The organism is Pseudomonas sp. LBUM1671 (assembly GCF_059695685.1).
Genome location: NZ_CP166782.1, coordinates 515,626 through 746,311 on the forward strand (window position 1 = coordinate 515,626; position 230,686 = coordinate 746,311).

192 protein-coding genes, 2 tRNA genes, 2 pseudogenes and 1 riboswitch (2 of these 197 running past the window's edge) are annotated in these 230,686 nt (G+C 60.1%); of the genes and pseudogenes, 97 read left to right on the top strand and 99 right to left on the bottom strand.

Going from position 1 to position 230,686, the window contains the following annotated elements:
• The 4 genes from msbA to hldE form a co-directional block, all read left to right on the top strand.
• Positions 1 to 607, top strand: the final stretch of a protein-coding gene (gene msbA, locus ACA060_RS02310) for a lipid A export permease/ATP-binding protein MsbA (protein ID WP_109627670.1). Its footprint begins 1,196 nt before the window's first position; 607 of the gene's 1,803 nt are visible here — the last part of the coding sequence; the start codon falls outside the window, past its left edge; its stop codon occupies positions 605 to 607.
• A 158-nt stretch (positions 608 to 765) separates the two neighbouring features.
• Positions 766 to 1,470 (top strand): sulfotransferase family 2 domain-containing protein, encoded by a 705-nt coding sequence (locus tag ACA060_RS02315; protein ID WP_497315164.1) that lies wholly within the window; start codon positions 766 to 768, stop codon positions 1,468 to 1,470.
• Positions 1,463 to 2,068, top strand: coding sequence for an adenylyl-sulfate kinase (gene cysC / locus ACA060_RS02320; protein WP_497315166.1), 606 nt, complete (start codon positions 1,463 to 1,465; stop codon positions 2,066 to 2,068). Before ACA060_RS02315 ends, cysC begins: the two co-directional genes overlap by 8 nt.
• A gap of 102 nt (positions 2,069 to 2,170) precedes the next feature.
• Entirely contained in the window at positions 2,171 to 3,595 is a 1,425-nt protein-coding gene (gene hldE, locus ACA060_RS02325) for a bifunctional D-glycero-beta-D-manno-heptose-7-phosphate kinase/D-glycero-beta-D-manno-heptose 1-phosphate adenylyltransferase HldE (RefSeq protein ID WP_131058771.1), read from the top strand.
• Between the two features lie 101 nt (positions 3,596 to 3,696).
• On the opposite strand, the gene ACA060_RS02330 is transcribed toward hldE, so the two are convergent.
• The 4 genes from ACA060_RS02330 to ACA060_RS02345 form a co-directional block, all read right to left on the bottom strand.
• The gene (locus ACA060_RS02330) at positions 3,697 to 4,665 is read right to left on the bottom strand and encodes a metal ABC transporter ATPase (RefSeq protein WP_497315168.1); all 969 of its coding nucleotides are present in this window, start codon (positions 4,663 to 4,665) and stop codon (positions 3,697 to 3,699) included.
• A 32-nt stretch (positions 4,666 to 4,697) separates the two neighbouring features.
• Complete coding sequence (locus ACA060_RS02335) at positions 4,698 to 5,510, bottom strand: aldo/keto reductase (RefSeq protein WP_497315170.1); 813 nt, start codon at positions 5,508 to 5,510, stop codon at positions 4,698 to 4,700.
• Entirely contained in the window at positions 5,507 to 6,682 is a 1,176-nt protein-coding gene (locus ACA060_RS02340; RefSeq protein ID WP_497315172.1) for an NAD(P)/FAD-dependent oxidoreductase, read from the bottom strand. The genes ACA060_RS02335 and ACA060_RS02340 overlap by 4 nt, the downstream gene beginning before the upstream one ends.
• A gap of 242 nt (positions 6,683 to 6,924) precedes the next feature.
• The gene (locus ACA060_RS02345) at positions 6,925 to 7,257 is read right to left on the bottom strand and encodes a DMT family transporter (protein ID WP_008027887.1); all 333 of its coding nucleotides are present in this window, start codon (positions 7,255 to 7,257) and stop codon (positions 6,925 to 6,927) included.
• Positions 7,258 to 7,360: 103 nt separating this feature from the next.
• On the opposite strand from ACA060_RS02345, the gene ACA060_RS02350 reads away from it, so the two are divergent.
• Together ACA060_RS02350 and waaA are read left to right on the top strand one after the other, a co-directional pair.
• Positions 7,361 to 8,281, top strand: coding sequence for a LysR family transcriptional regulator (locus ACA060_RS02350; RefSeq protein WP_497315174.1), 921 nt, complete (start codon positions 7,361 to 7,363; stop codon positions 8,279 to 8,281).
• On the top strand, positions 8,274 to 9,548 hold the full coding sequence (waaA, locus tag ACA060_RS02355; RefSeq protein ID WP_497315176.1) for a lipid IV(A) 3-deoxy-D-manno-octulosonic acid transferase: 1,275 nt from the start codon (positions 8,274 to 8,276) through the stop codon (positions 9,546 to 9,548). The genes ACA060_RS02350 and waaA overlap by 8 nt, the downstream gene beginning before the upstream one ends.
• A 48-nt stretch (positions 9,549 to 9,596) precedes the next feature.
• On the opposite strand, the gene ACA060_RS02360 is transcribed toward waaA, so the two are convergent.
• On the bottom strand, positions 9,597 to 11,036 hold the full coding sequence (locus ACA060_RS02360) for a TolC family outer membrane protein (RefSeq protein ID WP_109627676.1): 1,440 nt from the start codon (positions 11,034 to 11,036) through the stop codon (positions 9,597 to 9,599).
• Positions 11,037 to 11,227: 191 nt separating this feature from the next.
• Positions 11,228 to 11,333, top strand: a riboswitch (TPP riboswitch).
• 168 nt (positions 11,334 to 11,501) lie between these two features.
• Here ACA060_RS02360 and thiC point away from each other — a divergent pair.
• Entirely contained in the window at positions 11,502 to 13,391 is a 1,890-nt protein-coding gene (gene thiC, locus ACA060_RS02365; RefSeq protein WP_054053301.1) for a phosphomethylpyrimidine synthase ThiC, read from the top strand.
• Positions 13,392 to 13,542: 151 nt separating this feature from the next.
• The gene (gene cytX / locus ACA060_RS02370; RefSeq protein ID WP_497315178.1) at positions 13,543 to 14,835 is read left to right on the top strand and encodes a putative hydroxymethylpyrimidine transporter CytX; all 1,293 of its coding nucleotides are present in this window, start codon (positions 13,543 to 13,545) and stop codon (positions 14,833 to 14,835) included.
• Here cytX and ACA060_RS02375 read toward each other — a convergent pair.
• Complete coding sequence (locus ACA060_RS02375; RefSeq protein WP_109627678.1) at positions 14,804 to 15,550, bottom strand: RsiV family protein; 747 nt, start codon at positions 15,548 to 15,550, stop codon at positions 14,804 to 14,806. The two genes, cytX and ACA060_RS02375, sit on opposite strands and share 32 nt — an antisense overlap.
• A 228-nt stretch (positions 15,551 to 15,778) precedes the next feature.
• Here ACA060_RS02375 and ACA060_RS02380 point away from each other — a divergent pair, with 228 nt between their 5' ends.
• The 11 genes and pseudogenes from ACA060_RS02380 (at position 15,779) to ACA060_RS02430 (ending at position 27,714) form a co-directional block, all read left to right on the top strand.
• Positions 15,779 to 16,396, top strand: coding sequence for an NUDIX domain-containing protein (locus ACA060_RS02380; RefSeq protein ID WP_010464243.1), 618 nt, complete (start codon positions 15,779 to 15,781; stop codon positions 16,394 to 16,396).
• Positions 16,387 to 16,839 carry a DUF1249 domain-containing protein gene (locus tag ACA060_RS02385; RefSeq protein WP_008153350.1) on the top strand — a complete coding sequence of 151 codons (453 nt, stop codon included), beginning with the start codon at positions 16,387 to 16,389 and terminating at the stop codon, positions 16,837 to 16,839. Before ACA060_RS02380 ends, ACA060_RS02385 begins: the two co-directional genes overlap by 10 nt.
• Positions 16,840 to 17,003: 164 nt before the next feature.
• Positions 17,004 to 18,266: an FAD-dependent oxidoreductase gene (locus tag ACA060_RS02390; protein ID WP_497315181.1), complete on the top strand. Its 1,263-nt coding sequence runs from the start codon at positions 17,004 to 17,006 to the stop codon at positions 18,264 to 18,266.
• Between the two features lie 119 nt (positions 18,267 to 18,385).
• On the top strand, positions 18,386 to 19,192 hold the full coding sequence (cpdA, locus tag ACA060_RS02395) for a 3',5'-cyclic-AMP phosphodiesterase (RefSeq protein ID WP_497315183.1): 807 nt from the start codon (positions 18,386 to 18,388) through the stop codon (positions 19,190 to 19,192).
• 868 nt (positions 19,193 to 20,060) lie between these two features.
• Positions 20,061 to 20,279: pseudogene (locus ACA060_RS02400) on the top strand (DUF6124 family protein); the annotation flags it as partial.
• 192 nt (positions 20,280 to 20,471) lie between these two features.
• On the top strand, positions 20,472 to 21,080 hold the full coding sequence (locus ACA060_RS02405) for a YqiA/YcfP family alpha/beta fold hydrolase (protein WP_497315185.1): 609 nt from the start codon (positions 20,472 to 20,474) through the stop codon (positions 21,078 to 21,080).
• Positions 21,081 to 21,134: 54 nt separating this feature from the next.
• Complete coding sequence (parE, locus tag ACA060_RS02410; protein ID WP_253435498.1) at positions 21,135 to 23,039, top strand: DNA topoisomerase IV subunit B; 1,905 nt, start codon at positions 21,135 to 21,137, stop codon at positions 23,037 to 23,039.
• Positions 23,039 to 24,028 (top strand): esterase-like activity of phytase family protein, encoded by a 990-nt coding sequence (locus tag ACA060_RS02415; RefSeq protein ID WP_109627683.1) that lies wholly within the window; start codon positions 23,039 to 23,041, stop codon positions 24,026 to 24,028. Before parE ends, ACA060_RS02415 begins: the two co-directional genes overlap by 1 nt.
• Entirely contained in the window at positions 24,025 to 24,549 is a 525-nt protein-coding gene (locus tag ACA060_RS02420; protein WP_497315188.1) for a retropepsin-like aspartic protease family protein, read from the top strand. The genes ACA060_RS02415 and ACA060_RS02420 overlap by 4 nt, the downstream gene beginning before the upstream one ends.
• 7 nt (positions 24,550 to 24,556) lie before the next feature.
• Positions 24,557 to 26,824, top strand: a complete 2,268-nt coding sequence (gene parC / locus ACA060_RS02425) for a DNA topoisomerase IV subunit A (protein WP_109627685.1) — start codon at positions 24,557 to 24,559, stop codon at positions 26,822 to 26,824.
• Between the two features lie 176 nt (positions 26,825 to 27,000).
• Complete coding sequence (locus ACA060_RS02430; protein WP_497315190.1) at positions 27,001 to 27,714, top strand: PqiC family protein; 714 nt, start codon at positions 27,001 to 27,003, stop codon at positions 27,712 to 27,714.
• Between the two features lie 236 nt (positions 27,715 to 27,950).
• On the opposite strand, the gene ACA060_RS02435 is transcribed toward ACA060_RS02430, so the two are convergent.
• Entirely contained in the window at positions 27,951 to 29,483 is a 1,533-nt protein-coding gene (locus ACA060_RS02435; protein ID WP_497315191.1) for an AhpA/YtjB family protein, read from the bottom strand.
• A gap of 135 nt (positions 29,484 to 29,618) precedes the next feature.
• On the opposite strand from ACA060_RS02435, the gene serB reads away from it, so the two are divergent.
• The gene (gene serB, locus ACA060_RS02440) at positions 29,619 to 30,833 is read left to right on the top strand and encodes a phosphoserine phosphatase SerB (RefSeq protein ID WP_497315193.1); all 1,215 of its coding nucleotides are present in this window, start codon (positions 29,619 to 29,621) and stop codon (positions 30,831 to 30,833) included.
• Between the two features lie 39 nt (positions 30,834 to 30,872).
• Here serB and ACA060_RS02445 read toward each other — a convergent pair whose 3' ends face one another.
• Positions 30,873 to 32,651, bottom strand: coding sequence for a cyclic-di-GMP receptor FimW-related protein (locus ACA060_RS02445; RefSeq protein WP_497315195.1), 1,779 nt, complete (start codon positions 32,649 to 32,651; stop codon positions 30,873 to 30,875).
• 197 nt (positions 32,652 to 32,848) lie between these two features.
• Here ACA060_RS02445 and ACA060_RS02450 point away from each other — a divergent pair, with 197 nt between their 5' ends.
• Positions 32,849 to 33,250, top strand: coding sequence for a lectin OAA family protein (locus ACA060_RS02450; protein ID WP_094469425.1), 402 nt, complete (start codon positions 32,849 to 32,851; stop codon positions 33,248 to 33,250).
• 57 nt (positions 33,251 to 33,307) lie between these two features.
• On the opposite strand, the gene asd is transcribed toward ACA060_RS02450, so the two are convergent.
• The 3 genes from asd to ACA060_RS02465 are packed head-to-tail and all read right to left on the bottom strand — an operon-like array spanning position 33,308 to position 36,583.
• The gene (gene asd, locus ACA060_RS02455) at positions 33,308 to 34,168 is read right to left on the bottom strand and encodes an archaetidylserine decarboxylase (RefSeq protein ID WP_497315197.1); all 861 of its coding nucleotides are present in this window, start codon (positions 34,166 to 34,168) and stop codon (positions 33,308 to 33,310) included.
• Between the two features lie 18 nt (positions 34,169 to 34,186).
• The gene (locus ACA060_RS02460; protein WP_109627690.1) at positions 34,187 to 35,002 is read right to left on the bottom strand and encodes a rhodanese-like domain-containing protein; all 816 of its coding nucleotides are present in this window, start codon (positions 35,000 to 35,002) and stop codon (positions 34,187 to 34,189) included.
• 42 nt (positions 35,003 to 35,044) lie between these two features.
• Positions 35,045 to 36,583, bottom strand: coding sequence for an HDOD domain-containing protein (locus ACA060_RS02465; protein WP_497315199.1), 1,539 nt, complete (start codon positions 36,581 to 36,583; stop codon positions 35,045 to 35,047).
• A 166-nt stretch (positions 36,584 to 36,749) separates the two neighbouring features.
• Between ACA060_RS02465 and motA the strand changes: the two genes are divergently transcribed.
• The 3 genes from motA to ACA060_RS02480 all read left to right on the top strand — a co-directional run bounded on the left by motA (position 36,750) and on the right by ACA060_RS02480 (position 39,534).
• Positions 36,750 to 37,601 carry a flagellar motor stator protein MotA gene (gene motA, locus ACA060_RS02470; protein ID WP_109627692.1) on the top strand — a complete coding sequence of 284 codons (852 nt, stop codon included), beginning with the start codon at positions 36,750 to 36,752 and terminating at the stop codon, positions 37,599 to 37,601.
• 3 nt (positions 37,602 to 37,604) lie between these two features.
• The gene (gene motB / locus ACA060_RS02475; protein ID WP_497315201.1) at positions 37,605 to 38,630 is read left to right on the top strand and encodes a flagellar motor protein MotB; all 1,026 of its coding nucleotides are present in this window, start codon (positions 37,605 to 37,607) and stop codon (positions 38,628 to 38,630) included.
• Between the two features lie 634 nt (positions 38,631 to 39,264).
• Entirely contained in the window at positions 39,265 to 39,534 is a 270-nt protein-coding gene (locus tag ACA060_RS02480; protein WP_497315203.1) for a hypothetical protein, read from the top strand.
• A 41-nt stretch (positions 39,535 to 39,575) separates the two neighbouring features.
• Here ACA060_RS02480 and ACA060_RS02485 read toward each other — a convergent pair whose 3' ends face one another.
• From ACA060_RS02485 to rsgA, 4 genes are all read right to left on the bottom strand, one after another.
• Positions 39,576 to 40,061, bottom strand: coding sequence for a toll/interleukin-1 receptor domain-containing protein (locus tag ACA060_RS02485; protein WP_497315218.1), 486 nt, complete (start codon positions 40,059 to 40,061; stop codon positions 39,576 to 39,578).
• Positions 40,061 to 41,020: a caspase family protein gene (locus tag ACA060_RS02490; RefSeq protein ID WP_497315220.1), complete on the bottom strand. Its 960-nt coding sequence runs from the start codon at positions 41,018 to 41,020 to the stop codon at positions 40,061 to 40,063. Before ACA060_RS02490 ends, ACA060_RS02485 begins: the two co-directional genes overlap by 1 nt.
• A gap of 3 nt (positions 41,021 to 41,023) precedes the next feature.
• Positions 41,024 to 41,431, bottom strand: coding sequence for a TIR domain-containing protein (locus tag ACA060_RS02495; protein WP_131058803.1), 408 nt, complete (start codon positions 41,429 to 41,431; stop codon positions 41,024 to 41,026).
• Between the two features lie 211 nt (positions 41,432 to 41,642).
• On the bottom strand, positions 41,643 to 42,674 hold the full coding sequence (rsgA, locus tag ACA060_RS02500; RefSeq protein ID WP_010464204.1) for a small ribosomal subunit biogenesis GTPase RsgA: 1,032 nt from the start codon (positions 42,672 to 42,674) through the stop codon (positions 41,643 to 41,645).
• A gap of 107 nt (positions 42,675 to 42,781) precedes the next feature.
• Between rsgA and orn the strand changes: the two genes are divergently transcribed.
• Both orn and ACA060_RS02510 read left to right on the top strand, forming a co-directional pair.
• Positions 42,782 to 43,324 carry an oligoribonuclease gene (orn, locus tag ACA060_RS02505; protein ID WP_056746367.1) on the top strand — a complete coding sequence of 181 codons (543 nt, stop codon included), beginning with the start codon at positions 42,782 to 42,784 and terminating at the stop codon, positions 43,322 to 43,324.
• A 247-nt stretch (positions 43,325 to 43,571) separates the two neighbouring features.
• The gene (locus ACA060_RS02510) at positions 43,572 to 44,183 is read left to right on the top strand and encodes a trimeric intracellular cation channel family protein (protein ID WP_007945604.1); all 612 of its coding nucleotides are present in this window, start codon (positions 43,572 to 43,574) and stop codon (positions 44,181 to 44,183) included.
• A gap of 107 nt (positions 44,184 to 44,290) precedes the next feature.
• Here ACA060_RS02510 and queG read toward each other — a convergent pair whose 3' ends face one another.
• A complete protein-coding gene (gene queG / locus ACA060_RS02515) occupies positions 44,291 to 45,355 on the bottom strand; it encodes a tRNA epoxyqueuosine(34) reductase QueG (protein ID WP_497315223.1) in 1,065 nt (354 codons plus the stop codon).
• Positions 45,356 to 45,418: 63 nt separating this feature from the next.
• Between queG and ACA060_RS02520 the strand changes: the two genes are divergently transcribed.
• From ACA060_RS02520 to ACA060_RS02575, 12 genes are all read left to right on the top strand, one after another.
• Positions 45,419 to 46,918 carry an NAD(P)H-hydrate dehydratase gene (locus ACA060_RS02520; RefSeq protein WP_497315225.1) on the top strand — a complete coding sequence of 500 codons (1,500 nt, stop codon included), beginning with the start codon at positions 45,419 to 45,421 and terminating at the stop codon, positions 46,916 to 46,918.
• Positions 46,906 to 47,376: a tRNA (adenosine(37)-N6)-threonylcarbamoyltransferase complex ATPase subunit type 1 TsaE gene (gene tsaE / locus ACA060_RS02525; RefSeq protein WP_109627699.1), complete on the top strand. Its 471-nt coding sequence runs from the start codon at positions 46,906 to 46,908 to the stop codon at positions 47,374 to 47,376. The genes ACA060_RS02520 and tsaE overlap by 13 nt, the downstream gene beginning before the upstream one ends.
• Positions 47,377 to 47,424: 48 nt before the next feature.
• Positions 47,425 to 48,804: an N-acetylmuramoyl-L-alanine amidase gene (locus ACA060_RS02530; protein WP_371922072.1), complete on the top strand. Its 1,380-nt coding sequence runs from the start codon at positions 47,425 to 47,427 to the stop codon at positions 48,802 to 48,804.
• Positions 48,801 to 50,711: a DNA mismatch repair endonuclease MutL gene (gene mutL / locus ACA060_RS02535; RefSeq protein ID WP_497315227.1), complete on the top strand. Its 1,911-nt coding sequence runs from the start codon at positions 48,801 to 48,803 to the stop codon at positions 50,709 to 50,711. Before ACA060_RS02530 ends, mutL begins: the two co-directional genes overlap by 4 nt.
• Positions 50,711 to 51,682, top strand: coding sequence for a tRNA (adenosine(37)-N6)-dimethylallyltransferase MiaA (gene miaA / locus ACA060_RS02540; protein WP_497315229.1), 972 nt, complete (start codon positions 50,711 to 50,713; stop codon positions 51,680 to 51,682). The genes mutL and miaA overlap by 1 nt, the downstream gene beginning before the upstream one ends.
• 94 nt (positions 51,683 to 51,776) lie before the next feature.
• Positions 51,777 to 52,037, top strand: coding sequence for an RNA chaperone Hfq (hfq, locus tag ACA060_RS02545; protein ID WP_007902656.1), 261 nt, complete (start codon positions 51,777 to 51,779; stop codon positions 52,035 to 52,037).
• 12 nt (positions 52,038 to 52,049) lie between these two features.
• Complete coding sequence (hflX, locus tag ACA060_RS02550) at positions 52,050 to 53,351, top strand: ribosome rescue GTPase HflX (protein ID WP_033055543.1); 1,302 nt, start codon at positions 52,050 to 52,052, stop codon at positions 53,349 to 53,351.
• 96 nt (positions 53,352 to 53,447) lie between these two features.
• Positions 53,448 to 54,620 (top strand): FtsH protease activity modulator HflK, encoded by a 1,173-nt coding sequence (gene hflK / locus ACA060_RS02555; RefSeq protein ID WP_109627702.1) that lies wholly within the window; start codon positions 53,448 to 53,450, stop codon positions 54,618 to 54,620.
• Complete coding sequence (hflC, locus tag ACA060_RS02560; RefSeq protein WP_109627703.1) at positions 54,620 to 55,489, top strand: protease modulator HflC; 870 nt, start codon at positions 54,620 to 54,622, stop codon at positions 55,487 to 55,489. The genes hflK and hflC overlap by 1 nt, the downstream gene beginning before the upstream one ends.
• Before the next feature lie 315 nt (positions 55,490 to 55,804).
• Positions 55,805 to 56,992: an ATP phosphoribosyltransferase regulatory subunit gene (locus ACA060_RS02565; protein ID WP_497315232.1), complete on the top strand. Its 1,188-nt coding sequence runs from the start codon at positions 55,805 to 55,807 to the stop codon at positions 56,990 to 56,992.
• A gap of 54 nt (positions 56,993 to 57,046) precedes the next feature.
• Positions 57,047 to 58,339: an adenylosuccinate synthase gene (locus tag ACA060_RS02570; protein ID WP_010464193.1), complete on the top strand. Its 1,293-nt coding sequence runs from the start codon at positions 57,047 to 57,049 to the stop codon at positions 58,337 to 58,339.
• 150 nt (positions 58,340 to 58,489) lie between these two features.
• The gene (locus ACA060_RS02575; RefSeq protein ID WP_497315234.1) at positions 58,490 to 60,424 is read left to right on the top strand and encodes a methyl-accepting chemotaxis protein; all 1,935 of its coding nucleotides are present in this window, start codon (positions 58,490 to 58,492) and stop codon (positions 60,422 to 60,424) included.
• Positions 60,425 to 60,548: 124 nt separating this feature from the next.
• Here ACA060_RS02575 and ACA060_RS02580 read toward each other — a convergent pair whose 3' ends face one another.
• The 4 genes from ACA060_RS02580 to ACA060_RS02595 all read right to left on the bottom strand — a co-directional run bounded on the left by ACA060_RS02580 (position 60,549) and on the right by ACA060_RS02595 (position 63,792).
• Entirely contained in the window at positions 60,549 to 62,114 is a 1,566-nt protein-coding gene (locus tag ACA060_RS02580) for an ABC transporter permease (RefSeq protein WP_497315236.1), read from the bottom strand.
• On the bottom strand, positions 62,114 to 63,124 hold the full coding sequence (locus tag ACA060_RS02585; protein WP_497315238.1) for an extracellular solute-binding protein: 1,011 nt from the start codon (positions 63,122 to 63,124) through the stop codon (positions 62,114 to 62,116). The genes ACA060_RS02580 and ACA060_RS02585 overlap by 1 nt, the downstream gene beginning before the upstream one ends.
• Before the next feature lie 328 nt (positions 63,125 to 63,452).
• A tRNA-Leu gene (locus ACA060_RS02590) sits at positions 63,453 to 63,539 on the bottom strand.
• A gap of 166 nt (positions 63,540 to 63,705) precedes the next feature.
• Positions 63,706 to 63,792, bottom strand: a tRNA-Leu gene (locus tag ACA060_RS02595).
• 226 nt (positions 63,793 to 64,018) lie between these two features.
• Between ACA060_RS02595 and rnr the strand changes: the two genes are divergently transcribed.
• From rnr to ACA060_RS02650, 11 genes are all read left to right on the top strand, one after another.
• Positions 64,019 to 66,664 carry a ribonuclease R gene (gene rnr, locus ACA060_RS02600; protein ID WP_109627708.1) on the top strand — a complete coding sequence of 882 codons (2,646 nt, stop codon included), beginning with the start codon at positions 64,019 to 64,021 and terminating at the stop codon, positions 66,662 to 66,664.
• A complete protein-coding gene (gene rlmB / locus ACA060_RS02605; RefSeq protein ID WP_497315240.1) occupies positions 66,661 to 67,428 on the top strand; it encodes a 23S rRNA (guanosine(2251)-2'-O)-methyltransferase RlmB in 768 nt (255 codons plus the stop codon). The genes rnr and rlmB overlap by 4 nt, the downstream gene beginning before the upstream one ends.
• 316 nt (positions 67,429 to 67,744) lie before the next feature.
• A complete protein-coding gene (rpsF, locus tag ACA060_RS02610; RefSeq protein WP_003217491.1) occupies positions 67,745 to 68,167 on the top strand; it encodes a 30S ribosomal protein S6 in 423 nt (140 codons plus the stop codon).
• Positions 68,168 to 68,195: 28 nt separating this feature from the next.
• Positions 68,196 to 68,426: a 30S ribosomal protein S18 gene (rpsR, locus tag ACA060_RS02615; protein ID WP_002551829.1), complete on the top strand. Its 231-nt coding sequence runs from the start codon at positions 68,196 to 68,198 to the stop codon at positions 68,424 to 68,426.
• Positions 68,427 to 68,462: 36 nt separating this feature from the next.
• Positions 68,463 to 69,356, top strand: a complete 894-nt coding sequence (locus ACA060_RS02620) for a hypothetical protein (protein WP_497315242.1) — start codon at positions 68,463 to 68,465, stop codon at positions 69,354 to 69,356.
• Between the two features lie 19 nt (positions 69,357 to 69,375).
• A complete protein-coding gene (gene rplI / locus ACA060_RS02625; protein ID WP_003197251.1) occupies positions 69,376 to 69,822 on the top strand; it encodes a 50S ribosomal protein L9 in 447 nt (148 codons plus the stop codon).
• A gap of 120 nt (positions 69,823 to 69,942) precedes the next feature.
• Positions 69,943 to 71,337, top strand: a complete 1,395-nt coding sequence (gene dnaB, locus ACA060_RS02630; RefSeq protein ID WP_109627711.1) for a replicative DNA helicase — start codon at positions 69,943 to 69,945, stop codon at positions 71,335 to 71,337.
• Positions 71,338 to 71,588: 251 nt separating this feature from the next.
• Positions 71,589 to 73,892: a YgiQ family radical SAM protein gene (locus ACA060_RS02635; RefSeq protein ID WP_497315244.1), complete on the top strand. Its 2,304-nt coding sequence runs from the start codon at positions 71,589 to 71,591 to the stop codon at positions 73,890 to 73,892.
• 398 nt (positions 73,893 to 74,290) lie between these two features.
• Positions 74,291 to 77,566, top strand: a complete 3,276-nt coding sequence (locus ACA060_RS02640) for a transglutaminase family protein (RefSeq protein WP_497315246.1) — start codon at positions 74,291 to 74,293, stop codon at positions 77,564 to 77,566.
• Positions 77,567 to 77,654: 88 nt separating this feature from the next.
• A complete protein-coding gene (locus tag ACA060_RS02645) occupies positions 77,655 to 80,141 on the top strand; it encodes a circularly permuted type 2 ATP-grasp protein (RefSeq protein ID WP_497315248.1) in 2,487 nt (828 codons plus the stop codon).
• Positions 80,141 to 81,031, top strand: coding sequence for a transglutaminase family protein (locus ACA060_RS02650; RefSeq protein WP_109627715.1), 891 nt, complete (start codon positions 80,141 to 80,143; stop codon positions 81,029 to 81,031). The genes ACA060_RS02645 and ACA060_RS02650 overlap by 1 nt, the downstream gene beginning before the upstream one ends.
• A gap of 223 nt (positions 81,032 to 81,254) precedes the next feature.
• On the opposite strand, the gene ACA060_RS02655 is transcribed toward ACA060_RS02650, so the two are convergent.
• A complete protein-coding gene (locus ACA060_RS02655) occupies positions 81,255 to 81,443 on the bottom strand; it encodes a hypothetical protein (protein ID WP_007947526.1) in 189 nt (62 codons plus the stop codon).
• 68 nt (positions 81,444 to 81,511) lie between these two features.
• A complete protein-coding gene (locus ACA060_RS02660) occupies positions 81,512 to 82,099 on the bottom strand; it encodes a cytokinin riboside 5'-monophosphate phosphoribohydrolase (RefSeq protein ID WP_497315250.1) in 588 nt (195 codons plus the stop codon).
• 343 nt (positions 82,100 to 82,442) lie between these two features.
• Here ACA060_RS02660 and azu point away from each other — a divergent pair, with 343 nt between their 5' ends.
• A complete protein-coding gene (gene azu / locus ACA060_RS02665; RefSeq protein WP_109627717.1) occupies positions 82,443 to 82,889 on the top strand; it encodes an azurin in 447 nt (148 codons plus the stop codon).
• Between the two features lie 192 nt (positions 82,890 to 83,081).
• Here the strand turns inward: azu and nadE are convergent, their stop codons facing one another.
• From nadE to ACA060_RS02680, 3 genes are all read right to left on the bottom strand, one after another.
• Entirely contained in the window at positions 83,082 to 83,909 is an 828-nt protein-coding gene (nadE, locus tag ACA060_RS02670; protein WP_109627718.1) for an NAD(+) synthase, read from the bottom strand.
• Between the two features lie 4 nt (positions 83,910 to 83,913).
• The gene (gene pncB, locus ACA060_RS02675; RefSeq protein ID WP_497315253.1) at positions 83,914 to 85,149 is read right to left on the bottom strand and encodes a nicotinate phosphoribosyltransferase; all 1,236 of its coding nucleotides are present in this window, start codon (positions 85,147 to 85,149) and stop codon (positions 83,914 to 83,916) included.
• A gap of 132 nt (positions 85,150 to 85,281) precedes the next feature.
• Entirely contained in the window at positions 85,282 to 86,193 is a 912-nt protein-coding gene (locus ACA060_RS02680; RefSeq protein ID WP_497315255.1) for a LysR family transcriptional regulator, read from the bottom strand.
• 175 nt (positions 86,194 to 86,368) lie between these two features.
• Between ACA060_RS02680 and amaB the strand changes: the two genes are divergently transcribed.
• The 9 genes from amaB to ACA060_RS02725 all read left to right on the top strand — a co-directional run bounded on the left by amaB (position 86,369) and on the right by ACA060_RS02725 (position 96,323).
• The gene (gene amaB, locus ACA060_RS02685) at positions 86,369 to 87,859 is read left to right on the top strand and encodes an L-piperidine-6-carboxylate dehydrogenase (RefSeq protein WP_461956999.1); all 1,491 of its coding nucleotides are present in this window, start codon (positions 86,369 to 86,371) and stop codon (positions 87,857 to 87,859) included.
• A gap of 116 nt (positions 87,860 to 87,975) precedes the next feature.
• Positions 87,976 to 89,259 carry an L-pipecolate oxidase gene (gene amaA / locus ACA060_RS02690; RefSeq protein WP_497315257.1) on the top strand — a complete coding sequence of 428 codons (1,284 nt, stop codon included), beginning with the start codon at positions 87,976 to 87,978 and terminating at the stop codon, positions 89,257 to 89,259.
• Between the two features lie 364 nt (positions 89,260 to 89,623).
• Entirely contained in the window at positions 89,624 to 90,757 is a 1,134-nt protein-coding gene (locus tag ACA060_RS02695) for an ABC transporter substrate-binding protein (protein WP_438659795.1), read from the top strand.
• Between the two features lie 171 nt (positions 90,758 to 90,928).
• Entirely contained in the window at positions 90,929 to 91,843 is a 915-nt protein-coding gene (locus ACA060_RS02700; protein WP_010464150.1) for an ABC transporter permease subunit, read from the top strand.
• Between the two features lie 3 nt (positions 91,844 to 91,846).
• Positions 91,847 to 93,130, top strand: coding sequence for a high-affinity branched-chain amino acid ABC transporter permease LivM (gene livM, locus ACA060_RS02705; protein ID WP_109627726.1), 1,284 nt, complete (start codon positions 91,847 to 91,849; stop codon positions 93,128 to 93,130).
• Positions 93,127 to 94,002 carry an ABC transporter ATP-binding protein gene (locus tag ACA060_RS02710; RefSeq protein ID WP_497315260.1) on the top strand — a complete coding sequence of 292 codons (876 nt, stop codon included), beginning with the start codon at positions 93,127 to 93,129 and terminating at the stop codon, positions 94,000 to 94,002. Before livM ends, ACA060_RS02710 begins: the two co-directional genes overlap by 4 nt.
• Positions 93,999 to 94,715 carry an ABC transporter ATP-binding protein gene (locus ACA060_RS02715; protein WP_497315262.1) on the top strand — a complete coding sequence of 239 codons (717 nt, stop codon included), beginning with the start codon at positions 93,999 to 94,001 and terminating at the stop codon, positions 94,713 to 94,715. The genes ACA060_RS02710 and ACA060_RS02715 overlap by 4 nt, the downstream gene beginning before the upstream one ends.
• 295 nt (positions 94,716 to 95,010) lie before the next feature.
• Positions 95,011 to 95,445: a hypothetical protein gene (locus tag ACA060_RS02720; RefSeq protein ID WP_497315264.1), complete on the top strand. Its 435-nt coding sequence runs from the start codon at positions 95,011 to 95,013 to the stop codon at positions 95,443 to 95,445.
• A gap of 110 nt (positions 95,446 to 95,555) precedes the next feature.
• Positions 95,556 to 96,323, top strand: a complete 768-nt coding sequence (locus ACA060_RS02725) for an SDR family oxidoreductase (RefSeq protein WP_109627729.1) — start codon at positions 95,556 to 95,558, stop codon at positions 96,321 to 96,323.
• A gap of 118 nt (positions 96,324 to 96,441) precedes the next feature.
• Here ACA060_RS02725 and ACA060_RS02730 read toward each other — a convergent pair whose 3' ends face one another.
• The 7 genes from ACA060_RS02730 to ACA060_RS02760 form a co-directional block, all read right to left on the bottom strand.
• Positions 96,442 to 97,569, bottom strand: coding sequence for an AGE family epimerase/isomerase (locus ACA060_RS02730; RefSeq protein WP_497315266.1), 1,128 nt, complete (start codon positions 97,567 to 97,569; stop codon positions 96,442 to 96,444).
• Between the two features lie 208 nt (positions 97,570 to 97,777).
• Positions 97,778 to 98,350, bottom strand: coding sequence for a HupE/UreJ family protein (locus tag ACA060_RS02735; RefSeq protein WP_497315268.1), 573 nt, complete (start codon positions 98,348 to 98,350; stop codon positions 97,778 to 97,780).
• Between the two features lie 29 nt (positions 98,351 to 98,379).
• The gene (gene ureG, locus ACA060_RS02740) at positions 98,380 to 98,994 is read right to left on the bottom strand and encodes an urease accessory protein UreG (protein ID WP_109627732.1); all 615 of its coding nucleotides are present in this window, start codon (positions 98,992 to 98,994) and stop codon (positions 98,380 to 98,382) included.
• Between the two features lie 23 nt (positions 98,995 to 99,017).
• A complete protein-coding gene (locus ACA060_RS02745; RefSeq protein ID WP_497315270.1) occupies positions 99,018 to 99,692 on the bottom strand; it encodes an urease accessory protein UreF in 675 nt (224 codons plus the stop codon).
• On the bottom strand, positions 99,689 to 100,189 hold the full coding sequence (ureE, locus tag ACA060_RS02750; RefSeq protein WP_109627734.1) for an urease accessory protein UreE: 501 nt from the start codon (positions 100,187 to 100,189) through the stop codon (positions 99,689 to 99,691). The genes ACA060_RS02745 and ureE overlap by 4 nt, the downstream gene beginning before the upstream one ends.
• A gap of 269 nt (positions 100,190 to 100,458) precedes the next feature.
• Entirely contained in the window at positions 100,459 to 101,091 is a 633-nt protein-coding gene (locus ACA060_RS02755; RefSeq protein ID WP_010464134.1) for a TetR family transcriptional regulator, read from the bottom strand.
• 172 nt (positions 101,092 to 101,263) lie between these two features.
• Entirely contained in the window at positions 101,264 to 101,734 is a 471-nt protein-coding gene (locus ACA060_RS02760) for a hypothetical protein (protein WP_497315272.1), read from the bottom strand.
• A 386-nt stretch (positions 101,735 to 102,120) separates the two neighbouring features.
• On the opposite strand from ACA060_RS02760, the gene ACA060_RS02765 reads away from it, so the two are divergent.
• On the top strand, positions 102,121 to 104,196 hold the full coding sequence (locus ACA060_RS02765; RefSeq protein WP_497315274.1) for an AsmA family protein: 2,076 nt from the start codon (positions 102,121 to 102,123) through the stop codon (positions 104,194 to 104,196).
• Between the two features lie 130 nt (positions 104,197 to 104,326).
• Here the strand turns inward: ACA060_RS02765 and ACA060_RS02770 are convergent, their stop codons facing one another.
• Together ACA060_RS02770 and ACA060_RS02775 are read right to left on the bottom strand one after the other, a co-directional pair.
• On the bottom strand, positions 104,327 to 104,857 hold the full coding sequence (locus ACA060_RS02770; RefSeq protein WP_010464129.1) for a ferritin-like domain-containing protein: 531 nt from the start codon (positions 104,855 to 104,857) through the stop codon (positions 104,327 to 104,329).
• Between the two features lie 127 nt (positions 104,858 to 104,984).
• Entirely contained in the window at positions 104,985 to 105,899 is a 915-nt protein-coding gene (locus ACA060_RS02775; RefSeq protein WP_162556167.1) for a LysR substrate-binding domain-containing protein, read from the bottom strand.
• 104 nt (positions 105,900 to 106,003) lie between these two features.
• Between ACA060_RS02775 and ACA060_RS02780 the strand changes: the two genes are divergently transcribed.
• The 3 genes from ACA060_RS02780 to ACA060_RS02790 all read left to right on the top strand — a co-directional run bounded on the left by ACA060_RS02780 (position 106,004) and on the right by ACA060_RS02790 (position 107,947).
• Positions 106,004 to 106,642, top strand: coding sequence for an FMN-dependent NADH-azoreductase (locus ACA060_RS02780; protein WP_497315277.1), 639 nt, complete (start codon positions 106,004 to 106,006; stop codon positions 106,640 to 106,642).
• Positions 106,643 to 106,948 (top strand): DMT family transporter, encoded by a 306-nt coding sequence (locus tag ACA060_RS02785; protein WP_109627739.1) that lies wholly within the window; start codon positions 106,643 to 106,645, stop codon positions 106,946 to 106,948. It abuts the gene before it with no gap.
• 108 nt (positions 106,949 to 107,056) lie between these two features.
• The gene (locus tag ACA060_RS02790) at positions 107,057 to 107,947 is read left to right on the top strand and encodes an alpha/beta fold hydrolase (protein WP_438659782.1); all 891 of its coding nucleotides are present in this window, start codon (positions 107,057 to 107,059) and stop codon (positions 107,945 to 107,947) included.
• Positions 107,948 to 107,987: 40 nt separating this feature from the next.
• Here the strand turns inward: ACA060_RS02790 and ACA060_RS02795 are convergent, their stop codons facing one another.
• Positions 107,988 to 108,863, bottom strand: a complete 876-nt coding sequence (locus ACA060_RS02795; protein ID WP_109627741.1) for a DMT family transporter — start codon at positions 108,861 to 108,863, stop codon at positions 107,988 to 107,990.
• 98 nt (positions 108,864 to 108,961) lie between these two features.
• On the opposite strand from ACA060_RS02795, the gene ACA060_RS02800 reads away from it, so the two are divergent.
• The 4 genes from ACA060_RS02800 to ACA060_RS02815 all read left to right on the top strand — a co-directional run bounded on the left by ACA060_RS02800 (position 108,962) and on the right by ACA060_RS02815 (position 115,957).
• Complete coding sequence (locus ACA060_RS02800) at positions 108,962 to 109,744, top strand: AraC family transcriptional regulator (RefSeq protein ID WP_497315280.1); 783 nt, start codon at positions 108,962 to 108,964, stop codon at positions 109,742 to 109,744.
• A gap of 148 nt (positions 109,745 to 109,892) precedes the next feature.
• The gene (locus ACA060_RS02805) at positions 109,893 to 114,293 is read left to right on the top strand and encodes a dermonecrotic toxin domain-containing protein (RefSeq protein WP_497315282.1); all 4,401 of its coding nucleotides are present in this window, start codon (positions 109,893 to 109,895) and stop codon (positions 114,291 to 114,293) included.
• Between the two features lie 98 nt (positions 114,294 to 114,391).
• Positions 114,392 to 114,697, top strand: coding sequence for a PsiF family protein (locus ACA060_RS02810; protein ID WP_497315284.1), 306 nt, complete (start codon positions 114,392 to 114,394; stop codon positions 114,695 to 114,697).
• 246 nt (positions 114,698 to 114,943) lie between these two features.
• Complete coding sequence (locus ACA060_RS02815) at positions 114,944 to 115,957, top strand: AI-2E family transporter (RefSeq protein WP_109627744.1); 1,014 nt, start codon at positions 114,944 to 114,946, stop codon at positions 115,955 to 115,957.
• Positions 115,958 to 116,082: 125 nt separating this feature from the next.
• On the opposite strand, the gene ACA060_RS02820 is transcribed toward ACA060_RS02815, so the two are convergent.
• Positions 116,083 to 117,357: an Hsp70 family protein gene (locus tag ACA060_RS02820; RefSeq protein WP_497315286.1), complete on the bottom strand. Its 1,275-nt coding sequence runs from the start codon at positions 117,355 to 117,357 to the stop codon at positions 116,083 to 116,085.
• 298 nt (positions 117,358 to 117,655) lie between these two features.
• Here ACA060_RS02820 and ACA060_RS02825 point away from each other — a divergent pair, with 298 nt between their 5' ends.
• Together ACA060_RS02825 and ACA060_RS02830 are read left to right on the top strand one after the other, a co-directional pair.
• Positions 117,656 to 118,603 carry a DnaJ C-terminal domain-containing protein gene (locus tag ACA060_RS02825; RefSeq protein WP_497315288.1) on the top strand — a complete coding sequence of 316 codons (948 nt, stop codon included), beginning with the start codon at positions 117,656 to 117,658 and terminating at the stop codon, positions 118,601 to 118,603.
• 23 nt (positions 118,604 to 118,626) lie between these two features.
• A complete protein-coding gene (locus ACA060_RS02830) occupies positions 118,627 to 118,932 on the top strand; it encodes a chaperone modulator CbpM (RefSeq protein ID WP_109627747.1) in 306 nt (101 codons plus the stop codon).
• A 144-nt stretch (positions 118,933 to 119,076) separates the two neighbouring features.
• Here ACA060_RS02830 and ACA060_RS02835 read toward each other — a convergent pair whose 3' ends face one another.
• A complete protein-coding gene (locus ACA060_RS02835; RefSeq protein WP_497315291.1) occupies positions 119,077 to 120,204 on the bottom strand; it encodes a sensor histidine kinase in 1,128 nt (375 codons plus the stop codon).
• Positions 120,205 to 120,442: 238 nt separating this feature from the next.
• On the opposite strand from ACA060_RS02835, the gene ACA060_RS02840 reads away from it, so the two are divergent.
• Positions 120,443 to 125,362: a dermonecrotic toxin domain-containing protein gene (locus ACA060_RS02840; protein ID WP_497315293.1), complete on the top strand. Its 4,920-nt coding sequence runs from the start codon at positions 120,443 to 120,445 to the stop codon at positions 125,360 to 125,362.
• Between the two features lie 71 nt (positions 125,363 to 125,433).
• Here the strand turns inward: ACA060_RS02840 and ureC are convergent, their stop codons facing one another.
• From ureC to cbiE, 25 genes are all read right to left on the bottom strand, one after another.
• Positions 125,434 to 127,134 carry an urease subunit alpha gene (ureC, locus tag ACA060_RS02845; protein ID WP_497315295.1) on the bottom strand — a complete coding sequence of 567 codons (1,701 nt, stop codon included), beginning with the start codon at positions 127,132 to 127,134 and terminating at the stop codon, positions 125,434 to 125,436.
• Between the two features lie 162 nt (positions 127,135 to 127,296).
• Positions 127,297 to 127,605, bottom strand: coding sequence for an urease subunit beta (locus ACA060_RS02850; RefSeq protein ID WP_109627750.1), 309 nt, complete (start codon positions 127,603 to 127,605; stop codon positions 127,297 to 127,299).
• Entirely contained in the window at positions 127,605 to 128,138 is a 534-nt protein-coding gene (locus ACA060_RS02855) for a GNAT family N-acetyltransferase (RefSeq protein ID WP_497315297.1), read from the bottom strand. The genes ACA060_RS02850 and ACA060_RS02855 overlap by 1 nt, the downstream gene beginning before the upstream one ends.
• A 6-nt stretch (positions 128,139 to 128,144) precedes the next feature.
• Positions 128,145 to 128,678: a GNAT family N-acetyltransferase gene (locus ACA060_RS02860; RefSeq protein WP_497315299.1), complete on the bottom strand. Its 534-nt coding sequence runs from the start codon at positions 128,676 to 128,678 to the stop codon at positions 128,145 to 128,147.
• Positions 128,679 to 128,687: 9 nt separating this feature from the next.
• Complete coding sequence (ureA, locus tag ACA060_RS02865; protein ID WP_109627753.1) at positions 128,688 to 128,990, bottom strand: urease subunit gamma; 303 nt, start codon at positions 128,988 to 128,990, stop codon at positions 128,688 to 128,690.
• Between the two features lie 159 nt (positions 128,991 to 129,149).
• A complete protein-coding gene (locus tag ACA060_RS02870) occupies positions 129,150 to 129,989 on the bottom strand; it encodes an urease accessory protein UreD (RefSeq protein WP_497315302.1) in 840 nt (279 codons plus the stop codon).
• A 30-nt stretch (positions 129,990 to 130,019) separates the two neighbouring features.
• A complete protein-coding gene (gene urtE / locus ACA060_RS02875) occupies positions 130,020 to 130,718 on the bottom strand; it encodes an urea ABC transporter ATP-binding subunit UrtE (protein WP_077748951.1) in 699 nt (232 codons plus the stop codon).
• A 140-nt stretch (positions 130,719 to 130,858) separates the two neighbouring features.
• Positions 130,859 to 131,728, bottom strand: coding sequence for an urea ABC transporter ATP-binding protein UrtD (gene urtD, locus ACA060_RS02880; RefSeq protein ID WP_497315304.1), 870 nt, complete (start codon positions 131,726 to 131,728; stop codon positions 130,859 to 130,861).
• Positions 131,725 to 132,804: an urea ABC transporter permease subunit UrtC gene (gene urtC / locus ACA060_RS02885; protein ID WP_109627756.1), complete on the bottom strand. Its 1,080-nt coding sequence runs from the start codon at positions 132,802 to 132,804 to the stop codon at positions 131,725 to 131,727. The genes urtD and urtC overlap by 4 nt, the downstream gene beginning before the upstream one ends.
• A complete protein-coding gene (urtB, locus tag ACA060_RS02890) occupies positions 132,804 to 134,306 on the bottom strand; it encodes an urea ABC transporter permease subunit UrtB (protein ID WP_497315306.1) in 1,503 nt (500 codons plus the stop codon). Before urtB ends, urtC begins: the two co-directional genes overlap by 1 nt.
• A gap of 220 nt (positions 134,307 to 134,526) precedes the next feature.
• Entirely contained in the window at positions 134,527 to 135,792 is a 1,266-nt protein-coding gene (urtA, locus tag ACA060_RS02895; protein ID WP_010463931.1) for an urea ABC transporter substrate-binding protein, read from the bottom strand.
• Between the two features lie 384 nt (positions 135,793 to 136,176).
• Positions 136,177 to 136,548 carry a DUF6124 family protein gene (locus ACA060_RS02900; protein WP_497315308.1) on the bottom strand — a complete coding sequence of 124 codons (372 nt, stop codon included), beginning with the start codon at positions 136,546 to 136,548 and terminating at the stop codon, positions 136,177 to 136,179.
• Between the two features lie 516 nt (positions 136,549 to 137,064).
• Positions 137,065 to 138,075, bottom strand: a complete 1,011-nt coding sequence (locus ACA060_RS02905; protein ID WP_497315310.1) for a FecCD family ABC transporter permease — start codon at positions 138,073 to 138,075, stop codon at positions 137,065 to 137,067.
• Entirely contained in the window at positions 138,072 to 139,019 is a 948-nt protein-coding gene (locus ACA060_RS02910; RefSeq protein WP_497315312.1) for an ABC transporter substrate-binding protein, read from the bottom strand. The genes ACA060_RS02905 and ACA060_RS02910 overlap by 4 nt, the downstream gene beginning before the upstream one ends.
• Positions 139,019 to 139,804 carry an ABC transporter ATP-binding protein gene (locus tag ACA060_RS02915; RefSeq protein ID WP_497315314.1) on the bottom strand — a complete coding sequence of 262 codons (786 nt, stop codon included), beginning with the start codon at positions 139,802 to 139,804 and terminating at the stop codon, positions 139,019 to 139,021. Before ACA060_RS02915 ends, ACA060_RS02910 begins: the two co-directional genes overlap by 1 nt.
• Before the next feature lie 213 nt (positions 139,805 to 140,017).
• Positions 140,018 to 141,397, bottom strand: a complete 1,380-nt coding sequence (locus tag ACA060_RS02920; protein ID WP_497315316.1) for a PepSY-associated TM helix domain-containing protein — start codon at positions 141,395 to 141,397, stop codon at positions 140,018 to 140,020.
• Positions 141,398 to 141,526: 129 nt separating this feature from the next.
• Positions 141,527 to 143,644 (bottom strand): TonB-dependent copper receptor, encoded by a 2,118-nt coding sequence (locus ACA060_RS02925; RefSeq protein ID WP_497315318.1) that lies wholly within the window; start codon positions 143,642 to 143,644, stop codon positions 141,527 to 141,529.
• Between the two features lie 224 nt (positions 143,645 to 143,868).
• Complete coding sequence (locus tag ACA060_RS02930; RefSeq protein WP_497315320.1) at positions 143,869 to 144,318, bottom strand: DUF2946 domain-containing protein; 450 nt, start codon at positions 144,316 to 144,318, stop codon at positions 143,869 to 143,871.
• A gap of 20 nt (positions 144,319 to 144,338) precedes the next feature.
• The gene (locus ACA060_RS02935; RefSeq protein WP_497315322.1) at positions 144,339 to 144,818 is read right to left on the bottom strand and encodes a copper chaperone PCu(A)C; all 480 of its coding nucleotides are present in this window, start codon (positions 144,816 to 144,818) and stop codon (positions 144,339 to 144,341) included.
• A 48-nt stretch (positions 144,819 to 144,866) separates the two neighbouring features.
• On the bottom strand, positions 144,867 to 145,265 hold the full coding sequence (locus tag ACA060_RS02940; protein ID WP_109627765.1) for a DUF2946 domain-containing protein: 399 nt from the start codon (positions 145,263 to 145,265) through the stop codon (positions 144,867 to 144,869).
• A 98-nt stretch (positions 145,266 to 145,363) separates the two neighbouring features.
• Entirely contained in the window at positions 145,364 to 145,654 is a 291-nt protein-coding gene (locus ACA060_RS02945) for an addiction module antidote protein (protein WP_109627766.1), read from the bottom strand.
• Entirely contained in the window at positions 145,651 to 145,959 is a 309-nt protein-coding gene (locus ACA060_RS02950) for a type II toxin-antitoxin system RelE/ParE family toxin (RefSeq protein WP_219093764.1), read from the bottom strand. The genes ACA060_RS02945 and ACA060_RS02950 overlap by 4 nt, the downstream gene beginning before the upstream one ends.
• Before the next feature lie 191 nt (positions 145,960 to 146,150).
• Positions 146,151 to 146,879, bottom strand: a complete 729-nt coding sequence (locus ACA060_RS02955) for a cobalt-precorrin-6A reductase (protein ID WP_497315324.1) — start codon at positions 146,877 to 146,879, stop codon at positions 146,151 to 146,153.
• Positions 146,876 to 147,973 (bottom strand): cobalt-precorrin-5B (C(1))-methyltransferase, encoded by a 1,098-nt coding sequence (locus tag ACA060_RS02960; protein ID WP_497315326.1) that lies wholly within the window; start codon positions 147,971 to 147,973, stop codon positions 146,876 to 146,878. The genes ACA060_RS02955 and ACA060_RS02960 overlap by 4 nt, the downstream gene beginning before the upstream one ends.
• A complete protein-coding gene (gene cbiE / locus ACA060_RS02965; RefSeq protein ID WP_497315328.1) occupies positions 147,966 to 149,177 on the bottom strand; it encodes a precorrin-6y C5,15-methyltransferase (decarboxylating) subunit CbiE in 1,212 nt (403 codons plus the stop codon). Before cbiE ends, ACA060_RS02960 begins: the two co-directional genes overlap by 8 nt.
• Positions 149,178 to 149,320: 143 nt before the next feature.
• On the opposite strand from cbiE, the gene cobG reads away from it, so the two are divergent.
• From cobG to ACA060_RS02995, 6 genes are all read left to right on the top strand, one after another.
• Positions 149,321 to 150,628, top strand: a complete 1,308-nt coding sequence (gene cobG, locus ACA060_RS02970) for a precorrin-3B synthase (RefSeq protein WP_497315330.1) — start codon at positions 149,321 to 149,323, stop codon at positions 150,626 to 150,628.
• On the top strand, positions 150,621 to 151,247 hold the full coding sequence (locus tag ACA060_RS02975) for a precorrin-8X methylmutase (protein ID WP_046054534.1): 627 nt from the start codon (positions 150,621 to 150,623) through the stop codon (positions 151,245 to 151,247). Before cobG ends, ACA060_RS02975 begins: the two co-directional genes overlap by 8 nt.
• Positions 151,247 to 151,978, top strand: coding sequence for a precorrin-2 C(20)-methyltransferase (locus ACA060_RS02980; RefSeq protein ID WP_109627773.1), 732 nt, complete (start codon positions 151,247 to 151,249; stop codon positions 151,976 to 151,978). Before ACA060_RS02975 ends, ACA060_RS02980 begins: the two co-directional genes overlap by 1 nt.
• The gene (gene cobJ, locus ACA060_RS02985) at positions 151,978 to 153,681 is read left to right on the top strand and encodes a precorrin-3B C(17)-methyltransferase (RefSeq protein ID WP_497315332.1); all 1,704 of its coding nucleotides are present in this window, start codon (positions 151,978 to 151,980) and stop codon (positions 153,679 to 153,681) included. Before ACA060_RS02980 ends, cobJ begins: the two co-directional genes overlap by 1 nt.
• A 540-nt stretch (positions 153,682 to 154,221) precedes the next feature.
• A complete protein-coding gene (locus tag ACA060_RS02990) occupies positions 154,222 to 161,262 on the top strand; it encodes a TcdA/TcdB pore-forming domain-containing protein (RefSeq protein ID WP_497315334.1) in 7,041 nt (2,346 codons plus the stop codon).
• Between the two features lie 136 nt (positions 161,263 to 161,398).
• Entirely contained in the window at positions 161,399 to 168,493 is a 7,095-nt protein-coding gene (locus ACA060_RS02995) for a TcdA/TcdB pore-forming domain-containing protein (protein WP_497315336.1), read from the top strand.
• Between the two features lie 90 nt (positions 168,494 to 168,583).
• Here the strand turns inward: ACA060_RS02995 and ACA060_RS03000 are convergent, their stop codons facing one another.
• A complete protein-coding gene (locus ACA060_RS03000) occupies positions 168,584 to 169,228 on the bottom strand; it encodes a hypothetical protein (RefSeq protein ID WP_497315338.1) in 645 nt (214 codons plus the stop codon).
• A 260-nt stretch (positions 169,229 to 169,488) separates the two neighbouring features.
• On the opposite strand from ACA060_RS03000, the gene ACA060_RS03005 reads away from it, so the two are divergent.
• Positions 169,489 to 170,316 carry a hypothetical protein gene (locus ACA060_RS03005; protein ID WP_497315340.1) on the top strand — a complete coding sequence of 276 codons (828 nt, stop codon included), beginning with the start codon at positions 169,489 to 169,491 and terminating at the stop codon, positions 170,314 to 170,316.
• 167 nt (positions 170,317 to 170,483) lie between these two features.
• Here ACA060_RS03005 and ACA060_RS03010 read toward each other — a convergent pair whose 3' ends face one another.
• The 14 genes from ACA060_RS03010 to gcbA all read right to left on the bottom strand — a co-directional run bounded on the left by ACA060_RS03010 (position 170,484) and on the right by gcbA (position 189,150).
• A complete protein-coding gene (locus ACA060_RS03010; RefSeq protein ID WP_007937197.1) occupies positions 170,484 to 171,080 on the bottom strand; it encodes a MarC family protein in 597 nt (198 codons plus the stop codon).
• A 64-nt stretch (positions 171,081 to 171,144) separates the two neighbouring features.
• Positions 171,145 to 173,922 carry a hybrid sensor histidine kinase/response regulator gene (locus ACA060_RS03015; RefSeq protein ID WP_497315342.1) on the bottom strand — a complete coding sequence of 926 codons (2,778 nt, stop codon included), beginning with the start codon at positions 173,920 to 173,922 and terminating at the stop codon, positions 171,145 to 171,147.
• 99 nt (positions 173,923 to 174,021) lie between these two features.
• The gene (gene purD, locus ACA060_RS03020; protein ID WP_109627779.1) at positions 174,022 to 175,317 is read right to left on the bottom strand and encodes a phosphoribosylamine--glycine ligase; all 1,296 of its coding nucleotides are present in this window, start codon (positions 175,315 to 175,317) and stop codon (positions 174,022 to 174,024) included.
• Positions 175,318 to 175,471: 154 nt separating this feature from the next.
• Positions 175,472 to 177,079, bottom strand: a complete 1,608-nt coding sequence (gene purH, locus ACA060_RS03025) for a bifunctional phosphoribosylaminoimidazolecarboxamide formyltransferase/IMP cyclohydrolase (protein WP_497315344.1) — start codon at positions 177,077 to 177,079, stop codon at positions 175,472 to 175,474.
• An 81-nt stretch (positions 177,080 to 177,160) separates the two neighbouring features.
• The gene (fis, locus tag ACA060_RS03030) at positions 177,161 to 177,481 is read right to left on the bottom strand and encodes a DNA-binding transcriptional regulator Fis (protein ID WP_007907419.1); all 321 of its coding nucleotides are present in this window, start codon (positions 177,479 to 177,481) and stop codon (positions 177,161 to 177,163) included.
• Positions 177,478 to 178,488: a tRNA dihydrouridine synthase DusB gene (dusB, locus tag ACA060_RS03035; RefSeq protein WP_010463890.1), complete on the bottom strand. Its 1,011-nt coding sequence runs from the start codon at positions 178,486 to 178,488 to the stop codon at positions 177,478 to 177,480. The genes fis and dusB overlap by 4 nt, the downstream gene beginning before the upstream one ends.
• A 185-nt stretch (positions 178,489 to 178,673) precedes the next feature.
• Complete coding sequence (locus ACA060_RS03040; protein ID WP_497315346.1) at positions 178,674 to 179,897, bottom strand: DUF3426 domain-containing protein; 1,224 nt, start codon at positions 179,895 to 179,897, stop codon at positions 178,674 to 178,676.
• Positions 179,898 to 179,927: 30 nt separating this feature from the next.
• Positions 179,928 to 180,806, bottom strand: coding sequence for a 50S ribosomal protein L11 methyltransferase (gene prmA / locus ACA060_RS03045; protein ID WP_497315348.1), 879 nt, complete (start codon positions 180,804 to 180,806; stop codon positions 179,928 to 179,930).
• Positions 180,807 to 181,098: 292 nt separating this feature from the next.
• Positions 181,099 to 182,457, bottom strand: coding sequence for an acetyl-CoA carboxylase biotin carboxylase subunit (gene accC, locus ACA060_RS03050; RefSeq protein WP_008153754.1), 1,359 nt, complete (start codon positions 182,455 to 182,457; stop codon positions 181,099 to 181,101).
• Positions 182,458 to 182,474: 17 nt separating this feature from the next.
• On the bottom strand, positions 182,475 to 182,936 hold the full coding sequence (accB, locus tag ACA060_RS03055; RefSeq protein ID WP_054044024.1) for an acetyl-CoA carboxylase biotin carboxyl carrier protein: 462 nt from the start codon (positions 182,934 to 182,936) through the stop codon (positions 182,475 to 182,477).
• Between the two features lie 46 nt (positions 182,937 to 182,982).
• Entirely contained in the window at positions 182,983 to 183,435 is a 453-nt protein-coding gene (aroQ, locus tag ACA060_RS03060) for a type II 3-dehydroquinate dehydratase (protein WP_109627783.1), read from the bottom strand.
• A 131-nt stretch (positions 183,436 to 183,566) separates the two neighbouring features.
• Positions 183,567 to 185,318: a protein-disulfide reductase DsbD gene (locus tag ACA060_RS03065; RefSeq protein WP_497315350.1), complete on the bottom strand. Its 1,752-nt coding sequence runs from the start codon at positions 185,316 to 185,318 to the stop codon at positions 183,567 to 183,569.
• Positions 185,319 to 185,480: 162 nt separating this feature from the next.
• Positions 185,481 to 187,427, bottom strand: a complete 1,947-nt coding sequence (locus ACA060_RS03070; RefSeq protein ID WP_497315352.1) for a methyl-accepting chemotaxis protein — start codon at positions 187,425 to 187,427, stop codon at positions 185,481 to 185,483.
• A gap of 52 nt (positions 187,428 to 187,479) precedes the next feature.
• Positions 187,480 to 189,150, bottom strand: a complete 1,671-nt coding sequence (gcbA, locus tag ACA060_RS03075) for a diguanylate cyclase GcbA (RefSeq protein ID WP_109627786.1) — start codon at positions 189,148 to 189,150, stop codon at positions 187,480 to 187,482.
• Positions 189,151 to 189,438: 288 nt separating this feature from the next.
• Between gcbA and ACA060_RS03080 the strand changes: the two genes are divergently transcribed.
• The 6 genes from ACA060_RS03080 (at position 189,439) to ACA060_RS03105 (ending at position 196,105) form a co-directional block, all read left to right on the top strand.
• Complete coding sequence (locus ACA060_RS03080) at positions 189,439 to 190,506, top strand: DUF2333 family protein (protein ID WP_497315354.1); 1,068 nt, start codon at positions 189,439 to 189,441, stop codon at positions 190,504 to 190,506.
• A 3-nt stretch (positions 190,507 to 190,509) separates the two neighbouring features.
• Positions 190,510 to 191,067: an NUDIX hydrolase gene (locus ACA060_RS03085; RefSeq protein WP_497315356.1), complete on the top strand. Its 558-nt coding sequence runs from the start codon at positions 190,510 to 190,512 to the stop codon at positions 191,065 to 191,067.
• Between the two features lie 178 nt (positions 191,068 to 191,245).
• Positions 191,246 to 191,617: a translation initiation factor Sui1 gene (locus tag ACA060_RS03090; RefSeq protein ID WP_497315358.1), complete on the top strand. Its 372-nt coding sequence runs from the start codon at positions 191,246 to 191,248 to the stop codon at positions 191,615 to 191,617.
• A gap of 223 nt (positions 191,618 to 191,840) precedes the next feature.
• Positions 191,841 to 193,754 (top strand): arginine decarboxylase, encoded by a 1,914-nt coding sequence (gene speA / locus ACA060_RS03095; RefSeq protein ID WP_109627790.1) that lies wholly within the window; start codon positions 191,841 to 191,843, stop codon positions 193,752 to 193,754.
• 234 nt (positions 193,755 to 193,988) lie between these two features.
• Entirely contained in the window at positions 193,989 to 195,311 is a 1,323-nt protein-coding gene (locus ACA060_RS03100) for a type VI secretion system Vgr family protein (RefSeq protein WP_497315360.1), read from the top strand.
• Positions 195,308 to 196,105, top strand: a complete 798-nt coding sequence (locus ACA060_RS03105; RefSeq protein WP_497315362.1) for a DUF4123 domain-containing protein — start codon at positions 195,308 to 195,310, stop codon at positions 196,103 to 196,105. The genes ACA060_RS03100 and ACA060_RS03105 overlap by 4 nt, the downstream gene beginning before the upstream one ends.
• 48 nt (positions 196,106 to 196,153) lie before the next feature.
• Here the strand turns inward: ACA060_RS03105 and ACA060_RS03110 are convergent, their stop codons facing one another.
• Both ACA060_RS03110 and ACA060_RS03115 read right to left on the bottom strand, forming a co-directional pair.
• Positions 196,154 to 197,503 (bottom strand): MATE family efflux transporter, encoded by a 1,350-nt coding sequence (locus tag ACA060_RS03110; protein WP_497315364.1) that lies wholly within the window; start codon positions 197,501 to 197,503, stop codon positions 196,154 to 196,156.
• A 151-nt stretch (positions 197,504 to 197,654) separates the two neighbouring features.
• On the bottom strand, positions 197,655 to 197,948 hold the full coding sequence (locus ACA060_RS03115) for a hypothetical protein (protein WP_109627794.1): 294 nt from the start codon (positions 197,946 to 197,948) through the stop codon (positions 197,655 to 197,657).
• Positions 197,949 to 198,206: 258 nt separating this feature from the next.
• Between ACA060_RS03115 and ACA060_RS03120 the strand changes: the two genes are divergently transcribed.
• From ACA060_RS03120 to ACA060_RS03135, 4 genes are read left to right on the top strand one after another with little or no spacing between them, the layout of a single operon-like run.
• On the top strand, positions 198,207 to 198,509 hold the full coding sequence (locus tag ACA060_RS03120) for a MazG-like family protein (RefSeq protein ID WP_109627796.1): 303 nt from the start codon (positions 198,207 to 198,209) through the stop codon (positions 198,507 to 198,509).
• Positions 198,509 to 199,258, top strand: a complete 750-nt coding sequence (locus ACA060_RS03125) for a methyltransferase domain-containing protein (protein ID WP_017336359.1) — start codon at positions 198,509 to 198,511, stop codon at positions 199,256 to 199,258. The genes ACA060_RS03120 and ACA060_RS03125 overlap by 1 nt, the downstream gene beginning before the upstream one ends.
• 12 nt (positions 199,259 to 199,270) lie before the next feature.
• Entirely contained in the window at positions 199,271 to 199,888 is a 618-nt protein-coding gene (locus ACA060_RS03130; RefSeq protein WP_497315367.1) for a DUF4136 domain-containing protein, read from the top strand.
• 54 nt (positions 199,889 to 199,942) lie between these two features.
• Positions 199,943 to 200,500, top strand: a complete 558-nt coding sequence (locus ACA060_RS03135; RefSeq protein WP_497315369.1) for a DUF4136 domain-containing protein — start codon at positions 199,943 to 199,945, stop codon at positions 200,498 to 200,500.
• Positions 200,501 to 200,688: 188 nt separating this feature from the next.
• Here ACA060_RS03135 and ACA060_RS03140 read toward each other — a convergent pair whose 3' ends face one another.
• Together ACA060_RS03140 and ACA060_RS03145 are read right to left on the bottom strand one after the other, a co-directional pair.
• Positions 200,689 to 201,543 carry a MaoC family dehydratase gene (locus ACA060_RS03140; protein WP_497315371.1) on the bottom strand — a complete coding sequence of 285 codons (855 nt, stop codon included), beginning with the start codon at positions 201,541 to 201,543 and terminating at the stop codon, positions 200,689 to 200,691.
• Between the two features lie 2 nt (positions 201,544 to 201,545).
• Positions 201,546 to 202,898 (bottom strand): 3-oxoacyl-ACP reductase, encoded by a 1,353-nt coding sequence (locus ACA060_RS03145; protein ID WP_497315373.1) that lies wholly within the window; start codon positions 202,896 to 202,898, stop codon positions 201,546 to 201,548.
• 222 nt (positions 202,899 to 203,120) lie between these two features.
• Between ACA060_RS03145 and ACA060_RS03150 the strand changes: the two genes are divergently transcribed.
• Positions 203,121 to 204,398: an acetyl-CoA C-acetyltransferase gene (locus tag ACA060_RS03150; protein WP_497315375.1), complete on the top strand. Its 1,278-nt coding sequence runs from the start codon at positions 203,121 to 203,123 to the stop codon at positions 204,396 to 204,398.
• Here ACA060_RS03150 and ACA060_RS03155 read toward each other — a convergent pair.
• Entirely contained in the window at positions 204,385 to 205,413 is a 1,029-nt protein-coding gene (locus tag ACA060_RS03155) for a bile acid:sodium symporter family protein (protein ID WP_497315377.1), read from the bottom strand. The two genes, ACA060_RS03150 and ACA060_RS03155, sit on opposite strands and share 14 nt — an antisense overlap.
• Before the next feature lie 84 nt (positions 205,414 to 205,497).
• Between ACA060_RS03155 and ACA060_RS03160 the strand changes: the two genes are divergently transcribed.
• Positions 205,498 to 206,289, top strand: coding sequence for an AraC family transcriptional regulator (locus ACA060_RS03160; protein ID WP_497315379.1), 792 nt, complete (start codon positions 205,498 to 205,500; stop codon positions 206,287 to 206,289).
• Between the two features lie 192 nt (positions 206,290 to 206,481).
• On the opposite strand, the gene ACA060_RS03165 is transcribed toward ACA060_RS03160, so the two are convergent.
• Complete coding sequence (locus ACA060_RS03165) at positions 206,482 to 207,249, bottom strand: methyl-accepting chemotaxis protein (RefSeq protein ID WP_370655161.1); 768 nt, start codon at positions 207,247 to 207,249, stop codon at positions 206,482 to 206,484.
• A gap of 90 nt (positions 207,250 to 207,339) precedes the next feature.
• Positions 207,340 to 208,530, bottom strand: a pseudogene (locus tag ACA060_RS03170) (HAMP domain-containing protein); the annotation flags it as partial.
• A 344-nt stretch (positions 208,531 to 208,874) separates the two neighbouring features.
• On the opposite strand from ACA060_RS03170, the gene ACA060_RS03175 reads away from it, so the two are divergent.
• Positions 208,875 to 209,768 (top strand): PA4780 family RIO1-like protein kinase, encoded by an 894-nt coding sequence (locus ACA060_RS03175; RefSeq protein WP_109627806.1) that lies wholly within the window; start codon positions 208,875 to 208,877, stop codon positions 209,766 to 209,768.
• A gap of 234 nt (positions 209,769 to 210,002) precedes the next feature.
• Here ACA060_RS03175 and cueR read toward each other — a convergent pair whose 3' ends face one another.
• The 3 genes from cueR to ACA060_RS03190 form a co-directional block, all read right to left on the bottom strand.
• Positions 210,003 to 210,416, bottom strand: a complete 414-nt coding sequence (cueR, locus tag ACA060_RS03180; protein WP_497315382.1) for a Cu(I)-responsive transcriptional regulator — start codon at positions 210,414 to 210,416, stop codon at positions 210,003 to 210,005.
• A complete protein-coding gene (locus ACA060_RS03185; RefSeq protein ID WP_497315384.1) occupies positions 210,413 to 212,806 on the bottom strand; it encodes a heavy metal translocating P-type ATPase in 2,394 nt (797 codons plus the stop codon). Before ACA060_RS03185 ends, cueR begins: the two co-directional genes overlap by 4 nt.
• A gap of 264 nt (positions 212,807 to 213,070) precedes the next feature.
• The gene (locus tag ACA060_RS03190; RefSeq protein WP_497315386.1) at positions 213,071 to 213,454 is read right to left on the bottom strand and encodes a hypothetical protein; all 384 of its coding nucleotides are present in this window, start codon (positions 213,452 to 213,454) and stop codon (positions 213,071 to 213,073) included.
• A 147-nt stretch (positions 213,455 to 213,601) separates the two neighbouring features.
• On the opposite strand from ACA060_RS03190, the gene ACA060_RS03195 reads away from it, so the two are divergent.
• Both ACA060_RS03195 and ACA060_RS03200 read left to right on the top strand, forming a co-directional pair.
• The gene (locus tag ACA060_RS03195) at positions 213,602 to 213,799 is read left to right on the top strand and encodes a heavy-metal-associated domain-containing protein (protein WP_497315388.1); all 198 of its coding nucleotides are present in this window, start codon (positions 213,602 to 213,604) and stop codon (positions 213,797 to 213,799) included.
• Positions 213,800 to 214,018: 219 nt separating this feature from the next.
• Positions 214,019 to 215,215 (top strand): multidrug effflux MFS transporter, encoded by a 1,197-nt coding sequence (locus ACA060_RS03200; protein WP_109627811.1) that lies wholly within the window; start codon positions 214,019 to 214,021, stop codon positions 215,213 to 215,215.
• An 8-nt stretch (positions 215,216 to 215,223) separates the two neighbouring features.
• Here the strand turns inward: ACA060_RS03200 and ACA060_RS03205 are convergent, their stop codons facing one another.
• The 3 genes from ACA060_RS03205 to ACA060_RS03215 all read right to left on the bottom strand — a co-directional run bounded on the left by ACA060_RS03205 (position 215,224) and on the right by ACA060_RS03215 (position 216,884).
• Complete coding sequence (locus ACA060_RS03205; protein ID WP_178082282.1) at positions 215,224 to 215,394, bottom strand: hypothetical protein; 171 nt, start codon at positions 215,392 to 215,394, stop codon at positions 215,224 to 215,226.
• A gap of 150 nt (positions 215,395 to 215,544) precedes the next feature.
• On the bottom strand, positions 215,545 to 216,558 hold the full coding sequence (locus ACA060_RS03210) for a zinc-binding alcohol dehydrogenase family protein (protein WP_497315391.1): 1,014 nt from the start codon (positions 216,556 to 216,558) through the stop codon (positions 215,545 to 215,547).
• A gap of 32 nt (positions 216,559 to 216,590) precedes the next feature.
• Positions 216,591 to 216,884, bottom strand: a complete 294-nt coding sequence (locus tag ACA060_RS03215) for a putative quinol monooxygenase (RefSeq protein WP_109627813.1) — start codon at positions 216,882 to 216,884, stop codon at positions 216,591 to 216,593.
• A gap of 118 nt (positions 216,885 to 217,002) precedes the next feature.
• Between ACA060_RS03215 and vimR the strand changes: the two genes are divergently transcribed.
• Together vimR and ACA060_RS03225 are read left to right on the top strand one after the other, a co-directional pair.
• On the top strand, positions 217,003 to 217,932 hold the full coding sequence (gene vimR, locus ACA060_RS03220; RefSeq protein ID WP_497315393.1) for a transcription regulator VimR: 930 nt from the start codon (positions 217,003 to 217,005) through the stop codon (positions 217,930 to 217,932).
• Between the two features lie 317 nt (positions 217,933 to 218,249).
• Positions 218,250 to 218,984, top strand: coding sequence for an ArsR/SmtB family transcription factor (locus ACA060_RS03225; RefSeq protein WP_497315395.1), 735 nt, complete (start codon positions 218,250 to 218,252; stop codon positions 218,982 to 218,984).
• Positions 218,985 to 219,211: 227 nt separating this feature from the next.
• Here ACA060_RS03225 and ACA060_RS03230 read toward each other — a convergent pair whose 3' ends face one another.
• From ACA060_RS03230 to ACA060_RS03240, 3 genes are all read right to left on the bottom strand, one after another.
• Complete coding sequence (locus ACA060_RS03230) at positions 219,212 to 220,165, bottom strand: adenosine deaminase (protein WP_497315397.1); 954 nt, start codon at positions 220,163 to 220,165, stop codon at positions 219,212 to 219,214.
• Between the two features lie 82 nt (positions 220,166 to 220,247).
• Entirely contained in the window at positions 220,248 to 221,213 is a 966-nt protein-coding gene (locus ACA060_RS03235; RefSeq protein WP_497315399.1) for a 2-oxoglutarate and iron-dependent oxygenase domain-containing protein, read from the bottom strand.
• 143 nt (positions 221,214 to 221,356) lie between these two features.
• Positions 221,357 to 222,439: a BMP family ABC transporter substrate-binding protein gene (locus ACA060_RS03240; RefSeq protein ID WP_497315401.1), complete on the bottom strand. Its 1,083-nt coding sequence runs from the start codon at positions 222,437 to 222,439 to the stop codon at positions 221,357 to 221,359.
• Positions 222,440 to 222,734: 295 nt separating this feature from the next.
• On the opposite strand from ACA060_RS03240, the gene ACA060_RS03245 reads away from it, so the two are divergent.
• Entirely contained in the window at positions 222,735 to 223,823 is a 1,089-nt protein-coding gene (locus ACA060_RS03245) for a calcium:cation antiporter (RefSeq protein WP_497315403.1), read from the top strand.
• 119 nt (positions 223,824 to 223,942) lie between these two features.
• On the opposite strand, the gene ACA060_RS03250 is transcribed toward ACA060_RS03245, so the two are convergent.
• Positions 223,943 to 225,301 carry an 8-oxoguanine deaminase gene (locus tag ACA060_RS03250; protein WP_497315405.1) on the bottom strand — a complete coding sequence of 453 codons (1,359 nt, stop codon included), beginning with the start codon at positions 225,299 to 225,301 and terminating at the stop codon, positions 223,943 to 223,945.
• Between the two features lie 452 nt (positions 225,302 to 225,753).
• Between ACA060_RS03250 and ACA060_RS03255 the strand changes: the two genes are divergently transcribed.
• Positions 225,754 to 226,689 (top strand): IS110 family transposase, encoded by a 936-nt coding sequence (locus ACA060_RS03255; RefSeq protein WP_497314510.1) that lies wholly within the window; start codon positions 225,754 to 225,756, stop codon positions 226,687 to 226,689.
• 50 nt (positions 226,690 to 226,739) lie between these two features.
• On the opposite strand, the gene ACA060_RS03260 is transcribed toward ACA060_RS03255, so the two are convergent.
• Both ACA060_RS03260 and ACA060_RS03265 read right to left on the bottom strand, forming a co-directional pair.
• The gene (locus ACA060_RS03260) at positions 226,740 to 227,426 is read right to left on the bottom strand and encodes an SDR family oxidoreductase (protein ID WP_497315407.1); all 687 of its coding nucleotides are present in this window, start codon (positions 227,424 to 227,426) and stop codon (positions 226,740 to 226,742) included.
• 25 nt (positions 227,427 to 227,451) lie between these two features.
• Positions 227,452 to 227,802: a MerR family transcriptional regulator gene (locus ACA060_RS03265; RefSeq protein WP_077750226.1), complete on the bottom strand. Its 351-nt coding sequence runs from the start codon at positions 227,800 to 227,802 to the stop codon at positions 227,452 to 227,454.
• Positions 227,803 to 227,885: 83 nt separating this feature from the next.
• On the opposite strand from ACA060_RS03265, the gene ACA060_RS03270 reads away from it, so the two are divergent.
• Positions 227,886 to 228,308 carry a hypothetical protein gene (locus ACA060_RS03270; protein WP_497315409.1) on the top strand — a complete coding sequence of 141 codons (423 nt, stop codon included), beginning with the start codon at positions 227,886 to 227,888 and terminating at the stop codon, positions 228,306 to 228,308.
• A gap of 81 nt (positions 228,309 to 228,389) precedes the next feature.
• Here the strand turns inward: ACA060_RS03270 and ACA060_RS03275 are convergent, their stop codons facing one another.
• The 3 genes in view from ACA060_RS03275 to ACA060_RS03285 are tightly spaced (at most 11 nt apart) and all read right to left on the bottom strand, a layout consistent with a single transcriptional unit that may run on beyond the window.
• The gene (locus tag ACA060_RS03275; RefSeq protein WP_109627825.1) at positions 228,390 to 229,316 is read right to left on the bottom strand and encodes an ABC transporter permease; all 927 of its coding nucleotides are present in this window, start codon (positions 229,314 to 229,316) and stop codon (positions 228,390 to 228,392) included.
• Positions 229,316 to 230,422, bottom strand: a complete 1,107-nt coding sequence (locus ACA060_RS03280; protein WP_497315411.1) for an ABC transporter permease — start codon at positions 230,420 to 230,422, stop codon at positions 229,316 to 229,318. The genes ACA060_RS03275 and ACA060_RS03280 overlap by 1 nt, the downstream gene beginning before the upstream one ends.
• Before the next feature lie 11 nt (positions 230,423 to 230,433).
• Positions 230,434 to 230,686: the end of an ABC transporter ATP-binding protein gene (locus tag ACA060_RS03285; RefSeq protein ID WP_497315413.1), read on the bottom strand. The gene runs 1,313 nt beyond the window's last position; the window shows 253 of its 1,566 coding nt (coding positions 1,314-1,566); its start codon lies off the right edge, out of view; it ends in the stop codon at positions 230,434 to 230,436.

Below are 230,686 nucleotides of genomic sequence, written 5' to 3' on the forward strand. Positions count from 1 at the left end.
CCTGATTCCGCGCTTCTATCACCACGATAAGGGCGAGATCCTGATCGATGGCGTTGAAGTGGAGCAGTACAAACTGCTGAACCTGCGCAAGCACATCGCCCAGGTGACCCAGCACGTGACCCTGTTCAGCGACACCGTGGCCAACAACATCGCCTACGGCGACTTGGCTGGCGCACCCCGTGAAGACATCGAAAAAGCGGCGAGAGACGCTTATGCGATGGACTTCATCGAGCAGTTGCCCGAAGGCCTGGACACCCAAGTCGGCGAGAACGGGGTGTTGCTGTCCGGCGGTCAGCGCCAGCGTCTGGCGATTGCACGGGCCCTGTTGAAGAACGCTCCGTTGCTGATTCTCGACGAGGCCACTTCAGCCCTCGATACCGAGTCCGAGCGGCATATTCAGGCCGCACTGGACCAGGTCATGAAAGGCCGGACCACCCTGGTGATCGCTCACCGGTTGTCGACCATCGAGAAGGCGGACCTGATTCTGGTCATGGACCAGGGGCGGATCGTCGAGCGCGGCACCCATGCCGAACTCCTGGCGCACAACGGTTACTACGCCCGGCTGAATGCCATGGGCCTGGACGCCCCGGCGGAAGACATCGCCTGACCTTTGTTCACCGGGCGTGCAATGCGCCCGGTGATTTGTATCAAGTCCCTTACCCTTCTTGACCAAACCTGAATAAAACTGCGCACCCTGCTTGTTAAGGTTCCTGAACGAACTTTGACTTCAATCGAGAGGGCCATCCCTTTCGCGCGGGTGCTGCCATGTTGCAACGTTATCTCTGGAAACTCCTGCCCAAACCGCAACGTGCCTTCCTGTTGGGGCGTCTGTCGGTGGTGGACCGTCAGGTGGTGAACAAGTCTATGTCGGCCAATCTGCGTTTTCCCCTAGCCTTCGAGCAACGTTCCTGCCTGTTCATCCACGTCCCCAAGTGTGCCGGAAGCAGCGTCTGTGCGGCGCTGTTCGATGACTGGAGCCCGGGACATTTGCCGTTGTACTGGTACGAGCAGCAATTCCCCGAGCAGTTCGCCGCCAGTTTCAAATTCGCTTTCGTTCGCGATCCTTTGGAAAGGGCTTACTCGGCCTACGCTTTTCTGCGGAGCAACGAGTTGGGGCGGCGCGATCACGCGGCGCAGAAACTGGTCAGCCACTACCGCGACTTCGACGACTTTGTCGGGCGCTGGCTGCACCCGGAAACGATCCAGCGGCAACTGCATTTCGCCGCGCAAACGGATTTCCTCACTGATTCCCTGGGGCGCCTTGCCTTGGACTTCATGGGATACCAGGAACATCTGGAGCGGGATTTCCAGCTGGCCTGCGAACAGTTGGGCCACTCGGCGGTGCTGCCGCACGTCAACAGTTCCCGGCAGCGGCAGACAATGCAGGCCCGCGACTTCTGCTCGGTTCGTACCCGTCGGCTCGTGCGGCGCGCGTACCAGCGTGATTACGAGATGCTCGGTTATGAATGAGGCGCTGTCGATGCCGGTTTGCGCGATCAGACCCTATGCTTTGTCGCTGCCGAATGAAGCCAGGGCCTCGATCAAATCCCAACGACCGCGTTGCCTCTGGCTGACGGGGTTGTCCGGGGCGGGCAAATCGACGTTGGCCAATGCCCTTGAGGTGCTGCTCAATCAGCACGGGCTGCACACATTTCTTCTCGATGGCGACAACCTGCGCGATGGGCTGTGCCGTGATCTGGGAATGGGAGCGGACTGCCGCCGGGAAAACATCCGGCGCATGGCCGAGGTGGCGCGGCTGATGGTCGATGCCGGTCTGATTGTGATCGTTGCGGCGATCTCTCCCTTTCGCGCCGAGCGTGAGGCCGCACGCCGGTTGTTCGCCGAGGGCGATTTCATTGAAGTGTATGTCAGCACGCCGTTCGCGGTGTGTGCGCAACGCGACCCGAAAGGTTTGTATCAAGCGGCACGGGAGGGGCGCATCAAGGACTTCACTGGCATCGACAGCCCATACGAGGCGCCGCTGTCGGCCGAATGCGAGATCGATACCGAGGAGCTGGACCTGGCAGACGCTTGCCTTCGGCTAACGGCATTTTTGCTCAATAAATGAACAGTTTTGCCCGGCGAATCATCCCGTTGCAGCCGTCGCACAAGCCAGCGCCAACCCTGTGGTAATATCGCGCCCCTGTTCATTTTGTATGTGGGTTGCTCCATGAAGTTGTCCATGCCGCGATTCGATCAAGCCCCTGTCTTGGTGGTCGGCGATGTCATGCTCGACCGTTACTGGCATGGTGGTACCTCACGGATTTCCCCTGAGGCGCCGGTACCGGTCGTCAAGGTCGAGCAAATCGAGGACCGCCCGGGCGGTGCCGCCAACGTTGCGTTGAACATTGCCGCCCTCGGCGCACCAGCCTCGCTGGTCGGCGTGACCGGCGATGATGAAGCTGCCGACAGCCTGGCCAACAGCCTCAAGGGCGCTGGCGTGCGCGCGTTGTTCCAGCGCATCGCGCACCAGCCGACCATCGTCAAGCTGCGGGTCATGAGTCGTCACCAGCAACTGCTGCGTATCGACTTCGAAGAACCCTTCGCCACTGACGCCCTCGCGCTTGGCGAGCAAGTCGACGAACTGCTCGAAGGCATCAAGGTGCTGGTGCTGTCCGACTACGGCAAAGGCGCGCTGAAAAACCATCAGGTGCTGATCCAGGCCGCCCGTGCCCGTGGCATTCCGGTGCTGGCCGATCCAAAAGGCAAGGATTTCTCGATTTATCGTGGTGCAAGCCTGATCACGCCGAACCTCAGCGAGTTCGAAACCATCGTCGGCGGCTGCGCCGATGAGCACGAACTGGTGAGCAAGGGCGCGCAGTTGATGCACGACCTCGACCTCGGCGCGTTGCTGGTGACCCGTGGCGAACACGGCATGACTTTGCTGCGCCCGGATCATCCGGCGCTGCACCTGCCTGCCCGTGCACGTGAAGTGTTCGACGTGACCGGTGCTGGCGACACGGTGATTTCCACCTTGGCGGCGGCGATTGCCGCAGGCGAAGAACTGCCCCACGCGGTGGCCCTGGCGAACCTGGCGGCGGGCATCGTCGTCGGCAAACTCGGTACGGCAGCGATCAGCGCCCCGGAACTGCGTCGTGCCATCCAGCGTGAAGAAGGCTCCGAGCGCGGTGTGCTGGGCCTTGAGCAGTTGTTGCTGGCGGTCGACGATGCGCGTGCGCATAAAGAGAAGATTGTCTTCACCAACGGCTGCTTCGACATCCTGCACGCCGGCCATGTGACCTACCTCGAGCAGGCGCGCGCCCAAGGAGATCGACTGATTGTCGCGGTCAACGACGATGCGTCGGTCAGCCGCCTGAAAGGGCCGGGTCGTCCGATCAACAGCGTCGACCGTCGCATGGCTGTATTGGCGGGTCTGGGTGCTGTGGATTGGGTCATCAGCTTCCCTGAAGGCACGCCGGAAAACCTGCTGCGCGAGGTCAAGCCGGACGTGCTGGTCAAGGGCGGGGATTACGGGATAGACCAAGTGGTCGGCGCGGACATCGTCACCGCTTATGGCGGGACCGTGAAAGTGCTGGGGCTGGTGGCAAACAGCTCGACCACCGCAATAGTCGAGAAAATCCGCAAGTCTGAGTGATGCCATAAAAGATCGCAGCCTCGTTTAACTCGACAGCTCCTACAGGGAATCGGATCTCATGTAGGAGCTGTCGAGTGAAACGAGGCTGCGATTTCTTGCTTCTAAGAGCTGACTTTCTTGCGCGGCACAATTTTCTTCAGCAGTAGCTTCGCCTTCCCACGCAACCGCGCTAAACCGGAATCCTTCCCCGGCAAGCTCAACCCCTGCTGCCGTACCCAATCCTTCCAGCGAATCCGTTCATCGCGCACCAGCCAGCCTTCCTGCTGGGAAAAGCTCTCCGCCAGATACAACCCGCGCGTACTCGCCGGGTACAGCTGATCCTTTTTCAAGGTGTACAGCTCGGCCATCGGCTGGCCGTCCTGCAGTGGCATCAAATACAGATCGGGGCGTTTGCGATCGAGCCGGGCCACCAGTTGATCGCCTTCCAGCCGCTCATCGACATGAAACAGGCTCAGGGACTTGGCTTCCTTGGGCACGTCCAGGCGCAAGTCATAGATCAATTGCAGTGACGCCGTTGGCAAATGCACGTAAGCCCGCGGACGTTCGATCAACTGCATCTTGGCGCAACGCACGGGCCGCGCGGAACCGGACAATGGCGTCAGGCGAAAGGGCAGCGCCTCGCGATAATGCAGCGCGGACGAGTAGGGCGCCGGCAGCCAAGTGTCATTGAAACGTCCGCCGAGCCAGCCTTCCGGGGTTTCCAGCAGGCACTCTTCGGCAATTTCCTGGATCGCCGTGTGCAGCGGCAGGTTCAGCTCGTGGGCCGGCACGTAACCGGAGATCAGCTTGAGCACCACATCGCCGCGGTCTTGGCGGCGCTGACGCACCAACACCCAGTAATCGCGATTCTGCCAATGCAGGGTCAGGCGCACCGAGACCCCGAGGTTGGCCAGTTCCAGGGCGAAGCGCTCAGTGTCGGGCACCGTCACCGGGCGGCGACGTTGCAGGGTCTGGGAGAAATTGAGCGGCATCCCGACGCTCTGGTAACTCAAGCCTTCGGGAGTCGCTTCGACGTACAACGGCAGGGTCTTGAAGTTGCTCGGGTTCTTTCTTATGAGCGTACGCGGCATGTCGGCTCCTGCTTAAGGCCGCGTGGGCGGCATCAGTTTCTACGTAGGACCTGGGCAACGGTCGCGACGTTATGGGCGAGGTGCAGCGGATTGATGGTCCCGACAATAGCACTGGCAACGCCCGGATGTTCAAACAACAACTCGAAGCTGGCGCGCACCGGGTCCACACCCGGACTCAGGCAGACGTGACCGCTGGCGAGGGCTTTCTTGACCAGAATGGCTTTACCGTGAGCAGCAGCATAGTCAATGACCGGCTTCTCGCTCTGTTCGTTCAGATTGTAGGTGACCATGGCGCAATCACCTTGTTCTAGAGCCTTCAAACCGCCTTCGACGGTTTTACCGGAAAAACCGAAGCCGCGGATCTTGCCTTCGGCCTTGAGCGCGGCGAGGGTCGCGTAGACCTCGCTGTCATTGAGGATCGCCAGGTCGTTGCCGTCGGAGTGCACCAGCACCAGGTCGATAACATCCGTTTCCAGGCGTTGCAGGCTGCGCTCCACTGAACGTCGGGTGTGGGCGGCGCTGAAATCGTGGCTCGACTGGCCGTCGGCAAACTCTTCGCCGACCTTGCTGACGATCACCCACTCCTGACGCTGCCCTCGCAGCAATGGGCCGAGGCGCTCTTCGCTGCGGCCATAAGCCGGGGCGGTGTCGATCAGGTTGATGCCCATGTCACGTGCGAGTTTGAGCAGCATGCGTGCTTCGTCGTCGCCGGGAATCTGGAAGCCGTTGGGGTATTTCACCCCTTGATCGCGGCCCAGTTTTACCGTGCCCAGGCCCAGAGGCGAAACCAGCAGGCCAGTGCTACCCAGGGGGCGATGCAGGTCGTGCAGGGTCTTTACGCTCATGGCAGCAGTTGCTCCCAGGCCGGAATGCAAATAGGTGGTTTTGGCAGATCGGGCAACGGCGCCGGATGGCTTGGCTGGATGCCGTCGCGCTGCAAAGACGTGATAACCCGGTCGGCAAAGTCCGGCGCCAGCGCCAGTTTGGTCGGCCAACCGACCAGCAGCCGGCCTTCTTCGGCAAGGAATGCATTGTCGGGACGGGTCAGTCCCGATTGCAGCGGTTCGGCGCGATCCACGCGCAAAGTCGCCCATTGCGCGGTGCTCAGGTCGATCCATGGCAGCAGCTGGCCGAGTTCTTTCTGCGCGATGGCGATTTGCTCGGCCGGTTCGCGGGCAACCCCTTCGGCTTCGGCGATATCGCCGCCCATGTACCAGACCCATTGGCCATCGGCAGCAGGATGGGTGGTCACGGTCAGGCGCGGTTTGGTGCCGCTGCCCAGGCAGTGCGCGTACAGCGGTTTGAGACCTGGGCCTTTGGCGATGATCATGTGCAATGGCCGGCGCTGCATGGCCGGCTGGCTCAACCCCAGGGCTTCGAGCAGCGCCGCTGTGCCGGCACCGGCGCTGAGCACGATGCGCTGGGCGCGGATCTCGCGCTCGTCGACCTTCAGGCCCACCAGCACGCCGCCTTCCAGCAACGGTTCGATCGTCTGACCGGCGAGCAGGCCATCACCGGCCAGATCGGCCAGGCGCTGAATCAGGCTCGGCACGTCGATCACCAGTTCTGCCAATCGGTAAACCTTGCCCTTGAAGCGCTTGTCCTGCAGGGCCGGCGGCAGTTGGTCGCCCTTGACCTGATCGACACGGCCGCGCACCGCTTTGCTGGCGAAGAAGCTGGTGAGGTTGCCGGCGATCGTGCCCGGGGACCAGAGGTAATGCGCTTCGGACAGCAGGCGCACGCCGGACAAATCCAGCTCGCCGTCGCCAGCCAACGCTTCACGCCAGCGGCGCGGCATGTCGGCGATGGCTTCCGAGGCGCCGGTCAGGGCGCCATGCAGCGCGTACTTGGCGCCGCCGTGGATGATGCCCTGGGACTTCACACTCTGCCCGCCGCCCAGGCTGGCGCTTTCCACCAGCACGGTCGAAAAACCCTGGCGGCGCAGGCGCGCATTCAGCCAGAGGCCGGCGACACCAGCGCCGACAATCAGAACGTCGGTGGAAATAACGGATGGCATGCAGCGACCTCAGTGTTCAAGACGAGGGCGCAGTATACAGACTCGAAGATTGGAGGTTTTATTGCTGATCAACAGAGGCTATACGCAGGACCTGTGGCGAGGGAGCTTGCTCCCGTTGGGTCGCGAAGCGGCCCCAAAATCTAACGATGCGGTTATTCAGATAAACCGCATCAGGCTATTTACGACTGCTTCGCAGCCGAGCGGGAGCAAGCTCCCTCGCCACAGGGGATTGGTGGTGCCAGTTAGTGCCCCGCGGTTTTGGAGAAGAGCTGGATGACCACGACACCCAGCACGATGAGCGCCATTCCGAGCATCGCAGGCACATCCAGTTTCTGCCCATAGATAAACAGCGCCGCGACGCTGACCATCACAATCCCCATGCCCGCCCATACCGCGTAAGCCACACCCACCGGAACGCTGCGCACCACCAGGGTCAGCATCCAGAAGGCAATCCCGTAACCGACAATCACCAGAATCAGCGGCAGCGGGGTGCTGAAGCCTTTGACGGCTTTCATCGAAACGGTCGCGATCACTTCGGCGCAGATGGCAATGGCCAGGTAGTAGTAAGCGGTCATAGGTGCATCCTCATGTGAAGTGTTGCTCTCTGAGGTCGGCATTTTAGAGATTCTCCAGATGCGGTAAAGTCATTACCTATCTGTTTTGAAGATGGGTTGTCTCATGAGTACGCAATGGAATCTGGAACAGCTGCGCTTGTTTGTCAGCGTAGCGGAGCAGCGTTCGTTTTCCGCCGTGGCGCGGGATCAGCGCAAGGCGCAGTCGGCGGTCAGCAGTTCGATTGCGCTGCTGGAGGAGGACCTCGGCGTCTGCCTGTTCGATCGCAGCAGCGGTCGTCAGCCGAAACTCACCGAGGCCGGCAATGCCTTGCTGGAAGAAGCACGCGAGGTCTTGCGCCAGTGCGAACGCCTGAATGGTCGGGCGCTGGCGATGATGCGCGGGCAGGAAGCGCGTTTGCGCGTGGCTCAGGATGAGGCGATGCCCTATCAGCCGATCATCGAAAGCTTCGAGGCCCTGGCAGAGAAATTTCCCAGCCTCGAAGTGCAGCTGACCAGCGCCGCCCAAGGTGATGTGGCGCGCAAACTGGTGGAGCGTCGGGCTGATCTGGGATTGCTGTTTTACCACGACCAGATTCCCGAAGCGCTTGAGCGCCGGGTGCTGGGCAGCGTCGAGATGGTCACTGTGTGCGGCGTCGGTCATCCGCTGGCGAAACAGGCACAGGTTGATTGTCAGCAACTGGCGCAGCATCGCCAGTTGCTGATGTCCACGCAATCCAGTGTCTACCCCGGCAGCGAGCCGGCCAGCCCGCAGGTCTGGCGGGCCGACAGTTTCTACGTGATGGCTGAATGGCTGGTGCGCGGCCTCGGTTGGGCCTGGCTGCCGCGCCACGTGGTGCAATACCCGGCGTATCAGGATTTGATGATCGAACTGGACAGCGAGTGGACCCCGCCGGCGCTGGTCGTGGAACTGGTCTGGCGCCGCGACGAACCCCTTGGCCCGGCGGCTCGCTGGTTGGCTGAACGTTTTGCCGTGCATTTGCAGGCGATCGGTGAAAAAACCGATAAACTCCGCCGCCATGAATAGAACTCTCTACACCGCGCTGTTTTACCTGGGGCTGCCATTGGTAGCGATTCGGCTGTGGCTGCGTTCGCGCAAGGCGCCAGCGTATGCCAAACGCATTGGCGAACGTTTTTCCCTTGGCTTGCCGGTGATGAAACCGGGCGGCATTTGGGTGCACGCGGTATCCGTGGGCGAGAGCATTGCCGCAGCGCCGATGATTCGCGCCTTGCTACAACGTTATCCACAGCTGCCGATTACCGTGACCTGCATGACCCCGACCGGGTCGGAGCGCATCCACGCACTGTTTGCCAACGAGCCGCGCATCCAGCACTGCTATTTGCCTTACGACTTGCCGTGTGCGGCGGCGCGGTTTCTTGAGCGCGTCCAGCCGAAACTGGCGGTGATCATGGAGACCGAACTGTGGCCGAACCACATCCATCAGTGCGCCAAACGCGGGATTCCGGTGGCGTTGGCCAATGCACGACTGTCCGAGCGCTCGGCCAAGGGCTATGGCCGCTTCTGCAAACTCACCCAGCCGATGCTGGCCGAGATGAGCCTGTTCGCAGTGCAGACCGAAGCCGAGGCCCAGCGCTTCCGTGACTTGGGTGCGCGTACGGACACTGTCGAAGTGACTGGCTCGATCAAGTTCGACCTGACCATCGACCCTGCATTGCTTCAGCGCGCCACCGAGTTGCGTGCGCAATGGCAGGCGCAGGAACGCCCGGTGTGGATCGCCGCGAGCACTCACGAAGGCGAAGACGAAGTGGTGCTGGCGGCTCATCGTCAGTTGCTGGCCAATCATCCTGATGCCTTGCTGATTCTGGTGCCGCGTCATCCGGAGCGTTTCAACTCGGTATTCGCGTTGTGCCAGCAGCAGGGTTTCGCCACGGTGCGTCGTTCTTCCGGCGAGCCGGTCACGGCAAATACTTCGGTGCTGCTGGGCGACACCATGGGCGAGTTGCTGTTTCTTTACGCCCTGGCGGACAGCGCATTTGTCGGCGGCAGCCTGGTGCCGAACGGCGGGCATAACCTGCTGGAACCGGCGGCGCTGGCCAAACCGGTACTGAGCGGCCCGCACCTGTTCAACTTCCTCGAAATCGCCGCGCAATTGCGCAGCGCCGGGGCGTTGCAGGAAGTGGAAGATGCCGAAGGCCTGGCGCTAGCGGTGCAGCGGCTGTTCGAATTGCCGCGCGATGCGCAGCGGATGGCGGAAGCAGGGTTGAAAGTGATGCGCACCAATCAGGGCGCGTTGCAGCGGTTGCTGGATGGGTTGGGGCGGTTGATCAACTGACTGACTCCTGTGGCGAGGGAGCAAGCTCCCTCGCCACAGAACTGCTGTCTATTGCGTTGGATTAGCCTTCAACTGCGCCGCCGCAGCCTTGGCCAGATCCGGCGGCAAGAAGTCCTTGTCCGGGTTGTAGTCGGCCTTGAGATAACGCGCCAGGTCCTGCAAATCCCCCGGGTTCAACGTGCCGGCGGCCTGCTTCAGGCGCAGGTTGTCGAGGATGTAGTCGTAGCGCGTGTTGTTGTAGTTGCGCACTGAGGTGTACAGCTGGCGCTGGGCGTCCAGCACATCGACGATGTTTCGTGTGCCCACCTGATAACCGATTTCGGTCGCTTCCACCGCGCTCTGGTTGGAGATGATCGACTGCTTGCGCGCCTGCACCTGTTCAACGTCAGTGTTCACCGCGCGATGCAGGTTACGGGTGTTTTCCACCACCTGGCGACGCAGGGATTCACGCTGCTGCTCGGACTGATCCAGCTGTGCATACGATTGGCGCACCTGGGAGTTGATCAGGCCACCGCTGTAGATCGGGATGTTCAGTTGCAGGCCCACCGTCGTTTGCTCGACGTTGCCACCATAAGGTTGGCCAAAGGCATTCGGGTTGCTGAAGCCCAAGGCGTCGTTGTCACCTTTCTCGTACTTGGCCACGGCGTCGACGGTGGGCGCGTGTCCAGCCTTGCGCTGCTTGAGCGTTTCCTCGGCAGCACTGACGGCGTAGTTGCTGGCCAGCAGGTTGAGGTTCTGTCTCGCCGCCGTGTCGACCCAGGACTTGGCGTCGTTCGGCGCCGGCGGCAGGATCGGCAGGGTGTGGACGATGCCCTGGATCGAGTTGTACTGACGGTTGGTCAGGGTGATCAGCGCTTCGAACGCGTCATCCACCTGGCGCTGGGCGACGATCCGGTTGGCCCGTGCAGTGTCGTAGCTGGCTTGCGATTGCAGCACATCGGTCTTGTCCGACAAGCCGACATCGAAGCGTTCGTTGGACTGATCGAGCTGGCGTTTGAACGCGGCTTCTTCGGCCTTGGTCGAGGCCAGGTTGTCCTGGCTGCGCAGCACGTTGAAGTAGCTTTCGGCGGTTTGCAGGATCAGGTTCTGTTCAGTTGCCGAGAGTTGCAACGCGGCCTGTTCGTTGACGTCCTTCGCGGCCTGGAACTGGAACCAGCGGTCGGCACGGAACAGCGGTTGAGCCAACGTCGCTTGATAGGAATGAGCGTTACGGTTGGCGGTGGCCGAAGGCTGATCGATCGAGGTGCGCACGTTGGCGAGTTCGGCACCGCCCGAGAGATTGGGCAGGAGCCCGGCGCGGGCCTGGGGCACCACTTCTTTCTGGGCGCCATATTGGGCGCGGGCGGCGGCCAGGTCGGCGTTATTGTCCACCGCTTCCTGGTAGACGCTGACCAGATCGGTCTTGGTCGATAAGGGCGCTTCTGCTGCCCAGGCCATTCCATTGGACGCACAAGACACGGCAAGGGCCAGTGAGAGTTTGCGCAGCATGAGGCCATCCCTAAAAATTACGCTGATAATTTGAGCGCCAAGGCTACGGCGCGGCCCATACAGCGTCAAGGCGCAGCATGGCTTGGCGAGTGTAGTTGTCGCCACGCACGGCAACAATCCTGTAATTGCGCCATTCATCATGGTGTTTACCGCGGTGTTGGCGTTCTTTGCCAGTTGTGTCTAGACTGGCCGGGTTCTTGTCGGGGTGCCTTGCTATGAGGCTGAGATCGAATAATTTCGGATCCCGTTGAACCTGATCAGGTTAGCGCCTGCGTAGGGAACAAGATTTCTCGTCACCCGGCGAGTCCTCTTGTGCTTCGTCCGGGATGTTGTTCGACAATCGAACACCCCTTGAGCACTGAGCACAGCACCAACGGCTTCGTTATGGCTGATTGGTCGCGTCCATTCGTTACAGGTTCGCTCCGACAAAATTCCACTGCCTGGATGCTGTCTGGAGAGCCCGTGATGACGATAAAACTAAAAAACACTACGAACCTGAGTGACTCGGCCCAAGTCGATCAACAATCGGTTCAACCGTTTACCCGCTCGCAAAAAATCTATGTCCAGGGTTCTCGCCCGGACATCCTCGTGCCGATGCGCGAAATCAGCCTCGACGTGACCCCGACCGACTTCGGCGGCGAGATCAACGCGCCTGTCGTCGTGTACGACACCTCGGGCCCGTACACCGACCCCAACGTCATCATCGATGTGCGCAAAGGCTTGGCCGATGTGCGTTCGCCGTGGATCGAATCCCGTGGCGACACCGAGCGCCTGCCCGGCCTGAGCTCGAACTTCGGCCAGGAACGTCTTGCCGATGCCGAGCTGACCAAGCTGCGTTTCGCCCACGTCAACAACCCGCGCCGTGCCAAGGCCGGGGCCAACGTCAGCCAGATGCACTACGCCCGCAAAGGCATCATCACCGCCGAGATGGAATACGTCGCCATCCGCGAAAACATGAAGCTCGAAGTGGCTCGCGCTGCCGGGCTGCTGGACCAGCAACACGCCGGTCACAGCTTCGGCGCCAGCGTGCCGAAAATCATCACCCCTGAATTTGTCCGTGACGAGATCGCTCGTGGTCGCGCGATCATTCCGGCCAACATCAACCACACCGAACTGGAACCGATGATCATCGGCCGTAACTTCCTGGTGAAGATCAACGGCAATATCGGCAACAGCGCTTTGGGTTCGTCCATCGAAGAAGAAGTGGCGAAACTGACCTGGGGCATTCGCTGGGGTTCGGACACGGTCATGGACTTGTCCACCGGCAAGCACATCCACGAAACCCGCGAGTGGATCATCCGCAACTCGCCGGTGCCGATCGGTACGGTGCCGATTTATCAGGCCCTGGAAAAAGTCGGCGGCGCAGCCGAAGACCTGACCTGGGAGCTGTTCCGCGACACGCTGATCGAACAGGCAGAGCAGGGCGTCGACTACTTCACCATCCACGCCGGCGTATTGCTGCGCTACGTGCCGCTGACCGCCAAGCGCGTGACCGGCATCGTCTCCCGTGGCGGTTCGATCATGGCCAAGTGGTGCTTGGCGCATCACAAGGAAAACTTCCTCTACACCCATTTCGAAGACATCTGCGAAATCATGAAGGCCTACGACGTCAGCTTCTCGCTGGGCGATGGCCTGCGTCCCGGCTCGATTGCCGACGCCAACGATGCGGCACAATTCGGTGAGCTGGAAACCCTCGGCGAGCTGACCAAAATCGCCTGGAAGCACGACGTGCAATGCATGATCGAAGGCCCGGGCCACGTGCCGATGCAGTTGATCAAAGAGAACATGGACAAGCAGCTCGAGTGCTGCGACGAGGCGCCGTTCTACACCCTCGGCCCGCTGACCACCGACATCGCGCCGGGCTACGACCACATCACTTCGGGTATCGGTGCGGCGATGATCGGCTGGTTCGGTTGCGCCATGCTCTGCTACGTCACGCCGAAGGAACACTTGGGCCTGCCGAACAAGGATGACGTGAAGACCGGGATCATCACCTACAAGATCGCCGCGCATGCCGCCGATCTGGCCAAGGGACATCCGGGCGCGCAGATTCGCGACAATGCCTTGAGCAAGGCGCGTTTCGAATTTCGTTGGGAAGACCAGTTCAACCTGGGCCTTGATCCGGACACCGCGCGTTCGTATCACGATGAAACCCTGCCAAAGGATTCGGCCAAGGTCGCGCATTTCTGTTCCATGTGCGGGCCGAAATTCTGCTCGATGAAGATCACCCAGGAAGTCCGCGAATACGCGGCCAACCAGCGCATCGAGACCGTCGACGCCGAAGTCGCCCAGGGATTGGCGGACCAGGCCGAGCGGTTCAAGCAGGAAGGCAGTCAGCTGTACAAGAAGGTTTGATCTGACCTGAAAGGGTGGGGCCTGCACAGGCCCCATCGCCAGCAGGCTGGCTCCCACAGGGGACTTGTGAACACCACAAGTCCAATGTGGGAGCCAGCCTGCTGGCGATAGAGATCCAAAAAACAACAAATGTCCCTCTGAGATAACACCCTTGAGCATTCAACCCAGCACTTATTCCCCTGACATTGCGGTGCCGACCGACAAACGTGTCTTCGGCGGTCGCGATCTGTTTTCCCTGTGGTTCTCCCTCGGCATCGGCCTGATGGTGCTGCAGACCGGTGCCTTGCTCGCGCCAGGTCTGGGCCTGTCCGGTTCGTTGCTGGCGATTTTCCTCGGCACGCTGGTCGGCGTTCTGCTGCTGGCCGCTGTCGGCGTGATCGGTAGCGACACCGGCCTGTCGTCGATGGCCGCACTCAAACTCAGCCTCGGCAAACGTGGCGCGAGCCTGCCGGCCGTGCTGAACCTGCTGCAACTGATCGGTTGGGGCTCGTTCGAAATCATCGTGATGCGCGACGCGGCCAGCCTGCTCGGCGCCCGTGCGTTCAGCGAAGGCAGCCTGCTGTCGAATCCGCTGCTCTGGACTCTGTTCTTCGGTGGTCTGGCGACTTTGCTGGCTGTGAGCGGTCCGTTGACATTCGTCCGTCAGATCTTGCGCAAGTGGGGCATCTGGCTGCTGCTGGCCGCGTGCATCTGGCTGACCTGGAACCTGTTCGCCAAAGCCGATCTGGCTGCGTTGTGGGCGCGGGCCGGTGACGGTTCGATGCCGTTCGCCGTGGGCTTCGACATTGCCATCGCCATGCCGTTGTCGTGGCTGCCGCTGATTGCCGACTACTCGCGTTTCGGCAAGCGTGCGAAAAACGTCTTCGGCGGCACGGCGATTGGTTTCTTTATCGGTAACTTCTGGCTGATGAGCCTTGGCGTGGCTTACACCCTGGCGTTCGCGCCGAGCGGTGAAGTGAATGCCTTGCTGTTGGCATTGGCCGGTGCCGGCCTGGGGATTCCGCTGCTGCTGATTCTGCTGGACGAGTCGGAAAACGCCTTCGCCGATATTCATTCGGCGGCGGTTTCCAGCGGGATTCTGTTGCGCTTGAAAGTCGAGCATCTGGCATTGGCGATTGGTGTGATCTGCACTCTGATCGCGTGCCTGGCGCCGTTGGCCCAGTACCAGAACTTTCTGTTGTTGATCGGTTCGGTGTTCGCGCCGCTGTTCGGCGTGGTGCTGGTGGATCACTTCATCCTGCGCAAACGCAGTGCTCAGGTGGCGTCAGCCGCATTGCGCTGGCCGGCGCTGCTCGCCTGGTTGGGCGGGGTGAGCACTTATCACTTGCTGGCGAATCTGTATCCGGACATCGGCGCAACCCTGCCGTCGTTGATTCTGGCAGGGTTGCTCCAGCTGGTGCTGGGCCGGGCCTTCAGTTTCGGCCGGGAAACAGCTCGGGCTTGAGAATGCCATTCAGGCGTGGGTAGGGGATCTTCAGTTCGACGTGGCCCAGCGCGTAAGGCGCGATGGTGCTGGTTTCGTACTTGAGGATCACCCCGCCGTAGGTCAGCGCCACGTTCTGGGTTTTCTGGAAATGCCATTCCTTCAGGAACTCCGGTTCCTGATCGAGCTTGGTGCTGATCAGCCAGCTGTTGTGCGCCACTTGCGCGGCTTTCCAGAACGCCTCTTCCTGCCCTGGCACCAACATGTCGGACAAGGTCAGCACTTTATGCTGCTGGCGCGAATAGTTGATGAAACTGCGGCCCGGTGTGCCATGCGCGCCGCCGGTGTCCAGGTAACTGGAAAATTCGACGATCACCAAGCCGTCATGCTGCTCACGTACCTTGGCTTGCAGGTAGCTGCTGTTGCGTGGGCCGGCGGTACGCAAAAACTCATCGCGATAGGCCGCCAGCGTCGGTGCCGCAGGGGCGTCGGGCGAGGTGCGGGTCATTTGCAGCAGGCGTTTTTCGATAATGCCGTCCAGTTGAGGCTCGTCCGGGAAGCGTAGCGTATCGATATTCACCAGTGGGCATTCAGGTGTCGTGCAACCCGGTTTCAGTGTTTCGGTGGCGTCGCGGGTGGTTTCCAGCGGCGCCCGGTAGTTGGGTTGGAACAAGCTCTGGCAGGCGCCCAGGGTCAGGGCGATTGCGGCCACGGAGGCGATTTTAAAAAGCGACATGGGCGTCCTTCATAAAACAGGGAAAGGCAAAAAGTTATCCGCTTCGACTCTCAACGAAGCAGTCAGTTCGCCACTAAGCTAATTAGAGTTGGTTTCGCCCTCACCGTCTATCTCGCTGACGGAAAGGGGCTGCATCAAACGGCGCGAGCGCGTTAGGATGGCGCGAAGTCGAGGTTGCAAGTAACAAAAAGCAACCTCCTCACGGATTTGCAGTAAACGAGGATTGTCATGACTGATTTTGCCAACGCCATTCCGACCGCCGTTGATATCGTTCGGCGCGAAAAGTGCTACGAGGGCTTCTACAAGCTCGATCGTGTGCACTTGCGCCACGAGTTGTTTGCCGGTGGCATGAGTCGCGAGATCAATCGTGAAGTGTTTGTTCGCCATGATGCGGTGTGCGTGCTGCCGTACGATCCGCAGCGCGATGAAGTGGTGCTGATCGAGCAGTTTCGCGTCGGCGCCATGGGCAAGACCGACAACCCGTGGCTGATCGAGCTGGTCGCCGGTCTGATCGACAAGGATGAAGTACCGGAAGAAGTTGCTCACCGCGAAGCGCAGGAGGAAGCTGGGCTTGTGTTCGGGGCGCTCTGGCCGATGACCAAATACTTTCCATCGCCGGGCGGCAGCAACGAATTTGTGCACTTGTACCTGGGGCGTTGCGACAGCACCGGAGTCGGCGGCCTGCATGGGCTGGAGGAAGAAGCTGAAGATATCCGCGTCACGGTCTGGGCGTTCGAAGATGCCCTGCAGGCCGTACGCGACGGACGAATTGCCAACGCGCCAAGCATCATTGCCTTGCAATGGTTGGCCTTGAACCGCGCTGAAGTGAGGGGGCTATGGTCGTAAACAAGTTGCGCGATCGGTACAGGGTGGATCTTGTGGGGCTGCAAGCCTCTTGCGAGGCCAACTACGCGCGCCTGATGCGACTGCTGCCGGACATGCGCAACGAACCGGAGGCTCGGCGCATTGCCGTGACCCACGGTGACCAGATGCTTGGCGTACTAGCCCTCGAAGTACTGCAAGTCTGCCCGTACACCACGACCTTGCAAGTGCGCCAGGAACACAGCCTGCCGTGGTTGCCGGTGCCGCAACTGGAAGTGCAGGTCTATCACGATGCGTGCATGGCCGAAGTGGTCAGCGCCGAACATGCACGACGCTTTCGCGGCATCTATCCTTACCCGAATGCCTCAATGCATCAGCCGGATGAAAAGGCCCAGTTGAACATGTTCCTGGGTGAATGGCTGAGCCATTGTCTGGCGTGTGGGCATGAGTACGCCGTCGTTCGTTAATCGTTCATGCCTGACAGTCTTGTTTTTGACTTCTGTAGGAGTATTCCGCATGCATTGTGGGAATGGTCTCCGAGTTTTGTAGCACCTGTAATTAACCCCTGACTCTTTCCTCTAGCGGCTACGTCCATCGCACATCGCGAGGCGCTAGTCAGGGGAATGGGTGTATGAAAATCGGGATTGTCGGGGCTGGCTGGAACGGTTCCCACTGTGCACTGGAATTGATGAGCGCGGGCCATCAAGTCGTATTGCTGGAGAAGCACCCGGACATTTTTCAGGGCGTTTCCGGCGACTTCGGGATCCGCTTGCACAAGGGGCCACATTACCCTCGCTCGAAGACCACAAGGGACAGTTGCCTGGAGGCGTTTGATCGTTTCTGTGCGGCGTATCCCGAGTTGGTGGTCGCTCACGAGTCTGCGATCTATGCGCAAGGCACGACGGATGCGCTGGGTTTGCGCTCCAAGGTGAGCAACGACACCTTTGCCAAGGTGTGCCATGAATCCCCCGAGTGTCGCGAAGTGGACATGAGTGCCAATGGCTTGGAGGCACTGGAAGCCGCGTTCAATCTCGATGAGCCGAGCGTGGTATTGGGCGATCGACTTCGCCGCTTTTTCCGCGACAAACTGGCTGCGGCGGGCGTTGAGGTGCAGACGGGTTTCAGTGTCGAGAAAATCATCCGTAGCGCAGGCCAGAGCCTCGTATACAGGGATGACGGGAGTTGCCTGGCGTTTGATCTGGTGATCAACACGACGGGGTTCCAATCGTTGCTTCCTGCCTTCTTTGAACGGGATTTCCCGTTTGATGTGGAGGTGGTTTACCAGCCTTGCCTCGCGCTGTGCTACGAAGACCAACAGCCGAGTGAAAAACCGCTTTCATTTATCGTGATGGACGGATGGTTTCCGTGCCTGATGCCCGCCGTCACGACCCATGAACCTTATCCCGCCGACTACATTCTTACGCATGGCAGCTACACCATCATGGGCTCGTTCTCCACGGCCAGGGAGGCAGATGCGCTGCTTGAAGAACTGACCGAAGACTTCATCGAGTCGACGGTCAAGGCATTGACCGAGGCTCAGATGTGTCGATTCTGGCCCGGTTTTCTCCAGCGCTTCCACTACACCGGCTGGAAGGGGGCCGTGCTGGCGAAACTGAAAACCCGGTCCGAGTTCCGCAGCGCCATTACGTTCGAGCAGGACGGCGTGATTTACGTTTTTCCGGGCAAGGTCAGCAACGTGTTCAATGCTGCTGACGAGGTACTGGCCCTGATTGCCAATCAACGGTGTATCGATCAGAACGGATTCAGGTATGTGGAGGAGGGCGTTCTGGACATCGCGCGCCGGGAAATCCAGCACAAACCCGGAGCCGGCGAGGAGAGCACCTGTAACTTGCAAACGTACTCACTGTTGCGTGGACAGAAAGACGCGTGTTGATGACAGACGGCAAAAAATAAAGTGTCATATGTGTGAACTCTCCCGCGTCTCCGGTTTGCCGATACGCTGGCCTGCCACCATAATCCACCTACTTTTATCTGACGAACATTGTGCCGAGCATGCCTGATCTTCCCGCTGATGCCCCGGTTTTGCTGGTGCAGCTCTCTGACAGCCATCTGTTTGCCGAAGCGGACGGGACGTTGCTGGGCATGAATACACGGGACAGCCTGCAAAAGGTCATTGAGCTGGTGCGCGTTCAGCAGCCGCAGATTGATTTGATCGTTGCCAGCGGTGATTTGTCTCAGGACGGGACGCTGGAGTCTTATCAGTTGTTTCGTGACCTGACCCGTCAGCTCGATGCGCCGGCGCGCTGGATTCCCGGTAATCACGATGAGCCGCGGATCATGGCCGAGGCGGCGGTGCAAAGCGCGTTGCTGGAGCCGGTGGTGGATGTCGGTAACTGGCGGGTCACTTTGCTGGATTCGGCGGTGCCGGGGTCGGTGCCAGGGTATTTGCAGGATGAGCAGTTGCAGTTGCTGGCGCGTTCGTTGAGTGAGGCGCCGGAGCGGCATCATCTGGTGTGTTTTCACCATCATCCGGTGTCGATCGGCTGCTTGTGGATGGAGCCGATCGGGTTGCGTAATCCTGAGGCCTTGTTTGCGGTGCTGGATCGCTTTCCGCAGGTGCGTGCTGTTTTGTGGGGGCATGTGCATCAGGAGGTTGATCAGGAGCGCAATGGGGTGCGGTTGATTGCTTCGCCTTCGACGTGCATTCAGTTTGAGCCGGGGAGTGAGGATTTCAAGGTTGGGGAGCAGGCTCCGGGGTATCGGTGGTTGCGGCTTTTGCCTGATGGGCGGTTGGAAACTGGCGTTGAGCGTGTCACCGGGTTCGATTTTCAGGTCGACTACGGCTCCAACGGTTACTGACGGTTGTGGACTTGGCGGCCTTCGGGCCGACCAGGTTGTGGTTGATCGGGTACATATCCATTTCTGCGGTAACGGTTGCTGGCGGTTTCGCCCTTACGGCGAGGCACTTTTTTCAAACGCCAAAAAAGTACCCAAAAAGGCTCGCCCCAAACGTCCGGCCCCTCGCTTAGGCTCGGCGTTCCTTCGCTCCGGTATCCATCCGGGGACACTGCCCTCCGGTCTGCTTCGCGACGACCTACATGCAGCGTGTTCGACTGCGTCGAACGGCGCTACGCGCCACTCCCCGGATGAACACCTCCACTCAGCCTCCCGAAAGGGGCGGGTGGATCAAGATCAAAAGCTGCAGGCGAGCTAACGCTCGGCCTGATGAGTGGTGAAAAGCGAAGCGTATACGCCGGTCCATTGTGGGAGCTGGCCTGCCAGCGATGGCGGCCTGACAGCCGACCAATATCTTGCTGATGTACAAGATTCCCTGTGGGAGCGAGCCTGCTCGCGAAGACGGCCTCACTGACGACGCTGTTTAATGGTCAGCAAAAATTTCAGAACCTTCCCACGAAGTTTTCAGGTTGCCCGTCAGACGTGGCTTCTCTAGCCTTTTCCCTGTCGCTGACACATTCAGCGATCGGGCTTCGCGGCCCTATGAACTGAGGCATAATCGCCGCGCTTTTCAGCAGCACTTTCGGGTGTCTGTCGTTTTGTGTCATGGCGGCTGTGCGTGGGATACCTTCGGGTATGCCGATGCTCAGTTCTCGGTCCGCGAACCCGCGTACAGCTGCCACCCTTACATTGCATCGCGGCAATTGGGGGGGGCTCCATATCAATGAACTGAGGTGTCACCATGTTCAAACCAACCCCCAATCCCCCCGCCCGCAAACCCAGCACGATGTACATGATCGTCCCCGACATGGACACAGAAAGCCTATTGGCCCATTCCTGTGAGTCACTGGCTTCGGCGAGTGTCATGGCCAGCGATTTTGCGGCGCGCCTGCTTGGGCCTGACCGGCATACGGCGATGGCGATTCAGCAGTTGGTCATGCTGGCCGAACTGGCGGTGAATCGGGCGCTGGATAATGTCGATCCGACATAACTGTCAGACCGAGTCATCGTTCTTCGCGAGCAGGCTCGCTCTTGCAGGGAATGTGTGGGCGACGCAGATCCACTGTGGGAGCGGGCTTGCTCGCGAAGGCGTCCGTCCAGACACCCATGCCCCCCATGCATATCCCGATCCCCTCGACTCCCTGTAAACTGCGCCTCTTTACCCGACGCACAGGGAGCTCAAATGTCTGGTTCGATCCTTTATATCCACGGTTTCAACAGCGCGCCGGCGTCTAAAAAGGCCACGCAGTTGATGCAAGTGATGGAGCGGCTGGGCTTGAGCGATCAATTGCGTGTCCCGGCCCTGCATCACCATCCGCGTGAGGCCATCGGTCAGCTGGACAAGGCGATTGAAGAGCTGGGGCGGCCACTGCTGGTCGGCAGCTCACTCGGCGGCTACTATGCGACTCACTTGGCCGAGCGCCATGGCCTCAAGGCCCTGTTGATCAACCCTGCCGTCAGTCCGCACCGGATGTTCGACGGGTATCTGGGGACGCAGAAAAACCTGTATACCGATGAGGCCTGGGAATTGACCCACGACCATGTGACGGCCCTGGCCGAGCTGGAAGTGCCGGCGCCCCAGGATCCGCAGCGGTATCAGGTGTGGTTGCAGACCGGCGACGAAACGCTGGACTATCGCCTCGCCCAGCAGTATTACCGCGCCTGTGCCTTGCGTATCCAGGCCGGCGGCGACCATAGTTTCCAGGGTTTTGCCGCACAACTGCCGGCAATGCTGAGTTTTGCCGGTATCGGCGCAGATTTGTACCAGGCGATCGATTTCACAGCACTGTGAATGCTCGCCTCTTTTTCACAGAACACTTTTTATACAGGCGGACGACGAGACCCCATGGCCACTCCCAGCGCTAGCTCTTATAACGCAGACGCCATCGAAGTCCTCTCGGGCCTCGACCCGGTGCGTAAACGCCCCGGCATGTACACCGACACCAGTCGGCCGAACCACCTCGCCCAGGAAGTCATCGACAACAGCGTCGACGAAGCCTTGGCCGGGCACGCGACGTCGGTGCAGGTCATCCTGCACGCCGATCACTCCTTGGAAGTCAGCGATGACGGCCGTGGCATGCCGGTGGACATTCACCCGGAAGAGGGTGTGTCGGGCGTCGAGCTGATCCTCACCAAGCTTCATGCGGGTGGCAAGTTTTCCAACAAGAACTACCAGTTCTCCGGCGGGTTGCACGGGGTGGGTATTTCGGTGGTCAACGCCTTGTCGACCGAAGTCCGGGTGCGTGTGAAGCGTGACGGCAACGAATACCAGATGACGTTCGGTGACGGTTACAAGAAAACCGAGCTGGAAGTGGTCGGCACCGTCGGCAAGCGCAACACCGGCACCAGCGTATTCTTCGCACCGGACCCGAAATACTTCGATTCACCGAAATTTTCCATCAGCCGCCTCAAGCACGTGCTCAAGGCCAAGGCCGTTCTGTGCCCGGGGCTGCTGGTCAGTTTTGAAGACAAGGCCACCGGCGAGAAAGTCGAATGGCATTACGAAGACGGTCTGCGCTCCTATCTGGTCGACGCGGTCAGCGAATTCGAGCGCCTGCCGGACGAGCCGTTCTGCGGCAGCCTGGCCGGTAACAAGGAAGCGGTCGACTGGGCGCTGCTGTGGTTGCCGGAAGGTGGTGACAGCGTGCAGGAAAGCTACGTCAACCTGATCCCGACGGCCCAGGGCGGTACTCACGTCAACGGCTTGCGCCAGGGCTTGCTCGACGCCATGCGCGAATTCTGCGAATTCCGCAGCCTGCTGCCTCGCGGCGTGAAGCTGGCGCCGGAAGACGTCTGGGAACGCATCGCCTTTGTCCTGTCGATGAAAATGCAGGAGCCGCAGTTCTCCGGCCAGACCAAAGAGCGTCTGTCGTCCCGCGAAGCAGCGGCCTTCGTGTCCGGTGTGGTCAAGGATGCGTTCAGCCTGTGGCTCAACGCTCACCCGGAAACCGGCATGCTGCTGGCGGAACTGGCGATCAACAACGCCGGCCGTCGTCTCAAGGCCAGCAAGAAGGTCGAGCGCAAGCGCATCACTGCCGGGCCGGCGCTGCCGGGCAAACTTGCCGACTGCGCCGGGCAGGACCCGATGCGTTCCGAGCTGTTTCTGGTGGAAGGTGATTCCGCCGGCGGTTCCGCCAAACAAGCGCGGGACAAAGAGTTTCAGGCGATCCTGCCGTTGCGCGGCAAGATTCTGAACACCTGGGAAGTCGACGGCAGCGAAGTGTTGGCCAGCCAGGAAGTGCACAACATTGCGGTGGCCATCGGTGTCGATCCGGGCGCGGCGGACATGAGCCAGCTGCGCTACGGAAAAATCTGCATCCTCGCCGACGCCGACTCCGACGGTCTGCACATCGCAACCTTGCTCTGCGCCTTGTTCGTCCAGCATTTCCGTCCGCTGGTGGATGCCGGTCACGTCTACGTCGCGATGCCGCCGCTGTACCGCATCGACCTGGGCAAAGAAATTTACTACGCCCTGGACGAAGCCGAGCGCGATGGCATTCTCGATCGCCTGGTGGCCGAGAAGAAACGCGGTAAGCCGCAGGTCACCCGATTCAAAGGCCTGGGTGAAATGAACCCGCCGCAGCTGCGCGAAACCACCATGGACCCGAACACTCGGCGTCTGGTGCAGTTGACGCTGGACGATTTCGAAGCAACCTCGGAAATGATGGACATGCTGCTGGCGAAGAAGCGCGCCGGTGACCGCAAATCCTGGCTGGAATCCAAAGGCAACCTCGCCGAGGTTCTTGGCTGATGCGGGTTGGCTTTGCCCTGGCGTGTGCGTTACTCCTGACCTCCGTTTCGGCGCTTGCCGAACCGGCACCGGAGTTGCGCCTGTTGTCCGAGCATCCCGTCGACGGCATGCGCGGCGGCAACCTGTCGGGGCTGGCCCAGTGCGGCAAGGACCTGTGGACGATCTCCGATCGCGATGATGATCAGATCTACCGCCTTGATACCCGCGACACGGTCTGGCAGGCCGAAACCGTGGGCATCGGCGTTCCTCCGGTGCCGGACAGCGGTTTGCCCTGGGGCTTGCGCTCCCGGGCCTGGGTCGCGGCGTTTGTACGGGGCGGCGACCTGGACTTTGAAGGCATCACCTGCGACAGCGCCGGTAATCGCTACATCGTCAGCGAGTCCCATGCCGCGGTCCTGCAAGTGCCGCCTGTTGGGCCTTCGTCCTGGCTGAAAATCTCGCCCATGCTGGTTCGCGAAGCGCGGGCCAGCGGCATGCTGTTGCAATTCAATGGACTCTTTGAGGGCCTGGCAATCAATCCGGCGGGCGATCAAATGTGGCTCGCCGCCGAGCGTCAAAGCCGTGGCTTGCTGCTGATCAAGCGCAAACAGACGGTGTGGGATTGCGACGGTGGCTGCGTGCTGCTGAGCGAGGCGGGGAAAGAAATGCAGCCGGCACAGTTTCCACGGGCCAAAGCCGTTACTCGGGACTTCGCCGATGTATCGCTGTTCAACGGCAAGCTGTTTACCCTTGAGCGCAACGCTTACCAGATCTGCCGCCGCGACCCGGTGACGGCCAAGGTCGAGCGCTGCTGGTCGTTTGCCGATGAAGCCTTGCAGGAACACCGGCGCTACCAAAATCCGTTTGGCCTGACTGAAGCGTTGATTGTCGATGCCGAGGGTGCCTGGGTCGGCACCGACAACAACAACGATGCACGCGCCGATGGCGAGGTTCGCCCGGTGGTCTGGCGCTTCGCCGCGCCTGAAGGTGGCTGGAGTGCCAAGCCGTGAGCCAGCAAACGCCGGGAAAGCGCGCCGGACGGGTGTTCATGGTGCTGGCCTGGTGCGCGGCGCTGTTTCTGGCGACACGGTTTTTCGGGCAGTGGGAAGATCGGCAGCAAAATCCCAATGTGGTCGTCAGCTCGGAACAGGGCGACGGTTTTATTGAAGTGAAACTGGCCAGCAACACCCAGGGGCACTTCGTCGCCAGCGGCCAGATCAACGGCCAGCCGGTGGATTTCATGGTCGATACCGGGGCAACCGATGTGGCCATCCCGGCGGACATGGCCGAACGGTTCAAACTGGAAAAAGGCTTCGGGGTGACCCTGAGCACCGCCAACGGTCGCACCGAGGGTTATCGAACCCGCGTCGACCGGCTGCAACTGGGCGACATTGTGCTGCGTGATGTGCGCGCCATCGTCGTGCCAGGCCTGGATGGCAAGCAAGTGCTGCTCGGTATGAGCGCGCTGAACAAACTTGAATTTACCCAGCGCGGTGGCACCATGCTGCTGCGCCAGACAACGAACCGATGAGGCCCGCATGAGCGACTCCCTTGATCTCAGCCTGGACGGTGTAGAACGCCGGTCATTGGCTGACTTCACCGAAAATGCCTACCTCAACTACTCCATGTACGTGATCATGGACCGTGCCTTGCCGCATATCGGCGACGGCCTGAAACCGGTACAGCGGCGCATCATCTATGCGATGAGCGAGTTGGGGCTGGACGCCGATTCCAAGCACAAGAAATCGGCGCGTACCGTCGGTGACGTGCTCGGTAAATTCCACCCGCACGGCGATTCGGCCTGCTACGAAGCCATGGTCCTGATGGCCCAGCCTTTCAGCTACCGCTACACGCTGGTCGACGGTCAGGGTAACTGGGGTGCGCCGGATGATCCCAAGTCCTTCGCCGCCATGCGTTACACCGAGGCGCGGCTGTCGCGTTATTCCGAAGTACTGCTCAGCGAACTGGGCCAGGGCACGGCGGACTGGGGCCCGAACTTCGACGGCACGCTCGACGAGCCGCTGGTGTTGCCGGCACGTTTGCCGAACATCCTGCTTAACGGCACCACCGGCATCGCCGTGGGCATGGCCACCGACGTTCCGCCGCACAACCTGCGCGAAGTCGCGACCGCTTGCGTGCGTTTGCTCGATGAGCCCAAAGCCACGGTCGAACAGCTCTGCGAGCACATCCAGGGTCCGGATTACCCGACCGAAGCGGAAATCATCACGCCCCGCGCCGATCTGCTGAAGATGTACGAAACCGGCAAGGGTTCGGTGCGCATGCGCGCCGTGTACCACATCGAAGACGGCGACATCATCGTCACCGCGCTGCCGCATCAGGTGTCCGGTGCCAAGGTGCTGGAGCAGATTGCTGCGATGATGCAGGCCAAACCGTCCAAGGCTCCGCAGATCGCTGACCTGCGCGACGAATCCGACCACGAGAACCCGTGCAGGATCGTGATCATTCCGGGCGCGCGGAAGAACTTCGACCACGATGCGCTGATGCAGCACCTGTTCGCCAGCACCGAGCTGGAGTCGAGCTACCGGGTCAACATCAACATCATTGGTCTTGACGGCAAGCCCCAGCTGAAAAACCTGCGTGCGCTGCTGGTCGAGTGGCTGGAATTCCGGGTTCAGACCGTACGTCGTCGTCTGCAATTTCGCCTCGACAAGGTCGAGCGTCGCTTGCACCTGTTGGACGGTTTGTTGATTGCCTACCTCAACCTGGATGAAGTGATCCACATCATCCGCACCGAGGAGCACCCGAAAGCCGCGCTGATCGAGCGTTTCGCCCTGAGCGAAATCCAGGCCGACTACATCCTCGACACCCGTTTGCGTCAGTTGGCGCGACTGGAAGAAATGAAGCTGCGCACCGAGCAGGATGAACTGCTCAAGGAACAAGCCAAGCTGCAAGCCCTGCTGGGCAGCGAAGCCAAGCTGAAAAAACTGGTGCGCACCGAGCTGATCAAGGACGCCGAGACCTATGGCGACGACCGTCGCTCGCCAATCGTCGAGCGCACCGAAGCCAAGGCCTTGACCGAGCACGATCTGCTGCCGAACGAGAAAGTCACCGTCGTGCTGTCGGAAAAAGGCTGGGTCCGTTCCGCCAAAGGCCACGAGATCGACGCCACCGGGCTTTCCTACAAGGCCGGGGACGGATTCAAGGCGCTGGCGCCGGGTCGTTCAAACCAGTTTGCGGTGTTTATCGACTCCACCGGTCGCAGTTATTCGGTGGCCGCGCACACGTTGCCATCGGCCCGTGGCCAGGGCGAGCCGTTGACCGGCCGTCTTACGCCGCCGCCAGGGGCGACTTTTGAATGCGTGCTGATGCCGGAAGACGATTCGCTGTACGTGATCGCCTCCGACGCCGGTTACGGCTTCGTGGTCAAGGGTGAAGACCTGCAAGCCAAGAACAAGGCCGGCAAGGCGCTGTTGAGCTTGCCGAACAACTCGAAGGTCATCCTTCCGCGTCCGGTAACGGATCGCGAGAATAACTGGCTGGCCTCGGTGACCACCGAAGGTCGCCTGCTGATCTTCAAGATCAGTGATCTGCCACAATTAGGTAAGGGCAAAGGCAACAAGATCATCGGGATCAACGGTGAGCGTGTGGCCAGTCGCGAAGAATATGTCACGGACATCGCCGTACTGCCGGATGGCGCCACCTTGGTGCTTCAGGCCGGAAAACGTACGTTGTCGCTGAAAGCGGACGACCTCGAACACTACAAAGGTGAGCGTGGACGTCGTGGTAACAAACTGCCACGTGGCTTCCAGCGGGTCGATGCGCTGCTCGTCGAAAACCTCAATTAAGCGTCCTAGAGCGCTCGATCTACGATTTAACGCGTAGATCGACGCTTTGGCGCTGGAGTCGGAACGCATATTCACGGATGATATGGCCTTTCAAGCGCCGGCGTGGCCGAGCGTTCTTCATATTTATTGAGTATTTTCACTGTGGTGAGCCTTGTGGCAACCACCTGGATGGGACGATGACTGCTCTGCGCCTTCCTTTTATTTTGATGCTCGCCGGCGTTCTTGGCCTGGCGGGTTGCAGCGTTCACCAACCGGTGTCGCTGTATCAGCTGGACAGCGGAAGTCCGGCTCAGCCTGCGCAAAGTGCGGGTATGGCGGTTTTGCTGGGCCCGGTAACGGTTGCGGATTACCTGCAGCGCGAAACCCTGTTGCAGCGACAACCCGATGGCAGCCTTCAAGCATCGCAGGACGGTCGTTGGGCGGGGAGCCTGTCTTCCGACATCGATCAGCTGTTGCTGCGTCAGGTAGCGGGCCATCTGGACAGCCAGCGCGTGGTGCTGGCACCGGCAACATTGGGCTTCACACCGGATGTTCAGGTGCTGCTGACGATTACTCGCCTGGACTCGGGCGAATCGCAGCCGGCGATCCTCGATGCGCAATGGCGTCTGATCGATCGTCGTGGTCAAGTTCGCGATAACCGCATCATTCACCTGCAGGAACAGCATGCAGGCGGCACGGCCGCCCAGGTTCAGGCTCAGGGCGTTTTGCTCCAGCGTCTGGCCGAGCAGTTGTCGGTGGCGCTCAAGCCGCTGGCTAATCAGCCGCCGATTGCAGAAGCGCCGAAGAAGCCTGCTCCGAAGCCTGTTGCACCCGCGGCCGAGCAAGAGAAACAGCCGAAGATCCCAATGGCTTCGCCGATCCGGACGGATATGGAAGTGTTCAGGTTCTAAGCCTGGATTGATTCCACGCAAAGCCCGCAGAGATGCGGGCTTTGTTGTTTCTGCAGGTTGATCTCCATTGCCTGTCCCGGCCCCATCGCCAGCAGGCTGGCTCCCACAGGGGACATGTGGACGCCACAGATCCAATGTGGGAGCCAGCCTGCTGGCGATGGGGCCGGGACAAGCAATAAAAAAGCCCGCAGACGAGTGATCATCTGCGGGCTTCTCTTTACATCAGGGGCTAAGGCTTACGCCCGACGCTCATGCATCCGCGCCAGTTGCCGCTCCAGCATCGACGGATAAGGCTCCATCAACCGCTCCACACAACACGCGCCCTCAGGACTCGCAATCGGGCGAATCCGCGCACGCTGACGAATCAGCGCGTCGTCACTGATCTTGCGCTCCACCAGCAGCAGGTTGCGGCTGTGTTGCGAAAGGGCTAAGGCATCCTGAGCGGCTTCGGTCAGCAGCAGGTCGATCTGGCTCAGACCGAACAACTCGTCGCCCAGCGTCAGGCCCAGCTGCAATTGCAGAGTGATGCCACTGTCCGCGACTTCGATCTGCAACTGATGGCCCAAGGCTCGCAGCAACTCACCGCAGCAGATCGCGTTAGTCAGGTAATCGTCGCCGCTGTCTTCGGTGTGGAACAGCATCAGCGTGCTGCCATCGTTCAGGGTGTGCAGTTCGCTCTGATAGAGCGAAGCCGCCTGATCGAGGCAATCGCGATAGCGTTTCAGCAATTCTTCCAGGCGGGTGCGAGGCAGACGACGCAGCTGATCCTGAGCGCCCAGTTGCACGGCCAGGACGGCGCTGTGTTGTGGCACGTTCGAGATCACCGGTTTTGCGACCGGTTTAGGCGCAACGTCGGCCGACTCATCGCGCAAGTCGGCAAACGCATCATCGTCATCGTCGTCTTCAACGGTGCTGACACTGCGCCGCGGTGCAGGCTTGAGGCCGGCCACCGGCTTGCTTTCATCGAAACTCGGATCCCGCAGGTTGCGCACTTCGAAGGTCGGCTCGTTATCGTCGGCCTCTTCGTAGTCGCTTTCGTCGTATTCCGGCTCCGGCACAGGTTCCGGCTCGGCCGGCTCCGGCGCGAAGTTGGCGTGCAGCTGACGGGCCAGGTCGCCGATCTCGTCCTGGCGCTCGGTGGCCGGGGTGTATTCGTCGATATTGCGCAGCCACACCCGCAGTTGCAGCAGCGGCGTGGAGATGTGCCGACCCAGGCGCAGGCTCAAGGCCAGGGACAGGGCTAGCAGGATTGCACTCAAAATGCCCATGCTTTGCAGGCTGATGGTCATCGGCTGCTGGAACTGATCCATGTCCAGACTGATGCGCAGTTGCCCGGCGGTCACGTCCTGGAAGGTGATCTTGCTCTGGTACATGCCCTCGGCTTCGCCCAACAGACTGTGCTTGGGGCGTTGACCGGCTTCGGCGAGGATGCGGTTATCCACGCTGTAGATGGCGGCATGGGCCACCAGCTTGTTTTTGGTCAGGTTGTTGAGCAGCACGTTGAGGCTGAGGATGTCGTTGGACACCAACAGCTCCGTGGCGGAGGTGGCGGTCTGCGTGGTCAGGCTTTCGCCCAGCGCATCGGCCTGCTCGTGCATGGCCTGCTTGAACTGCAAACCCATCACACAGGCGTAGATCACCAGGGCCAGAGCGACCAGGATCACGTTATGGCTGGCGATGCGCAATGCAATCGGTACACGGCGGTGGCGCAGTGCACGGAAGATCAGCAGAAAGAAGTTATCGGTTTTTACTGGCGTGGGCCGGTTCACTTGAGCTCGGCTCTTTTGTCCGTGAAGTTGACGCGCAGTATAGCGACAGGCCCTAGACCGGCAAAGCGCTCACGGTGCCCGATGGTCACTGAAAGTGGGTAGAATGCGGTTTTTTTCCACTTGCGGGGGTGCGCCTTGCGCGAAATCGTCCTGATAAACATCACGGGAGTCGACCGACCGGGTCTGACTGCGGCCATTACCGGCGTTCTGGCCCAGGGTGGTGTGAACATTCTCGACATCGGTCAGGCGGTGATCCACGACACCTTGTCGTTCGGCATCCTGGTTGAAATTCCTGATACCGAGCAAGGCAAGTCGGTGCTCAAGGACATCCTGTTCAAGGGTTACGAGCTCGATCAACAAGTGCGGTTCACCCCGGTTTCCGAAGAGGATTACCAGCAGTGGGTGGGCAACCAAGGCAAAAAGCGCCACATCGTGACGCTATTGACCCGCAAAGTGACCGCCGGGCAATTGCAGGCCGTGAGCTCCATTACCGCAAAATATGGCCTGAACATCGATCACATCGATCGTTTGTCCGGGCGCATGCCATTGGACACCCCGGCCGACAAGGGCAAGGGCTGCATCGAGTTTTCCGTGCGCGGCGAAGCGGCTGATCCGCAAGCGTTGCGGGCCGAATTCCTCAGCGTCGCCCAGGAACTGAACGTCGACATCGCCTTCCAGGAAGATTCGCTGTTCCGCCGTAACCGTCGCTTGGCGGTATTCGACATGGACTCGACGCTGATCGAAGCCGAAGTGATCGACGAACTGGCCAAGGCGGCCGGCGTGGGCGATCAGGTTTCGGAAATCACCGAGCGGGCAATGGCCGGGGAACTGGATTTTCGCGCGAGCTTCAAGGAACGCCTGGCTTTGCTCAAGGGGCTGGACGTCAGCGTGCTGGACTCGATCGGTGCTTCGTTGCGTCTGACTGAGGGCGCTGAAACCCTGTTCGCCGAGCTCAAACGCCAGGGCTACAAGACCGCAATCCTGTCGGGCGGCTTCACCTACTTCGCCAAGCAATTGCAGGCCAAGCTGGGTATCGATTACGTGTTTGCCAACGAACTGGAAGTGGTCGACGGCAAGGTCACTGGCGTGGCGGTCGAGCCGATTGTCGATGCGCAACGCAAGGCGGATCTGCTGAAGGAATTGGCGCACAAGGAAGGTTTGCGCCTGGAGCAGACCATTGCGGTCGGTGACGGTGCCAACGATTTGCCGATGCTGGCGATTGCCGGGTTGGGCGTGGCGTTCCGGGCCAAACCGTTGGTGAAGCAATCGGCGAAGCAGGCGATTTCCACCCTCGGGCTGGATGGCGTGCTTTATCTGCTGGGCTTTCGGGATCGTGACGGGCAGCTCTGAAGCCTGACTGGGCCCTCGCCACAGGTATTGGATTCACCTTCAAAGCGACTTCCACAACGAATCAAAATCCTCCTCAGCGCCGCTCCCTGCGGCGTTGTCGTTTCTGCTTGCCTCCAGCGAGCGATAAGCAAACTGATTAAAGCTGTTGGTGCTTGCCACCCGCCGATCCAGCCCGGCGCGGCGTTCCTGGCCGTTGGTGTTGATCAGCACTTTGTTGCCTTCCTGAAAGGGCAGGCGCGGGGCGAGTAGCGTGGCGGGCAGGTCGATGGCGCTGATTTCCGGCAGTAACAGGCCACGTAAATACTGACTATGATCGTCCCGCGTTCGCACCAGTTGCAGTCCGCAAGGCTCCGCGTACGGCGCGACCTGTTCGATCCCCATTTGCGTACCACCGCCCCGCACCTGACGAATCCAGCGCACCACCGCAATACTCCAGCCCAGATTGACAGAATCCTGGATGCCGACCATCTCGCCAGCCTGCAACTCCGCGGGCACTGCGTTGGGCCACGCCAGGCAATAACCGCCGGGGCTGTGGTTGATGACCGGCAGCGCGTACGTTGGAAAATGCCGATTGCTATCAGCCGCTTCATTGCTGTCGTCGTTCTGAAGGTGCGGGTATTCGATTTCTTCGTAGGGCAGCAAGGCATCGGCGGTGGCGTGGGGCGCCGCGTCGAACGCCTTGCTCCATTGATCGCTTTCCCGCCCTGTCGGAGACGTTGCCGAGAACTGCGCGATCCGGGTGCCGGGGTTTTTCAGAATATCGCTGAACGAACGCTCCCCGCCCAGATAGAAGTGCAGCGCGCTCATGCCCACGCACAGGGTCAAGGTGCCGTGGCCGACGGTGCGTTGAAAACTGCGCTCGGCCGCCTGTCCCCAGGCGGCGTGCAGGTGTTGCAGCGTATCCAGGCTGAGCCCGGACGGCACGGGCAGCGGCGGTGTGCCGACAGCGCCTTGCAAATGCGCTTCGATGGCGGCGACCAGTGGCTGCGGATCAATCCCCAGCAAACAGTCCTGCTGCTCGGTCCTGAATTTCGAACGATAGCGCGGACCGGTGTCGAGGTCCGGCGCGACGGCAAACAATCCGTCAGCGGGCTGGCCGGGCTGCAACTTGATCCATCGGCTCCAGGGCTCCAGTACCTCGGCGAGCCGGGCGATCTGGTTCTGGCGCAGCTGATTGCAGCGTGAGGCGCCCAGCAGCAGGGCGGTCACGTACGTCTGTTCGATGCTCAGGGTTTGCGTCTGGCTGGCCAGTTCATCGCGCAGGCTCAGGTGCTGGAGTTTATGTGCGCAAGCGATCCGATACAGCTGATGCAGCTCCAGCCACAGGCCTTCCGGCACCGGGCAATACAGTTGAGTCGAGCGAATCAGCGGGCCGTTGAGGCAATGGATCGCCCGCTGCAGCGCTTGGGTAAGCAACGAGGCTCGATCCTTGCTGAAGCGCGGGGTGATGCGTACGACGATCTGTTTGTAGCCAATCGCCAAGTGACTTTGCAGGGCCTGGCAGAGGTTGGCGATCTTGCGCGAACGCTCGTCGAGCACAATCGCCTGATGCAGGAAATGCCGTTCCAGGTGTTTGCAGACGTAATACACCTCGGGTCGCAGCAGTTCGAGCAGTTGCAGGCGATTGTCGCTGGGGGTGAGCAGTTGGTTGAGTTCGCTCAAGCCCTGGTAGAGCAGGCGGGCGGTTTCGCCGATGTTGGCTTTGGGCAGGTTGGCGATCCAGCGCTTGAGGTCGCGTGGCGTCGGCTCACAGAATGTCAGGCGCAGCTGCGTCGGGATCGGCGCACGTAGCAGCAGGTGAGGACTGGTCTCATTCATGCCGTGGAAAACTCCAGCCGGGAAATGGGCAGTGAATGACCTGACTGTAGCACCTACGGATGTCGACCGTTTGTCTGTCAGCCTCGTCCCGCTCGTGCCTACTACTAATCTGACACACGTGCGACTGGATACGCACGGTCGTACGGCCTGCTGCCTGTGCAGGGCAGGTCTCTTGTAACTTCAAGGAGATGAGGTTCATGTCTAGATACGTAGTGGCAAATCAATGGGGCGGTAGTTCGGCACCCTGGCATCCGGGCGGAGACTGGACGTTAGGTGCGCGGGACAACCAGAACGTGGTCGCGATCGAGATCAAATCGGGCGATGGCGGGAAGAGCTTCACCGGCACCATGACTTACGCGGGTGAAGGTCCCATTGGCTTCAAGGCTCAGCGCACGGGCCAGAACCAGTACAACGTGGAAAATCAGTGGGGCGGCAACGACGCTCCATGGCATCCGGGTGGCAAGTGGGTCATCGGCGGCCGTGATAATCAGAACGTTGTCGCGTTGAGCGTCACCTCCAATGATGGAGGGAAAAACCTCAGTGGCACCAATACCTACGCCAACGAAGGGCCAATCGGCTTTCGTGGACAGATAGAGTAATGGCGCTACCGAAATGTCCGCCCCTTCGAAGACGTTCGACGGGGCGGATTAGCCAGATCAGGCGTTTGGCAGGCCCAGCGCCTGGCCCATCTGCACGGGCGACAGGGCGCCGAGCCCTTCAGCCCATTTCACCTGGCCCGGCCCGAACAGCACGACAGCGGTCGAACCCAGCTTGAAGCGACCCAGTTCCGCACCTTTTTCCAGATGGATCGGCGCGCGGGCGGCTTCGTCGTAACGGAAGGTTTTCAGCTCGCGTTTCGGCGGCGTTACCAGCCCGGCCCACACGGTTTCAATCGACGCTACGATCATCGCGCCCACCAATACCACGGCCATCGGCCCGCGCTCGGTGTCGAAAATGCACGCCACACGCTCGTTGCGAGCGAACAGTTCCGGCACGTTTTCGGCGGTGGTCTGGTTGACCGAGAAAATCCGGCCCGGGATGTAGACCATCTCGCGCAGGGTGCCGGCCAGCGGCATGTGTACGCGGTGGTAGTCTTTCGGCGACAGGTAAATCGTCGCGAAGTCGCCGCCCATGAACGGTGCGGCGTTGGCCGCGTCACCGCCCAGCAATTCCAGGACGCTGAAGCTGTGGCCCTTGGCCTGGAACACGCGACCGTGTTCGATCGGGCCGAGCTGGCTGACTGCGCCGTCGGCCGGGCTGAGGATCGCGCCCGGGGTTTCATCGAGCGGGCGAGCGCCTTCTTTCAATGCGCGGGTGAAGAACGCGTTGAAGTGCTCGTAAGCCGTCAGGTCTTCGACCAGCGCCTGGGACATGTCCACCTGATAACGCTTGGCGAACCAGGCGGTAAAGGCGTTCTTGAACCAGCGCACGCGGCATTCGGCAATGCAGCCGGCCAGTCGCGAGAGCAAGTGGTGAGGCAGCAGGTATTGGCTGAGGATAAACAGACGCTTATTCATTAACTGTCCTTAAAAACCTTAAATCTCTACGGGCGTGTCGGGGTGGTTGCCCCATTCGCCCCAGGAACCGGCGTAGCCTTTGACCCGCGGATAACCGAGGGATTTGGCCACCAGATAAGTGAAGCCAGAGCGATGGTGAGTCTGGCAGTGGGTAATGATTTCTTTGTCTTGGGTGATACCGAGTTGTTCGAGGATCTGCGGCATGTCCGTGCGGATGCGCAGGTTGCGCGCCTGATCCATGCCGGCCGTCCATTCGAAATTCACCGCGCCGGGAATGTGCCCGGCCTTGGCTGCCAGGACTTTCTCGCCGGAGTATTCCAGCGGGCCACGCGCGTCCCAGATCGCCAGGTCAGCGGCGCCGAGACGGCTTTGCAGGTATTCGCGGGTGGCGGTCGGTTCGTCGTGCAGGGTCAACGCAACCGGGCCGCCAACGGGCGCCGGGATCTGGATCGACATGGGCATGCCTTCAGCCAGCCAGGACGTCAGGCCACCGTCGATGTAGTGGTATTTTTTATGGCCGATGACATCCAGCAGCCAGATGAAACGCCCGGCCCAGCCGCCCCCTTCGTCGTCATACACCACATAGACCGCATCGGGGTTATGGCCCAGCTCGCCGAACAACGTTTCGAGTGCCGCTTGCGGCGGCATCAGCCCTGGCGCAGGCGCCTGACCGAGTTGCGTACGCTTGGGGTCGACAAAGCGCGCACCGGGAATATGCCCTTCGGCATAGCGGGCGCTGCTGGTCAGGTCCACCAGAATCAGTTCGCGGGACTCAAGGCGAGGGAGCAAGTCGCTCGGCTCGATGACCAGCGCCAAGCCAGAGAAGTCAGACATGTGAGGTCTCCAGAGCACAAAGGGGAGGATTGTAGCGCAGCCTTATTGGCCGCGCAGGCTAAAGCTATGGAGTGCCTTTTCAATGCACTGCGCGGTTTTGCCGAAGGCTTGCACGGTAATTTCCGAAAAGGGCCCGCCGCCCTGATCCGCTACAACAACCATGATCACCCGACCATTATTGACCAGTGAGCGCAGCAGCAAGTGTTCACCACGAAACTGCGCGCGCAGGCTGGCAGGTAACAAGGCCAAGAACTGGGCGTTGTTGGCCGGGGTCAGTCGTACCTGGGCCTGTTGCGAGAGCAACCGTTGCAGCACAGTGCTTTGACTGACCACCAGGTTCAACCCCGCCGCTTCCTTCGCCAGTCCGGCGGTTTGATGCGCTCGCAAATTGGCGTGGGTGCGGTCGGCCATCAAAATCATCACCCGGCGCATGCCGCAGGCGACCAGCGCGTCCCGGGCCGAGGTGGTCAAGTGCATCGCATTGGTGAAGCGGCTCGGCTCGACCAGCAGTTCGGCACATTGTTTACGCCACGCCGTCAGGTCTTCGGCGGTTGGCGCCGGAGCGGGCAGCAAACCGGCGTGAATGCGGTTCATGCCCGATGGCCAGATCAGCGAGACGGCGGGGTGCCAGATGTCCGGCATTGCATGTTGGCGTGCGCTGTTGGCAGCCTGTTGGTGCAATTGCTGCTGCACGTCGCTCATCGGCATTTGCAGGTAAAGGCTGGTCAGGTATTGCCAGCGCTCACTGTGCGGACTGTCCCAGGCCTGTTGCGCCGACAGTGCCAGCCCGTTGGCCAGCAGCACGGTATTGGCGGGCTGATTGAGCCAGCGACGCAGGGTCGGATCGTCATCGAGACGGTTTTGCTGGCGCAGAGGGTGCTCGCTGTCGCGGGCAATGCGCAGGACTTTCACCAGTTCGCGCTGCTCGTTGAGCAGCAGTCGATAACCTTGCTGCACCCAGATCGGCAGGCGCCAGACATCCACCAGCGCCTGGCAGATGTCCAGCAGGCGAACGCCGAACAGATCCTTTTCGACTTTGCGCGCTGACTCGCCTTTATGAATGACCCGCAGCTCCCACTCTTCGAGCAATTGCGGATGAGTCAACGCCATCGGCCACAGCGGCGAGAGAAACAACAGGCTGCCCCAATGGATGTCCTGCCACAGACGCGCCAGGCGACCGGCAAAAAAACCGTTGGCCTGTTGCGTCGCATGCTGGCTGATCAGCTGCAGCTGACGCAACGCCACCGGTATCTGTGATTGAGGTTGGACAGGCAATCGGGCGAGCAATTCTTCGGTGCGTTTCAACCCGAGGCGATTGATCGCCACCTCAAGGTTTTCAGCAGGCTCGGTCATGCTGCCGTGGGTATGGCGGTTGGCTTCGCGAATCACACTCAAGGCCAGGGCCGGGCTGTCCTGCAATAATTCGGCGATGTCGCGCAGTGAGCTGCGGTTGTCGGCGAGGGCTTTGCAGACGCGGTCATGACTGTCTTGTGGAACCGGCAGGCGCACGCCATCGAGAAGCTTTATCCAGCCTTCAAGCGTGGTCGGTTTCGGGGTTGGTATGTTCGTTTCGTTAGCCATGGTTGGACGTGATCATCGTCTGCATTACCTATGCCCAGAGAGGGCTAAATTAGCTTTTCGCTTGAACTGGCTATAGTCTGGCGCAGTTTTGCCGATAAGTAGAAGAAGAGATTTTTTAACTTCCGAATATGACCTTGAACCCGACTCAGTAAGTGCTCTCCTACCTATGGCTAAAATAATCGGCATCATCGTCGTATTCGCGAGCGTGCTCGGCGGATACGTGCTCTCCCACGGCAAGATTGCCGCCCTGATTCAACCTTTCGAGGTGATGATTATCGGTGGTGCGGCCCTCGGTGCGTTCCTGCAGGCCAACCCTGGCCACATGTTCAAGCTCGTTCTCAAGAAAGCCCTGGGAATGTTCAGCTCGCGCTTCAACCACACGTTCTATCTGGAAGTGCTGGGCTTGATCTACGAGATCCTCAACAAAAGCCGCCGCGAAGGCATGATGGCGATCGAAGGCGACATTGAAGACGCCGCCGCGAGCCCGATCTTCGCCAAGTACCCGGCGGTCCTGAAAGATGAGCGCATGACCGCGTACATCTGCGATTACCTGCGCATCATGTCCTCCGGCAACATGGCTCCCCACGAGCTCGAAGGCCTGTTCGACATGGAGCTGACCAGCCTTAAGGAAGATTTGGATCATCCTTCCCATGCGGTGAACGGCATCGCCGACGCCATGCCCGGCTTCGGTATCGTCGCGGCCGTATTGGGTATCGTGGTGACCATGGCCTCCCTGGGTGAAAGCGATCAGAAAATGATCGGCCTGCACGTGGGGGCGGCACTGGTGGGTACCTTCTTCGGTATTCTCGCCGCCTACGGTTTCTTTGGCCCATTGGCCCATGCCCTGGCCCACGATGCCAAGGAAGAACTGAACGTCTACGAAGCCATCAAGGCCTCGCTGGTGGCTTCGGCTTCCGGCATGCCGCCATCGCTGGCGGTGGAATTCGGCCGCAAGGTTCTGTACCCGGCGCACCGTCCTAGCTTCGCTGAGCTGGAACAAGCGGTTCGCGGTCGCTAAGTCATGGAAAATAACCAGCCGATAATCATCAAGCGCGTAAAAAAATACGCGGCCGGGCATCACGGGGGCTCCTGGAAAATCGCCTTCGCGGACTTCGCGACGGCGATGATGGCGTTTTTCCTGGTGCTGTGGCTGCTGTCCACCGCCACGCCGGAACAGAAGATCGCCATCGCCGGTTACTTCAAGGACCCGGTCGGTTTTTCCGAAAGCGGCACGCCGTACATCATCGATTTGGGCGGCTCCCCGACCCTGGCACCGGAGAACACCCTCAACCCCGAGGTGAAGTCTCAGCCGCAGCCGGACCGAGTCACCGTCGACACCGACCAGGTCGAAGGCATGGCCGAGCAGGTGGAGAAGGAGCGCTTGGAACTGTTGCTGCAAGAGTTGCAGAACAAGGTCGATGAAAACCCGCTGCTGCAAAAATTCAAGGACCAGATCCAGTTCGAAATCACACAGGACGGCTTGCGCATCCAGATCATGGACGCGGAAAACCGGCCGATGTTCGATTCCGGCAGTGCGCGCCTGAAACCGTATTTCGAAGACATCCTGCTGGCCATGGCCGACACCATCAAAGCGGTGCCGAACAAGATCAGCATCAGCGGCCACACCGATGCCAAACCGTACGCGGGCACCGGCGATTTCGGCAACTGGGAGCTCTCGGCCAACCGTGCCAACGCCGCCCGCCGCGCGCTGGTCGCCGGCAGTTATCCGGACCAGCAAGTGGCGCGGGTGGTCGGTTACGCCTCGTCGGCGCTGTTCGATCGCGATAACCCGTTCAACCCGGTCAACCGCCGGATCGACATTGTGGTGCTGACCAAGAAAGCCCAACGCGCCATCGAAGGTTCGCAAGGCGCTGAACCGGCACCTGCGCCAACGCAAGGGCAGGGCGGTCCGGGCGAAGTGCCGGCCACGCCGGTCGATCCGAACGCCTTGCCGGCGGATAAACAACCGCTGCCGGCCCATGAGCTTCGCGAGCGATTGAACATCTTCGAAGACCCGGCACCGAAACCGGTGGAACCGGCGAAGTAGTGGCCCACAACAATCAAGCCGACAGAGATGTCGGCTTTTTTGTGCGGCTTTGGAAACCACTGCATTTTTAGCGTGGGCATGGTCCCTGTGGGAGCGAGCCTGCTCGCGAAGGCTTTGTGTCAGGCGACGGGGGGAGGGCGGTGTACATATCCATTTCTGCGGTAACGGCCGCCTATGGTTTCGCTCTTACAGCGAGTCACTTGGAAAAGCCCCAAGTAACCAAGGGCTCTTGCCCCTGACGTTCGGTGCCTCGCTATGGCTCGGCATGCCCTCGCTCCGGTCCTGCTCCGTGGGCCCGCCGCCATCGGCCATCCATGGCCGGGGGCGGCTAACCCGGCATCCATGCCGGGTTGCCCACTACGCAGAACCTCCACTCGGCCTCACGAGGGGGCGGGCACCGCAAAAGCATCGCGAGGCGGCCTGATAGCCGACCTGATTGTCTGGGGGTGTTTTCCTGTTGGAACCGGTTTGCTGGTGAGATTAGAAGTTGTAGGAACGGTCTGAAATTTTGTGGCGGGGTTCTCAGACTTGCAGGCATCTGCCTATAGTTTCGCCGTCGCTGCCAACGCGGTGGCCGATCTTAGCCGGTCGAACCACAGATGGAATCTCTCGAAATTATCCGGAGTTTTGACCCATGGCTAAGTACCAACCGCTCCAAGGCAACTTCAGCGTCGGACCGACGCTGTTCATCGACACCGAAGCCAAGGTTTCCGACCTTCTGGAAACCGCTACTCACCGAATCAAAGCCGCCCGTAACTTGCTCAACAGTGTCACGTGCCTGTGCGTGAAAGACGCCGAAGGTCATGACCTGGAGCATTTCGCCAATGCTGCGCATATATTGTTGCAGGATGGGTGTGACGCCTTGGATGCGTTGGGCTGGAGGCTGGAAAAAGCAGCTCCCTGAAACCAGAAAGCCGCGAGATGATCGCGGCTTTTTTGTGCATGTCAGAAGCCGCGACGGATGCGGTTTTTGAGCTGGTCGTGGAACAGGTCGGCATCACTCTTGTAGGAGCCGCGAACGGATTCGCTGAAGGACTCCATTCCTATTGAACGTTTGGACATGGACTCTTTGCGGTAGGTATCGATGAAAAAGTTGAGGTCGACATCGTTGCTCAGTTTCGGCCATTTATCGAGGTACAGCGGCAGTGCGCTGGAACCGATCTTGTAAGAGCAGATCCTTCGATCACTGATGGTCGCTTCACCGATTTCAAACGGCACCCACCAGGACATGGCGGTCTCCTGCGAGACCACCGCCAGCAAGTGCGTGCATTCGGTAATGTTGCGGGTGATGACGGCGGTAATGTCGTCGGTCTGCTGGGATTCTGTGTCCAGCACATCGAGGTAGGTTTTGATGTTCGCCTGTTTCAGGCGTGCATTGATGGCCACTGCCTGGATTCGATCGGTATGGCGGTAACTAATAAACACAGGCATCAGAAATGTCCCTTGATCGCGAGTTCGCGGTAATAGGCGCCGAGGGCCGTGAGGCGGCAGCCGGTGGAATGGAGGGCGGCGTAGTACATGTGCTCGGCGTCCACCGGTTCGATCAGGCTGTGGCGATTGCACTTTTGCAGCTGGGCGAAGACTTCGCCGTGGTCCGGGTCGAACGATGTTTCGGTGGGTTCGTAGCTGGGGTCGAGCGCAAAGACATGGCTGGGCTCCGGGAACCAGTCTTTGAGTTTGCGCAGAGTCTCTTCGGCGATCAGTGGCGTGACCTCGCGCAAGGGGACAAATTGCGAGACGTTGGTCTTGAACACTGGCCGTTGTTCCCACGCGCCCAACGCATTGTCGACGAACGAATACACGCTGCCGGGGGTGACCTTGCCCAATACGTTGGCGGCCCCGCCATGCAGCGCTTGCAGCAGCAGATCGGTAAACACACCGTGGCCGCGACCTTCGAGTGCAACCTGATCTTTTTTGCAGGCGGTGAGAATGGTCATGCCTTCGCCGATCACGCTGCTGCCGCCGCGTAACCCGCGCATCGCGGCGGCTGCGCCGGCCTGGCAACAGTCGAGGATGATGATTTTGTTCTTGATGTGTGGGGCGTTGTCCGCCCAACTCAATATGTCGCTGATGCGAATGCCGTCGCCACCCGGTGCAAAGTCCTGAGGGATCAGCAGCCCCTCGTCGATGCTGGTATCGAACTGGCCATGGCCGGCGAAATACAGCAGCGCCACATCACAATCGCCGGAAAACAGGCTTTGGATGTGCTGCTTCATCGCCGTCAGCGAAAGGTCATCTTCGGCTGAGGTCAGCACCTTGCTGCTGAAGTTCGGCCGCCCGTTGGCGTGACGCTCCAGCACCGAGGCCATGGCCATCGCGTCGTTGTTGCATCCGCTCAATGGGGAAACGTGGGCGTAATGGTTGATCCCGATGAACAATCCCTTGCGCATGACTCACCCCGCCGCGTGAGTGCGAATGGCACTGATGATGCTGTTGGTGTTCCAGGCGCATTCGGCATGTGCGGCCTGGCGCACTACGGCAGAAATCCGCTCTGCACCAAAGGGTTTGACCGCAATGATCACCTTGCCCATTCGTTTGGCGATCTCGATTTCCTTGTTGATCCACTTGCTGTAGGTGGAGTACATGCCCGCCATGATCAGCACCGCCGAGCACGGCCGGATCTTGTTTTCGATGGCTTCTTCCAGTTGTTTGTCGGTCTGGGCGCCGATGATCGGGTTATGCGGCGGTACGGAGAAATTCTTGAAGGTGAACGTTGGGTGCGCTGTCAGTAGCTTTACCAGATTGTCGTGGGCATCGGAGTAGTTCCACGAATGGCTGATGAACAAATGATAGGTTTGCATGGATATCCCTCGGTATCGCCGGAGTGCGAAGAGGGCTTGAATGTATGCACTTGGATGGCCGCAACAAGGGCTGCGCGGTTAAAGAGACGGGTCCTTCAAACAGGCGCGAAAATGCCCTACAGATCAGTCTGACGTTTAATCGGCGGGGGATTTGCAGGAAGCAACGAACAACCCGCCGCCCCGTCTGCATCGGAGCGGCTGGAGTGTCTGTTTAGTAGCTGGTTTCGGGCAGGCTGGCGATGATCGAGCGGTAGCTGTTCATCCGTTGCTGCTGCACGCGGCCCTCTTCCAGCGCCTTGAGCAATGCACAACCCGGTTCGCGGTCGTGTTTACAGTCGCGGAAGCGGCAGGTGCCAATCAGGTCGTTGAACTCGATGAAACCGGCTTCGACGTCGGCGCGGCTGACGTGGCCAAGGCCGAATTCGCGGATACCCGGGGAGTCGATCAACTCACCGCCACCGGGGAAGTGGAACAACCGCGCGGTCGTGGTGGTGTGGGTGCCCTGGCCGGACAGCTCGGACAACGGACCTACCCGCGCTTCGACTTCCGGCAGCAGGCTGTTGACCAGCGAGGACTTGCCGACGCCGGACTGGCCGACAAAGACGCTGATGCGTCCGTCCAATTGTTTTTGAAGTTGCTCCATGCCGTTGCCGTGGTGCGCCGAGACTTCCAGCACCGGGTAACCCAGCGTGCGGTAAACCGCCAGCAAGGCATTCAGGGCGGGGGCGTTCTGCTCGTCGATCAGGTCGAACTTGTTGAGCAGCAGCAGTGGACGAATCCCTGCGTGCTCGGCGGCGACCAGATAACGGTCGATCAGGTTCGCGTGAGGCTCGGGCAGCGGGGCGAAGACGATGACAATCATGTCGACGTTGGCCGCGACAGGCTTGAGCTGGCCCCGGCTGTCCGGACGGCAGAGTTCGGTTTTACGCGGCAGTTGCGCCACGATCACACCGATGCCCTGGTTGCCGGCACGCCAGACCACCTGATCGCCGGTCACCAGCGCAGGCAGGTTGGCGCGCAAGTGACAACGGAACACTTCGCCGGCCAGTTCTCCTTCAAGGGCTTCGACTTCGACCTGCACACCGAAGTGAGCGATCACCAGGCCGGTCTGTTCCGGACCCAGGTCGCCACCCTCAAGTGCCTCGACAGCCGAGGACTCGCGTTTGGCGGCGCGGGCAGCGCGTTCGCCTTGAATCTTTTCGATGCGCCAATTTTGACGACGATTGAGTTGGCGTTTGGCCATGGGTGTTCCGTATCAAGAATGCAGCGATTAGGTAAAACGGCCGCGAGTTTAGCACGCCCGGGCGCCGCCCTAGGCTAAACTGCGCAGCATTGCCTAGGAGCCGACACATGCAAAACCCACAGAATCTGATCTGGATCGACCTGGAAATGACCGGTCTGAACCCGGATACCGACGTCATCATCGAGATGGCCACCATCGTCACCGACAGTGACCTGAACACCTTGGCCGAAGGGCCGGTGATCGCCATTCACCACAGCGACGAGATCCTCGCCGGCATGGACGAGTGGAACACCCGTCAACACGGCGGCTCGGGCCTGACCCAGCGAGTTCGCGACAGCCGTATCAGCATGGCTGAAGCGGAAGCCGAGACCATCGCCTTCCTGGAACAATGGGTGCCGAAGGGCAAGTCGCCGATCTGTGGCAACAGCATCTGCCAGGACCGTCGCTTCCTTTATACCCACATGAAATCCCTGGAGAGCTTCTTCCACTACCGCAACCTCGACGTGTCGACGCTCAAAGAGCTGGCCGCACGCTGGGCGCCGGACGTGCGCGACAGCTTCAAAAAAGGCAGCACCCACTTGGCGCTGGACGACATCCGCGAATCCATCGCCGAGCTGCAGCACTACCGCAAGCACTTCATCAAGTTCTGACCCGGCGGCGCCTTTGTGGCGAGGGCTTTTGTGGCGAGGGGATTTATCCCCGTTGGATCGCGTAGCGGTCCCAAAACCGGCTACTGCGGTGTATCAGACGTACCGCAGGCTATGGATTTACGACTGCTACGCAGCCGAACGGGGATAAATCCCCTCGCCACGGGTTGCGTGTAGTGCTTTCTGTTGCCCTCTTTTGGTGCCGGGACTAAATGGCTAGACTGCGCGCCTTCCTGCAAGGACCGCCACCATGTTGCTGATGCTTTACCTGATCGCCATCACCGCCGAAGCCATGACCGGTGCCCTGTCCGCCGGACGTCGCGGTATGGACTGGTTTGGCGTGGTGCTGATCGCGTGCATCACGGCGCTCGGCGGCGGTTCGGTGCGTGACGTGTTGCTCGGTCACTACCCGCTGACTTGGGTCAAACACCCGGAATACCTGGTGCTGACCTCGATAGCGGCGATGTTCACCGTCTTCGCTGCACGTTGGATGCGCCACCTGCGGTCACTGTTTCTGGTGCTCGACGCCGTGGGTCTGGTGGCGTTTACCCTGATCGGTTGCATGACCGCCCTGGAAATGGGCCACGGCATGTTGGTGGCGTCGGTCAGCGGCGTGATCACCGGGGTGTTCGGCGGCATCCTGCGCGACATCTTCTGCAACGACATCCCGCTGATCTTCCGCCGCGAGCTCTATGCCAGCGTCTCGTTCGCTGCGGCATGGTGCTACATGCTTTGCATTTATCTGCAATTACCCGGCGAACAGGCGATTCTGATCACCTTGTTTGGCGGTTTCCTGCTGCGGTTACTCGCGATTCGTTTTCACTGGGAAATGCCGAAGTTCGTTTATAACGACGAGGCCTGATTTACGCACGGGCCCTGTAGCAGCTGCCGAAGGCTGCGTTCGAGGCCGCAGGACTCGCTTTGCAGGATGACGACTGCTCCGCAGCCGAACGCAGCCTTCGGCAGCTGCTACAGGAGTCCGTGTTGTTTCAGAGCCCATTCGACGTGTTCGCGGACTAACTCTGATGGGGAGTCGCGGCGCGCCTTCAACGCTTCCAGCACCGGAATGCTCGACGGCGCATTCCCCAATCCCACCGCCAGATTGCGCAACCACCGCTCGTAACCGGCGCGGCGCAGCGGTGAACCTTCGGTGCTGCTGAGGAATTTATCCTCGTCCCACATGAACAGTTCGGCCAACTCGGCGTTGTCCAGGTTATGCCGTGGCTTGAAGTCGCTTTCGCCGGACGGGCGGGCGAAGCGGTTCCATGGGCAGACGATCTGGCAGTCGTCGCAGCCGAACACCCTATTACCGATCAGCGGCCGCAAGTCTTCGGGGATCGCGCTTTTCAGTTCAATGGTCAGGTAAGAGATGCAGCGCCGGGCGTCCAGCACGTACGGGCCGACGAAGGCGTTGGTCGGGCAGATGTCCAGGCACGCCGTGCAGCGTCCGCAATGTTCGGTGCTGTGCGGCGGATCGACAGGCAGCGGCAGATCAACAAAGAGCTCGCTGAGAAAGAAGTAACTGCCAGCCTTGCGATTCAAGACCAGGGTGTTTTTGCCGATCCAGCCCAGGCCGGCCTTTTCCGCAATGGCCTTTTCCAGCACCGGCGCGCTGTCGACGAAGGCGCGGTAACCGAACGGCCCGATGACCGCCTGAATTTTTTCTGCCAGTTGTTGCACACGTTTACGGATCAATTTGTGGTAATCGCGGCCCAAGGCATAACGCGATACGTAGGCTTTTTCCGGTTGGGCCAGCAATTGCGCCATTTGGGTGTCGCCGGGCAGGTAGTCCATGCGCAGGGAAACCACGCGCAGCGTGCCGGGGACAAGCTCTTCGGGATGCGAGCGTTTGCTGCCGTGGGCGCCCATGTACTCCATTTCGCCGTGGTAGCCGGCCGCCAGCCAGCGCTCCAGGTGCTGTTCATGCTCAGCCAGGTCGAGGCCGCTGATGCCGACTTGCTGAAAGCCCAGCTCGCGGCCCCAGTCCTTGATGGATTGGGCGAGGGCGGGCAGGTCTGTGGTAATAGCGGGCATGAGGCGAGAGAAACCGGAGCTGAGGTGCGTATAATTCTGCCAGACATCGGAGCCCGAAGACGCATGCCGCACACTAAAGATGATTTACCCGACGCGCTGTACAGCGCCGCGCACGTGCGAGCCCTCGATGCGAACCTGATCGCGGCCGGTACGCCGGGCTTCGAATTGATGCAGCGCGCAGCGCGGGCGACTTGGCGCGCGTTGGTCCGTCAGTGGCCGTCGGCGAATGAATTGACGGTGGTCGCCGGTCATGGCAACAACGCCGGAGACGGCTATCTGGTGGCGGTATTGGCCCGGCGAGCCGGATGGCATGTGCGGGTGTTGGCGGCGGGTGATCCCCAACATTTGCAGGGCGATGCGGCATTGGCCCATGCCAAGGCCCTTTCTGAAGGCGTTGCCGTTCAGGGTTGGAGCGCGCAGTCCGAGTTGCGTGGAATTGTTCTGGACGCCTTACTGGGCACCGGTTTGACAGGCGAAGTGCGAGAACCTTACGCGAGCGTGATCAAAGCGATCAATGCCAGTGGCCTTCCGGTGGCGGCGGTGGATATCCCGTCGGGTTTGTCTGCCGATACAGGTCGCGTGCTTGGTTCGTCAGTTCGAGCTGATCTGACCGTGACCTTCATTGGTCTGAAGCTAGGGCTGTTCACGGGCGACGCTGCGGATGTGGTCGGCGAGTTGGTGTTCAACGATCTGCAAGCCTCCCCCGAGTCCTTTAACGGGGTCGACATTGATGCTCTCCGTCTGACGGCCGGTAACCTGCCGCGTCTGGCAGGCCGCGCGCCGACGTCTCATAAAGGTAAATTCGGCCACGTCTTGCTGATCGGCGGTGACCGTGGCTTCGGCGGCGCCATTCTGCTGAGTGCACAAAGTGCCCTGCGCAGCGGTGCGGGCATGGTGTCCGTGGCAACCCGCAGTGAACATGTGCCTGCGGCACTGGCGAGAATCCCCGAAGCCATGGTGCTGGGCACTTCCTCGGCCAATCAGTTGATGGAACTGCTGCAAAAGGTTTCCGTACTGGTGGTCGGCCCAGGCCTCGGGCAGGCTGCCTGGGGGCGCGGTCTTTTGTCCGCGGCGGCCAACGCACCGTTGCCGCAAGTCTGGGACGCCGATGCATTGAATTTGCTGGCTTCGAACCACGTGAGCTTGCCCAGGGACTGCGTGATCACGCCGCATCCGGGTGAAGCGGCGCGGTTGCTGGGAATAAGCACTGCCGAGGTTCAGGCTGATCGCCCGGCTGCCGCTCACGCATTGAGCAAAAAATATACAGCTGTCGTGGTGCTGAAAGGCGCCGGCAGCCTGATCGCCAGCCCCGATGGGCGGTTGTCGTTGTGTCATCAGGGCCATCCGGCCATGGCCACCGCCGGTTTGGGTGATGTGCTGGCCGGTCTGGTCGGCGCATTACTGGCCCAGGGCATGGACGCGTTCGACGCCGCCTGCCTGGCGGTCTGGTTGCACGCCAATGCCGGCGCGCAAGAAGGTAAATCGGGCCGTGGGCTGGCAGCCAGTGATCTGATCCCTGCCATTCGTCAGTTGTTGGAGGAGCAAACACCGTGTCTGAAGTAACCCTGTACCTGGCCGATGAAGAGGCGATGACCGCATTTGGCGCGCGCATCGCACAAACCACCCAAGGGCACGGTCTGATTTTTCTGGAAGGTGATCTGGGGGCAGGGAAAACCACGCTGTCGCGGGGCATCATCCGTGGCCTGGGGCATGTCGGGGCAGTGAAAAGTCCGACGTTCACCCTGGTCGAGCCCTACGAGATCGGCGACATCCGGGCCTTCCATTTCGACCTCTATCGACTGGTCGATCCGGAGGAGCTGGAGTTCCTCGGCATCCGCGATTACTTCGAAGACGACGCGTTGTGCCTGATCGAATGGCCCCAGAAGGGTGCAGGCTTTTTGCCAAAGCCCGACCTGACCATTACCATTAGCCCGCAAGACAGCGGGCGTTCGCTGAAAATTTTGTCCCAAGGCTCGCGCGGCGAGTCCTGGTGTGCCGCTTTGGCATTGGAAACCAATTAAATGATGGGGTCAGGTATGCGCTTTCGCGCGATGGTAGCTGCCGTAGGGATGTTGTTTTTGGCGGTGACCGTCGACGCTGTGGCCGAGACTAAGGTCAACAGCGTTCGCCTGTGGCGGGCACCGGACAACACACGGTTGGTGTTCGACTTGACCGGGCCGGTGCAACACAGTGTTTTCACCCTGACCTCCCCGGATCGGCTGGTGATCGACATCAATGGCGCCACCCTTGGCGCGCCGCTGAACGTCAACAGCGCCAATACCCCGATCACCGCCATGCGCTCGGCTCAACGCACGCCGACCGACCTGCGGGTGGTCATCGACCTGAAAAAAGCCGTCACGCCAAAAAGTTTTACCCTGGCGCCAAACGCCCAATATGGCAATCGCCTGGTGGTCGACTTGTTCGATAACGCCGCCGATGCCGCGCCGATACCGCCGCCGACCAACGTCGCGACGGTGGCCCCGGTGCCGGTGACTCCGGTCGAACCCGCCGTTAAGCTGCCGCCTGCGCCTGCCGGCAAGCGCGACATCATCGTGGTGATCGACGCCGGCCACGGCGGCGAAGACCCGGGTGCCTCCGGCTCTCGCGGTCAGCGTGAAAAAGACGTGGTGCTGGCCATCGCCCGCGAACTGCAACGCCAGGTCAACGGCATGAAAGGCTTCCGCGCCGAACTGACCCGCACCGGCGACTACTTCATTCCGTTGCGCGGCCGTACCGAAATCGCCCGCAAGAAGGGCGCCGACCTGTTCGTCTCGATCCACGCCGATGCCGCGCCTTCGGCGGCTGCGTTCGGTGCGTCGGTGTTTGCCCTGTCTGATCGCGGCGCTACATCGGAGACGGCGCGTTGGTTGGCCGATAGCGAAAACCGTTCCGATTTGATCGGCGGTGCCGGCAACGTCAGCCTCGACGACAAGGACCGCATGCTCGCGGGCGTGCTCCTCGACTTGTCGATGACTGCGTCCCTCACGTCCAGCCTGAACGTTGGCCAGAAAGTCTTGAGCAACATCGGTCGCGTCACGCCGCTGCACAAACAGCGCGTGGAGCAGGCCGGGTTCATGGTGCTGAAGTCGCCGGACATCCCGTCGATCCTGGTGGAAACCGGGTTCATCTCCAACGCCAACGAAGCCTCCAAACTGGCCGCAGCGAACCACCAGCAAGCGCTGGCGCGTTCGATCAGCAGCGGCGTGCGCCAGTTCTTCCAGCAGAACCCGCCACCGGGCACCTACATTGCCTGGCTGCGTGATTCCGGCAAGATCGCCCAGGGTCCACGTGACCATCGGGTGAATCCGGGCGAGACGCTGGCGATGATTGCCGTGCGTTATCAAGTGTCTCCGGCCACCTTGCGCAGCGCCAATAACCTGAAAAGTGACGAGCTGAAGATCGGTCAGACCCTGACCATTCCCGGCACAGAACTGGCGTCCAAAGAATGAACCAGGTGGTGACCCATACGGCTCGCATCGAGCTGCTCAGCCCGCGACTGGCGAACCAGATTGCTGCCGGTGAGGTGGTTGAGCGTCCGGCTTCGGTGATCAAGGAATTGCTGGAGAACAGCCTCGACTCGGGCGCCAAGCGTATTGATGTCGATGTGGAGCAGGGCGGCGTCAAGCTGCTGCGGGTGCGCGATGACGGCAGCGGCATTTCTGCCGATGACCTGCCGCTGGCCCTGGCGCGACACGCTACCAGCAAGATCCGCAACCTCGAAGACCTTGAACAGGTGATGAGCCTCGGGTTTCGCGGTGAAGCCCTCGCCTCGATCAGCTCCGTGGCGCGTCTGACCCTGACGTCCCGCACCAAGGATGCGGATCAGGCCTGGCAGGTCGAAACCGAAGGCCGGGACATGGCGCCTCGCGTCCAGCCCGCGGCCCATCCGGTCGGCACCTCGGTGGAAGTGCGCGACCTGTTCTTCAACACCCCGGCGCGGCGCAAATTCCTCAAGACCGAAAAAACCGAATTCGATCACCTGCAAGAAGTGATCAAGCGTCTGGCGCTGGCACGTTTCGACGTGGCGTTCCATTTGCGCCACAACGGCAAGACCATCCTCAGCCTGCACGAAGCCCATGACGACGCGGCCCGCGCCCGGCGAGTGGCGGCCATCTGCGGTTCGGGTTTCCTCGAGCAGGCCATGCCGATCGAAATCGAGCGCAATGGCCTGCACTTGTGGGGATGGGTCGGGTTGCCGACGTTTAACCGCAGCCAGGCGGACTTGCAGTATTTCTTTGTGAACGGCCGTGCCGTGCGCGACAAACTGGTGGCCCACGCGGTGCGCCAGGCGTATCGCGACGTGCTGTTCAATGGTCGGCACCCGACGTTCGTGCTGTTTTTCGAAGTCGATCCGGCCGGTGTCGACGTCAACGTGCACCCGACCAAGCACGAAGTGCGCTTCCGTGACGGGCGCATGGTTCACGACTTCCTCTACGGCACCTTGCACCGCGCCTTGGGCGATGTGCGACCGGATGATCATCTGGCTGCGCCGGTAGCGACGGCGATCGTTCGACCGAGCGGTATCGATGCGGGCGAGTTCGGTCCCCAGGGTGAAATGCGCCTGGCGGCTAATGCGTTGCTGGAACAGCCGCAGGCACAACCGTCGTTTAACACTGCTGCGGGCTCGGGCGCCGGCGCCGGTTATCAGTATCAGTACACGCCGCGCCCTCAGTCCGGCGTGCCGGCGGCTGAGGCGCAGGCTGCGTATAAGGAGTTTTTTGCTCCGCTGCCGGAAGCCAACGCAACTGCACTTCCGGCCGGGCAGGACGATATTCCACCGTTGGGTTACGCCTTGGCGCAACTCAAAGGCATCTACATTCTTTCGGAAAACGCCCAAGGGCTGGTGCTGGTGGACATGCACGCCGCCCACGAACGGATCATGTACGAGCGCCTGAAAATCGCCATGGCCAGCGAAGGCCTGAGCGGCCAACCGCTGTTGGTGCCGGAATCGTTGGCGGTGAGCGAGCGCGAAGGCGATTGCGCGGAGGAAAACGTCGCGTGGTTCCAGCGTCTGGGCTTTGAGCTGCAGCGACTCGGCCCGGAAACCCTGGCGATCCGGCAGATCCCGGCCTTGCTCAAGCAGGCCGAAGCCAATCGATTGGTGAGTGATGTGCTGGCGGACCTGATGGAATACGGCACCAGTGACCGCATCCAGGCGCACCTGAACGAATTGCTCGGCACCATGGCCTGCCACGGCGCGATTCGGGCGAACCGGCGTCTGGCGCTGCCGGAAATGAACGGTCTGCTGCGTGACATGGAAAACACCGAGCGCAGCGGTCAATGCAACCATGGCCGACCGACCTGGACCCAACTGGGCCTGGACGATCTGGACAAACTGTTCCTGCGCGGTCGTTGATGAGCCAGCTCCCACCTGCGATTTTCCTGATGGGCCCGACCGCAGCGGGCAAGACTGATCTGGCGATCGAGTTGACCAAGGTCCTGCCGTGCGAGCTGATCAGCGTCGATTCGGCGCTGGTCTATCGCGGCATGGACATCGGCACCGCCAAGCCTTCGAAAGAGATCCTGGCCGAGTTTCCGCACCGGTTGATCGATATTCTCGACCCGGCGGAGAGCTATTCGGCGGCGGATTTTCGTCGTGATGCGCTTGAGGCGATGGCCGAGATCACTTCACGAGGCAAAATTCCGCTGCTTGTAGGCGGCACGATGCTCTACTACAAGGCTTTGGTCGAAGGACTGGCTGAAATGCCGGCGGCTGATACGGAGGTTCGCGCGCAAATCGAAGAAGAGGCTGCACGCCTTGGCTGGCAAGCCCTGCACGAACAATTGGCGCTCGTTGATCCAGTATCGGCGGCGCGAATTCATCCGAACGATCCCCAGCGACTCAGTCGAGCACTGGAAGTTTATCGCGTCAGCGGTCAGAGCATGACCGAGCTGCGACTGAGACAAAGTGCGCAAAGTACTGAAGCAGCCGCTTCGGGACTGCAACAATTGCCCTATACTGTCGCGAACTTGGCCATTGCTCCGGCAAATCGCCAAGTACTGCACGAGCGAATTAAACAAAGATTCACAGTTATGTTGGAACAGGGATTCATTGACGAGGTCGTAGCCCTGCGTAAGCGAAGTGACCTGCACTCAGGGTTGCCGTCGATACGTGCGGTAGGCTACCGACAAGTCTGGGACTACCTGGATGGCAAGCTGACACAAGCCGAGATGCAGGAGCGTGGAATCATTGCCACGCGCCAATTGGCAAAGCGTCAGTTCACCTGGCTGCGCAGTTGGGCTGATTTACACTGGCTGGACAGCCTGGATTGCGACAATCTGCCGCGCGCCTTGAAATACCTGGGGACCATCTCCATATTGAGCTGAGTCCTTGCAATTGCCGTCTATCCTTGGGGGTGTGACGGCCACAAGCCATCTGTTTACCTATTTTTTATATTGAATCCTTAAAGGAGTGCGGCACATGTCAAAAGGGCATTCGCTACAAGACCCTTACTTGAATACTTTACGTAAAGAGAAAGTTGGGGTGTCCATCTACCTGGTCAACGGGATCAAACTGCAAGGCACGATCGAGTCTTTCGACCAGTTCGTTATCCTGCTGAAAAACACCGTCAGCCAGATGGTTTACAAACACGCTATCTCTACAGTGGTGCCGGTTCGTCCAATTCGTCTGCCTAGCGCAACCGAATCCGAAGCAGGTGACGCTGAGCCAGGTAACGCCTGATAGGAGTCTCCTTTGTTCTTTGAGCGCCACGGTGGTGGTGAGCGAGTGATCCTCGTTCACTTGGATGGACAGGACCCTGAGGCGCGCGAAGATCCGCAGGAGTTTCAGGAATTGGCTAATTCGGCCGGCGCCGAGACCGTTGCGTTTTTTAACGTGCCGCGTCATCGGCCAACCGCCAAATTCCTGATCGGTAGCGGCAAGGTCGAGGAACTGCGCGACCTGGTCCATGCCGAAAAGGCCGATCTGGTGATCTTCAATCACATCCTCACGCCCAGTCAGGAACGTAACCTCGAACGTGTTTTCGAGTGTCGCGTGATCGACCGCACCGGTCTGATTCTCGATATTTTCGCCCAGCGCGCCCGTACCCATGAAGGCAAGCTCCAGGTCGAACTGGCCCAGCTTGACCACATGAGCACCCGGCTGGTTCGTGGCTGGACTCACCTTGAGCGTCAAGGTGGCGGTATCGGCATGCGTGGCCCGGGTGAAACCCAGCTGGAAACCGACCGCCGCTTGCTGCGGGTTCGCCTGCGACAGATCAAAGGCCGGCTGGAAAAAGTGCGCAGCCAGCGCGAACAGTCGCGACGTGGCCGTATGCGTGCGGATATCCCTACCGTGTCTTTGGTGGGGTATACCAACGCCGGTAAATCCACGCTCTTCAATAACGTGACGAAATCCGACGTTTACGCGGCTGACCAGCTGTTTGCCACGCTCGACCCGACCTTGCGCCGTCTGGAACTGGACGACCTGGGGCCGATTGTCCTGGCCGACACGGTGGGCTTCATTCGCCACTTGCCCCACAAGCTGGTCGAGGCATTTCGGTCTACCCTCGAAGAGTCGAGCAACTCCGATCTGTTGTTGCATGTGATTGATGCGGCCGAACCAGATCGGATGTTGCAGATCGAGCAGGTGATGGTGGTGCTGGGCGAGATTGGTGCCCAGGACTTGCCGATCCTCGAGGTCTATAACAAACTCGATTTGCTTGAAGGCGTTGAGCCACAAATCCAGCGCGACGAAAACGGCAAGCCTCAACGGGTCTGGCTGTCGGCTCGTGATGGCAGTGGTCTGGAATTGCTTGAGCAAGCCATTGCCGAGTTGCTGGGCAGTGAGTTGTTTATCGGTACCTTGCGCTTGCCTCAGCGTTTTGCGCGACTGCGTGCACAGTTTTTCGAGCTGGGCGCGGTTCAGAAAGAAGAACACGACGAAGAAGGTGTCAGCTTGCTGGCCGTTAGATTGCCGCGCTCAGAGCTCAATCGACTGGTCAGCCGTGAAGGCGTTGTGCCGACGGAGTTTATCGAGCAACACACTTTGCAATAAAAGCCTGAGAAAGCGGTTGTGCCGCGGTGACAGGCATTCTGTAGCATTGGTCGGCGCGCCGTGGGTGCGTCTTTGCTTTATCAGATGGAGAGCGCTATGGCTTGGAATGAGCCGGGTGGCAACTCGAATAATCAGGATCCTTGGGGTGGCAAGCGCCGCAATAACGGCGACCGCAAGGGACCACCGGATCTCGACGAGGCCTTCCGAAAGCTGCAGGAAAGCCTGAATGGGTTGTTCGGTGGTGGTAAGAAACGTGGTGATGACGGTGGTGGATCGGGCAAGAGTGGCGGCTTCGGCGGCCTGCTCGGCATCGGCCTGGTCGTGTTGGCGGCCGTGTGGCTGTACAGCGCGGTCTATGTAGTCGACGAGCAGGAGCAAGCTGTGGTGCTGCGCTTCGGCAAGTACTACGAAACCGTCGGCCCGGGCCTGAACATCTATTTCCCGCCGATCGATCGAAAGTACCTGGAAAACGTCACGCGTGAGCGTGCGTACACCAAGCAGGGTCAAATGCTCACTGAGGACGAGAACATCGTCGAAGTGCCGCTGACCGTGCAGTACAAGATCAGCAACCTGCAGGACTTCGTGCTGAGCGTCGATCAGCCGGAAATCAGCCTGCAACACGCGACTGAAAGTGCCTTGCGCCATGTGGTGGGTTCCACCGCGATGGACCAGGTGCTGACCGAAGGTCGTGAATTGATGGCCAGCGAAATCAAGGAGCGTCTGCAACGCTTCATGGATACGTATCGCACCGGCATCACCGTCACCCAGGTCAACGTACAGAACGCAGCTGCGCCGCGCGAAGTTCAGGAAGCCTTCGATGACGTGATTCGTGCCCGTGAAGACGAGCAGCGTTCGCGCAACCAGGCTGAAACCTACGCCAACGGTGTCGTGCCGGAAGCCCGTGGCCAGGCCCAGCGTATCCTTGAAGATGCCAATGGTTACCGCGACGAAACGGTATCGCGCGCCAAGGGTGAGGCCGATCGTTTCACCAAGCTGGTGAGCGAGTATCGCAAGGCACCTGAAGTCACCCGCGAGCGTCTGTATCTGGACACGATGCAGGAAGTCTTCAGCAATACCAGCAAGGTGCTCGTGACCGGCAACAAGAATGGCCAGAGCAATCTGCTGTACTTGCCGCTGGACAAGATGGTCGAAAGTGGTCGCAGCACCAGCGCTCCGGTGACCGGTGCGGCAGCCACCAGCAATGAAGCGAATGCGCGTGCGGCAGCTGATCTGCAGCAACAGCCATCTCGTACCAGGGAGAGTCGCTGATGAGCAATAAATCGCTGATCGCCCTTATTGTCGGCGTCGTCGTGGCCATCGCTGCCTGGAACTGCTTCTACATCGTGGCTCAGACCGAGCGTGCGGTGTTGCTGCAGTTCGGTCGCGTGGTTCAGGCCGATGTTCAGCCGGGCCTGCATGTGAAAGTGCCTTACGTTAACCAGGTGCGCAAGTTCGACGCCCGCCTGATGACACTGGATGCGCCAACACAGCGCTTCCTGACGCTGGAAAAGAAGGCCGTCATGGTCGATGCCTACGCCAAGTGGCGCGTGAAAGATGCCGAGCGCTTCTACACCGCAACTTCCGGTCTGAAGCAGATTGCCGATGAGCGTCTTTCCCGTCGTCTGGAATCGGGTCTACGTGACCAATTCGGTAAGCGCACGCTGCACGAGGTGGTTTCTGGTGAACGTGACGCGTTGATGTCCGATATCACTGCTTCGTTAAACTCGATGGCGGAAAAAGAGCTGGGCATCGAAGTTGTCGATGTCCGGGTCAAGGCCATCGATCTGCCGAAGGAAGTGAACCGCAGTGTGTTCGAGCGTATGAGCTCCGAGCGTGAGCGTGAAGCTCGCGAGCACCGCGCCAAGGGTAACGAGCTGGCGGAAGGCATCCGTGCCGACGCCGATCGTCAACGCCGCGTGCTGCTGGCTGAAGCCTATCGTGAATCTGAAGAGGTTCGCGGTGACGGTGATGCCCAGGCTGCTGCGATCTACTCCAAGGCCTACGGCCAGGACCAGGAGTTCTACGGTTTCTACCGTAGCCTGCGCGCCTACCGTGAAAGCTTCGCGAACAAATCCGACGTCATGGTCCTGGACCCAAGCAGCGACTTCTTCCGTTACCTGGAAAAAGCCAAGCCTTGATACGGCGTTGACCTGAATCATCCCCCGCCTGGCGGCTAAAGCCTCGGGCGGGGTGATCCTTTGGGAAAACGTGTGTATGATGCGGCAGCCGGGAAATTCCCGGCTTTTTTGCGTCTGCACGTTTGATTGCTGTTTTTAAGCGGGCGCCCGAGTTGAATGACTCGACAGGTTTTTCGAGGAAGGTGGTTGGCGAAGCCGGTTTCAGGCTTTTCGCCACGTTGTTTATGCGCGTGGTTTGCACATGAGCCGATCATTTTCTGCTTCACTCAAGGCTTGCCCGACGGCTGGCCGCCCGGATCATAGGGGAATGGCGTAATGGCAACGGTAGACCGCTGGCTGCTGCCAGATGGCATCGAAGAAGTACTGCCACCAGAGGCGGCGCGCATTGAAGTCGCGCGTCGTCAGGTGTTGGATCTGTTCCAGAGCTGGGGTTACGAGTTTGTCGTGACTCCCCATATCGAGTACCTGGAATCCCTGCTGACCGGCGCGGGCTCGGACCTCGATCTGCGTACCTTCAAGGTCATCGACCCGCAATCGGGCCGGCAGATGGGTTTCCGTGCTGACATCACGCCGCAAGTGGCGCGCATTGACGCGCACACCCTGCGTCGCGAAGGCCCGAGCCGCCTGTGCTATGCCGGCAGCGTGCTGCATGCCCAGCCGCGCGCCCTGTCGTCCTCACGCAGCCCGATCCAGCTGGGCGCCGAGTTGTACGGCGATGCCAGTCCGAGCAGCGACGTGGAAGTCATCAGCCTGATGCTGGCCATGCTGCAACTGGCCGATGTGCCGGATGTGCACATGGACCTCGGTCATGTCGGCATCTACCGCGGCCTGGCCCGTGCGGCCGGTTTGTCCGGTGAAGTTGAACAACAGTTGTTCGATGCGTTGCAACGCAAGGCAATCGACGAGGTCATTACCTTGACCGAAGGCTTGCCTGCCGATCTGTCGGGCATGCTGCGCGCGTTGGTCGATTTGTGTGGCGGTCGTGAAGTATTGACCGCTGCCCGCGAGCGTCTGGCGAATGCGCCGGCGCCGGTTCTGGCGGCGCTGGACGATTTGCTGGCGATTGCCGAGCGTCTGTCCACGCGTTTCCCGGAATTACCGCTTTACTTCGACCTGGGCGAGTTGCGCGGCTACCACTACCACACCGGTGTAGTGTTCGCGGTGTTCGTGCCGGGTGTTGGCCAGTCCATTGCCCAGGGCGGTCGTTACGACGACATCGGCGCCGACTTCGGTCGCGCTCGTCCGGCAACCGGCTTCTCCACCGATTTGAAAACCCTGGTGACCCTGGGGCGTGCTGAGATCGAGCTACCGTCTGGCGGTATCTGGATGCCTGACAGTACGGATGCGGCACTCTGGCAGCAGGTTTGCCAGTTGCGCAGTGAGGGTCAGCGTGTTGTTCAGGCGTTGCCTGGACAACCTTTGGCCGCCGCCCGTGAAGCGGACTGCGACCGGCAATTGATCCAGCAGAACGGGCTTTGGCAAGTATCGCCACTGGCTTCTTGAGTTTTCCTGCCGGCCGCGGCCGGCACCAAGTTTGCGCGAATGAGGACAAGTGTTATGGGTAAGAATGTCGTAGTCCTGGGCACCCAATGGGGTGATGAGGGCAAAGGCAAGATCGTTGATCTGCTGACCGAACATGCTGCCGCCGTAGTGCGCTACCAGGGTGGCCACAACGCTGGTCACACCCTGGTGATCGATGGCGAAAAAACCGTTTTGCACCTGATCCCGTCGGGCGTGCTGCGCGAAGGCGTGCAGTGCCTGATCGGCAACGGCGTGGTGGTTGCACCCGACGCTCTGCTGCGGGAAATCATCAAGCTGGAAGAGAAAGGCGTACCGGTGCGCGAGCGCCTGCGTATCAGCCCGTCCTGCCCGCTGATCCTGTCCTACCACGTAGCGCTGGACCAGGCCCGTGAAAAGGCCCGTGGCGAGCTGAAGATCGGTACCACCGGTCGCGGCATCGGCCCGGCGTACGAAGACAAGGTTGCACGTCGTGGCCTGCGCATCGGTGACCTGTTCCACCGTGAGCGTTTCGCCGCCAAGCTGGGCGAGTTGCTGGACTACCACAACTTCGTCCTGGTCAATTACTACAAAGAACCTGCGATCGACTTCCAGAAGACTCTCGACGAGTGCATGGAATACGCCGAGCTGCTCAAGCCGATGATGCTCGACGTCACCGCCGAGCTGCACGAGCTGCGTCGCGCTGGCAAAGACATCATGTTCGAAGGCGCCCAGGGCTCCCTGCTGGACATCGACCACGGTACCTACCCGTACGTCACCAGCTCCAACACCACCGCGGGCGGCATCGCCACTGGTTCGGGTTTCGGTCCGATGTACCTGGATTACATCCTGGGTATCACCAAGGCTTACACCACTCGCGTTGGTTCGGGACCGTTCCCGACTGAGCTGTTCGACGACGTTGGTGCATTCCTGGCCAAGCGTGGCCACGAGTTCGGCGCTACCACTGGCCGTGCCCGTCGTTGCGGCTGGTTCGATGCCGTCATCCTGCGTCGCGCTATCGACGTCAACAGCATCTCGGGCCTGTGCCTGACCAAGCTGGACGTGCTGGACGGTCTGGAAACCATCAACATCTGCGTTGGCTACAAGAACCAGGATGGTGCAGTGATTGACGCACCGACTGACGCCGACAGCTACATCGGCCTGGAGCCGGTGTACGAAGAGATGCCAGGCTGGACCGAATCCACCGTCGGCGCCAAGACGCTGGAAGAGCTGCCGCAAGCTGCTCGCAACTACATCAAGCGCGTTGAAGAGTTGGTCGGTGCGCCGATTGACATTATTTCGACGGGCCCGGATCGCAACGAAACCATCGTTTTGCGTCATCCGTTCGCTTAATAAGTCGTTGATGTAAAAAGCAAAGGGTCCTTGATTGGACCCTTTGTCGTTTCTGTCTGCCGGACGGCATGACCTTTGCTGTGATGTTGAATAAAAGCATCGCTTCCAGTGCGCCATCAATTTAATGGCGCCAAAGCAGAGGGATTCCAAGTGTCGGCCGTTCTCTCATTGTTACAAAGCCGTTTGTTGCGGCCTGTGTTCGTTACCCTTGGTATCGCCCTTTTGGTGCAGGTGCTGGTGGCTGTTGCCCTGACTCGGAGCACGGTGACTGCGCTTGAAGCCGATTTGGCTGCTCGCCTGGGTGCCGACAGTCAAAAGCTGTCTGGCGAACTTGAGCAGGCAGGGCGTGAAGTCACGTCGAGCCTGGACAATCTGTCCACCAGTACCCGCCAGCGACTCACCGCTGGCCTGTCTACCCGATTGAAAGACGAGCAGGTGCAACTGCGTGCGACGTTGGAAAAGGATCTCAAGGATTCGGCCAACGACATGGCGCAACTGCTGGCCTCGGTCGCCCCGCGTGCCATGTGGGACAGCGATGTTCCAACCCTGTCCGAATTCGCCCGCCGGGCCCAGCGCAATCCCAACGTGCTGTTCGTGGTGTATGACGACGCGACGGGTCAACACTTGACGCGCTACCTCAACCGCGAGAACCCGATTAACAAGGCGCTTCTCGAGAAAGGCCAGGGCGAGCGTGCGCTGGACAAAGTGCTGGACGCGGCGAAGAACGATCCGTCGGTCTACTACCTCGAAGCCTCGATCAACCCCAACGGCGTGGAAATCGGCAAGGTCTTGATGGGCGTCTCGACGGCGTCGGTGGAAACCGATCTGGCGGCTCTGGATAAACGTTTTGCAGCGCTGATCGCCAGCGGTGATCAGCTGGTCGGCGACAGCCTCAAGGGCGCGGCTGCCGACAGTGCCACCGCGATGCGCGCGCGTCTGACGTCCGCGCAGGCCACGGCCTCTGAAATGAAAGCCAACACCACCGGCACCGTGCAGGAAGCGGCGTCGACGTTGCGCTGGCGTATCGGGATGTTCCTGGCGCTGGTCGGTTGCGGTGTGCTGCTGTTGCTCGCTGTTGTGCTGGGCCGTCGAGTGGTCAATCGCTTGAAGATGCTCATCGCTGCAATGGATGATCTGGCGGCAGGCGAGGGCGATTTGACCAAGCGTGTGCAGATCAACAGCAAGGACGAAATCGGCGACATGGCCGCGGCGGTCAACCGCTTTGTGGATAAGTTGCAACCGATCGTGCGTGAGGCGGGCGATGTGGCCCAGCGCACTGGCGTGGAAATCGGCGCCATGACCCTGCGCAACGCCGGAGCCGATGCGGCGGCGGGCATGCAGCGCGATGAAGTGGCCGAGAGCCTGCGCGCGTTGTCGCAGATGGCGGATGAAGCGCAGTCAGAAAGTCACGCCATGCAGGCGGCCTTGCAGCAGGTGGTGGACATTCGTTCGGCCACCGATGAGAACACCCGGACCTCTGCGAAAGTCGGCAGCCTGATCGAGGCGTTGGCCGGGCAGGTCGATACCGGGTCGAAAGTCATCGAGCGGCTGGCGCAGCAGAGTGAACAGATTGAAGTGGTGCTGACGGTGATCCACGGGATCGCCGAACAAACCAACCTGCTGGCACTGAACGCCGCCATCGAAGCGGCACGTGCCGGCGAAACCGGTCGCGGCTTTGCCGTGGTGGCGGACGAAGTCCGGGCGTTGGCGAGCAAGACCCAGAGTTCGACCGGCGACATCCAGGCGCACATCGTGGCCTTGCAGCAAGGCGCGCGTGAGGCGGTGGCAGCGATCGGTCAGGCCGGGCGCCAGGCCAATGAAGGGTTGCTGGTGTTGCGCGACAGCGCGCGGTTGCAGCAGTCGGTGCAGGCGTCGGTCGAGCAGGTGCATGCGGCGATTGGGCTGGCGACGCAGGCAGCGGCGCATCAGGCGCAAGGCGCGCAAGCGGTGCGCGGTCGGGTTGAGACCATTCATGCGCAGGCCGAGAAAGCGGCTCAGGCGGTGGTAGAGACCACGGCCAGCGGCAAGGTGCTGGATGGGTTGGCAGCGCAGTTGAAGGCGAGCCTGGGGCAGTTCAGGGCTTAGGATTTGTATTGTTCTGGCTGGCCTCTTCGCGAGCAAGCTCGCTCCCACAGTGATTGTTGGTGGACACAAAATGTGTGAACACCTTGGAACTAATGTGGGAGCGGGCTTGCTCGCGCAGGCGATCTCAACGGCTCAAATACATACGGGTCGTTAGCAGATAAACCGGCAACCCCGACACCAGAATCAACAACGCTGCATAGGGCGCCGCCGCCGCAAACTCCACGTTCGCGGTATGCGCCCAAACCTCCGTCGCCAACGTATTGAGTCCGGTCGGGCTCAACAACAGCGTCGCCGTCAGTTCCTTCATCGCATCCAGAAACACCAGCGCGAACGCTGCACCCAGCGCCGGGAAGATGATCGGCAGCGTCACTCGACAAAACGCACTGAACGACGACGCCCCGAGCGTGCGTGCAGCCTCTTCCAGTTGCGGTGCCGCCTTGTTCAGTGCCGTGCGAATCGGCGCTTGGGCCAATGGCAAAAACAGCAACGCATAAGCGATCAACAGCAACGCCGAAGTCTGGTAAAGCGCAGGCACGTAGTGCAGGGCGAAATACACCAGCGTCAGCGCAATCACCAGGCCTGGCAGCGCGTGCAGCAGATACGGCAAGCGCTCGGCCCAGATCGCCAGTCGGCCTTTATGGCGCACCACCAGCAAACCCACCGGCACCGCCAAAACCAGGCATAGCGCAGCGCCGCCCAGGGACAACGCCAAGGAAGACAGCAGTGCTTCGCTGATCGCCGCCATCGGAAATGCCGCCGAAGAACCTACTGCCAGCCAGTACGCCAACATCCCCAGCGGAATGCCGCTGCCGATGAGCGCCAGTGCCAGACAGTAAACCTGTCCGGCGACCGTCCAAGGCCCCAGTCGAACCTGCTCCGCACGCCGCGCGGCACCCTGGCCGGTGCGCACATGCCGACCTTTGCCGCGTACTCGCAGCTCAAGCCACAACAACACCAGGCACAGCGCCAGAAGCACCGCCGACAGCATCGCCGCATTGGCGTTGCTGAATTCCAGTTCGAATTGCTGATAGATCGCGGTGGTGAAGGTTTGCAAGCCGATGATCGACAGGGCACCGAATTCAACCAGCATGTGCAGGGCGATCAGCAGCGAGCCGGCCAACAATGAAGGCCAGAGCAGCGGCAGGGTGACTCTGAAAAATACACCCCAGCGATTCTGCCCAAGGGTCCGTGCGGACTCCTCTAGGGATGGATCAAGATTGCGCAGGGTTGCCGCGACCGGCAGGAATATCAGTGGATACTTGGACAGGGTCATCACCAGGATCGCCCCACCCAAGCCTTCGAAATGCGCGCTCAGGGACACCCAGGTAAAACTGCTGACGAATGCGGGCACGGCGAACGGCAAACACAGAATTACGCCCCACAAACGCCGGCCCGGCAGATTGCTGCGTTCCAGCAACCAGGCCAGGGATAGGCCGATCACGCCGCACGCAACGGTCACGCCGATCATCAGCGCCAACGTATTGCGCAGCAGCCCGAACACATAAGGCCGCCAAAGCAGATGCAGCGCCTCGGCCCAGCCGGCTTGCCAGGTCTTGAGCGCGACATACGCCAGCGGCAAAAGGCTGAGCACCACCAGCAGCAACACCGGCAGGAGCAGCCAGATAGACGGGCGCTTGCGCCGTGGTACGTAACCCCCGCGCGAGGCGGGGGCGGATAACGATGCGCTCATCAGTTCAAGCCAACGTCACGTTCCAGGTCCAGGGCTTCTTCGGCATTGCCGAGGTCGGCCGGGGTGACTTTCGGCGCTTGCAGTTCGCTGAACGGCTTGAGGCCGCGATCCGATTCCATGCCTTTGTGCAGTGGGTATTCAGCGGTGGTCTGAGTGATCACGCGCTGGCCTTCTTCGCTGGCCATGTAAGCGAGGAATTGCTGGGCTTCTTTTGGATGTTTGCTGGATTTCAGCACGGCGGCGCTGGAAACAGTGATCAGCCCGCCGACGTCGCCGCCGGTGAAGTAATGCAGTTTCGAATCGAGCTGGCCTTTTTCCCGCTGCAAGGCGAACCAGTAGTAGTTGTTCACCAAGACAGTGGCGACTTCGCCATTTTCCACTGCTTTCAGCGCAACCATGTTGTTGCTGTAAGTCTTGCCGAATGCGCGCAGGCCAGTCAGCCATTCTTCAGCCGCGTCCATGCCATGCACTTTGATGATTGCCACGGCCTGTTCCTGGAACGCGCCGCTGGTAGGCACAAAGCCGACCTTTCCTTGCCATTTCGGGTCGGAGAATTCCATCACCGATTTCGGCAGATCTTTTTCATCGATCAGTTTCGGGTTGAACGCGACCACGCGAACCCGGGCGGTGATGCCGATCCAGGTGCCATTGCCGGCAACGTAGTCTTTCGGCAGGACGGCGAGGGTGGCGGCGTCGGTCTGGGCCAGCAGGCCTTGTTCGCCGAGTTTGTTGAGAGGTGGCGATTCTTCGGTGTAGATTACATCGGCAGGGGAGCGATCGCCTTCTTCGACGACCTGGCTGGCGAGCTGGTTACTGCTGCCTTTGCGCACGTTGACGTGAATGCCTGTCTTGGCTTCGAAGGCTTTGGCGATGGCGTCGCCGACTTCCTTGTGTTGGCCGTTGTAGAGGGTCAGGGAAACTGGATCAGCAGCCTGGGTGAGGGGAGTGGCGAGTGCCAGGCCGAGCAGGGTAAAGGTCAGGCCTCGGCGCAGGGTATTTCGAAACATCATTCGCAGGGTTCCTCACTGTCGCATTGCAAAAACTTGAAACAATGATAAACGATATTGTTTCTCAAGTGCGCCTTGCGGGGCGCTGAGGGTTTTGCTAGAGGGGGTGCGAACTCTGTGGCGAGGGAGCTTGCTCCCGTTCGGCTGCAAAGCAGTCGCAGGTCTGACAAGGTGTTGCCGGGAAGAGTGAAGAGGGCTGCTTCGCACCCCAGCGGGAGCAAGCTCCCTCGCCACAGGAGAAGTAATGGCTTGAGGTCTTGAAAGCCAGAAACGCAAAAACCCGCTTTCGCGGGTTTTTGTGAAATTCAAGATCGTGACCTTGAATTTGAATTGGTGCCCAGAAGAAGACTCGAACTTCCACGACCTTGCGGTCACCAGCACCTGAAGCTGGCGTGTCTACCAATTTCACCATCTGGGCATAATCTTCAGCGTCTCCGCTGTTGATGTGGCGCACTATACGGAGCGAGTTTTGATCTGTAAACCCCTGATTTAGATTTAATAAATCAGATGCTCGGAATGCAAAAAACCCGCTTTCGCGGGTTTTTGTGTGAGCCTTGAAATTGATCTAATCTCAAGCTCGAAATTGGTGCCCAGAAGAAGACTCGAACTTCCACGACCTTGCGGTCACCAGCACCTGAAGCTGGCGTGTCTACCAATTTCACCATCTGGGCAGTATCGGCAACGCTAGTGCGTCGTCGATGGCGCGCACTATACGGAGCGTCTTTTTAACTGTAAACCCCTGGCATCAAAAAAACCTGGAAAATTTTACCAGCGGCATTTAAATCAGCTTTGCGCTGTCGATATAAGGCTTTAGATAGGCTGTCATAGCCTGAAATTTCCCGTTTCATTACGCCTATGCCAAACTAACCCGCATATAGACAAGGTGAAAACTCTCTAATGGCCGATTGGCAGTCCCTCGATCCCGAGGCCGCTCGTGAAGCGGAAAAATATGAAAACCCTATTCCTAGCCGCGAACTGATCCTTCAGCATCTTGCTGATCGGGGTTCGCCTGCTAACCGCGAGCAGTTGGTGGAAGAGTTTGGTCTGACCACAGAAGACCAGATCGAAGCCCTGCGTCGCCGCCTGCGCGCCATGGAGCGCGATGCCCAGCTTATTTACACGCGTCGCGGCACGTATGCGCCGGTGGACAAGCTCGACCTGATCCTCGGCCGCATCAGTGGTCACCGTGACGGCTTCGGCTTCCTGGTCCCGGACGACGGCAGCGACGACCTGTTCATGAGCCCGGCGCAAATGCGTCTGGTGTTCGATGGTGATCGTGCCCTGGCGCGTGTTTCCGGCCTCGACCGTCGCGGTCGCCGCGAAGGCATGATCGTCGAAGTGGTGTCCCGTGCCCACGAGACCATCGTCGGTCGCTACTTCGAAGAGGGTGGTATCGGCTTCGTGGTAGCAGACAATCCGAAGATCCAGCAAGAAGTGCTGGTCACCCCGGGTCGCAACGCCAACGCGCAGATCGGTCAATTCGTCGAAGTGAAGATCACTCACTGGCCGACGCCACGCTTCCAGCCGCAAGGCGACGTGGTCGAAGTCGTGGGTAACTACATGGCGCCGGGCATGGAAATCGATGTCGCCCTCCGCGCGTACGATATCCCGCACGTCTGGCCTGAAGCGGTCTTGAAAGAAGCCGCCAAGCTCAAGCCTGAAGTCGAAGAGAAAGACAAAGAGAAGCGCATTGACCTGCGTCATCTGCCGTTCGTGACCATCGACGGCGAAGACGCGCGCGATTTCGATGACGCCGTTTACTGTGAAGCCAAGCCCGGCAAGCTGCGCCTGTTCTCCGGCGGCTGGAAGTTGTACGTGGCGATCGCTGACGTTTCCAGTTACGTGAAGATTGGTTCGGCCCTGGACAACGAATCCCAGGTTCGCGGCAACTCGGTGTACTTCCCCGAGCGCGTCGTGCCGATGCTGCCTGAGCAACTGTCCAACGGCCTGTGCTCGCTGAACCCGCACGTCGATCGCCTGGCCATGGTTTGCGAGATGACCATCTCCAAATCCGGCGAGATGACCGACTACTGCTTTTACGAAGCGGTGATTCATTCCCACGCCCGCCTGACCTACAACAAAGTCAGCGCGATGCTGGAAACGCCGAAACTCACCGAGGCGCGTCAGCTTCGCGGCGAGTACAACGATGTTCTGCCGCACCTGAAGCAGCTTTACGCACTGTACAAAGTGCTGCTCGGCGCTCGTCACGTGCGTGGCGCGATCGATTTCGAAACGCAGGAAACCCGGATCATCTTCGGTACCGAGCGCAAGATTGCCGAAATCCGTCCGACTGTTCGTAACGATGCGCACAAGCTGATCGAGGAATGCATGCTGGCGGCCAACGTGGCCACCGCCGAATTCCTGAAAAAGCACGAAATCCCTGCGCTGTATCGCGTCCACAACGGCCCGCCACCGGAGCGTCTGGAAAAACTGCGCGCCTTCCTCGGCGAGCTCGGCCTGTCCCTGCACAAAGGCAAGGACGGCCCGTCGCCGAAGGATTACCAGGCGTTGCTGGCCAGCATCAAGGACCGTCCGGATTTCCACCTGATCCAGACCGTCATGCTGCGTTCGTTGAGCCAGGCTGTGTACAGCGCCGATAACCAAGGCCACTTCGGCCTGAATTACGAAGCCTATACCCACTTCACCTCGCCGATCCGCCGTTACCCGGACTTGCTCACGCACCGGGCGATCCGCAGCGTGATCCATTCGAAACAGGACACCCCGCACGTTCGCCGTGCTGGCGCGATGACCATTCCGAAAGCGCGCATCTATCCGTACGACGAAGCGGCGCTGGAGCAACTCGGCGAGCAATGCTCGATGAGCGAGCGCCGTGCCGACGAAGCGACCCGCGACGTCGTGAACTGGCTCAAGTGCGAGTTCATGAAAGACCGCGTGGGCGAATCGTTCCCGGGTGTGATCACCGCCGTGACCGGTTTTGGCCTGTTCGTCGAATTGACCGACATCTACGTCGAAGGCTTGGTGCACGTCACCGCGCTGCCGGGCGATTACTACCACTTCGATCCTGTGCACCACCGCCTCGCCGGTGAGCGCACCGGGCGCAGCTTCCGCCTTGGCGACACCGTCGAAGTGCGCGTCATGCGCGTGGACCTCGACGAACGCAAGATCGACTTCGAGATGGCTGAAAAAACCATCAGCGCGCCGATCGGTCGCAAGAAGCGCGGGACTGAAAAAACTGAACCAGCCGCCAAGACGACGGCTGCTAAAACCTCGGCTAAAACCGCTGTAGAGCCCGCTCCGGCGAAAACCGGTCGTCGTCCTGCCAAGGAAAAGGCTGTCGAGGCCTATCGCCCAAGCGATGCGGCGGCGAAAAATGCCGAGCTGCGTAAGAGCCGTGAATTGAAGCAGGCGTTGCTGTCTGAAGCGAAAAGCGGCGGTAAAGCGGCGTCTGGGGGAAAGACCGGACGGTCGGCGCCTGACAAGGCCCCCGGCAGCAAGCCAAGCAAACACCGTAAAGGCCCGCCAAAAGCGGGTTCGGCCCCAGCCAAAAGCGGCGGGGCGCGTAAACCTAAGGCCAAGCCATGAGTCAGTTGGAAAAGATCTACGGCGTGCATGCTGTAGAAGCGTTGCTGCGTCACCACCCGAAACGCGTCAAGCAGATCTGGCTGGCTGAAGGCCGCAGTGATCCGCGGGTTCAGACGCTCATCGAACTGGCTGCGGAAAATCGCGTAGCCGTCGGCAACGCCGAGCGCCGTGAGCTGGATGCCTGGGTTGAGGGCGTACATCAGGGCGTAGTGGCGGACGTGAGTCCGAGCCAGGTCTGGGGCGAGGCGATGCTCGACGAGCTGCTCGATCGCACCGAAGGTGCACCGCTGTTGCTGGTGCTCGACGGCGTGACCGATCCGCACAACCTCGGTGCTTGCCTGCGTTCTGCCGATGCGGCGGGCGCGCTGGCAGTGATCGTTCCGAAGGACAAGTCAGCCACCTTGACCCCGACGGTACGGAAGGTTGCTTGTGGCGCGGCGGAAGTGATTCCGTTGGTTGCCGTGACCAACCTGGCGCGCACTCTGGAAAAACTCAAGCAGCGCGGCCTGTGGGTCGTCGGTACGGCGGGTGAGGCTGAGCAGAGTTTGTATCAGCATGACATGACCGGCCCGACCATCCTGATCATGGGGGCGGAAGGCAGTGGCATGCGTCGCCTCACCCGTGATCTGTGTGACTACCTGGTGCACTTGCCGATGGCCGGTAGCGTCAGCAGTCTCAACGTGTCCGTGGCGACTGGCGTTTGCCTGTTCGAAGCCTTGCGCCAGCGCGGCGTAAAAGCCGCCGGAACCGCGAAGAAGTCCTGATCTGCACGCGATTCAAATGTGGGAGCGGGCTTGCCCGCGAAGAGGGAGTGTCAGTGAACATCAATGTTGACTGATGCACCGCTTTCGCGAGCAATCCCGCTCCCACAGTGGTTTGTGGTGTGGTGAAATCAGGTGTTTGAACGAACTGTTCAAATATTCACCAATTGCCTTGCACCTCTCCTGTCCCTTCTCTACAATTGCGCCCCTTGCTGTGACGGCAGGCACGCATGTGTCTATCGCAAGCAAGTCCATAAGTGTCATTCACTCCTTGTCTGACCGCTTTTGAGCGGCAGGCTACAACCCGTAAGGAGCATTCATGCGTCATTACGAAATCATCTTTTTGGTCCACCCGGATCAAAGCGAGCAAGTCGGCGGCATGGTTGAGCGTTACACCAAGCTGATCGAAGAAGACGGCGGCAAAATCCACCGTCTGGAAGATTGGGGCCGTCGTCAACTGGCCTACGCAATCAACAATGTTCACAAGGCTCACTACGTGATGCTGAACGTTGAGTGCACTGGCAAGGCCCTGGCCGAGCTGGAAGACAACTTCCGCTACAACGATGCAGTGATCCGTAACCTGGTCATCCGTCGCGAAGAAGCCGTTACCGGCCAATCCGAGATGCTCAAGGCTGAAGAAAACCGCAGTGAGCGCCGTGAGCGTCGCGACCGTCCTGAGCACGAAGGCGCTGAAAGCGCTGATAGTGATGACAGCGACAACAGCGATAACGCTGACGAGTAATCCACGGACCTTTTAAGGAGCCTATCAAATGGCACGTTTCTTCCGTCGTCGTAAATTCTGCCGCTTCACCGCTGAAGACGTGAAAGAGATCGATTACAAAGATCTCAACACTCTGAAAGCCTACGTATCCGAGACCGGCAAAATCGTTCCAAGCCGCATCACCGGTACCAAAGCTCGTTATCAGCGTCAGCTGGCCACCGCTATCAAGCGCGCCCGCTTCCTGGCCCTGCTGGCCTACACCGACAGCCACGGCCGCTGAGACCGGGCAGTCGACACGTAGCAAAGGATTGAATGCATGCGCGCCTTAGCTGAGTTCATCATGCGCGGCCGTATGCAGGCCACTCTGGTAGTGGCTGGATGCGCAATATTGCCGTTGTTGTATTGGTTGGGTGCTGCCGCTGGATGCCTTGTGCTCCTGCGGCGCGGATTGAAGGACGCCATTGGCGTACTTGCTCTGGGACTGCTGCCGGCGTTGATCTGGTGGCTTTACTCCGATGACCCACGGGCACTTCTGGTGCTGCTGGGGTCTTCGAGCCTTGCGTTGGTTTTGCGCGCAAGCGAGTCCTGGAACCGCGTGCTGCTGGTCAGCATAGCGATGGGAGTGGTGTTTGCAGTGGTGCTGGGGACAGTTTTTGCTCCCCAAATCGAGATGCTGGCGCAGGCTTTGATAAAAGTCATGCCGTCGCTACTCGGTGATGTCTACCAGAAGTTGTCGGTAGACGAGCAAGCGCATTTTGCGTCCCTGATTGCACCGGTCCTGACCGGCCTGATTGCGGCCTTGTTGCAAATCGTCAGTGTGCTGAGCCTGATTGTCGGGCGCTACTGGCAGGCGTTGTTGTACAACCCGGGTGGTTTTGGTCGCGAGTTTCGCGCCATCCGATTCCCGCTTTTACCAGCGATGTTGCTGCTGGCGTTCATGCTTCTGGGGCCGAATATCGGTCCTCAGATGGCCATGTTGACGCCGTTGTGCAGCGTACCGCTGGTGTTCGCCGGGCTGGCCCTGATTCACGGGCTGGTGGCGCAAAAGCGACTGGGCAGATTCTGGCTGGTGGGGTTGTACGTCACGCTGTTGCTGTTCATGCAGCTGATCTATCCGTTGCTGGTGGTCTTGGCCATCGTCGACAGCCTGATTGATTTTCGCGGTCGTTCGACGCCGAAAGACGTCGATAGCGCGAACGGTGAAGGTTAAAAGTTAAGAGGATTTTCACATGCAACTGATCCTTCTGGAAAAAGTCACCAACCTGGGCAACCTGGGTGACAAAGTAAACGTCAAGGCTGGTTACGGTCGTAACTACCTGCTGCCTTATGGCAAAGCTACCGCTGCGACCGCTGCCAACCTGGCTGCGTTCGAAGAGCGTCGCGCTGAGCTGGAAAAAGCCGCAGCAGACCGTAAGACTTCGGCTGAAAGCCGTGCCGCCCAACTGGCTGAGCTGGAAGTGACTATCACTGCCACCGCTGGTGACGAAGGCAAGCTGTTCGGTTCGATCGGTACTCACGACATCGCTGATGCACTGACCGCCTCTGGCGTTGAAGTGGCAAAAAGCGAAGTTCGTCTGCCGAACGGCACCATCCGCAACGTAGGCGAATTCGACGTAGCCGTGCACCTGCACGCCGAAGTTGAAGCCACCGTACGCGTTGTCGTGGTAGCAGCTTAAGCAGCACTTGTCGGCTGGCACCCTCGGGTGCTTGCCGGTAACATCGGGCACGATCCTGTTTACAGGTCGTGCCCTTTGTCTTTCTGAAACCCCTGCTTTTCATAAAATAACCAAGTGGCCATGAACGATATCTCCGCTCCCGAGCAATACGATCTGCAAACCGCTGCCCTGAAGGTGCCGCCGCATTCCATCGAGGCCGAACAGGCCGTGCTCGGTGGTCTGATGCTGGACAACAACGCCTGGGAGCGCGTGCTGGATCAAGTCTCCGACGGCGATTTCTATCGACATGACCACCGTTTGATCTTCCGTGCGATCGCCAAGCTCGCCGACCAGAACTCCCCCATCGACGTCGTGACCCTTGCCGAGCAATTGGACAAGGAAGGTCAGACCTCGCAAGTGGGTGGCCTCGGTTACCTCGGTGAGCTGGCGAAAAACACCCCGTCCGTCGCCAACATCAAGGCCTATGCGCAGATCGTCCGCGCGCGGGCGACCTTGCGACAGTTGATCGGCATCGCCACCGAAATCGCCGACAGCGCTTTCAACCCGGAAGGGCGCACGGCTGAAGAGATTCTCGACGAAGCCGAACGGCAGATCTTCCAGATCGCCGAGGCCCGGCCAAAAACCGGCGGCCCGGTCAGCGTCAACGATCTGCTGACCAAGGCGATCGACCGCATCGACACCTTGTTCAACACCGACAACGCCATCACCGGCCTGTCCACCGGCTACACCGACCTCGACGAGAAGACCAGCGGCTTGCAGCCCTCTGACTTGATCATCGTCGCCGGCCGTCCATCCATGGGTAAAACCACCTTTGCGATGAACCTGGTGGAAAACGCCGTGTTGCGCAGCGACAAGTGCGTTCTGGTCTACTCGCTGGAGATGCCAGGTGAATCGCTGATCATGCGTATGTTGTCGTCCCTTGGCCGTATCGACCAGACCAAGGTCCGTGCCGGTCGCCTGGACGACGACGATTGGCCGCGCCTGACCTCGGCGGTCAACCTGCTCAACGATCGCAAGCTGTTCATCGACGATACGGCCGGTATCAGCCCGTCGGAAATGCGTGCACGGACCCGGCGTCTGGTGCGTGAGCACGGCGATGTCGCCCTGATCATGATCGACTACCTGCAATTGATGCAGATCCCGGGTTCTGGCGGCGACAACCGGACCAACGAGATTTCCGAGATCTCCCGTTCCTTGAAAGCCCTGGCCAAGGAATTCAACTGCCCGGTGGTGGCGTTGTCCCAGCTCAACCGCTCCCTGGAGCAACGACCGAACAAACGCCCGATCAACTCCGACCTCCGGGAATCCGGAGCGATCGAGCAGGATGCTGACGTGATCATGTTCGTGTACCGGGATGAGGTGTATCACCCGGAAACCGAGCACAAAGGCATCGCCGAGATCATCATCGGCAAGCAGCGGAACGGCCCGATCGGTACGTCGCGACTGGCGTTCATCGGCAAGTACACCCGCTTCGAAAACCTCGCACCGGGCAGTTACAACTTCGACGACGAATAACCCAGAAGAAACCTGTGGCGAGGGAGCTTTTGTGGCGAGGGAGCTTGCTCCCGCTTGAGTGCGCAGCGCTCACAAAATTTTGGGGCTGCTTCGCAACCCAGCGGGAGCAAGCTCCCTCGCCACAAGGGTGATGGTGCCTCCAGGTTTTCAAACAGGCGGTGTCGCAATTTCCGACCATAGCCGTCGGAATTGGTTATTTTTTGTGCTATATTCCGCGCCCGCGATTTTTCATCTCAACACCGGTCATCGTCATGCAAACAGCCAAGCCGTTATTTGACTATCCCAAGTACTGGGCCGAATGTTTCGGTCCGGCGCCATTCCTGCCGATGAGCAGGGAGGAGATGGATCAGCTTGGCTGGGATTCCTGCGACATCATCATCGTCACCGGTGATGCTTACGTTGATCACCCGTCTTTCGGCATGGCAATCATTGGCCGGCTGCTGGAGTCCCAAGGCTTCCGCGTCGGGATCATTGCCCAGCCAAACTGGCAGTCCAAAGACGACTTCATGAAGCTCGGCGAGCCGAACCTGTTCTTCGGCGTCGCGGCCGGCAACATGGATTCGATGATCAATCGCTACACCGCCGACAAGAAAATCCGTTCCGATGACGCCTACACCCCCGGTGGCCTGGCGGGCAAACGTCCGGACCGCGCAAGCCTGGTTTACAGCCAGCGCTGCAAGGAAGCCTACAATCACGTGCCGATCGTTCTCGGTGGCATCGAAGCGTCCCTGCGCCGCATCGCCCACTACGATTACTGGCAGGACCGGGTGCGCAACTCGATCCTGATCGACGCCTGCGCCGACATCCTGCTCTACGGCAATGCCGAGCGCGCGATCGTCGAAGTCGCCCAGCGTCTGTCCTACGGTCACAAGATCGAAGACATCACCGACGTGCGTGGCACCGCGTTCATCCGTCGTGATACGCCGAAAGACTGGTACGAAGTCGATTCCACGCGCATCGACCGTCCGGGCAAGGTCGACAAGATCATCAACCCGTACGTCAATACCCAGGACACCCAGGCCTGCGCCATCGAGCAGGAAAAGGGTCCGCTTGAAGATCCGGAAGAAGCCAAGGTCGTGCAGATCCTGGCCAGCCCGAAGATGACCCGCGACAAGACTGTGATCCGTCTGCCGTCGGTTGAAAAAGTCCGTGGCGACGCCGTTCTTTACGCTCACGCCAACCGCGTGCTGCACCTGGAAACCAACCCGGGCAACGCCCGTGCGCTGGTGCAGAAGCACGGCGAAGTCGACGTCTGGTTCAACCCGCCGCCGATTCCGATGACCACCGAAGAAATGGACTACGTGTTCGGCATGCCTTACGCGCGCATTCCGCACCCGGCGTACGGCAAGGAAAAAATCCCGGCCTACGACATGATCCGCTTCTCGGTGAACATCATGCGTGGCTGCTTCGGTGGCTGCACGTTCTGCTCGATCACCGAGCACGAAGGCCGGATCATCCAGAACCGTTCCGAAGAGTCGATCATTCGCGAAATCGAAGAGATCCGCGACAAGGTTCCAGGTTTCACCGGCGTCATTTCCGACCTCGGCGGTCCGACCGCGAACATGTACCGCATCGCCTGCAAGAGCCCGGAAATCGAATCCGCGTGCCGCAAGCCGTCGTGCGTGTTCCCCGGCATCTGCCCGAATTTGAATACCGACCACTCGTCGCTGATCCAGCTCTATCGCAGCGCCCGTGCCTTGCCGGGTGTGAAGAAGATCCTGATCGCTTCCGGCCTGCGCTACGACCTCGCGGTCGAGTCGCCGGAATACGTCAAGGAGCTGGTGACCCACCACGTCGGTGGTTACCTGAAGATCGCCCCGGAACACACCGAGGAAGGTCCGCTCAACCAGATGATGAAACCGGGCATCGGCAGCTATGACAAGTTCAAGCGCATGTTCGAGAAGTACTCCAAGGAAGCCGGGAAAGAGCAGTACCTGATTCCGTACTTCATCGCCGCCCACCCGGGCACCACCGATGAAGACATGATGAACCTGGCCTTGTGGCTCAAGGGCAACGGCTTCCGTGCCGACCAGGTGCAGGCGTTCTACCCGTCGCCGATGGCCACCGCCACCGCCATGTACCATTCGGGCAAGAACCCGTTGCGTAAGGTCACTTACAAGAGCGACGCCGTGACCATCGTCAAGAGCGAAGAGCAGCGTCGTCTGCACAAGGCGTTCTTGCGTTATCACGACCCGAAAGGCTGGCCGATGCTGCGTGAAGCGCTGACCCGCATGGGCCGCGCCGACCTGATCGGGCCGGGCAAGAACCAGTTGATCCCGCTGCATCAGCCGGCGACCGACAGCTACCAGAGCGCCCGTCGCAAGAACTCGACGCCGGCCGTCAGCCACAAGGTTGCAGGGGAAAAGACCACCAAGATCCTGACCCAGCACACCGGCCTGCCACCGCGTGCCAGCGATGGCGGTAATCCGTGGGACAAGCGTGAACAGGCCAAGGCAGCGGCGTTCGCCCGCAACCAGCAGGCGGCCAAGGAGCGCAAGGACGCGGCCAAAGGCAAAGGGCCCAAGCCTGCGCGCAAGCCGGTTGTGCCGCGTTAAACCTCGCTTGAACTGAACAGAACGCCAACCTTCGGGTTGGCGTTTTGCGTTTCTGGGCTACGAAAAACAGGGCACCGGGCAGTAGCTGTATGGGGGCAACTGGCCTCTTCGCGAGCAAGCCCGCTCCCACAGTACTTCGTGGTGTGCCCAAATTTAGTGTTCGCAGCAGAACCCTGTGGGAGCGGGCTTGCCCGCGAAGAGGCCGGTACATCCACAGCAAATTCCGGGCGATGGCCCCCGGCCGCAACATTTGCGTGCAACTCCCTCGAACCAATTTCCCGCATCGCCCGATTTTGGTGCTGTACTGCCTCAAGCAACCAAAGAAAGCGCCGTTGCCGCTGGATGGCATAAGTCTTGCGCGCTTTCCCGATACGCTTAAGGCTCGCAGGAGGCACGCCGTGTCGATTCATGTCGCATTGCACCACGTCACGCATTACCGCTACGACCGCGCCGTCGAGCTCGGTCCGCAGATCGTTCGCCTGCGCCCGGCTGCCCACAGTCGCACGCGGATACTCTCCTATGCGCTGAAAGTCTCTCCCGAGCAGCATTTCATCAACTGGCAGCAAGATCCCCAGGGCAATTACCTGGCGCGGTTGGTGTTCCCGGAGAAAACCAATGAGCTGCGGATCGAGGTCGATCTGCTCGCGGAGATGGCGGTCTTCAACCCGTTCGACTTTTTCCTCGAGCCATACGCCGAAAAGATCCCGTTCACCTACGCCCCGGACGAGCGCAAGGAACTGGCGCCGTACCTGGAAACCTTGCCCCTGACGCCGAAGTTCAAGGCCTATCTGGATGGCATCGACCGCACACCGCTGCCGAGTGTGGATTTCCTCGTGGCGCTCAATCAGCGCCTGAGCGAAGACATCGGCTACCTGATCCGTATGGAGCCCGGCGTACAAACCCCCGAGCACACCCTCGAACACGCCTCCGGTTCCTGCCGCGACTCGGCGTGGTTGCTGGTGCAACTGCTGCGCAACCTCGGGCTGGCGGCACGTTTCGTCTCCGGCTACCTGATTCAACTCACCGCCGACGTCAAAAGCCTCGACGGCCCCTCGGGCACGGAAGTGGATTTCACCGACCTGCACGCCTGGTGCGAGGTCTATTTGCCCGGTGCCGGCTGGATTGGCCTGGACGCGACGTCAGGGCTGTTTGCCGGTGAAGGACATATTCCGTTGGCGTGCAGTCCCGATCCGGGCTCAGCGGCACCGATCAGTGGCCTGGTGGAACCGTGCGAGTGCGAGTTCAGCCACGAAATGTCCGTGGAGCGAATTTGGGAAGCGCCGCGAGTCACCAAGCCTTACACCGAAGACCAGTGGCTGGCGATCCAGGCGCTGGGCCGGCAGATCGATGCCGACCTGCTGGAAGGCGACGTGCGCCTGACCATGGGCGGCGAGCCGACCTTCGTGTCCATCGATGACCCGGACGGCGCCGAATGGAACACCGCCGCGCTAGGGCCGGACAAACGTCGCCTGTCCGCTGAGCTGTTCCAGCGCATGCGCAAACACTACGCGCCCAAAGGCCTGGTGCATTTCGGTCAGGGCAAGTGGTACCCCGGCGAGCAACTGCCGCGCTGGTCACTCAACTGCTACTGGCGCCGCGATGGCGTGCCGATCTGGCACAACAGCGCGCTGATTGCCGATGAACAGGAAGACTACGGCGCCGATGGCGAGCTGGCCGGGCGTTTTCTCTCGAGTGTTGCCGAACGCCTGAAAATTCCGACACGCTTTGTGTTCCCGGCCTACGAAGACAATTTCTATTACCTCTGGCGCGAAGGTACGTTGCCGCTGAACGTCAGCGCCGAAGACTCTCGTCTCGAAGAACCGCTGGAACGGGCGCGCCTGCGTAAAGTCTTCAGCCAGGGGCTGGACAAGGTGATCGGCCAGGTCCTGCCGCTGGCACGCACCGCCAGGGGTGATCAGTGGCAAAGCGGCCGCTGGTACCTGCGTGACGAGCATTGTCGATTGGTGCCGGGGGACTCGCCTCTGGGTTATCGCTTGCCGTTGGCTTCGCAGCCCTGGGTGAAGGCGGCCGAGTATCCGTTCATCTACCCGAACGACCCCAACCAGGAATTCCCGGCGCTTCCGGACACTCAGCAGTTGAACAGTCCGGGTGCACCGGCCGAAGCGGTCGAGCGGGACCTGGAGGTCGATGAATCCGCCGATTGGCTGACGCGCACCGCGTTCTGCGCCGAGGCTCGGGAAGGCCGGTTGTACCTGTTCATGCCGCCGCTGGAACGGGTCGAGGATTATCTGGAACTGGTCACTGCGATCGAGGCCACGGCGCAGGAACTGCATTGCCCGGTGTTGCTGGAAGGCTACGAGCCGCCGAGCGATCCGCGCCTGAGCAACTTCCGCATCACCCCGGATCCGGGCGTGATCGAGGTCAACGTGCAGCCGTCCGCCACCTGGGATGAGCTGGTGGAGCGCACCGAGTTTCTCTACGAAGAAGCACGCCAGACCCGACTGACCACCGAGAAATTCATGATCGACGGCCGGCACACCGGCACCGGCGGCGGCAACCATTTCGTTCTGGGTGGCGCGACACCGGCTGACTCACCATTCCTGCGCCGTCCCGACCTGCTGCGCAGCCTGATCAGTTACTGGCATAACCACCCGTCCTTGTCCTACCTGTTTTCCGGATTGTTCATCGGCCCGACGTCCCAGGCGCCGCGCGTCGATGAAGCGCGCAACGATGCGTTGTACGAACTGGAAATCGCTTTTGCGCAGATGCCCGAGCCGGGCGAGGAGTGCGCGCCATGGCTGGTCGATCGATTGCTGCGCAACTTGCTGATCGACGTGACCGGCAACACGCACCGCTCTGAGTTCTGCATCGACAAGCTCTATTCGCCGGATGGCGCCACAGGCCGCCTTGGATTGCTCGAGTTGCGTGCCTTTGAAATGCCACCGCATGCGCGGATGAGCCTGGCGCAGCAGTTGTTGCTGCGGGCACTGGTCGCCCGGTTCTGGCGCGAGCCTTATGCGCCGCCGAAACTGGCGCGCTGGGGCACTGAGCTGCATGACCGATTCCTGTTGCCACACTTTATCGAGCAGGATTTCGCGGATGTGATCGTCGATCTCAATGCCGCCGGTTATCCCGTGCGGGCGGAGTGGTTTGCCGCGCACCTGGAATTTCGCTTTCCCAAGGTCGGCGATTACGCCGTCAGCGGCATCGAGCTGGAAGTGCGGCAGGCGCTGGAGCCTTGGCATGTTTTGGGTGAAGAGGGCGCTGTCGGCGGCACGGTGCGCTACGTGGATTCGTCGCTGGAACGCTTGCAGGTCAAACTCACCGGCCTCGCGCCGCAGCGTTATTTGCTGACGTGCAACGGCGTTCCGGTGCCCTTGCAGCCGACTGGGCGAGTCGGCGAGTTCGTCGCTGGCGTGCGTTTCCGTGCCTGGCAACCGGCGAACTGCCTGCAACCGACCATTCCGGTCCACGCGCCGTTGGTGTTCGACCTGCTCGACACCTGGATGCAGCGCTCGCTGGGAGGTTGTCAGTACCACGTCGCCCATCCCGGCGGGCGCAACTACGACAGCCTGCCGGTGAACGCCAATGAGGCCGAAAGCCGTCGAATGGCTCGTTTCTTCCGCATCGGACACAGCCCGGGGAAACTTCCTGTACCGATCCTGGAAATTAACGACGAGCTACCGATGACGCTCGATTTACGACGTTTCTAAACCGTACGCGACGCTCGGATTTTTCGTCTATCCGGGCGTCATGAGCCTGCGTTAGTCTGACCGTTCTTTGCTGTCTGCCGAGCTTTCCATGCCTGACCTGCTTGACCGCTACCCGCTGACGGCGGGCACTTATCACGAACTGCTCGACGACAGCGGCGCGGTGCGCCCGCACTGGCGCCGGTTGTTCGACCAATTGCAACGCAGCACGCCAGCGCAATTGGTGCAGCGTCAGGCACTGTTGACCCGGCAGATCCAGGAAAACGGCGTCACCTACAACGTCTACGCCGACCCCAAGGGCGCCGATCGGCCGTGGGAACTGGACTTGCTGCCGCATGTGATTGCTGCGGATGAGTGGCAACAGTTATCGGCCGGAATAGCTCAGCGGGCGCGGCTGTTGAACGCCGTGTTGGCTGATCTGTATGGCCCGCAACGTTTGATTGCCGAAGGGCTGCTGCCGGCTGAACTGGTGTTTGGTCACAACAATTTCCTCTGGTCCTGTCAGGGCATTACGCCGCCGGACGGGGCCTTTCTGCATTTGTACGCCGTCGATCTGGCGCGTACGCCGGACGGCCGTTGGTGGGTGACGGCGGATCGGACTCAAGCGCCTTCCGGTGCCGGTTATGCGCTGGAAAACCGCACCATCGTGTCCCGGGCCTTTCCCGAGTTGTACCGCGACCTGAAGGTGCAGCACTTGGCCGGATTCTTCCGAACGCTGCAGGAAACCCTTGCCCGTCAGGCACCAAGCGATGACGACGCGCCGCTGATCGTGCTGTTGACGCCGGGGCGTTTCAACGAAAGCTATTTCGAACATCTCTATCTGGCGCGCCAGCTCGGTTATCCACTGGTGGAAGGCGGCGACCTCACGGTGCGTGATGCCACGGTCTACCTGAAAACCCTCAGTGGCCTGCGCCGGGTCCACGCGATCATGCGGCGGCTCGACGATGACTTCTGCGATCCGCTGGAGCTGCGTACCGATTCCGCCCTTGGCGTGCCGGGCTTGCTCGAAGCCGTGCGGCAGGGGCGGGTGCTAGTCGCCAATGCTCTCGGCAGCGGTGTGCTGGAGTCGCCGGGGCTGCTGGGATTCTTGCCGAAGATCAATCAATTCCTGTTTGGCGAAGAACTGATCCTGCCATCCATTGCGACCTGGTGGTGCGGCGAGGCGCCGGTGCTGGCACAGGCACTGGAGAAGCTGCCGGAGTTGCTGATCAAACCAGCCTTCCCGTCGCAAAGCTTCGCCCCTGTCTTTGGACGCGATCTGAGTGAAAAACAGCGCCAGGCTTTGGCTGAACGCATGCAGGCGCGACCTTACGCCTATGTGGCGCAAGAATTGGCGCAATTGTCCCAGGCACCGATCTGGCAGGCCGAGGACGGTCAGCTGCAACCGCGCGCTATCGGAATGAGGGCGTATGCGGTGGCCAGTCGCGACGGCTATCGAGTTCTGCCCGGCGGTTTGACTCGAGTTGCCGCTGAAGCAGACGCCGAAGTGGTGTCGATGCAGCGCGGCGGTGCGAGCAAGGACACCTGGGTGTTGGGGGATCGTCCGCCCAGCGGCGAGCAATGGAAAACCCAACGCACAATCGGCGTGCATGACCTGGTTCGACGCGATCCGTACCTGCCGTCGCGGGTGGTGGAGAACCTGTTCTGGTTTGGCCGCTATTGCGAGCGTTGTGATGACAGCGCGCGACTGCTTCGGATCATGCTGGCGCGCTACGTTGATGGCGATGATCCGCAGGCGCTGGAAGCGGCGGTCGATCTCGGCGAGCGCCTGAACCTGTTGCCGGACGAAGGCGAGTTGGCCGAGCGGTTGTTGGCCGCGTTGCTTGGCGATGATTGGCCCTTCAGCCTGCGTTCCAACCTGCAGCGCTTGCAGTGGGCCGCCTCGCAAGTACGCGGCAAGCTCTCGCGGGAAAACTGGCAGGCGCTGGTGGAATTGCAGCGCGAAGCCATGGAGCTGGAAACCGAAGAGCCGGATTTCGGCGAGTTGCTGGATTTCCTCAACCGTCTGGTGATGTCACTGGCGGCGCTGTCCGGTTTCGCTCTGGACGACATGACCCGGGATGAAGGCTGGCGTTTCCTGATGATTGGCCGGCGGATCGAGCGCCTGCAATTTCTCAGTGCCAGCCTGGCGGCGTTTCTGCGCGGTGCCGGTGCTTTTGATCAGGCCGGGCTGGAATGGCTGCTGGAACTGGGTAACAGCAGCATCACTTACCGCTCGCGGTATCTGGCGGTAGCGCAGTTGATTCCGGTGCTGGACCTTTTGCTGCTCGACGAGCAAAACCCGCATGCGGTGCTGTTCCAGTTGAAACTGGTGACCCGCACGTTGAAACGCTTGAACGATGATTTTGGTGCACCTCGGGAAGCGGGTCTGCCGCAATTGGTGGAGCGCCTGGCGCGTTTCGATCTGGGCTGCCTGGAGAATTCGCTGTTCGGCGAAGCCAGCGTACGCGCGGCCATCGAGGGGCTGGCCGATTTGCTGCAAGAGATCGCCGATGCCAGCGGGCAAGTGTCGGATCGTCTGGCCCTGCGCCATTTCGCCCATGTCGATGATGTCAGCCAGCGCACGGTGTCCGTCTGATGAGCGCCCATTACCAGATTCTCCACGACACCCATTATCACTACGACAGTCCGGTGTCCCTGGCCCAGCAACTCGCGCACCTGTGGCCGCGGGCCTGTGCCTGGCAGCGCTGCACCGAGCAGCACTTGCAGATCAGCCCCGACCCGACCTCGCGCCGGGATGAGCTGGATGTGTTTGGCAATCCGCTCACCCGGTTGGCGTTTGAGCGGCCGCACGACGAATTGCTGGTCAACGCCCGGCTCACCGTCGAAGTGCTGGCCCGGCCAGCGCTGGATTTCAATCAATCCACCGCATGGGAAGAAACCCGCAACGCGCTGACCTATAGCAGTCAGCCACTTTCACCCGAGTTGCTGGAAGCCTGCCGTTACCGCTTCGAATCGCCCTACGTGCATTTGAAACGCAACTTTGTCGATTTTTCGGAAAGTTGTTTCCCCGCAGGGCGGCCTTTGTTGCTGGGCGTCCAGGCGTTGATGGAGAAGATTTTCAGCGAATTCACCTTCGACGCCGAAGCAACCCAAGTGGCAACGCCGCTGGTGGAGGTGCTGGAGCGGCGGCGCGGAGTTTGTCAGGATTTCGCTCACCTGATGCTCGCTTGCGTGCGTTCACGTGGACTGGCAGCGCGTTACGTCAGTGGCTACCTGCTGACCCAACCGCCGCCCGGCCAACCGCGACTGATCGGCGCCGATGCGTCTCATGCCTGGGTTTCAGTGTTTTGCCCGGCGCTGGGCTGGGTGGATTTTGATCCGACCAACAATGTGCAACCCGCGCTCGAACACATCACTTTGGCCTGGGGGAGGGATTTCTCCGATGTTTCGCCGTTGCGTGGGGTGATTCTGGGGGGCGGCAGTCATGATCCCGAAGTCCGCGTCACCGTGATGCCATTGGATTGACGAAAATCCCCTGTGGGAGCGAGCCTGCTCGCGATTACGGTGTGTCAGTCGATATTAATGTTGAAGACACACCGCAATCGCGAGCAGGCTCGCTCCCACAGGGGGCTGTGCAAAGTCAGTTCGGGATGGGGTATTTCAGATTGGCCTGTGAGGGTCAGCAAGGAACTGCTGACCCTGGACACAGATCCGGTGGGCCTGATCAGATCATCGGGCCCTGAGGGTCTCAGGCGTCGGGCGCCTGATCTTTCGGTGCTTCAGTTTCGTCTGTAGCCACTTCGCCTTCGGCATCCGGGTTCAGTGCTGCTGCTTCTTCTTCAGCTGTAGCTTTCTTGCGCTGAAGCTTTTCCTCTTTCTTCTGCTCCTTGGCCAAGTCTCTCTGACGTTTGGCGAAGGAATAATTAGGTTTAGCCATGGGCGATCCTCTGGGGTCGAAGGTGAGGTTGAGCGGCGCATATTCTGCCCTGTATCGGTACCGAGCCGTTAGCTGGGTTTTTGCTCTGTCCATTTGGGCACCACTGTCGGCTGCCAGGCGTCCAGAGCATCGAGCAGGGTTTGCGGCGATTCGCTCACTTGCAGCATGTCACGGTGCGCTTCGCGAACGAAGCCTTCGCCGACGATATGATCAAGAAAACCGGTCAATTTGCTGTAGAAACCGTTCACTTCCAGCAATCCGAGCGGTTTGCCGTGATAACCGAGCTGGCCCCAGGTCCAGACTTCGAACAATTCTTCCAGAGTGCCCAGGCCGCCGGGCAGCGCGATGAAGGCGTCGCTGAGCTCTGCCATCCGCGCCTTGCGCGCATGCATGCCGTCGACCACTTCGAGGCGAGTCAGGCCGCAGTGGCCGATTTCCTTGTCTTTCAAGCTTTGCGGGATGATCCCTATCACTTCACCGCCGGCCGCCAGTGCCGCATCGGCGACGATACCCATCAGCCCGACGGCGCCACCGCCATAGACCAGGGTCAGCTTGCGCTCGGCCAGTGCTCGCCCGAGGGCGACAGCCGCTTCACGATAAGCCGGGTTGGTGCCGGTGCTGGCACCGCAAAATACACAAACGGACGTTAAAGACATGCCTTACTCCATGGTCAGGATGGCCACAGAGTAAAGGCAGGCGCGCGGCGCTCCAAGGTCTAAACTTCGCGTTCAGGTGCTTCGTAGCTGCCGCTGGCGCCACAGGCATAAGCGGCGAGCAAGCTGCACAAAAAGCTGTTGATGGACATGACAGGCGCTCCAGATGAGGGTTGACGCCCTGATGATAGGGCCGGGCCAGGCGTCTGGCTGGTAGATTGTTTCGATAGGTGTCATAGCCCGAAAGTTGTATACAATTTTTGATTCAGGTCATAGGAACTTGCGTAGTTTTCAGGCAGTCTTCTGTCCATTCGCACTTTTGTTAACCCTGCCTTGGAGATTCACCATGTTTGCCAAACTTGTTGCGGTATCCCTGCTGACACTGGCCAGCAGCCAACTGATGGCTGCCGAATGCAAGGTCACTGTCGACTCCACCGATCAGATGTCCTTCAACACCAAGGCCATCGAAATCGACAAAAGCTGCAAGACGTTCACCGTCGAGCTGACTCACTCCGGCAGCTTGCCGAAAAACGTCATGGGCCATAACTGGGTGCTGAGTAAAGAAGCTGACATGCAGCCGATCGCCACCGATGGCCTGGCTGCCGGCATCGACAAGAACTACCTGAAAGAGGGTGATGCACGCGTCATCGCCCACACCAAAATCATCGGTGCCAAGGAAACCGACTCGGTGACCTTCGACGTGTCGAAGCTCGATGCCAACGAGAAGTACGGTTTCTTCTGCTCGTTCCCGGGCCACATCTCGATGATGAAAGGTACGGTTACGCTGAAGTAATTAAATCGCGCTCATAAAAAAGCGTCCTGCGAGGGACGCTTTTTTTGTGCCTGACATTTGACCGAGTCATCGTTCATCGCGGGCAAGCCACGCTCCCACAGGTATTGTGCCGGATGCCGATAATGGGTCCGACCACAATACCTGTGGGAGCGTGGCTTGCCCGCGAAGGCGTCGGTACAGGCGCAGACGTCCTTATGGCGCGAACGGCATCACGCGCTTGTGATGAGTCTTTTTGTACGTATCGCAAATGATCTTGAACGCTTCCTCACGCACCGACTGGCCGTGCAGGAATGCGTCGATCTCGGCATAGGTCACGCCGTGGGACGCTTCGTCCGGTTTACCCGGCGACAGGTCTTCAAGGTCGGCCGTAGGGATTTTTTCCACCAGCGATTCCGGCGCGCCGAAACTGCGGGCGATGTCTCGAACCTGGTTTTTCACCAGGCCACTCAGTGGTGCCAGGTCGCAGGCGCCATCACCGAACTTGGTGAAGAAACCCATCACCGCTTCCGCCGCGTGGTCGGTGCCGATCACCAAGCCCTGCGCCGCACCGGCGATGGTGTACTGGGCGACCATGCGCATCCGCGCCTTGGTGTTGCCGAGCACGAAATCCACCGAGACCGCGTGCTTGCCTTCGAAGGCGGCCACTTCGTTGGCCAGGGATTTCACTGCCGGACCGATGTTCACGGTGTGGCGTTCGTCCGGGGCGATGAAATCCACCGAGGCCTGGGCGTCGTGTTCATCGAACTGGGTTTCGTACGGCAGGCGCACGGCGATGAACTTGTAGCTTTTGTCGCTGGTTTGCTCGCGCAGCTCACGCATGGCGCGTTGGGCCAGCAGGCCGGCGGTCAGGGAATCGACGCCGCCGCTGATGCCGAGCACCAGGGTCTTGAGCCCGGAATTGACCAGGCACTCCTGAATGAAGCTGACCCGTCGGGCGACCTCGGCCTCGAGGGCGGCATGGTCGGCGAACGGCGGTTGAACGTTGAGCTGCTCAGCAATCTCACGCTGTACGGCTTGCATGAATTCACTCCTTGCTAGTGGTGCCAGATGGACTGGAAAGGGCGGCAGGTACTTTGAAAACATGTCGCAAATAGGCGACGAAATTCGGGTCTTTGCAGTGAGTCTTGCCAGGCTCATCGGAAATCTTTGCCACGGGCTGGCCGTTGCAGGCTGCCATTTTAAGCACGATGCTCATCGGTTCGACACCCGGAATATCGCACGTCAGGTTGGTGCCGATACCGAAACTGACATTGATCCGACCGCGTAACGCCCGGAATATTTCCAGGGATTTTGGCAACGTCAGGCTGTCGGAGAACGTCAGGGTCTTGCTCATCGGGTCGATGCCCAGCTTTTGATAGTGGGCGATCGCCTTTTCTGCCCAGATCACCGGATCCCCGGAGTCATGGCGCAGGCCGTCGAAGAGCTTGGCAAAGAACAGGTCGAAGTCGTTGAGGAAGGCATTCATGGTGATGCAGTCGGTGAGAGCGATCCCCAGCAGGCCCCGGTATTCGCGCACCCAGCAATCGAGTGCGGCAATCTGGCTGTCAATCAGCCGTGGACCGAGTTGCTGGTGCGCCATGATCCATTCGTGGGCCATGGTGCCCAAAGGCTTCATGTCCAATTCCCGTGACAGATGCACGTTGCTTGTGCCGACGAAACGCCCGGGGAAATCGTGCTTGAGCACGTTCACCACTTCTTCCTGCACGCGGAACGAGAAGCGACGGCGTGTGCCGAAATCGGCTACCTGCAATTCGGACAGTTCGTCGCTGCTGGCGTTGGCGGTCAACCAGTCGAATTTGCGGTAGAGCTGCTCGCGAGCCTGTTCCAGAACGATTTCGCGGTAGCGATAGCGGTTGCGCACTTCGCTGACGATGGACAGCAGCGGCACTTCAAACAGGATCACATGCAACCACGGCCCGCGCAGGCGGATGAACAGTTCGCCGTTTTCAATGCCGGTGTGGACGTAGCGCAGGTTGAAGCGGAAAAGCCCGAGAAAACGCAGGAAATCCGGCTTCATGAAGCTGATGCGTTCCATGAAGCTCAACTGGTCGGCACTCAGACTCAACTCCGCCAGACGTTCGATCTGGAAGCGGATCTCTGCCAGATACGGGCGCAAATCCTCGCTGTTACGGCAACGAAACTCCCATTCGACTTCCACGTTCGGGTAGTTGTGCAGCACCGCCTGCATCATCGTCAGTTTGTAGAAGTCGGTGTCGAGCAGGTTCTGCACGATGCGATCGCCAAACACGCTCTCGCTCATAACGGGGTTCTCCAGGCTTGACGCGGCCCGTGGTCGCGACGTTTCAGCTGTTCAATGAATGGGCTAGTGGCGCATATCAGCAGTAAGGATTGCCAGCAATTTTTTTATCGCCGCATAACCTTGTGCGGAGCTTCAAAGGGGGGACGTGTCAGGGCTATCAATCTGCTCCAGCATCCACTTCACAAAATCCCGCACCTTGGGCACTTCCGCCGAATGCTCGGGGTACGCCAGGTAATAGGCATCGGTGCTGGGCATCGCGTGCTGCCAGGGTATGACCAGTTTGCCGTCGGCCAATTCCTCTTCCACCAGAAAACGCGGGAGCAGTGCCACGCCGCAGCCGACCTGGGCGGCGCGGATGCACATGTAAAAGGTTTCGAAGCGCGGGCCGTGGTAGCTGTGTTCGGTGTGGTAGCCCTGGCTGTCGAACCAGTCGTGCCAGGCCTGTGGCCGCGAGGCGTTTTGTAGCAGGACGAGGTCGGTGAGCTGTGTCGGATCGGTGAATGGTGTGTCCGGCTGGCTGCCCGGTGCGCACACAGGAACAAGCTCCTCGCCAAACAGCTTCAGGCATTCGGTGCCGGGACGGGAGCCTTGGCCGAAATAGAACGCCAGGTCGCTGCGACCTTGCAGCAGGTCGTCGGCTTCCTGTTCGCTGCACAGGTCCAGATGGATCGAGGGATGGCGCAGGCGCCAGCCTTTCAAGCGTGGCACAAGCCAGCGCGCGCCGAAGGTCGGCGGCGTCGAGACGCGCAGGACTTCGGTTTCGCCGCCGTAGGAACGCAGGTAATGGGTCGACATCTCGACCTGCGTGAGGATTTTTCGTACTTCCACCAGGTACAAATCACCAGCCGGGGTCATTTGCAGGCGTCGGCGCACCCGGCGGAACAGCAGGTGCTGCAGCAACTCTTCAAGTTGCGCGACCTGTTTGCTGACGGCGCTCTGGGTCAGGTTCAGCTCTTCGGCGGCCCGGGTGAAGCTCAAATGTCGGGTGACGGCCTCGAAACACTGGAGGGCAGTGATCGACGGCAAGTAGCGTTTATTCAGCATGGACGGTCCTTTTTCTTGTTTCTTTTACTGCCAGCAATTCAAAGCATGAATAAACGGAATGATATCTCTCTTAAAGGTCGTTTGTTGGGTAACCTCCGGGGAGCTAAAACTACAGGTCTGATCAGCCGTGAATATCCGGCTGCACGTTTTCTGTTTTTTGCTTGAGGAGTGACCCATGGTTGCCGCATTGCTTGATCGTCTTGGTGTGAACCCGGCCCTGTACCAGAACGGCAAAGTGCCGGTGCATTCGCCGATCGATGGCAGCCAGATTGCCGCCGTGAACTGGGAAGGTGCCGCTGAAGTCGAGCAGCACATCAGTCGTGCAGATCATGCGTTCGAATTGTGGCGCAAGGTCCCGGCCCCGCGCCGTGGCGAACTGGTGCGTCAACTGGGCGACATCCTGCGTGAATACAAAGCGGATCTCGGTGAGCTGGTCTCCTGGGAAGCCGGCAAGATCACTCAGGAAGGCCTGGGTGAAGTTCAGGAAATGATCGACATCTGCGACTTCGCCGTCGGCCTGTCCCGTCAGTTGTACGGCTTGACCATCGCTTCCGAGCGTCCTGGCCACCATATGCGCGAAACCTGGCACCCGCTGGGCATCGTCGGCGTCATCAGCGCCTTCAACTTCCCGGTCGCGGTCTGGGCCTGGAACACTACGCTGGCGCTGGTTTGCGGTAACCCGGTGATCTGGAAACCTTCGGAAAAAACCCCGCTGACCGCACTGGCCTGCCAGGCGCTGTTCGACCGCGTACTGAAGAATTTCAGCGACGCACCTCCACACCTGAGCCAAGTGATTATCGGCGGCCGCGATGCCGGCGAAGCCCTGGTCGATGACCCGCGTGTAGCGCTGATCAGCGCCACCGGCAGCACCCGCATGGGCCGTGAAGTGGCGCCGAAAATCGCCGCACGTTTCGCCCGCAGCATTCTGGAACTGGGCGGCAACAACGCCATGATCCTCGCCCCGAGCGCCGACCTGGACATGGCCGTTCGCGCCATCCTGTTCAGCGCCGTCGGCACCGCCGGTCAGCGTTGCACCACGTTGCGTCGCCTGATTGCCCATGAGTCGGTGAAGGAAGAAATCGTCACCCGCCTCAAGGCTGCCTACTCCAAGGTTCGCATCGGCAATCCGCTTGAGGGCAACCTGATCGGTCCGCTGATCGACAAGCACAGTTTCGAAAACATGCAGGACGCGTTGGAACAGGCCTTGAGCGAAGGCGGCCGGGTGTTCGGCGGCAAACGTCAGCTGGAAGACAAATTCCCTAACGCTTATTACGTCTCGCCGGCCATCGTTGAAATGCCGGAGCAGAGCGATGTGGTCTGCAACGAAACCTTCGCGCCGATCCTGTATGTGGTTGGTTACAAGGACTTCGACGAAGCGCTGCGCCTGAACAACTCGGTGCCACAAGGCCTGTCCTCGTGCATCTTCACCACCGACGTGCGTGAAGCCGAGCAGTTCATGTCAGCGGTGGGCAGCGACTGCGGCATCGCCAACGTCAACATCGGCCCGAGCGGCGCGGAAATCGGTGGCGCGTTTGGTGGCGAGAAAGAAACCGGCGGTGGCCGTGAGTCGGGCTCCGATGCATGGCGCGGATACATGCGTCGCCAGACAAACACCGTGAACTATTCGCTGGAGTTGCCGTTGGCTCAGGGCATCACGTTCGACTGATAGGCCCCTTCGCGGGCAAGCCTCGCTCCTACAGGATCACTCAACACCTGTAGGAGCGAGGCTTGCCCGCGAAGCTTTTGCTTTGTTGTTTGTTAGGTTTCTGTTGGAGTCTGGCAATGCCGTTACGCGAAGAGTGTCTGTGGGAAAAACTGACGCCGCAAAGGCCTGACAACGCGGCGCTCAAGGGCGAAGTGAAGGTCGATGTCTGCGTCATCGGCGCCGGTTTCACCGGTCTGTCGGCGGCCGTGCATCTGCTGGAAAAAGGCAAAACGGTGTGCGTGCTCGAAGCCCATCGCGCTGGTCACGGCGGTTCGGGGCGCAACGTCGGGCTGGTCAATGCCGGGATGTGGATTCCACCGGACGAGATCGAAGCCGGGTTTGGCGAAGTGGTTGGCAGTCAGCTCAATCGCATGCTGGGTGCCGCGCCGTCCCTGGTGTTCAGCTTGGTCGACAAATACAACATCGATTGCCAGTTACGCCGCGAAGGCACGCTGCACATGGCGCACAACGCCCGTGGCGAAGCCGATTTGCGCAGTCGTGAAGCACAATGGAAACGTCGCGGGGCGCCGGTCGAACTGCTGACCGGGCAAGCCTGCGAGCAAGCGACGGGCACCAAAAAAATCGCCGCCGCGTTGCTCGACAAGCGTGCCGGCACGATCAATCCGATGGCCTACACCACGGGGCTGGCCAAAGCGGCCATCAGCCTCGGCGGTCAGTTGTTCGATCATTCGCCGGTTACCCGACTCGAACGGCAGGGCCAACGCTGGTCGGTGCAAACCGCTCAGGGTTCGGTGCTCGCCGAGCAAGTGGTCATCGCGTCCAACGCCTACACCGAAGGCGACTGGACGGAGCTGCGGCGCAATTTCTTCCCCGGCTATTACTATCAAGTGGCTTCGGTTCCTCTGACCGAAGACGCCGCGCAGCAAATCCTGCCCGGTGGCCAGGGTTCCTGGGACACGCGCCAGGTACTGAGCAGTATTCGTCGCGATAAGGACGGTCGCCTGTTGCTCGGCAGCCTCGGCAATGGAAATCAGAAACCGACCTGGTTCCTCAAGGCATGGGCCGATCGGGTGCAGCAGCACTATTTCCCTTACCTCAAACCTGTGGAATGGGAATGCACCTGGACCGGTTGCATTGCGTTTACCCCCGATCACTTGATGCGTTTATTCGAGCCAGCGCCCGGTTTAGTGGCAGTCACCGGGTATAACGGCCGGGGCGTAACGACGGGAACGGTGGTAGGCAAAGCTTTTGCCGATTATCTGTGTAACGGAAATCCTCAGGCGCTACCGATTCCCTTCGCTCCCATGCAGCCACTGGCGGGGGTGGGTTTGCGCAGCTGTCTGTACGAGGCCGGTTTCTCGCTGTATCACGCAGGCCAGTGCTTGCGGATCGTTATTTGATTGTTGAAATTTGTTGCTGGAAGCGGCGCTTTGTCGCGCAGCGACTAGCCTGTAAAAGGTGCGGGTTGTAGCAGTACCGCACCAGCAGTGTGCACTTCGGTGACGCACGTTGTTACAGGCTGGTTGCACGTCGTTTGGCGCCGCGGTTGCAATGATGGCGCGTGCGGGTTGCGCCTTTATAAATAAATGGTTTCACCTTCCGCGGTTTAGACGGTTGCACGCCCAATGAAAATGGGATCGAAACAGTCGAAATAACAATAAAGCAGCGACTTTTCTCAGAATAAAAAACCGATGGCACGGCCCTTGCTCTGAGCATTTAGAGAAGTCGCAGTGCCAACTAAAAAAAACCTTGGAGCACCACCTCATGTCCCAGACGTTTTACAAGAAAGGCTTTCTGGCCCTCGCAGTGGCAACTGCGTTGGGTGTTTCTGCGTTTGCACAGGCTGATGTGAAAATCGGTGTGGCGGGTCCGATGACAGGTGCCAACGCGGCATTTGGCGAGCAGTACATGAAGGGTGCACAGGCTGCAGCCGACGCGGTCAACGCGGCGGGCGGCGTCAACGGGGAAAAAATCGTACTGGTGAAGGGCGATGACGCCTGCGAACCGAAACAGGCTGTGACGGTCGCCAAGGACCTGACCAACCAGAAAGTCGCCGGCGTGGTCGGTCACTTCTGCTCCTCGTCGACCATCCCGGCCTCCGAGATCTACGACGAAGCGGGCATCATTGCAATCACCCCTGGTTCCACCAACCCGGCAGTCACCGAACGCGGCCTGAGCGCCATGTTCCGTATGTGCGGGCGTGACGACCAGCAAGGCATCGTGGCCGGTGACTACATCGTCGACGTGCTCAAGGGCAAGAAAGTCGTCGTCCTGCACGACAAGGACACCTACGGTCAGGGTCTGGCGGACGCTACCAAGGCCCAGCTGGAAAAACGCGGCGTGAAGCCTGTGTTGTATGAAGGCCTGACCCGTGGCGAGAAAGACTTCAGCACCATCGTCACCAAAATCCGCGGCGCTGGCGCCGACGTCGTCTACTTCGGCGGTCTGCACCCGGAAGCCGGTCCTCTGGTTCGTCAACTGCGTGAGCAAGGTCTCAAAGACGTCAAGTTCATGTCCGATGACGGCATCGTGACCGACGAACTGGTAACCACCGCTGGCGGCCCGCAATTCGTTGACGGCGTGCTGATGACCTTCGGCGCCGACCCACGCCTGCTGCCAGACAGCAAGACCGTGGTGGACGAGTTCCGCAAAAAAGGCACCGAGCCTGAAGGCTACACCCTGTACGCCTACGCTTCGGTTCAGACCCTGGCTGCAGCTTTCAACGGCGCCAAGTCCAACAGCGGCGAAAAAGCTGCCGAGTGGCTGAAGAAAAACCCGGTCAAAACCGTGATGGGCGAGAAGACCTGGGACGCCAAGGGCGACCTGAAAGTCTCCGACTACGTGGTTTATCAGTGGGACAAGGATGGCAAATACCACCAATTGGAAAAGCAGAAGTGATATGAACTGCTGATTTGCCCGGTGCCCTGTGCGCCGGGCAATCAAACAACATGTCCGTGCAGTACCTGTCTTTTCTCGTAGAGCTGCACACAACCGAGTGGCTTCGGCGGCTGAACCCCGGTCCGTTGCACCCGGCTTCTGTGCAGTCTCTCAAATGCGTGAGATTGCGTTATGGATGGTATTTTCCTGCAGCAACTGGTCAACGGCCTGACCCTCGGGTCGGTCTATGGCCTGATCGCCATCGGCTACACAATGGTCTATGGCATCATCGGCATGATCAACTTCGCCCACGGCGAGGTTTACATGATTTCCGCTTACCTCGCGGCAATCAGTCTGGCTCTGCTGGCATACTTCGGTATTGAATCCTTCCCGCTACTGATGCTCGGCACCTTGATCTTCACCATCGTGGTCACGGCGGTGTATGGCTGGGTCATCGAGCGCGTCGCCTACAAGCCCCTGCGTAACTCCACCCGGTTGGCACCGCTGATCAGCGCCATCGGGATTTCGCTGATCCTGCAGAACTATGCCCAGATCGCCCAAGGCGCCAAGCAACAAGGTGTTCCGACCTTGCTGACGGGAGCCTGGCGCGTCGAAATCGGCACCGGTTTCGTGCAGTTGACCTACACCAAGGTCTTCATCCTGATTGCTGCATTCGCCGGTATGGCGCTGCTGACCTACATCATCAAGTACACCAAGCTCGGCCGCATGTGCCGCGCCACCCAGCAAGACCGCAAGATGGCCTCGATCCTGGGGATCAACACCGACCGCGTGATTTCCTACGTGTTCATCATCGGTGCAGCGATGGCGGCCCTGGCCGGCGTGCTGATCACCATGAACTACGGCACGTTCGACTTCTATGCCGGCTTCATCATCGGCATCAAGGCGTTTACTGCGGCGGTACTCGGCGGCATCGGTTCGCTGCCTGGCGCGATGCTCGGCGGGATCATTCTCGGGATTTCCGAGTCGCTGTTCTCCGGTTTGGTCAACTCGGACTACAAAGACGTCTTCAGCTTCTCGCTGCTCGTTCTCGTTCTGGTCTTTCGGCCCCAAGGCCTGCTCGGCCGTCCTCTTGTGTCGAAGGTGTAAGCGATGTCTTCAACCACTAAAAAAACCATTGATCTCAAAAGAAGCCTGGTTGACGCGATTCTTGCCGGCCTTGTCGCCCTGATTGTGTTCGGCCCGATTGTCGGCGTGGTCCTCGACGGCTACGGCTTCAATATGGAAACGACCCGGGTGGCGTGGATTGTCGCCATCGTCATGGCTGGCCGCTTTGCCCTGAGCCTGTTCCTGCAAACGCCCAAGGGCCTGAAGATTCTTGAAGGCTTTGAAAGCACCGGCTCCGGGGTTCATGTACTGCCGCCTGATTACAAATCCCGGTTGCGCTGGATCATCCCGCTGGTGATCCTCGTTGCTGTGGTGTTCCCGTTTTTCTCCAACTCTTACCTGCTGGGCGTGGTGATCCTCGGGCTGATCTACGTATTGCTGGGCCTGGGCCTGAATATCGTGGTCGGCCTGGCCGGTCTGCTCGACCTGGGTTATGTGGCGTTCTACGCCATCGGTGCATACGGCCTGGCGCTGGGTTATCAATACCTCGGATTGGGCTTCTGGACGGTGCTGCCGCTGGCGGCGATCACCGCGGGCCTGGCCGGTTGCATCCTCGGGTTCCCGGTGTTGCGGCTGCACGGTGATTACCTGGCGATCGTGACCCTCGGTTTCGGTGAAATCATTCGCCTGGTGCTCAACAACTGGCTGTCCCTGACCGGCGGCCCGAATGGCATGGCGGCTCCGTTGCCGACGTTCTTCGGCCTCGAGTTCGGCAAGCGTGCGAAGGAGGGCGGTGTCCCGTTCCATGAGTTCTTCGGCATCGCCTATAACCCGGACGTGAAGTACTACTTCATCTACGCGGTGTTGTTCCTGGTGGTGCTGGCCGTGCTGTACATCAAGCATCGTCTGGTCAAGATGCCGGTCGGCCGCGCCTGGGAAGCCCTGCGTGAAGACGAAATTGCCTGCCGCTCCATGGGCCTGAACCACGTACTGGTCAAGCTCTCGGCGTTCACCATTGGTGCATCGACTGCCGGCCTGGCCGGAGTGTTCTTCGCCACCTATCAAGGCTTCGTCAACCCGACCTCGTTTACCTTCTTTGAATCGGCCCTGATCCTCGCCATCGTGGTACTCGGCGGCATGGGCTCGACCATCGGCGTGGTGATTGCAGCCTTCGTGCTGACGGTTGCCCCGGAACTGCTGCGCGGCTTTGCGGAATATCGCGTGCTGCTGTTCGGCGTGTTGATGGTGTTGATGATGATCTGGCGACCGCGCGGCCTGATTCGGATCAGCCGTACCGGTGTGACCCCGCGTAAAGGAGTAGCGCCATGAGCGAAGTCGTACTCTCGGTCGAGAAGCTGATGATGCACTTCGGCGGCATCAAGGCGTTGAGCGATGTCAGCCTCAAGGTGCATCGCAACTCGATCTTCGCCCTGATCGGCCCCAACGGCGCCGGCAAGACCACCGTGTTCAACTGCCTGACCGGGTTCTACAAGGCCTCCGGCGGCAAGATCGAACTCAATACCCGTGGCGAGCGCACCGATGTCATCCAGCTGTTGGGCGAATCGTTCAAAGCCACGGATTTCGTTTCGCCGAAAAGCTTCATCACCCGGATGCGCTACAAGATGTTCGGTGGCACCCACCTGGTGAACCGTGCCGGGCTGGCGCGTACGTTCCAGAACATTCGCCTGTTCAAGGAAATGTCGGTACTGGAAAACCTGCTGGTGGCCCAGCACATGTGGGTCAACCGCAACATGCTGGCCGGCATCCTCAATACCAAGGGCTACCGCAAAGCCGAAAGCGATGCGCTGGACCACGCCTTCTACTGGCTGGAAGTGGTGGATCTGGTGGACTGCGCCAACCGTCTGGCCGGTGAACTGTCCTACGGCCAACAGCGTCGTCTGGAAATCGCCCGGGCCATGTGCACCCGGCCGCAGATCATCTGCCTCGACGAACCGGCTGCCGGCCTCAACCCTCAGGAAACCGAAGCGCTGAGCGCGATGATCCGGCTGCTGCGCGACGAGCACGATCTGACCGTGGTACTGATCGAACATGACATGGGCATGGTAATGAGCATTTCCGACCACATCGTGGTGCTGGACCACGGCATCGTGATCGCTGAGGGCGGACCTGATGCGATTCGCAACGACCCGAAAGTGATTGCGGCCTACCTGGGCGCTGATGAAGAGGAAGTGGTGCTATGAGCCAACCCATCCTCGAACTCAAGGATCTGGATGTATTTTACGGGCCGATCCAGGCCCTGAAAAAAGTCTCGCTGCATATCGAAGAAGGTGAAACCGTCAGTCTGATCGGCTCCAACGGCGCCGGTAAGTCGACCCTGCTGATGTCGATCTTCGGCCAGCCGCGGGCGGCTGACGGGCAGATCATTTATCAGGGCGTGGACATCACCCACAAGTCGTCGCACTACATCGCGTCCAACGGCATCGCTCAGTCGCCTGAAGGCCGGCGGGTGTTCCCCGACATGACCGTCGAGGAAAACCTGCTGATGGGCACCATCCCGATCGGTGACAAGTACGCTTCCGAGGACATGCAGCGCATGTTCGAGCTGTTTCCGCGGCTCAAGGAACGCCGTAACCAGCGCGCCATGACCATGTCCGGCGGCGAGCAACAGATGCTCGCCATCGCCCGTGCATTGATGAGCCGACCCAAGCTGCTGTTGCTTGATGAGCCGAGCCTGGGGCTGGCGCCGATCGTGGTGAAACAGATCTTCGCGACCCTGCGGGAACTGGCGAGTACCGGCATGACCATCTTCCTGGTCGAGCAAAACGCCAACCACGCGTTGAAACTGTCGGACCGGGCGTACGTGATGGTCAACGGTGAGATCCGCATCACCGGCACCGGCAAGGAGCTGCTGGTCAACGAGGAGGTGCGTAACGCTTATCTCGGCGGGCACTGAAACGCTGCCGGAATATCCACAGCCCCGACGAGCAATCGCCGGGGCTTTTTACATCCTCTATACACCTCAGTTCCCATGTGGGAGCGGGCTTCTCGCGAAGGTGGCTTATCAGTCACATTGATGCCAGATGTGCCGCCGCTTTCGCGAGCAAGCCCGCTCCCACAGGTGTCCACGGTGTGCTTTCCGGAAATTGTGGAAAACAATATTCACAAGCTCTCAAAGCGCGACATAAAGCCGCTGCAAATAGTTGTTTTGTCACGGTTTTGACTTGTCCCCGTTTACTGTGGAACTGGCTGTGAATAACGTGGGAGTAGCTGCCTGGAAGCCTTTGAATCCGTGGCTTGTAGCGATGTGGTTGTTTTTTGATCAGGCGTTTTTGCTTGACCCGGAGCAGGCTTTGTCAACCTTTTTGTTGGTGACTAAAGTGGCCCGAAATGTGCTCAGCCTGCCTGTGGATAAGTCTGTGGTTAAACTCTGGAAAGACTCGGCTGAGGGCCGTAGTTACTGGCTTGGCGCCATCGTCGGTTTGATCGGCCCATCGTGCAAAATGCCATGGGCTACACCGCTGGCACCTGAGGGTCAAGCGAAAAACTTTGTAATCTACCCGCAAAGCCTTGTGGATAGCGGCTCCCAGCTTTTCCACTTGCCCCCTGAAATTGTGGACCTGCCTGTGGATAACGTGCGCGTACATAGCTGCAGGCCACGCCGGGCAAGGCGTTGCCATGATTGATTACTTTTCATACAAAAATACGATGGTTGCCCGTGAGAGCGGGGCCGGGCATGCTGCCAGCTGATTTTCTATTCCAATGGCTGACCGTCAGCCGAAGCAAGGAGAACACGATGTCCAACACCCTGTTTATTACCGGCGCGACTTCCGGTTTTGGTGAAGCCTGTGCCCGTCGTTTTGCCGATGCCGGCTGGAAACTGGTGCTGACTGGGCGTCGTGAAGAGCGTCTCAACGCCCTGTGCGCCGAGTTGTCGAAGCAGACCGAAGTGCATGGCCTTGTGCTCGACGTGCGTGATCGCAAGGCCATGGAGGAGGCGATCGCCAACCTGCCGCCGTCCTTCGCCAAGCTGCGCGGGCTGATCAACAACGCCGGCCTGGCACTGGGCGCTGACCCGGCGCCGAAGTGCGACCTCGACGATTGGGACACCATGGTCGACACCAACATCAAAGGCCTGATGTACGCCACTCGCCTGCTGTTGCCACGCCTGATTGCCCACGGTCGCGGTGCCGGTATCGTCAACCTCGGCTCCGTCGCCGGCAACTATCCGTATCCGGGCAGCCATGTTTATGGTGGGACCAAGGCATTCGTTGGACAGTTCTCGCTGAACCTGCGTTGCGACTTGCAAGGCACTGGTGTGCGCGTCAGCAATATTGAGCCGGGCCTGTGCGAGAGCGAGTTCTCGCTGGTGCGTTTCGCCGGTGACCAGGAGCGCTACAACGCGACCTACGCCGGTGCCGAGCCGATCCAGCCGCAGGACATCGCCGAGACTATTTTCTGGGTGCTCAATGCGCCGGCGCACATCAACATCAACAGCCTGGAGTTGATGCCGGTGAGCCAGACGTGGGCCGGGTTTGCGATTGAGCGTAATAACAAGGCTTAAGACCGGGTAACGGCCATCGCGGGCAAGCCACGCTCCCACAGGTTTTGTGTTGAATCGCCATTTCGCGAACGACACAAAACCTGTCGGAGCGGGCTTGCCCGCGATAGCTATCTGTCAGTCAGCGAAGATAATCGACCAACCCGCGATAGCAAGTCGCCAAGTGATAAGGCGTGGTCGACGGCATGTCCTTGCGGCTGACCTCGCCCTGCTCATCGCGACACTCATACCAGCCGCCCTCATGCAGAAAGCGCTGCTGCAATGCCTGCAACTGGCGTTGCACTGAGCCTTCGCTGTTCGGCCGCAAAGTCAGCGCGCGCAAGTATTCAGCCTGGGCCCAGATGCGTTGGGTGGCATCCTTCGCCGAGCCATTCAGATCGAGCATCGCTGCCACTGCACCCGTTTGCGGATCGACGCCCGATTGTTCGGTCAGCACAAACGCACGCTCCAGCGAAGCATGCAGTTTTGAGCCGCGCAGCAACGACGAAGACTCCAGCAGGAAATACCACTCGAACTGATGCCCCGGCTCAAACCAGTTATCCACAGCACCCAGCGGTTTCTCCATTAACACGCTGTGTTGCGGGTCGATAAAACGCTTTTGCATGGCTGTGCATAACTCGACCAGCGCCCGTTGCACGGCGGTGTCTTCGCGCACCGACAGGGTTGCGAGGAACGCTTCCGCCAGATGCATCAAGGGATTTTGCAGGGGGCCGGAGTCGAGCGAGGACCAGTCACGGTCGAGGCAGGCTTCATACAGGCCGTCGCCCGTGGCGAAGCGCTGCGCCAGCACTTCCAGCGTGGCATTGAGCACCGATTCCACCAGCGGCTCGCGAGCCTTGTCCCAGTAATGGGCGCACGCGAACAGGATGAAGGCATGGGTGTAGAGGTCTTTGCGCTGATCCAGCGGCGCACCTTGCGGGTCGATGCTGTAGAACCAGCCGCCATGCTCGGGGTCGTGGAAATGCTGCTGCAAGGAACGGAACAGCGCTGCAGCACGCTCTTCGACGGCCGGCACCTGGCCGATGAGGCTGGAAAACAGATACAGCTGCCGTGCGCAGGCCATCGCCCGATAGCGCTGGGGTGGCAGCGGCTGATGCCCGGCGTCCAGCGCTTCATAAGGCAACGCCATGTCGGCATTCCAGCCGGGGCCTTGCCAGAGCGGCACGATCACGTCCTGGAAATGCTGCTGCACCGAGGCGAACAGGGCGGTCAATTCAGGCTGGGAGGCGGAGCGGGAAACAGGCGGCATTGGCTGGCGTCGTCACGGCAGGGTTGATTGCGCGACATGTTAGCAGGCCTGAGAGATGCGGTGTCTGTCAGGCCGCCTTCGCGAGCAAGCCCGCTCCCACAGAGAGCGTTTGTGAGCGCACATTTTGTGTGCGCCGTAGATCACTGTGGGAGCGGCGGTGCGACGATTCGACTTGCCCGCGAAGAGGCCATCACAGGCAAAAAAGAAATCAGCCCGCCAACAACCACACACCAGTCGCCGCCGAAGCCGCCCCCGCCAATCGAACCAACGGCGCCGCCGCTTGCGGCAACACGCGCACCACGCCATAACCCGCGGCATGCAAAGCAGCCGTCGCCGCCACAAATCCTGCCGCATATGCCCAAGGGCTCGACATATCAGGCAGCTCCAGCCCATGGGCCACACCATGGAACAGGGCAAACAAAGCCGTCGCACCGATCGCCATACTCAACGGTGGACGCACCGCCAAGGCGACCGCCAGGCCCAGCGCCAGCACCGACGCCGCAATCCCGCTTTCCAGCGCCGGCAGGTTCAACCCTTCAAAACCCAGCAACCCGCCCATCAGCATGGTGCCAACGAACGTGCACGGCAGTGCCCAGCGTGCTGCACCTTTCTGCTGCGCCGCCCACAAACCCACCGCCACCATCGCCAGCAAGTGATCGAGGCCGCCAATCGGGTGGCTGATGCCGGCGAGCAAACCGTTATCGCCATGGCCTGGGTGAGCGAAGGCGATGGCCGGGGTCAGCAGCAGCGCCATGGCGCCCAGGATGCGTTGAAGTGTCATGGATAAGCTTCCTTGTTGATAAGTCTTGATCAGGCGGCGGTCAGCAGGCCTTGGCGTTCGATGAAAGCGATGATTGCTTCCAGGCCCAAACCGGTTTTTTGGTTGCTGAAGACAAACGGCTTGCCGTTGCGCATGCGTTGAGTGTCGCTGTCCATCATCTCCAGCGACGCGCCCACTAGCGGCGCGAGGTCGACTTTGTTGATCACCAGCAGGTCGGATTTGCAGATCCCCGGCCCACCCTTGCGCGGCAGTTTGTCGCCGGCCGAGACGTCGATCACGTAGATAGTCAGGTCGGACAGTTCCGGGCTGAAGGTCGCCGAGAGGTTATCGCCGCCGGACTCCACCAGAATCAGATCCAGGCCCGGAAAGCGGCGGTTCAGTTGATCCACCGCTTCGAGGTTGATCGAGGCGTCTTCGCGGATCGCCGTGTGCGGGCAGCCACCGGTTTCCACGCCGATGATGCGTTCCGGCGCCAGGGCTTCATTGCGCACCAGGAAATCGGCGTCTTCGCGGGTGTAGATGTCGTTGGTGACGACGGCCAGGTTGTAGCGGTCGCGCAGGGCCAGGCAAAGCGCCAGCGTCAGGGCGGTTTTACCGGAACCGACCGGGCCGCCAATGCCGACGCGCAGGGGTTGAGTGTTCATGTGATTCTCCAAATTTAAAGGCCCTAGGAACGGAACAGACGGCTGTATTGGCGCTCATGGGCCATGCACGCCAGGGACAGGCCGAACGCAGCGCTGCCGTAGTGTTCGGGATTGATTCGGGTGGCGTCTTGCTGGGCTTGTTGCAGCAGCGGCAGCAATTCGCTGGTCAGGCGCTGCGCAGCTTGCTGGCCGAGCGGCAGGGTTTTCATCAGCACCGCCAGCTGGTTTTCCAGCCAGCTCCAGAGCCACGCGGCCAGCGCATCTTGCGGACTGATCTGCCAGGCGCGAGCGGCCAGTGCCCAGCCGAGGGCCAGGTGCGGTTCGGGGCGCTGTTCGAGAAAGGCGCGGGCTGGAGCATCGAGTTCCGGCAAGCCGTTGAGCAGTTGTTGCAACGAATAGCCCATCTGCCGGCTCTCCTGATGCAACTCGCGGGTTTCCCGGCTGGCGCGGTGTTCTTCGCAGCGTTGCAGCAACTCAGCCCAGTTCTCATCAACGGCGGCGGTGCAATGGGCGAGCAGCAGCGGCGCTTCGAAACGTGCCAGGTTGAGCAACAGCTGATCACTGATCCAGCGTCGCGCGCTGTCTGCATCGTTCACCCGGCCGTTATCCACAGCCATTTCCAGGCCTTGCGAGTAGCTGTAGCCGCCAATCGGCAGTTGTGGGCTGGCCAGGCGCAGCAGCGCCCAGGCCGGGTTCATAAACGGACGCCGAACTGGTGCAGTTTCGGCGGGTAGTTGAAGTCCTCGTCGCCGTGGCGGGAATGGTGATGGCCGCCGCCATAGGCGCCGTGTTCCGGCTGGAACGGGGCCTCGATGTGTTCGACCCTGGCTTCCAGCTGTTCGAGCATGGCCTTGAGCACGTAATCGTCGAGCAGGCGCAACCAGCCATCACCGACTTGCAGGGCGACGTGGCGATTACCCAGGTGATAGGCGGCGCGCGTCAGTTCGAACGCGTTGGCGCAGGTGACGTGCAGCAGTTGTTCGGGCCGCGCGCAGACGCGGACGATACGCCCGTCTTCGGCTTGCAGGCATTCGCCGTCATACAGCGGCGGCTGGCCGCGCTCCAGAAACAAACCGACGTCCTCGCCTTCGGCACTGAAACAGCGCAAACGGCTTTTGCTCCGGGCTTCGAAGGTCAGGTGCAACTCGGCGGCCCAGACGGGTTGAGGGTCGATTCTGCGATGAATCACCAGCATCGGAAGGCTTCCAGCAATGGACAATGCTCAGGCTAGAGCAAGGGGCTTGCCAATCGGGCGATACGTAGGAAATACCTGTCGGAGCGTAGTGGATGTTTCAGAATGTTGCAGGATTTTGAACTGGAATGGTGCGGGGATTTTTCTGTGGCACCAAATTGATGCTTTGCCTTGTTTTGTGTGGGAGCGGGCTTGCTCGCGAAGGCGTCGTGTCAGTCAACAGATGCGTTGAATGTATCGACTTCTTCGCGAGCAAGCCCGCTCCCACATTTTTATTCGGTGCTGCCGAGGCCTTGCCAGTGCTTGAGGCCGATGAAGATAAAGCGCAGTTGCTGAGTGATTTTCGCCTGGGGCGTCAGGTGCTCGGGCAGAGCCTCGGCCGGCGGATCGATAATGTCCGGCAAGGTCGCAAACACGCTTTTGACGATCAGATCCGCCATCACGCTCAAACCGGCGATGTCCAGATGCTGCAGTTTCGGCATCAGGGACAGGTCAGCTGCCAGGTCCGAGCTGATGTCTTCGCGCAGACGCCCGATAGCCTGGCGCACGGGGAGAGATCCGCCGTACTGCTCGCGGGCCAGGAACAGGAACTGCGAGCGATTGGCCGAGACCACGTCGAGAAAGATCCGTACCGAAGCGTCGATGATGCCGCCCATGACGAACTCGTTATGGCGCACCAGGCGAATGGTTTCGCGAAAGGTCTGGCCGACTTCGCTCACCAGCACCAGGCCCAGTTCATCCATATCGGCAAAATGCCGGTAGAAACCGGTGGGCACGATCCCGGCGGTTTTCGCGACTTCGCGCAGGCTCAGGCTGCCGAATCCTCGGCCGCATTCCATCAGGTGACGGGCAGCGTCCATCAGGGCGTTGCGGGTTTGTTGTTTCTGTTCGGCGCGGGGCAGCATCGCAAGGGGTTTTCTGGACAGGGACAGCGGCGCACTCTAGCAAATCGGCTTCGCTGGCGTCGAACGACTATCGGGGGATCAAGCGGGGATGTGCTGCTTCTTACAAGGCAAAACCCTATAAAGTCAAAAGCCCAATCCGGGGATTGGGCTTTTTTTCAGGGCCACCATGGGCTCAGCTCACAGCGCTGTTGCGTTCGATTACACGGTCACCACCACCTTCGGCAAGTGTTTGACCTTGTGGAGTGCGCTCGGAACCACCTTCGGCAAGTGTTTGACCTTGTGGGGTGCGCTCGGAACCACCTTCGGCAAGTGTTTGACCTTGTGGAGTGCGCTCGGAACCACCTTCGGCAAGGGTTTGGCCTTGTGGAGTGCGCTCGGAACCACCTTCGGCAAGGGTTTGGCCTTGTGGGGTACGATCCGAGCCGTCTTCAGCGATCAGGCCTTTTTCTTTCAGGCGATCGTTACCGCCTTCAGCCAGGGTCTGGCCTTGTGGAGTGCGGTCGGAACCATCGGCAGCGACGGTTTGGCTGAACACCGAGCGGCTGTCTTTGACTTGTGGAGTGGCCTGGTCAGCAGCAGGCAGAGCGAAAGCGGTGCTGGCCAGCATTGAGAGGGTAAGGCTAAGCAGTAATTGGCGTTTCATGATGGGTTGCTCCTTGGGAGGGCGATAAAGTGGGTACGAGGGCAATGCTACTCTCGATAAGTCGATATAAAAGTTCATAAACGCAATGGTAATAATCAACGGAATTGATTGTTCTGCCGCAGCGCTCTAGAACGGGCGTTTCCGGCGAACGTTTTTGCCCTATGGTGGGTATTTTCGACCCACTCGTGCCGCACAAAAGTGCGGGGCCGGTAACGCCGGATTCGGGGGCAGTCTCTCCCCGGTCGATTATTTGAGGATTAATCGGCGTTTCGGTTAAACCTGCGGGCGGTTTTTCAGTCGTAGATTTCATGGCAGGCCGGTTCTGGCCTAACGTTTCACACGTGCGTCGCAGTCAGGGCGCTCAGTCGTATCAGGAGCCCTGTGCAATGACGCGCACTCGTAAAATTGTTACCTGGACCTTCGCCAGCCTGATTGTCTTGCTGGCGGTATTGGTTCTGATCATCGTGTTCTTCGATTGGAACCGGATCAAACCGCCCCTTAATGCCAAAGTCTCCGAAGAGCTGCATCGCCCGTTCGCCATCAATGGCAACCTTGCGGTGGTCTGGCAGCGCGAGCCCGACGAGGGCGGTTGGCGGGCCTGGGTGCCGTGGCCGCACGTGGTGGCCGAAGACTTGAGCCTGGGCAACCCGGACTGGTCGAAGAAGCCGCAGATGGTCACCCTCAAACGCGTCGAACTGCGCATTTCGCCTTTGGCTCTGCTGGCGCAGCGGGTGGTCATCCCGCGTATCGACCTGACTGAGCCAAATGCAGACCTGCAACGCCTCGCCGATGGCCGCGCGAACTGGACGTTCAAATTCGATCCGAAAGACCCGGACGCCGAACCTTCCAGCTGGGTGGTGGACATCGGTGCCATCGGCTTCGACAAGGGCCACGTCACTCTTGACGACCAGAACCTCAAGACGCAGCTCGATGTGTTGATCGATCCGCTGGGCAAACCCATCCCGTTCAGCGATATCGTCGGCGACAAAGCCGCAAAAACCGCGCAGGAGAAAGGCGCAGCCCCGCAGGATTACGCGTTCGCGCTGAAGGTCAAAGGCCAGTACCACGATCAGAAACTCGCAGGCGAAGGCAAGATCGGCGGGTTGCTGGCGTTGCAAGACGCGGCCAGGCCGTTCCCGCTTCAGGCGCAAGTGAAGATCGCCGATACTAGCGTCGAACTGGCCGGTACGCTGACCGATCCGCTGAACCTCGGCGCTTTGGACCTGCGTCTGAAGCTGGCCGGCACCAGCCTGGCCAATCTCTACCCGCTGACCGGTGTGACGCTGCCGGATACGCCGCCGTACGCGACCGACGGGCATTTGATCGCCAAGCTGCATGAGCCCGGTGGCGCGGTGTTCCGCTATGAGGAATTCAACGGCAAGATCGGCGAAAGCGACATTCATGGCAGCCTGGCCTATGTCGCCAGCCAGCCGCGACCGAAACTCAGTGGCTCGCTGGTTTCCAATCAACTTTTGTTTGCCGACCTGGCGCCGCTGATCGGTGCCGACTCCAACGCCAAGCAAAAGGCCCGTGGTGGCGAAAGCAAGCAGCCGACGGACAAGGTGTTGCCGGTCGAGGAGTTCAAGACCGAGCGCTGGCGCGACATGGACGCCGACGTCGAATTCACCGGCAAGCGCATCGTCCACAGCGAAAAACTGCCGTTCAAGGACCTCTACACGCACCTGGTGCTGACCGACGGTGTTCTGAGCCTCGAACCCCTGCGATTCGGCGTGGCGGGCGGCACCCTGGATGCACAGATTCGCCTCAATGGCCGCACGGAACCGTTGGAAGGCCGGGCCAAGCTGACCGCACGCAAGTTCAAGCTCAAACAGTTGTTCCCGACCTTTGAGCCAATGAAAACCAGTTTCGGCGAGCTCAATGGCGATGCCGACATCACCGGCCGTGGCAACTCGGTGGCCAAGCTGTTGGGCAGTGCCGATGGCAATCTGAAAATGCTGATCAACGATGGCGCCATCAGTCGCGAGTTGATGGAACTGGCGGGGCTGAACGTCGGCAACTACGTGGTGGGCAAAATCTTTGGCGACAAGGAAGTGAAGATCAATTGCGCGGCGGCTGACTTCGACATCAAGACCGGTTTGGCCACCACTCGCCTGTTTGTCTTCGATACCGAGAACGCGATCATCTATATCGATGGCACCGCGAACATGGCGACGGAGCAACTGGACCTGACCATTACTCCGGAGTCCAAAGGCTGGCGGCTAATTTCGTTGCGGTCGCCGCTGTATGTGCGAGGCAAGTTCATCAAACCGGATGCGGGTGTGAAGGCGGTGCCACTGATTCTGCGTGGCGCGGGGATGGTTGCGCTGGGTGTGATTGCCGCGCCGGCGGCGGGGTTGCTGGCGTTGGTGGCACCGAGTGGCGGTGAGCCTAATCAGTGCGCGCCGCTGCTGGAACAGATGAAGGCGGGTAAGGCGCCGGTGACCGTCAAGCCTACAAAATAGTGGGTGTCTGTGCGGGCCGTCTTCGCGAACAAGCCCGCTCCCACAGGGTATTGGGGTTGATCACAGATATTGTGTGCAACACCAATACCCTGTGGGAGCGGGCTTGCTCGCGAAGACGGCCTTCTAAACGCTACAGATCTTTCAGAATGTCAGCCATGTCATCCGCATGCTCTTCTTCCTGAGCCAGGATGTCTTCGAAGATACGCCGGGTCGTCGGGTCTTTTTCGCCGATGTACTGAATGATCTCGCGGTAGCTGTCGATGGCGATCCGCTCGGCGACCAGGTCTTCGTAGACCATCTCTTTCAGTGAATTGCCGGCTACGTACTGTGCGTGGGAGTTTTTGGATAGCAGGTCGGGGTTGAACTCCGGCTCGCCGCCCAGTTGCACGATACGCTCCGCCAGGCGGTCGGCGTGCTCAGCTTCCTGGGTCGCGTGCTCGAGGAATTCATCGGCGGCGACGTTGGCTTTCAAGCCGCTGGCCATGAAGTAGTGGCGCTTGTAGCGCAACACACAGACCAGTTCAGTGGCCAGCGATTCGTTGAGCAGGCGCAGCACTTCTTCACGGTCGGCGCTGTAGCTTTCGGTCACCGCGCCGTTCTCGACGTTCTTGCGGGCCCGTTCTCGAAGGGTGGTTACATCAGACAAATGCATGTCACTCATCTCGTTCTCCTGGAGGCTAATCCGGTTTGCGTCACCTTCTGGGGAAGTGATCGCTACTTAAGGTGTGAGTGATGGGCGTTGCGAAAAGTTTTATGTAATTTGCCAATCGCTAAAAGTGCCAAAACGATCACGCCAGCACATGTCCGGACAGCAACGCCTCCTCGCGCAACCACGCAAAAAACGCCCGCACCGGCGGATGTCGTTCACGTCCCGGCACGCAGAGCGCGCTGTAGCCGGCGCCATCCACCTGAATGTCGCCCCGGTAAGGCACCAGCAAACCGCTGGCCACGCTTTCCGACACCAGAATGTTGCTCGCCAGCACCAGGCCTTGCCCGGCGATCGCCGCTTGCAGGGCGTAATGCTCTTCGTCGTATTCACGGACCGCCGGTTGACCCGTTAGCCAGGTCTCGCCGGACTGCGCGCACCAGGCTTCCCAGCCATGGGCGTACAGTTTGGAGTTGTGCCAGCGCACGCTGATCAGCGTGGGCACCCGGTCAGCCGCCAGGGCAACCTGCTCGGGCGACCCGTAGACGCCGAACGATTCGTCGAACAGGCACAGCCCATAAAGGTTCGGGTAGTCATCAAGGCTGTAGCGCACCACCAGATCGACACTGGCGTCCTGATGCAAATCGATGACTTCGCAATGGGTATCCAGGCGCAGGCTGATGTTCGGATGACGGGCGTAGAACCGACCCAGGCGCGGCACCAGCCATAGCGCGGCGAAGGCGGCCGTGGTGGAAATCGTCAGGCTCGCGCCGCTGCGTTGCGGGCGCAGGGTGTCGACGCTTTGGGCCACTTCCAGCAAGGCGCCGTGCAAGCTGCGGAACAGACGTTCGCCGCAGTCGGTCAGGCGTACTTGCCGCGGCAGGCGCTCGAACAGCGGCACGCCGAGCCAGCTCTCCAGCGAGCGGATCTGATGGGACACCGCCGTCGGCGTCACCGAAAGCTCTTCGGCGGCCGCCTTGAAACTCAACAAACGCGAGGCGGATTCGAAAGCGCGCAGGGCGGTCAGCGGCAACGAGGCAAACATTGGAAACTCCATGGATGAAATGGATTCATCCAGACTGATTTCTGCTCATTTGAAGAGTGGCGCTTGCAGGCTTCAATCTGCAGGGCACAAGCAGTTTAGCCCTTAAGGAGATTCAGATGAGTAAGATTCTTGCTATCCATGCCAGCCCGCGCGGCGAGCGTTCTCACTCCCGGCGTCTGGCCGAGGTGTTTCTTTCAGCCTGGCAGGCGCGTAACCCTCAGTCGCAGCTGACCCGTCGCGAAATCGGGCGGGCGCTGATTCCACCGGTCAACGAAGCCTTCGTCGCCGCTGCGTTTTACCCCGAGCCCCATGCCCGCCCGTTATCGATGCAGGCCGACCTGGCGTTCAGCGATGAACTGGTCGGCGAGTTGCTCGGCCACGATCTGCTGGTGATTTCCACGCCGATGCACAACTTCAGTGTCCCCAGCGGCCTCAAGGCCTGGATCGATCAGATTGTGCGGCTCGGACTGACCTTCAATCACACTCTGGACAACGGCGTGGCCCAGTACGAGCCGCTGGTGCAGGGCAAAAAAGCCCTGATCGTCACCAGTCGCGGCGGCTTCGGCTTCGGCCCGGGCGGTGAGCTGGAGGCGATGAACCATGCCGATCCGTTGTTGCGCACCGCGCTGGGGTTCATCGGCATCACTGACATTACCGTGGTGGCTGCTGAAGGCGAAGAGTCCGCCGCGCGCACCTTCGAGATTTCGGCGGCCGAGGCTGAACAACAACTGCTCACGCTGGCCCGGGAGTTCTAGATGGCCTGGCTGTTTCTGCTGATCGCCGCCGGGTTCGAAGTCACCTTCGCCATGGGCATGAAGTACGCCGAAGGCTTCACCCGGCTCTGGCCATCGCTGATCACGGTGGTCGCCGCGGTAGGCGGGATCTACTTCCTGACCCTCGCGATGCGCGAGTTGCCGGTGAGCATCGCCTACCCGATCTGGACCGCCATCGGTTCACTGGGCACGGTGTTTCTCGGCTTTGCGCTGTTGGGCGAAAGCCTGACGGCGCTCAAACTGGTGTCGGTGGGGCTGATCGTGGCGGGCGTGGTGGGGCTGAAGTAGGGCGGATGCCATAGACTGGTCGTCGAGTTGTCATCTTGGGTGGCGATGCTTGGCTGACGTCTTGCATCGCGCCTTGCTTCATCTCACCGATCACAAGGATGTTCGCCCATGTCGCAAGGTTCCGCTACGCGTTACCCGTTGGTGCTGGTCCCGGGAATGCTCGGGTTTATTCGTCTGGTGCTGTATCCCTACTGGTACGGGATCATTTCGGCGTTGCGCCGGGGTGGGGCGACGGTGTTTGCGGTGCAGGTCTCGCCGCTCAATTCCAGCGAGGTGCGCGGCGAGCAGTTGCTGGCGCGGATCGAGGAGATCCTGCGGGAAACCGGGGCCGAGAAGGTCAATCTGATTGGCCACAGCCAAGGCTCGCTGACGGCGCGTTATGCGGCCGCCAAACGCCCGGATCGCGTTGCGTCCGTGACTTCGGTCGCAGGGCCGAATCATGGCTCGGAGCTGGCGGATTATCTGGAAAAACACTATCCGGCGGACACCGCCAAAGGTCGTCTGTTGGCGGTATTGCTGCGGTTTATCGGCGCGTTGATGAGCCTGTTGGAAACCGGTTATCGCGGGCCGAAATTGCCGGTGGATATCCACGCCTCCCACGAGTCCCTGACGAGCGCCGGCGTGGCGGCGTTCAATCAGCGTTATCCACAGGGCTTGCCTGAAACCTGGGGCGGTCACGGGCCGGAAGAGGTCAATGGCGTGCGCTATTACTCCTGGTCCGGGACCTTGCAGCCGGGCAAGACGGATCGCGGCGGTAATCTGTTCGACGGGACGAACCGCAGTTGCCGGCTGTTTGCCAGGACTTTTGTGCGCGAAACCGGGCATTGCGACGGGATGGTCGGGCGCTACAGCTCCCACCTGGGGACGGTGATTGGCGATGAATATCCGATGGATCACTTCGACATCGTCAATCAGTCGCTGGGGCTGGTGGGGAAGGGGGCTGATCCGGTGCGGTTGTTTGTCGAGCATGCGGCCAGATTGAAAGCGGCTGGCGTGTAAACGTCCTGTGGCGAGGGGGCAAACCCCTCGCCACAAAGGATTACGCCCGGCCCAACACGGTAGTCCACCGCTCCGAGAGCACTACCCCGCCCAACGTCAACAGCCCGCCCACCAGGTGATACATCGCCAGCTGTTCATGCAGCACCAGCGCCGCAATCAGCGCGGTAATCAACGGCAGCAAATTGAAAAACAGCGTGGTCCGGCTCGGCCCCAGGCGCACCACGGCCTGCATCCACGCCAGCGGCGCGACCATCGAAGCCAGCAGACAGGCGTAAAGCACCAGCGGAATATTCTGCAAGGTCGGCCCGACCTTCGGTGAAGCGACAAACAATGGAAACAGCACCACCACCGCCACCAGCACCTGCAAATACAACAACACCAGCGGCGGCAGGCGCAGCTGCCATTTCTTCAGCAGGGTGCTGTAGATCGCGTAGGCCAGGGTGGCGATCAGCATCATCGCATCGCCCAGGTTTATCCCGTGCTCGAGCAATGCGCCAAGGCTGCCGGATGACACCACCACCAACACCCCGGCAAATGACAACACCGCGCCAGCCAATGCACCCGCTGTCAGGCGTTGACCGAGGCTGACAATCGCCATGGCCAGCGACATCAACGGCATCAGCGACAGAATGATCCCCATGTTGGTGGCCGACGTCAGCGTCGCGGCGAAGTACGCCAGGCTCTGATAGACCGCCATGCCCAGCACGCCAAGGATGAAAATCCTGCCCAGGTTCGGGCGGATCTGCGGCCAATGCGCGATCACTGGTTTGAGCATGAACGGCGTGAACAGAATCCCGGCCAGCAGCCAGCGGTAGAAACCAATCTCGGCGGGGAAGATCGCCCCGGCTGACATCTTGGTGATCACGGTATTGCCGGCCCAAATGAAAATGGCCAGCAGGGGATAAGCGTATTGCATCAGAAAAAACCGGAAACGTTAGTGAGGAGCGATTATCCGCTTGTCTGGATGCAAGCCTATACTTCAATCCAGACAACCTGCCCCTGATGACGGACAGCATGACCAGTAAACACATCGACCTGCTCGATTTCGCGGAGTTGCCGTCCCCGGTCTATTTCCGTTATGCCGACTTCGACACCCATGAATACGCCTCGGCCCACCGTCACCCGTGGGGCACTCTTGAATATTCGGCCAACGGTGTATTGCACATGGAAATCGGCAGCAGCCGCTTCATGTCGCCGCCGCAATACGCGGTGTGGGTGCCGCCACACACCGAGCACAGTTTCTACAGCAATCAACCGATCAACTATCGCGCGGTCTGCCTCGCACCGGCGCTGTGCCATGCGTTGCCGCAGCAAGCGTGCACCCTGGCGATCAGCGACATTCTCAAGGCGATCCTCAAGGATTTCGCCGCCCGCGACGTGAAAATTCCCGAACACGATGCGGACCAACGTCTGGCGCAAGTGTTGGTGGACCAGTTGCAACAGGCGCCCATCCAAGAGTGTTATTTGCCTTATGCCAGCAGTTCGGGATTGCTCGTCATACTTGAAGCCCTGCAAGCCGAGCCTGGGGACAATCGGCCGTTGGCGCACTGGGCCGCGCAGATCCATGTCAGCGAACGCACCTTGGCGCGGCAGTTTGTCCGTGAGCTGGGCATGAGTTTCGGCGAGTGGCGGCAACGCTTGCGTTTCCTCGCGGCGATCGAAGCGCTGGACAGTCAGCGCAGCATTCAAAACATTGCTTTCGACATGGGTTACAGCACGGGCTCGGCATTTATTGCGATGTTTCAACGTCAGGCCGGGTGTACGCCAGAGCAGTATCGGCGGCAACGAATTGCCTGAGTTGAAGAAGTAAGTGGGTGTTAGAAATTTTAAGTGGTGAAGTTTCTTACAGGCTAATCGGAATTGCACTTCATTTGATCGACTGATTAACGTTGTACGCTAGTTGCATAAGCCGTTCCTGTTTAGCTTACTTATGCAGAGTATAAATGTGACCACTTTAATTCAGATCGATGAAATATCAGCAACCGCAACACAACAAAAAAGCATACATCAAGAGCTTATAGAGAACGCTATCCCGGAATGGATGCGTCAGACTTCACCCCACAGGATCAGTGCGTTAAAAAGCGCGATAGCCCCTCTTCCAGAATGGATTCTCGCCGCTTCACCGATGCAGCTCGCAGCCCTGCAGCGCGCCTCGGAGGAAAGCTGGCGCGCACAAAGCGACGTCGATCAGATGCTGAGCGAGGCACAAGATGTCTACACCTTTGCTGAACCTCTGCTGCGTCAGGCGTTGAAAGACCAATACGGTGTGGACGTCGATGTGAAAGAAACTTTTTTGCAGTTGTTTTCTCCGCCTCACTTATCGCCATGGGCCAATAATTTCAATAACGGCGTGGAGTCGCGCATTGTTTCGATGCTGGATGCGGCATTGCATAATTTTTCGGACAAAGAAGTATTAACGTCTGATTCGCAGTTTATTTCCCGGCCCGACAATTCGAATCGATTCGACATCACCGGAGTTCGCAACAATATGAGTATCGATCAGTTCAAGACGCTTTGCCGCCGTCTGGATCTCGGTGCTCAATATAAAGTGCATCTTGAAGACTATGTGCGTCCGGTCGATGGGCTGGCGCGTGGTGTGGTGCAGCAAAAAGTTATTAAAAGCCAAAAGGCTGCGTTGAAAGCAGCCCTGTATCTGGCCAGCCTTAAAAATGACATCTCGGCAAGTGGCTACCTGGCCGTACAAAGCCTGCTCAAGGATATTAAAGAATGGAAGATGGATGGCCTTCCCGTCCATTACTATCAGCTGAAAATCCTCGATGTTCAGTTGAGAGGCATCGTACTGATCGCCCCTGATCTGCATATCCACGACGGCGCTGCCCAGCGAGTCATTGCCTATGTACCGCACGATCCGGAACACCCACTGAAAGAGTATGCCTCGAAGGCCGAGTTCGCCCGCGAGCTCACTCGCCAATTGCGTGACACCCCCAAGGATTCGGCAAACAGCTATCAGCAATTCTTCAGCCGTTTTGTCGATCATCAACAACGGGGGCGCTTCTTCGCCGCACTCAACGCCGCGCTGGTAGAAATCACTCAGCACGACAAAGTCCCGGGCGTCGATCAGCCGGTATGGCGCGAAACGCCCATCGAAAATCCGCGCCTGCACCTTGACCACATCCGGTTCGAGAACGATACCCATACATTGTTTACGGGCGATCCTTGGCTTTATCTCTACCAGCAACAGCAAAACAAAATCCTGAACGATTCCCGGGAGATGGTCATCTCGACGCAAGATGCCGATCGCATGGAGCGCTGGGCGTGGTTCGACAACCTGGAAAAAATGCTTTCCGACATCTTCAATGCCGCGTTAATGGTTGTGGGGCCATTCATACCCTTCGTTGGCGAGATCATGATGGGTTACATGGTTTATCAGTTGGTCAATGAAGTCGTCGAAGGCATCGTCGATCTGGCTGAGGGGCTTTATCTGGAAGGGGCCGAGCACATCATTGGTTTTTTCGAACGCGTGATCCAGTTGGTGGCCTTCGCCGGTGGGATGAAAATCGGCAAGAAGGTCGTACTGCCCAAGCTGTCATCGTTCATCGAGTCGACAACACCGGTCACGCTTGCCAACGGCGCCAAACGCCTTTGGAGCGGGGACCTGGAACCCTATCAGAAAAAGAACCTGACCCTGGCTGCGGATTCGAAGCCGGATGAAACCTGGCTGCACCAGCATGAGGGCAAACCGATTCTCAAGCTGGACACCCGGCACTTCGAACTGACGAAAGATCCACAGAGCGGTAAACACAGGGTTAAACATCCGACCCGCCCCGATGCCTATCAACCCGTGGTGGACAGCAACGGCGAAGGTGCCTTCGTGATTGAAGGCGAGCAGCCTCACACCTGGGATCACACGACCCTGATGGCACGACTCGGGCCAGACTTGGGTGAGCTGGCCGAATCCTACGGGGACATCCGCACGGTCAGCCAGACCGACGCCAGCGCGATCCGCCGAATGTATGCCGACAATGAGCGGCCTCTGCCTTTACTCAGCGACACGGTGACCCGGTTCCGCATCGACCGCGACATTCAGACCTTCATCGAGCAGATGGGCAGCGAACGTGCGCAAGATTACTCAAGCGCCGATCCCGAGATGCAATTTCAGCTGCTCGACGGTCTGTGGCCCGGCAATGCGATTGAGCTGGTAGACGCCAGGGGTGAAGTGCTCCGGGTCGTCGGTCATGCGGGTGCGCCGCGTGTCCGGATAAACAGCAATCGTCTGGCTGACGTCGATCTGCTCAAGACCCTGCTATCGCACCTGGATGACGCACAACTGAACACCTTGTTGAACGTCGAATTTCGGATTGCGCCCAGCACGCTGGAAATGAACGTCAAAAATCTGCGGGCCGAGTTGGCGAAACTGGCCAGGAGCAAGCGCACGTCGCTGTTCGACACACGTTATCGTCGTATCGAGGCCGCCATGAGTGACAGCGCAAAAGCCATCCAGGCCAAAGTGCCGGGCCTGCCTGGCACTGTCGCCCGCGAGTTGCTGTCCATCGCCACACCCTCCGAAGTCCAGGCGATTGAGCGCGGGCAGTTGCCCGCAAGGCTGGAGAACCTTGCGCGTTGGGCGCTTCGAGACGTGCGCATGAGTCGTGCTTATGAAGGTTTTTATCTGGACTCGGTCGAGAATCCTGACCTGGACAGACTGGCGCTGCACTCCCTTGAGCATCTTCGCGGCTGGAATCCCGATGTGCGCATTGAAGTCCGACGGTTCGAGTCTGACGGTCAACTGCTCGACAGTATCGGCAAGGACGACGCGGGGATTCGGCGCACGCTCGTCGAGCTTCACGACTCGACGTTCGTCGCTTATGACGAAGACGGTAACGCCCTGCATTCAGGCATGGATTTGTTTTCCGCTATTTTGCAGGCGTTGCCGGATGCCGAGCGTAATGCGCTGGACATCCACATCGGCCAGGGGCCCAAACTGAAGCTGGCCCTGCGCGACAATGCATTGAAGCCCTATCAGTTGCTGAAGGTTCTGGACGCTCTCCCGATCCTTGACCTGCTCACTTACGATCCTCAATTAATGCGCCTGCGTGGCGGCGCGCCGGGTGCTGGCGGCGAACGTGCAGCCCTTGAAGAAATCCGCGGCCAATACAGCGACCTGGTCACGGTAGCGTTCCATCCTTCTGTTTCAGCGTTCAAGCAATTCGATTATCTGCGTGGCCTGAAACTGATTCACGACAGCTTTCCACAGGATTATCTCTTCGATCTGTTCGAGGCTCTGAACGCAGCCAATGCGACCGGCGAGGCCGGGCCAGGCCAGGAAATCGTCCAAAGTATCGAGGCGTTGCCCGATCTGCAGACGCTGATGCTGCCAGAGCAGTTCAACGCGTTGACCGGGCGCCTGTTCACCGAAGAGGGCCTGGTGCCGCTCACGGAACTGGAACGAAACCTGGGTTTGAATGCGCGCAATCTGGAACAGACCGGGCGGGCCAATGCCTACCAGGCGCTGTTACGTTCAGTCCGGGAAAACGGTGTAACGCCAAGTCCGGAGCTGACGGATTTAAGTGAATATGGAGAGTTGCTGTCCGCAGATGTCATCACGCCCGGGGAACCGATTCAGGTGACGACTCAAACTATGGCCAACCTGAAAATGGCACAGGAAGCGATCTACCGCGCCAAGGAGCTCTTGCCGATGTCGGGGAATCAGTTGCCGAGCATGTGGGAAAAGGGCGGTTCGGCCATTGCGAAAATCAAAGGCCTCAGAGGCATGGACCTTGAGGAGGGCGGATTCTCCGCCAAACTGACCACCGCCGAGGCCGCTCGTAAAGCCATTGATATCAAGGGGGGCAATTGCTCTGAGAACTCGAAAGTGACGTTTTCGATCCTCGCCAGCCAGCCCCGGGCGTCCAGCATTCATATCGTCAAAGTCACCGATTTTGATCATCAATATGTGGTGATGGGTGATGATTTGAACAATCCCGATGGACTGGTCGTTGCTGACTCCTGGCCGGAATTCCCCGCTGCGCACCTGGCCAGCAAAGGGTACTTCCAGTTTGACCGGTCGCCATTGATGACACTGCCTCCCGGACCCGCCCTGGCCGAGTACAACTTTATCAATGAAGCACCCCCCGGCCCGGCGACATTGCCGGCGGTTTCCGAGACGAACACGTACCGGCAGATAAAAATCAACAAGCTCTATGAGGAGGGGGCGGCATACGCTCAATGGACGTCATTGAGTGAGCTTGGCCAGACTTATGCTGTCCAGGGGGGCACGCCGGTCTTGTTCGAGCGGGTGCCCGCATCGGTCATTGATAACCGGATTGATGCCTATCAGCGATACCGGGAAGCCTTCAAGGATCTTCTGGAATCGGAGGTTGATTGAGGGTCATCTGTTACGTCGCTGGATGAAGGTGTAACAGGGGTTGTCTACACTCCAGATTGAGGCCGCACCCCTCGGTGCGGCAACAAGGAGAAAACTCCATGAAGATGTTGCGTGTCCCTTTGTTGATGATCGGTTTGCTGCTTTGCGCCCAGGGCTTCGCCGCCACTGAGCAACAGAACAAGATGACCACCTGCAATGCCGACGCCACTGCCAAAAGCCTCAAGGGCGACGAGCGCAAAGCCTTCATGAGCACCTGCCTCAAGGCGGCCCCGGCCGCCAATGACGCCAAGACCCTGACCCCTCAGCAAGAGAAAATGAAAACCTGCAACGCCGATGCTGCGACTAAAGCGCTCAAGGGTGACGAGCGCAAAGCATTCATGAGTGATTGCCTGAAGAAAAAATAGATAACTGAGTCATAGGGGGCGGCAGATTGTGGCGGCTGTGAGGGCCCCTTCGCGAGCAAGCCCGCTCCCACATCAGCCCTGCGAACACCGCGCCATTGTGGGAGCGGGCTTGCTCTCGAAGGGGCCAGCATGGCCGCTACAAAAATTCACCCACGCCCCACGAAGGTCGACCTATACAATCCCTAGTGCTGGCCTCCGAACGCTGGCAGACTGCCAATCCTTTTACGCCGTTCGTTTTGAGGCTGTATGCCAACGTTTTCTCAACGCCAAGTTTTGCTGCTGATCAGTTGGGTCATCATCTTTGGTGGTTTGCTGCTGGTGATCCCGCTGCGACTGCTGCCCAGCCTGCTGGCCGGGTTGCTGGTGTTCGAACTGGTCAACATGCTCACCCCGCAATTGCAGCGACTGATCGAAGGCCGGCGCGCGCGCTGGCTGGCGGTGGCGCTGTTGGGGACTCTGGTGGTCAGTGTGTTGACGCTGATCTTCGCCGGTGCCATCAGCTTTCTGCTGCACGAAGCGGAAAACCCCGGGGCGTCCCTCGACAAATTCATGCACGTGGTTGACCGCGCGCGCGGGCAACTGCCGCCGTTCATCGACGCCTATCTGCCCGCCAGTGCCGCCGAGTTCCGCGTGGCCATCGGCGAGTGGATGAGCAAACACCTGAGCGACTTGCAACTGGTCGGCAAGGACGCGGCGCACATGTTTGTGACGCTGCTGATCGGCATGGTGCTCGGGGCGATCATCGCCTTGCAGCGCATACCGGACCTGACCAAGCGCAAGCCGCTGGCCGCCGCGTTGTTCGACCGCCTGCACCTGCTGGTCCAGGCGTTTCGCAACATCGTGTTCGCGCAGATCAAGATTTCCCTGCTCAACACCTTCTTCACCGGGATTTTCCTGGCGGTAATCCTGCCGATGTTCGGCATCAAGCTGCCGCTGACCAAGACCCTGATCGTGCTGACCTTCCTGCTCGGCCTGTTGCCGGTGATCGGCAACCTGATGTCGAACACGCTGATCACCATTGTCGGGTTGTCGCTGTCGATCTGGGTCGCCATGGCGGCGCTGGGTTATCTGATTTTTATCCACAAGCTCGAATACTTCCTCAACGCGCGCATTGTCGGCGGGCAGATCAGCGCCAAGTCATGGGAGTTGCTGTTGGCAATGCTGGTGTTCGAGGCCGCGTTCGGCCTGCCGGGGGTGGTGGCGGGGCCGATTTATTACGCGTACCTGAAGAGCGAGCTGAAGCAGGTGGGGATGGTTTGATCCGAGAGATGTGTTGCCTGATCTGACGCCATCGCTAGCAGGCTAGCTCCCACACTGGTTTTGTGAACACCACAGATCCGATGTGGGAGCTAGCCTGCTAGCGATGGGTGCACCCCGGTTTCGGGTCAGTCCATCGGGCCGTAACGCTTGGCCGCCTCGATCGCCAAGCCACTGCCAATACTGCCAAAGATGTTCCCTTCCACATGCCGAGCATTCGGCAACATCGCCGACACGCTGTGGCGCAGCGCCGGAATCCCGCTCGAACCGCCGGTGAAGAACACCGTGTCGACCTGGTCGACGCGCACGTTGGCGTCGTTCAGCAGTTGGGTAACGCTGTTGCGCACCCGCTCCAGCAAATTGTCGATGGCCGATTCGAACAGCGCCCGGCTAAGCTCCACGCTCAAACCCGGTTCGATGCGGTCCAGCGGCACGTGGCGGCTGTCGGCGTGGGTCAGCTGGATCTTGGTTTCTTCCACTTCCATGGCCAGCCAGTGGCCGGCGCGCTGGTCGATCAGCTTGAACAGACGATCGATCCCGCCGGTGTCTTCGATGTCGTAACGCATGCTGCCCAGGGCCAAAGTCGACTTCTGCGAGTACACCGAGTTGATGGTGTGCCAGGTCGCCAGGTTCATGTGGTGGCTGGTCGGCATGTAGGCGCCGCTCTTCATGCGGCTGCCGTAGCCGAACAGCGGCATCAGGCCTTGCAGGCTCAGCTGCTTGTCGAAATCGGTCCCGCCGATGTGCACGCCGCCGGTGGCGAGGATGTCATCGTGACGGTTGTCGTGGGTGCGGCGCTCCGGGGACAGGCGCACCAGCGAGAAGTCGGAGGTACCACCGCCGATGTCGACGATCAGCACCAGCTCTTCTTTTTCGATGGTTGACTCGTAATCGAACGCCGCTGCGATTGGTTCGTACTGGAACGACACATCCTTGAAGCCGATGGCGCGGGCCACGTCCACCAAGGTGTTCTCGGCTTCCTGGTCGGCCATTTCATCGTCGTCGACGAAGAACACCGGCCGACCCAGCACCACTTCCTCGAATTCCCGACCGGCGGCCGTCTCGGCGCGCTTCTTCAACTGGCCGATGAACAGGCCGAGCAGGTCCTTGAACGGCATCGCCGTGCCGAGGACGCTGGTGTCGTGCTTGATCAGCTTGGAACCCAGCAGGCTCTTGAGCGAGCGCATCAGCCGGCCTTCGTAGCCTTCCAGGTACTCGTGCAGCGCCAGACGGCCGTATACCGGGCGGCGTTCTTCCATATTGAAGAAGACCACCGAGGGCAGGGTGATCTTGTCGTCCTCCAGCGCGATCAGCGTTTCCATGCCGGGGCGCAGCCAGCCGACGGTGGAGTTGGACGTGCCGAAGTCGATACCACAGGCACGGGCTGGAGATGCGTTTTTCATGTCTTTCGAGTTCCGGTTAAAAAACGGCCGCGCAGTGTATGTCAGTGCGGCGAATATTCGAAGGCCGACTATCCGCTAAATCTCGTTGATTGGCGCCTTGTAAAGACGGCGAGATGCCCCAAACTTGTCTGCATTGCACTTGGCAGCCATCGGACGGTCGCAAGAACCATCCTGCGCTGCCGATAAACTTCTGATGCGCTACCCGGTCACAACCTTGAGATCGGTCAACCCGCCGTCTGCCAATGAGCGCAGACTGCCGGTAGTGGCGCGATTTTGATAACGGATGGTGATGCCCTCGATGGACTTCAAAGACTATTACAAGATTCTCGGTGTGGAGCCGACTGCGGACGATAAGACCATCAAGGCGGCTTATCGCAAGCTGGCGCGCAAATACCACCCCGATGTCAGCAAGGAAAAGGATGCCGAGGCCAAGTTCAAGGACGCCTCGGAAGCCTATGAAGCGCTGAAAAGCGCCGACAAACGAGCCGAATATGACGACTTGCGCAAATACGGCCAGCACGGCCAACCGTTCCAGGGCCCGCCGGGTTGGCAGGGGCGTGGCGGCGGTGGTTTCGGTGGCGGTCAGGACACGGGCGATTTCTCGGACTTCTTCAGTTCGATCTTCGGCAACCGTGGTCCTGGTTTTGGTGGTGGACAGTCGGGCCGCAGCGCCGGGCGTCGAGGGCAAGACGTGGAAATGGAACTTGGGATTTTCCTGGAAGAAACCCTCTCGAACGAGTCGAAGAAGGTCACTTTCCAGGTGCCGCAGTACAACGCTGCCGGCCAGCATGTCAGCAACACCAGCAAAAGCCTGAACGTGAAAATTCCGGCCGGCGTGACCGACGGCGAGCGCATCCGCCTCAAGGGCCAGGGTGCACCGGGCACCGGTGGTGGCGCCAATGGCGACCTGTTCCTGATCATTCGCTTTGCGCCGCACCCCAAGTTCGACGTTGAAGGCGAGAACCTGATCATTACCTTGCCGCTGGCTCCATGGGAATTGGCGCTGGGCACCGAAGTGGCAGTGCCTACACTGACAGGCAAGATCAACCTCAAGGTGCCGGCCGGCAGCCAGAACGGCCAGCGCATGCGTGCCAAGGGGCACGGTTTGCTGAACAAGGCGGGCGAACGCGGTTTCCTGTTCGTGCAATTGAAGGCAGTCATGCCCAAGACCTCGAGCGACGAGGTCAAGGCGCTGTGGCAGGAACTGGCGGAAAAAGCCGCATTCAACCCGAGAGAAAACTTCTGATCCAAGAGACGGAGTAGCCCATCATGAGCAACCCCCTGATCGTTCAACTGGACATGGCAGAATTCTGTGAGGCGACCGACCTGTCGGACGTCTACGTGATCGAAATCGTCGAGCACGGCATCCTCGAACCTCAGGGCAAGCAGCCCAAGGATTGGCGTTTCAACGATTACGAACTGGCCCTGGCCAAGCGCGCCGCCAAGCTGCGGCGTGATCTGGAGCTGGAGTGGGAAGGCGTTGCCCTGGCGCTGGACCTGCTGGAAGAGGTCCAGCAACTGCGGGCTGAGAATCGCATGCTCAAGCAGCGGTTGGGGCGGTTGGTGGTCGAGTAGCTGGCCTGAGGTTTTGTGTCGTTTGACATGGCCCATTCGCGAGCAAGCCCGCTCTCACATTATTCGACTGCATTCCACCTGAAGGACTCGGTTCAATGTGGGAGCGGGCTTGCTCGCGAAGAACGATGACGCGGTCTCATGCCGTCAGATCTTGCGTGGCAACACCACGGTAAACAACGTGCCATCCGCCTCACTGGAACTGACCTCGATCGTTCCTCTGTGCGCATCGACCACTTCCTTGACGATAAACAATCCCAGGCCAAGGCTCGTGGAGGGCTGGCCGAGTTCCTCGTCAGCGCTGCGTACCAGCGGATCGAAAATCGTGCCGATCGCGTCTTCGGAAATCGGCGCGCCGTAGTTATGCACCGTCAGGCGAACCGTGTCTGGCTCGCCTGTCAGGGTCAGCGTCACATCACGTGTGTTCAAGCCATGCTGCAAGGCGTTGCCGATCAGGTTCTGCAGCAGTTGAGCCACCCGCCCGGCATCCCAGGCACCTCGGGTATCGCCCTTTACGTTGACCGTCGGATCGCACTCCGGATTACCGGCGCAGGCTTCGGCAATCGCCGCCTGTACGGCATCGGCCAAGTCCATCGGCGCCGGTTCGATCGGCAGGCTTTTACCCAGGCGACTGCGCACCAGTTCCAGCAAATCACTGACCATCGCCGCCATGTGTCGCGCGCCATGCTTGATATTGACCGCGCAGGCCAGTGCATCGCCTTCAAGCGTGGTTTTGCGTAGCAGCAATTCGGTGGACATGCTCACCGCTTGCAACGGTGCCCGAAGGTCGTGCCCAAGGATCGCCAGAAAGATGTCCCGTGAGCGATTGACCTGTTCGGCATAAGCGGCGGTCGATTCGGCAAGGGCTTCGTCGATCGCTTCGTTGAAACGGATCATGTCCTGGAAGTAAGTCAGGTCCGGCGACTCCAGGCTGCCGACCCACAACCGAATCACACAGGCCCGCAGATGACGGAATTCGCTGGTCATCTGCACAAGGTCGAAGCCCACGGTGTGCCGCAATTCGCCATGGCTGGCGCCCGCTTCATCCAGGCTCGGGGTTTTTTCCGGGCCTTCGCCCTTGGCCTTGGCCATCTGTTCGCTGGTGGTTTGCGCGGTGGTCATGTCTCGCGCAGCGGCCAACAAAATGGCCTTGGCGTGATCGCGCAAGGCGACCCGGTCCATGGTTTCGGCGGCCGGGGTGATCGTTCTGGCGAATTGTTCCCATTCATCGACGATACGGTCCACGTGTTGCCTGATGAATTCGGATAAGCGCATGGCCGTTACCTGGCTGGAAATTCTGGGCATCTTATCCCCTTTACCGACGGGTAAGAACTACCGCTGACAAACCGGATCATGCCTGCGCTTTGTGCGGGTGGTATTTAGTTGTTTTTTAGATTCTGAACCTGGATGTTGTTGTATGTTTTGTCGCTGTTTTTCAGCAGTAATTTAAACTTTTGTTTTTGTTGGTATTGACTAAGCTGGGTGCTCTTTTGGCCGCATAAGGATATGCGCAATGAATGAGTTATCAGAAGATCCACTTGTTGATGTTTATCCGGAAGTAAACACCAGCGAGAACGTTTATGCGAATTATCTTGCAACTAAAGTTCCCGGTGTCATTAAAAAACCGTCCATAGCGAGACAGGTATTGATTGCAGATCTGAAGCCGGTCTTTCCCGAGTGGTACGTAAAGGCCAGCGCTATCGATCGTCACTATCTCAAGGAACTCATCGGTGAGCGTTGGCGATTGCAAGACACTCTGGATGACACCCTGGGAGATTTACAAAAGGACATCAATGCCTTCGCTGAACCCTTGCTCGTCAAGGCGCTGAAAGAAAAGCTGAACCTGACACTGGATGTCCACGCAACGACGGTGCGGCTTTATATTCCCGCGCTGCTGGGTTTTGGCATCGACACCCATGCCAGCCGGCTCAGGCAGTCCACCCTGCTGGAGGCTGCGCTGCACAACTTCGAGGAGGCCGAAACCCGTGCAGGCGCCTTTCGCGATGGCTCCGGTGTTTTCACCACCGATGCCGAAGGGGCCCTGAAGCGCCATCCGTTGACCATCGAGCGCTTTGCGAGCCTCTGCCGGAGTCTGGATCTCGGTGCGCAGTATCAGCGGCACATTAGCGGTTTGCTGGACCCTGCCGGGGTTGATGCAAAGGCGTCCCTCGAGCGGCATTTCATCGGCACCGAAAAGGCCGCGTTCAATGAGTCAGCGATGATTGCGTATTTGAAGGGCGATATCACTTCTTATGCGTATGGCAAATTACAGCAACTGCGGGATAACCAGGCGAACATCACGCTGAACAATCGCCTGTTACACACTCATCGATTGTCCCTGTTGGGTGTGAAACTGTCGGGAGTTGTGTTGTTCAGTGCGGTGGCTGATCCATCGCGAATCAAACAAATCTACGATGAACTGGTTCCGGCACATCAACAAACCATGCTGGAGTGGTCGCGCAAACTGGCTGTTTTGCCCGGGCAGGAGTTTGATCAGTTCAAACTGCTCAAGGCGTTTTTTTCCAACGGTCCTTCCGGTGTCGTCGAAGAGATGCTGCGCAGGGACGATATCGACAAACAAAGTCGACTAGACGGAACCTTGATCGCCTACGTGCCCGACGACCCCGATCATCCCTTGAAAGAATATGCCTCCTTCACCGATTTCATGAAGGCGCTGACGAGCCAGCTTCGCTCGGCGGACTATCAACAATTTTTCAGCCGATTCGTACCGCAAAAAGACAAGGGCGTGTTTTTCGCTCGCGTCAGAGAGCGCTTCACTACCTTTACCTGGCATCAGCGCGAACCGTTGAGCATGGGGCCCTGGTGGCGGGAAACTGCAGTTGAAAACCCCCATGCGGAGCCGATCACCAATGCGATTGAGGGCGCGCTGTGGCCTCAGCTCAGTCGATGGCGCTGCGACAAGGCCATCGCGGATGCGCGACACATTGCCGTTCCCACTGATGATGAAGATGCCAATGCTCGCTGGAGGCGACTGAGCAGCTATCTGAACATCGGCTGGAACGTGTTCAACTTCGGCGCGATGCTGGTGCCGGGCCTGGGAGAGGCCATGCTGGGCATCATGGTCGGGCAAATGCTGCTTGAAACCATGGAGGGCATTGAAGACTGGAGCAAAGGTGACAAGGAAGAGGCGGCGGCACTCCTGACCGGTGTCCTGATCAATGCTGCCCAGTTGGCAATCATGGCGGCAGGGCATGTGTTGCCGACGGGCGCAGCGGCAGCGGTCAAGCCTTCGCCTTTTGTCGACCAGTTGAAGCCGGTCGTGCTCTCTGACGGCAACCCCCGTCTCTGGAACCCGGACCTGAGCGCTTACGAGCATCCCGTCAATTTGAGCCCTGATTCGAAGCCAAACGAACGCGGCCTTCACCTGCACAATAACCAGGAGTTTCTGTCGCGCGACGGCAAGGCCTTCGCGGTGCAAGACGATCCACTCACGGGCGAACCGCGAATCCGTCATCCACAGCGCCCGACCGCTTATCAGCCGAAACTCGAGCACAACAATGCCGGTACCTGGCACACCGAACTCGACCGTCCTGTTGAATGGACCACTGCCGAACTCATGCGCCGATTGAGTGCGAAGGGCGAAACGTTCGATGAGGCGACGCTTGAACGCATCCGCATCACCAGCGGGGTCGAGGCCGACGTATTGCGGCGCCTGCACGTCGAAAACGAAGTGCCACCGGCGTTGCTGGTCGACACAATCGATCGGTTCAAGGCCTGGGCGGATACGGGGAAGCTGCCTGAGAACGGTGTGCCGCGTTCAAACAACGCCGGCGTGCTGGTGCTTCAGAATGCTTTTGCGCAACTGCCCACCCGCGTTGCCGAGGAGCTGCTGGCCACCGCTGATCCGGCTGATTTGCGAGTACTTGCCGAACACAAGCGTATTGGCCTGCACCTCAGGCAACAGGTACGCACCGCCTTACTGGAGGTGCGCCTTGCGCGTGCCTATGAAGGGCTGTTCCTTGATTCCCTGCGGGCAGCGGATACGCAAAGGCTGGCGCTGCACACCCTGGAAACCTTGCCAAACTGGCCCAGCGATGTGCGCATCGAAATTCGCGAACATTCGTTCACTGGCCACCTGCGTGACAGCATTGGTGCCGAAGACGCGCCCATACGCAAAATCCTGGTCAGCACGGATGAGGGTTATGAAGCGCGCAATGCTGAAGACCATCACCTGCATGGTGTCGACGACCTGTTTTCCTCGGTTTTGCATGCCCTGCCTGACGCCGAACGCAAAGCGCTGGGGTATGAAATCAATCAAGGCGCGACACTCAAGCGCACCGTTCAAGATGCACCGTTGGCGCGAGACACGCTGCGCCCGCTGCTGGCGGACAACCCTTTGCGCAAGCCCGTCTATGATCCCGATACTATGAAGTTGCGCGGCGGTATGCCGTTAACTCAAGGCATTCGACAGCTCACCGGACGACTGACGCCACAGGAGCGGGTCAGGAGTGTGCGGCCTGGGTGGACGGAGACTGAGGCCCAGGCTTATCTGGACGGCGGTGGCAGCGAAGCTGATCCGGAACAGCGGGCAAGCGCACTGGAAGCGGAATTCAACCGTCTCAACGCCAACTTCCAGCGCTGGCTGAAACTGCCGACCGACGCGTTCAGGTTCAGCTCTGCCGGCATTGCCGAATGGCAGTCCAGAAACAAACTCTACAAGGCCATTCGGCAGTGCTGGCAGCACACCGGGCCAAGAGACGTGGACTCTTTCGGACATCTGCAAGGTGCGGCACTGGACCTGAGCAATATCCCCTTGGACAGGCATCTGGGGACCCTGCCCACTCTTGAAGCCAATTTCGAACATGTCACCAGCCTGAACCTGCTTGACACCGGACTGATCGATGTACAGGTGTCTTTTCTTGATCATTTCCCAAAGCTCCGTTTGCTGAATCTCACCCGTAACAAGCTGACGAGATTTCCTCGTGCAGTGGGGAAAATGCGGGGGTTGACGGAGTTGTATCTCGGCGATAACCGGATTGTGCTGGATATGCAGGGCGCTTCGTACTTGAGATGGCTTACCCAACTTCAAAGTCTCGATTTGCAGGGAAACCCGTTAGGGCGAGTGCCGGATATCGGCGGTATGCGCATGCTGCATACGGTGATGCTGGGTGAGACCGGTATCAATACCTGGCCGGCCGGACTGTTTTCTCAACCTCGATTCAGACATTTTTACTTGAACCTGCAGCGCAATAAGCTGACGGTCATCCCCCAGGTTACGGCCGGCTCTGTGGAGGCGGAGCTGGTCGCGCGAACGGTATTGAGTCGTGACCCGCAATGGCTGTCGCCCGAGAATCTAGACACGCTAAGAGACCATATCAGGTCCGTCGGTCTGGACCCTGATCGACCTTATCCACCCCGAGGCGTGCGTGACAGTCTTGACTGGGAGGAAGGATTGACGCGGCCCGAATGGGTTGCCCGGCAGCGGATATGGAATGAGGTGGAGGACGAGTTCGGCTCGGTGCCCTTTTTCAATCAGATCAGGAAGCTCACTCAATCAACCCATTTCATGACCGACAGAGTCTTCAGGGTGGACATGACCCAAAAGCTCTGGCGAATGCTGGAAGCCATGTCCAAGGACAGTGAGCTGCGACGCAATCTGTTTGTCATGGGCAGGGATGAGGTCACCCAATGCGTTGATGCCGGGGCGCAGTTGTTCAATGCGATGGGCGTAGAAGTGCTGATCCATGAGGCCTACGCGTTGGCCAACCCGGGCCTGGTGGAGACCGAACTGGTGCAGTTGGCCAGAGGCAAATCCCGGCTTGATGAGTTGAGCCGGATCGCCCGTAAAGTGGTCGCCGAGCGCTTGGCGAACGGTGAGCAATTCAGGGTTGTCGATGCCAACGGCCGAGTCTCGGGAAGCATCGATGAGGTCGAGGTCCACCTGGCTTACATGACGGATCTGGCAGAACGACTCGACCTGCCCTGGCAGTCTCGTGACTTGCAGTTTCGTACACACACGGGCGTCACCCCGCAGATGATCGAAAGTGCCTATCGGCGGGTACTGGATCTGGAAGCCGGCGATTTACTGCGTGACTCGATCATCGAACAGCCGTTCTGGGAGACTTACATCCAGGGCTCGAATCGAAGCGCGCTCAAGGTTTTCAGGCGCCGAATCAATGCGACAACGGAGTTTTACATGGCGCTTGAGAGGCGAGCGACCGAACCGGATCTGTCGCTTGAGGCGAAGGCCGATCTCAAGCAGGAACTCAGGGTACTCGCCGCCGAACTGGGTAAACCTGAAAGCGCGATTGCCCCGGGGCAGGTCATGACCGATGAGACCTATGCTGCTGAGTTGAACGTGATCGACACCGAGATGAAAGCGTTGTTGAAGACCCTGACCCAGCAGGCGATGGATCGGGCGAAACTGCAAAGGGTGGAGATTCCCTTTACGGTCGAAACAGCAACTGATTGACCTGACAATACAGCCGTCCCGGCACGAAGATTGATGACCTTCGTGCCGGATTTTTTATGCCTGACCGGGTATCAGAACAGGAAGTAACGCTGGGCCATCGGCAGCACATCCGCTGGCTCGCACCAGAGCAAAACCCCATCAGCCTTGACCTGATAAGTCTGCGGATCAACATCAATGTCAGGCAGATAGTCGTTGTGAATCAGGTCGGTTTTCTGCACCTCGCGACACCCTTTGACCACAGCGATTTTCTTCTTCAAACCCAACGCTTCAGGCAAGCCGGCCTCCTGCGCCGCCTGGCTGATAAAAGTCAGGCTGGTGGCGTGCAACGAGCCGCCGTAGCTGGCAAACATCGGTCGGTAGTGCACCGGTTGCGGCGTTGGAATCGAGGCGTTGGCATCGCCCATCAGGCTGGCGGCGATGGCGCCACCCTTGAGGATGAGCGTCGGTTTGACACCGAAAAACGCTGGACGCCAGAGCACCAGATCGGCCCATTTGCCCACTTCGACCGAACCCACTTCATGGCTGATGCCGTGGGTGATCGCCGGGTTGATCGTGTACTTGGCGATGTAGCGTTTGGCGCGGAAGTTGTCGTTGCCTTCGCCATCGCCCGGCAGTGGGCCGCGCTGTTTTTTCATCTTGTCGGCGGTTTGCCAGGTGCGCGTGATGACTTCGCCGACACGGCCCATGGCCTGGCTGTCGGAGCTGATCATCGAGAACGCGCCGAGGTCGTGCAGGATGTCTTCGGCAGCGATGGTTTCGCGACGGATGCGGCTTTCGGCGAAGGCCACGTCTTCGGCGATGCTCGGGTCCAGGTGGTGGCAGACCATGAGCATGTCGAGGTGTTCGTCGATGGTGTTGCGGGTGAACGGCCGGGTCGGATTGGTCGAGCTCGGCAGCACATTGGCAAAACCGCAGGCCTTGATGATGTCCGGGGCATGACCGCCACCCGCGCCTTCGGTGTGATAGGTGTGGATGGTGCGGCCCTTGAAGGCGGCGAGGGTGGTTTCAACGAAGCCCGACTCGTTGAGCGTGTCGGTGTGAATCGCGACCTGCACGTCGTACTGGTCGGCGACGTTCAGGCAGTTGTCGATGCTCGCCGGGGTGGTGCCCCAGTCTTCATGTAGCTTGAGGCCGATCGCGCCGGCCTTGACCTGCTCGATCAACGGCTCCGGCAGGCTGGCGTTGCCCTTGCCGGTGAAGCCGATGTTCATCGGGAAGGCATCGGCTGCTTGAAGCATGCGCGCCAGGTGCCACGGCCCGGAGGTGCAGGTGGTGGCGTTGGTGCCGGTGGCCGGGCCGGTGCCGCCACCGATCATGGTGGTGACGCCGCTCATCAGCGCTTCTTCGATCTGCTGCGGGCAGATGAAGTGGATGTGCGTGTCAATGCCACCGGCGGTGAGGATCATGCCTTCCCCGGCAATGACTTCGGTGCTGGCGCCGACCGCGATGGTCACGTTCGGCTGGATGTCCGGATTGCCGGCCTTGCCGATCGCGGCGATGCGCCCGTCCTTGAGGCCGACGTCGGCTTTGACGATGCCCCAGTGGTCGATGATCAGTGCGTTGGTGATCAGCGTGTCGACGACTTCGGCGGCCAAAAGCTGGCTCTGACCCTGGCCGTCGCGGATGACTTTGCCACCACCGAATTTCACTTCTTCGCCGTAGGTGGTGAAGTCTTTTTCCACTTCGATCCACAGCTCGGTGTCGGCCAGACGGACCTTGTCACCGACGGTGGGGCCGAACATGTCGGCGTAGGCCTGACGGGAAATCTTCATCACAATTCCTTGCACAAATTTATTGTGGCGAGGGGATTTATCCCCGTTCGGCCGCGTAGCGGTCGTAAATCTGCCACTTCGGTTTATCCGCAATACTTCGTTGGCTGGATGGCGGGTGCTTCGCACCCGAACGGGGATAAATCCCCTCGCCACAGGGGTCGATCAGTCAAGGTCACCCATGATCCTGCCGGCAAACCCGAACACCCGGCGATGCCCGGCCAGGTCCACCAGTTCGACCTCGCGACTCTGCCCCGGCTCGAAGCGCACGGCGGTGCCGGCGGGAATGTTCAGGCGCATGCCGCGACTGGCCGCGCGGTCGAAGGTGAGGGCGTCGTTGGTTTCGAAGAAGTGGTAATGCGAGCCGACCTGAATTGGCCGGTCGCCGCTGTTGGCCACTTTCAGGCTGACCGTGCGGCGGCCCACATTGAGTTCGATGTCGCCGGGCTGGATCTGGTATTCACCGGGAATCATCAATGGGCCCCCTGAAGAATCTTGTAGTAGAGGGCGGTCGGTTTGTACTGGCCGCTCGGGTCGCAGGCGTAGTCGGGGATTTGACCGGCCTTGGTGTAACCCAATGCCTTGTAGAAATCCTCGGCCGGTGAGCCGGCCTCCGTGTCGAGATAGAGCATGCCGCGCTTGTGCTGGAGCGCGGCCTGTTCCAGCGCGCTCATCAACTGTTGGCCCAGGCCACGGCGCCGCGCATGTTCACGCACCAGCAGTTTCTGCACTTCAGCGCGGTTCAGGCCATTGGCTTTCTGGCACAGGGTCAACTGCACGCTGGCCTGCACTTGCTCGTCCTTGACCACCACCCACAGCAGCACGTTGCCTTTGTTCAGGTTGTCCTGAACGTCATCGAAATAGGCGCGGGCCGCAGCGGCGTCCAGATTGGCCATGAACCCGACACTGGCGCCATAGCCGACGGCGTCGAGCAGCAGATCAATCAAACCCTGACGATAGTGCGCAAAGCTTTCAACATTGACGCGGCGTAGTTGGGCAGCGTTCATCGGCAATTACTCCTTGTGGGCGGGCGGCGGCTCCGCGCCAGGATTGAGGGTCAGTTGCATGAAAGTCAGGTCCAGCCAGCGGCCGAATTTGGTGCCCACTTGCGGCATCTCTCCAGTGATCACGAAACCGGCCCGTTCATGCAAACGGATGGAAGCGGCATTGCCGCTTTCGATGGCCGCGACCATGACGTGTTTGTCACAGCCTTTGGCGCGTTCGATCAGCGCCGTCATCAGTAGCGGGCCGAGACCGTTGCCTCGTTGATCGCTGCGCACGTAGACAGAATGCTCGACGGTATGGCGGAAACCGTCGAACGGCCGCCAGTCACCAAATGAAGCGTAGCCCAGCACCGTGTTATCACCGTCGACAATCACCAGGATCGGATAAGCCTGGGCTTGCCGGGCACTGAACCAGGCCTGACGGTTGCCCAGGTCCACGGCCTGTTCGTTCCAGATCGCCGTGGTGTTGAGCACGGCGTCGTTGTAGATGTCGCGGATCGCCGGCAGGTCGGCGTGCAGCGCATCACGGATTTGATAGGTCATGACGCGTCCTCAGGCGATGGGTTGGTGAACGGTGACCAATTTGGTGCCGTCGGGGAACGTCGCTTCGACCTGGATCTCCGGGATCATTTCCGGGATGCCTTCCATCACTTGTTCGCGGTTGAGCAGGGTGGTGCCGAAGTGCATCAGCTCGGCCACGGTCTGGCCGTCACGGGCGCCTTCGAGCAGCGCTGCGGAGATGTAGGCCATGGCTTCCGGGTAATTGAGTTTCACACCGCGCGCTAAACGCCGCTCGGCTACGAGGCCGGCGGTGAAGATCAGCAGCTTGTCTTTTTCGCGTGGGGTCAGGTCCATCGTTTGGAATCCATCTGGGCAGATAAAAAGTATTCGGATCTGTAAATACAAAACCCCTGTGGGAGTGAGCCTGCTCGCGATGGCGGTGTGTCAGGCAACTGATGTGTTGAATGTGCCGACGCTATCGCGAGCAGGCTCGCTCCCACATTGGATTGCATTTCAGGTGCTCCATATTCGGGGTGGGACGGCATCTCGGCCGAGTAACGCAGGCCGGAGCAGACGCCACAAATCAATCAACCAGCCCCGCGCCAACAGCGCTTCACTAGCCAGGCAGCGAGCCACCAAAAGCCCCGGCAATTGCGTCAGATCCCCGCGCACTTCGTTGGGCAGCGAACGGCAGGTTTCCAGCAGTTCGCTATCAATCTCCCCCGTCACCAGCAACGTCGCAAACACCGGTTGCCCATCCAGGCCAATCGGTGAATCAAGCAAACCATCATCCCCGACAATGCGCTGGCGTTCGTGCCAGAGCAACTGGCCGTCGCGGCGGATGTCCAGCTGCGCCTGAAAATGACCGAGATCGAAGCGTTCGCCACTGGCCGGTCGGCCCAGTGCTACAACGTCCCAGTAAAACAGCCGGGCGTCGCCCTCCAGATCAATCGAGGTGCTGAGCTCGGCCTGAGCGTCGCTGAAAATAATCGTCTCTTGCGGCAGCCATTCCAGTGTCGCACCGCTCGCCACTTTAAGATTCAGGTGCTGATAGGCGGGCCCTGCGGCGCGATACCACTTGGCGGCACCCGGGCTGGTGATTTGTGCCCAGGCCTGGCTGCCGACGCTGGCGCTGATATCCAGCCGATCACCGCCGGCAATGCCGCCCGGCGGGTGGACGATGATGTGTTGGCACACCTCGGGCCCTTCGGCATACAGGTGCTTCTGCACCCGCAGCGGGCCTTTATGCCGGCGCAGGACCGGGCGCGTGCTATCGCCGAAACGGGCGTAGCCGAGCTCCAGTTCAGCGTGCCAGCTCGGGGTAAACAGGGCAGTGGGGAGAGGTAAATTCATATTTTCTGATTATCGTCAGGACGCTGCAGATTAGATCGTAACCAGGCCACGCACACCCTCGGCTTCCATATTTTCGCCGCGACCTTGCTGCACGATCTCGCCCCTGGACATCACCAGGTACTGGTCCGCCAGTTCCGCGGCGAAATCGTAGAACTGCTCCACCAGCAGAATCGCCATGTCGCCCCGGGCGGCGAGCTTCTTGATCACTACGCCGATCTCCTTGATCACCGACGGCTGGATGCCTTCGGTGGGCTCATCGAGAATCAGCAGCCGTGGACGGCTGGCCAGTGCGCGACCGATCGCCAATTGCTGCTGCTGGCCGCCGGACAAGTCACCGCCGCGTCGTTGCTTCATTTGCAGCAACACCGGGAACAGCTCGTAGATGAATGCCGGGACTTCCTTGGCTTCAGAGCCAGGAAATCGCGACAGGCCCATCAGCAGGTTTTCTTCCACAGTCAGCCGGCCGAAAATCTCGCGTCCCTGTGGCACATAAGCGATCCCGGCATGCACTCGCTGGTGTGGTTTGAACGTGGTGATCGGTTTGCCTTCCCAGTTCACCGCGCCTTCCTTGGCCGGCAGCAAACCCATCAGGCATTTGAGCAGGGTGGTCTTGCCGACACCGTTGCGCCCCAGCAGGCACGTGACTTCACCGACTTTCACGTCAAACGTCAGGCCCCGCAGGATGTGGCTACCGCCGTAATACTGGTGCAGCTTGTCGACTTGCAGCATGTCCAGATTCCTTAAATTTCAAACAGAACCCCTGTGGGAGCTGGCCTGCCAGCGATGGGGGCGGCACATTCAGCATTGATGTTGTCTGACCTACCGCTATCGCTGGCAGGCCAGCTCCCACAGTGACCGTGTTGGCAGGTTCATCGACCGAGATAAACCTCAATCACCCGCTCGTTTTCCTGCACCTGCTCCAGCGACCCTTCGGCCAGCACGCTGCCCTGGTGCAACACGGTGACGTGGTCGGCAATGGAGCCGACAAAACCCATGTCGTGCTCCACCACCATCAGCGAATGCTTACCCGCGAGGCTCTTGAACAGCTCGGCGGTGAACTCGGTTTCAGCGTCGGTCATGCCCGCCACTGGCTCATCGAGCAGCAGCAGTTGCGGGTCTTGCATGAGCAGCATGCCGATTTCCAGAAACTGCTTCTGGCCGTGGGACAACAGACCCGCCGGGCGATTGACCGAGCTGGTCAGGCGAATGGTTTCCAGCACCTCGGCAATTCGATCCTTTTGTTCACCACTCAAGCGAGCCCGCAGGCTGGCCCACACCGACTTGTCGGTTTTCTGCGCCAGCTCCAGGTTCTCGAACACGCTCAAGGCTTCGAACACCGTTGGCTTCTGGAACTTGCGGCCGATGCCGGCCTGGGCTATCTGCACTTCGCTCATCGACGTCAGGTCCAGGGTTTCACCGAACCAGGCTTTGCCGTGACTGGGGTGAGTCTTGCCGGTGATGACGTCCATCAACGTGGTCTTGCCCGCGCCGTTGGGACCGATGATGCAGCGCAGTTCGCCGACGCCGATGTACAGGTTCAGATCGTTTAGCGCCTTGAAGCCATCGAAGCTGACGCTGATGTCTTCCAGGGTCAGGATCGTGCCGTGGCGCGTATTCAGGCCGGGACCGACTCGTTGCCCGAGGCCGATGGCGTCGCGGCTACTGCCGGCGTCCTTGTTGGGCTCCACTGGGAAAAACGCCGGTTCGAGCATGAATTCAGCCGTCGCAGTGACTCTCATTGTTCACCTCTTTTTTTCAGCAGGCCGATCACGCCTTTGGGCAAGTACAGGGTCACGACAATGAACAGCGCGCCGAGGAAGAACAGCCAGTATTCGGGGAACGCCACGGTGAACCAGCTCTTCATTCCGTTGACCACACCGGCGCCGAGCAGTGGGCCGATCAGCGTACCGCGCCCACCCAGTGCGACCCAGACGGCGGCTTCAATGGAGTTGGTCGGCGACATCTCACTCGGGTTGATGATCCCGACTTGCGGCACATAGAGCGCGCCCGCGAGTCCGCACAACACCGCGCTCAACACCCAGACAAACAGCTTGAAACCTCGCGGGTCGTAGCCACAAAACATCAGGCGGTTTTCCGCATCCCTTAGCGCCGTCAGCACGCGACCGAACTTGCTTTGCGCCAGTCGCCAGCCGATAAACAGACTCGCCACCAGCAACACCACCGTGGCAAAAAACAACACCGCGCGTGTGCCCGGTTCGGTAATGCCAAACCCGAGAATCGTGCGGAAGTTGGTGAAGCCGTTGTTGCCGCCAAACCCGGTTTCATTGCGGAAAAACAGCAGCATCCCGGCGAAGGTCAGGGCCTGGGTCATGATCGAGAAATACACGCCCTTGATCCGCGAACGGAAGGCGAAGAACCCGAAGACCAGCGCCAGCAACCCCGGGGCCAACACCACCAGGCACATCGACCACAGGAAGCTGCTGGTGCCGGTCCAGTACCACGGCAGTTCGGTCCACGACAGGAAGGTCATGAACGCCGGCAAGCCATCGCCCGACGCCTGGCGCATCAGGTACATGCCCATCGCGTAACCGCCGAGGGCGAAGAACAGACCGTGGCCGAGTGACAACAGACCGGCGTAACCCCAGACCAGGTCCAGGGCCAGGGCGACGATGGCGTAGCACAGGATCTTGCCCACCAGCGTCAACGTGTAGGCCGAGACGTGAAACGCGCTGTCCGGCGGCAACAACGACAGGAGCGGCAACGCCAGCAGCAGAACCAGAATCACCGCGCCGACAGCGATGGTGACTTTGGGGCCGGCCTTTTGCGTGGCCGTGAGCATCAGGGGCTGGTTCATCAGTCGATCACCCGTCCTTTCAGTGCGAAGAGGCCTTGCGGACGCTTCTGGATGAACAGAATGATCAGCGCGAGGATCAGGATCTTGCCGAGCACGGCGCCGATCTGCGGTTCGAGAATCTTGTTGGCGATACCGAGGCCGAACGCGGCCAGGACGCTACCGGCCAACTGGCCGACACCGCCGAGCACCACCACCAGGAACGAGTCGATGATGTAGCTCTGGCCGAGGTCCGGACCGACGTTGCCGATCTGGCTGAGGGCCACCCCGCCGAGGCCGGCGATGCCTGAGCCGAGGCCAAACGCGAGCATGTCCACGCGCCCGGTCGGGACGCCGCAGCAGGCGGCCATGTTGCGGTTCTGGGTGACGGCGCGCACGTTCAAACCCAGGCGCGTCTTGTTCAGCAGCAGCCAGGTCAGCACCACCACAAACAGCGCGAAGGCGATGATCACGATGCGGTTGTACGGCAGCACCAGATTCGGCAACACCTGAATCCCGCCCGAGAGCCACGCGGGGTTGGCCACTTCGACGTTCTGCGCGCCGAACACCAGTCGCACCAGCTGAATCAGCATGAGGCTGATGCCCCAGGTTGCGAGCAGGGTTTCCAGCGGGCGGCCGTAGAGGTGACGAATCACCGTGCGTTCCAGGGCCATGCCGATCGCGGCGGTGACGAAAAACGCCACCGGCAAGGCGATCAATGGGTAGAACTCGATGGCTTGCGGGGCGTAGCGCTGGAACATCAGCTGCACCACGTAGGTTGAGTACGCGCCGAGCATCAGCATCTCGCCGTGGGCCATGTTGATTACGCCGAGCAGGCCGAAGGTGATCGCCAGGCCCAGTGCCGCGAGCAGCAGAATCGAGCCCAATGACATGCCACTGAAAGCCTGACCGAGCATCTCGCCGATCAGCAGTTTGCGTTTGACTTGCGCCAGGCTGGTTTCGGCGGCGGTGCGCACGTTGGCGTCGGCTTCGGTGCCCGGTTCCAGCAGGCTCTCGAGGCGGGTACGTGCCAGAGGATCGCCGGTTTCGCCGAGCAGGCGCACCGCCGCCAGGCGCACGGCCGGGTCAGTGTCGACCAATTGCAGGTTGGCCAGGGCCAGGCTCAATGCGGCATGGACGCTTTCATCTGTTTCGCCAGCCAGTTGCTGGTCGAGGAATTTCAGCTGCGCCGGTTTGGCGCTTTTCTGCAATTGCTGCGCGGCAGCCAGACGGATCTTGGCGTCGGCGGCGAGCAATTGGTGGCTGGCCAGCGCGGTGTCGATCAGACCCCGCAGGCGGTTATTCAGGCGCAGGGTTTTCGGTTGGCCGTCGACGGTCAGCTCGCCTTGTTGCAGGGCGTTGATCAGTTCGATACGGGCCGGGTCGGGCTGCGCGGCCCAGGACTCCAGAAGCTTGGCTTGCTGCACGGGATTGGCGGCGACGAAGTCTTCGGCTTCGCCAGAATGCGCGGCCATCGGCAGTAAAAGCGCGATGGCGAGGATGAAGCGGTAGAGGGCAGTGGGCATTGGTGGTGTTCCTGTTAAATCGACCCCTCACCCTAACCCTCTCCCCAAAGGGGCGAGGGGACTGACCGAGGTGTTTGGCCAATTTGCTGCGACCTGCAAAATCGAGTCGAACTCAGGCTTTGAAAAGCATGAAGATCGGCTCCCTTTCCCCCTCTCCCCATTGGGGAGAGGGCTGGGGTGAGGGGTGGATCTCAGACCCACCCCAAACTCCAGATCCGCCTCAGTTGCTCTTCACCGCATAATCCGGCTTCTTGTCGTTACCCGAAATGAACGGGCTCCAAGGCTGGGCGCGGATCGGCCCCTCGGTCTGCCACACCACGTTGAACTGACCATCGGCCTGGATCTCGCCGATCATCACCGGTTTGTGCAGGTGGTGGTTGGTCTTGTCCATGGTCAGCGTGTAACCCGACGGCGCGGCAAAGGTCTGGCCGGCGAGGGCTTCGCGGACTTTGTCGACGTCGGTGGACTTGGCTTTCTCCGCCGCTTGCGCCCACATGTGGATGCCCACGTACGTGGCTTCCATCGGGTCGTTGGTCACCGCTTTGTCGGCGCCCGGCAGGTTGTGTTTCTTGGCGTAGGCTTTCCAGTCGGCGACGAATTTCTTGTTCGCCGGGTTCTCGACCGACTCGAAGTAGTTCCATGCCGCGAGGTTACCCACCAGCGGTTTGGTGTCGATGCCGCGCAGTTCTTCTTCGCCGACGGAGAATGCCACGACCGGAACGTCAGTGGCTTTCAGGCCCTGGTTGGCCAGCTCTTTATAGAACGGCACGTTGGAGTCGCCGTTGACGGTGGAGATGACCGCCGTTTTGCCACCGGCCGAGAATTTTTTGATGTTGGCCACGATGGTCTGGTAGTCGCTGTGACCGAACGGGGTGTAGACCTCTTCGATGTCTTTGTCCGCCACGCCTTTGGAGTGCAGGAACGAGCGCAGAATCTTGTTGGTGGTGCGCGGGTAAACGTAGTCGGTGCCGAGCAGGAAGTAGCGCTTGGCGCTGCCACCTTCTTCACTCATCAGGTATTCAACGGCCGGGATTGCCTGTTGGTTCGGCGCGGCGCCGGTGTAGAACACGTTCGGCGACATCTCCTCGCCTTCGTATTGCACCGGATAGAACAGCAGGCCATTGAGTTCTTCGAACACCGGGAGCACCGATTTACGCGACACCGATGTCCAGCAGCCAAACACCACGGCGACCTTGTCCTGAGTCAGCAGCTGACGACCCTTTTCCGCGAACAGCGGCCAGTTCGACGCAGGGTCCACCACCACCGGTTCCAGCATCTTGCCGTTCACGCCGCCCTTGGCGTTGATTTCGTCGATGGTCATCAACGCCATGTCTTTGAGCGAGGTTTCGGAGATCGCCATGGTGCCGGACAACGAATGCAGAATACCGACCTTGATGGTCTCGGCGGCCTGGACGGTCCAGGTCATGCCCATCGCGGCAATGCTTGCCGTGAGTGTGAAAGCCTTGATCAAACTGCGACGCTTCATTGTGCGATCTCCATGAACTTATGAGTTTTCTTGGTTGGCAGATGCGGACTACTGAAGGCTGTTTTGCAAAGGCTGTGCCCGGTCGGTAAAAGGCACGGAAATGTCGTGTTAGAGCGGTTGCGCAGAGGGGGCGGCGCACCATGAAGGATCGTGTCTGGCGCGTTGGTGCGTAGGGGTGCGCCACATTGGGGCGCAGAAAATCTCTAGTGAACACAAAGCCTGTGGCGAGGGAGCTTGCTCCCGCTGGGGCGCGAAGCGGCCCCAAAACCTGCAAGCACGGTGCATCAGGTGTACCGCGCGCAATGGTTTACGACTGCTTCGCAGCCGAGCGGGAGCAAGCTCCGTCGCCACAGAGGCTCATTCCCACAATTTTTTGCAAGGTTTCTAGGTGGGAACGACGTTATCCACCGCGCGGTTCACCGCCAGTTCCGCGAGCATGATGATTTGCTGGATTGCCATCGCCTTGTGACGTTGCGGGCCGATCAGGTCGGCGGCGAAATCGCTGGCCATCACACTGGCGGATGCCAAGGATTCACAGGCATTGACCAACAGGCTTTCGGTGTCGTTGTCGGGGGCAATCATGAACATGGTGCTGGGGCGGCGGGGTTTTTCGGCGTAGTGGGTCGCGGGATCGAGGTAGTAGTCGAGGGCGCGGTTGATGGCATCGCGGTCTCGAAGCAGGTCGTCGTCGCGTGATGTTTCGGGTTCGGGCGTGGTGGTGTCGATGGGTGGATCGGGTACGATTTTCTTAGTCATGGCAATGATTCCCTTGAAGCAATTGGAGCCATCACTTGTCGTTTCTCACGCGACGAAGGGGTGGCAGCTATGTGCGGAGTGAGAAACCGGTAGGAATCAACCCGGCCGAACCGAAGTCCGCCCGCACACAGCCGCCATAGAACATTGCAGGCAGCGAATAAGCTGGCGGCAATTATGGTGGTGCTTGCGATAGATTGAAACCTGGCCGGGTTCTCACACCCGATCACTGAGTCTTCAGTGACACCCCCAGACTAGACAGCCCACGTCCGACGAACAACCTGAAAAAGTCGTGGGAAACGTCCGGTTTTTTTGCATTCGTATAAACACACCTAAACAACCCCAGAATCACGCTCCCACAGTGGGTTTGTGTCGGACACGGAGCCTGTGGACAACGATAAACCCCTGTGGGAGCGAGCCTGCTCGCGATAGCGGCATTTCAGGCGAAGTGATGCTGGATGTGCCGCCGTCATCGCCAGCAGGCTGGCTCCCACAAGGTTCGGTGGTGTGCTGACAGGATCAGCGGCGGCGCATGAGGCCGATGAAGAATAGGCCGCCGATGGCCGCGGTGGCGACGCCGATGGGCAGGTCTTCCGGGGCGATCAGGGTGCGGGCGGCGACATCGACCCAGACGAGGAAAATGCTGCCCAGCAACACGCACACCGGCAGCAACCGACGGTGTTCGGCGCCGACCAATCGTCGCGCTATGTGCGGCACCATCAGCCCGACAAACCCGATGGAACCACTGATCGACACCAGTACCCCGGTCATCAGCGATGCAATCAAAAACACCCGCAACCGAACGGTTCGAGCATTCAAACCGAGGGTCACGGCGGTCTGTTCACCAGCCATCAGCGCATTCAACGGTCGGGCCATGCCTAGCAGCAAGACCAATCCCAGCAACACGCTGGCGGCCGGCACCGCAAGCAACTCCCAACGCGCCAACCCGAGCCCGCCGAGCATCCAGAACATCACCGCGGAACTCGCCCTGTGATCGCCGAGAAACAGCAGCAAATTGGCAATCGCCATCATCACGAACGACACGGCCACGCCGCACAGCAGGAGGCGGTCACTGTCCAGTCGGCCGTTGCGATTGGCGATCATCAGCACGATCACCATGCTCAGCAGTGCGCCGATGAACGCTGCGATCGGCAAGGTCAGCAGACCGACGATTTCACCGACATGCAGCACCACGATTACCGCGCCAAGGGTCGCGCCGGAAGTGACCCCGAGCAGATGCGGGTCAGCCAACGGATTGCGCGTCACCGCTTGCAACACGGCGCCGATCAGCGCCAGTCCAGCACCCACCAACGCACCGAGCAGCATGCGCGGCACACGGATCAACCACACGATGTGTTCCTGCCCGGCGGTCCAGTCCGCAACGCCGACACCCAAAATCTTGTGCAGCAAGATCCGCCACACCACGTCCACCGGCACCCGCGCCGGGCCGAAGCCTAGCGACACCACGCACGACACCAGCAACAGCGCGCCGAGCATCACCAGCAGCAAGGCATAGCGACGATCCATCATTCGCCGTGGAAACCTTTGGCCAGGGTTTCAACCGCCAGCACGTTGTCGATGCCCGGCGTGGCCTGCACGTAGGGAATCACGATGAAGCGCTGGTGCTTGATCGCGTCCACCGATTCCAGCGCCTTGTTGTCGAGCAGGAATTGCTCCTTCTGTTCGGCGGTGACTTCGCCGTAGTCGACGATCACGATCACCTGCGGGTTGCGCTCGACCACATTTTCCCAGTTCACGCGGGTCCAGCTCGCCTCGACGTCGTCCAGAATGTTGCGCCCGCCTGCGGCGTCGATCAGTGCCTGCGGCATGCCGAGGCGGCCGGAAGTCATGGCGCGGTCTTCACCGCTGTCGTAGAGAAACACGCGCGGTTTGTCGGCAGGCAGATCCTTGCGCACCTCGGCGACTTGCGCCTGCATTTGGGCGATGAGTGCATTGGCGCGATCCTGCACGTCGAAGATTTTGCCGAGGTTGCGCAGGTCGTTGTAGGTGTCTTCCAGGCTGGCCGGTGGACGCTTCATGACGAAGGCGCAGGACTCGGTCAGCTCATAGACATTGATGCCCAGTGGTTGCAACGTTTGCGGCGTGAGGTCGCCGCCTACGCGCATGCCGTAATCCCAGCCGGCGAAGAAGAAATCGACGTTGGCGTTGAGCAGGGTTTCCACCGACGGGTATTTCGCTGCCAGTTCCGGCAAGCCGTCGAGGATGGTCTGCATCTCGGGCGTGACCGACTTCCAACCCGTGACGCCGCTGTAGCCGGCCATGCTCGGCTTGAGGCCGAGGGCGAGCATCATCTGGGTCATGTTGATGTCGTGGCTGACCGCGTGTTTCGGCGCTTGCTTGAACGTCACTTCGCGGTTGCAGCTGTGGATCGTCAGTGGGTATTTCGTGGCTTCGGCAAAGGCTTGGGCACTGCCCAGCAACAGAGCGACGCAGAGCAGGGAACGCAAATTCATCATTGGGTTATCCAGGTGATTCGTGGGTAGCCGTGCAAGGGGTGTTCATCGATCAGCGCTTCGACGCCGAACACGTCGCGCAGCAGCGGGGCGGTCAGGACTTCTTTCGGGGTGCCGCTGACGACGATGCGACCGTGATTGATCACGTACAAACGATCGCAGAAAGCGGCGGCCAGATTGAGGTCGTGGATGCTGGCCAGGGTGCCGATTTTCAGGCGTTTGACTAGCTGTAAAAGCTCAAGCTGAAAGCGCGGGTCGAGGTGGTTGGTCGGTTCGTCGAGAATCAGCAATTGCGGTTGCTGGGCCAGGGCGCGAGCGAGGATCACACGCTGTTTTTCACCGCCGGAGAGGGTGGCGAAGGCGTGGTCTTCGAAGCCTCTGAGACCGACGGATTCCAATGCTTGAGTCGCCAGGTTTCGGTCTTCAAGCGTGTCGCCATCGAACAGGCCTTTGTGCGGCGTGCGCCCCATGGCGACCACCTCGTCGACAGTCAGGCCGAAGGCGTCGGGAAACTCCTGCAGCACCACGGCGATACGTTGCGCGCACCAGCGCGAGGATTGTTTCCAGACGTTGTGGTGGCCGAGTTGGACCTCGCCGCTTTCGGGCTTGCTGAAGCGATAAGCGCAACGCAGCAGGCTGGTTTTGCCGCTGCCGTTGGGACCGATCAACCCGACGAACTCACCGGCGGACACCTGCAGGGACGCGTCGCGCAGCTGGAACTGGTGATGGCAGTGGCCGTGGCCCTGGGGTGTCCAGGCGAGGGTTGTGAGGTTCAGCGAGGTCATGCATTGGCTCTGAGATCATGGGTGATGCTGATGACGCAATCGCGGGCAAGCCCGCTCCCACAGGGATCGCGAAAATCCTGTGGGAGCGGGCTTGCCCGCGATGGGGCCTGCTGATTAAAACGGTACGCTTGAGTTATACAGTAACGCTAAGAATGATGCTGAGCCAAGCGCGGAAAGTCTACAGGGCTCTCTGATCCGCGCATCTCGCCTGTTTCACGATGAAGATGAGGCCGATTCAGTTGGTCGGGTGAAGCGCGACAACAACACGCGATCCAATACCCAGACCACCACCAAGGATGCACCTACCAGCGGAAATATCACCGCCAATGCAAACATGATCACCATCGCGGTTTTCCATTTCGGCAGGTCGTGACGCAGCGGTGGCACACCGAATTTCCCCTGTGGCCGACGCTTCCACCAGATCACCACGCCGCTGACCGCGCTAAGCAAAATCATCAGGCAGATCAGCAGCACGATGATCTGGTTGAGCACGCCGAACATCTTGCCTTCGTGCAGCATCACGCCGATTTCCGTGGCGCGGGCGACGGTGCCGTATTGCTCGAAGCGCACGTCGGCGAGGACATCGCCGGTGTACTGATCGACATGCAGCGTGGCGTCGTTGCGCGGGTCGTCGGCAAACACGGCGATGGTGAACACGCCGGTGTCTGTGGTCGGGAAGGTGATGCTGTAACCCGGCTCGACCTGGCGTTGCACGGCGATGTTCTGCACGTCTTGCAGGCTGATGGTTGGCGCCGCTGGGCCGGATTTCGCGCCGTCGTGGGCCATGTGTTCGGCGTGGTCACCGGACATTGGCATCGGCGTGTTTTCCATGGCCCACGGCACGGTCTGGCGAGTGGCGGAGTTGAGGCTGCGGGCCTCGACGTCGGACTTGGGCACGTTGTCCCACATCGCCGCCGGGAACACGTTCCACACTTGCGCGTATTTCTGGCCCCAGAACCCGGTCCAGGTCATGCCGCTAAGCAGCATCACCAGCAGCAACGATGCGCCCCAGAAGCCGGTGACAGCATGCAAATCACGCCACAGCACTCGACCGCGACTGGTCAGGCGCGGCCACAAAATGCCGGCCGCCTGGCCACGCGGCCACCACAGGAATACGCCGGAAACCACCAGCACCACGCCCCATCCAGCGGCCAGTTCGACCAGCCGATCACCGACGGTGCCAATCATCAATTCACCGTGAATCGCTCGCGCCACCGCTTGCAGATTCTTCTTGGCGTCTTGCTCGCCGAGGATGTCGCCCTGGTAGGGATCGATGAATACGTTGAGCTCGGTGCCGCCATTGATCACGACAAACTGCGCGCTGCGCTCGGCGTTGACCGGCGGCAGGTACTGTTTGATCGTGGCGTGTGGATACGCCTGTTTCACCCGCTTGAGCAGGTCGTCGGCCGGGACGCTGTGATGCCCGGCCGGGACGTTCATCAGGCTGCCGTACATCAACGGATCGAGTTGCGGCTTGAACAGGTAAATGACACCGGTCAGGGCCAGCATCACCATGAATGGCGCGACGAACAGACCGGCATAGAAATGCCAGCGCCAGGCCAGGTTGTAGAAATTCACTTTGGGCTGTTTCATCACATGTGCTCCGCTTTGGCATGGATCTTTTAGTTGTTTGTTTTGCGGTTGCTGCGCAACCGATCGCGAGCAGGCTCGCTCCCACAGGTTCTCCACGTCCATGTGGGAGCGGGCTTGCCCGCGATGCTCTTAGAAGCTCATGTCCACCTTGGTCCAGAGCGTTCGCCCCGGTTCTTTAATGGCCTGCGGGTCGTTGGCCGGGTAGCCAAAACCGGCGTTGCCGGCCAGGTTCAAATGCTCGGCGTACGCCTTGCCGAACAGGTTGTCGACGCCACTGCTGACCTTCCAGTTTTTGTTGATGCGATAGGCGCCATTGAGCGAGAACACGCCAAAACCGGAGGTCTTGTCGAAGTCCTTGCCCACCACGTTGCCCTTGTTCTGGTCGATGCGGTTTTGCGCCGCGACCACGCGCCACAAGGCCCCGGCGCTCCAGTTGTCTTCGCTGTAGGTCAGGCCGAAACGCGCATCCAGCGGCGGCATTTGCGGCAAGGCGTTGCCATCGCTGCTGTTCTTGCCCCAGGCGTAAGCCAGGGTCGCGTCGGCTTTCCAGTTGGAGGTCAACTGATAGGCCGCGCCGAGTTCGCCGCCCATGATTCGCGCGTCGATGTTCTGAGCTTGGGACGTGGTGCCCATCATCGTCGGGGTGTAGTTGAACAGGATGTAATCGCGCACCTGGCCGACGTAACCCGAGGCCCAGGCTTCGAGGTCTTCGGTCTTGTATTGCAGGCCGACATCGAGCTGGGTGGTTTTTTCAGGCTTGATCGAATCGAAGGCATTCACCGACCCGGCGGGGCCGGACTTGGGAGAAAACAGTTCCCAGTAATCCGGGAAACGCTGGGTATGACCGAGGCCGGCATACAGCGTGGTCGGGCTGTCGGCGAGGTCATGCTCGTAGCGCACGAAACCGCTTGGCAAGGTGTCAGCGCGGGTGTCGTCGGCGGTCGGGTTGGGGCGGGTCATCATCCCGGAACCGGTGGTCTGCCGATAATCCTTGGCCGAGGCGCGGTCCAGGCGCGCACCGGTAATCAGCCGGTCACGGTCGGCGGCGTACCAGGTCAGTTCGCTGAACACACCGTAGTTATGGAAATCGGCATCCTTGGTGTACGGCAGGTCCTTGTAGGTATCGATGCCCATGCTGCCGCGTTGGCGATGCTCGTTGGTCTGCGCGTCGAGGCCGCTGATCAATTGCACATCGGCCCAGCGCCAAGTGGCTTTGATCCGCGCGCCGAGGGTGCGACGGTCGACGTTGGAGGCCATCGGGCCGGCCATCATCCCGGTGCCGGACGGTGTGCGCAGGGTGTAGTTGTCCATCACGTGGTCGGCGTAGTTGTAGTAGATCTGCGCTTCAACCTTGTCCAGCACCTCGCCGATGTTGGACTTCTCGAACCGCAAGCCCAGGCTTTCACGCTTGAACTGTGAACCGTCCATGCCGCGCCCGGCGTAACGCGCCTCGCCATCGCCCTTGCCGGCGGTCAGCTCCAGCAAGGTGTCGGCGTCCGGCGTCCAGCCGAGCGCCACGTCACCGTTCCATTTGTCGTAGCGCGACGGCACGGTGTCGTTGTTGCCATCCTTGTAGTCGTCGGCGTGCGCGGTGTTGCCGATCACGCGCACGTAACCCAGCGGACCGCCGGCAGCGGCGTCCACCACTTTGTCAAAGCGGCCGTTGGAGCCGGCCAATACGCTGGCGTTCACACGCGTACCGAGTTCGCCGAAGCTCTCCGGCTCACGCTCGAAAAGGATGGTGCCCGCTGATGCGCCCGGTCCCCACAGCACGGTTTGCGGGCCTTTGATCACGGTGAGTTTGTCGTAGGTTTCCGGCGAGATATAGGAGGTGGGCGCGTCCATCCGGCCGGGGCAAGCACCAAGCAATTGGCCGCCGTTGGTGAGGATGTTCAGTCGCGAACCGAACATGCCGCGCAGCACCGGATCACCGTTGGTGCCGCCGTTGCGTACGAGGGCGAAGCCGGGGATGGTTTTCAGGTAGTCGCCACCGTCGCTGGCCGGCACCGGTTGGCGCGGGTCCTTGGGGTTGGTGACGATGGTCAGCGGCGAACTTGGCGCGATGGCGGTGATCACCGTCGGGCTCAGATCTTCACTGTGGCCCGCGTGTTCGTCGGCCAGCACCGTGGGTGCCAGCAATGCGCCGCAAAGGATGGCGGTGGCGCGCCTGAAACGAATACTCGATTCGTTCTGGGCAAAAGAAGCTTGGGCAGGGCTCAAGCATGTGTCAGCAGCAAACCTGGACATGACAATTTCCATCGAACAGTCGTAAACGACACGGCCGGCAACCAACGCAATCCCTTGTGGGAGCGAACTTGTGTGGCGAGCGAGCTTGCTCGCGCTGGGCTGCGTAGCGGCCCCTTTTGTGAGTGCTGCGCACTCAAGCGGGAGCAAGCTCCCTCGCCACACTAGTCCACCGCCACAGGTTGCTATGGTTGTCTTCGAAACCGTGTGCAATCAGAGGTGGGTGTTTACGCGACGACAGGCGGGGCGCGGCTGCGGGCGCCGGGGAAAAAGGTTTGCCGGGCATGGCCCAGGCGGGGGGAGGGAGAGGTGAAGGTGGTGGTTGTTGGTGTATCGAACGCGACGAAGGTCTGGCCACCGGTCAGCGCCGGGCAATTGAACAGCAGACTGCAATAGCCGCATTTTTCCCAGAGCGCGTGGTGCGAGGCTTTGGGCGGGCAGTGTTCGGCGGTGGGTTGCGCGCCGTGGCCGGCGTGCTCCATGGCCGACATGTCCATGCTCATGTCCATCGACATGCTCATCGACATCGACGAGGCGCGTTGATCCATCGGCATCGACTGAGAAATCAGCGGGCCGATAAAGATCATCAGCATGGCGAACAGGCTGATCCAGCTGCCGCGCGTCAGGCCAGACGACTGACGACGGTGTGCGGATGACCTGGCGCTAAGCGGGCGCATGGCGTGTCCTGCTCAGGCGATTACTGGGCGTGGACGTGCATCTGCATGTCTTCCGGCGGCTTCTTCTGCACCGAGACTTCGACCGTCACATCACCGGCCTTTTCGAAGTGCATCGTCAGCGGGAAGCGTTTGCCGTCACTCAGCAGGCTACGGTCTTTCAGGTTCACCAGCATCACGTGATAGGCCATCGGTGCAAAGGTGACGTTGCCACCGGCAGGAATCTCGACACTCGGCACTTGCTGCATTTTCATCAGATCGGCTTGCATGACGTGCTCATGCAATTGCGCTTCACCGGCAATCGGCGAGTCGACGCTGAGCAGGCGGTCGGCCGTTTTGCCTAGGTTCTGAATGACAAAATAGGCCGCTACGGTTGGCGCGTTGGGCGGCAACTCTTGCGACCAAGGGTGAGCGATCTCCAGTTCGCCAGCCTTGTATTCGTGGGCATTGGCAAAGCAGGCAGGCAGCAGCAACGCAGCCAGAACGATGAGTTTGTTCAACATGGCAGTTCTCCAGAGCGATTCAAGACGCAGGTCAATTGCGAGAAAGAATCACACCAGAGGGGACGCTCGGGGGTTGAGGCTCGGCCATTGCTGGCGCGGGGTGGGTGTATCGAGAGAGGTGGCAGGCACGCTTCGATTGGCCTCGAAACGGGCGAAATACAGCTGCGGCACATGCCCGGGCAACGCCACCAGCGGAGCGGAACCTGAGCAGCACCAGCAATGCTGCATGTTGGAATGATCGTCGCTCTGCGGAGCTTTCTGCTCGAGGTCGCCCAGGGAAATCGCCACCATCTTGGTGCCGCTGGACGTGCAGAAACTGCCCCACAACAATTGCTCGGCGGGTGACTTCGCCGATTGCGCCATGGCTCCAGTCATCGGCATGGCGAGCATGTTGAACAGCACTGCGAAGCAGGCGATCCAGGCAATTGCGAGCCGTTGTCGGGACATGGGACAAAATCCGTTGGGTGGGCGATCAGGCGCGGCTATTTAGCCTGATCAGGGCCGATAAGTAAAAAAGCGGCGTGCGGTGTGGTGTCGCAGTGCGATCAGAGAGCCGTGGCATGCAAGCGCAGGCCCAAGGCTTTCATAACCTTCATGATAGTCGCGAATTCCGGATTGCCAGTGCTTCCCAATGCTTTGTACAAACTTTCACGACCCAGGCCTGCGTCACGGGCAACCTGGGTCATACCCTGTGCGCGGGCAATGTCGTTGAGTGCGGCACGTATGAGCACTCCATCGCCTGCATCTTCGTCAAAGCATGCATCCAGATAAGCGGCCATTTCCTCAGGTGTTTTGAGAAATTCGGCAGCGTCGAAACGGGTGAATTGTTCGGTCATGATGACTCCCCATTACCGATGTTTTGCGCTAGTTGAATGGCGCGTTTGATATCTCGTTTTTGTGTCGACTTGTCACCGCCCATCAGCAGCAGATAAACCACTTCACCTCGTCGGGTGAAATAGATCCTGTAACCGGGACCGTAATGCACGCGCATTTCATAAACAGTGCCGCCTACGGGTTCGCAATCTCCGAAATTCTCATGTTCGGCTGCTCGAAGCCTCGCGATGATCCGAGCTTTGCCAATGACGTCTCTCAGTGAATCAAGCCAATCACCAAATGCTCGGGATCGTTCAAAGTCGATCATGTTCGATCGTATTCCTTGGGATACAGGTTGGCAAGCCGCACTTTCCTCGGGCCGAATTTGATCGTCCCTAAGATGTTGGGTTGGTGTGCTTGTTAGAATTTGAGAACCCGGACTATAGGATTGAAGCCATAGCGTGAATAGCCAGCTCCGTCCGAGAGTGTTGCCGGCAGATTCGCAGGGTTAGGCAGAAATCAGGATTCGTCTGACACCGACAGGGCTTTCAGCACTTCACCCACCGACCCAAACTCCCGATCCACCCCCGGCAACACCGGCCGCCGCAACACAATCACCGGCACCCCGCGTTCCCGCGCCACTTCCAGCTTCGGCTCGGTCGCGGTGCTGCCGCTGTTCTTGCTGATTAGCACATCAATCTGTCGCCGCTCAAACAACGCCCGTTCATCCTCGATCAGGAACGGCCCGCGCGCGCCGATGACTTCGCAGCGGTCGTTGCCGGGGTAAACGTCCAGTGCGCGCAAGGTCCAGAATTGCTCCGGCGGGATTTCATGCAGGTGTTGCAAGGGCTCGCGGCCGAGGGTGAACAGCGGTCGGTGGAAGGGTTGGAGGGCGGCGATCAGTTCGGCCCAATCGCTGACGTCCCGCCAGTCATCGCCGGTCTGTGGTTGCCAGGCCGGGCGCCGCAATGCCCAGCATGCGATGCCGGTCAGCTTCGCGGCGGTGGCGGCGTTGTGGCTGATTTGTGCGGCGTAGGGATGGGTCGCGTCCAGCAGCAAGTCGATGCCTTCATCGCGAATGAACTGCGCCAGGCCTTCGGCGCCGCCGTAACCGCCAACGCGTACCTGGCAGGTCAGGTCCGTCGGCACGCGACCGACGCCGGCCAGGCTGTAGATGTGTTCCGGCCCGAGGGTGCGGGCGATGGCCAAGGCTTCGGTGACGCCGCCCAGCAGCAAAATACGCTTCATTGAAAAGCTCCCGCGTGGCCGACAATCCCGCCCTGGCGATCGATGGCAAACACTTCAACCTGAACCTGCGCCGGCACCACGCTGCGGGCAAAATCCAACGCGTGCTGACATACCGCATCACCAAGGGCGATGCCCGCCGCGCTGGCCATCGCCAGGGCTTGCTGGCTGGTATTGGCTTCGCGAATGCCTTGCTGTAACACCTCGTCGGCGCCGATCGCGGCGGCCCATTCGGCCAGTTGCGGCAGGTCGATGCTGGAGTGCCGGCTGTGCAAATCCATGTGCCCGGCCGCCAGTTTGCTGATCTTGCCGAAGCCGCCGCACAGGCTGAGTTTATCCACCGGCACTTTGCGCAAGTGTTTGAGGACGGCGCCGACGAAGTCGCCCATTTCGATCAGGGCGATTTCCGGCAGGTCGTAGACGCGGCGCATGGTGTCTTCGCTGGCGTTGCCGGTACACGCGGCGATGTGCAGGTAACCGTTGGTTTTGGCGACGTCGATGCCCTGGTGAATCGAGGCGATGTAGGCCGCGCAGGAAAACGGCCGGACGATGCCGCTGGTACCGAGGATCGACAGTCCGCCGAGAATGCCCAGGCGCGGGTTCATGGTTTTCAGCGCCAGCGCCTCGCCGTCCTCGACGTTTATCGTGACCTCAAAGCCGCCGCCGTAGCCGAGCTCTGTGGCCAGCAACGTCAGGTGCTCGCTGATCATTTTGCGCGGCACCGGGTTGATCGCCGGCTCGCCAACACCCAACACCAGCCCCGGCCGGGTCACCGTGCCGACGCCGCGACCGGCGTTGAAACGGATGCCCGGCGCGGCACTCAATCGCACCTGGGAATACAACAAAGCGCCATGGGTCACGTCCGGGTCATCCCCGGCATCCTTGATCGTCCCGGCTTCGGCGCCGTCGTCGATCAGTCGGCAGAACTCCAGGCGCATCTGCACCTGCTTGCCCTTGGGCAATACGATTTCGACGGCGTCCGCAGTCATCCCGCTCAACAACAAACGCGCCGCCGCCAGACTGGTCGCGGTCGCGCAGCTGCCGGTGGTCAGGCCGCTGCGCAGTGGGGCGGGTTGTTCGGCGGTTTCGTCACGCATCGAAGGGTTTCGTCACGTCCAGCAGGGTGATTGGCAACGCCTGGCGCCAGGTATCGAACTCCCCCAGCGGCTGGGCCTGGGCGACGTGAATGCGGGTCAGCTCACCGCCGTGCCGCTCGCGCCAGGCCATCAGGGTCACTTCGCTTTGCAGCGTGACCGCGTTGGCGATCAGTCGGCCACCGGGTTTGAGTTGCGTCCAACAGGCGTCGAGCACGCCCTCGCGGGTAACGCCGCCACCGATGAATATTGCATCCGGACGTTCAAGCCCGACCAAGGCTTGCGGCGCACTGCCGCGAATCAGCTGTAAACCCGGCACGCCGAGGGCATCGCGATTGTGTTCGATCAACAGCTGCCGGCCTTCATCGGCTTCGATCGCCAGCGCGCGGCAACCGGGGTGAGCGCGCATCCATTCGATGCCGATCGAGCCGCTGCCGGCGCCGACATCCCACAGCAGTTCGCCGGGCACTGGGGCGAGGCGCGCAAGGGTGATCGCGCGGACGTCGCGTTTGGTCAGTTGACCGTCGTGCTGGAAGGCCGAGTCTGGCAGGCCGGCCAGTCGCGAGAGACGCGGTGTGTTCGGCTCGGCGATGCACTCGATGGCGATCAGGTTCAGGTCGGCGACCGCTGGATTGTTCCAGTCATTGGCCACCCCATCGATGCGCCGTTCGGCGGTTCCGCCCAGATGTTCCAGCACGCTGAGACGGCTCGGACCGAAACCGCGCTCACGCAGCAACGCAGCGATGGCGGCCGGGCTTTGCCCATCGTTGCTCAGCACCAGCAAACGCACGCCGCTGAACAACTGCGCGTTGAGTGCGGCGAGGGGACGGGCGACCACCGAAAGCGTCACCACCTCCTGCAACGGCCAGCCCATTCGCGCCGCTGCGAGCGAGCAGGAAGAGGGCGCGGGCAGGATCAGCATTTCAGCGTTGGGCACTTGCCGGGCCAGGCTGGCACCGACGCCGAAGAACATCGGGTCACCGCTGGCCAGTACGCAGACCGGTTCGCCACGCAGCGTCAGGACCGGTTCAAGGGAAAAAGGGCTGGGCCACAACTGCCGCTCGCCACGGATGCAGGCCGGCAGCAAATCCAGTTGGCGCTGACCGCCAACGATCCGCGAAGCGCGCAGCAGGGAGTGCCGGGCGTTTTTGCCCAGGCCCTTGAAGCCGTCTTCGCCGATTCCCACTACTGTCAGCCAGGGTGACATCTGTAGCCCTCAAAAATAGTCTTCAAACGCGCTGTTCCGACGGGCAGGCTTTTCATGCCGCCTGACAAAGCAGGCATAATACCGCGCCTTCGCCCGCGAAGCGTCTTTCCCCATTGCCGGTCGCCCCCTTGAACGAACGCCCGATGTCCTCAGCCTTACGCCCCTCGGCCTGCCCGGGGTTGCTGCGTATTGTCCAGGCACTGGATGGCGGCATCTGCCGGATCAAATTGACCGGCGGTTCCATCAGCGCGGTTCAGGCGGAAGCGGTGGCCGATGCGGCCGAGCGTTTTGCAAGCGGAGTGATCGAGGCCACCAACCGCGCCAACCTGCAGATTCGCGGGATCGGCAGTGAGCACGGCGCGTTGATCGACAGCCTGATGGCCGCCGGGCTCGGCCCGACCAGCGCGGCGGGCGATGATGTGCGCAATCTGATGCTCAGCCCCGGCGCCGGCTTTGATCCGCAGATGCTGATCGATACGCGCCCGCTGGCTGAACAGATCCTGGCCACACTGCAAATCGATGAACGCTTCCACGACCTCAGCGCCAAGTTCGCCGTGCAACTGGATGGCGGCGAAAGTCTGGCGATGCTCGAACATCCTCATGATCTTTGGTTGTCCGCCACTGAACGAGACGGTGAGCGAGTGTATGTGTTCGGTCTGGCGGGTTGCCTTATCGACTCGCCCGTAGGTGCGGTATCGCTGGAGCGGGGGCATACACTGGTGGTCGCAGTGCTCGAGTTGTTCCTTGAACTGGCACGCCCCGAGCAGACCCGCATGCGGCATCTGCTTGCCGAATGCTCACTCGACGGGTTTGTCGCGCTACTCGCCGAACGTGTGCCGTTAATGCCCATTGAGGGTTGGCAACGCCGGGCCAATCCAGATGTGCTGCACATCGGCGCTCATCCGCAGCGTGGTGCCAATCGTGTGTACATCGGCGCAGTGCCACCGCTGGGCCGCCTCAATCCGGCGATGCTCAGAGGTGCTGCACACCTGGCCCGCGAGCAGGGCGATGGCTCCCTGCGTTTTACGCCCTGGCAAAGCCTGTTAATCCCCGGCGTTCATGCCGACGACGCGGCTCACGTTATCCACAGCCTCGAACATCTCGGCCTGCGCTGCTCAGCCGACGATGCCCTGGCGCATCTCATCGCCTGCACCGGCGCGACCGGTTGCGGCAAAGGCCTCGCCGACACCAAGGGCGATGCCCGGCAACTGGCGGCACTGCTGCAACGTCACGGTCAGACGCTGAATGTGCATTTGTCCGGCTGCCCGCGTTCCTGCGCGGCCGCACACGTTGCGCCAGTGACCTTGCTGGCGGTTTCTTCCGGTCACTACGACCTCTATTTTCGCGATGCAGCGCAGCCGGGTTTCGGCACGCTGCACGCACGCAACCTTACTATTGAAGCGGTCGCGGCCTTGCTCGACGCCCGCTCACGGAGCCCCTTAGATGCTTGATTACATCCGCGACGGTCAGGAGATCTATCGCAACTCCTTCGCGATCATTCGTGCCGAGGCCAACCTCGAGCGCATCCCGGCCGATCTGGAAAAACTCGCGGTGCGGGTGATCCATGCCTGCGGCATGGTTGATGCCATCGACGGCCTGCAGTTTTCCGAAGGCGCGGGCAAGGCCGGGCGCGATGCGCTGGCCGCCGGTGCGCCGATCCTGTGCGACGCGCGAATGGTCAGCGAGGGCGTGACCCGCACGCGCTTGCCGGCCAACAATCAAGTGATTTGCACCCTGCGCGATGAAAGCGTTCCGGAGCTGGCCCGTGAGCTGGGCAACACCCGTTCCGCCGCCGCGCTGGAGCTGTGGCGTCCGCATCTGGAAGGCAGCGTGGTGGTGATTGGCAACGCGCCGACCGCGTTGTTCTATCTGTTGGAAATGCTCGACGCCGGCGCACCGAAACCGGCACTGATCCTCGGCTTCCCGGTCGGCTTCGTCGGCGCCGCCGAATCCAAGGCAGCGCTCGCGGCAGACAGCCGCGGCGTGCCGTTTGTCATCATGCAAGGCCGGCTGGGCGGTAGCGCCATGGCCGCCGCCGCCGTCAACGCCCTCGCCACGGAGATCGAATGATGCAGTCACCTGGACGCTTGATCGGCCTGGGCGTCGGCCCCGGTGATCCGGAGCTGATTACCGTCAAAGCCCTGCGCCTGCTGCGCGAATCGCCGGTGGTGGCGTACTTCGTCGCCAAGGGCAAGAAGGGCAACGCTTTCGGCATCATCGAAGCGCATTTGCAGGAAGCACAAACGCTGCTGCCGCTGGTGTATCCGGTGACCACCGAAGCGCTGCCGGCGCCGCTGTCGTACGAGCAAGTGATCAGCGATTTCTACGATGCGGCCGGTGAAGAACTTGCCGCACACCTCGACGCTGGCCGTGACGTGGCGGTGATCTGCGAAGGCGATCCGTTCTTCTACGGCTCCTACATGTACCTGCACGATCGCCTGGCCGAACGCTACGAAGCCGAAGTGGTGCCGGGCGTGTGCTCGATGCTGGGCGGCGCTTCGGTGCTGGGCGCGCCGTTGGTCTATCGCAATCAGAGTTTGTCGGTGTTGTCCGGCGTTCTGCCGCACGAGGACCTCAAGCGTCGACTGGCCGATGCCGATGCGGCGGTGATCATGAAGCTGGGGCGCAACTTCCCCAAGGTCCGTCAGGTGCTCGAAGAGCTTGGTCTGGCGGAGCGTGCGCTGTACGTCGAGCGCGCGACCATGGCCAATCAGAAAATCGTTCCGCTGGATCAGGTCGAGCCGATGTCCTCGCCGTACTTCTCGCTGATCATCGTTCCCGGTGAAAGGTGGCAAGGCTGATGGCCCGTCCAGTTCCGGCGATTGTCATTCTTGGCAATGGCAGCCTCGCCACTGCACGCAAGATTCAGCAGATTTACCCCGGTGCCTTGATCCATGGCCTGGCCGAACGGGTTGAGGGCGCGGACCGTGTCTATCACGAGTTCGGCGCGACCTTGCGTGAGTTGTATCTGCACGACACACCGATCATTGCCCTGTGCGCTGCCGGGATCGTGATTCGCACCCTGGCGCCATTGCTGCTGGAAAAGGGCGCCGAACCACCGGTGCTGGCCGTCGCCGAAGACGGCAGCGCCGTGGTGCCGCTGCTGGGCGGACTCGGTGGCGTGAACGTCATGGCTCGGGTAATTGCTGCCGGTCTCGAAGTGGGCGCGGCGATCACCACCAGCGGTGAATTACGCTTCGGCACTTGCCTGCTCAATCCACCCAGCGGCTACGCCCTCGGCGATCTGGAACTGGGCAAGCGCTTCGTCTCGGATTTGCTCGCCGGACAAAGCGTGCGCATCGAAGGCGCCGCGCCGTGGCTGGCGCAAGCGCAGTTACCGGAAGACCCACAGGCGTCGTTGTCGATCCATGTCGGCAGTGCCGAGCGCACGCCGGCGGCCAATGAATTGCTGATCTATTCGCGCAACGTGCTGGTGGCGGTGAATGCCGAGGTGACGGATCTGCCGGACGCGATTCGCACGTCGCTGCATCAGGCGAACATCGCCGTGCAGTCGCTGGCGTGTTTGTTGGCCAGCGAACTGCACATGGCCAATCCTGCGTTGCGTGAAGCGGCACTGGAGCTGGGCGTGCCGCTGCGATTTGCCTCGGTCAGCGGCGACGTCAGCGAGTTGGCCCGCCACACTGTGCCGAACGCTGCCGTCGTGTCGGCTGAAACCGGCATTGCCGTCGCGGTGGCCAACCAGCCACTGGAGGTTGCGCAGATCGGGCGTGCACGCGGTCGTCTGGCCGTGATCGGCCTGGGTCCTGGCGCCGCCGAACTGATGGTACCCGCGGTCAAGGCCGAACTGGCGCGTGCCAATGACGTGCTGGGTTATGAAACCTACGTGCGCATGGCCGGGCCGTTTCGCGAGGATCAAGTACTGCATTGCACCGACAATCGCGAGGAAATGCAGCGCGCTCGCCACGCCTTCGAGCTGGCGGCCCAAGGGCGGTCGGTGGTGGTGGTGTCGTCGGGGGATCCGGGCGTGTTTGCCATGGCTGCGGCGGTGCTTGAAGCATTGCACGAGTCGAGTGAGCCGGGTTGGCACAGCGTTGATCTGGAGATTCTTCCGGGCGTCTCTGCCTCCCTGGCAACGGCGGCTCAGGCCGGTGCGCCACTGGGTCACGACTTCTGCGTGATGTCCCTGTCGGACAATCTCAAGCCATGGTCGATCATCGAGAAACGGCTGGACCTGGCGTCGCAGGCTGACCTGGCGCTGGCGTTCTACAACCCGATTTCGCGGTCGCGTCCCTGGCAATTGGGGCGAGCACTGGAGATCGTCGCGCAGCACCGCACCGCTGAAACGCCGGTGGTGTTGGGGCGCGACATTGGTCGTCCGGGCCAGACGTTGCGTGTCACCACGCTCGGTGAACTGACCCCTGATCAAGTCGACATGCGCACCATGGTGTTGATCGGCTCTTCCACCACCTGCGTGTTCCCTCGCGCGGAGGGTGGCCAGTGGGTGTATACGCCGCGCTGGTACGGCGACAAGCCTGCCGGGTAAGCCATCGCGGCCAGATCTGCTGGCCGCAGTCCCCCCTTCCGGAGCGTAAGATTTTTCACCGCGCATCCGCAGAAAAACGTCCGCATGCCCGCAGTACATTGACCGGACACGCGTGGAAAGTGCTCGCGGACGCATCAGACAATTCGCGATCCGGTTCTTAATGTTCTGAAACAACCCTCGCAGGCCGTTTGGTTTGCGGCCGCGCGCGGTTTGTTAATAAGCGTTTCCGTCAAATATAAAAGTTACACTTGTTTGGCGAGCTTAAGTGTAATTATTTAATTGGCTGGTTGTTCAATTGAGGTTGTTAATTTTATCGCTTAGTATTTTTTGGGTCTTATAGCTTAATTAGTGTTTGTTGTGTCTTGTGTTCGATAGAGGCCTCGTTAGAGCAACTGTGCAGGTTGTTTGGAGTGCCATCACCGCCAGAGCCTTCAGCGCTGGTTTTCAAAGTTAGTTCAGGGTCGCAAACGTCGACGGATGGACCGTGCGCGACGCTGCTGGCGGCGCGTATTTAAAAATTCTTATAAGGACATGGATGTTATGAATCAATCTCAGGTACCAGCCTTGGCGGGTAAGTCGTTTCTTCAGCATTTCCAGTCAGACGATGTTCAAACACTCGCGAGAGAGTTTCACGCCGCGCCTGAATATGACGCGTTGGTTGGCTATTACACAGCGTGCGTAAAGGATCAGCGATGGACTGACCTGATGGCGCCGTTGTTATTGTTCAAAGACACGCTGGACGCTCTGATTGGCCAGCGAACCGCGCCGATATCGCCAGCGTTGGCCGACCTCTCTGCGCGGCTCGAGAACTATTCAAACCGACTCGTCCAGACTGTTCGGATGTTGAATCCGGTTGCATCGCCAGTGCCGAAAATAATGCACTTCGTCTGGGTGGGCGGGAGCGCAGTAGGCGCTATTCAGCGAGACTACATCAACATCTGGAAAGAGGTCATGGTCAAGGAAGGCCATACGTTCAACCTGTGGTACGACAGTGACGCAGTGCTGGCGTTCGAGATGAATCGAGTGATTCTGGAAAGTGCCAGGGCGCATGCCATGGAGTCGGGGGGAGCGACAATCGCCACGCCGGCAGAACTGGCCCGGATGATCGAGCATCGGGCCCGGGTGCTGAAGGTGCAGATGGCGGCCCATCTCAGCCAGGAACGCTGGGCTGGCAAGGCAGATGAGGCGCGTATTGATCTGATGGTCCGTGCCTATGGCAAGGACGAGGCCACCCTCATCGCCTTCAGGCAAAAATGCCTGGACAGTCACTTGGCCATGGTGGATGAGCATCTGCGGCTACGTGATGTTCGTGAGGTGTTCAAAGAGCATCTTTTATGGGACGCCTATCAGCGCGAGGTGGCAGGGCGAGGGAATTTTGCTGCGGCCAGCGATGTGGTTCGTTTGCAGGTCGAAGCGCTGGAGGGCGGCCGCTACAGTGATGTGGACTACTTGCCGCAATTGAAGAACCGACTGGGCGGTGTCGATATCACGTCCTTCGACGAACGTGCGCGGATTGGCGTATTGCAACTCCTGCTCAATAACAATGAATCGTTGATGCCCGGTCGCGACCCCGGTCGATACCCTGACCGCACGATGATTATTCCTGAACAACACAGGAAAGCATTAACCGAGTTTGCGCTGCAGCGTCCGGGTGTTAACGACATATTCTCGGTACCGGTAAATAGTGAAACGCCCATGGACGGTATTCGCATGGCGATTCAGAACAACGGTGAAATGAATTCCCATATCGTGGCGCATGCCGGCGCTGGCTCGATCCAGGCAATTATCGAATTTATCAGGTTCAACTACGACTTCCTGTCAGCGTTTGAATCTCGATTGAGCACGGAGGGTGCAGACTGGAACAGTAACGCGGCCGTAGAAGATATTCTCGTGGCGATGGTGAATGAAAAAAATGCCGAGGTGCCTGCGCTGTCACAAACGCGCCGAGAGTATTTAGGCAAATTGGTTGCTGCCATTGGTACTTACTACAGTGACGGTATTCGTTATGACTCCCGAGGGACCATTGATTTAACCGGGCCCGGGGCTGCTATTAAAGGGCTTGAGGAGTACGTGGAGAAGCATCTCCTGTTTGAGGGGAAAGACGAAGTTCGAGATCGGTTGAAATTATCGGATGGCTACAACGTGGCCACCGAAGAAGAGAAGGTTTCTGGCTGGACGATCAATGCAACACCGCAAGAATGGTTGCAAAAGGAGCAAGCAAACTGGGCCGAAGGGAAACTGAAAACACGCTACAAGGGGAATTTTTCCGAGCTGTTGAGAGGGCAAACCCTAAGCTTCGAAAAGGGCTGGCCGCTCATCGAGGGACGACCGGTTTTGCTGACTGGAACCCTGCAGCGGTTGATGGATGAGCTGGGGGAACCCTTCATCCGTGCGATGAACGAAAAGCTCAGCGGTGAGTTGAGTTTTGATAAACCTTTTTCCCTGGACTTCGATGAACGTCAACGAATTCTGAACCAGCCCCTTGCAGAACTGCCGGTTTCCCTTGGTTTCGATCCGATTGGCAATCTGAATGAAATGATCGTTCGCATTGCCCGTGGGTCTCTGCCGCTCGAACAATTGAGTCCGGTACATCGGGTGGTGTTCGGCGGTCTGTTCGGCGCTTCGACCCTGGACAATGCCGGTTTCGCCAGCGCCTGGCAGCAGCTTGTCGCGCTCGCGCAAAATACGTCTGACCGGGGCCTGTCCGAGCGTTACATGGCGATCGAACAGGTGTTGCTCACGTTGAAAAGCCCCGCGTTCGAAGCGGCGTTTGCCGCTGTCAAAGCGCCGTTTGAGCCCTCCAGGGAAAGCGCTCAGGTACTTAAGGTTCTTTCATTCGAGAAACCGCTGACGCTTCGGCAATGGGGCGAGCGCGTGGCTCGCATCAGACACCAGACTGAGTACGAGCTGCGCACCTACATTCTTCAGCGCAGTGCCTCGGTGCGTACAACACTCCTGGAGGCGGGCGCGTCAATGGCCAAATTGATGCCGCAGGGTTTGCTGGTCAGGGGCGACGGCGACCCCGGCAGGCGTTGTTATCCACTGGCGCTGCTGATGGCGGCGGCGACTCATCAGGGCCGCGAAGCCGTACAGGCACTGAGCGGCAGATTGGCCAATGCGCATTTCTCGCCCAGTGAAAGTGATACCCATGCCTTTCTTCAGGCGCTCGACGATTTACGCGCCATCCCCCAGTCCGATTTTGGCGACAAGCTCGGCGCGTTGAGTTTCGACGGAATCTTCGAGACGTTGGCGGCTAAATCCGCACCTTGCACGTTGATGCTCAATACCGAAAACCATTCGATGATGGTGGCCAGGACCGGGACGGCCGAACACAGTAGCTGGTCTTTCTACGATCCCAATTTTGGTGTCTTCGGTTTTGATCGGTTAGACCATCTCAAGCTTGGCATGAAGACACTGTTCAGCACGTCTGACCTGGCCAGGCAGTATGCGATCGAGTCAACGAATCGCTCACCTTTCAATGTGATTGAACTGGATGGCAAGCGCCTTGCCAGCAAGCACCTGCCATCGAAACTGCAAGTATCGACGCTGTTGGGCAATGAATCCTTGAGCTCGGGAAAAAGCGTCGCGCCGTGGTCTCATCACGCCCAATTGCGCACGCGCGCGCTGTCCGAAAACGCTCGATTGGGACGTGGCCTGTCCGAAAGGGATGCCAGCGTCTGGGCGACGAAGATGGATCAGGTCACAAACCGAGTGAGAGCGGCGAATGAGCTGGGGAGTGAGTACGTTCCCGTATTCGCCACCCTGCAAGCCCAACCGGATGACGGCTACACACTGTCGTTCATGGATGTCAAAACGCAACGAATCCGCGAGGTGACAACCAAAGAGCCGTTCCTCAAGCAGATCAAATCGTTTCTGGACAAGAGTATCGAGTACCTGGCGGGCCCCGGCGATGGACATAAACCTGTCGATCCGACGGATGTTTCCGAGGGTAGCCGGCTGAGTTTTGCGTTTGGTTTCCAGGCGTTGATCACCGAACTTCGCAATCGCGACCACAATGCGTCGCCTGGAACAGAGTCGAACCTGGCCGTCGCCGTTCGTCTTCATGGCTACCTGGGTTACGCGCAGTTAGCCCACGGTATCGCGCTCGACACGCTGCAAATGGCGAACCTGATTCGCCAGCTGGTGACTGCCGAGCGAGCGATCGCCGTCAGGACGGCTTCGGCGGGCGGGCGGCTGCTGACGCGTGTCGCCGGCCCGGGGTTGGGGCAGGTGTTGGGCGTGGTCAATATCGGTTTTGATATTTATGAGCTCTACAACGCAGAAAACCACGAACAAAAAGCGCGTTTCGGCACTCAGCTGTTGTTCGATGTCAGTGCGGTTGTGCTCGATGGCGTCGCGCTGGTGGTCGGCGGGACAGCAGGTGCAGTCGCAGGGTTCTTGTCGGTGCCGCTGCTGGGTATCGGCATCGGCGTCACGGCGATTGCCGGCAATCTCGGACAAATCATGGACAAGGCCGAGAAAGTGGCCGAACTGTTTACCCGGTTCAAAACGGCGTATAGCCCGCAGGCGTTTTCGGTCAAGGAGGGGGTTGTATCGATAACGCCCGAGTCGGTGGTGGAGATGCTTGATCTTCGCGAAGGGGTGATGGTGTTCGGCAGTCAGGGGCTCTTTCGCTCTTTGGGTGGCTCAGGGCTCCCGCGGCCCGATGGCAACAAACAGAACGCCATTATTGTTCGCGAAAGCATGGGGCTGCCAAAACAGGTCGCGATTCCCGGCCCGCGCGTTCATGGTCGATTCAACGCTGTCACGGCAGATTCGGCCTTGCTGCTTCCGGGTACACCCACGTGCTATTACGGTTATGAGTATCAGCTGGGTTCCGATCCGGAAGTCTTTGAGTGGAGCGACCTGCTCTTGAGCGTGGTCGGCAGCTTATCCCTCCTGCCCCGTAAATCGTATCCACAATATGACGTTTTACGGGATCTTGAGGCCAGGGAAGAAGGTTTCTACTTCACCCACGCCAGACCTTTCCCGCACATCCTCTACAAACTCAATCCTGTTTATGAGCCCACGATCATTACCGTGCGCGTAGGAAATGAAACGCGGGCGCTGTACGTTCCTGAATTACCGCGAGAGATGAGGGGCAAGGTTTCTTACCGTATCGACACGATGAGGGGGGCTTACTCACTCGCACTCAGGCCAGGGCTCGTGGCGGTCCAACTCAGTGCGCGCCCGGGTGACGAGGCGGTGAGCTGGGTGTTGATCGCCGACTGGATCACACCACAACAAGTCAGTATCGGCGACGCGGGATTGAACATCGACGGTATTGAGCTGAGCATCGATACCGGCACCGAAGTATATGTTCGAACAAAAAACCTCGAAACCTACCGCGTTGACCGCGAACACCGGCAACTGAATCTGGCATCACTTCAGGCGGCCGACGGACGTTACTCGCAGGCTGAACTTGACCGTTTGAAAGTGCTTCACCGGCAGCAGCGCATAACCAATGCTCTGATACCTGCGGGCAAGTTTTTGCTGCCTTTTGGCAATCTGGAAAAACCGCAATACACCGTGGGTTGGTACGAAGTGGCTAAAGAGCGGTTCGTTTATGGCCGCCAATTCCTGGGCTCCGTCAGCGACAAACTGCAACTGGCCGGGGTGCAAGACGATCACGCTTATTTCTATCACCCGGACCAGTCCCTGATATGGCGAGTCAATGCCATCACGGGTTTGACCACCTGGCGCTACAGCGTCTTCAACCGGGGAAGTGAGGAGGCACAGATCATCGGTTGCCTGGATCGGGGGGCCGGCGTCGTTCAAGTGACCCAACGGGTGCGCCTGACCAAGACCCAGCGTTACCTGGTGGTTTATCTGATTCATGGCCTGGAAATCACATTGGTATCGGTGTCGAGCGAACCTCCTGACTATTTTGATACGTTGAAAGATGTCGTTGCCCTGTTACAGCAGCTCGATATGCTGGTCGCCGCTGATGTCGACGGCACCGAAGGGCAAGCGTCCTGGAAACCTGCGTCCTTTGTGACGGTGACGTCAGGCGACCTCGGCAAGCCGTCGCTGCCAAGATGGATCAACGGTCAGAGTCACCAAGTGTTGACGCCGCACCTGCCCGTCAGCGAAACCGCTGCGGCGCAACCTCAATTGAGCCTGCTACCACCCAATGACCCGGACGCCACAGCGTTCCTTTTTCACGATGCGCTCAGTCAACACCTCTATCATCAGCCCTTTACCGGCAATGAGGCGCAACGGGTTCCGATACCCGGCAGCGTCATGCTCAGGATCAGCGACGGCGGGTATCTGGTCGTCAACGAGTCCGGGTTGATGTTTGACGTTCGCCAGGACGCGAGCTTTTTCCTGGACGGCGTGACGGGGGAGTGGCTGGATGCTCATCCGATGTGGATGAGCGGTCTGGAAACCCTTGGCAAGGAGTATGCGGTTTCGCTGATTTCGCTCTCCGGACTGTCGGACATCACCGGCCAGTTGCCTGTCTTCGCGCGTTATCTGAGCAACAAGCTGTTGATAGCGGATATCGCGGCTGAAAAGGGTTGCCGTCTGCTGTCCGTCACTCGTGATGGCAAGCACGCCTGGTTACTCGGCCTGAGCACCGGCCACCTCTACCGTCAGGCGTTCATCGAACCTGAGCAGTTGAGCCGCGCGTTTGGCAGCGGCAGGCGGTTGATCAATGCTGACGCGCTCCCAAGACCGGAAAAAGTGTGGGGGCCATGGACATTTTCGCAAGTGCTGCCCTATGGCACCGGGTTGCGTGGCCGTACCCGTGAGGGGGTCAATCTCGAACTGATTGAAGGCGAACCGGCCCGGATTGTCAGTGTCGAGAACGCCTGGTCCTATCGTTACATGGAGTCGACGGAAGCGCTGACTGAACGCCTGAAAAACCTGGTGTCCGGTCAGGCCCATGCACCTTACCTGCCGATCGGGTACTCGACCGGCCGTTATGCTTATTACGTGCCTGAACTCAATCGTGTATTTGAGGTTTCCGGCAGGGCCGACGGACAGTGGGCGAACTTCCTCGGAACCCAGCGAGGGAGTGTTCCGCTGCTGTTTGATCCGGTGGAGGGCTTGATCTTCAACCGCAATACCAAAGAGGTTCTGTGGGTTGCAGCGAACAAGGCCAGCCGTGAGGGGGATGTCATGACACTGGAGGTGGCGGGAGAGGTGAAAGACCTTCTGGCCCTGGTGCCCGACGGTGTCAGCACAGTGATTCTGGGAGGCGCGGTCACGGGGTCGATTTATCACGTGTCGGACTCTGCCTGGCAGCACTTCGATTGCATTGTGGTTGATTGCACTGACTGGCCTGGCGTTGACGCAATGTCCACGCGCCTGATTCTGGCAACCGGGGCGCAGGATGACTGGCGTGTCGACAGGGCGGACACGCACCTGCTGTTCACCGATCCGGACAACGGCAGCAGCCTTGTTTTCCGTTCGGCTCAATCTGAGGATTGGGCATTGACCCAGTCGCTGAAACTGAGTGTGCAAGTCCTTGGCGGTACGCTTGAGGTCGGCGTCCATGAGCTGTGGCAAACCCTGTTCGATCAGGGCGAAAGCAGCCTTGAACTCAAGGTGCTCGTCGAGAAGTTGAACTCGGTCTGAACAAACCGGGTGCGGCCATTGGGTCAATACACTCGTTGATACGCGACACGCCATTTCCGTGAGTGTTTTGCGGCCTCCTCTTGAGGCCGCTTTTATAACGGCCGGTCATTTTTTATTTTTACAGGGAAGTCTCTTTATGGGTGAGCAAGCAGCTCGTCACGTGCACGGCTACGTCAATTTTATTGATCTGTTTAAACTGTCCGAGCTTGAACAGGCGTTACAGAAACATAAAGGTACAGACGAATACGACGCGGTATTTCGATACTACTTCGCTTGTATCGCGGTACTCGATTTTCCGAGGATGCTGACCCCATTGGGTTTGCTGCGCGAAGCCCTCGGATCTTTTGTTGAACCCGGGCGCCGACGTCGACGCGCCGCGGAAATGGAACGGCCAACGGCACAGCCAGGCGACGTTGTTCCGGGTCTGGCCGAGATCCGAAACAGGGTCGAAGGCTTTCAGGAACGCCTGTCCAGCAGCGTTGTACAGCTGAGTGCCGCGGCTATCGAAGTGCCGAAAAATCTACACTTCGTCTGGCTTGGCGGTGGCATCGGCGCTATCCAGCGCGACTACATCAATGTCTGGAACAAGGTGCTGGCCGGGCAGGGCTATACCGTCAAACTCTGGTACGACAACGACGCCTTACTGGCCTATGAGACCAACCGGATCATTGTCGAGGCCGCCAAGGCCGATGCGATGGTTAATGGCGGGCATGGCAGCGAATCGTATCTTGATCTTGTTGATAAGTATGAGGAACGGGCGATTGTTCTCAAACAACAAATGTTCACCCATATCAACAAAGCGGTAGAGCGCGGTGTTAGCGCTGATGAGGCGCGAATTGATCTTCTGGTCCGTGGGTATGGCCAGAATGAAACGACCTTGAAAGCGTTGTGGGAAAAGAATCGCCAGAGTCTCTCGGCCATGGGCGAGGCCGGCGTGGAACTCCGTGATCTTGCAGCCAATGAAACACCGTTGCACATGCAGGCCATTTACCAACGGGAAATCAGTCTGCGAGGCAACTTTGCCGCGGCCTCCGATGTGGTGCGCATTGAGGCCTTGATGGCCGAAGGCGGAAGCTATGCGGATGTCGATAACCTGCCACCGCTTCTTGAGAAGCTGGGTGATGTGGATATCAGTCAATTCGGCACTGATGCGCGCCTGGGCATAATGCAGTTGTTGCTGGATAAAAACCCGCAATGGATGCCGGGTCGTGAGGCATCAAGAAGCAAGTACACCGATTACTTTGGGCGCATTCCTGTCGAACATCGCCCGGCGCTGGAGCGTTTCGCTAAAAGTCGCCCACAGTTGAATAATGTCTTTCGCACGCCTTCAGAACGCCTTGTTCGTCCGGATGGACTGCGAGCGGTTGCCGAGCGGAGCAGCCTGAGTAATGCGTTTCTCATGGCTCATCCCGGATCGACAATGTTGAGTGCCGTGATCGACCGCTACAAACTCAACTATGAGATTGTCGACGCTACGGCCCGCTTGGCCATCGAGAACCAGATCGCGTTGATCGATGCCGAGACCATGAGTGGTTTTGCACGGGAGGTGGTTGAGAGAACATTTGGCCCGCTGGATGTTCTTTCGCCGGAAGAAGAACTCGCCCTCACTTTTTTGATTCAAGCCGCAGCGACTTACTACAGTGACGGCATTCGCCCCCAAAGCGAAGTGACCATCTATCTGACCGGGCCCGCCGCGATGCGTGATGCGCTCGGGGATTACGCCAAACTGCACTTCACCCCTCGTGCCGCGGTTGCCTGGCGTGCGGACGTGGCTATTGACTCCACCGCCACGGTGAACCTTGCCACCGAGGAGGAGCAGGATCACTCCTGGAAAGAAAACGAAAGTGACACCGTCGAATGGCTCAAGAACGAAAAAAAACGTTGGGAGGCCGGACAATTCAAAGCGCGTTACGTAGGTAAAGTGGATCAGTTGTTAAAGAGTCAGACGATCCATTTCGACCAAGGCTGGCCAATCATCGAGGGTCGACATGTGTTGTCGACCGAGTTGCTGCAATCCCTGGCGCACCACCTTGGCGAACCCTTTTGGCAAGCGATGAGTCGGCGGACCACGGGTGAGGTGACGTTCGACAAGCCGTTGCCGCTGGGTTTTGACGAGCGTCAATCCATCCTTGCGCAGGAGATCGCGCTACCGCCGTCGTTGGTCGGTGAGCCGGCCACCGGGGATTTGCCTCTGGATGAGTTGCTTCACCGCATTGGCCGAGGGACTTTGCAGGTTAAGCAGCTTGACCCCCGGCAACGGTTACTGATCGGCTCGATACTGGGGGCGCGAGCCATGGATCAACGCAGCTTTGATCAGGTTCGCGCACGGCTGGAGAACCTTGCCAACCACGTGTCTGAACTGGGCGTGTCACACCGTTACGGAGCCATTGAGCGGGAGCTGTTCAAAGAAAATCCCCCAACGTTCGTTGCCGGTCTGGCCAGTGCCTCGATTCCCACTGTCGCGTTGTCCGAGACCAGTATCGAGCTGAAGAAACAGGCGTTGGAGCAATCTCTGACCTTGCGGCAGTGGGGGCGCCAGGTCGCCCGGATTCAGCAGGTGGCAAAACTCGAATTCCGCGACCGCATCAGCGAGCGCATGACCGACGTGTTGGAAAGCTTCGATCAAGGCAGCTTCAAGCTGGTGCCACAGGACTTGTTGCTGATGGGCGCCGGTGACCGGATCGCCGGGCGTTGCTACCCATTGGCATTGGCCATGGCGGCGGCGATCAGCAAGGGGCGCGATGCGGGCAACATTCTTCGTGAGCGGTTTTACCTGGCGGTCATTGAACCCGAGAGCCGCGATTCGAATGCATTCGTCAGTACGCTCGAAGAGCTTCGCGATGTCGACGTGCATGAGCTCGGCGGGCCGGTGGTGCGCTCCGATCTGGCACAGGTGATCACGGCGCTTGAAAGGAAAACCGGCAGCGGCACGTTGATGCTCAACTCGGATAACCACTCGATGCTGCTGGCTAAAAGTTTCGTAGGCGAGCGCAGTACCTATCATTTCTATGATCCGAATTTTGGCGTTTTCGAGTTCGATACTGCTCAAGCGCTCAGCGCAGCGTTGACCCATTTTTTCGTTCATCAAGAAATGGCAGGGCCTTACGCTGCTTACGGCGAGCCAGCTCGTCCGACCTTTGATTTGATTGAACTCGACGCCGCTCGACTCAATGCAAAGGTACTGTCATCGGGTGTCCGAGTGTCGAGTCTTTCCGACTCGGGCAGCCTGCCAGAACAAGCGCCCCGGACAAGGCAGCGACTGGCCAGCGCGCGAGGGCAGTCGCTGGTCAATAACGGGGTGCTGGGCAGTTCGTTACTGGAACTGGACGCCCACTGGTGGGGCGGACAGATCGCGCAGGCAACACGCCAGTTGCAGGAGCAACACGGACTGTCGTCGGGTGCCGTTGCGTTGTTCGAGACATTGGAGATCACTCCGGCAGGCGAGTACAAAATCAGTCTGGTCGATACCGATCCAGCGCAGACCCTTGTGCATGTCACCACCGAGGATCCGCGGTTCCTGAGGATCAAGAACTACCTCTCGGACACCTTCCATGCGTTGGCAGCGCAACCGCATGAGACGGTCGGCTCGCCTGACCCCACGGACGCCGGTAGCATCCATACGCTCAATGCCGGTTTCACCGTGCAAGCCTTGATGAACGCACTGCGCCATCATGAAGGCGCGGCCAGCGGTGGTGACAAGGCCCTGACCACTGCCATTCGCTTGCATGCCTACGTCAACTACGCCCAGCTGGTACACGGCAACGTAGTGGATGTGATTGGTGTGGTGACACTGGTGCGTCAGGCACTGGACGATGAAAAGCTGATCGCCCGCACCAGTGCGCCGTTGGTACAAAAGGCGTTGGGTCATGTGGCCAATGAAGGCGTCGGTACGGTGTTGGGGATGGTGAATGTCGGGTTTGATATTTACCAGTTGAGCCATGCCACTAATGACATTGAAAAGGCGCAGTTCGGGACGCAACTGGCGTTCGACTCCGCAAGCGTCGTGTTGGGTGCCGCCGGGCTGGGTGCGGCATTGGCGGGCGCGGGTACTGTGTCTGCGGTGTTGGGCGGTGTCGGGGTGATTCTGGGTGGGTTGGCGGTGGGCGTCGCTGCGCTGGCCGAAGGGTTTGCCACCATTGCCGGGGAAGCCAAAGAGGTTGCCCTGTTTTTTGAGGGGCTGGAAAGGGCTTATCTACAGGGCGGTTATCGTCTGGACACAGTCTCGAATGCCTGGATTGCGCATCCCCTGCTGGTCTTCGCCGATCTTGATCTGCGCGCATCGACAGTCCGTTTTGACAGCCCGAAACTGTTCCCGCTTCGCGACCATTTAGGGGTTCCGGATTTCGATGTGGATTACAACCGCGCCATCGATATTCGTGTCGGCCTTGGCTTACCCGACTCGGCGTCTTTTTCACCGCGGCCTGGGCAGCCGATCGTTTTGCCCGGCACTCCAAAAACCTGGTACGGCTATGAGTACAAGCTGCTGCCGTTTGTCACGTTCCGTCATGCCGGCGGCTTCGATACGGCACGTCGGCTGGAGAAAAAGAATGATCAGGGACACTGGCAGTTTCTGTTTTCGTTCTACTCGTTTCCCGGCGAGTACGTGGTCAACCGGCTGAACCCTGTCTACAAACCCACGGTGTTCAAGGTTCGTCTCGACAACATCAAACGCTCGCTGGTCGTGCCGGCTCTGCCGAAGTCATGGCACGGCCTGATTTCCTACCGGATAGAAGGGGCCGGTGCCCACTGTTCCGTGCTGCTCAATCCCGGGGTGAACGTTGAGCTCAACGCGCCCGGTCACGTAGCCATGCGCTGGGTACTGCAGGCTCCCTGGTTGGCGGAGTCAGACATTCTGGTAGCCCCTGAGGGTAGCCTCGTTTCGGCTACGTTGGGTGTGAAGTTCACCGGTAGCGGCGTTCACGAGGTGTTGCTCAAGCTTGCGGGGAACACAATCATGCGCGTTGATCTTGTTGCGCTGAAACTGGAGGTGGTCGAAGTAGAGGCCGATCCGCAGCTCGGGGAGCAAGCGTTGCTGGATCACTTCAAGTCATTGGCCCGTGAACATCGACTGGCGATGCCTTATACCCCCGTTCACAACTTTGTGGTGCCATTTGAAAAGCCGGACGAACCGAGGACGGTGGCCGCGTATTACGACTCGGCTCAGGACCGTTTTCTGTATATCCGTGACCCGAATGTCCTGTTGGCCGATGAGGCAGTGCTGGGAGCCGTGGTCAACGGCTCGGCCTATTTCTATCACCCCGACGGTTTCGATGTCTGGCAGGTCGACGCGATCACCGGCACGCTGGTTCAACGCTATCGTTTGCTTGTCAGAGAGGGTTTGAACATTGTCCGCTGTGAGGCTGTGGCCAGCGGCGGCATTCAGGTTGTTCAGCAGTCCACTCCAAACGACGGCCGGCACGATGAGCTGACCTTCCTTATCCATGAGCGTGCAGTGATACTCGGCTCGATCACTCTCGGTCAGGATCCTGCTTTGCAGGCTGCTTTGGAGGCCGACACGCTGACGGACTGGACGCAGGTACTGGGCAATTATGTGTTGCCGGCCAATTCCATCGATACCGTGAATTGGCGCCCCGGTGCGCTGGTTTCGATTTGTTGGCAGTTGGAAGACAAACAGCGTGATCTGGTCTGGGTCCGCGATGTTGACGGGTTGATCATCCGTGCAGCTGCCCGGCGTCACCATGCGCGGGGATGGAAGGATTCGATCAAGGCCCTGAACTCTCTTTTGCTGATAGCTCCCTCAGGTGCCGAGGGCGAAGTGTTCGTGACTTATGACAAGGACATTAACAGCCTTGTGCGACAGCAAAGGTCGATGGTCGAAGGGCTTGTGCAATGGTCTTCCAGAGAAATTTCACCCGCGGGACTGAAAAATGTTGTCGCCGTTGAGCACGGGCATCTCGCCCTGACCGATTCCGGCCTGTTCTTCAATATGACGCCGGACGGGTCTCTGCGCCTGGGCGGACTGAGCGAAACCTGGTTCGAGGATCGAACCCGGTGGTGGTCCGACCTGCCAGCGGTGTCGACGCAGTACCCGGTGTCGAGTTTCGCCCTCGTTGGGTTGACCAACTTTACTGGGGACGCCGGTTTGTGCGCCTGGTACCTGGAGGATCGGCTGTTGCTCGCGGATCTTGGCCATGGCAAAGAAGTGCGGTTGCTGAGTATCGCCCCAGACAATCAGGCCGCTTGGTTGTTCGATCTTTCTACGGGAAAGATTTTCAGCCAGCGCTTTATCGATACGAAACACTTGAACGCTGCATTCGGCCAGGGCACCAGGCTTTTGCAACCGCAGGCATTGCCCGCCCCGGTGCAGGAGTGGGCGCCCAGGGTCTTTTCCGACGTGAAGCCGGAGGGCGCGGGCCTGAGGGCAACGACGCTTGATGGTATCGAAGTGGATTTACAGCACAACCAACCGGTGCAGATGACGGGTGTGGACAGCCGCTGGGTCACGACACTGGAAGGCCCATTGAGTGGGGCGTTGGCGGCGCTGGCGAACGAACATCGATGCGCCGATTTCCTGTCCGTCAAAGACCCTGAGAGCCTTCAATGGTATGTGGTCCGGACCGGGCGATTGATCCGGATTCCGAAAGCCGCCATTACGGCGCAATACACGCTGGTGGGCACCCGGAATCAAACCAGTGTGATGCTGCACGAAAGCGAGGATGGTCTTTTGCACACCTATCCGCAGAATAGCTCGGTCGGGCCGCTCGACTATGTCCAGCGAAATGCCGAAGTGCTGGTGGTCGAGGGACCGAAGACTGCCAACGACCTTCTGCCGTTGATTGCCGATGATGTCAGCATCCTGGTGCTCAAAATGGGGCAAGGGGCAACGACCAGCCGGTTGACCCGAGCGGCCTGGATGAAACTTGAATCGGTCATCGTCGATTGTCGTTATCCGCTTGAGCGTCCACCCTTGATTCCGGGGAAACTGATTCTGGACGCCTCAGTCATGGATCAGCTATGGGTCAGCCTGGTTGAAGAACATTTGGTGATGAACGGCCTGGACAGCGGGCACAGCCTGATCTTTCGCGGCGTTTACTCAAAGGATGTCGGGCTGCGTGGTGATGTGTTCCTTACGCTCAATGGCTATCGATCGTGTGCGGTTTCGCAAATAGTGACTGAGTTGCTCAAGCAAAAGGGCGCTGCCGGCAGTGCAACGTTAACGGAGCTGATGTCGAATTATCAGCTCGAGGTGATCGCGGAACCGGCTAATTAGGATGTTAGCGTTCCCTGGCTGATTACTTGAGTAAAAACGCCCCTTCCGGGGCGTTTTTGTTTCCGCTGCGTAACAGCGTTTTCCGGTCGATTATGGCTGCCTGCGCAAAGCAAATCGATTCATGATCTGGTCGCGGAGTTTAGTCGCCATGAGTGGCCTTTTCGTGTCGAGTACATGTCTATTCAGTTTAAGAAACGCACTCTGCTGCACGAGCTTTGCTGACTGATTCTCCCAAGGCCAAAACATAAAACTGTTTCGTTCGGCATCGGCAACCAGCTCAAGATTAAAAATGGCCAAATGAAGATTCCCACTTGAATCGTATCGGGATGGAGCCACCTGGAAACGCCGCCCTTTAAGGCTTTCGTTATCCAGTGAGAGCACGGCGGGCTTATCCGACTTCAATGCATCCAGGGTGTCAATCATGGCATTGCCCTGCCTGGGATTTATGGTTCGCGCGCTTTGCACCAGAAATTCGGCAATGCTCCCGGAAACAGTAGCGCGAGTGCGTGTCGTGATGGCGCCTTCGTGGAGCGACCAGCCCAAAAACATCAAGGTGCGTACATATTCTTCCAGCCAGACTTGTGAGTTGCCGAAGCGATTGTAAGCAAGGTCGGCCGACCTTGTTGAAAGCCGTGTGCAGTCTGTTAAATCATCAAGGTCTTGCAGGGATAGTTCGCCGATGCACGAGATAAGATTGTGGTGTGTCAGCACTCCGGCGGGTGTTTGATTGTGCATAAGTCACTCTTGGTAAATGGGGTTGGTTTAAAATGTGTGAGTGTGGTGTGTCGCTTATGCAGATTACAGTGGGCTAGGTAAAATAGTGTCAGGAATGTGCGCTGAATATGTTTCTCGGATTTGATTTTATTTATTTTTCGGTGGGCTGGTTGTCGTTGTACATATGTGGAATTCAAATTCGGTTTGTTAGGGGGGGAGCGCTGCGCTAAATTCTAACGGTGCCCTTGAGGGCTCTATAAACCACGAAAGGAATAATGAATATGGATATTATGGAAAGTACTATTAGCATTGAAGAAAGTACTGCTTTAGTAAGGGCGCGCATTAGTAAGCGCCAGATAGTGCAGCCAGCGGTCCGCCGCGTAAAACGCCTTGCGGTAAGTGCCTCTGTCGATAGTCCAACCAAAGAGCTTGATGCAGTGGTTTTGGCTGAAACACTCGTGGGCTATGGCGCAAATATTTCTCTTGAGAACATGGCGATTATTGAGAGTCTGATCAAGTTCGCAAAGCTGGAGGCAAGCTACGAAGTTCCATCTGGTGAACCAAAAGGCTGGTATCTGGCTTTCCTGCAGTGCATGGACGAAGCCGGTTGTTTAGTCGCTGACTCTGGGTATACCTCTTATAAGAAGAGTACCGCTCAATTAACAATGGATAACATTGTTACCGATATCGTCAGGGCGGGTGTTGATGCTGCAAAAGCGGCGATTCCTGGTGTCTCAGCACTGGGCGTAATTGCTGACACTGCATTGGATGCGCTGAAAAAAGAGCCTGAAGCAATCAAATTGTTTAGCAGTGAAGTTGTTAAAAAGGAAGGTGTCAGGCTGGCGGTAATGCCCTGTGACCAACTGGAAAGCGGTATTATTATTACTTCGTTGACGTCGATTGATTGCGTCGATCAAAGTGACAAAAAAGACCCTGTATTTTTTAACTGGGAAACTTCAGGTGTGGAGATTTTCCGTGGCAGCTCCTACATGACCTTTAATCCACTTCGTTACTCGGCAATCAAGAAGGAACTGGAAGAATACCTCGGGCAGCATTACAAGGCGGCGCTGAGCAAAAGGTTTCAACGACGCAAGAATTCAATCAGTTAAGTAAATTCGGCCAACGGTGTAATGCCATTGACCTCTTTTTAGCGTGCAGGGAAGACAGCGGTGCTGTGGTGAGTGGAACGGCGCCCTGTTCAATGTACCGAAATCGATTTCTCACAATCGATTCGCAAAGCCAGGCCGAGGGTTTTTAACCTTCGGCCTGGCTTCATTCAGGGAACCAGATAGCCCTTGACCCCGGTAAAGATGATCTGCGCCGCGAGTGCGCAGACAAACAAACCCATCAACCGGCTGACGATCTGCAAGCCTTGGTCACCGAGAATCCGCTCGATCCGGTTCGACAGATACAGCACCACGCCAACCGTGAAACTGGCGAGGGCAATACTGAGAATTGCCGTGAGCTTGTCGTCCCAATGCGGCTGACTGACGCCCATCACCAGCAAGGCACCGATGGTGCCGGGGCCGACGGTCAGGGGGATGGTCAGCGGGACGATGGTAACGTCCTGCTGCACATTGTCGGTCTGCACCGCCGACTTGCCTTGGGCCATACCCAGCGCCGAGATAAACAGCACGCTGCCGGCGCCAATGCGGAACGCGTCCACGGTGATGCCGAAGACGCTGAAAATCACCCGTCCGAACAGGTATAGCAAGACGCTGGACACCAGTGTGGCGGTGGCCACTTTCCAGGCGAGTCGACGCTGTTCCTTGCGTGAATAACCGCGGGTCAGACTGATGAAGCAGGACAACACGAAGAACGGGCTATAGAGCACCAGCATCTTCAGGTAAACGCTGAACAACACATGGAGCATGGTGCAGGCTCACAGTCTGGGGAAGTCGAGGGGGAGTCTATCAGGCGTTGCGTGGGCTGTCGGCTCAAGAGGTAGGCGCCGTCGCCCGATTCTGCTGGTCACGTTGTGCAACCCAATGCTCGATCAGGTCACGCAACTGCGAAAGCTCGACCGGTTTGGCCATGTGCCCGTCCATGCCGGCCTGGCGCGCGCGCTCTTTGTGCTCGGCAAGGATGTGTGCGGTCAATGCCACCACCGGGGTGCGAATCCGCTGATTGCCGACTTCCCAGGCACGTAACTGCTGGGTGGCAGAGAAGCCATCGAGGATCGGCATTTCACAGTCCATCAGGACCAGGTCGTAACGCTGGGCTTTCATCGCTTGCAAGGCTTCTTCACCATTGCTGGCGGTGTCGGGTTGCAGGTTGAGCTTGCCGAGCATGCCGCGAATCACCTTGGTCGAGATGTTGTTGTCCTCGGCGACCAGGATACGGAAATCACTCGGGACCTTGACCGGAAGTGTCGGGCCTGTGGGCAGGTGCGGCGAGACGGCCGGGCCCTTGTTGCGTTGGTTCAGCTCGTCGGCCAGGGTGGTCTTGAGGGTGTAGCCGGCCACCGGTTTGGCGAGGATGCGCTTGATCCCGGAATTGCGCGCGATGATCTTGCTCGGCGCGTTGCTGATGCCGGTGAGCATGATCAGCAGGATGTCGTGGTTCAGGCTCGGGTCTTCCTTGATCTTGGCCGCCAGTTGCATGCCGGTCATGCCGGGCATGTTCTGGTCCAGCAGGACCACGTCGAAATAGTCACGCAGGTGAGCCTTGGTGCGCAGCAGCGCCAAAGCCTCTTTGCCGGATGGCACGGCGCTGACGTTCAGGCCCCAGGCGCTGCACTGTTGCACCAGCACTTTGCGGCAGGTGTCGTTATCGTCCACCACCAGCACCCGCGCACCTTGCAGCGGCCCATCGAGGTCGGAGGTCGGGTGTTCGAGACGATCAGGGTCCAGGGGCAGGGTCAGCCACAAGGTGCTGCCCTGGTTGGCGCCGCTCTTGATACCGAACTCCCCTTGCATCAAGCGGATCAACTGACGGGCAATCACCAGCCCCAGATTGCCGCCCAGGCTGGTCGCCGAGAGGAAGTGTTTGCTGTGCAGTTCGGCGTGCATCAGGGCGTCGCGTTCTTCGGCCTCCATCGGCACGCCGCTGTCCTGCACGGCGATGCGCAGGCGCGGTTTGGCGCTGCGTTCGTCGAGGGCGACGACGATCAGGATTTCGCCCTCGTCGGTTTTTTTCAGGGCGTTTTCCAGCAGGCTCAGCAAGGTCTGGCGCAGGCGCGTCGGGTCACCGCTGATGACACGCGGCACTTGCGGCTGGATGAAGCTGATCAGCTCGACGTTCTGCTGTTCGGCCTTGGCGCGGAAGATGCTCAGGCAGTCTTCGATCAAGGCGTTGAGATCGAACTGCACATCGTCCAGTTCGATCTGCCCGGACTCGAGCTTGGAGATGTCGAGAATCTCGTTGATCAGGGTCAGCAGTTCATTGCCGGCGCTGTGGATGGTCTGCACGTAGTCACGCTGCTTGACCGACAGTGGCGTGCCCAACAACAGCTCGGTCATGCCCAGCACGCCGTTCATCGGGGTGCGGATTTCGTGGCTGATTTTCGCCAGGAATTCGGCCTTGGCGTTGATCTCGGCATTGCTGGCCGCCAGGTCGCGGCTGACACTGAAGCGGTCTTCGGTGATGCTGCGTTGACGTTCGCCCAGCGCAATGCTCATCAACAGGCCACTGATGCAGATGAACGCCAGCAGCGTCATGATCAAGCCTTGAGGCGCGACCAGGGTCAGCCCCAACAGCGCCGGCAGGATGATCAGCGTGCCGATGTTGAACACCACCATCGCCGCCACGAACAGGCGCGCCGGGCGATAGCCTTTTTGCCAATGATAGGCGCCGACGAACAACATGCTCAGGCCCGCCAGGGCGACCAGGGCATAGGTAATGATGTTCAGCGGCAGCGTGTTGACGAACAACAGCAGCAAGCCGCAGACCACGATGAACAGAATGTCGCCCAGCAACAGCTTGTTCAGCGGGTGCGAGCCGAGCGGGGCGAAGAAACGATAGGCGAACATCAGGCCGCACGGCGCCGTCATCAGCAAGGCGAGATACGCGCCGGGCGTCTGCACCGCGTGCCAGTTGGGTAGCCAGGGCCCTGCCAGATTCAGCAACAGCAACAGGCTGAGCATCAACAAGGCTTCGCATCCGGCCAGCCAGAGGCTGCTGCGCGAGCGGGTGTAGGCATAGCGGACGAGGTTGTGCAGGATCAGCATGCCGATACAACCGAACAGCAGGCCGTAGATCAGCATCTGGTTCTGATTGGCCGCGGTCATGATCGCCGATTGCAGGGTGATATACGGCCGCAACTGGTGATCGGACACCAGCCGCAGGTAGACGTCGAGGGGTTTGTCGCTTTGCGGCAGCGGCAACATGAAATCGCTGCTGGGCAGGGGGCGGTCAGCTTGGGGCTGCCCGGTGCCAGTGTTCAATTGATCGATCAGCGTGTCGCCATCGAGCACATACAGATTGAGCCGCGACAGGTCGGGGGCGAACACTCGCAGCAATTGCTCGTGCTTGCCGGGCGCCAACCTGAAACGCAGCCACAAGGCACCTTCAGGCTCGGCTGCGGTGAGGCGGTCGAGTTCGATGGGGCTGAATTGATTGGTATAGCGAGATGAGCGGATGTCGCTCAGCTGCAGGTCGCCCTGTTCGTCAAGCAATACCGCCCAGCCACTGCCTTGCGCGGCCTGGGCCGGGAGCATGCAGAGCAAGGTCAACAGCGTGACTGTGAAACCTATGGCAATCCTGAGCCAGCGCACGGCGAAATCCCTTCGTAGGTTGATGCCAGATTATTACTATGCGCGGCGCCGGAACAGTCCGGCAAGGGCCTGAAGCCCAAGCCCTGCCGAACGGATCGCTTATTCCTGATTTTCGCCGCGCTCACGGGCAATGGCACGGTAGCCAATGTCCTTGCGATAGAAACAGCCTTCCCAATCAATCTTTGCCGCCAGTTTGTAAGCCTGCTGCTGTGCCGCATCAACGCTGGCACCCATGGCGGTTGCGCAAAGCACCCGTCCACCGGCCGTTACTACGTTACCGTCCTTGAGCGCCGTGCCGGCGTGGAAGACTTTGCCTTCCAGTGCCGCGGCTGCATCCAGACCGTTGATGGCAACGCCTTTAGCGTAGTCGCCAGGATAACCGCCCGCAGCCAACACAATGCCGACGCTCGGACGTGGATCCCATTGCGCCTCGACCTTGTCCAGGGCTTGCGCCAGGGCCGCTTCGACCAGCAACACCAGGCTCGACTGCAAACGCAGCATCACCGGCTGGGTCTCAGGATCACCGAAACGGCAGTTGAACTCGATAACTTTTGGGTTACCAGCCTTGTCGATCATCAGGCCGGCATACAGGAAACCGGTGTAGACATTGCCTTCATCGGCCATGCCGCGCACGGTCGGCCAGATCACCAGGTCCATGACCCGTTGATGGACGTCAGCGGTGACCACCGGGGCAGGGGAGTAAGCGCCCATGCCGCCGGTGTTCGGACCGGTGTCGCCGTCGCCGACGCGTTTGTGGTCCTGGCTGGTGGCCATCGGCAGCACGTTCTTGCCGTCGACCATGACGATGAAGCTGGCTTCTTCGCCGTCGAGGAACTCTTCAATCACCACGCGCGAACCGGCGTCGCCGAACGCATTGCCCGCGAGCATGTCGCGCACGGCGTCTTCGGCTTCGGCCAGGGTCATGGCAACGATCACGCCTTTACCGGCGGCCAGGCCGTCGGCCTTGATCACGATCGGTGCGCCTTTTTCACGCAGATAAGCCAGGGCCGGCTCGATCTCGGTGAAGTTCTGGTAGTCGGCGGTCGGGATCTTGTGGCGCGCCAGGAAATCCTTGGTGAAGGCTTTCGAACCTTCCAGCTGGGCAGCGCCGGCCGTCGGACCGAAGCAATCCAGGCCACGGGAGCGGAACAGATCGACGACGCCTGCGACCAGCGGCACTTCCGGACCGACGATGGTCAGGGAAACGTTCTTCTCGGCAAAATCTGCCAGCTGCTCAAGGGCCAGCACGTCGATAGCGACGTTCTCGCACTTGGCTTCAATGGCGGTGCCGGCGTTGCCCGGGGCAACGAACACTTTCTGCACACGCGGATCCTGAGCCACTTTCCAGGCCAGTGCGTGTTCACGGCCACCGCTGCCAATGATCAAAACATTCATTTCAAAAACCTCGGATGACGCTAATTCTGTTGAGCGCCGCAGGGACGCTTTTCTGTGGGAGCTGGCCTGCCGGCGATGCAAACAACTCGGTTTATCAGCTAAGCCGAGGGGATGCTATCGCTGGCAGGCCAGCTCCCACAGTTGATCGTCGTACTTAGTGACGGAAGTGGCGCATGCCGGTGAAGACCATGGCGATGCCGGCTTCATCAGCCGCTGCAATCACTTCAGCGTCACGCATCGAGCCGCCTGGCTGGATTACTGCGGTAATGCCAACCTTGGCCGCGTTGTCCAGGCCGTCGCGGAACGGGAAGAACGCATCGGAGGCCATCACCGAGCCTGCCACCTGCAAACCGGCGTGTTCAGCCTTGATCGCGGCGATACGCGCAGAGTTCACACGGCTCATCTGGCCAGCGCCGACGCCGATGGTCTGACGGTTCTTGGCGTAGACAATGGCGTTGGATTTAACGTACTTGGCGACTTTCCAGGCGAAGATCAGGTCGTTGATTTCCTGTTCGGTCGGCGCTCGTTTGGTCACGACTTTCAGGTCTTCGCTGCCGATCATGCCGATGTCGCGGCTCTGTACCAGCAAGCCGCCGTTGACGCGCTTGTAGTCCCAGGCAGCGGCGCGATCCGCCGACCATTCGCCGCAGGCCAGCAGGCGCACGTTGGCTTTGGCGGCCACAATGGCGCGGGCTTCTTCGCTCACGGACGGGGCGATGATCACTTCGACGAACTGACGCTCGACGATGGCCTTGGCGGTTTCAGCATCCAGTTCGCGGTTGAACGCGATGATGCCGCCGAATGCCGATTCAGTGTCGGTGGCATAAGCCAGTTCGTAAGCCTGACGAATGCCGCCTTCGGCGTCCGGGCTGACCGCAACGCCGCACGGGTTGGCGTGCTTGACGATCACGCAAGCCGGTTTGACGAAGCTTTTCACGCATTCCAGCGCGGCGTCGGTGTCGGCCACGTTGTTGTACGACAGTTCTTTGCCTTGCAGTTGGGTCGCGGTGGCGATGCCGACTTCGGCAGGCTTGGCTTCAACGTAGAACGCCGCGCTCTGGTGCGGGTTCTCGCCGTAGCGCATTTCCTGGGCCTTGACGAACTGGCTGTTGAAGGTGCGCGGGAACTCGCTGCGACCTTCAGTGCTGAGGGTCTCGGCAGCCTGGTTCACGGTGCCCATGTAGTTGGCGATCATGCCGTCGTAGGCGGCGGTGTGTTCGAAGGCCTTGAGCATCAGGTCGAAACGCTGAGTGTAGGTCAGGCCGCCGGCCTTCAGGCTTTCCAGCACGCTGGCGTAGTCGCTGGCGTTGACCACGATGGCCACATCTTTATGGTTTTTTGCGGCCGAACGGACCATGGTCGGGCCGCCGATGTCGATGTTTTCGATAGCGGTCGGCAGGTCGCAGCCTGGCTTGTTGATGGTGGCTTCGAACGGGTACAGGTTGACCGCAACCAGATCGATCGGCTTGATGCCGTGCTCGTTCATGATAGCGTCATCGATACCGCGACGACCGAGGATCCCGCCGTGGATTTTCGGGTGCAGGGTTTTCACCCGACCGTCCATCATTTCTGCGAAACCGGTGTAATCCGCGACTTCCACTGCGGCAACACCGTTGTCGCGCAGCAGCTTGAACGTTCCGCCGGTGGAGAGGATCTCGACGCCCAGGGCTTCAAGCTCTTTGGCGAATTCGAGGATCCCGGTCTTGTCGGAAACGCTGATCAAGGCGCGGCGGATCGGCAGGCGGGTAGTCTGGTCGGTCATTTCAATTTCCATCAAAAGCAAAGGAGTCAGCAAAAAAGGCGACCGTTTTTACGCGGGCGCCTTTCTGGTTTGATTGAATGCTTACAGCAAATCGTACTGCTTGAGTTTCTTGCGCAGCGTGCCTCGGTTCAGCCCGAGCAGCTCGCTGGCCTTGGTCTGGTTGCCCTTGACGTAGTTCATCACGCACTCGAGCAGGGGCGCCTCGACTTCGGAGAGCACCAGGTTGTACACATCCGTGACGGCAGCGCCCTCAAGGTGGGCGAAATAATTGTGCAGCGCCTTCTCGACACTCCCGCGAAGGGTCTGACCTTCTTCGCTCGGCGTATTGAGGTGCTGTTTCAAATTCACGTTGTCGCTCACGGGTGTTGTTCCACTCACTAAAGTCTCGGTCATCATCGTCATGCGGCCACCCCTTCTCCGTCCCCTGTCAGGCTCTTGTAACGTTCGGCGAAGAAGCCCTGAACGTTGGCGCATTGTGCTTCCGTATCTTCCAAACGATTGAAGTGGGCGCGAAACTCCCTGGCGCCCGGCAAGGTTGCGAGATACCAGCCCACATGCTTTCGAGCGATACGGACGCCCATGACGTCTCCATAGAAGACGTGCAGCGCAGCCAGATGCTCTAGCAGAATGCGTTCCACCTCGATCAATTCCAGCGCCGGGAGTTTTTCGCCGGTACGCAGGAAGTGATCGATCTCACGAAAAATCCACGGCCGCCCCTGAGCGGCCCGGCCTACCAGCAGGCCATCGGCACCGGTCGCGTCGAGCACGTACCGGGCCTTCTCAGGGGAATCGATGTCGCCGTTGGCGAAGACCGGCATCGACACCGCCTGCTTGATCGCAGCGATGGTGTCGTACTCGGCTTCACCGGTGTACAGGTCGGCTCGGGTACGGCCATGGACCGCCAACGCCGTAATGCCCGCCTGCTCGGCGATCTTCGCCACCGTCAAACCATTCTTGTTGTCCCGGTCCCAGCCGGTACGGATCTTCAAGGTAACCGGCACATCGACTGCGGCCACTACGGCCTGCAGGATCTCGGTCACCAATGCTTCATCCTTCAACAGTGCGGACCCGGCGGCCTTGTTGCAGACCTTCTTCGCCGGACAGCCCATGTTGATGTCAATAATCTGTGCGCCCAGTTCAACGTTGGCCCGGGCCGCATCCGCCAGCATCTGTGCATCACCCCCGGCGATCTGGACCGAGCGCGGCTCGGGATCACCTTCGTGGATCATGCGCATCCGCGATTTGCGGGTGTTCCACAAACTCATGTCGCTGGTAACCATTTCCGAGACTACAAGCCCTGCGCCCAGTCGCTTGCACAGCTGACGAAAGGGCTGGTCGGTGACTCCCGCCATGGGGGCGAGAATCAAACCGTTGTGCAATGTATATGGACCGATGCGTACCGCCGACATAGGACTTCCCTGTTGTGGGGCCGGATCATGAGAGTTCGAAAAAGGGTTGGCATGATACCCGCTCTCGATGACTGGATAAAGGCTGAATTGAACAAAATCTGAACAGTAATTCTGTTATCGCCAGCGGTTTGGTATGAGCGGTCAAAGTCAGAAATATGCCGTCAACGCTGTAACACTGAACCGTTTCACTCGGGCGAATGGAAGCTCAGGCTGTAATTCACCGCTTTGGCGCCTGGATCGAGGATATCCAGTGCGATGTGGATCGGCGTCTGCGGCGGCATCTCCGCCATGCCTTCGAGATCGCCGTTGAGGTACTCGCCGGGCTTGAAGCGACGACTGGCGATCAGGTGGCCGTTAAGGTCGGCGAAGCGCAGTTCCAGCAGCGGAAAAGGCTGGGAGAAGGGCGCACGGTTGTAGATGATCGCATCGACCACCAGCGCACCGTTGAATTCAGGGTGACTGCGAACCACCAGGTTGCTGCTTTTGATTTTCGCGATGTCGACTTTCGATGGCACCGTGCAGCCGACCTGCGGGCACAGTTGCTGGAACCATGGACGGTATTGGTCCTGGCGCGCCAGTTCGTCGAAGTGGTACGCGACGTATTGGCCGGCGAGTGCGGCGGCACCGAGCAGCACCAGCAGCAGCCAGAAAAGCCGCCGTCCCCAAGGGGAGCGACGTCTTTGCCAGTCCAGTTGCAGCGGATCGTCGGTCAGGTCATGCAAGGCGTCGGCACGTTCGGTCGCCTCGCTGCGTTCGTGTCGCTTGCGCAAGGGGGCAATCGGGGGCAGGTCGTCGTCAGGTGCATCGGTTGCCGACAGACGATCATGGCGCAGGGGCATGTCCAGCGGATCATTCAGGCGTAGTTGCGGCACCTGGGGCTCGTCGTCCAGATCAACCGGTTCCAGCGAGAATGAAGGTTCGGTGCGCGAGGGCTTGACCGGATCTGGCTGCGTTTCCCGTGGGTCGGCTTCGACCGCCTGGGCGCGATCGGCTGCCGATTCGCTGAAGAGGCTGTCGGACCAGGGTTCATCCTCATCCTCGTGCTCGGCGGAGTCGCGGCGAGCGCTGATGCCGTTTTCGCGGTGCCGGCCGAATTCCGTGGTCGGCTGGATTTCCCGCTGTTCGAGCCGGGCGAGTTCTTCGTCCAGGTCCAGGCTGTCCAGATCCAGTTCAGTGGCGGACCACTGCTTTTGGCTGATGGCGCGCGGGGCCGGCGGTTCGACAATGGCCGGGGCAACCGGTGTGACGGCTTCGTTGCCGCCCCGTTGCTCAAGCAACTGCTTGGCGGCGTTGAACACCTGCAAGCAGGAGCCGCAACGAACCACTCCACGGGCCACGCTCAATTGAGCATGGCTGACGCGGAAGCTGGTTTGGCAATGCGGGCACTGGGTGACGAAGCTGTCGGTCATGCGGCGATCCGGTTTATGCAGGCGCTCATTCTAGCGCCGACGGCCAGTGATGCGCACCCAGCCATCGCGATTGGCGATCGGGTCCAGATCGAAGTCTTGAGCATAGGCTTTGGCGACGTCTTCACCTTGCTCGGCGAGGATGCCCGACAACGCCAGACGACCACCGGGTTTGACCAGACTGGACAATTGCGGCGCCAGGGAAACCAGCGGGCCGGCAAGAATGTTGGCCACCAGCACGTCGGCTTTAACCTGCGGCAGATCTTCCGGCAGATACAGCGGGAAGAGTGCGTCGGCGATGTTGTTGCGCCCGGCGTTGTCGCGGGAGGCTTCCAGCGCCTGCACGTCGATGTCGGTGCCGACCGCTTCCTTGGCCCCCAGCAGCAGGGCGGCAATCGCCAGAATCCCCGAGCCGCAACCGAAGTCGAGCACATTGCAGCCTTTGAGGTCCTGACCGTCGAGCCATTCCAGGCACAGCGCGGTGGTCGGGTGCGTGCCGGTGCCGAACGCCAGGCCCGGGTCCAGCAGAATGTTCACGGCGTCGGGTTCAGGGGCAGCGTGCCAGCTTGGAACGATCCACAGGCGTTGACCGAAGCGCATTGGCTGGAAATCGTCCATCCAGCTGCGCTCCCAGTCCTGGTCTTCGATCACTTCGCTGTGATGCTCGGGCAGCGGGCTGCCGGTCAGCAGCTCAAGGTGGGCCAGCACGCTGGTGGCTTCGGTGCCACCTTCGAACAGGGCCAGCAGGTGCGTGTGCGACCACAGCGGCGTGGTGTTGAGTTCAGGTTCGAAGATCGGCTGGTCTTCGGCGTCCATGAAGGTCACCGACACGGCGCCCACTTCAAGGAAAGCGTCTTCGTAGGTTTCGGCTTGTTCTGGGCTGATGGCGAGACGGACTTGCAGCCAAGGCATGGCGGGCACCTTTGAAAAATATTGATTGCAGCCTAGCGGGCTGCGAGAAGCGCGCAAGTTTACGCGAGCGGGGAGGGTTTGTGGGAGTGGCTTGCCCTGCATCCATCACACGGCTCCAGAATGACACCGACCCTGTGGGAGCGAGCCTGCTCGCGATGAGGCCATCACAATGTTGACTGTCATGCCGCCATCGCGAGCAGGCTCGCTCCCACAGGGGTATGGCAGCAACTCGGATGAAATGTCCAGACACAACAAAGCCGCCCAAAGGCGGCTTTGTTGATCAGGCTAAAGCTTAGTGCTTTTCGCCAGCCAGCTTGTGTTCCAGGTAGTGGATGTTGATACCACCTTTGCAGAAGCCTTCGTCGCGGACCAGGTCGCGGTGCAGCGGGATGTTGGTCTTGATCCCGTCGACAACGATTTCGTCCAGTGCATTACGCATGCGCGCCAATGCTTCGTCACGGGTTGCGCCGTAGGTGATCAGCTTGCCGATCAACGAATCATAGTTCGGCGGAACGGCATAACCGCTGTACAGGTGCGAATCGACGCGAACGCCGTTGCCGCCTGGAGCGTGGAAATGCTTGACCGTGCCCGGGCTTGGCATGAAGGTTTTCGGGTCTTCGGCGTTGATCCGGCATTCCAGTGCATGACCGCGGATAACCACGTCTTCCTGGGTGTACGACAACTTGTTGCCAGCGGCGATGCTGAGCATCTCCTTGACGATGTCGATGCCGGTGACCATTTCCGAAACCGGGTGCTCAACCTGAACGCGGGTGTTCATTTCGATGAAATAGAACGCGCCGTTCTCGTACAGGAACTCGAAAGTGCCTGCGCCACGGTAGTTGATGTCGATGCACGCCTTGACGCAGCGAGCGAGGACTTCAGCGCGAGCCTTCTCGTCGATGCCCGGTGCCGGCGCTTCTTCGAGAACCTTCTGGTGACGACGTTGCAGCGAGCAATCGCGGTCGCCCAGATGGATGGCGTGGCCCTGGCCATCGGAAAGCACCTGGACTTCCACGTGACGTGGGTTGGTCAGGAATTTTTCCAGATAGACCATCGGGTTGCCGAACGCCGCGCCAGCTTCGGTGCGGGTCAGTTTGGCGAAGGAGATCAGGTCTTCTTCTTTATGCACAACGCGCATGCCGCGACCACCACCGCCGCCAGCGGCTTTGATGATCACCGGGTAACCGACTTCGCGACCGATGCGCAGAGCGGTTTCTTCGTCTTCAGGCAACGGCCCGTCGGAACCCGGAACGGTTGGAACGCCTGCAGCGATCATGGCGTGCTTGGCCGAAACCTTGTCGCCCATCAGGCGAATGGTGTCGGCTTTCGGGCCAATGAACGCGAAGCCGGAGTTTTCGACCTGTTCAGCGAAATCAGCGTTTTCCGCCAGGAAACCGTAGCCTGGGTGGATGGCGGTGGCGCCGGTCACTTCAGCCGCGGCGATGATGGCCGGAATGTGCAGGTAAGAATGGGCGGCCGAGGCCGGACCAATGCAGACGGACTCGTCTGCCAGGCCCAGGTGCATCAGCTCTTTGTCGGCCTTGGAGTAAACGGCGACAGTCTTGATGCCCATCTCTTTGCAGGCACGCAGGATCCGCAGGGCAATCTCACCGCGGTTGGCGATCAGAACTTTTTCCAACTTCGCAGTCATCAAAGTTTCTCCGCGGTTCAAACGATGGTGAACAGCGGTTGGTCGTACTCAACCGGCTGGCCGTCTTCGACGAGGATGGATTCGATCACACCGCTGGTTTCAGCTTCGATGTGGTTCATCATCTTCATGGCTTCGACGATGCACAGAGTGTCGCCTTTCTTCACGGTCTGGCCGACTTCAACGAAGGACGGCGAGCTTGGCGAAGACTTGCGATAGAAGGTGCCGACCATCGGCGAACGGGCAACGGTGCCGTTCAGCACTGGCGCGGCCGGAGCAGCAGGTGCTGCAGCGGCAACCGGAGCGGCAGCAACTGGCGCTGGAGCCGGAGCGTGCATTGGAGCCGGTGCGTAGTACTGCTGAGCCGGGGTCTTGCTATGACGGCTGATGCGTACGGACTCTTCGCCTTCCTTGATCTCGAGCTCGTCGATGCCGGACTCTTCCAGCAATTCGATCAGTTTCTTAACTTTACGGATATCCATGAATCATCAACTCCCAAGGGTCGGTCAGGGGCGTTACGCTTGTTGTTCAAGCCGTTGCCGGTCTTTCAAGCTGTTCCAGGGCGGCCTCCAGGGCCAGTCGATAACCGCTGGCGCCAAGGCCGCAGATCACTCCCACCGCTACGTCGGAGAAGTAAGAGTGATGGCGGAAAGGTTCGCGTTTGTGCACGTTAGACAAATGCACTTCGATGAATGGGATGCTCACCGCCAGCAGCGCGTCACGTAATGCGACACTTGTGTGCGTAAAAGCTGCTGGGTTGATCAGAATGAAGTCCACACCTTCGCCTTTTGCGGCGTGGATGCGGTCAATCAATTCGTACTCGGCATTGCTTTGCAGGTACAGCAAATGATGGCCGGCTTCACGGGCACGGCGTTCCAGGTCCTGGTTGATCTGCGCCAGCGTCGTAGCGCCATAGGTGCCCGGTTCACGGGTGCCGAGCAAGTTCAGGTTGGGGCCGTGCAGAACCAATAGCGTCGCCATCTGCTGTTCCTTGTTATCTGTGTGCAATTGTCAGAACCCGGCGACTATGCCGCAAAGCCTTTGTGACTGTCCAGTTCTATGCAATAGCCAGCACGATGGCCGATGTTTGCGCGAAATATGTGACCGGGTGATTAAATCCGGTCATTTGCTATGACAACACGTTCGGCGAAGTCTTTCGCGTTGATCTCGCCGATTACTCGCACATTGGCGCGTTCGACGCCGTCCTTGCCGAAAAACATCAGGGCCGGAGGGCCGAACAGTTTGTAGCGATCGAGCAGCGCGCGTTGCTCGGCGTTGCTGGCGGTGATATCGAAGCGGACGAGGCGATAGCCTTTCAGGCGATCGACGACGGTGGGGTCGTTGAGCACTTCGCGTTCGATGACTTTGCAGCTGATGCACCAGTCCGCGTACCAGTCGAGCAGCAGCGGAGTGCCAGCGGATTTGGCCTCGGCGAGGGCGCGATCGAGGTCGGTCGGGGAGCTGATGGTTTGCCAGGCGCTAGTATTTTGCGGCTGTTCGTTGCTGGCGGTGATGCGTGGTTGGCCGATCGGGTTGAACGGGTCGGTCTGACCGCTGAACGCCCCGAACCAGCAAGCCAGTGCGTAAAACAGCAAGAACATCCCTAGCAGTTGGCTGAGGCGTTTTCGAGGAGGTTTGTAGACGAATTCCAGCGCGCCCATGAACAAGCCCACGCCACCGGCCAGCAGACCAATCAGCAACAAGGTGATCTGCCCCGGCAATACGCGACTGACCAGCCCGATGGCCAATCCCAGCAACAACACGCCAATCGCGTTTTTCACATAGACCAGCCACGGCCCGCTTTTCGGCAGCCAGGCCGCGCCGCCGGTGGCCACGAGCAGCAGCGGTGCGCCCATGCCTAGGCCAAGCATGAACAGTTTCAATCCACCCCCCAGCGCATCGCCGCTGGCGCTGATATAAAGCAGCGCACCGGCCAGCGGCGCCGAAACGCAGGGCGATACCAGCAAGCTCGAAACCACGCCCAGCACTGCGGCGCCCCACAACGATCCGCCTTCGGTGCGCCCGGCGATCCGGTCAAGGCGACTGCTGATGGCCTGGGGCAACTTGAGTTCGAACACCCCGAACATTGCCAGGGCAAACAGCGCAAAAAACATCGCGAACGGTACCAGCACCCACGCCGATTGCAGGCGCGCCTGAAGGTTGAGCTGAGCGCCGAACATCCCCATCAACGCCCCCAGCAGAGCGAAGCAGGCAGCCATTGGCAGCACGTAAGCGAGCGACAGATTGAAGCCGCGCAACCCGCCGACCTGGCCGCGCAATACCACGCCGGAGAGAATCGGCAGCATCGGCAGCACGCAAGGGGTGAAGGTCAAGCCCAACCCGGCGAGAAAGAACAAGGCGAGCTCGCGCCAGCTCCAGCTCTGGGCCGTGGTGGGTGTCTGTGCGCCGATGCCATCAATGTTCAGGCGTTCGGTTTCGGGTGGATAACACAGGCCTTTGTCGGCGCAGCCCTGATAGGTCACAGCCAGCGTGAAGGCGCGCGGATCGGTGCGCGGTACTTCGACGTCGAGAATGCCGTGATAGACCTCGACATCGCCAAAGTACTCATCGTGCTTTTGCTCGCCCTTGGGCAATTGCGCCGCGCCCAGGACAACCTCGGCCGGATCGGCACGAAACTGAAAGCGATGCCGATAGAGGTAGTAACCCTCAGTCGCGACAAAACGCAGCTTGATCGATTGCGGCGTGCTGTCGACCAGACTCAGCTGAAACGCCTCGCGCACCGGCAGGAAGTCGGCGCTGTTGTTGATCGAGCCCAAGGAGGAACTGGGCCGACTCTCCAGCAACCCGGCGGCGTTGGCCGGCAGGGCGAGCACTAAAAGCAGCAGGCAAAGCAAACGGCGCATGACAATCTCGCGTATCGGAATTGGGGGCATGATAGCGGACGTCGGGCGGGAGTGCAGGGCGGGGAATGTGTGGTGATTGTTCTGGCGTCTTCGCGAGCAAGCCCGCTCCCACAAGGACCGCGAAAAACCTGTGGGAGCGGGCTTGCCCGCGATGGCGATTTGTCAGACGCGGAAAGCCTGAACGGCTGTATGCAATCGCCCGCCCAACACCAAGAGATTCTCCCCCTGCACACGTCCCTCGCCGATACGCAGCAAGTTATCCCCACCCAGCTTGTGAATCCGCTCACTGTGATCACGGATTTCACTGACCGCGCCACTCTGCTGAGCGGTGACATCGGCAATGCGCACCGCGGTGTCGGAAATGGTCTGGATCGCCCCGACGATTTTATCCAAAGCGCCGTCGGCAGCCTGAGCCTGATTGGCTGTGGCTTCGGCGTGTTCGACCTGGGCGCGCATGCCTTCCACCGATTGCCGCGCGGCAGTTTGCAGGCCGGCGATCAAGGTCTGGATCTCCGCCGTGGCGCCGGCCGTGCGTTGCGCCAGTGAGCGAACCTCTTCCGCCACCACCGCAAACCCGCGGCCCATTTCACCGGCGCGGGCGGCTTCGATGGCGGCGTTCAGGGCCAGCAGGTTGGTCTGGTCGGCAATCGAGCGGATCACCGTCAGCACGCCGCCGATAGTCGCCGACTCTTCAGCCAGGTGCTCGATCATCTGCGCATTGCCTTGCACTTCACCCACCAGCGCGTGCAGGCCGGTGAGGCTCAGGCCGATGACTTTCTGTCCGTGCTCAACCGCCAGTCCGGCATGGCGACTGGCGTCGGCCGCCTGGCTGGCATCGCCGGCGACTTGTTGAATCGTCGCCTCCAGTTCACCGAGGGAATCGCGGATCAGCGCGGTATCGCCGGCCTGGTGTTCGGCGCCGCTGTGCAAGTCGTTGCTCAACTCGGCCAGGGTGCGGCTGCTGCCGGCCACCTGCTCGGCATTGAGGCGAATGGTGCCGACGAGGTCCACCAAGTACGCGCGCAAGCGATTGAGCGACGCTTCAATGTCGTGGAGTTCGCGGTTGGTTTTGCCCAGTTGAATGTCCTGGCTGAAGTCGCCTTCGGCCCAGGTCGACAGGGCGGGGGCGAGATTGGTCAACGTCCGGGCCAGTTTCCTTTGCAAGGTGTCGATCAGCAACGCGATCAGCAGAATCAGGCCGATCATCACGCCTTGCATCAAGCGCACTTCGCCCTGGATCTGCCCATGCTGGGCGCGGACTACCGGCTCCAGCCCGGCGATGGCTTGCTGCACGTCGGCGATTTTCAGGTGCGTCGCGGTGCTGAGGTCGGTGCGTTTCTGGATCTGATCCCGAGTCCGCGCCAGTTCAGCCGGGTAACGCGTCAGCAGGCTGTTGAGTTCCCGTTTGAGGCCGACGCCGGCATCTTCGGCGACGGCTTTTTCGGTGTTCTCCAGCCCCATCATCGCCGCGAAATCATCCGTGCCGGATTCGTTGCTGGCGGCCACGCCGAGCAGTGGCAAGGCGCCGATCAGATCGGACTGGGCGCGGATGCTGGCGACTTCGCGCTCGACATCGGCGGCCAGTTCACTGCGCCCGCTGCTGACCAGTTTGTTCCGGGCCAACGACAGTTTGCCCAGGTGCTGGGATGCGGCGAGCAAGGGCGCGAGGTACGCCGCGTTGCCGCTGGCATATTGGCTGAGTTGGTCGAGGCTGGCGCCGAGCTCGCGTTCGGCTTGCAGCAACAGCGCCTGAGGATCACCGGCGAGTTTGCCGGCGGCCAGCAGGTCGGTTTTGCTGAATTCATCGAGGTTCGACAGGCTTGGGCGCAAGGTGTCGGCCAGCTCCGGCGGCAATTCACCCAGTTGCTTTTGCAAGCCGTCGATGGCCTGGCTGGCGCTGCTCAGGCGCAGGGCATCGCCGCTGGCGAGGTAATCCTCAACGTTGCGCGCCACTTCATTCTGAAATTGCTGGGACAACCCCAGGTAACGCTCCATCAGCAGATAAGGGCGTTCGAGGGCTTTTTGCGACCACCAGAGCGTCGCGCCAAGGGCCACGCACACGGCGACTAAAAGGAGGGTATTGAGATTGGTCAGCAGCTTCAGGCGCATCGCGGGTCTACCAACGGCAGAATGGTAAGCGCCTGAAGTTATTGCGTTTCTATTACAGGGTTATGACCGAATGGGTCCATTCCGATGAAAAAGTGGCACTTTGCTTTGACGTCCGCGCAGCCTGCACGCGGTTGCGTCCACCGTCCTTGGCGCGGTACAGCGCTTCGTCGGCCTGGCTGGCCATCATCAGGCTGTCGGAGTGGTCACACAGCTCAACCACCCCGGCGCTGAACGTGCACCACAGATCCTGAGGCTGGGCGGGATAGTGGATTTCGGCAAAGCGTTGGCGGATCTCATCGAGCACTTTATGGGCCGCTTCGAGATCGGTGTCCGGCATGACAATGGCGAATTCTTCACCGCCGTAGCGGCCGATGAAGTCGGTCTTGCGCAACCGCTGCTTGAGGAACAGCGCCAGGCTCTTGATGACCCGGTCGCCCATGGGGTGGCCGTGGCTGTCGTTGACCCGTTTGAAGTGGTCGATGTCGAGCATCGCAAAGCTCAGCGGCTTGCTCTCGCGGCGGGCGCGGAAGCTGCAGTCTTCGAGCAATTGCAGAATGTGAGTGTGGTTATACAGGCCGGTCAGGCTGTCGCGGACCATTCGCGCCTTCAGATTGCGTGCCCGCGCCGCGCGGTTGCGCACGGTGGTGATCAGGTGCCGCGGCTTGATCGGTTTGGTCAGGAAATCGTCGCCGCCTTCGCTCATGGCGTCGAGTTGCTTGTCCAGGTCATCTTCGGCAGACAGGTAAATGATCGGTACGCTGACATAACGGTCGTTGTGCCGGATCACCTTGGCCAGTTCCGTGCCGGTGCAGGTCGGCATGTACATGTCGAGGATGATCAGGTCCGGCTGAAAGTCCGCCAGTTCGGCCATGGCCTGAATCGGGTCGATCAAGGTTCGGGTGACGATCCCGGCGCTGTTCAGCAGGCGCTCGGTGTGCAGGGCCTGGGCGCGCGAGTCGTCGATGATCAGCACTTTATAAGGTTCGTACTGGGCGACGCAGGTCAGGACTTCGATCTTCTCCAGCAAGCTCGAGGCTTCGAGGGTGCCGGTGAGGAATTCCTGGCCACCGGCACGCACGGCGGCGAGGCGGGTAGGGGTGTCGGTTTCGTGCAGACTGAAGAACAGCAGCGGTAACGGTTCGTCCAGTCCGACCTGGGCTTCGGCGGCCAGTTTCAGGCCAATGCCGGTGCCACTGAAGTCCACGTCCATGACGATTGCCGCCGGAAGGCGCTCGACCATAGAGGAGCGAAACGCCGCCACACTGTCCAGGGATTGGGCGCTGAGCCCGAAAAATTCCAGCTGCTTGGCCAGGCGCTCGGCGCGGTCGTGATCCTGCAGCATCACGTAGATCGGCTTGCGCAGCGGCGGCAGGAAGGTTTGTTCGAGCTGATCGCCGTGGCGCAGGCCGGTGCGCGACAGGCGCTGCATCAAGCGATTGAGGTCGGTGATCAGGCCGCTGCTCAGGCGTCCGCGATTGGCGTCGACAGCCTCCAGCGACAGGCCGATGTGGCGCGCCAGTTGCGTGTGTTCCGGTTGCTCGAAACGCTCGGCAAAGCGCAGCAGGCGCAGGTTGGCCTCGCTCAGTTCGGACAAGTCGGTGGTCGACCACTCGCTGCGTTGCAGGCGCTGCCATATCTCAAGAATCTGACGTGCCTGATGAATTACCCGCTGGGCAAAGTGGTGCTTGAGGCGCTCACGGCTGGGGTCTTCTGGCTCGGTCATATCCTGACTACTAGTTAGGGTGCATGCTGAGATCGACTGGTGGCTCTATGCTAGCACCTCTTTTCAATCCCATGAGCGTCGTGTGTCAATAATCTGCAAAGCGGCCTCATTCAGTTTCTGACTGGCTGGTCGCATAGGCTCGCCGCTGTGCTTCATTTATAGTGGTCCCTGATCGCGGCCATTGTAAGTCCCTCCGTTTCGCGCAGGATTTAATGCGCGGCAAACGAGGCACGATGGCGTAGGGTTGTGGTCGAACCGATGAACTCAAGTGATTGAAAGGATATCGCCATGCTGGACTGGAAGAATCGCGCGGGCAGCGCGCCTGAACGTGCCGCTGAACCGAAATCGGCCACCCGCAGCTACGTCGGCGGCCTGTTGTTCAGCCGGGCGCTGGCCACGCTGATTGGCCTTTACCTGCTGGTCGCGATCGGGCTGGGTTGGTATTGGAGCCAGGAGCCTGCGCTGTTCCCGGTTCAACAAAATGCCCAGGCGGCGGCCGAGAAAGAAGGCAAGCAAATGGTCATCGGGTACACCACGGTGGAAACCCTCAAGACCGTCGCCGGCACGTTGCTGAGCAAGCCAGGTGGTTATATTTCCAACGACCGTTTCCCGCCGGGCCTGTGGATGGACAACACGCCGAGCTGGGAATATGGCGTGCTGGTCCAGGTCCGCGACCTGAGTCGTGCCATGCGTAAAGACTTCGCTCGCTCCCAGTCGCAGTCCACCGAAGATGCCGACCTGGCGAAGGCCGAGCCGCGTTTCAACTTCGACAACAAGAGCTGGGTGCTGCCCGCCAGTGAGTCCGAATACCAGGAAGGCATCAATTCCCTGAGCCGTTATCAGGCGCGCCTCTCCGATCCAAGTCAGAAAAGCGCGCTGTTCTATGCCCGCGCCGATAACCTGAACAACTGGCTGGGCGATGTCGGCACCCGTTTGGGTTCGCTGTCGCAACGGCTGTCGGCCAGCGTTGGCCGGGTCAAACTCAACACCGCGCTGAAAACCGAGGTGCTGGCCCCGGGTCAGGTGCCACAGGTCGATGAAGAAATCGTCGAGACCCCGTGGATGCAGATCGACAACGTGTTCTACGAAGCTCGCGGCCAAGCCTGGGCCTTGTCCCATCTGCTGCGTGCCATCGAAGTCGACTTCGCCGATGTGCTCGCGAAGAAGAACGCCACGGTCAGCGTGCGCCAGATCATTCGCGAGCTGGAAGCTTCGCAAGAGCCGGTGTGGAGCCCGATGATCCTCAACGGCAGCGGCTTCGGTGTGCTGGCCAACCACTCGCTGGTCATGGCCAATTACATCTCCCGGGCCAACGCCGCAGTGATCGATCTGCGTCAATTGCTCAATCAGGGCTGAGTCATGGGTGATAACGCCAAAGAGGTCGCCCATCGTGCGGCCTCGGATGCCGAACAGATCGCCTGGGTCGACGAGCAGGACAACCTGCTCGGCGCCCTGGTCCGTTCCGACCTGCGCGAGCGCGGGCTGATTGGGCGGGGCACCTACATCATGCTGTTCAATTCCGCTGGTGAACTGTGCGTTCACCGTCGAACCCTGAGCAAAGCCATTTACCCCGGTTACTGGGATGTGGCGGCAGGCGGCATGGTGCTCGCCACCGAGACGTATGCCGAGTCGGCTGCGCGTGAGCTGGAAGAAGAGCTGGGTGTGAGCGGTGTGGAACTGAGCGCTCATGACCACTTTTTCTTCGAGGACACCGGCAATCGCCTCTGGTGTTCGGCGTTTTCGGCGGTGTGGGACGGCCCGTTGGTCCTGCAGCCGGAAGAGGTGCTGGAAGCGCGCTTCATCCCTATCGATCAGGTCCTGCTGGAAATCCAGCAAAAGCCTTATTGCCCGGACTCTCTGGCCGCGTTGAAGCGCTATCTGCGCGCGCGTGGCGAGGACGTCGCAAAAGAGCTATAAATTGGCGCCGATTGGCTCTTAGCAAGTCGGCTTTTTGCCGTTACACTGCGCGACCTTTTCAAACTGAACCAGCGTTGCCTGGCTCAGTAGCGCTGCCCCTGCCTGAGTGGGGCTTCGCGGTCGATGGCAGCTTCCCAAGTTGCCGCGACCAGTCTTTGTCCTCCCAAGAGGATTGCCGGTGGCCAAAAAAGCCGCATCCTTCGCCGCCCTTGGTGGCCTGGTATTTTCCACCGACGCAGGTCGTCATTGCCCCGAGTGCAGTCAACCGGTGGACGCCTGCATCTGCAAACAGACCGTTATCCCGGCCGGCGACGGCATCGCTCGCGTGCGTCGCGAAAGCAAGGGCCGTGGCGGCAAGACGGTGACCACCATCACCGGCGTGCCGTTGGCGGAAGAAGCGCTCAAGGACCTGGCCACCACGTTGAAGAAACGCTGTGGCACCGGTGGAGCGTTGAAAGACGGAATCATCGAAATCCAGGGCGATCATGTCGAGCTACTCTTGGCTGAACTGATCAAACTGGGATTCAAAGCGAAGAAGTCCGGCGGCTAGCAGCCTCTGTGAAAACCACCCTCGGCTTGATCCAGTCCCGATTCAACTCTGGCCTGGCGCCGTCTACATGGTTTTCACAGAGCCTGTTCTGACCGGTTTCTAAACTCAGCGCTGAATGTGAGGTCTATGGCCCTTGCATGCAGGCTAATCGTCATTTTCATTCTTTAGACTGCGCCGGCCTGAACCCAGGCGACGCTCTATGACTTCTTTATAGGGGACTTCAATGTCCGTACGACGCACACGCAAAGACGATGGCAGCCAATGGACAGTTGCGGACAGCCGCAGTGTTTACGGGATTCGCCATTGGGGGGCCGGGTACTTCGCGATCAATGACGCCGGTCGCGTCGAAGTTCGTCCGAACGGTCCGACCAGTTCGCCTATCGACCTATTCGAGCAAGTCGACCAGCTGCGCAAAAGCGGCCTGTCCTTGCCGTTGCTGGTGCGTTTCCCTGACATTCTGCAAGACCGCGTGCGTCAGCTGACCGGCGCCTTCGATTCCAATATCGAGCGTCTGGAATACCAGAGCAAGTACACCGCGCTGTACCCGATCAAGGTGAACCAGCAAGAAGCGGTGATCGAAAACATCATCGCCACCCAGGACGTTTCCATCGGCCTGGAAGCCGGCTCCAAGCCCGAGTTGCTGGCCGTATTGGCCCTGGCACCGAAGGGCGGCACCATCGTCTGCAACGGTTACAAGGACCGCGAGTTCATCCGTCTGGCGCTGATGGGCCAGAAGCTGGGTCACAACGTGTTCATCGTGATCGAGAAAGAATCCGAAGTTGAGCTGGTGATCGAAGAAGCCGCGTCGCTGAAGGTCAAGCCTCAAGTCGGCCTGCGCGTGCGCCTGTCGTCCCTGGCGTCTTCGAAGTGGGCGGACACCGGCGGCGAGAAATCCAAGTTCGGCCTGTCGGCGGCGCAGCTGCTGTCGGTGGTCGAGCGTTTCCGCGCGGCGGGCCTGGATCAGGGCATTCGCCTGCTGCACTTCCACATGGGCTCGCAGATCGCCAACCTGGCGGATTACCAGCACGGTTTCAAGGAAGCGATTCGTTACTATGGCGAACTGCGCAACCTCGGCCTGCCGGTTGACCACATCGACGTCGGTGGCGGTCTGGGCGTCGACTACGACGGTACGCACTCGCGCAACGCCAGTTCGATCAACTACGACATGGACGATTACGCGGGTGTCGTGGTCGGGATGCTCAAGGAATTCTGCGACGCGCAGAGCCTGCCGCACCCGAACATCTTCTCCGAAAGCGGCCGCTCGCTGACCGCTCACCACGCCATGCTGGTAGTGCAGGTGACCGACGTCGAGAAGCACAACGACGACGTGCCGAAGATCGAGAATAAGGAAGAACTGCCGGAAACCGTGCAGTGGCTGGTTGACCTGTTGGGCCCGACCGACATCGAGATGGTCACCGAAACCTACTGGCGCGCCACGCACTACATGAGCGACGTGGCCACCCAGTACGCCGATGGCAAGCTGACCCTGGCCGAAAAAGCCCTGGCCGAGCAATGCTACTTCGCCGTGTGCCGTCGCCTGCACAACTCGTTGAAGGCGCGTCAGCGTTCGCACCGTCAGGTGCTCGACGAACTCAACGACAAGCTGGCCGACAAGTACATCTGCAACTTCTCGGTATTCCAGAGCCTGCCGGACACCTGGGCCATCGGCCAGGTCCTGCCGATTCTGCCGCTGCACCGTCTCGACGAAGAGCCGCTGCGCCGCGCCGTGCTGCAAGATCTGACCTGCGACTCCGACGGCAAGATCAAGCAATACGTCGACGAGCAGAGCATCGAAACCAGCCTGCCGGTTCACGGTTTGAACGAAGGCGAGGACTACCTGCTGGGTATCTTCCTGGTCGGCGCCTACCAGGAAATTCTCGGCGACATGCACAACCTGTTTGGTGACACCGACTCGGTAAACATCTACCAGAACGCCGATGGCAGCGTGTACCACGCCGGTATCGAGACCCACGACACCATCGAAGACATGCTGCGTTACGTGCACTTGTCGCCGGAAGAGCTGATGACCCACTACCGCGACAAATGCGCCAGTGCCCGCATCACCGCCGCCGAGCGTACCCAGTTCCTCGACGCACTGCGCCTGGGCCTGACCCGTTCGTCTTACCTGTCTTCTTGAGGTAAGGCACCGCTCTTAGCAGGTTGTCTGAAAACTTTCCGCACGCTGCGGGAAATTTCAGATGGCCTGTTGGGACGCTTCCCCGATTTAAAGCGAAATGACTCACATCCCCGGCTATCCAAGCGATCTGGTCCTCTTTTCGCGTAGGTCATTTCCTAAGTTGTACTTCGGCACTCTACTCGGCCAACTCTCTCGGAGAGAATCCCCGGCCGCCCCTCCTGTAGAGAATCGCCGATGTTCGATCCAGTCAACGAGCCGTCATTTCGTCTGGATGTAGAGGGTCTGCCCGACCCTGTTGAAGTCTTGGCTTTTACCGGCAGTGAAGCAATCAGCGAACCCTTTGTGTTCGACGTGGATCTGCTGATCGATGACCCGGCATTGGACCTGGCAAGCCTGCTGTACCGCCCGGCCTTTTTGCATCTCGGGCCGCCGGGGACCGGCTTTCACGGGCAGTTGCATGAGCTTGTTCAGGCTGGCCATGGTGCTGCGCCGAGGCTTTGTCGCGTGCGTCTAAAACCGAAACTGGCCTGCCTGGCCCAGCGTTTCAGCCAGCGCATCTTCAGCAACCGCTCTGTACCCGAGATCCTCGCGCAGGTGCTCAAGGAGCATGGCATTGCCGGCAAGGATCGACGCTTTGACCTGAGCGGCGATTACCCTCCGCGTGATTTCTGCACGCAGTACCGGGAATCGGATCTGCAGTTTCTCCAGCGCCTGTGTGCTCAGGAACGGCTTCATTACCACTTCGAGCATCGTCGGTGCGGGCATTGTCTGGTCTTTGGTGATGGGCCGGGGCAATTTCCCCGGGAAGCCGAAATGGTCTTTGAGCCCGATACCGAACAGCGCGGCGTGCAGCAGTTCAAGGTTCAAGGCAACACGCAGGCTGGCGAAGGTCAGACAAACCTGACGACGCTGCGCAGCGGTCAGCGCGTTCTGCTGTCCGGCCATCCATGTGCCGAATGGAATCGTCTCTGGCTGCTGATCCATGTCGAGCACCAGGGTGGTCAGGTGCCGGGGTTTGCGTATGGCAACCGGATCCGCGCGGTTGCTGGCGCGTTACCGCTCTCGGCGCCGCACTCGGTCATGCCCCCCCGGATGCACAGCGTGCAGCGGGCTTGGGTGGTTGACGTCGATGAGTCGCAACCCGATTCATCCAGGCCCGTTGCCGTGCAATTTGACTGGGTCTATCAGGGCGAAGGCGCTGCGCCCAGCCACTGCTGGTTGCCGCTGGCGCCGGAGTTGGGCGATGCGCACATCATGCCGTTGAGTGAAGGCGCGCAGGTGCTGGTGAGCTTTATCGAAGGGGATCCTGATCGACCGTTAATCACCGGGTTTCTTCCCGGGCAACCCTGCACCCAAGCGTCGGTCTTGCCCGAACTTCCTCCCGCCGTGGCGACAGAAGACAACGCTACCGCCGACGGATTAATGCGTTTATTGCAATCCAGCGAACCGGTCGTGTTGCTGTGTCTGATGCCCGGAGGGGGCAGTTTCAGCCATTGCGCACAAGCCTTCTGCACCTGCCGGGCAGCGACGCAGTTTGGCCAGAGCGGTGCGGCATGATCGTCGCCCAGACGCCGGACTCAACCGCGCAGTGGCTGTTGCTCGACGTACCGGGGGAGCCTGGGGCTGGTGCGATGCTGCTCCAGCAGTTTGCGCAGACCCGGCGGTTCTGGCTGTTCGATGACACCGAGTTGCAGCCGATACGCGAGCACGGGCCGCTGTTGGTCGACCTCAAGGGCTGCCCGGCGCTGGCCGAACTGTGCCTGCGCGAACCGCACAGCTGGAGTGGTTTGTTACTGGTCAGTGAGGCCTCGCCGTCGCAGTTGCTCGAGCATTTACGCCGCATGCTCACGGTCACCTTTGGCCTGCACCACCGCGCGTTGTTGAGTTACTACAACCCCCACACCGCCAGTTACTTTTTCGATGCCTGCGATGCCCTGGAACTGAGTCGCTGGCTGGGGCCGATCAGTCAGTTGCGCTGGTTCGGCGGCACCTGGGCCGACAGGGCAATCGGCAGCCGGGGTTGGCAACAGTTGTTCAATCCTGGGCTTGCCGTCAGCCCATTGGCCATCGAAGAAAACCTGACGCCTCGTCAGCGGGACACCTTGCAAACCTGCCTGCTTGAACAGCACGCCTGGCATTGGAGCCAGTCCACCGGCACCGACTACACCCGCCTGTGGTCCCATATGCAGGAAGGGCTGGCGCTGGGTTTCAGCGAACGCCCGGTGCTCGATGGCTGGATATGGCTGCGCTTGCAATACCCTGACGCTACGCCCGTGCAGCCATTGTCGGGGATGACCCAGCAGGAGCGTCTCGATAGCCTGCGCAACCTGTGGCAGAACGATCAATCCTGAACACGGGGTTCGACATTAATGTGCGACCCCTGGCCGCAGCAGGCTGACTCAATGAGCCCTGCCTGTAAACCAGCCGTCGTTCTTGCGCAGGAACCAGGCAAACGCCCCGAGGGTCAGGCTGCGCAATGCCATGAACAACAGGAACGTTATCCACAGTCCATGGTTGCCCAAACCTTGCAGTGCCCAGGCGAACGGCAGCAGCAGAATGACCGTCAACAGCATGCCGTTGCGCATTTCCCGGGCACGGGTGGCGCCGATGAACAGCCCGTCGAGCAGGTAACTCCAGACGGCGATCAGCGGCAGTGCGGCGAGGTAGGGCAGGTAGATAAACGCGGTGTCGCGCACGCTCTGGATGTCGGTCTGCATCTCGATGAACAGATGTCCGGCGAAGGCGAACAGCACGGCAAAGCCCACACTCGCCAGCAATGACCAGCCGCAGGCAACCACCAAGGAGCGACGCAGCGCCTCTCGATCACGCGCGCCGATGGCATGCCCGCACAGGGCTTCCACGGCATGGGCCAGGCCATCCAGCGCGTGGGCGGTCAGCAGCAAGCCGTTGAGCAGCAGGGCGTTCGCGGCGACGGTGGCATCACCGAGCCGCGCGCCTTGAACGGTGATCAGGAAAAACACCGATTGCAGCGCCAGGCTGCGGATGAAAATGTCGCGGTTGACCGCCAGCAATGGTCGCCAGCTCCGCCACAGCGCCAGTGCGGCCCAGGCGATATGGCCGGGATAGGCGCGCAGGGCTTTGCGGGTCATGAACAAGCCGATCAGGGCCCCGGTCCATTCGGCGATCACCGACGCCCGGGCTGCCCCGACCACGCCCCAGTCCAGTCCGAGGACGAACCACAGGTTCAGCGCGATGTTCACCAGATTGGTGCTCAGCAGAATTGCCAGCGGTGCCCGTGCGTTCTGGGTGCCAAGGAACCAGCCGACCAGCGCATAACTGGCCAGCGCCGCGGGCAAGCCGAAGAGCCTTGTGTGGAAAAATTCGCGGGTGAGCTGGTCGAGTTCGGCCGAGGGTTGCATGAAGTGCAGCGCGACACCACTCAACGGGACGCCCAATGCGCCCAGGAAAATCGCCAGCCCCATCGCCAGCAACAAACCCTGCAACAAAATCTGCCGCAACGCCGCGCCATCTCCGCGCCCGGCGGCCTGGGCCGCGAAACCGGTCGTGCCCATGCGCAGAAAGCCCATGCCCCAGGCCAGAAAGGTATACAGGCTGGCCCCGACTGCGACGGCACCCAACTGATGGGCGTGGGGCAGGTGGCCGATGACGGTACTGTCGACCAGTGCCACCAGCGGAACGGAAATGTTCGAAAGAATCATCGGCGCAGCCAGCGCCCAGACCCGACGATGGGTTGTGCGGTCGCGCCAGTCGGCGATCAGGTTGGACATGCAGGCTCCTTGGGGGAGCGGGCATTGTAGCGGGAGGTGTCGTACTAATGTGGGAGCGGGCTTGCTCGCGAATACGGATTGTCAGGCGACATCAATATCGACTGTAAGGCCGCCTTCGCGAGCAAGCCCGCTCCCACAGGGGATGCTGGTGTCAGTGGATGATCCAGCTCAGCAACCACAGCCCCAACAGCAACCAGATAATCCCCATGATGATCGACGCATTCATAAACGCCCGGATCGCCGACCACAACAGCATCAACCCCAGGATCAGCGCAATGATGCTGATAATCGAAGTATCCATCCCCAACGCACGGGACAAGCCTTCGACAAAATTGCTGCCGGCGTGGCTCAACAGGTTGAACAAGCCGCTGAGGCCGTCAACGATAAAACGGATAACCGAACCGAGTGCCTGGCCGAGCCATTCGAAAAAACTTTCTACCTGCATGTCGTGAACGTCCTGATGTAAGTGGTGGCGTGCTTGCCGGACTTGAGCCTTGGGCCATGGATTGCGGCGGCGAGTTCCCCACAAGCATAGAGGGTTGCATGGGCCCTGTGGGAGCGGGCTTGCTCGCGATGGCGGTCTGTCAGTCAACATCGGTGGTGGATTTCAGCCCGCTTTCGCGAGCAAGCCCGCTCCCACAGGAAAAGCACCCTTGCCATCCCCGGCCATCCCCCCGAAGCTATACGCCTTCAGGAGAGCCCGATGAACCTTGTTGAACTGACCGAACGCCTGCACGCCATCCGTGACCGCAATGACTGGCGGCAATTTCACAGCCCAAAAAACCTGGCCATGGCCGCGAGCGTGGAAATGTCCGAGCTGGTGGAGATTTTCCAGTGGCTGACCGAAGACCAGTCGCGCCAGTTGCCGGCGGACAAACTGGCCCACGCCGGGCAGGAAATCGGCGACATCGTCCTCTATCTACTGCTGCTGTGCGGCGAGCTGGGCTTGGACATGAATGAAGTGGTGCGCAGCAAACTCGCAGACAGCGAAAAGAGGTTCAGCTGATGAGCGATCGTCATTTCGATCAACTGGCGACCCGATTCGCCGAGAAAATCTATGGCGGTGCCAAAGGCGCGATCCGTCTGGCGGTGCTTCAGGCCGACCTGGCCGAAACCCTGCCGGACCGTCCGCTGCGAGTACTGGATATCGGCGCGGGCCTGGGTCACATGTCGTTGTGGCTGGCCCAGCGCGGTCATGACGTCACGCTGGCCGAACCCGCCGAGCCGATGCTCGAAGGCGCCCGCCAGCGCTTCGCCGACGCCGGACAGACCGCCACGTTCATTCAGGCACCGTGGCAGGATTTGCTCGGTCAGCTCACCGAGCCCTACGACCTGGTGCTTTGCCATGCGGTGCTGGAATGGCTGGCCGAACCCCACGCGATCCTGCCGGTGCTGCATCAGTTGACCAAGCAGGATGGCTGGCTGTCACTGGCCTTCTACAACCGCGATGCGCTGATTTACCGCAACTTGCTCAAAGGTCATTTCCGCAAGATGCGCAAGAACGACATGGCCGGCGAGAAGCAGAGCCTGACCCCGCAGCAGCCCCTTGATCCGCGCGAACTGGCGGCGCAACTTGAGGGCCTGTGGCAGGTCGAAACCCAGAGCGGGGTGCGGGTTTTTCACGACTACATGCCGGTGGAATTCCAGGCCCGCGCCGAACTCGTGGACTTGCTCGAAATGGAGCTGGCCCACCGCCGCCACCCAAGCTTTGCCGGGCTTGGGCGCTATTTACACTGGATCTGTCGGCCGGTCTGATCGGAGCGCAACATGAAAAGTCGTTCAGGGTTACTGGTGATCTGTCTCGGGTTGGCGGCCTGCCAGGGCAGCAACCCTTATGTGGCGACTTCCAACCCGTTGCCGCCGGCACCGCCTCAAGCGGCCAGCACCTTCGACCGCAGCGCCTACCCGGCACCGCCGCGTGACTACGGGCGTTACCGCAGTTGGGCCTGGCTCGACGGGCAACTGCCACCGGGCAGCGCCTGGGCGGACTCGGCCCAGGTCGCCGAAGCCGTCAGCAACGCCCTCGATCAGCGCGGCTTGCGCCCGTTGCACGATAACAACCGTCCGGCTGACCTGTTTGTCAGCGCCAATCTGCATCTGGAAACCCGTTTACGCCAGGTTCGGGATGACTACGGTTATTACGGCGGTGGTTATGGCGGCTACAACCGTTACGGCAACGGCTATGGCATGTACAACACGGTGCCGATTGTGCGCACGTATCAGGAACAGGTCGTGGTGGTGCGGGTCGATTTGTTCGACGCTCAGAACGGCCAACCGGTGTGGAGCGCCAGTGCCGAAACCGGCAATCGCGGCAGTCAGAGCGAGCGTGCCGACGCGATCAGGGAAGCTGTAGAAAAGGCCATGTCGGCGTATCCTCCCAGTTAGCTTTTGCTGTCTGGAAGACTTTCACAGGTTCATGTCTTCAACCGGAGAACCATCATGATCCGCCGTTTTGCTTTACTGGCCGTCGCCGCGCTGCTCAGTGCCTGCGCCGCCAACCAGGTCAACAATGACTTCGATGCCAGCCGCGACTTCGCCGCCTATCGCAGCTGGTCCTGGAAAGAACCGGCCCTGCAATATCGCCCCGATGATCCACGGATCAAGAGCGACCTGACCGAACAGCGCATCCGCCAATCGGTGGCCGACCAGCTGGATCAGCGTGGCCTGCGCCCGGCCGCCGCTGGCAGCAAGGGAAATCTTGACGTCCAGACCTACCTGATCGTCGAAGAACGCCAGCAACAGGTGACCACCAACTATGGCGGCGGTTGGGGCAATCCATGGAACGGTTATTGGGGTGGGCCGATGTACAACGAAACCCGCAACGTGACCTATAAGGTGGCGACCATCCAGATCGACCTGATTGATGGCAAGGACGGCAAACTTGTGTGGCGTGGCAGCGATGAGCAAATGCTCAGCCACACGACAAATCCGTCGGATCGCAGCACGGCGATACGTGAAACGGTGGGGCGGATCCTCGCCAACTATCCACCGCACTAAACACCGATCCTCAAACACCACAAATTCCCTGTGGGAGCGGCTGACTAATGTCGCCTGACACTCCGCTTTCGCGAGCAAGCCCGCTCCCACAGTGGATCTCCTGCGAACACAAAATACGTGATCGTCAGAGACCCAATGTGGGAGCGGGCTTGCTCGCGAAGGCGGCCTGACAGACACCCGGAGATCAATCAGGCAATCGGCCGCCAATGCCCCACCATATGCTCCAGATCCCCCGCGCCCACTAACTGAAAATCCCCACTGGACCCTGCCGCACTGGCCAGCAACGTCACCTCGCTCGGTAACCGCACCGGTTTCCGGAACTGCACCGCAATCTCGACATTCGCCGTGGGCAGATGCTCACTCAACGCCGCCAATGTCCGGGCCTTGTTCCACAGTCCATGAGCAATGGCTGTGGGAAAACCAAACAGCTTGGCGCTCGCCGCACTCAGGTGAATCGGGTTGTAGTCCCCGGACACTTTCGCGTACTGGCGGCCAATGTCGGTCGGCGCTTCCCAGCGAGTCACTTCGGTCAGCGCCGTTGTCGATGCCAGGACTTCCTCGACCGGTTCCCCTTCAAGCTTGAACCCGCGGCACAGCATCTGGCTTTCAGCCTCCCACAGCGGCCCCAACTGATCGTCGAGCGACGTCACCAGGTCGAATGTCGCCCCCTTGGCATGGGGTTGCAGGTTCTGCACCTGCACGCTGACCCGCACGCGGTGCACGCCGCCCATAGGGCGCAAGACGCGAATGCGATTGCTCAGGTGAATCAACCCCAGCAGCGGGAACGGAAAGTCCTTGGCCGTGAGCAATTGCATCTGCAAGGCAAACGCCAGAATGTGTGGATAGGTCGGCGGCAGCAAGCCGTTGTCGGCAAAACCGCAGACCTTGCGATACGCCGCCAGGCGTTGCGGATCGACTTCGACCGAGCAGCGTAAACCCGTGTCGGGCAATGTGGTGCCGGTGATTTTGCGCCGTGTCGCCGCCCGTACATACAGACCGGTCAGGCTCGGTTCGCGGTTGAGTGTGTGCCAATCGGTGATCATCTTTATGCCCCCAAGACACTTTGCCCGCAGACTCGCAGCGCTTGCCCGGTGAACGCGCCGGTGCCCGGTTGAGCGAGCCACGCGACCGCTTCGGCGACGTCTTGTGGCAGGCCGCCCTGGCCCAATGAACTCATGCGCCGCCCGGCCTCGCGAATACCGAATGGCAGGTGCGCGGTCATCTGGGTTTCGATGAATCCCGGCGCCACCGCGTTGATGCTGATACCGCGCTGATCCAGCAGCGGCGCCCAGGCCTGGGCCAGACCGATCAGCCCGGCTTTGCTCGCGGCGTAGTTGGTTTGTCCGCGATTGCCGGCGATGCCGCTGATGGACGCCAACAGAACCACCCGCCCGTTGTCATGCAAGGTGCCGCTGTCGAGCAGAGCCTTGGTCAGCACTTGCGGCGCATTCAGGTTGACCGCGAGCACCGCGTCCCAGAATTCCGGGGTCATGTTGGCCAGGGTTTTATCGCGGGTAATGCCGGCGTTGTGAACCACGATGTCGACACCGTCGGGCAGCAGTTCGATCAACCGCGCTGCGGCGTCTTCGGCGCAAATGTCCAGGGTGATGCTGCGCCCGCCGAGGCGTGCGGCGAGCGCGTCGAGATCGGTCTTGGCCGGTGGCACGTCCAGCAGAATCACCTCGGCGCCGTCACGGGCCAGGGTTTCTGCGATGGAGGCACCAATGCCGCGCGCGGCTCCCGTGACCAGCGCTTTGCGCCCCGCCAGTGGACGAGTCCAGTCCGACACCTGCGTATCGCAGGCCTTCAAGCGAATCACTTGCCCGGACACGAACGCACTTTTGGGCGAGAGGAAAAACCGCAGCGGCCCTTCGAGTTGATCTTCGACGCCTTCACCGACATAGATCAGCTGCAAGGTGCCGCCGCTGCGCAATTCCTTGGCCAGGGAACGACTGAACCCTTCCACCGCACGCTGTGCGCTGGCGGCGAACGGGTCGCTCAATGTCTCTGGTGCACGCCCCAGAATCACCAGGTGCGCGCTGTGGTCGAGGTTTTTTATCAGCGGCTGGAAGAACTCGCGCAGCTGTTTGAGCTGATCGGTCTGCACCAGGTTGCTGGCATCGAACACCACGGCCTTGAGTTTGGGACCATGGCCGGGAATCCACGCGGTGGCCAGGGACGGCTCGGTACCATAGCTGTAGATCGCGTCGGTCAGGCGGTTGGCGAAGGCACTGACTTTCTCCGTCAGCGGGCCGCCGCCAATCAACAGCGCCCCTTCGACAGGCCGCAGCCGGCCTGCTTGCCAACGCTCCAGGCGCACCGGAGACGGCAGTCCCATGGCCCCGACCAGACGATGGCCGATGGAGGAATTGGCGAAGTCGATATAACGGTCAGACATGGAACGCACTCCGGCAGCTGGGGTTCAAAGTGTGGACCACGAATGGCAATCAGTCGTTCGATCCACGAGATTAGGCCTACGCTTGAACAGTGTAGGAGCGAAGCTTGCTCGCGAAGGCGATGTTTCATTCAGAGGAGATATTGAATGTCCCAGCGCGTTCGCGAGCAAGCTTCGCTCCTACAGGGCTGGTGTTTACATTGGATTTTTTGACAGGAGCTTTTCATGACTCAGCTGCGTCGCGTCGCGATTATCGGCGGTAACCGTATTCCCTTCGCTCGCTCCAACGGGCCGTACGCCACCGCCAGTAACCAGGCGATGCTCACCGCAGCGCTCGAAGGCCTGATCGAACGCTACAACCTGCATGGCCTGCGTATCGGCGAAGTGGTCGCGGGGGCGGTCCTCAAGCTGTCCCGCGACATGAACCTGACGCGCGAGTGTGTGCTCGGTTCACGGTTGTCCCCTTATACGCCGGCCTATGACATTCAACAGGCGTGCGGCACGGGTCTGGAAGCGGCGTTGCTGGTCGCGAACAAGATTGCCTTGGGACAGATCGATTGCGGCATTGCCGGTGGCGTCGACACCACCTCGGATGCGCCGATCAGTGTCAGTGAAGGTTTGCGCCGGGTGTTGCTTCAAGCCAATCGCGCCAAGACCACCGGCGACAAACTGAAAACGTTTCTGCAGCTGCGTCCCCGGGACTTGATCCCGGAGTTCCCGCGCAACGGTGAGCCGCGCACAGGGTTGTCCATGGGCCAACACTGCGAATTGATGGCCCAGACCTGGAACATCCCCCGCGAAGAACAGGATCAACTGGCACTGGAGAGTCACCAAAAACTCGCCGCCTCTTACACCGAAGGCTGGCACAACGACCTGATGACGCCGTTCCTCGGCCTGACCCGCGACAACAACCTGCGTCCGGACCTGACCCTGGAAAAACTCGCCACCTTGAAACCGGCCTTCGAGAAAAGCGCCAAGGGCACGATGACGGCGGGCAACTCCACGCCGCTCACCGATGGCGCGTCGCTGGTGCTGCTTGGCAGTGAAGAATGGGCGAAGGAACGTGGCTTGCCGATCCTTGCATATTTGCGTGACGGCGAGGCTGCGGCGGTGGATTTCGTCAACGGTGCCGAAGGGCTGTTGATGGCGCCGGTGTACGCGGTGCCACGCTTGCTGGCGCGCAACGGACTGACCATGCAGGACTTCGACTATTACGAAATCCACGAAGCCTTCGCGGCGCAGGTGCTTTGCACGTTGAAGGCCTGGGAGGATCCGGAGTATTGCAAAACCCGCCTCGGTCTCGACGCGCCGCTGGGCTCCATCGACCGCAGCCGTCTCAACGTCAAAGGCAGCTCACTGGCGGCCGGGCATCCGTTTGCCGCGACCGGCGGGCGCATCGTCGCCAACCTGGCGAAGTTGCTCGACGCGGCGGGCAAGGGCCGAGGCTTGATCTCGATCTGCGCCGCTGGCGGTCAAGGCGTGACGGCGATTATCGAGCGCTGATCAGCTCGGCATTCTGCTGCGCGACGCGTTCGCGGTTGCGGTTGGCGTAACTCTCGGCCATCACCGAGCAGACGATCAGCTGCAACGGGTGATAAATCATGATCGGCAGCAGAATCAAACCAAGGCCCGGGTTGGCACCGAAGATCAACGCGGCCATCGGCGCACCGGCGGCCAGAGATTTTTTGCTGGCGCAGAACACCGCCGCGATCTCATCCGCCGGGCTGAATTTCAAGGCGCGGGCGGTGCGGGTGGTCATCCACAGGATGACCGCCAGCAGGATCGCGCTGCCGAGCAATGCCGTGAGAATCACGCTGTTGCCCTGTTGTTGCCACATCCCCGAGACCATCGAGTTGCAGAACGCCGAGTACACCAGCAACAGGATCACCAGCTTGTCGACGATGTTGGTGTAGCGCTTGTGCCGGGCAAAGAATTTGCCGCACAACGGCCGCATCAGTTGGCCGAGCACCAGCGGCAACAGCAACATGGCGCAGAGGTCGAGCAGGGTTGAGCCCAGATCGATGCCGCCGGCACCGCTGCCGACTACCAGACTCACCAGCAACGGCGTCAGGAAAATCCCCAGAACGCTGGACAGGCTTGCGTTAAGAATCGCCGCCGGCACGTTGCCGCCTGCGCTGCCGGTCAGGGCCACGGAAGACGAAATGGTCGAGGGCAGGGCGCACAGGTAGAAGAAGCCGAGCATCAGCAGCGACGGAATGTGCGAACCCAACAGCTTGTCACTCAGCCACCAGATCAGCGGGAACACCGCAAAGGTGAAGCCCTGAACCATCACGTGCAGCTTCCAGTTCTTCAGGCCATGGCTGATCTGCTCGCTGGACAGGTTGACGCCGTGCAGGAAGAACACCAGGAACACGCCGATGTTGATCACGTATTCGGCGTGCATCCCGCCGCCCGTGGCGCCGAAGACCGGAAAGAAATACGACAGCAGCGTGGCGATCAGCATGCCGCACAAGAACCAGTCGGTGACCACGCGTTTGAGGTGTTTGAAGGCATGCATAACGGCCACCGAATACATTTGTAAGAATTGATGACTTAGCCTAACGTTGGCCCTGTCTGCTGTCTTGCGACATAAGGCCAATCAATGCCGAGTAACGGACAACTTTCCCTCGAACGAGCGATTCCGACGCTGAGAGCGTTGCCGCGTCCGCTGTTCGCGAGGGCGGAAAGTCTGAATGCCGGGTCGTGGACGCCGCCTCATCGCCACGACTGGGTGCAGTTTTCCTACGCCATCAGCGGTGTTCTCGGCGTGCACACTGCGGAAGGCAGCTTCTTTGCGCCGCCGCAGTGGGGAATCTGGATTCCGGCGGATCTCGAGCATCAGGTGGTGACCTCGATGCGCGCCGAGATGCGCAGCCTCTACGTGCGCCGTGAGGATTGCGAATGGGCCGATGGGCGTTGCCGGGTGCTGGAAGTCACGCCGCTGGCCCGTGAGCTGATCAAGAGTTTTTGCCTGCTGCCGGTGGAGTATCCACAGGGCGATAGCCAGGAAGCACGATTGGTGAATGTGCTGCTGGATCAGTTGGCGAATCTGCCGGAGGTGGGGTTTTCCCTGCCGTTACCGCGACATGAGCGGTTGCTCGGGTTGTGCAATGAGCTGATCGAAAGCCCGGAGCGCAACGTGATGTTGCCGGAATGGGCGCAGCGGTTGGGGATGTCGCAGAAGACGCTGATGCGCTTGTTCCAGCGCGAGACCGGGTTGAGTTTCCGCGGTTGGCGGCAGCGGATGCGGTTGCTGTCGTCGTTGAGTTTGCTGGAGGAGGGCAACAGCGTGACCAATGCGGCGCTGTCTTGCGGGTATGACTCGACGTCGGCGTTTATTGCGGCGTTCAAGGGGTTGTTTGGGTTTACACCGGGGGAGTTGTTTCGGCAGTGAGATCCAGCCCCTCACCCCAGCCCTCTCCCCACGGGGGAGAGGGGAAAGGGAGCCGATCTTCATGGTTTTCGACAACTGAGTTCGACTCGGTTTCTCAGGTCGATAATTTTCTTAAGAAAACATCAATTAGTCCCCTCGCCCCTCTGGGGAGAGGGTTAGGGTGAGGGGTGGATCTAAAACCACCCCCCATTCTCAAGTCCTGAAGCGGCGAACCAGCCCGTCCAGTTCATTCGACAACCCGGCCAGGCTCTGCGAATCCAGTCGCGCGGAGTTCGCCAGTTCTGCCACTAATTGCGCATCGCCATGGATCTGGCTGATGTGCCGATTGATGTCTTCCGCCACCTGATGCTGTTCTTCCGCCGCCGTGGCGATCTGCGTGTTCATGTCGCGAATCACGTCCACCGACTCACGAATCAGCCCGAAACTGCTGCGCGCTTCGCCGATGCGGGTCACCGATTGTTGCGACACTTCCAGGCTCGCATGCATCTGCTGAGTCACTTGGCTGGTGCGCTTGGCCAGGTTGCCCAGCAAGCCATCGATTTCGGCTGTGGAGTCGGCCGTGCGTTTGGCCAGCGCCCGGACTTCATCCGCCACCACCGCAAACCCACGACCTTGCTCGCCGGCCCGGGCCGCTTCGATGGCTGCGTTCAGTGCCAGCAGGTTGGTCTGTTCGGCAATCGAGCGAATGGTCCCCAGGATCGACTGAATGTCGTTGCTGTCGCGTTCCAGCTGCTGCATCGACTGCGCCGACTGTTCGATTTCCTGGCTCAGGCGATCAACGCTGGTCACGGCCGCATCAATCTGTTGCTGACCTTGGCGCGCCTGGCGCTGGCCACTGTCGGCGGATTCCGCCGCCTGGCTGCAAGAGCGCGCGACTTCGTTGGCGGTGGCGACCATTTCGTGGAACGCCGTGGACACCATGTCCACCGCTTCACGCTGTCGCCCGGCGGCTTCAGCCATGTCGCTGGAAACCTGGGTCGAGCTCTTGGAGGTGGCGAGGATTTTGGTTGCGGCGCCGCCGATGCTTTGGATCAGGTTGCGAATCGCCGTCAGGAACTGGTTGAACCAGTTGGCCAATTGCGCAGTTTCGTCGTTGCCACGGATTTCCAGGTTCTTGGTCAGGTCGCCTTCACCTTGGGCGATGCCTTCCAGGCCGCTGGCCACGCTGCGGATCGGCCGCACGATGACACTGGCGAAACTGGCGCCGAGGACGGCGAAGACCACCGCCAGCACGGCGGCGATGATTGCGATCAGCCAGGTCAGTTGGGTCGCGGAGCTCATCACGTCGTTTTGCTTGATCAGGCCGATGAAGGTCCAGCCCAGTTGCTCCGACGGCCAGACGTTGGCCATGTAGCGTTCGCCGTTCAACTCGACTTCCACCAGGCCTTTGCCGGCCTTGGCCAGTTGCGCGTAACCCTCGCCCAGGCTGCTCAAAGCCTTGAAGTTATGTTCCGGTTGCTTCGGATCGACCAAAACGGTGCCGGTGTTCTCCAGCAACATCAGGTAGCCGGTTTCACCGAGCTTGATCTGTTTGACGATTTCGGTGAGTTGCTTGAGCGTCACGTCGATGCTGACCACGCCGCCATTGCTGCCCAATTTGTTGTCGATGGTGCGCACGGTGCTGACGTAAGTTGCATCGTCCTGAGCCCAGTAATAGGCCTCGGTGCGAAACGGCTTGCCCGGTTTGGCCTGGGCCGCCTTGTACCAGGGGCGTTGGCGCGGGTCGTAATTGTTCAGCTTGGCATCGTCCGGCCAGGACACATAACCGCCGGCCGCGGTGCCGAGGATGGCGTAGGCGTAGGACGGATGGCTGTTACCCAGGTCCTGCAGGAGGCTGAAGACTTTTTTGTCCATCTCGCCCTGGGGAATGCTCTCGGCGTTGGCGCTCATGTAGGTCTTGAGGCTGTCGTCGGAGTCCTTGATCAGCGGTTGCTTGGCCAGGTAATCGACGTTCTGGCTGATGCCGTCGAAGAAAAGTTGCATGGCGTTGCTGACCTGACGAATTTCGCGGCCACTGCCGTCGACGAAATCCTCCTTGGCGTCACTGCGCAAGTTCAGCACGACGAGGGTGGCGACCAGCACCACGGGCAGGCAGGCGATAATTGCAAACGCCCAGGTCAACTTCTGTTTGATGTTCATCCGCGCTCCAGATTTTTCTTGTAGGCCCACGCAGTGCAGATGACTCGCGGATTTTGGCAGCCGTAAACGTTGTTGATCAACCCGGATCCTTGAGCGCGCCATCGTTTTTTTGGTCGGAACGATTGTCGGACAAATCACTCTGTCACTGAGGACTTCGGCTGAATGAAGGGGAAATTGAGGCCGGTTGAGAAAAATCCTACGAAGGGTTTGAACTTCGGTGTCAGCTTCTGTCGTAAATGCCCTCACACCCCTTCGTCACCAAGTGGCACAGGCTCAGCTATGATCTCGGGCGGCCAATGGCGACCGGCTATGATTGACCGATTTATCCGGCACATTGTGTGCATCTCGACGTTCATAGGTCGGCAACCCCTCCCCCGAACGAGTGGATTGCCGTATAACGAATGACTTTCGCGTGTTTGGTAATAAAGGACCCACAATAAAAGCTGATGAAGACTCCAAAACGCATTGAACCCCTGATCGAGGACGGTCTGGTCGACGAGGTGCTGCGCCCACTCATGAGTGGTAAAGAAGCAGCTGTTTATGTGGTGCGCTGCGGTAACGAGTTACGTTGCGCGAAGGTCTACAAGGAGGCGAATAAACGCAGTTTCCGTCAGGCGGCCGAATATCAGGAAGGCCGCAAGGTGCGCAACAGCCGTCAGGCGCGAGCGATGGCCAAAGGCTCGAAATTCGGCAAGAAAGAAACCGAAGACGCCTGGCAGAACGCCGAAGTGGCGGCTTTGTTCCGTTTGGCCGGTGCGGGTGTCCGGGTGCCCAAGCCGTATGACTTCCTCGAAGGCGTACTGCTGATGGAACTGGTGGCCGATGAGTACGGCGATGCCGCGCCGCGTCTGAACGACGTGGTGCTGGAGCCGGACCAGGCGCGCGAATATCACGCGTTCCTGATTTCGCAGATCGTTCTGATGTTGTGTACCGGTCTGGTGCACGGTGATCTGTCCGAGTTCAATGTGCTGTTGACCCCGACGGGCCCGGTGATCATCGACTTGCCGCAAGCGGTTGACGCGGCGGGCAACAACCACGCGTTCAGCATGCTGGAGCGGGACGTGGGCAACATGGCCTCCTACTTTGGCCGGTTTGCGCCAGAGTTGAAAAAGACCAAGTACGCCAAGGAAATGTGGGCACTGTACGAAGCTGGCACCTTGCACCCGGCCAGTATCTTGACCGGCGAGTTCGACGAGCCGGAAGAGTTGGCCGATGTTGGCGGGATCATGCGCGAGATCGAGGCGGCACGCCTGGATGAAGAGCGCAAACAAGCGGTGCGCGCGGCAGATGACGCGCCACCGGGCAAAACCGAAGAACCGCCTCCACCGTGGATGCAGTGATCGGTTAACGAAAAACCCGGCTTCGGCCGGGTTTTTTGTAGATGTCTGCCCACAATCTCCAAACACCGGAGTTCAAATGTGGGAGCGGGCTTGCTAGCGAAAGCGGTGTGTCAGTCACATCAATGGTGAATGTGCCGCCACCTTCGCGAGCAAGCCCGCTCCCACAGTAGATTTCGGGTGTAGCTGAATGTTTTATTATCACTACTCCCCTGGCGGGTTTGAAGGTCCTCGCGATCAGGCGCGAACAGGTTGCGCGCAGCAGCCCGACTCCAGGTTTTTGAGAATCGGGCAGTCGGGACGATGGTCGCCCTGGCAGTGTTCGACCAGGTCCTGCAAGGTGTCGCGCAACTGACCGAGTTCGAGAATTTTCTGGTTCAGTTCATCGATATGCTGGCGGGCCAGGGCCTTTACGTCGGCACTGGCCCGCTGGCGGTCCTGCCAGAGGGTCAGCAGTTTGCCGACCTCTTCCAGTGAAAACCCCAGGTCCCGGGAGCGCTTGATGAACGCCAGCGTGTGCAGGTCGTCGTCGCCATAAACGCGGTAGCCGCTGTCGGTGCGATGGGCGGCCTTGAGCAAGCCGATGGACTCGTAATAACGAATCATCTTCGCGCTCAGGCCGCTATGCCGGGCTGCTTGGCCGATGTTCATCGATTGTCCTCCAGGTCCTTGGGTTTCCAGGTTTTCAACAGTAGCGCATTGCTCACCACGCTGACGCTCGACAACGCCATCGCCGCGCCGGCCAGCACCGGGTTGAGGAAGCCGAACGCGGCCAGCGGAATGCCGATCAGGTTATAGACGAACGCCCAGAACAGGTTTTGCCGGATCTTCGCGTAGGTCTTGCGGCTGATGTCCAGCGCGGCAGGCACCAGCCGTGGATCACCGCGCATCAGGGTGATCCCTGCAGCGTGCATGGCCACGTCGGTGCCACCACCCATGGCGATGCCGATGTCGGCGGCCGCCAGGGCCGGGGCGTCGTTGATGCCATCGCCGACCATAGCCACCACGCCGGTTTTCTTCAGTTCGGCGACCGTAGCGGCTTTGTCTGCCGGCAAGACTTCGGCGTGGACATCGGTAATGCCCAGCGCTTCGGCAACCACCTTGGCGCTGCCACGGTTATCGCCGGTCAGCAGGTGGCTGCTGATGTGGCGTGCGCTGAGCTGTTGCACCGCCTGCAACGCACCGGGTTTGAGCGTGTCACCGAACGCGAACAGGCCCAGTACGGTTGGCTTGGGGCTTTGTTCGATCAGCCAGGAGAGGGTGCGGCCTTCGGTTTCCCAAGCGGTTGCGGAGTCACCCAGTTTCCCTGCGCTCAAACCGCTTTCTTCCAACAGCCTGCGATTACCCAAGGCCAAACGACGACCGTCGAGGGTGCCGGCGATGCCCCGACCGGTCAGCGATTGGCTGTCGCTGACATCGGCCACGGTCAAGCCGCGTTCGGTGCATGCGTCCGAAACGGCCTTGGCCAGCGGGTGTTCACTGCCGCGCTGCAGGGCGCCGGCCATTTGCAGCAGGGCGGCTTCATCACCGTTGATGGCACTCAGATGAGCGATGCGCGGTGCACCTGAGGTCAGCGTGCCGGTCTTGTCGAACACCACGGCGCTGACTTCATGCGCACGTTCGAGGGCTTCGGCGTCCTTGATCAAAATCCCGTAGCGAGCCGCGACGCCAGTGCCGGCCATGATCGCGGTGGGCGTGGCCAGCCCGAGTGCGCAAGGGCAGGCGATGACCAACACCGCAACGGCATTGATCAACGCGGTTTCCATCGGCGCGCCATACAACCACCAGCCGATCAGAGTCGCGAGCGCGATCAACAGAACGGTGGGAACGAACACCTGGCTGACTTTATCCACCAGTTTCTGAATCGGCGCTTTCGCAGCCTGGGCGTCTTCGACCAGGCGGATGATCCGCGCCAGCACCGTTTCTGCGCCCAAGGCCAAGGTGCGAACCAACAACCGACCTTCGCCATTGATCGCTCCGCCGGTCACTTTGTCGCCAGGTTGTTTCGGTACCGGCAGGCTTTCGCCGCTGATCAGTGCTTCGTCGGCGTGGCTCTGGCCTTCGACCACTTCACCGTCCACCGGGAAGCGTTCGCCGGGCTTGACCATGACCAGGTCGTTGAGGCGCAAGGCGCTGATGGCGACATCCTGCTCGCGGCCGTCGATCACCTGAATGGCGCGCTCCGGGCGCAAGGCTTCGAGGGCGCGGATGGCACTGGCGGTCTGGCGTTTGGCGCGGCTTTCCAGGTATTTGCCCAACAACACCAAGGCAATCACCACCGCCGAGGCTTCGAAGTACAAATGCGGCATGCGCCCGGCCGCGGTGGCCCATTCATAAAGACTCAAGCCATAGCCGGCGCTGGTACCGAGGGCGACCAGTAAATCCATGTTGCCGGCCCCGGCGCGCACGGCTTTCCAGGCGGCGACATAAAATCGTGCACCGAAAATGAACTGCACCGGCGTGGCCAACGCGAATTGCACCCAGGCCGGAAGCATCCAGTGCACGCCAAACGGTTGCAGCAACATCGGCAACACCAGCGGCAAGGCGAGGGCGATCGCCATGATCAACGCCCACCGCTCGCGGTGCAGGCGCTGCTGTTGCTGATCGGTTTGCGGGTGTTCGACTTCCCAGACGCTGGCGCCGTAACCGGCCTTGGTCACCGCGGTGATCAGGATTTGCGGATCGATGTGTCCGAGCAGTTCGAGGTGGGCACGTTCGTTGGCGAGGTTGACGCTGACGCTTTTCACCCCAGGCACTTTGGCCAGCGCCCGTTCGACACGGCCGACGCAGGAGGCGCAGGTCATGCCGTCGATGCTCAATTCCAGACTTTGCTGCGGCACGCTGTAACCGGCCTGCTGCACTGCATCCATCAACGCCGGCAGGCTGTCGCTAGGCGCCTGGACCCGGGCCTGCTCGGTGGCGAGGTTGACGCTGACGGCAGAGGCGCCGATGACTTTGCTCAAGGCACGCTCGACACGCCCGGCGCAACTGGCGCAGGTCATGCCGGCAATCGGCAGATCGAACGTAATGGATTCGGACATCGGTCGCGCTCCCTGTAGAAGATGCCTACAGGATCAACCTTGCCATGCTGGCAAGGTCAAGCGCCAGTCTACAAATCGCCGCAGACCCAATGTGGGGGCGGGCTTTTGTGGTGAGGGGATTTATCCCCGTTGGGTGGCGAAGCCGCCCAAAAACCTGCGACCTCGCCGTATCAGTTACACCGAGTGCACTGGTTTACGACTGCTTCGCAGTCGAACGGGGATAAATCCCCTCACCACAAAAGCTCGCTCCCGCAGGGATTGGCGTCAGTAGTCGAGAGCGGTGGATTTCAGGTACATCCCTTCCTGCGTCATCGCAATCCGGAACTTCAGCACATCCCCGGCCTTGAGCGTGATGTTCTGCGAGCCCGGTGCGAGCATGCCCGGGTTGCAACCCGGTGCCTGGCCCGGCAACAGTTTGAGGCGCAGGGACACATTGCCCGGCGGCAGGTTGAACGAGGTACTTTGCTCCTGGAACAGCCGCGCCGACAGTTGGTCCTGGATGTACACGCCGATCTCGCAGGAGGTCGCGACTTCGAGGCGCTCGCGGGAAATGATCAGTACGCCATAGTCCTCCCCGGCGGCTTGAACCGAAGGTGTCGCGGCAAATAGGCTGAGGAAGCCAAACAGGCTGAGAGCTGACCAGCGCATGGCTGAATCTCCTGAAGTCGAGTCATTGATGCACGCAGCTTGGCCGAGCGCGCCGCCGATTGCCAGCCCGGCAGATTTCTGCAGAACTTGACCTTGCCATGGTGGCAAGCTCGAGACTGCTCGCAACCTCATCAAAGGAGCCACACCATGCAAGTGTTCAACGTTCAAGGCATGTCCTGCGGTCACTGCGTTAAAGCCATTACCCAGGCGCTGCAAGCCAAGGATCCTGCGGCCAGCGTGCGGATCGATCTGGCGGCAAAAGAAGTCGGTGTTGAAAGCGCGCTGACGACCGATCAGGTGATCGCAGCGATCAGCGAAGAAGGCTACGAAGCGAAAGTCGTCTAAAGCAACACCACAAATCCCTGTGGGAGCGAGCTTGCTCGCGATAGCGGTGTGTCATTCACCATTAATATCGACTGACACTCCGTCATCGCGAGCAAGCTCGCTCCCACAGGTTTTGTATTTTTCAAAGGTATTTAATAGTTAGCGAGCTATCGGAATGTTCAAGGCGTCGATGCACGGCTAGACTGTCGGGCTGCCGACCCATGCCCAACTGGATGCCTGATGAACTTCCGTACCATTTTGATTCTTGGCGCCCTCAGCGCTTTCGGTCCTTTGGCGATCGATTTCTACCTGCCGGCGTTCCCGGCGATGGCACTCGCGTTCGGCACTGACGAAAAACACGTGCAGCTGACACTCGCCGCGTATTTCCTGGGCCTGTCCCTCGGTCAACTGGCGTACGGCCCGGTGGCGGATCGCTTCGGGCGGCGGATTCCGTTGTTGACGGGCGTCGGGTTGTTCACCGCCGCCTCCCTGGCCTGCGCGTTTGCGCCGAACCTGGAATGGCTGATCGGTGCGCGATTCATTCAGGCCCTCGGTGGTTGCGCCGGGATGGTGATCGCCCGTGCGGTGGTCAGTGACAAATGCGATGCGGTGGGTTCGGCGAAAGTCTTTTCGCAACTGATGCTGGTCATGGGCCTGGCACCGATTCTCGCGCCCATGCTGGGTGGACTGCTGGTCAACACCACGGGCTGGCAGTCGATCTTCCTGGTGCTGACCGGGTTCAGTGCCCTGGCGGGGCTGGCTGTGGCGATCGGCTTGCCGGAAAGTCTGCCGGCCCACGTGCCGCGTCAACCGTTGTCGGGGGCGTTGCGTCAGTACGGTCGGCTGTTGGCGGATCCGGTTTACCTCGGCCACGCCTTGACCGGCGGTATCGCCATTGCCGGGATGTTTGCCTACATCGCCGGTTCACCGTTCGTCTTCATCAAACTCTACGGCGTACCCGCCGAGCATTTCGGCTGGCTGTTCGGGACCAACGCAGCGGGGTTCATTCTGGTGGCGCAGGTCAACGCGCGCCTGCTGGCCAAGCGTGGCCCGGCGTTTCTGCTGGTACGTACGGTGTGGATCTACCTGGGGGCCGGCCTGACGCTGCTCGCCGTCAGTACGTTGCACACCGAACAGTTATGGCCGCTGCTGATTCCGTTGTTCATCTGCATCGCCAGCCTCGGTTGCATCCTGCCCAACGCCTCGGCCTGCGCCATGAACGGGCAGGGCGCCCGCGCCGGCAGTGCGTCGGCGATGCTCGGTTGCCTGCAATTCAGTGTTGCCGCCGCAGCGGCAGCGTTGGTCGGTGTGTTACACGATGGCAGCGCCGTGCCGATGGCCATGGTCATCAGCCTGTGCGGGATTCTGGTGGTGAGCGCGGCGATGCTCACCCGGCGTCTGCAAAATGCCCGGGCGTTGGCGCAAGCCCAGGTCTGAGGACGGACTCAGCCAGCGGCACGCTGCTGGCGGTCGGGAAATTGATGGGGCGCGAGCAATCGCGCTTCAAGGGTTCTGGTGAAGGCGAGTGCTTCAGCTTCGCTGCGGAACGTAACAGCGTGTTGGTCCAGACGGACCTGCCACTGGGATTTAGCCACTTCTTTTATCAGGATCTTCATTGCTGAACTCTCCTCTCTTAAAAGATGTTACGTAAAAGAATGCATCGCAGAGGTTTCGATTGTAGACCCGAATACGATCGCAATTGTGACAAGGATCAACTCTCAGACTGACGGTGTCGTCCAGAGGGACGACACCTGTTTCAGCTTGTTTCAGAACCCTTCGAGCACAATCTTGCCCTTGGACTTACCGCTCTCCAGCAGCTCGTGGGCACGACGCAGGTTGGTCGCGTTGATGGTCCCGAAGTGCTCGCCGACCGTGGTCTTCAACGTCCCGGCGTCGATCAGCCCGGCCACGCGGTTGAGCAGTTTGTGCTGCTCGATCATGTCCGCCGTTTCGAACAGCGAGCGGGTGTACATGAACTCCCAGTGCAGCGACAGGCTCTTGCGCTTGAGCTTGGTCACGTCCAGCGCTTTGGGATCATCGATCAACGCCAGTTTGCCTTGCGGGGCCAACGCCTCGACCAGTTGATCCAGGTGATGATCGGTCTGGGTCAGGCTGGCGACGTGGGTCACCTGGTTCACACCGGCGCGTTTGAGTTCTTCGCTCAACGGCTGGCTGTGATCGATCACCAGATCGGCGCCCAACTCGCGCACCCAGCTCTGGGTTTGCGGGCGGGAAGCAGTGCCGATGACGTTAAGCCCGGTGAGCTGGCTGGCCAGTTGCGTGAGGATCGACCCCACACCGCCCGCCGCGCCGACGATCAGCAGGCTCTGGCCTTCATCGGTTTTACCTTCGCGCACTTGCAGGCGTTCGAAGAGCAATTCCCAGGCCGTGATGGCGGTCAGCGGCAGCGCGGCGGCTTCGGCGAAACCGAGGGTTTTCGGCATATGGCCGACGATGCGTTCGTCCACCACGTGCAATTCGCTATTGCCCCCCGCTCGGGCGATGGAGCCGGCGTAAAACACCTTGTCGCCCGCCTTGAACAGCGTGACTTCGCTGCCGACGGCCTTGACCACACCGGCCACATCCCAACCCAGCACTTTCGCCGCGCCACCTTCGGGCTGGACGTTCTGGCGGACCTTGGTGTCGACCGGGTTCACCGAGATAGCTTTGACTTCCACCAGCAGGTCGCGCGGACCGGCCACCGGTTCTGGCAGTTCGATGTCTTGCAGGGAATTGGCGTCGCTGATCGGTAAAGAGGCGTAGTAGGCGATGGCTTTCATGTAGGGCTCCTGAACAGTAATCGAAGAAGGGATCAAGCCACGGTGCGCAGGCGCTTGAGTTCGAAGTGTTCGAGAAAGTCGCCGGCCTTGGCGCGGAAGTTCTGGACATGGGCGCTGGCGTCATGGGCTTGCAGGGCTTCGTCGCTGCTCCAGTGCTCGATCATGTAGAAAGCCAGCGGATTGGCCAGGTCCTGGTGCAGGTCGTATTGGCCGCAACCGGCCTCGGCGCGGGTCGGTTCCACCAGCGCACGCAGGTGCTGTTCGAGGGCGTCTTGCTGGCCGGGTTTGGCAATGAGGGTGGCAATGGCGGTGAAAGGCTGGGACATGGGTGACTCCGCAAATGGGGTGATTTCGATGGGACAGATGATTGGCTATTTCTCAACAAGATAAAACCCGCTAAAAGAGCAGTCTCTTTCAATATTTTTTTGATAATCGGGGCTGGAAATGCTGCGTTTCGATGACTTGCAGTTGTTTGTCCGGGCTGCCGACCTTGGGAGCCTGTCGGCGGCGGCGCGAGTGATGGACATGTCGGCGGCAGTGGCCAGTGCGGCGTTGAAGCGCATCGAACAGCAACTCGGCGCGCGTTTGCTGGCGCGTTCCACCCGCAGTTTGCGCCTGACCGCCGAAGGTGAGGGCTTCCTGGAATATGCCCGGGCCGCCCTGAGCAACCTCGATGAAGGCCGTCGTTTGTTGGCCAGCGGTCAGGACCAGGTCAGCGGGATTTTGCAGTTGTCGGCGCCGTCGGACTTTGGCCGCAACCTGTTGCTGCCATGGCTCGACGAGTTCCAGCGCGAACACCCCAAACTGACCGTGCGCCTTTTGCTGGGCGACCGCATCGCCGACCTGTTCCGCCAACCGGTGGACATTGCCCTGCGTTATGGGGAGCCGGAAGACTCAAGCCTGGTGGCACTGCCCATCGCTCCGCAAAACCGCCGTGTGCTCTGCGCCGCACCGAGTTATCTGGCCAGGCATGGCGAGCCGCGGCATCTGGAGCAACTGGCGCAGCACAATTGCCTGTTGTTCATGCTCGGCAGCCGGGTCCATGACCACTGGAGTTTCCACGACGGCAAACGCGAAGTCGGCCTGACCGTCAGCGGTGATCGCTTCAGTGACGATGCCGATGTCGTACGGCTGTGGGCAGTGGCAGGGGCGGGGATTGCTTACAAGTCCTGGCTCGATGTCGCCGCCGATGTACTCGCCGGCCGATTGAAAGTGCTGATGCCGGAGCTGCTGTGTGAGCGCGCACCGCTGAATTTGCTGTGCGCCCATCGCGCACAATTGAGTAAGCCGGTGAACCTTTTGCGGGAAATGCTTGCCAGCCGATGCGCTCATTTGGGCAGCCAATTTCCGACGATATCGGGCATGGATCATTAGTCGCAGGCAAATAGCGAAATTTCTGTCAGGAAGTATCACCACCCACGCTTTCCCAAGGGCAGGAACCGGCGGTTAACCCGCTTATACTAGCGCCCGCCTCATGTGCGCACCGTCGATCTTGCGATGGCGAGTCCGCGTTCCAGTCGGCCCGGCCACTCGGCCAGGCACCCGACCTTCGCAATACCTGCGAAGCAAAGGCACAGGTGTGTGGGTGGCTTTGCCCGGCTTATGGCGGTTTCCGCGTCTTGGCCGACGACACATTACTGGTCAAGATGTCTCTGAGCAGCAGACGAAACGATTCAACAGGGAGTGAATACATGGAACATGCACCTTGCATCAGCCAGATCGCCACGTTGCTGGCTGACCCCAAGCGCAGCGCAATGATGTGGGCCTTGATGGACGGCTCGGCGCGGCAGACCGAAGAGCTGGCTCTATTGGCCGGCCTGTCACAGTCTTCGGCCAGTGCACACCTGGGGCGTTTGTCCGCCGGAGGTCTGTTGAAAGTCGAGATCCGTGGGCGCAAACGCTTTTTCCGCCTGGCCGCGCCTGAAGTCGGCGCGGCAATCGAAGCACTGGCCAGCGCGACGCTGGCCAGTGCCCCGCAGCCAGTCCCGGACGTTTTCAAACGCACCAGCCCCATCGCCAAACCTCAGGCGGCCCCATCGTCGTTGTTGCGGGCCCGACTGTGTGATGACCATTTGGGAGGCACCCTGGCGGCCGATCTTTACCAGCGGTTGCTGGATGCCGGTTGGATCGAGCAGTTCGAGCAGCGGGTCATGATCACCCACAAGGGGTCCACACAACTGGCCTCGCGGGGCGTGTATATCCAGGCCCTGGCCCATCGCAACAGCAAAGTCGCCTGCGCGTGTCCCGACTGGAGCGAAAGACGCCCGCACATGGGCGGGTCTTTGGGCGCTGCGTTGTTGCAGCTGTTCATGCAGTCCGGCTGGCTGAGCCTGCCCAACGATTCGCGAGCCTTGCAGATCACGGCCGCGGGGCAACGGGAAATCCATCGTTTCGCCAAGGAAACCGAGCTGGAAATGGCGCTTTAGCGCTGTTTGACGGACCGAACCGGTAGCGGGCTGAATACAGAACCTGCGGGAGCGGGCCCTTTGTGGCGAGGGGATTTATCCCCGTTCGGCTGCGAAGCAGTCGCAAAACCAGAGCATGCGGTGTATCTGATACTCCGATATTGCAGGTTTGGGGCCGCTGCGCGACCCAGCGGGGATAAATCCCCTCACCACAAGGCCCGCTCCCACAAAGGGTTATGCAGTGTTGCTTACGGTTTTACCAACCGCGCATCCAGGCTGTTCTGCGCCAAACGCTTGGCCTGATCCTGAGTCATGCCCAGATCGGTATAGAGCGCATGGAAGTTCTCGGTCACATACCCGCCAAAGTACGCCGGGTCATCCGAGTTCACGGTCACTTTCACGCCACGCTCAAGCATGTCGAGGATGTTGTGCTGGGACATGTGGTCGAACACGCAGAGCTTGGTGTTGGACAACGGGCACACGGTCAGCGGGATCTGCTCGTCGATGATCCGCTGCATCAAGCGCTCGTCTTCGATGGCGCGCACGCCATGGTCGATGCGCTGGATTTTCAGCAGGTCGAGGGCTTCCCAGATGTACTCGGGCGGGCCTTCTTCACCTGCGTGGGCGACGGTCAGGAAGCCTTCGTGACGGGCACGATCAAACACGCGCTGGAACTTGCTCGGCGGGTGACCCATCTCCGAACTGTCCAGGCCCACGGCCACAAACGCCTCGCGGAACGGCAGCGCCTGGTCGAGGGTTTTCTGGGCTTCGTCTTCGCTCAAGTGACGCAGGAAGCTCAGGATCAAGCCGCTGGTGATGCCCAGTTGCTGCTCGCCATCCTTGAGCGCCGCCGCGATACCGTTGAGGACCACCTCGAACGGGATGCCGCGATCGGTGTGGGTCTGCGGGTCGAAGAACGGTTCGGTGTGAATCACGTTCTGCGCCTTGCAACGCAACAGGTAGGCCCAGGTCAGGTCGTAGAAATCCTGCGAGGTGCGCAACACGTCGGCGCCCTGGTAATACAGGTCGAGAAACTCTTGCAGGTTGTTGAAGGCGTACGCCTTGCGCAGGGTGTCGACATCGCTCCACGGCAGGGCGATCTTGTTGCGTTCGGCCAGGGCGAACAGCAACTCAGGCTCCAGCGAACCCTCCAGGTGCAAGTGCAGTTCTGCCTTGGGCAGGGCGTTCAGCCAGTCGTACATAGTCTTTTCTCATCAGGTGCAGATGGCGAGCATTCTACAGATGCCCGTGGAAACAATTAGCAAAACCTGACCAGGCGGTTCATCACACGGCGGCCTGTTCCCTTCGATAGGCGTAAGTGTCGGCGAAACGCGAGAGCAGGAATTCGGCGCAGGTGGTGGCCGGGTACTTCGCCGGGTGTGATTCGTCTTGGCAACCGGGCAGGCATTCAATCGGCGTGTCCGGGTGCGGTTCGGCGAAGAACGGCATCGAGTAACGATCGACGCCCAGCGGGCTGATCACCCGGTGCGGCGTCGACAGGTAACGGTCATTGCTCCAGCGCGCCATCATGTCGCCGAGGTTGACCACGAAGGTTCCTTCTATCGGCGGCGCGTCGATCCATTCGCCTTTGACGTTGCGCACTTGCAGGCCACCGGCGGCGTCCTGGTACAGCAGGGTGATGCAGCCGTAATCGGTGTGGGCGCCGGCGCCTTGCTGCTCTTCGGAACTGGCGGTGTGGCGCGGCGGGTAGTGGATCATCCGCAGGACGCTAACTGGCTCATTGAAGCGTTTGTCGAAAAAATCGTGCTCAATGTTCAACGCCATGGTCATGGCACGCAGCAGGGTTTGGGCCAAGGCCTGCATGTCGACGTAGTGTTGTTCCATCAGCGCTTCCCATCCCGGGATTGCTGGATGACGGTTGGGGCCGCGCAACGGTTTTTCCGCCAGCACCTCAGGATGGTCGGCCGGCAGGTGCAGGCCCATGTCGAAGGTTTCTTTCAGGTCGCTGGGTTTGCTCGGGTCGAGTTGTTCGGTGGCGATGGCGCCGTAGCCGCGGTGATGGCGGGTCTGGGTGATGTCGATCTTGAGCTTTTCGGCAGCGGGCAGGGTGAAGAAACGTTGGGCGTGCTCGAGCACGGCGTCGATGCGCGATGCGGAGATCGGGTGACCCTTGATGTAGAAAAAGCCCCATTCGCGGCAGGCTTGGTCGATCTCTCCGGCAACGGATTTCCAAGCGTGCTGGTCTTCGCTGTAGAGCGGGGTGATGTCGATGATGGGAAGGCTGTTCATGCGCAGTCCTTAAAAACGCTGAAGATCCATTGTGGGAGCGAGCCTGCTCGCGATGAGGCCGGAACATTCAGAATCTATGTTGAATGTCAGTACGCTATCGCGAGCAGGCTCGCACCCACAGGGTTTTATGTTCGGCGCGGGATTCACTTGGGGATGTCGGCCTTCATTCCTTCAACGTAGTAGTTCATCGACGCCAGTTCCGCATTGCTCGCCGTCGCGCCCGCCGGGATTTTCTCGATGCCGGCCTGATCCTTGATCGGCCCGGTGAACGGGTGGAAGGCGCCGCTCTTGATGTCCGCAATGATCTGCTCGGCCTCGGTCTTCACCGCCGCTGGCACCAGATCGCTGATCGGTAATTCAACCGTGCCTTCCTTCAAACCACCCCAGTAATCCTGCGACTTCCACGTGTGGTCGAGCACGCTTTGGGTCGCCTGAATGTAATGCGGGCCCCAGTCGTTGACGATCGACGTCAACACCGCTTTCGGCCCGAAGTGCGCCATGTCCGAAGCGTAGCCCACGGCGTACACACCGCGACGTTCGGCGGCCTGGATCGGCGCCGGGCTGTCGGTGTGCTGGAACACCACGTCCACACCCTGGTCGATCAGCGCGTTGGCGGCGTCGGCTTCCTTGCCCGGATCGAACCAGGAGTTGACCCACACCACCTTGATCTCGGTGCCGGGGTTGTATTTGTTCAGGGCCAGTTGAATGGCGTTGATGTCGCGGATCACTTCCGGGATCGGGAAGGACGCGACGTAGCCGATCTTTTTGGTCTTGGTCATCTTCGCCGCGAGGAAGCCACCGACGTAACGACCTTCATAGGTGCGCGCCAGATAGGTGCCGAGGTTCTTGTCCTGCTTGTAGCCGGTGGCGTGTTCGAAGGTGACCTTGGGAAATTGCTTCGCCACTTTCAACGTCGGGTTCATGTAGCCGAAAGACGTGGTGAAAATCAGGTCGTAGTTGTCCTTGGCCATGTTGCGGATCACCCGCTCGGCATCCGCACCTTCGGCGACGTTCTCCACATAGTTGGTGGTGATCTGATTGCCGAATTTCTCGGCCAGCGCCTTGCGCCCCTGTTCATGCTGATACGTCCAGCCGTGGTCACCAATCGGACCGATGTAGACGAAGCCGACTTTCAGCGGGTCGGCGGCACTGGCGGTCAGGCTCGCGCTCAGACCGATGGCCGCGGCGACGGCGCAAAGCAGCTTCTTCAACGGACGTTTGTGCATGAATTCGAACTCCATGTTGTTGTGAGGTTGGCAGGGGCAATGCAAATTGCTGACCAACAGGACAACAAAAGATCCGAAACCGTGTCGAGGCCATCGCGAGCAAGCCCGCTCCTACAGGATTTGCGCAAAACCTGTGGGAGCGGGCTTGCCCGCGAGGAGGCCCGCAAGGCCAATAAAGTGCACATGCCAAACCGGCTGCCATCCACTGGTGCGCTAAGGTGTAACGAAACGTTAGCGCCGCCCCGCAGTCAGTAGCTCATCACTCTGTTCGCTTCACTCGGCAAAAAGGCTCGCGATGCTCTCACTCCTCAAGCAAGAAAAGTTTCTGCTGCTGGCCGTCATTGCCGCCGTCGTTGCTTATCCGATGGAACACTGGATGCTGCACAGCGGCCAGCCCATCGCGCTGACCGCTGGCCTGGTGCTGATTGCCTTTATCGTCGCCGCCTCCATGCGCGTCGCCCATCACGCCGAACTGCTCGCCGAAAAAGTCGGCGACCCTTACGGCACGATGATCCTGACCCTGGCCGCGGTGCTGGTGGAAGTGGTGATCCTGGCGATCATGATGAGTAACGAAGCCTCGCCAACCCTGGTGCGCGACACGATTTATTCGGCGGTGATGCTCGACATCAACGGCATCCTCGGCCTGGCTGCGTTGATGGGCGGGATCAAGCACGGTGAACAGTCTTACAACGATGATTCGGCCCGCAGTTACAGCGTGATGATCCTCACCGCCATGGGCGTTTCCATGGTGGTGCCGGAGTTCATTCCCGAGGCCAACTGGAAGCTGTATTCGGCGTTCACGATTGGCGCGATGGTCGTGCTCTACACCTTGTTCCTGCGTATGCAGGTCGGGCCGCACAGTTACTTCTTCAGCTACAGCTACCCGGAAAAACGCCGCAAGAAAGTCCCGGAGGAAGAATCTGAACCGGTCAATCTGGCGCTGAGTATCGGTACGTTGGTGTTTGGCGTGGTGGTGATCGGCGCACTGGCCGAAGTGATGTCCAAGACCCTCGATCTGGGGCTGGAAGGCACGGGCGCACCGCCGGTGATTACGGCGATCCTGGTGGCGGCCATTTCCGCCGCGCCGGAGATTCTGACCGCGTTGCGCGCGGCCCTGGCCAACCGCATGCAGTCGGTGGTCAACATCGCCATGGGCGCGTCACTGTCGACGGTGATCCTGACGGTGCCGGTGATGGAAGCGATGGCGCTCTACACGGGCCAGCCATTCCAGATGGCGATGACCCCGGTGCAAACGGTGATGATCTTCCTCACCCTGATCGTCAGCGCGATCAACCTCAACGACGGCGAAACCAATGCCATCGAAGGCATGACCCATTTTGTGTTGTTTGCGACGTTCATCATGTTGTCGTTGCTGGGCCTCTAAGACCCCCACAAAACATTGTGGGAGCGGGCTTGCCCGCGATGAGGCCGTCACATTCAACACATTGTTGGCTGACAGGCCGCCATCGCGGGCAAGCCCGCTCCCACAGGGTTGGTGGTGTGTCAGGTCCCGGCGATCAGTTGTCGAGCCGCCTGGCTGTGATCAGCGATCAATCCTTTGAGATCCAGCCCCTCAACCTGCCCATCAATCACTCGCCACTTGCCGCCAATCATCACCCGATCCGCCCGGTCTGCCCCACACAGCAGCAACGCCGACACCGGATCATGACTGCCGGAGAAGCGCAGCTCATCCAGCTTGAACAGCGCCAGGTCCGCCTGCTTGCCCACCGCCAGCTCACCGATATCGGTCCGCCCCAACAAGCTGGCCGAGCCCTTGGTCGCCCAACCCAGCACCAGCTCCGGCGTGATCTTTTCAGCGCCATAACGCAGCCGCTGAATGTAAAGCGCCTGACGGGTTTCGAGCATCATGTTCGACGCATCGTTGGACGCCGATCCATCCACGCCCAGACCCAGCAACGCACCTGCAGCGGTCAGGTCCAGCGTCGGGCAAATGCCGGAGGCCAGGCGCATGTTCGAACTCGGGCAATGGCAAATCCCTGTGCCCGCAGCGCCGAGGCGGGCGATTTCATCCGGGTTGAAGTGGATGCCATGGGCCAGCCAGGTACGTGGGCCGAGCCAGCCGACGCTGTCCAGATAATCCACGGTGCGCAGGCCAAAGCGTTGCAGGCAGAAGTCTTCTTCGTCGAGGGTTTCGGCCAGGTGTGTGTGCAGGCGCACGTCGAGTTTGTTGGCCAGTTCGGCGCTGGCGGACATGATTTCCGGCGTCACCGAAAACGGCGAGCACGGCGCCAGGGCGATCTGGATTTGCGCACCGTCGCCACGCTCGTGGTATTCGGCAATCAAGCGTTGGCTGTCAGCGAGGATCACTTCGCCTTCCTGGACGGTCTGCTGCGGCGGCAGGCCGCCGTCCTTTTCGCCAAGGCTCATGGAGCCGCGGGTCAGCATGGCGCGCATGCCCAGTTCGCGGACACTCTCGACTTGCACATCGATCGCATTTTCCAGGCCTTCCGGAAACAGGTAATGGTGATCGGCGGCGGTGGTGCAGCCGGACAGCAGCAATTCGGCCAGCGCAACTTTGGTGGCGAGGGCGAGTTTTTCAGGGGTGAGGCGTGCCCAGACCGGATAGAGGGTTTTCAGCCACGGGAACAACGGTTGATTGACCACCGGCGCCCAGGCGCGGGTCAGGGTTTGATAGAAGTGGTGATGGGTGTTGATCAGCCCCGGCAGAATCACATGCTCGCGGGCATCGAAGACGTGTCCACAGGGCGCGGACGGTTGCTGACCAGCGGCAAGCACTTCGACGATCACACCGTCTTGCACAACCAGGCCGCCACGGGCATCGAGGCTGTTGGCAGTGAAAATGGCGAGGGGATTTTTTAACCAGGTACGGGTCGCAGGCATGTTGGCCGGCTCCTCTGAAAGTGGGGTTCAGGTTAGCCAGCTCAGTGATTACCCTGTCTGCTGATCCAGGGTCGCCGCGGGGGCGAGGTGCGGAGTTTCGAACAAAACCGGGCGGTGAGCAAGCCTCGCCCGACCAGACGGTACAAATCCCAATTTGGAATGAAACCCTGTGGGAGCGAGCCTGCTCGCGATGACGGAGTGTCAGTCGACATCAGTGGTGTCTGACTCACCGCTATCGCGAGCAGGCTCGCTTGTATGTTTAGACTTGAAGGGGTGGGTGGGACTACAGACTCGATTCTGACTCTGACCAGTACAGACTGTGGGAGACTTCTCGTCCCGCCCCTTCTACCCAAAGCGCCGATAAGGAATTCATCGGTAAACCGACGATAGAGACAAGCCAGCGCAACGGTAGACCCCAACAAGCACTTAAACCCTAGCTCCGAGGATTCGTCATGACAATCCTTACTTCGCAGACGGTTGTTGGTATCGATATCGCCAAGGCCCAAATTGCTGTCTATCGCACCGACCTGCAAATCATTCAAGACATCAAGAACGATCGAACCGCCCTCAAGCGTTGGCTTAAAACCCTGCCTGCCCAAAGCGCTATCGCCGTTGAAGCCACCAACATCTACCACTTGGACACGGTAGAGCTGGCCCATGAGATGGGTCATCAGGTCTACGTGGTGGATGCTTATCGCGTGAGTCATTACCGCCGTGGCGTTGGCCAACGAGCCAAGAACGATCCCTGCGATGCGCGTTTGCTGGCGCGTTACCTGGAGAATGAACAAAGCAAACTGCGGGTCTGGAGCCCGCCACCCAAGGCCTACAGCTCGCTGAAAAGCCTGCTTCACAGACGTGCAACGCTGATCCAGAACCATGCTGGGCTGATGTTGAGTTGGGCCAATGAACCCTTGTTGAAGAAAGTGCAGGTCGCTCAGCAGAAGGCGTTCAAGCAAGCGGATCAGGCGATTCAGAAACTGCTGCGCAAGGTCAGCAAAGAGGCGGGAATTGAGGCGAATATTGATCGCTGCAAAGCCATCGAAGGCGTTGGGGAACTGACCGCAACCGGGTTGGCGACGACCTTTATGCGGGGCGATTTTGCGAACAGCGATGCGTTCATCGCATTCCTGGGAATGGACTTGGCAGTCGAAGACTCCGGCAAGAAGAATGGGCAGCGGTACCTGACCAAAAAAGGAGATCCGGAGGTTCGTCGTTTGGCGTACAACGCCGCAATGGCGGCGTGTCGCTCGCCTAAATGGAAGCCGTTTTACGAGGCATACCTGGCTAGAGGCTTCTCGAAAACCCAGGCCTTGGTTGCCTTGGCCCGAAAGCTCTGTCGAGTGGCATTTGCCCTGATGAAAAATCAGAGCAAATACCTGTCAGCCTGAGAATTCAGGGTTGCCGGGCAACATAGAATCTCCCACAGGGTATTGCGGTGTTACCAGGGAATGGTTTCGCCTCTGTAGTTCACGAAGTGATGCCCACCCCGGCCGACATAAGCATTCACCTGATCAACCAACCCGCGTGTACTGGTTTCCACATCGATATCGGCGCCTTCACCGCCCATGTCGGTCTTCACCCAACCCGGATGCAACGACAACACGGTGAGCTTCTGATCGCCCAACTGAGTGACGAAACTGTTGGTCATCGAGTTCAACGCAGCCTTGCTCGCCTTGTACAACGCCAGCTCCGGCGCGTCCGGCATGGTCACGCTACCGAGTACCGAACTCATGAACGCCAGCACGCCGGTATCCGGACGAATCTGCCCGGCAAAACGCTGCGCCAGGTTGATCGGCGCCACGGCGTTGGTGAAGAACAATTGACCGACCTCGGCCAACGTCGCACCGCCCGGCGTCTGCACCTCCGGCCCCTTGACCCCGGCATTCACGAACAGCAAATCAAACACTTCGCCCTTTAGCTGTTGGCTCAAGGCGATGACGGCCTGCTGATCGTCCATGTCGAGTTTCTCGATCCGCACCTTGCCCAACGCTTGCAGCGGCTCGGCGTTCTGCGGGTTGCGCACGGTGGCGGTGACTTGCCAGCCGTCGGCCAACAGGGTTTTCACCAGGCCGAGGCCCAGGCCCCGGGAGGCGCCGATGATGAGTGCGGTTTTTGCCTTGGACATGAGTGGCTTCCTTGATAAATGAGGATCATGGACTCAGTGGACAGCGTTGCCCGAGCCGTTGTTGCAATTCGTGGCGCAATGCACCGAGTTCGTCCATACGGGTTTCAATCAACTTGAGTTTGTCTTGCAGCAATTGCGTGACGGCGCTGTCGGGATCCGGCGATTGCCAGATGGTGGCGACGCTGTTGCCGATCTCGCCGAGGGTAAAGCCCAATCGCTGAGCCGTCTTGATGTACAGCACCAGTTGCACCATGTCTGGCGGATAGTCGCGGTAGCCGTTGGCACTGCGTTGCGCCGCGATCAATCCGCGCTGCTCGTAGAAGCGCAGCGTGTCGCGGCTGACGGCGCTGGCCTGGGCTAATTCACCGATGCGCATCATGACGTCTCGAGAGGGGCTTGACCCTGGAGCATACTCCAGGCTTTAGCCTTGTTGCTCCCTGAATTTATGGAGCAAGGCCGATGTGGACTTCAACGCAATATCGCCGGTTGGTGCGGGGCAGCGCCTGGTATGACTTGATCGTGACGGCGGCGTTTATCACGCCATGGAGTTTTGCCGCGTTGCACGGGGTGTTGATGAGCGTGAGCCAGGCGTTCGATCTGCCTGGGGAGCTGCCGCCGTTCGAGCCGATGCACATGTTGATGGCGAATTTGCTGGGGTCGATTGTGTGCGTGTGGGCGGTGCTGCGGATTCGTGATCCGCAGCAGGTGTTTGGGCGGTATGACGCAGTCGGCAGATTCCTGTTCTCTACGTGGCAGCTTTATGCCTTGCTGCATGGTGCCAGTTCATTGTTGGTGATTTTCCTGGTCTTTGAACTTGGGTGGGGCGTGGTTCAGGTGTTGCCTGTTCGGACGCCTTCGCGGGCAAGCCCGCTCCCACAGTGACCGGGTTGCCTGCAGAATGATTGGCCGACACAGAATCCTGTGGGAGTGGGCTTGCCCGCGAGGGGCCAGTCCAGGCGACCACTAATGCCCAGCCCGCCACGGCTGCCCCAACGACACCGGCGCATACAACCGCGTGCGCACCGCATCCCGCGACAGCAGCACCAACACCACAATCGTCGCGACATACGGCAGCATCGCCAGCAGACTCGACGGAATCGCCAGCCCCAATCCCTGCGCCACCAGGTGCAGGATGCTGGCGAGCCCGAACAGGTACGCCCCGAGCAACAATCGCCACACCCGCCAACTGGCAAACACCACCAGCGCCAAGGCAATCCAGCCACGCCCGGCGCTCATGTTTTCTGCCCACATCGGCGTATAGGCCAGCGACAAATACGCGCCCGCCAAACCCGCCATCGCGCCGCCAAACAGCACCGCCAAGGTGCGCACGCCCAACACCGGCAAACCCATGGCGCTGGCCGCCTCCGGGCTTTCCCCGACGGCCTGAATGATCAGCCCGACCCGACTTTTCAGGATCACCCACGCCACCAGCGCAAACAACGCGAACGACAGATACACCAGCAAATCCTGCGCAAACAGCATCCGCCCGATCAGCGGAATCTCACTCAACCAGGGAATCGCCACCGGCTCGAAACCCGCCAGCGGTTTACCGACCCATGCCGCGCCGACAAACGTCGACAGGCCCACACCAAAAATCGTCAACGCCAATCCGGTGGCCACCTGATTGGCGTTGAACACCAGTGCCACCAAGGCAAACAACGACGACAACAGCATTCCGGCAAGCATCGCCAGCAATACACCGAGCCACAGGTTGCCGCTGTTCAGTGCGACGATAAAACCGATCACCGCGCCAAACAGCATCATGCCTTCCTGACCCAGATTCAGGACGCCGCTTTTCTCACAGATTAATTCACCGAGAGCCACCAACAGCAACGGCGTGCCGCAACGGACCATGGCGTAGAAAATGTTACTCAGCAGATCGATATCCATCACAGCGCTCCTGCGTGTACGGCGGTGGCTTGCGCGCGGCGAGTCCAGCGCAGGTTCAAACGTGGCCGGTAGAGAATCAGTACGTCACTGGCCAGCAGGAAAAACAGCATCATTCCCTGGAACAATTGCGTGATCGCTTGCGGCAAGTTCATGCTCATCTGCGCGCTCTCGCCGCCGATGTACAGCAACGCCATCAACAGGCTGGAAAACAGAATGCCGATGGGGTTGAGTCGCCCGAGAAACGCCACCGTGATCGCGGCATAGCCATAACCCGGCGAGACTTGCGGCACCAGTTGGCCGATCGGCCCGGTGACTTCACACACCCCGGCCAGCCCCGCCAATCCGCCGCTGATCAGCAGCGCCAGCCAGATCAGCCGCTTCTCGCGAAACCCGACAAAACCTGCCGCGCGCTTGTCGAGTCCGAGCACTTTGATCTGGAAGCCGACAAAGCTTTTCTGCAACAGAACCCAGACCGCTACCAACGCCAGCAGAGCGAAATACACCCCGGCGTGAACCCGGCCGTCCTCCATCAGAAGCGGCAAGCGGCTGGCATCGCCGAACATCGCAGACTCCGGAAAGTTGAACCCGGCCGGGTCCTTCAGCGGCCCATGCACGCAGAACAGCAGCAGGTTCAGCGCGATGTAATTGAGCATGATGCTGGTAAGGATTTCGTTGGCATTGAAACGCGTGCGCAACCACGCCGTCAGCCCGGCCCACGCGGCACCGGCCAGGCTGCCGACGAGCAGGATCAACACCAGCGCCCAGCGACTTTGCATATCGATGATGTTCACCGCCAGCGCACTACCGGCCAGTGCGCCGAGCAGCAACTGGCCTTCGGCGCCGATGTTCCAGATCCGTGCCTGATACGCCACGGCGAGACCCAGCGCGCAAAGCAGAATCGGCAACGCTTTGACCAGTAACTCGGAGACGCCATACAAGTCGCTGACCGGTGCGATCAGCAAGGTGTGCAGAGTGAGCAGCGGATCATGGCCCAGCGCGACAAACAGCAGGGAGCCGCAACCCAATGTCAGGACCGCCGCCAGCAACGGCGAGCACCACAGCATCAGGCGCGATTGCTGGCCACGGGGTTCGAGAGAAAGCAGCATGTGAAACTCCGTTAAACCGTTGCGGATGCGAGAGGTTGAGGGGCGTCGAACTGTCCGGCCATCCAGCCGCCGACGTCGATCAGGCGCGTGTCGACCGTGGCCCTGAGTGGCGACAGGCGTCCGCTGCACAAGGCACCGAGCCGGTCGCTGATCTGGAACAATTCGTCGAGGTCTTCGCTGATCACCAGGATCGCCGCGCCGGCATTCCGCAAGGCAATCAATGCACGGTGAATGGTGGCGGCGGCGCCGACGTCCACGCCCCAG

Excerpts from the sequence above, each read along its gene's own strand:
- ureE (WP_109627734.1), bottom strand. The coding sequence starts at position 100,189 with ATGCTGGTGATTCATCGCAGAATCGACCCTCAACCCGTCTGGGCCGCC.
- ACA060_RS02330 (WP_497315168.1), bottom strand. The coding sequence starts at position 4,665 with ATGCCGCGTACGCTCATAAGAAAGAACCCGAGCAACTTCAAGACCCTG.
- cpdA (WP_497315183.1), top strand. The coding sequence starts at position 18,386 with ATGCCTGATCTTCCCGCTGATGCCCCGGTTTTGCTGGTGCAGCTCTCT.
- ACA060_RS02385 (WP_008153350.1), top strand. The coding sequence starts at position 16,387 with ATGGTCGTAAACAAGTTGCGCGATCGGTACAGGGTGGATCTTGTGGGG.
- ACA060_RS02785 (WP_109627739.1), top strand. The coding sequence starts at position 106,643 with ATGGCCTGGCTGTTTCTGCTGATCGCCGCCGGGTTCGAAGTCACCTTC.
- ACA060_RS02935 (WP_497315322.1), bottom strand. The coding sequence starts at position 144,818 with ATGTTGAACAAACTCATCGTTCTGGCTGCGTTGCTGCTGCCTGCCTGC.
- queG (WP_497315223.1), bottom strand. The coding sequence starts at position 45,355 with ATGCCCGCTATTACCACAGACCTGCCCGCCCTCGCCCAATCCATCAAG.
- ACA060_RS03005 (WP_497315340.1), top strand. The coding sequence starts at position 169,489 with ATGGATATTATGGAAAGTACTATTAGCATTGAAGAAAGTACTGCTTTA.
- dusB (WP_010463890.1), bottom strand. The coding sequence starts at position 178,488 with ATGTCGGCGGTACGCATCGGTCCATATACATTGCACAACGGTTTGATT.
- ACA060_RS02850 (WP_109627750.1), bottom strand. The coding sequence starts at position 127,605 with ATGATTCCCGGTGAATACCAGATCCAGCCCGGCGACATCGAACTCAAT.
- ACA060_RS02770 (WP_010464129.1), bottom strand. The coding sequence starts at position 104,857 with ATGAGTGACATGCATTTGTCTGATGTAACCACCCTTCGAGAACGGGCC.
- ACA060_RS02995 (WP_497315336.1), top strand. The coding sequence starts at position 161,399 with ATGGGTGAGCAAGCAGCTCGTCACGTGCACGGCTACGTCAATTTTATT.
- ACA060_RS02700 (WP_010464150.1), top strand. The coding sequence starts at position 90,929 with ATGGATGGTATTTTCCTGCAGCAACTGGTCAACGGCCTGACCCTCGGG.
- rsgA (WP_010464204.1), bottom strand. The coding sequence starts at position 42,674 with ATGGCCAAACGCCAACTCAATCGTCGTCAAAATTGGCGCATCGAAAAG.
- ACA060_RS02835 (WP_497315291.1), bottom strand. The coding sequence starts at position 120,204 with ATGCGCTTATCCGAATTCATCAGGCAACACGTGGACCGTATCGTCGAT.
- ACA060_RS03185 (WP_497315384.1), bottom strand. The coding sequence starts at position 212,806 with ATGTCCGAATCCATTACGTTCGATCTGCCGATTGCCGGCATGACCTGC.
- ACA060_RS02360 (WP_109627676.1), bottom strand. The coding sequence starts at position 11,036 with ATGCTGCGCAAACTCTCACTGGCCCTTGCCGTGTCTTGTGCGTCCAAT.
- ACA060_RS03210 (WP_497315391.1), bottom strand. The coding sequence starts at position 216,558 with ATGAAAGCCATCGCCTACTACGCCTCTTTACCGATCAGCGACGCCAAT.
- cobJ (WP_497315332.1), top strand. The coding sequence starts at position 151,978 with ATGGCCCGTCCAGTTCCGGCGATTGTCATTCTTGGCAATGGCAGCCTC.
- ACA060_RS02375 (WP_109627678.1), bottom strand. The coding sequence starts at position 15,550 with ATGTCGCTTTTTAAAATCGCCTCCGTGGCCGCAATCGCCCTGACCCTG.
- ACA060_RS02735 (WP_497315268.1), bottom strand. The coding sequence starts at position 98,350 with ATGACACTTCAACGCATCCTGGGCGCCATGGCGCTGCTGCTGACCCCG.
- amaA (WP_497315257.1), top strand. The coding sequence starts at position 87,976 with ATGCCGTTACGCGAAGAGTGTCTGTGGGAAAAACTGACGCCGCAAAGG.
- ACA060_RS02820 (WP_497315286.1), bottom strand. The coding sequence starts at position 117,357 with ATGAAAAACGCATCTCCAGCCCGTGCCTGTGGTATCGACTTCGGCACG.
- miaA (WP_497315229.1), top strand. The coding sequence starts at position 50,711 with ATGAGCCAGCTCCCACCTGCGATTTTCCTGATGGGCCCGACCGCAGCG.
- ACA060_RS03270 (WP_497315409.1), top strand. The coding sequence starts at position 227,886 with ATGTGGACTTCAACGCAATATCGCCGGTTGGTGCGGGGCAGCGCCTGG.
- ACA060_RS02480 (WP_497315203.1), top strand. The coding sequence starts at position 39,265 with ATGGCTAAGTACCAACCGCTCCAAGGCAACTTCAGCGTCGGACCGACG.
- ACA060_RS02975 (WP_046054534.1), top strand. The coding sequence starts at position 150,621 with ATGCTTGATTACATCCGCGACGGTCAGGAGATCTATCGCAACTCCTTC.
- ACA060_RS02415 (WP_109627683.1), top strand. The coding sequence starts at position 23,039 with ATGCGGGTTGGCTTTGCCCTGGCGTGTGCGTTACTCCTGACCTCCGTT.
- ACA060_RS03010 (WP_007937197.1), bottom strand. The coding sequence starts at position 171,080 with ATGCTCCATGTGTTGTTCAGCGTTTACCTGAAGATGCTGGTGCTCTAT.
- ACA060_RS02790 (WP_438659782.1), top strand. The coding sequence starts at position 107,057 with ATGTCGCAAGGTTCCGCTACGCGTTACCCGTTGGTGCTGGTCCCGGGA.
- urtD (WP_497315304.1), bottom strand. The coding sequence starts at position 131,728 with ATGAGAGTCACTGCGACGGCTGAATTCATGCTCGAACCGGCGTTTTTC.
- thiC (WP_054053301.1), top strand. The coding sequence starts at position 11,502 with ATGACGATAAAACTAAAAAACACTACGAACCTGAGTGACTCGGCCCAA.
- ACA060_RS03250 (WP_497315405.1), bottom strand. The coding sequence starts at position 225,301 with ATGCCTGCGACCCGTACCTGGTTAAAAAATCCCCTCGCCATTTTCACT.
- ACA060_RS02345 (WP_008027887.1), bottom strand. The coding sequence starts at position 7,257 with ATGACCGCTTACTACTACCTGGCCATTGCCATCTGCGCCGAAGTGATC.
- ACA060_RS03065 (WP_497315350.1), bottom strand. The coding sequence starts at position 185,318 with ATGCGCCGTTTGCTTTGCCTGCTGCTTTTAGTGCTCGCCCTGCCGGCC.
- vimR (WP_497315393.1), top strand. The coding sequence starts at position 217,003 with ATGCTGCGTTTCGATGACTTGCAGTTGTTTGTCCGGGCTGCCGACCTT.
- ACA060_RS03150 (WP_497315375.1), top strand. The coding sequence starts at position 203,121 with ATGACTCAGCTGCGTCGCGTCGCGATTATCGGCGGTAACCGTATTCCC.
- ACA060_RS02860 (WP_497315299.1), bottom strand. The coding sequence starts at position 128,678 with ATGACCTATCAAATCCGTGATGCGCTGCACGCCGACCTGCCGGCGATC.
- ACA060_RS02980 (WP_109627773.1), top strand. The coding sequence starts at position 151,247 with ATGCAGTCACCTGGACGCTTGATCGGCCTGGGCGTCGGCCCCGGTGAT.
- ACA060_RS02585 (WP_497315238.1), bottom strand. The coding sequence starts at position 63,124 with ATGATGTTTCGAAATACCCTGCGCCGAGGCCTGACCTTTACCCTGCTC.
- ACA060_RS02530 (WP_371922072.1), top strand. The coding sequence starts at position 47,425 with ATGTTGTTTTTGGCGGTGACCGTCGACGCTGTGGCCGAGACTAAGGTC.
- ACA060_RS02940 (WP_109627765.1), bottom strand. The coding sequence starts at position 145,265 with ATGTCCCGACAACGGCTCGCAATTGCCTGGATCGCCTGCTTCGCAGTG.
- cysC (WP_497315166.1), top strand. The coding sequence starts at position 1,463 with ATGAATGAGGCGCTGTCGATGCCGGTTTGCGCGATCAGACCCTATGCT.
- ACA060_RS03160 (WP_497315379.1), top strand. The coding sequence starts at position 205,498 with ATGCCGAGTAACGGACAACTTTCCCTCGAACGAGCGATTCCGACGCTG.
- ACA060_RS02450 (WP_094469425.1), top strand. The coding sequence starts at position 32,849 with ATGTCTAGATACGTAGTGGCAAATCAATGGGGCGGTAGTTCGGCACCC.
- ACA060_RS02380 (WP_010464243.1), top strand. The coding sequence starts at position 15,779 with ATGACTGATTTTGCCAACGCCATTCCGACCGCCGTTGATATCGTTCGG.
- hfq (WP_007902656.1), top strand. The coding sequence starts at position 51,777 with ATGTCAAAAGGGCATTCGCTACAAGACCCTTACTTGAATACTTTACGT.
- ACA060_RS03175 (WP_109627806.1), top strand. The coding sequence starts at position 208,875 with ATGAAGACTCCAAAACGCATTGAACCCCTGATCGAGGACGGTCTGGTC.
- ACA060_RS03080 (WP_497315354.1), top strand. The coding sequence starts at position 189,439 with ATGCTGGACTGGAAGAATCGCGCGGGCAGCGCGCCTGAACGTGCCGCT.
- ACA060_RS02710 (WP_497315260.1), top strand. The coding sequence starts at position 93,127 with ATGAGCGAAGTCGTACTCTCGGTCGAGAAGCTGATGATGCACTTCGGC.
- orn (WP_056746367.1), top strand. The coding sequence starts at position 42,782 with ATGCAAAACCCACAGAATCTGATCTGGATCGACCTGGAAATGACCGGT.
- accC (WP_008153754.1), bottom strand. The coding sequence starts at position 182,457 with ATGACTGCGAAGTTGGAAAAAGTTCTGATCGCCAACCGCGGTGAGATT.
- ACA060_RS03245 (WP_497315403.1), top strand. The coding sequence starts at position 222,735 with ATGCTCTCACTCCTCAAGCAAGAAAAGTTTCTGCTGCTGGCCGTCATT.
- asd (WP_497315197.1), bottom strand. The coding sequence starts at position 34,168 with ATGAATAAGCGTCTGTTTATCCTCAGCCAATACCTGCTGCCTCACCAC.
- ACA060_RS03040 (WP_497315346.1), bottom strand. The coding sequence starts at position 179,897 with ATGACCGACAGCTTCGTCACCCAGTGCCCGCATTGCCAAACCAGCTTC.
- hflK (WP_109627702.1), top strand. The coding sequence starts at position 53,448 with ATGGCTTGGAATGAGCCGGGTGGCAACTCGAATAATCAGGATCCTTGG.
- ACA060_RS02335 (WP_497315170.1), bottom strand. The coding sequence starts at position 5,510 with ATGAGCGTAAAGACCCTGCACGACCTGCATCGCCCCCTGGGTAGCACT.
- ACA060_RS02825 (WP_497315288.1), top strand. The coding sequence starts at position 117,656 with ATGGACTTCAAAGACTATTACAAGATTCTCGGTGTGGAGCCGACTGCG.
- ACA060_RS02390 (WP_497315181.1), top strand. The coding sequence starts at position 17,004 with ATGAAAATCGGGATTGTCGGGGCTGGCTGGAACGGTTCCCACTGTGCA.
- ACA060_RS02520 (WP_497315225.1), top strand. The coding sequence starts at position 45,419 with ATGCCGCACACTAAAGATGATTTACCCGACGCGCTGTACAGCGCCGCG.
- fis (WP_007907419.1), bottom strand. The coding sequence starts at position 177,481 with ATGACGATGATGACCGAGACTTTAGTGAGTGGAACAACACCCGTGAGC.
- ACA060_RS03280 (WP_497315411.1), bottom strand. The coding sequence starts at position 230,422 with ATGCTGCTTTCTCTCGAACCCCGTGGCCAGCAATCGCGCCTGATGCTG.
- urtE (WP_077748951.1), bottom strand. The coding sequence starts at position 130,718 with ATGCTGCAAGTCGACAAGCTGCACCAGTATTACGGCGGTAGCCACATC.
- ACA060_RS03100 (WP_497315360.1), top strand. The coding sequence starts at position 193,989 with ATGTTCGATCCAGTCAACGAGCCGTCATTTCGTCTGGATGTAGAGGGT.
- amaB (WP_461956999.1), top strand. The coding sequence starts at position 86,369 with ATGGTTGCCGCATTGCTTGATCGTCTTGGTGTGAACCCGGCCCTGTAC.
- ACA060_RS02730 (WP_497315266.1), bottom strand. The coding sequence starts at position 97,569 with ATGCCGCCTGTTTCCCGCTCCGCCTCCCAGCCTGAATTGACCGCCCTG.
- ACA060_RS03275 (WP_109627825.1), bottom strand. The coding sequence starts at position 229,316 with ATGGATATCGATCTGCTGAGTAACATTTTCTACGCCATGGTCCGTTGC.
- ACA060_RS03125 (WP_017336359.1), top strand. The coding sequence starts at position 198,509 with ATGAGCGATCGTCATTTCGATCAACTGGCGACCCGATTCGCCGAGAAA.
- ACA060_RS02870 (WP_497315302.1), bottom strand. The coding sequence starts at position 129,989 with ATGAATTTACCTCTCCCCACTGCCCTGTTTACCCCGAGCTGGCACGCT.
- parE (WP_253435498.1), top strand. The coding sequence starts at position 21,135 with ATGGCCACTCCCAGCGCTAGCTCTTATAACGCAGACGCCATCGAAGTC.
- ACA060_RS02795 (WP_109627741.1), bottom strand. The coding sequence starts at position 108,863 with ATGCAATACGCTTATCCCCTGCTGGCCATTTTCATTTGGGCCGGCAAT.
- rpsR (WP_002551829.1), top strand. The coding sequence starts at position 68,196 with ATGGCACGTTTCTTCCGTCGTCGTAAATTCTGCCGCTTCACCGCTGAA.
- ACA060_RS02565 (WP_497315232.1), top strand. The coding sequence starts at position 55,805 with ATGGCAACGGTAGACCGCTGGCTGCTGCCAGATGGCATCGAAGAAGTA.
- ACA060_RS02715 (WP_497315262.1), top strand. The coding sequence starts at position 93,999 with ATGAGCCAACCCATCCTCGAACTCAAGGATCTGGATGTATTTTACGGG.
- ACA060_RS02620 (WP_497315242.1), top strand. The coding sequence starts at position 68,463 with ATGCGCGCCTTAGCTGAGTTCATCATGCGCGGCCGTATGCAGGCCACT.
- purD (WP_109627779.1), bottom strand. The coding sequence starts at position 175,317 with ATGAATGTTTTGATCATTGGCAGCGGTGGCCGTGAACACGCACTGGCC.
- ACA060_RS02635 (WP_497315244.1), top strand. The coding sequence starts at position 71,589 with ATGCAAACAGCCAAGCCGTTATTTGACTATCCCAAGTACTGGGCCGAA.
- cobG (WP_497315330.1), top strand. The coding sequence starts at position 149,321 with ATGTCCTCAGCCTTACGCCCCTCGGCCTGCCCGGGGTTGCTGCGTATT.
- cueR (WP_497315382.1), bottom strand. The coding sequence starts at position 210,416 with ATGAACATCGGCCAAGCAGCCCGGCATAGCGGCCTGAGCGCGAAGATG.
- prmA (WP_497315348.1), bottom strand. The coding sequence starts at position 180,806 with ATGCCTTGGCTGCAAGTCCGTCTCGCCATCAGCCCAGAACAAGCCGAA.
- ACA060_RS02955 (WP_497315324.1), bottom strand. The coding sequence starts at position 146,879 with ATGAAGCGTATTTTGCTGCTGGGCGGCGTCACCGAAGCCTTGGCCATC.
- accB (WP_054044024.1), bottom strand. The coding sequence starts at position 182,936 with ATGGATATCCGTAAAGTTAAGAAACTGATCGAATTGCTGGAAGAGTCC.
- ACA060_RS02800 (WP_497315280.1), top strand. The coding sequence starts at position 108,962 with ATGACCAGTAAACACATCGACCTGCTCGATTTCGCGGAGTTGCCGTCC.
- ACA060_RS02495 (WP_131058803.1), bottom strand. The coding sequence starts at position 41,431 with ATGCAAACCTATCATTTGTTCATCAGCCATTCGTGGAACTACTCCGAT.
- ACA060_RS02910 (WP_497315312.1), bottom strand. The coding sequence starts at position 139,019 with ATGAATTTGCGTTCCCTGCTCTGCGTCGCTCTGTTGCTGGGCAGTGCC.
- nadE (WP_109627718.1), bottom strand. The coding sequence starts at position 83,909 with ATGCAAGCCGTACAGCGTGAGATTGCTGAGCAGCTCAACGTTCAACCG.
- ACA060_RS03165 (WP_370655161.1), bottom strand. The coding sequence starts at position 207,249 with ATGGCTGAAGCCGCCGGGCGACAGCGTGAAGCGGTGGACATGGTGTCC.
- ACA060_RS03110 (WP_497315364.1), bottom strand. The coding sequence starts at position 197,503 with ATGTCCAACCTGATCGCCGACTGGCGCGACCGCACAACCCATCGTCGG.
- mutL (WP_497315227.1), top strand. The coding sequence starts at position 48,801 with ATGAACCAGGTGGTGACCCATACGGCTCGCATCGAGCTGCTCAGCCCG.
- ACA060_RS02960 (WP_497315326.1), bottom strand. The coding sequence starts at position 147,973 with ATGCGTGACGAAACCGCCGAACAACCCGCCCCACTGCGCAGCGGCCTG.
- ACA060_RS03120 (WP_109627796.1), top strand. The coding sequence starts at position 198,207 with ATGAACCTTGTTGAACTGACCGAACGCCTGCACGCCATCCGTGACCGC.
- ACA060_RS02570 (WP_010464193.1), top strand. The coding sequence starts at position 57,047 with ATGGGTAAGAATGTCGTAGTCCTGGGCACCCAATGGGGTGATGAGGGC.
- pncB (WP_497315253.1), bottom strand. The coding sequence starts at position 85,149 with ATGAGCGAGAGCGTGTTTGGCGATCGCATCGTGCAGAACCTGCTCGAC.
- ACA060_RS02350 (WP_497315174.1), top strand. The coding sequence starts at position 7,361 with ATGAGTACGCAATGGAATCTGGAACAGCTGCGCTTGTTTGTCAGCGTA.
- livM (WP_109627726.1), top strand. The coding sequence starts at position 91,847 with ATGTCTTCAACCACTAAAAAAACCATTGATCTCAAAAGAAGCCTGGTT.
- ACA060_RS02990 (WP_497315334.1), top strand. The coding sequence starts at position 154,222 with ATGAATCAATCTCAGGTACCAGCCTTGGCGGGTAAGTCGTTTCTTCAG.
- parC (WP_109627685.1), top strand. The coding sequence starts at position 24,557 with ATGAGCGACTCCCTTGATCTCAGCCTGGACGGTGTAGAACGCCGGTCA.
- ACA060_RS02755 (WP_010464134.1), bottom strand. The coding sequence starts at position 101,091 with ATGCTGCCCCGCGCCGAACAGAAACAACAAACCCGCAACGCCCTGATG.
- ACA060_RS03265 (WP_077750226.1), bottom strand. The coding sequence starts at position 227,802 with ATGCGCATCGGTGAATTAGCCCAGGCCAGCGCCGTCAGCCGCGACACG.
- ACA060_RS02405 (WP_497315185.1), top strand. The coding sequence starts at position 20,472 with ATGTCTGGTTCGATCCTTTATATCCACGGTTTCAACAGCGCGCCGGCG.
- ACA060_RS02775 (WP_162556167.1), bottom strand. The coding sequence starts at position 105,899 with ATGGAGTTTCCAATGTTTGCCTCGTTGCCGCTGACCGCCCTGCGCGCT.
- ACA060_RS03115 (WP_109627794.1), bottom strand. The coding sequence starts at position 197,948 with ATGCAGGTAGAAAGTTTTTTCGAATGGCTCGGCCAGGCACTCGGTTCG.
- ACA060_RS02315 (WP_497315164.1), top strand. The coding sequence starts at position 766 with ATGTTGCAACGTTATCTCTGGAAACTCCTGCCCAAACCGCAACGTGCC.
- ACA060_RS03230 (WP_497315397.1), bottom strand. The coding sequence starts at position 220,165 with ATGTACGACTGGCTGAACGCCCTGCCCAAGGCAGAACTGCACTTGCAC.
- ACA060_RS02660 (WP_497315250.1), bottom strand. The coding sequence starts at position 82,099 with ATGTCTTTAACGTCCGTTTGTGTATTTTGCGGTGCCAGCACCGGCACC.
- ACA060_RS03215 (WP_109627813.1), bottom strand. The coding sequence starts at position 216,884 with ATGTCCCAGCCTTTCACCGCCATTGCCACCCTCATTGCCAAACCCGGC.
- ACA060_RS03000 (WP_497315338.1), bottom strand. The coding sequence starts at position 169,228 with ATGCACAATCAAACACCCGCCGGAGTGCTGACACACCACAATCTTATC.
- ACA060_RS03255 (WP_497314510.1), top strand. The coding sequence starts at position 225,754 with ATGACAATCCTTACTTCGCAGACGGTTGTTGGTATCGATATCGCCAAG.
- ACA060_RS03225 (WP_497315395.1), top strand. The coding sequence starts at position 218,250 with ATGGAACATGCACCTTGCATCAGCCAGATCGCCACGTTGCTGGCTGAC.
- hldE (WP_131058771.1), top strand. The coding sequence starts at position 2,171 with ATGAAGTTGTCCATGCCGCGATTCGATCAAGCCCCTGTCTTGGTGGTC.
- azu (WP_109627717.1), top strand. The coding sequence starts at position 82,443 with ATGTTTGCCAAACTTGTTGCGGTATCCCTGCTGACACTGGCCAGCAGC.
- ACA060_RS02855 (WP_497315297.1), bottom strand. The coding sequence starts at position 128,138 with ATGAACGCTGCCCAACTACGCCGCGTCAATGTTGAAAGCTTTGCGCAC.
- cbiE (WP_497315328.1), bottom strand. The coding sequence starts at position 149,177 with ATGTCACCCTGGCTGACAGTAGTGGGAATCGGCGAAGACGGCTTCAAG.
- ACA060_RS02925 (WP_497315318.1), bottom strand. The coding sequence starts at position 143,644 with ATGTCCAGGTTTGCTGCTGACACATGCTTGAGCCCTGCCCAAGCTTCT.
- ACA060_RS02900 (WP_497315308.1), bottom strand. The coding sequence starts at position 136,548 with ATGACTAAGAAAATCGTACCCGATCCACCCATCGACACCACCACGCCC.
- ureA (WP_109627753.1), bottom strand. The coding sequence starts at position 128,990 with ATGGACCTGACCCCACGCGAAAAAGACAAGCTGCTGATCTTCACCGCC.
- ACA060_RS03155 (WP_497315377.1), bottom strand. The coding sequence starts at position 205,413 with ATGCATGCCTTCAAACACCTCAAACGCGTGGTCACCGACTGGTTCTTG.
- motB (WP_497315201.1), top strand. The coding sequence starts at position 37,605 with ATGGAAAATAACCAGCCGATAATCATCAAGCGCGTAAAAAAATACGCG.
- aroQ (WP_109627783.1), bottom strand. The coding sequence starts at position 183,435 with ATGGCGACGCTATTGGTTCTGCACGGCCCCAACCTGAACTTGCTCGGC.
- speA (WP_109627790.1), top strand. The coding sequence starts at position 191,841 with ATGTCCGTACGACGCACACGCAAAGACGATGGCAGCCAATGGACAGTT.
- ACA060_RS02765 (WP_497315274.1), top strand. The coding sequence starts at position 102,121 with ATGACGCGCACTCGTAAAATTGTTACCTGGACCTTCGCCAGCCTGATT.
- ACA060_RS03200 (WP_109627811.1), top strand. The coding sequence starts at position 214,019 with ATGAACTTCCGTACCATTTTGATTCTTGGCGCCCTCAGCGCTTTCGGT.
- ACA060_RS02465 (WP_497315199.1), bottom strand. The coding sequence starts at position 36,583 with ATGGCTAACGAAACGAACATACCAACCCCGAAACCGACCACGCTTGAA.
- ACA060_RS03195 (WP_497315388.1), top strand. The coding sequence starts at position 213,602 with ATGCAAGTGTTCAACGTTCAAGGCATGTCCTGCGGTCACTGCGTTAAA.
- ACA060_RS02945 (WP_109627766.1), bottom strand. The coding sequence starts at position 145,654 with ATGACCGAACAATTCACCCGTTTCGACGCTGCCGAATTTCTCAAAACA.
- ACA060_RS03135 (WP_497315369.1), top strand. The coding sequence starts at position 199,943 with ATGATCCGCCGTTTTGCTTTACTGGCCGTCGCCGCGCTGCTCAGTGCC.
- ACA060_RS02745 (WP_497315270.1), bottom strand. The coding sequence starts at position 99,692 with ATGAACCCGGCCTGGGCGCTGCTGCGCCTGGCCAGCCCACAACTGCCG.
- ureG (WP_109627732.1), bottom strand. The coding sequence starts at position 98,994 with ATGAACACTCAACCCCTGCGCGTCGGCATTGGCGGCCCGGTCGGTTCC.
- purH (WP_497315344.1), bottom strand. The coding sequence starts at position 177,079 with ATGACCGACCAGACTACCCGCCTGCCGATCCGCCGCGCCTTGATCAGC.
- dnaB (WP_109627711.1), top strand. The coding sequence starts at position 69,943 with ATGAACGATATCTCCGCTCCCGAGCAATACGATCTGCAAACCGCTGCC.
- ACA060_RS02655 (WP_007947526.1), bottom strand. The coding sequence starts at position 81,443 with ATGGCTAAACCTAATTATTCCTTCGCCAAACGTCAGAGAGACTTGGCC.
- rlmB (WP_497315240.1), top strand. The coding sequence starts at position 66,661 with ATGAGTCAGTTGGAAAAGATCTACGGCGTGCATGCTGTAGAAGCGTTG.
- ACA060_RS03145 (WP_497315373.1), bottom strand. The coding sequence starts at position 202,898 with ATGTCTGACCGTTATATCGACTTCGCCAATTCCTCCATCGGCCATCGT.
- ACA060_RS02680 (WP_497315255.1), bottom strand. The coding sequence starts at position 86,193 with ATGCTGAATAAACGCTACTTGCCGTCGATCACTGCCCTCCAGTGTTTC.
- ACA060_RS02430 (WP_497315190.1), top strand. The coding sequence starts at position 27,001 with ATGACTGCTCTGCGCCTTCCTTTTATTTTGATGCTCGCCGGCGTTCTT.
- ACA060_RS02905 (WP_497315310.1), bottom strand. The coding sequence starts at position 138,075 with ATGATGGATCGTCGCTATGCCTTGCTGCTGGTGATGCTCGGCGCGCTG.
- ACA060_RS02780 (WP_497315277.1), top strand. The coding sequence starts at position 106,004 with ATGAGTAAGATTCTTGCTATCCATGCCAGCCCGCGCGGCGAGCGTTCT.
- ACA060_RS02445 (WP_497315195.1), bottom strand. The coding sequence starts at position 32,651 with ATGAATGAGACCAGTCCTCACCTGCTGCTACGTGCGCCGATCCCGACG.
- urtB (WP_497315306.1), bottom strand. The coding sequence starts at position 134,306 with ATGCCCACTGCCCTCTACCGCTTCATCCTCGCCATCGCGCTTTTACTG.
- urtC (WP_109627756.1), bottom strand. The coding sequence starts at position 132,804 with ATGAACCAGCCCCTGATGCTCACGGCCACGCAAAAGGCCGGCCCCAAA.
- ureC (WP_497315295.1), bottom strand. The coding sequence starts at position 127,134 with ATGAAGATTTCCCGTCAGGCCTACGCCGACATGTTCGGCCCCACCGTC.
- ACA060_RS02830 (WP_109627747.1), top strand. The coding sequence starts at position 118,627 with ATGAGCAACCCCCTGATCGTTCAACTGGACATGGCAGAATTCTGTGAG.
- ACA060_RS02510 (WP_007945604.1), top strand. The coding sequence starts at position 43,572 with ATGTTGCTGATGCTTTACCTGATCGCCATCACCGCCGAAGCCATGACC.
- ACA060_RS02810 (WP_497315284.1), top strand. The coding sequence starts at position 114,392 with ATGAAGATGTTGCGTGTCCCTTTGTTGATGATCGGTTTGCTGCTTTGC.
- ACA060_RS03240 (WP_497315401.1), bottom strand. The coding sequence starts at position 222,439 with ATGCACAAACGTCCGTTGAAGAAGCTGCTTTGCGCCGTCGCCGCGGCC.
- ACA060_RS02950 (WP_219093764.1), bottom strand. The coding sequence starts at position 145,959 with ATGATCGACTTTGAACGATCCCGAGCATTTGGTGATTGGCTTGATTCA.
- ACA060_RS03130 (WP_497315367.1), top strand. The coding sequence starts at position 199,271 with ATGAAAAGTCGTTCAGGGTTACTGGTGATCTGTCTCGGGTTGGCGGCC.
- ACA060_RS02485 (WP_497315218.1), bottom strand. The coding sequence starts at position 40,061 with ATGCCTGTGTTTATTAGTTACCGCCATACCGATCGAATCCAGGCAGTG.
- ACA060_RS02930 (WP_497315320.1), bottom strand. The coding sequence starts at position 144,318 with ATGCGCCCGCTTAGCGCCAGGTCATCCGCACACCGTCGTCAGTCGTCT.
- ACA060_RS03070 (WP_497315352.1), bottom strand. The coding sequence starts at position 187,427 with ATGCGCCTGAAGCTGCTGACCAATCTCAATACCCTCCTTTTAGTCGCC.
- ACA060_RS03235 (WP_497315399.1), bottom strand. The coding sequence starts at position 221,213 with ATGAACAGCCTTCCCATCATCGACATCACCCCGCTCTACAGCGAAGAC.
- ACA060_RS02920 (WP_497315316.1), bottom strand. The coding sequence starts at position 141,397 with ATGAAACAGCCCAAAGTGAATTTCTACAACCTGGCCTGGCGCTGGCAT.
- hflC (WP_109627703.1), top strand. The coding sequence starts at position 54,620 with ATGAGCAATAAATCGCTGATCGCCCTTATTGTCGGCGTCGTCGTGGCC.
- ACA060_RS03260 (WP_497315407.1), bottom strand. The coding sequence starts at position 227,426 with ATGTCCAAGGCAAAAACCGCACTCATCATCGGCGCCTCCCGGGGCCTG.
- ACA060_RS03105 (WP_497315362.1), top strand. The coding sequence starts at position 195,308 with ATGATCGTCGCCCAGACGCCGGACTCAACCGCGCAGTGGCTGTTGCTC.
- ACA060_RS02580 (WP_497315236.1), bottom strand. The coding sequence starts at position 62,114 with ATGAGCGCATCGTTATCCGCCCCCGCCTCGCGCGGGGGTTACGTACCA.
- ACA060_RS02650 (WP_109627715.1), top strand. The coding sequence starts at position 80,141 with ATGAGCGCCCATTACCAGATTCTCCACGACACCCATTATCACTACGAC.
- ACA060_RS02460 (WP_109627690.1), bottom strand. The coding sequence starts at position 35,002 with ATGTCTGACTTCTCTGGCTTGGCGCTGGTCATCGAGCCGAGCGACTTG.
- ACA060_RS02815 (WP_109627744.1), top strand. The coding sequence starts at position 114,944 with ATGCCAACGTTTTCTCAACGCCAAGTTTTGCTGCTGATCAGTTGGGTC.
- motA (WP_109627692.1), top strand. The coding sequence starts at position 36,750 with ATGGCTAAAATAATCGGCATCATCGTCGTATTCGCGAGCGTGCTCGGC.
- waaA (WP_497315176.1), top strand. The coding sequence starts at position 8,274 with ATGAATAGAACTCTCTACACCGCGCTGTTTTACCTGGGGCTGCCATTG.
- ACA060_RS02725 (WP_109627729.1), top strand. The coding sequence starts at position 95,556 with ATGTCCAACACCCTGTTTATTACCGGCGCGACTTCCGGTTTTGGTGAA.
- ACA060_RS02760 (WP_497315272.1), bottom strand. The coding sequence starts at position 101,734 with ATGAAACGCCAATTACTGCTTAGCCTTACCCTCTCAATGCTGGCCAGC.
- urtA (WP_010463931.1), bottom strand. The coding sequence starts at position 135,792 with ATGAAGCGTCGCAGTTTGATCAAGGCTTTCACACTCACGGCAAGCATT.
- ACA060_RS02840 (WP_497315293.1), top strand. The coding sequence starts at position 120,443 with ATGAATGAGTTATCAGAAGATCCACTTGTTGATGTTTATCCGGAAGTA.
- rpsF (WP_003217491.1), top strand. The coding sequence starts at position 67,745 with ATGCGTCATTACGAAATCATCTTTTTGGTCCACCCGGATCAAAGCGAG.
- ACA060_RS03190 (WP_497315386.1), bottom strand. The coding sequence starts at position 213,454 with ATGCGCTGGTCAGCTCTCAGCCTGTTTGGCTTCCTCAGCCTATTTGCC.
- ACA060_RS03085 (WP_497315356.1), top strand. The coding sequence starts at position 190,510 with ATGGGTGATAACGCCAAAGAGGTCGCCCATCGTGCGGCCTCGGATGCC.
- rplI (WP_003197251.1), top strand. The coding sequence starts at position 69,376 with ATGCAACTGATCCTTCTGGAAAAAGTCACCAACCTGGGCAACCTGGGT.
- ACA060_RS02645 (WP_497315248.1), top strand. The coding sequence starts at position 77,655 with ATGCCTGACCTGCTTGACCGCTACCCGCTGACGGCGGGCACTTATCAC.
- ACA060_RS02695 (WP_438659795.1), top strand. The coding sequence starts at position 89,624 with ATGTCCCAGACGTTTTACAAGAAAGGCTTTCTGGCCCTCGCAGTGGCA.
- ACA060_RS03140 (WP_497315371.1), bottom strand. The coding sequence starts at position 201,543 with ATGATCACCGATTGGCACACACTCAACCGCGAACCGAGCCTGACCGGT.
- gcbA (WP_109627786.1), bottom strand. The coding sequence starts at position 189,150 with ATGACCGAGCCAGAAGACCCCAGCCGTGAGCGCCTCAAGCACCACTTT.
- ACA060_RS03205 (WP_178082282.1), bottom strand. The coding sequence starts at position 215,394 with ATGAAGATCCTGATAAAAGAAGTGGCTAAATCCCAGTGGCAGGTCCGT.
- ACA060_RS02915 (WP_497315314.1), bottom strand. The coding sequence starts at position 139,804 with ATGACCTCGCTGAACCTCACAACCCTCGCCTGGACACCCCAGGGCCAC.
- rnr (WP_109627708.1), top strand. The coding sequence starts at position 64,019 with ATGGCCGATTGGCAGTCCCTCGATCCCGAGGCCGCTCGTGAAGCGGAA.
- ACA060_RS02490 (WP_497315220.1), bottom strand. The coding sequence starts at position 41,020 with ATGCGCAAGGGATTGTTCATCGGGATCAACCATTACGCCCACGTTTCC.
- ACA060_RS02340 (WP_497315172.1), bottom strand. The coding sequence starts at position 6,682 with ATGCCATCCGTTATTTCCACCGACGTTCTGATTGTCGGCGCTGGTGTC.